This window comes from Lactivibrio alcoholicus (genome assembly GCF_055390895.1).
The window spans coordinates 2,358,525-2,589,210 of the sequence record NZ_AP042471.1 but is presented as its reverse complement, the minus strand read 5'-3'; the positions used below and the strand labels follow the sequence as shown (position 1 = coordinate 2,589,210).

At 62.6% G+C, this 230,686-nt stretch carries 206 protein-coding genes, 1 pseudogene and 3 riboswitches (2 of these 210 only partly in view); of the genes and pseudogenes, 86 read left to right on the top strand and 121 right to left on the bottom strand.

Annotation, left to right across the window (positions count from 1 at the left end):
* Positions 1 to 712, top strand: partial view of an outer membrane protein assembly factor BamB family protein gene (locus tag ACZ5IU_RS11860; protein WP_464417564.1) — the 3' portion only. It extends 347 nt beyond the left edge of the window; the window shows 712 of its 1,059 coding nt (coding positions 348-1,059); the start codon falls outside the window, past its left edge; it ends in the stop codon at positions 710 to 712.
* Between the two features lie 94 nt (positions 713 to 806).
* On the opposite strand, the gene metK is transcribed toward ACZ5IU_RS11860, so the two are convergent.
* On the bottom strand, positions 807 to 2,009 hold the full coding sequence (gene metK / locus ACZ5IU_RS11855; protein ID WP_464417562.1) for a methionine adenosyltransferase: 1,203 nt from the start codon (positions 2,007 to 2,009) through the stop codon (positions 807 to 809).
* A gap of 104 nt (positions 2,010 to 2,113) precedes the next feature.
* Positions 2,114 to 2,214, bottom strand: a riboswitch (SAM riboswitch).
* Positions 2,215 to 2,284: 70 nt separating this feature from the next.
* Positions 2,285 to 4,819, bottom strand: a complete 2,535-nt coding sequence (locus tag ACZ5IU_RS11850) for an adenosylcobalamin-dependent ribonucleoside-diphosphate reductase (protein WP_464417560.1) — start codon at positions 4,817 to 4,819, stop codon at positions 2,285 to 2,287.
* Positions 4,820 to 5,092: 273 nt separating this feature from the next.
* Here ACZ5IU_RS11850 and ACZ5IU_RS11845 point away from each other — a divergent pair, with 273 nt between their 5' ends.
* Positions 5,093 to 6,274, top strand: coding sequence for a MalY/PatB family protein (locus tag ACZ5IU_RS11845; protein ID WP_464417558.1), 1,182 nt, complete (start codon positions 5,093 to 5,095; stop codon positions 6,272 to 6,274).
* Between the two features lie 51 nt (positions 6,275 to 6,325).
* Here ACZ5IU_RS11845 and ACZ5IU_RS11840 read toward each other — a convergent pair whose 3' ends face one another.
* The 7 genes from ACZ5IU_RS11840 to ACZ5IU_RS11810 form a co-directional block, all read right to left on the bottom strand.
* Entirely contained in the window at positions 6,326 to 7,087 is a 762-nt protein-coding gene (locus ACZ5IU_RS11840) for an HpcH/HpaI aldolase family protein (RefSeq protein ID WP_464417556.1), read from the bottom strand.
* A gap of 93 nt (positions 7,088 to 7,180) precedes the next feature.
* Positions 7,181 to 8,101, bottom strand: a complete 921-nt coding sequence (locus tag ACZ5IU_RS11835) for an isocitrate lyase/PEP mutase family protein (RefSeq protein ID WP_464421907.1) — start codon at positions 8,099 to 8,101, stop codon at positions 7,181 to 7,183.
* Between the two features lie 14 nt (positions 8,102 to 8,115).
* Positions 8,116 to 9,012, bottom strand: coding sequence for an isocitrate lyase/PEP mutase family protein (locus ACZ5IU_RS11830; protein WP_464417554.1), 897 nt, complete (start codon positions 9,010 to 9,012; stop codon positions 8,116 to 8,118).
* Between the two features lie 26 nt (positions 9,013 to 9,038).
* Positions 9,039 to 10,316: a TRAP transporter large permease gene (locus ACZ5IU_RS11825; RefSeq protein WP_464417552.1), complete on the bottom strand. Its 1,278-nt coding sequence runs from the start codon at positions 10,314 to 10,316 to the stop codon at positions 9,039 to 9,041.
* Positions 10,313 to 10,828 (bottom strand): TRAP transporter small permease subunit, encoded by a 516-nt coding sequence (locus ACZ5IU_RS11820; RefSeq protein WP_464417550.1) that lies wholly within the window; start codon positions 10,826 to 10,828, stop codon positions 10,313 to 10,315. Before ACZ5IU_RS11820 ends, ACZ5IU_RS11825 begins: the two co-directional genes overlap by 4 nt.
* A 75-nt stretch (positions 10,829 to 10,903) precedes the next feature.
* On the bottom strand, positions 10,904 to 11,896 hold the full coding sequence (locus ACZ5IU_RS11815) for a DctP family TRAP transporter solute-binding subunit (protein WP_464417548.1): 993 nt from the start codon (positions 11,894 to 11,896) through the stop codon (positions 10,904 to 10,906).
* Between the two features lie 83 nt (positions 11,897 to 11,979).
* Positions 11,980 to 12,660, bottom strand: coding sequence for a GntR family transcriptional regulator (locus ACZ5IU_RS11810; RefSeq protein ID WP_464417546.1), 681 nt, complete (start codon positions 12,658 to 12,660; stop codon positions 11,980 to 11,982).
* Between the two features lie 254 nt (positions 12,661 to 12,914).
* On the opposite strand from ACZ5IU_RS11810, the gene ACZ5IU_RS11805 reads away from it, so the two are divergent.
* Positions 12,915 to 15,689, top strand: coding sequence for a UPF0182 family membrane protein (locus ACZ5IU_RS11805; RefSeq protein ID WP_464417544.1), 2,775 nt, complete (start codon positions 12,915 to 12,917; stop codon positions 15,687 to 15,689).
* A gap of 127 nt (positions 15,690 to 15,816) precedes the next feature.
* Entirely contained in the window at positions 15,817 to 16,566 is a 750-nt protein-coding gene (locus tag ACZ5IU_RS11800; protein ID WP_464417542.1) for a transglycosylase SLT domain-containing protein, read from the top strand.
* A 36-nt stretch (positions 16,567 to 16,602) separates the two neighbouring features.
* On the opposite strand, the gene ACZ5IU_RS11795 is transcribed toward ACZ5IU_RS11800, so the two are convergent.
* Positions 16,603 to 17,508, bottom strand: a complete 906-nt coding sequence (locus ACZ5IU_RS11795; RefSeq protein WP_464417540.1) for a GGDEF domain-containing protein — start codon at positions 17,506 to 17,508, stop codon at positions 16,603 to 16,605.
* 59 nt (positions 17,509 to 17,567) lie between these two features.
* Positions 17,568 to 17,939, bottom strand: a complete 372-nt coding sequence (locus ACZ5IU_RS11790) for a DMT family transporter (protein WP_464417538.1) — start codon at positions 17,937 to 17,939, stop codon at positions 17,568 to 17,570.
* Between the two features lie 120 nt (positions 17,940 to 18,059).
* Here ACZ5IU_RS11790 and ACZ5IU_RS11785 point away from each other — a divergent pair, with 120 nt between their 5' ends.
* From ACZ5IU_RS11785 to ACZ5IU_RS11750, 8 genes are all read left to right on the top strand, one after another.
* Entirely contained in the window at positions 18,060 to 19,709 is a 1,650-nt protein-coding gene (locus ACZ5IU_RS11785) for a glycosyltransferase family 39 protein (RefSeq protein WP_464417536.1), read from the top strand.
* Complete coding sequence (locus tag ACZ5IU_RS11780; protein WP_464417534.1) at positions 19,706 to 20,884, top strand: DegT/DnrJ/EryC1/StrS family aminotransferase; 1,179 nt, start codon at positions 19,706 to 19,708, stop codon at positions 20,882 to 20,884. The genes ACZ5IU_RS11785 and ACZ5IU_RS11780 overlap by 4 nt, the downstream gene beginning before the upstream one ends.
* A 13-nt stretch (positions 20,885 to 20,897) precedes the next feature.
* Positions 20,898 to 21,833: a glycosyltransferase gene (locus ACZ5IU_RS11775; RefSeq protein ID WP_464417532.1), complete on the top strand. Its 936-nt coding sequence runs from the start codon at positions 20,898 to 20,900 to the stop codon at positions 21,831 to 21,833.
* On the top strand, positions 21,830 to 22,759 hold the full coding sequence (locus tag ACZ5IU_RS11770) for a formyltransferase (RefSeq protein ID WP_464417530.1): 930 nt from the start codon (positions 21,830 to 21,832) through the stop codon (positions 22,757 to 22,759). The genes ACZ5IU_RS11775 and ACZ5IU_RS11770 overlap by 4 nt, the downstream gene beginning before the upstream one ends.
* A gap of 97 nt (positions 22,760 to 22,856) precedes the next feature.
* Positions 22,857 to 23,873 (top strand): bifunctional UDP-4-keto-pentose/UDP-xylose synthase, encoded by a 1,017-nt coding sequence (locus ACZ5IU_RS11765; RefSeq protein ID WP_464417528.1) that lies wholly within the window; start codon positions 22,857 to 22,859, stop codon positions 23,871 to 23,873.
* Entirely contained in the window at positions 23,866 to 24,780 is a 915-nt protein-coding gene (locus ACZ5IU_RS11760; protein WP_464417526.1) for a polysaccharide deacetylase family protein, read from the top strand. Before ACZ5IU_RS11765 ends, ACZ5IU_RS11760 begins: the two co-directional genes overlap by 8 nt.
* Positions 24,777 to 26,099 carry a UDP-glucose dehydrogenase family protein gene (locus tag ACZ5IU_RS11755; protein WP_464417524.1) on the top strand — a complete coding sequence of 441 codons (1,323 nt, stop codon included), beginning with the start codon at positions 24,777 to 24,779 and terminating at the stop codon, positions 26,097 to 26,099. Before ACZ5IU_RS11760 ends, ACZ5IU_RS11755 begins: the two co-directional genes overlap by 4 nt.
* The gene (locus ACZ5IU_RS11750; RefSeq protein ID WP_464417522.1) at positions 26,096 to 27,274 is read left to right on the top strand and encodes a class I SAM-dependent rRNA methyltransferase; all 1,179 of its coding nucleotides are present in this window, start codon (positions 26,096 to 26,098) and stop codon (positions 27,272 to 27,274) included. Before ACZ5IU_RS11755 ends, ACZ5IU_RS11750 begins: the two co-directional genes overlap by 4 nt.
* A gap of 129 nt (positions 27,275 to 27,403) precedes the next feature.
* Here the strand turns inward: ACZ5IU_RS11750 and ACZ5IU_RS11745 are convergent, their stop codons facing one another.
* Positions 27,404 to 27,958: a flavodoxin family protein gene (locus ACZ5IU_RS11745; RefSeq protein ID WP_464417520.1), complete on the bottom strand. Its 555-nt coding sequence runs from the start codon at positions 27,956 to 27,958 to the stop codon at positions 27,404 to 27,406.
* 223 nt (positions 27,959 to 28,181) lie between these two features.
* On the opposite strand from ACZ5IU_RS11745, the gene ACZ5IU_RS11740 reads away from it, so the two are divergent.
* Entirely contained in the window at positions 28,182 to 28,961 is a 780-nt protein-coding gene (locus ACZ5IU_RS11740; protein WP_464417518.1) for an LmeA family phospholipid-binding protein, read from the top strand.
* A 108-nt stretch (positions 28,962 to 29,069) separates the two neighbouring features.
* Here ACZ5IU_RS11740 and truD read toward each other — a convergent pair whose 3' ends face one another.
* The 6 genes from truD to ACZ5IU_RS11710 all read right to left on the bottom strand — a co-directional run bounded on the left by truD (position 29,070) and on the right by ACZ5IU_RS11710 (position 35,124).
* Complete coding sequence (gene truD / locus ACZ5IU_RS11735) at positions 29,070 to 30,227, bottom strand: tRNA pseudouridine(13) synthase TruD (protein WP_464417516.1); 1,158 nt, start codon at positions 30,225 to 30,227, stop codon at positions 29,070 to 29,072.
* Entirely contained in the window at positions 30,227 to 30,742 is a 516-nt protein-coding gene (locus tag ACZ5IU_RS11730) for a hypothetical protein (protein WP_464417514.1), read from the bottom strand. Before ACZ5IU_RS11730 ends, truD begins: the two co-directional genes overlap by 1 nt.
* Positions 30,743 to 30,776: 34 nt before the next feature.
* Positions 30,777 to 32,153, bottom strand: a complete 1,377-nt coding sequence (locus ACZ5IU_RS11725) for an NAD(P)/FAD-dependent oxidoreductase (RefSeq protein ID WP_464417512.1) — start codon at positions 32,151 to 32,153, stop codon at positions 30,777 to 30,779.
* A 13-nt stretch (positions 32,154 to 32,166) separates the two neighbouring features.
* Entirely contained in the window at positions 32,167 to 32,814 is a 648-nt protein-coding gene (locus tag ACZ5IU_RS11720; RefSeq protein WP_464417510.1) for a deoxynucleoside kinase, read from the bottom strand.
* Positions 32,815 to 32,915: 101 nt separating this feature from the next.
* The gene (locus tag ACZ5IU_RS11715) at positions 32,916 to 34,595 is read right to left on the bottom strand and encodes a diguanylate cyclase domain-containing protein (RefSeq protein ID WP_464417508.1); all 1,680 of its coding nucleotides are present in this window, start codon (positions 34,593 to 34,595) and stop codon (positions 32,916 to 32,918) included.
* A gap of 10 nt (positions 34,596 to 34,605) precedes the next feature.
* Positions 34,606 to 35,124, bottom strand: a complete 519-nt coding sequence (locus tag ACZ5IU_RS11710) for a DUF5698 domain-containing protein (protein ID WP_464417506.1) — start codon at positions 35,122 to 35,124, stop codon at positions 34,606 to 34,608.
* Positions 35,125 to 35,230: 106 nt separating this feature from the next.
* On the opposite strand from ACZ5IU_RS11710, the gene ACZ5IU_RS11705 reads away from it, so the two are divergent.
* From ACZ5IU_RS11705 to ACZ5IU_RS11690, 4 genes are all read left to right on the top strand, one after another.
* Complete coding sequence (locus tag ACZ5IU_RS11705; RefSeq protein ID WP_464417504.1) at positions 35,231 to 36,493, top strand: HDOD domain-containing protein; 1,263 nt, start codon at positions 35,231 to 35,233, stop codon at positions 36,491 to 36,493.
* Positions 36,490 to 37,728: a diguanylate cyclase domain-containing protein gene (locus tag ACZ5IU_RS11700; protein ID WP_464417502.1), complete on the top strand. Its 1,239-nt coding sequence runs from the start codon at positions 36,490 to 36,492 to the stop codon at positions 37,726 to 37,728. Before ACZ5IU_RS11705 ends, ACZ5IU_RS11700 begins: the two co-directional genes overlap by 4 nt.
* A 42-nt stretch (positions 37,729 to 37,770) precedes the next feature.
* Positions 37,771 to 38,469 (top strand): iron-containing alcohol dehydrogenase, encoded by a 699-nt coding sequence (locus ACZ5IU_RS11695; protein WP_464417500.1) that lies wholly within the window; start codon positions 37,771 to 37,773, stop codon positions 38,467 to 38,469.
* A 105-nt stretch (positions 38,470 to 38,574) separates the two neighbouring features.
* The gene (locus ACZ5IU_RS11690) at positions 38,575 to 38,985 is read left to right on the top strand and encodes an HD-GYP domain-containing protein (protein ID WP_464417498.1); all 411 of its coding nucleotides are present in this window, start codon (positions 38,575 to 38,577) and stop codon (positions 38,983 to 38,985) included.
* A gap of 100 nt (positions 38,986 to 39,085) precedes the next feature.
* Here ACZ5IU_RS11690 and ACZ5IU_RS11685 read toward each other — a convergent pair whose 3' ends face one another.
* A complete protein-coding gene (locus ACZ5IU_RS11685; protein WP_464417496.1) occupies positions 39,086 to 39,985 on the bottom strand; it encodes a foldase protein PrsA in 900 nt (299 codons plus the stop codon).
* 103 nt (positions 39,986 to 40,088) lie between these two features.
* The gene (locus tag ACZ5IU_RS11680) at positions 40,089 to 40,262 is read right to left on the bottom strand and encodes a hypothetical protein (protein WP_464417494.1); all 174 of its coding nucleotides are present in this window, start codon (positions 40,260 to 40,262) and stop codon (positions 40,089 to 40,091) included.
* Positions 40,263 to 40,464: 202 nt separating this feature from the next.
* On the opposite strand from ACZ5IU_RS11680, the gene ACZ5IU_RS11675 reads away from it, so the two are divergent.
* Positions 40,465 to 40,956, top strand: coding sequence for a Fur family transcriptional regulator (locus tag ACZ5IU_RS11675; protein ID WP_464417492.1), 492 nt, complete (start codon positions 40,465 to 40,467; stop codon positions 40,954 to 40,956).
* Between the two features lie 22 nt (positions 40,957 to 40,978).
* Here ACZ5IU_RS11675 and ACZ5IU_RS11670 read toward each other — a convergent pair whose 3' ends face one another.
* Entirely contained in the window at positions 40,979 to 41,548 is a 570-nt protein-coding gene (locus ACZ5IU_RS11670) for a deaminase (RefSeq protein ID WP_464417490.1), read from the bottom strand.
* Positions 41,549 to 41,645: 97 nt separating this feature from the next.
* Between ACZ5IU_RS11670 and ACZ5IU_RS11665 the strand changes: the two genes are divergently transcribed.
* The 12 genes from ACZ5IU_RS11665 to ACZ5IU_RS11610 all read left to right on the top strand — a co-directional run bounded on the left by ACZ5IU_RS11665 (position 41,646) and on the right by ACZ5IU_RS11610 (position 53,247).
* Positions 41,646 to 42,386 carry a putative metalloprotease CJM1_0395 family protein gene (locus ACZ5IU_RS11665; protein ID WP_464417488.1) on the top strand — a complete coding sequence of 247 codons (741 nt, stop codon included), beginning with the start codon at positions 41,646 to 41,648 and terminating at the stop codon, positions 42,384 to 42,386.
* 597 nt (positions 42,387 to 42,983) lie between these two features.
* Positions 42,984 to 43,160: a hypothetical protein gene (locus ACZ5IU_RS11660; protein WP_464417486.1), complete on the top strand. Its 177-nt coding sequence runs from the start codon at positions 42,984 to 42,986 to the stop codon at positions 43,158 to 43,160.
* Between the two features lie 25 nt (positions 43,161 to 43,185).
* Positions 43,186 to 43,863, top strand: coding sequence for a deoxyribose-phosphate aldolase (gene deoC, locus ACZ5IU_RS11655; RefSeq protein ID WP_464417484.1), 678 nt, complete (start codon positions 43,186 to 43,188; stop codon positions 43,861 to 43,863).
* A gap of 163 nt (positions 43,864 to 44,026) precedes the next feature.
* On the top strand, positions 44,027 to 44,839 hold the full coding sequence (locus ACZ5IU_RS11650) for an ABC transporter permease (RefSeq protein ID WP_464417482.1): 813 nt from the start codon (positions 44,027 to 44,029) through the stop codon (positions 44,837 to 44,839).
* Positions 44,840 to 44,880: 41 nt separating this feature from the next.
* Positions 44,881 to 45,372, top strand: coding sequence for a TIGR00725 family protein (locus tag ACZ5IU_RS11645; protein WP_464417480.1), 492 nt, complete (start codon positions 44,881 to 44,883; stop codon positions 45,370 to 45,372).
* Positions 45,369 to 46,436 (top strand): ABC transporter ATP-binding protein, encoded by a 1,068-nt coding sequence (locus ACZ5IU_RS11640; RefSeq protein WP_464417478.1) that lies wholly within the window; start codon positions 45,369 to 45,371, stop codon positions 46,434 to 46,436. Before ACZ5IU_RS11645 ends, ACZ5IU_RS11640 begins: the two co-directional genes overlap by 4 nt.
* Positions 46,437 to 46,514: 78 nt before the next feature.
* Positions 46,515 to 47,606, top strand: a complete 1,092-nt coding sequence (locus ACZ5IU_RS11635; protein ID WP_464417476.1) for an extracellular solute-binding protein — start codon at positions 46,515 to 46,517, stop codon at positions 47,604 to 47,606.
* The gene (locus ACZ5IU_RS11630) at positions 47,607 to 48,449 is read left to right on the top strand and encodes an ABC transporter permease subunit (protein WP_464417474.1); all 843 of its coding nucleotides are present in this window, start codon (positions 47,607 to 47,609) and stop codon (positions 48,447 to 48,449) included.
* A 272-nt stretch (positions 48,450 to 48,721) separates the two neighbouring features.
* Positions 48,722 to 49,258 (top strand): NADH-quinone oxidoreductase subunit NuoE family protein, encoded by a 537-nt coding sequence (locus tag ACZ5IU_RS11625; RefSeq protein ID WP_464417472.1) that lies wholly within the window; start codon positions 48,722 to 48,724, stop codon positions 49,256 to 49,258.
* On the top strand, positions 49,251 to 49,649 hold the full coding sequence (locus ACZ5IU_RS11620; protein WP_464417470.1) for a (2Fe-2S) ferredoxin domain-containing protein: 399 nt from the start codon (positions 49,251 to 49,253) through the stop codon (positions 49,647 to 49,649). Before ACZ5IU_RS11625 ends, ACZ5IU_RS11620 begins: the two co-directional genes overlap by 8 nt.
* 28 nt (positions 49,650 to 49,677) lie before the next feature.
* Complete coding sequence (locus ACZ5IU_RS11615) at positions 49,678 to 51,471, top strand: NADH-ubiquinone oxidoreductase-F iron-sulfur binding region domain-containing protein (protein WP_464417468.1); 1,794 nt, start codon at positions 49,678 to 49,680, stop codon at positions 51,469 to 51,471.
* Between the two features lie 18 nt (positions 51,472 to 51,489).
* On the top strand, positions 51,490 to 53,247 hold the full coding sequence (locus ACZ5IU_RS11610; RefSeq protein ID WP_464417466.1) for an NADH-dependent [FeFe] hydrogenase, group A6: 1,758 nt from the start codon (positions 51,490 to 51,492) through the stop codon (positions 53,245 to 53,247).
* Between the two features lie 87 nt (positions 53,248 to 53,334).
* On the opposite strand, the gene ACZ5IU_RS11605 is transcribed toward ACZ5IU_RS11610, so the two are convergent.
* From ACZ5IU_RS11605 to ilvC, 7 genes are all read right to left on the bottom strand, one after another.
* Positions 53,335 to 54,021, bottom strand: coding sequence for an ABC transporter ATP-binding protein (locus ACZ5IU_RS11605; protein WP_464417464.1), 687 nt, complete (start codon positions 54,019 to 54,021; stop codon positions 53,335 to 53,337).
* Complete coding sequence (locus ACZ5IU_RS11600; protein WP_464417462.1) at positions 54,006 to 54,740, bottom strand: ABC transporter permease; 735 nt, start codon at positions 54,738 to 54,740, stop codon at positions 54,006 to 54,008. The genes ACZ5IU_RS11605 and ACZ5IU_RS11600 overlap by 16 nt, the downstream gene beginning before the upstream one ends.
* The gene (locus ACZ5IU_RS11595; protein ID WP_464417460.1) at positions 54,737 to 55,693 is read right to left on the bottom strand and encodes an ABC transporter substrate-binding protein; all 957 of its coding nucleotides are present in this window, start codon (positions 55,691 to 55,693) and stop codon (positions 54,737 to 54,739) included. Before ACZ5IU_RS11595 ends, ACZ5IU_RS11600 begins: the two co-directional genes overlap by 4 nt.
* 25 nt (positions 55,694 to 55,718) lie before the next feature.
* The gene (locus ACZ5IU_RS11590) at positions 55,719 to 56,330 is read right to left on the bottom strand and encodes a hypothetical protein (RefSeq protein ID WP_464417458.1); all 612 of its coding nucleotides are present in this window, start codon (positions 56,328 to 56,330) and stop codon (positions 55,719 to 55,721) included.
* Positions 56,331 to 56,429: 99 nt separating this feature from the next.
* Positions 56,430 to 56,915 (bottom strand): acetolactate synthase small subunit, encoded by a 486-nt coding sequence (ilvN, locus tag ACZ5IU_RS11585; RefSeq protein WP_464417456.1) that lies wholly within the window; start codon positions 56,913 to 56,915, stop codon positions 56,430 to 56,432.
* A 25-nt stretch (positions 56,916 to 56,940) separates the two neighbouring features.
* The gene (ilvB, locus tag ACZ5IU_RS11580; protein ID WP_464417454.1) at positions 56,941 to 58,620 is read right to left on the bottom strand and encodes a biosynthetic-type acetolactate synthase large subunit; all 1,680 of its coding nucleotides are present in this window, start codon (positions 58,618 to 58,620) and stop codon (positions 56,941 to 56,943) included.
* 24 nt (positions 58,621 to 58,644) lie between these two features.
* Positions 58,645 to 59,655, bottom strand: a complete 1,011-nt coding sequence (gene ilvC / locus ACZ5IU_RS11575; RefSeq protein ID WP_464417452.1) for a ketol-acid reductoisomerase — start codon at positions 59,653 to 59,655, stop codon at positions 58,645 to 58,647.
* Positions 59,656 to 60,221: 566 nt separating this feature from the next.
* Here ilvC and ACZ5IU_RS11570 point away from each other — a divergent pair.
* Positions 60,222 to 60,941, top strand: coding sequence for a class I SAM-dependent DNA methyltransferase (locus ACZ5IU_RS11570; RefSeq protein WP_464417450.1), 720 nt, complete (start codon positions 60,222 to 60,224; stop codon positions 60,939 to 60,941).
* 47 nt (positions 60,942 to 60,988) lie between these two features.
* Here the strand turns inward: ACZ5IU_RS11570 and ACZ5IU_RS11565 are convergent, their stop codons facing one another.
* From ACZ5IU_RS11565 to mnmA, 32 genes are all read right to left on the bottom strand, one after another.
* On the bottom strand, positions 60,989 to 61,624 hold the full coding sequence (locus tag ACZ5IU_RS11565) for a methionine ABC transporter permease (protein ID WP_464417448.1): 636 nt from the start codon (positions 61,622 to 61,624) through the stop codon (positions 60,989 to 60,991).
* A complete protein-coding gene (locus tag ACZ5IU_RS11560; protein ID WP_464417446.1) occupies positions 61,614 to 62,582 on the bottom strand; it encodes a methionine ABC transporter ATP-binding protein in 969 nt (322 codons plus the stop codon). The genes ACZ5IU_RS11565 and ACZ5IU_RS11560 overlap by 11 nt, the downstream gene beginning before the upstream one ends.
* 20 nt (positions 62,583 to 62,602) lie before the next feature.
* Positions 62,603 to 63,382 carry a MetQ/NlpA family ABC transporter substrate-binding protein gene (locus ACZ5IU_RS11555; protein ID WP_464417444.1) on the bottom strand — a complete coding sequence of 260 codons (780 nt, stop codon included), beginning with the start codon at positions 63,380 to 63,382 and terminating at the stop codon, positions 62,603 to 62,605.
* Between the two features lie 509 nt (positions 63,383 to 63,891).
* Complete coding sequence (locus ACZ5IU_RS11550) at positions 63,892 to 65,115, bottom strand: class-III pyridoxal-phosphate-dependent aminotransferase (RefSeq protein ID WP_464417442.1); 1,224 nt, start codon at positions 65,113 to 65,115, stop codon at positions 63,892 to 63,894.
* A gap of 145 nt (positions 65,116 to 65,260) precedes the next feature.
* Positions 65,261 to 65,773 (bottom strand): hydrogenase maturation protease, encoded by a 513-nt coding sequence (locus tag ACZ5IU_RS11545; RefSeq protein ID WP_464417440.1) that lies wholly within the window; start codon positions 65,771 to 65,773, stop codon positions 65,261 to 65,263.
* Positions 65,774 to 65,819: 46 nt separating this feature from the next.
* Positions 65,820 to 67,250, bottom strand: a complete 1,431-nt coding sequence (locus ACZ5IU_RS11540) for a Ni/Fe hydrogenase subunit alpha (protein ID WP_464417438.1) — start codon at positions 67,248 to 67,250, stop codon at positions 65,820 to 65,822.
* Between the two features lie 17 nt (positions 67,251 to 67,267).
* On the bottom strand, positions 67,268 to 67,807 hold the full coding sequence (locus tag ACZ5IU_RS11535) for an NADH-quinone oxidoreductase subunit B family protein (RefSeq protein ID WP_464417436.1): 540 nt from the start codon (positions 67,805 to 67,807) through the stop codon (positions 67,268 to 67,270).
* 3 nt (positions 67,808 to 67,810) lie between these two features.
* Positions 67,811 to 69,832, bottom strand: coding sequence for a molybdopterin-dependent oxidoreductase (locus tag ACZ5IU_RS11530; RefSeq protein WP_464417434.1), 2,022 nt, complete (start codon positions 69,830 to 69,832; stop codon positions 67,811 to 67,813).
* A 25-nt stretch (positions 69,833 to 69,857) separates the two neighbouring features.
* The gene (nuoF, locus tag ACZ5IU_RS11525; protein ID WP_464417432.1) at positions 69,858 to 71,651 is read right to left on the bottom strand and encodes an NADH-quinone oxidoreductase subunit NuoF; all 1,794 of its coding nucleotides are present in this window, start codon (positions 71,649 to 71,651) and stop codon (positions 69,858 to 69,860) included.
* Positions 71,652 to 71,665: 14 nt separating this feature from the next.
* Positions 71,666 to 72,040 (bottom strand): (2Fe-2S) ferredoxin domain-containing protein, encoded by a 375-nt coding sequence (locus tag ACZ5IU_RS11520; RefSeq protein ID WP_464417430.1) that lies wholly within the window; start codon positions 72,038 to 72,040, stop codon positions 71,666 to 71,668.
* Between the two features lie 36 nt (positions 72,041 to 72,076).
* Positions 72,077 to 72,547 (bottom strand): NADH-quinone oxidoreductase subunit NuoE, encoded by a 471-nt coding sequence (gene nuoE, locus ACZ5IU_RS11515; RefSeq protein WP_464417428.1) that lies wholly within the window; start codon positions 72,545 to 72,547, stop codon positions 72,077 to 72,079.
* Between the two features lie 402 nt (positions 72,548 to 72,949).
* Positions 72,950 to 73,876, bottom strand: a complete 927-nt coding sequence (locus ACZ5IU_RS11510; protein WP_464417426.1) for a ketopantoate reductase family protein — start codon at positions 73,874 to 73,876, stop codon at positions 72,950 to 72,952.
* Positions 73,877 to 73,931: 55 nt separating this feature from the next.
* Complete coding sequence (locus ACZ5IU_RS11505; RefSeq protein WP_464417424.1) at positions 73,932 to 74,597, bottom strand: ABC transporter ATP-binding protein; 666 nt, start codon at positions 74,595 to 74,597, stop codon at positions 73,932 to 73,934.
* Between the two features lie 12 nt (positions 74,598 to 74,609).
* Entirely contained in the window at positions 74,610 to 75,803 is a 1,194-nt protein-coding gene (locus ACZ5IU_RS11500; RefSeq protein WP_464417422.1) for an ABC transporter permease, read from the bottom strand.
* A gap of 10 nt (positions 75,804 to 75,813) precedes the next feature.
* Positions 75,814 to 76,263 carry a DUF2318 domain-containing protein gene (locus ACZ5IU_RS11495; protein WP_464417420.1) on the bottom strand — a complete coding sequence of 150 codons (450 nt, stop codon included), beginning with the start codon at positions 76,261 to 76,263 and terminating at the stop codon, positions 75,814 to 75,816.
* On the bottom strand, positions 76,260 to 76,805 hold the full coding sequence (locus tag ACZ5IU_RS11490) for an RrF2 family transcriptional regulator (RefSeq protein ID WP_464417418.1): 546 nt from the start codon (positions 76,803 to 76,805) through the stop codon (positions 76,260 to 76,262). The genes ACZ5IU_RS11495 and ACZ5IU_RS11490 overlap by 4 nt, the downstream gene beginning before the upstream one ends.
* Before the next feature lie 126 nt (positions 76,806 to 76,931).
* Positions 76,932 to 78,221: a DVU_1553 family AMP-dependent CoA ligase gene (locus ACZ5IU_RS11485; RefSeq protein WP_464417416.1), complete on the bottom strand. Its 1,290-nt coding sequence runs from the start codon at positions 78,219 to 78,221 to the stop codon at positions 76,932 to 76,934.
* Between the two features lie 5 nt (positions 78,222 to 78,226).
* Positions 78,227 to 79,609, bottom strand: a complete 1,383-nt coding sequence (gene trsS / locus ACZ5IU_RS11480) for a radical SAM (seleno)protein TrsS (RefSeq protein ID WP_464417414.1) — start codon at positions 79,607 to 79,609, stop codon at positions 78,227 to 78,229.
* Positions 79,606 to 80,061: a DVU_1555 family C-GCAxxG-C-C protein gene (locus ACZ5IU_RS11475; RefSeq protein ID WP_464417412.1), complete on the bottom strand. Its 456-nt coding sequence runs from the start codon at positions 80,059 to 80,061 to the stop codon at positions 79,606 to 79,608. The genes trsS and ACZ5IU_RS11475 overlap by 4 nt, the downstream gene beginning before the upstream one ends.
* Positions 80,054 to 80,701, bottom strand: a complete 648-nt coding sequence (gene trsM, locus ACZ5IU_RS11470) for a DVU_1556 family methyltransferase (protein ID WP_464417410.1) — start codon at positions 80,699 to 80,701, stop codon at positions 80,054 to 80,056. Before trsM ends, ACZ5IU_RS11475 begins: the two co-directional genes overlap by 8 nt.
* Before the next feature lie 28 nt (positions 80,702 to 80,729).
* On the bottom strand, positions 80,730 to 80,957 hold the full coding sequence (locus ACZ5IU_RS11465) for a DVU_1557 family redox protein (protein ID WP_464417408.1): 228 nt from the start codon (positions 80,955 to 80,957) through the stop codon (positions 80,730 to 80,732).
* The gene (locus ACZ5IU_RS11460; RefSeq protein WP_464417406.1) at positions 80,941 to 83,250 is read right to left on the bottom strand and encodes a pyridine nucleotide-disulfide oxidoreductase/dicluster-binding protein; all 2,310 of its coding nucleotides are present in this window, start codon (positions 83,248 to 83,250) and stop codon (positions 80,941 to 80,943) included. Before ACZ5IU_RS11460 ends, ACZ5IU_RS11465 begins: the two co-directional genes overlap by 17 nt.
* A 166-nt stretch (positions 83,251 to 83,416) precedes the next feature.
* Positions 83,417 to 86,161 (bottom strand): molybdopterin-dependent aldehyde oxidoreductase, encoded by a 2,745-nt coding sequence (locus tag ACZ5IU_RS11455; protein ID WP_464417404.1) that lies wholly within the window; start codon positions 86,159 to 86,161, stop codon positions 83,417 to 83,419.
* A gap of 346 nt (positions 86,162 to 86,507) precedes the next feature.
* Positions 86,508 to 86,954: a Fur family transcriptional regulator gene (locus ACZ5IU_RS11450; RefSeq protein WP_464417402.1), complete on the bottom strand. Its 447-nt coding sequence runs from the start codon at positions 86,952 to 86,954 to the stop codon at positions 86,508 to 86,510.
* The gene (locus tag ACZ5IU_RS11445) at positions 86,951 to 87,973 is read right to left on the bottom strand and encodes a molybdopterin-binding protein (protein ID WP_464417400.1); all 1,023 of its coding nucleotides are present in this window, start codon (positions 87,971 to 87,973) and stop codon (positions 86,951 to 86,953) included. The genes ACZ5IU_RS11450 and ACZ5IU_RS11445 overlap by 4 nt, the downstream gene beginning before the upstream one ends.
* A gap of 91 nt (positions 87,974 to 88,064) precedes the next feature.
* Positions 88,065 to 89,159: an HD domain-containing phosphohydrolase gene (locus ACZ5IU_RS11440; protein ID WP_464417398.1), complete on the bottom strand. Its 1,095-nt coding sequence runs from the start codon at positions 89,157 to 89,159 to the stop codon at positions 88,065 to 88,067.
* Positions 89,160 to 89,164: 5 nt separating this feature from the next.
* Entirely contained in the window at positions 89,165 to 92,008 is a 2,844-nt protein-coding gene (locus ACZ5IU_RS11435; protein WP_464417396.1) for a hybrid sensor histidine kinase/response regulator, read from the bottom strand.
* A 49-nt stretch (positions 92,009 to 92,057) separates the two neighbouring features.
* Positions 92,058 to 92,588 (bottom strand): peptide-methionine (S)-S-oxide reductase, encoded by a 531-nt coding sequence (locus tag ACZ5IU_RS11430; protein WP_464417394.1) that lies wholly within the window; start codon positions 92,586 to 92,588, stop codon positions 92,058 to 92,060.
* Between the two features lie 54 nt (positions 92,589 to 92,642).
* Positions 92,643 to 92,786 carry a hypothetical protein gene (locus ACZ5IU_RS11425; protein ID WP_464417392.1) on the bottom strand — a complete coding sequence of 48 codons (144 nt, stop codon included), beginning with the start codon at positions 92,784 to 92,786 and terminating at the stop codon, positions 92,643 to 92,645.
* Between the two features lie 27 nt (positions 92,787 to 92,813).
* Complete coding sequence (locus ACZ5IU_RS11420) at positions 92,814 to 93,950, bottom strand: aminotransferase class I/II-fold pyridoxal phosphate-dependent enzyme (RefSeq protein ID WP_464417390.1); 1,137 nt, start codon at positions 93,948 to 93,950, stop codon at positions 92,814 to 92,816.
* Positions 93,951 to 94,031: 81 nt separating this feature from the next.
* Positions 94,032 to 94,307 (bottom strand): GIY-YIG nuclease family protein, encoded by a 276-nt coding sequence (locus ACZ5IU_RS11415; RefSeq protein WP_464417388.1) that lies wholly within the window; start codon positions 94,305 to 94,307, stop codon positions 94,032 to 94,034.
* On the bottom strand, positions 94,304 to 95,473 hold the full coding sequence (gene mnmA, locus ACZ5IU_RS11410; RefSeq protein WP_464417386.1) for a tRNA 2-thiouridine(34) synthase MnmA: 1,170 nt from the start codon (positions 95,471 to 95,473) through the stop codon (positions 94,304 to 94,306). The genes ACZ5IU_RS11415 and mnmA overlap by 4 nt, the downstream gene beginning before the upstream one ends.
* A gap of 179 nt (positions 95,474 to 95,652) precedes the next feature.
* On the opposite strand from mnmA, the gene larE reads away from it, so the two are divergent.
* The 9 genes from larE (at position 95,653) to ACZ5IU_RS11365 (ending at position 106,187) form a co-directional block, all read left to right on the top strand.
* Positions 95,653 to 96,504 (top strand): ATP-dependent sacrificial sulfur transferase LarE, encoded by an 852-nt coding sequence (gene larE / locus ACZ5IU_RS11405; RefSeq protein ID WP_464417384.1) that lies wholly within the window; start codon positions 95,653 to 95,655, stop codon positions 96,502 to 96,504.
* Between the two features lie 60 nt (positions 96,505 to 96,564).
* Positions 96,565 to 98,610, top strand: a complete 2,046-nt coding sequence (locus ACZ5IU_RS11400) for a methyl-accepting chemotaxis protein (protein WP_464417382.1) — start codon at positions 96,565 to 96,567, stop codon at positions 98,608 to 98,610.
* Between the two features lie 167 nt (positions 98,611 to 98,777).
* Positions 98,778 to 99,536: an IclR family transcriptional regulator gene (locus tag ACZ5IU_RS11395; protein WP_464417380.1), complete on the top strand. Its 759-nt coding sequence runs from the start codon at positions 98,778 to 98,780 to the stop codon at positions 99,534 to 99,536.
* A gap of 21 nt (positions 99,537 to 99,557) precedes the next feature.
* Positions 99,558 to 101,606, top strand: coding sequence for a urocanate hydratase (locus tag ACZ5IU_RS11390; RefSeq protein ID WP_464417378.1), 2,049 nt, complete (start codon positions 99,558 to 99,560; stop codon positions 101,604 to 101,606).
* A 97-nt stretch (positions 101,607 to 101,703) separates the two neighbouring features.
* Complete coding sequence (locus tag ACZ5IU_RS11385; protein WP_464417376.1) at positions 101,704 to 102,570, top strand: branched-chain amino acid ABC transporter permease; 867 nt, start codon at positions 101,704 to 101,706, stop codon at positions 102,568 to 102,570.
* A 28-nt stretch (positions 102,571 to 102,598) separates the two neighbouring features.
* A complete protein-coding gene (locus tag ACZ5IU_RS11380; RefSeq protein ID WP_464417374.1) occupies positions 102,599 to 103,489 on the top strand; it encodes a branched-chain amino acid ABC transporter permease in 891 nt (296 codons plus the stop codon).
* On the top strand, positions 103,479 to 104,267 hold the full coding sequence (locus tag ACZ5IU_RS11375) for an ABC transporter ATP-binding protein (protein WP_464417372.1): 789 nt from the start codon (positions 103,479 to 103,481) through the stop codon (positions 104,265 to 104,267). Before ACZ5IU_RS11380 ends, ACZ5IU_RS11375 begins: the two co-directional genes overlap by 11 nt.
* Positions 104,248 to 104,958 carry an ABC transporter ATP-binding protein gene (locus ACZ5IU_RS11370; RefSeq protein ID WP_464417370.1) on the top strand — a complete coding sequence of 237 codons (711 nt, stop codon included), beginning with the start codon at positions 104,248 to 104,250 and terminating at the stop codon, positions 104,956 to 104,958. The genes ACZ5IU_RS11375 and ACZ5IU_RS11370 overlap by 20 nt, the downstream gene beginning before the upstream one ends.
* A gap of 68 nt (positions 104,959 to 105,026) precedes the next feature.
* Positions 105,027 to 106,187, top strand: a complete 1,161-nt coding sequence (locus ACZ5IU_RS11365) for an ABC transporter substrate-binding protein (RefSeq protein WP_464417368.1) — start codon at positions 105,027 to 105,029, stop codon at positions 106,185 to 106,187.
* A gap of 92 nt (positions 106,188 to 106,279) precedes the next feature.
* Here ACZ5IU_RS11365 and ACZ5IU_RS11360 read toward each other — a convergent pair whose 3' ends face one another.
* The 8 genes from ACZ5IU_RS11360 to ACZ5IU_RS11325 form a co-directional block, all read right to left on the bottom strand.
* The gene (locus ACZ5IU_RS11360; protein ID WP_464417366.1) at positions 106,280 to 107,455 is read right to left on the bottom strand and encodes a M20 metallopeptidase family protein; all 1,176 of its coding nucleotides are present in this window, start codon (positions 107,453 to 107,455) and stop codon (positions 106,280 to 106,282) included.
* On the bottom strand, positions 107,455 to 108,612 hold the full coding sequence (gene alr, locus ACZ5IU_RS11355; protein ID WP_464417364.1) for an alanine racemase: 1,158 nt from the start codon (positions 108,610 to 108,612) through the stop codon (positions 107,455 to 107,457). Before alr ends, ACZ5IU_RS11360 begins: the two co-directional genes overlap by 1 nt.
* Before the next feature lie 39 nt (positions 108,613 to 108,651).
* Positions 108,652 to 110,259 carry an N-acyl-D-amino-acid deacylase family protein gene (locus tag ACZ5IU_RS11350; RefSeq protein ID WP_464417362.1) on the bottom strand — a complete coding sequence of 536 codons (1,608 nt, stop codon included), beginning with the start codon at positions 110,257 to 110,259 and terminating at the stop codon, positions 108,652 to 108,654.
* 30 nt (positions 110,260 to 110,289) lie between these two features.
* Complete coding sequence (locus tag ACZ5IU_RS11345; protein WP_464417360.1) at positions 110,290 to 111,621, bottom strand: TRAP transporter large permease; 1,332 nt, start codon at positions 111,619 to 111,621, stop codon at positions 110,290 to 110,292.
* A 5-nt stretch (positions 111,622 to 111,626) separates the two neighbouring features.
* A complete protein-coding gene (locus ACZ5IU_RS11340; protein WP_464417358.1) occupies positions 111,627 to 112,160 on the bottom strand; it encodes a TRAP transporter small permease in 534 nt (177 codons plus the stop codon).
* 80 nt (positions 112,161 to 112,240) lie between these two features.
* Positions 112,241 to 113,317: a TRAP transporter substrate-binding protein gene (locus ACZ5IU_RS11335; protein WP_464417356.1), complete on the bottom strand. Its 1,077-nt coding sequence runs from the start codon at positions 113,315 to 113,317 to the stop codon at positions 112,241 to 112,243.
* A gap of 93 nt (positions 113,318 to 113,410) precedes the next feature.
* Positions 113,411 to 114,712, bottom strand: coding sequence for a hypothetical protein (locus tag ACZ5IU_RS11330; protein ID WP_464417354.1), 1,302 nt, complete (start codon positions 114,710 to 114,712; stop codon positions 113,411 to 113,413).
* Between the two features lie 193 nt (positions 114,713 to 114,905).
* Positions 114,906 to 116,510 (bottom strand): N-acyl-D-amino-acid deacylase family protein, encoded by a 1,605-nt coding sequence (locus tag ACZ5IU_RS11325; RefSeq protein WP_464417352.1) that lies wholly within the window; start codon positions 116,508 to 116,510, stop codon positions 114,906 to 114,908.
* A 266-nt stretch (positions 116,511 to 116,776) separates the two neighbouring features.
* Here ACZ5IU_RS11325 and ACZ5IU_RS11320 point away from each other — a divergent pair, with 266 nt between their 5' ends.
* Together ACZ5IU_RS11320 and ACZ5IU_RS11315 are read left to right on the top strand one after the other, a co-directional pair.
* A complete protein-coding gene (locus ACZ5IU_RS11320) occupies positions 116,777 to 117,298 on the top strand; it encodes a GNAT family N-acetyltransferase (RefSeq protein ID WP_464417350.1) in 522 nt (173 codons plus the stop codon).
* 37 nt (positions 117,299 to 117,335) lie between these two features.
* Positions 117,336 to 118,121, top strand: coding sequence for a LysM peptidoglycan-binding domain-containing M23 family metallopeptidase (locus ACZ5IU_RS11315; RefSeq protein WP_464417348.1), 786 nt, complete (start codon positions 117,336 to 117,338; stop codon positions 118,119 to 118,121).
* Here the strand turns inward: ACZ5IU_RS11315 and ACZ5IU_RS11310 are convergent.
* The 3 genes from ACZ5IU_RS11310 to ACZ5IU_RS11300 all read right to left on the bottom strand — a co-directional run bounded on the left by ACZ5IU_RS11310 (position 118,118) and on the right by ACZ5IU_RS11300 (position 121,704).
* Entirely contained in the window at positions 118,118 to 119,485 is a 1,368-nt protein-coding gene (locus ACZ5IU_RS11310) for a DNA recombination protein RmuC (RefSeq protein WP_464417346.1), read from the bottom strand. The genes ACZ5IU_RS11315 and ACZ5IU_RS11310 overlap by 4 nt on opposite strands.
* A gap of 28 nt (positions 119,486 to 119,513) precedes the next feature.
* Positions 119,514 to 121,094: a phosphoenolpyruvate carboxykinase (ATP) gene (pckA, locus tag ACZ5IU_RS11305; RefSeq protein WP_464417344.1), complete on the bottom strand. Its 1,581-nt coding sequence runs from the start codon at positions 121,092 to 121,094 to the stop codon at positions 119,514 to 119,516.
* A gap of 106 nt (positions 121,095 to 121,200) precedes the next feature.
* Positions 121,201 to 121,704 (bottom strand): hypothetical protein, encoded by a 504-nt coding sequence (locus ACZ5IU_RS11300; protein WP_464417342.1) that lies wholly within the window; start codon positions 121,702 to 121,704, stop codon positions 121,201 to 121,203.
* Positions 121,705 to 121,786: 82 nt separating this feature from the next.
* Here ACZ5IU_RS11300 and ACZ5IU_RS11295 point away from each other — a divergent pair, with 82 nt between their 5' ends.
* Positions 121,787 to 122,764: a 3-hydroxyacyl-CoA dehydrogenase family protein gene (locus tag ACZ5IU_RS11295; protein ID WP_464417340.1), complete on the top strand. Its 978-nt coding sequence runs from the start codon at positions 121,787 to 121,789 to the stop codon at positions 122,762 to 122,764.
* Here ACZ5IU_RS11295 and ACZ5IU_RS11290 read toward each other — a convergent pair.
* The gene (locus ACZ5IU_RS11290) at positions 122,716 to 123,150 is read right to left on the bottom strand and encodes a VOC family protein (RefSeq protein WP_464417338.1); all 435 of its coding nucleotides are present in this window, start codon (positions 123,148 to 123,150) and stop codon (positions 122,716 to 122,718) included. The two genes, ACZ5IU_RS11295 and ACZ5IU_RS11290, sit on opposite strands and share 49 nt — an antisense overlap.
* Before the next feature lie 5 nt (positions 123,151 to 123,155).
* Positions 123,156 to 125,630: a diguanylate cyclase gene (locus tag ACZ5IU_RS11285; protein WP_464417336.1), complete on the bottom strand. Its 2,475-nt coding sequence runs from the start codon at positions 125,628 to 125,630 to the stop codon at positions 123,156 to 123,158.
* Between the two features lie 106 nt (positions 125,631 to 125,736).
* Between ACZ5IU_RS11285 and ACZ5IU_RS11280 the strand changes: the two genes are divergently transcribed.
* Entirely contained in the window at positions 125,737 to 126,987 is a 1,251-nt protein-coding gene (locus ACZ5IU_RS11280; protein ID WP_464417334.1) for a putative DNA modification/repair radical SAM protein, read from the top strand.
* Positions 126,984 to 127,715 carry a TIGR03915 family putative DNA repair protein gene (locus tag ACZ5IU_RS11275; RefSeq protein WP_464417332.1) on the top strand — a complete coding sequence of 244 codons (732 nt, stop codon included), beginning with the start codon at positions 126,984 to 126,986 and terminating at the stop codon, positions 127,713 to 127,715. Before ACZ5IU_RS11280 ends, ACZ5IU_RS11275 begins: the two co-directional genes overlap by 4 nt.
* On the opposite strand, the gene ACZ5IU_RS11270 is transcribed toward ACZ5IU_RS11275, so the two are convergent.
* Positions 127,716 to 129,329, bottom strand: a complete 1,614-nt coding sequence (locus ACZ5IU_RS11270; RefSeq protein WP_464417330.1) for a Na/Pi cotransporter family protein — start codon at positions 129,327 to 129,329, stop codon at positions 127,716 to 127,718.
* A gap of 252 nt (positions 129,330 to 129,581) precedes the next feature.
* On the opposite strand from ACZ5IU_RS11270, the gene ACZ5IU_RS11265 reads away from it, so the two are divergent.
* From ACZ5IU_RS11265 to ACZ5IU_RS11255, 3 genes are all read left to right on the top strand, one after another.
* Positions 129,582 to 130,346: an ABC transporter substrate-binding protein gene (locus ACZ5IU_RS11265; protein ID WP_464417328.1), complete on the top strand. Its 765-nt coding sequence runs from the start codon at positions 129,582 to 129,584 to the stop codon at positions 130,344 to 130,346.
* A 225-nt stretch (positions 130,347 to 130,571) separates the two neighbouring features.
* A complete protein-coding gene (locus ACZ5IU_RS11260) occupies positions 130,572 to 131,120 on the top strand; it encodes a C1 family peptidase (RefSeq protein ID WP_464417326.1) in 549 nt (182 codons plus the stop codon).
* Positions 131,121 to 131,197: 77 nt separating this feature from the next.
* Positions 131,198 to 131,494 carry a hypothetical protein gene (locus tag ACZ5IU_RS11255; RefSeq protein WP_464417324.1) on the top strand — a complete coding sequence of 99 codons (297 nt, stop codon included), beginning with the start codon at positions 131,198 to 131,200 and terminating at the stop codon, positions 131,492 to 131,494.
* 80 nt (positions 131,495 to 131,574) lie between these two features.
* On the opposite strand, the gene ACZ5IU_RS11250 is transcribed toward ACZ5IU_RS11255, so the two are convergent.
* The 4 genes from ACZ5IU_RS11250 to ACZ5IU_RS11235 form a co-directional block, all read right to left on the bottom strand.
* Positions 131,575 to 133,443 carry a diguanylate cyclase domain-containing protein gene (locus ACZ5IU_RS11250; protein ID WP_464417322.1) on the bottom strand — a complete coding sequence of 623 codons (1,869 nt, stop codon included), beginning with the start codon at positions 133,441 to 133,443 and terminating at the stop codon, positions 131,575 to 131,577.
* A gap of 92 nt (positions 133,444 to 133,535) precedes the next feature.
* Positions 133,536 to 137,627 carry a coiled-coil domain-containing protein gene (locus ACZ5IU_RS11245; RefSeq protein WP_464417320.1) on the bottom strand — a complete coding sequence of 1,364 codons (4,092 nt, stop codon included), beginning with the start codon at positions 137,625 to 137,627 and terminating at the stop codon, positions 133,536 to 133,538.
* 74 nt (positions 137,628 to 137,701) lie between these two features.
* Positions 137,702 to 138,979: a M20 metallopeptidase family protein gene (locus ACZ5IU_RS11240; protein ID WP_464417318.1), complete on the bottom strand. Its 1,278-nt coding sequence runs from the start codon at positions 138,977 to 138,979 to the stop codon at positions 137,702 to 137,704.
* A 28-nt stretch (positions 138,980 to 139,007) separates the two neighbouring features.
* Positions 139,008 to 139,790 carry a fumarylacetoacetate hydrolase family protein gene (locus ACZ5IU_RS11235; protein WP_464417316.1) on the bottom strand — a complete coding sequence of 261 codons (783 nt, stop codon included), beginning with the start codon at positions 139,788 to 139,790 and terminating at the stop codon, positions 139,008 to 139,010.
* A gap of 117 nt (positions 139,791 to 139,907) precedes the next feature.
* On the opposite strand from ACZ5IU_RS11235, the gene ACZ5IU_RS11230 reads away from it, so the two are divergent.
* The 16 genes from ACZ5IU_RS11230 (at position 139,908) to ACZ5IU_RS11155 (ending at position 156,291) form a co-directional block, all read left to right on the top strand.
* A complete protein-coding gene (locus tag ACZ5IU_RS11230) occupies positions 139,908 to 140,540 on the top strand; it encodes a ribonuclease H1 domain-containing protein (RefSeq protein ID WP_464417314.1) in 633 nt (210 codons plus the stop codon).
* 67 nt (positions 140,541 to 140,607) lie between these two features.
* Positions 140,608 to 141,435 (top strand): EFR1 family ferrodoxin, encoded by an 828-nt coding sequence (locus ACZ5IU_RS11225; RefSeq protein ID WP_464417312.1) that lies wholly within the window; start codon positions 140,608 to 140,610, stop codon positions 141,433 to 141,435.
* Between the two features lie 122 nt (positions 141,436 to 141,557).
* Positions 141,558 to 141,782 (top strand): hypothetical protein, encoded by a 225-nt coding sequence (locus ACZ5IU_RS11220; RefSeq protein ID WP_464417310.1) that lies wholly within the window; start codon positions 141,558 to 141,560, stop codon positions 141,780 to 141,782.
* A gap of 108 nt (positions 141,783 to 141,890) precedes the next feature.
* Positions 141,891 to 143,291, top strand: coding sequence for a sodium:solute symporter family protein (locus ACZ5IU_RS11215; protein WP_464417308.1), 1,401 nt, complete (start codon positions 141,891 to 141,893; stop codon positions 143,289 to 143,291).
* A 4-nt stretch (positions 143,292 to 143,295) separates the two neighbouring features.
* On the top strand, positions 143,296 to 144,519 hold the full coding sequence (locus ACZ5IU_RS11210) for an ATP-binding protein (RefSeq protein WP_464417306.1): 1,224 nt from the start codon (positions 143,296 to 143,298) through the stop codon (positions 144,517 to 144,519).
* A complete protein-coding gene (locus ACZ5IU_RS11205) occupies positions 144,516 to 145,877 on the top strand; it encodes a sigma-54-dependent transcriptional regulator (protein ID WP_464417304.1) in 1,362 nt (453 codons plus the stop codon). Before ACZ5IU_RS11210 ends, ACZ5IU_RS11205 begins: the two co-directional genes overlap by 4 nt.
* Positions 145,877 to 147,079, top strand: coding sequence for an RNA polymerase factor sigma-54 (locus ACZ5IU_RS11200; RefSeq protein WP_464417302.1), 1,203 nt, complete (start codon positions 145,877 to 145,879; stop codon positions 147,077 to 147,079). The genes ACZ5IU_RS11205 and ACZ5IU_RS11200 overlap by 1 nt, the downstream gene beginning before the upstream one ends.
* Positions 147,080 to 147,312: 233 nt before the next feature.
* A complete protein-coding gene (locus ACZ5IU_RS11195) occupies positions 147,313 to 148,455 on the top strand; it encodes an NRAMP family divalent metal transporter (RefSeq protein ID WP_464421904.1) in 1,143 nt (380 codons plus the stop codon).
* Positions 148,456 to 148,486: 31 nt separating this feature from the next.
* Positions 148,487 to 149,248 (top strand): 5-oxoprolinase subunit PxpB, encoded by a 762-nt coding sequence (gene pxpB / locus ACZ5IU_RS11190; protein ID WP_464417300.1) that lies wholly within the window; start codon positions 148,487 to 148,489, stop codon positions 149,246 to 149,248.
* Positions 149,245 to 150,345 carry a 5-oxoprolinase subunit C family protein gene (locus ACZ5IU_RS11185; protein WP_464417298.1) on the top strand — a complete coding sequence of 367 codons (1,101 nt, stop codon included), beginning with the start codon at positions 149,245 to 149,247 and terminating at the stop codon, positions 150,343 to 150,345. The genes pxpB and ACZ5IU_RS11185 overlap by 4 nt, the downstream gene beginning before the upstream one ends.
* Positions 150,346 to 150,367: 22 nt before the next feature.
* Positions 150,368 to 151,135 carry a LamB/YcsF family protein gene (locus ACZ5IU_RS11180; protein WP_464417296.1) on the top strand — a complete coding sequence of 256 codons (768 nt, stop codon included), beginning with the start codon at positions 150,368 to 150,370 and terminating at the stop codon, positions 151,133 to 151,135.
* Entirely contained in the window at positions 151,135 to 151,932 is a 798-nt protein-coding gene (locus ACZ5IU_RS11175; RefSeq protein ID WP_464421901.1) for a putative hydro-lyase, read from the top strand. The genes ACZ5IU_RS11180 and ACZ5IU_RS11175 overlap by 1 nt, the downstream gene beginning before the upstream one ends.
* A 368-nt stretch (positions 151,933 to 152,300) precedes the next feature.
* Positions 152,301 to 153,302 (top strand): 3-dehydro-L-gulonate 2-dehydrogenase, encoded by a 1,002-nt coding sequence (gene yiaK, locus ACZ5IU_RS11170; protein ID WP_464417294.1) that lies wholly within the window; start codon positions 152,301 to 152,303, stop codon positions 153,300 to 153,302.
* Between the two features lie 72 nt (positions 153,303 to 153,374).
* Entirely contained in the window at positions 153,375 to 154,388 is a 1,014-nt protein-coding gene (locus tag ACZ5IU_RS11165; RefSeq protein WP_464417292.1) for a TRAP transporter substrate-binding protein, read from the top strand.
* Positions 154,389 to 154,525: 137 nt separating this feature from the next.
* The gene (locus tag ACZ5IU_RS11160) at positions 154,526 to 155,011 is read left to right on the top strand and encodes a TRAP transporter small permease (RefSeq protein WP_464417290.1); all 486 of its coding nucleotides are present in this window, start codon (positions 154,526 to 154,528) and stop codon (positions 155,009 to 155,011) included.
* Positions 155,008 to 156,291 carry a TRAP transporter large permease gene (locus tag ACZ5IU_RS11155; protein WP_464417288.1) on the top strand — a complete coding sequence of 428 codons (1,284 nt, stop codon included), beginning with the start codon at positions 155,008 to 155,010 and terminating at the stop codon, positions 156,289 to 156,291. Before ACZ5IU_RS11160 ends, ACZ5IU_RS11155 begins: the two co-directional genes overlap by 4 nt.
* A 36-nt stretch (positions 156,292 to 156,327) precedes the next feature.
* Here ACZ5IU_RS11155 and pgsW read toward each other — a convergent pair whose 3' ends face one another.
* The 6 genes from pgsW to ACZ5IU_RS11125 all read right to left on the bottom strand — a co-directional run bounded on the left by pgsW (position 156,328) and on the right by ACZ5IU_RS11125 (position 162,403).
* Positions 156,328 to 157,281 carry a poly-gamma-glutamate system protein gene (gene pgsW, locus ACZ5IU_RS11150; protein ID WP_464417286.1) on the bottom strand — a complete coding sequence of 318 codons (954 nt, stop codon included), beginning with the start codon at positions 157,279 to 157,281 and terminating at the stop codon, positions 156,328 to 156,330.
* Between the two features lie 74 nt (positions 157,282 to 157,355).
* A complete protein-coding gene (locus ACZ5IU_RS11145; RefSeq protein ID WP_464417284.1) occupies positions 157,356 to 158,975 on the bottom strand; it encodes a dipeptidase in 1,620 nt (539 codons plus the stop codon).
* A gap of 107 nt (positions 158,976 to 159,082) precedes the next feature.
* Entirely contained in the window at positions 159,083 to 160,261 is a 1,179-nt protein-coding gene (locus ACZ5IU_RS11140; protein WP_464417282.1) for a M14 family metallopeptidase, read from the bottom strand.
* A gap of 10 nt (positions 160,262 to 160,271) precedes the next feature.
* Entirely contained in the window at positions 160,272 to 160,457 is a 186-nt protein-coding gene (locus ACZ5IU_RS11135; protein WP_464417280.1) for a hypothetical protein, read from the bottom strand.
* Between the two features lie 17 nt (positions 160,458 to 160,474).
* Positions 160,475 to 161,770, bottom strand: a complete 1,296-nt coding sequence (locus ACZ5IU_RS11130) for a citrate transporter (RefSeq protein WP_464417278.1) — start codon at positions 161,768 to 161,770, stop codon at positions 160,475 to 160,477.
* 51 nt (positions 161,771 to 161,821) lie between these two features.
* Positions 161,822 to 162,403 carry a DUF6305 family protein gene (locus ACZ5IU_RS11125; protein WP_464417277.1) on the bottom strand — a complete coding sequence of 194 codons (582 nt, stop codon included), beginning with the start codon at positions 162,401 to 162,403 and terminating at the stop codon, positions 161,822 to 161,824.
* Between the two features lie 550 nt (positions 162,404 to 162,953).
* Here ACZ5IU_RS11125 and ACZ5IU_RS11120 point away from each other — a divergent pair.
* From ACZ5IU_RS11120 to ACZ5IU_RS11105, 4 genes are read left to right on the top strand one after another with little or no spacing between them, the layout of a single operon-like run.
* Complete coding sequence (locus tag ACZ5IU_RS11120; RefSeq protein WP_464417275.1) at positions 162,954 to 164,525, top strand: 2-isopropylmalate synthase; 1,572 nt, start codon at positions 162,954 to 162,956, stop codon at positions 164,523 to 164,525.
* On the top strand, positions 164,506 to 165,816 hold the full coding sequence (locus ACZ5IU_RS11115) for a 3-isopropylmalate dehydratase large subunit (protein ID WP_464417273.1): 1,311 nt from the start codon (positions 164,506 to 164,508) through the stop codon (positions 165,814 to 165,816). The genes ACZ5IU_RS11120 and ACZ5IU_RS11115 overlap by 20 nt, the downstream gene beginning before the upstream one ends.
* Positions 165,801 to 166,316 (top strand): 3-isopropylmalate dehydratase small subunit, encoded by a 516-nt coding sequence (locus tag ACZ5IU_RS11110; RefSeq protein WP_464417271.1) that lies wholly within the window; start codon positions 165,801 to 165,803, stop codon positions 166,314 to 166,316. Before ACZ5IU_RS11115 ends, ACZ5IU_RS11110 begins: the two co-directional genes overlap by 16 nt.
* Positions 166,313 to 167,443 carry an isocitrate/isopropylmalate dehydrogenase family protein gene (locus ACZ5IU_RS11105; RefSeq protein ID WP_464417269.1) on the top strand — a complete coding sequence of 377 codons (1,131 nt, stop codon included), beginning with the start codon at positions 166,313 to 166,315 and terminating at the stop codon, positions 167,441 to 167,443. The genes ACZ5IU_RS11110 and ACZ5IU_RS11105 overlap by 4 nt, the downstream gene beginning before the upstream one ends.
* A gap of 109 nt (positions 167,444 to 167,552) precedes the next feature.
* On the opposite strand, the gene ACZ5IU_RS11100 is transcribed toward ACZ5IU_RS11105, so the two are convergent.
* Entirely contained in the window at positions 167,553 to 168,257 is a 705-nt protein-coding gene (locus ACZ5IU_RS11100; RefSeq protein WP_464417267.1) for a DUF554 domain-containing protein, read from the bottom strand.
* A 187-nt stretch (positions 168,258 to 168,444) separates the two neighbouring features.
* On the opposite strand from ACZ5IU_RS11100, the gene ACZ5IU_RS11095 reads away from it, so the two are divergent.
* A complete protein-coding gene (locus ACZ5IU_RS11095; protein ID WP_464417265.1) occupies positions 168,445 to 169,158 on the top strand; it encodes a 4Fe-4S binding protein in 714 nt (237 codons plus the stop codon).
* Here the strand turns inward: ACZ5IU_RS11095 and ACZ5IU_RS11090 are convergent.
* Positions 169,153 to 169,941, bottom strand: coding sequence for a SagB/ThcOx family dehydrogenase (locus ACZ5IU_RS11090; protein WP_464417263.1), 789 nt, complete (start codon positions 169,939 to 169,941; stop codon positions 169,153 to 169,155). The genes ACZ5IU_RS11095 and ACZ5IU_RS11090 overlap by 6 nt on opposite strands.
* A gap of 291 nt (positions 169,942 to 170,232) precedes the next feature.
* On the opposite strand from ACZ5IU_RS11090, the gene ACZ5IU_RS11085 reads away from it, so the two are divergent.
* Positions 170,233 to 170,745, top strand: a complete 513-nt coding sequence (locus ACZ5IU_RS11085) for a hypothetical protein (RefSeq protein ID WP_464417261.1) — start codon at positions 170,233 to 170,235, stop codon at positions 170,743 to 170,745.
* A 19-nt stretch (positions 170,746 to 170,764) separates the two neighbouring features.
* Positions 170,765 to 172,045: an MFS transporter gene (locus tag ACZ5IU_RS11080; protein ID WP_464417259.1), complete on the top strand. Its 1,281-nt coding sequence runs from the start codon at positions 170,765 to 170,767 to the stop codon at positions 172,043 to 172,045.
* Positions 172,046 to 172,112: 67 nt separating this feature from the next.
* Here the strand turns inward: ACZ5IU_RS11080 and ACZ5IU_RS11075 are convergent, their stop codons facing one another.
* Positions 172,113 to 173,876 (bottom strand): AMP-binding protein, encoded by a 1,764-nt coding sequence (locus ACZ5IU_RS11075; protein WP_464417257.1) that lies wholly within the window; start codon positions 173,874 to 173,876, stop codon positions 172,113 to 172,115.
* 239 nt (positions 173,877 to 174,115) lie between these two features.
* Here ACZ5IU_RS11075 and ACZ5IU_RS11070 point away from each other — a divergent pair, with 239 nt between their 5' ends.
* Positions 174,116 to 174,766, top strand: a complete 651-nt coding sequence (locus ACZ5IU_RS11070; protein ID WP_464417255.1) for a nitroreductase — start codon at positions 174,116 to 174,118, stop codon at positions 174,764 to 174,766.
* Between the two features lie 90 nt (positions 174,767 to 174,856).
* Here ACZ5IU_RS11070 and ACZ5IU_RS11065 read toward each other — a convergent pair whose 3' ends face one another.
* From ACZ5IU_RS11065 to ACZ5IU_RS11025, 9 genes are all read right to left on the bottom strand, one after another.
* Complete coding sequence (locus ACZ5IU_RS11065; RefSeq protein ID WP_464417253.1) at positions 174,857 to 177,016, bottom strand: methyl-accepting chemotaxis protein; 2,160 nt, start codon at positions 177,014 to 177,016, stop codon at positions 174,857 to 174,859.
* Positions 177,017 to 177,210: 194 nt separating this feature from the next.
* Positions 177,211 to 178,821, bottom strand: coding sequence for an HD domain-containing phosphohydrolase (locus ACZ5IU_RS11060; protein ID WP_464417251.1), 1,611 nt, complete (start codon positions 178,819 to 178,821; stop codon positions 177,211 to 177,213).
* Between the two features lie 252 nt (positions 178,822 to 179,073).
* Complete coding sequence (locus tag ACZ5IU_RS11055; RefSeq protein ID WP_464417249.1) at positions 179,074 to 180,291, bottom strand: aspartate kinase; 1,218 nt, start codon at positions 180,289 to 180,291, stop codon at positions 179,074 to 179,076.
* A gap of 12 nt (positions 180,292 to 180,303) precedes the next feature.
* Positions 180,304 to 181,059: a 2,3,4,5-tetrahydropyridine-2,6-dicarboxylate N-acetyltransferase gene (gene dapD / locus ACZ5IU_RS11050; RefSeq protein WP_464417247.1), complete on the bottom strand. Its 756-nt coding sequence runs from the start codon at positions 181,057 to 181,059 to the stop codon at positions 180,304 to 180,306.
* Positions 181,044 to 181,691 (bottom strand): 4-hydroxy-tetrahydrodipicolinate reductase, encoded by a 648-nt coding sequence (locus ACZ5IU_RS11045; protein ID WP_464417245.1) that lies wholly within the window; start codon positions 181,689 to 181,691, stop codon positions 181,044 to 181,046. The genes dapD and ACZ5IU_RS11045 overlap by 16 nt, the downstream gene beginning before the upstream one ends.
* Entirely contained in the window at positions 181,688 to 182,572 is an 885-nt protein-coding gene (dapA, locus tag ACZ5IU_RS11040; RefSeq protein WP_464417243.1) for a 4-hydroxy-tetrahydrodipicolinate synthase, read from the bottom strand. The genes ACZ5IU_RS11045 and dapA overlap by 4 nt, the downstream gene beginning before the upstream one ends.
* A 17-nt stretch (positions 182,573 to 182,589) precedes the next feature.
* Positions 182,590 to 183,558, bottom strand: coding sequence for an aspartate-semialdehyde dehydrogenase (locus ACZ5IU_RS11035; RefSeq protein WP_464417241.1), 969 nt, complete (start codon positions 183,556 to 183,558; stop codon positions 182,590 to 182,592).
* Between the two features lie 730 nt (positions 183,559 to 184,288).
* A complete protein-coding gene (locus ACZ5IU_RS11030) occupies positions 184,289 to 184,837 on the bottom strand; it encodes a DUF1007 family protein (RefSeq protein ID WP_464417239.1) in 549 nt (182 codons plus the stop codon).
* Between the two features lie 12 nt (positions 184,838 to 184,849).
* Positions 184,850 to 185,755, bottom strand: coding sequence for a nickel/cobalt transporter (locus ACZ5IU_RS11025; protein WP_464417237.1), 906 nt, complete (start codon positions 185,753 to 185,755; stop codon positions 184,850 to 184,852).
* Positions 185,756 to 186,031: 276 nt separating this feature from the next.
* Between ACZ5IU_RS11025 and ACZ5IU_RS11020 the strand changes: the two genes are divergently transcribed.
* The 5 genes from ACZ5IU_RS11020 to ACZ5IU_RS11000 all read left to right on the top strand — a co-directional run bounded on the left by ACZ5IU_RS11020 (position 186,032) and on the right by ACZ5IU_RS11000 (position 191,992).
* Complete coding sequence (locus tag ACZ5IU_RS11020; protein WP_464417235.1) at positions 186,032 to 186,754, top strand: TetR/AcrR family transcriptional regulator; 723 nt, start codon at positions 186,032 to 186,034, stop codon at positions 186,752 to 186,754.
* Complete coding sequence (locus tag ACZ5IU_RS11015; protein ID WP_464417233.1) at positions 186,751 to 187,590, top strand: class I SAM-dependent methyltransferase; 840 nt, start codon at positions 186,751 to 186,753, stop codon at positions 187,588 to 187,590. Before ACZ5IU_RS11020 ends, ACZ5IU_RS11015 begins: the two co-directional genes overlap by 4 nt.
* Positions 187,574 to 189,352, top strand: coding sequence for an ABC transporter ATP-binding protein (locus ACZ5IU_RS11010; protein WP_464417231.1), 1,779 nt, complete (start codon positions 187,574 to 187,576; stop codon positions 189,350 to 189,352). Before ACZ5IU_RS11015 ends, ACZ5IU_RS11010 begins: the two co-directional genes overlap by 17 nt.
* 14 nt (positions 189,353 to 189,366) lie before the next feature.
* Complete coding sequence (locus ACZ5IU_RS11005) at positions 189,367 to 191,118, top strand: ABC transporter ATP-binding protein (protein ID WP_464417229.1); 1,752 nt, start codon at positions 189,367 to 189,369, stop codon at positions 191,116 to 191,118.
* Between the two features lie 163 nt (positions 191,119 to 191,281).
* On the top strand, positions 191,282 to 191,992 hold the full coding sequence (locus ACZ5IU_RS11000; RefSeq protein ID WP_464417227.1) for a class I SAM-dependent methyltransferase: 711 nt from the start codon (positions 191,282 to 191,284) through the stop codon (positions 191,990 to 191,992).
* A 465-nt stretch (positions 191,993 to 192,457) separates the two neighbouring features.
* Here ACZ5IU_RS11000 and ACZ5IU_RS10995 read toward each other — a convergent pair whose 3' ends face one another.
* From ACZ5IU_RS10995 to ACZ5IU_RS10890, 22 genes and pseudogenes are all read right to left on the bottom strand, one after another.
* Entirely contained in the window at positions 192,458 to 194,506 is a 2,049-nt protein-coding gene (locus ACZ5IU_RS10995) for a methyl-accepting chemotaxis protein (RefSeq protein WP_464417225.1), read from the bottom strand.
* A gap of 148 nt (positions 194,507 to 194,654) precedes the next feature.
* Positions 194,655 to 196,148, bottom strand: coding sequence for an S-layer homology domain-containing protein (locus ACZ5IU_RS10990; RefSeq protein WP_464417223.1), 1,494 nt, complete (start codon positions 196,146 to 196,148; stop codon positions 194,655 to 194,657).
* Positions 196,149 to 196,233: 85 nt separating this feature from the next.
* Positions 196,234 to 197,535 (bottom strand): HD-GYP domain-containing protein, encoded by a 1,302-nt coding sequence (locus ACZ5IU_RS10985; protein WP_464417221.1) that lies wholly within the window; start codon positions 197,533 to 197,535, stop codon positions 196,234 to 196,236.
* Between the two features lie 40 nt (positions 197,536 to 197,575).
* Positions 197,576 to 197,767 (bottom strand): annotated as a pseudogene (locus tag ACZ5IU_RS10980) (hypothetical protein); the annotation flags it as partial.
* A gap of 105 nt (positions 197,768 to 197,872) precedes the next feature.
* Positions 197,873 to 198,676: a DUF4198 domain-containing protein gene (locus tag ACZ5IU_RS10975; RefSeq protein WP_464417219.1), complete on the bottom strand. Its 804-nt coding sequence runs from the start codon at positions 198,674 to 198,676 to the stop codon at positions 197,873 to 197,875.
* Between the two features lie 146 nt (positions 198,677 to 198,822).
* On the bottom strand, positions 198,823 to 199,620 hold the full coding sequence (locus ACZ5IU_RS10970) for a DUF4198 domain-containing protein (protein WP_464417217.1): 798 nt from the start codon (positions 199,618 to 199,620) through the stop codon (positions 198,823 to 198,825).
* A gap of 81 nt (positions 199,621 to 199,701) precedes the next feature.
* Complete coding sequence (locus ACZ5IU_RS10965; RefSeq protein ID WP_464417215.1) at positions 199,702 to 200,019, bottom strand: Ig-like domain-containing protein; 318 nt, start codon at positions 200,017 to 200,019, stop codon at positions 199,702 to 199,704.
* Positions 200,020 to 200,024: 5 nt separating this feature from the next.
* Positions 200,025 to 202,289, bottom strand: coding sequence for a ferrous iron transport protein B (feoB, locus tag ACZ5IU_RS10960; protein WP_464417213.1), 2,265 nt, complete (start codon positions 202,287 to 202,289; stop codon positions 200,025 to 200,027).
* Positions 202,231 to 202,563 (bottom strand): FeoB small GTPase domain-containing protein, encoded by a 333-nt coding sequence (locus tag ACZ5IU_RS10955; protein WP_464417211.1) that lies wholly within the window; start codon positions 202,561 to 202,563, stop codon positions 202,231 to 202,233. Before ACZ5IU_RS10955 ends, feoB begins: the two co-directional genes overlap by 59 nt.
* Positions 202,560 to 202,784 (bottom strand): FeoA family protein, encoded by a 225-nt coding sequence (locus ACZ5IU_RS10950; protein WP_464417209.1) that lies wholly within the window; start codon positions 202,782 to 202,784, stop codon positions 202,560 to 202,562. Before ACZ5IU_RS10950 ends, ACZ5IU_RS10955 begins: the two co-directional genes overlap by 4 nt.
* Positions 202,785 to 202,941: 157 nt before the next feature.
* Entirely contained in the window at positions 202,942 to 203,130 is a 189-nt protein-coding gene (locus tag ACZ5IU_RS10945; RefSeq protein WP_464417207.1) for a hypothetical protein, read from the bottom strand.
* A gap of 224 nt (positions 203,131 to 203,354) precedes the next feature.
* A complete protein-coding gene (locus ACZ5IU_RS10940) occupies positions 203,355 to 204,623 on the bottom strand; it encodes a methyl-accepting chemotaxis protein (protein ID WP_464417205.1) in 1,269 nt (422 codons plus the stop codon).
* A 557-nt stretch (positions 204,624 to 205,180) separates the two neighbouring features.
* Positions 205,181 to 206,320, bottom strand: coding sequence for a YkvI family membrane protein (locus ACZ5IU_RS10935; RefSeq protein ID WP_464417203.1), 1,140 nt, complete (start codon positions 206,318 to 206,320; stop codon positions 205,181 to 205,183).
* Positions 206,321 to 206,708: 388 nt separating this feature from the next.
* Positions 206,709 to 207,836 carry a methylmalonyl Co-A mutase-associated GTPase MeaB gene (gene meaB / locus ACZ5IU_RS10930; protein WP_464417201.1) on the bottom strand — a complete coding sequence of 376 codons (1,128 nt, stop codon included), beginning with the start codon at positions 207,834 to 207,836 and terminating at the stop codon, positions 206,709 to 206,711.
* On the bottom strand, positions 207,836 to 210,040 hold the full coding sequence (gene scpA, locus ACZ5IU_RS10925) for a methylmalonyl-CoA mutase (RefSeq protein WP_464417199.1): 2,205 nt from the start codon (positions 210,038 to 210,040) through the stop codon (positions 207,836 to 207,838). Before scpA ends, meaB begins: the two co-directional genes overlap by 1 nt.
* Positions 210,040 to 212,205 carry a methylmalonyl-CoA mutase family protein gene (locus tag ACZ5IU_RS10920; protein WP_464417197.1) on the bottom strand — a complete coding sequence of 722 codons (2,166 nt, stop codon included), beginning with the start codon at positions 212,203 to 212,205 and terminating at the stop codon, positions 210,040 to 210,042. The genes scpA and ACZ5IU_RS10920 overlap by 1 nt, the downstream gene beginning before the upstream one ends.
* A gap of 150 nt (positions 212,206 to 212,355) precedes the next feature.
* Positions 212,356 to 212,517: riboswitch (cobalamin riboswitch) on the bottom strand.
* Between the two features lie 216 nt (positions 212,518 to 212,733).
* A complete protein-coding gene (locus ACZ5IU_RS10915; RefSeq protein WP_464417195.1) occupies positions 212,734 to 214,110 on the bottom strand; it encodes a dihydrolipoyl dehydrogenase family protein in 1,377 nt (458 codons plus the stop codon).
* The gene (gene gcvPB / locus ACZ5IU_RS10910) at positions 214,107 to 215,570 is read right to left on the bottom strand and encodes an aminomethyl-transferring glycine dehydrogenase subunit GcvPB (protein ID WP_464417193.1); all 1,464 of its coding nucleotides are present in this window, start codon (positions 215,568 to 215,570) and stop codon (positions 214,107 to 214,109) included. The genes ACZ5IU_RS10915 and gcvPB overlap by 4 nt, the downstream gene beginning before the upstream one ends.
* Positions 215,567 to 216,913 (bottom strand): aminomethyl-transferring glycine dehydrogenase subunit GcvPA, encoded by a 1,347-nt coding sequence (gcvPA, locus tag ACZ5IU_RS10905; protein WP_464417191.1) that lies wholly within the window; start codon positions 216,911 to 216,913, stop codon positions 215,567 to 215,569. The genes gcvPB and gcvPA overlap by 4 nt, the downstream gene beginning before the upstream one ends.
* Before the next feature lie 3 nt (positions 216,914 to 216,916).
* Positions 216,917 to 217,315 carry a glycine cleavage system protein GcvH gene (gene gcvH, locus ACZ5IU_RS10900; protein ID WP_464417189.1) on the bottom strand — a complete coding sequence of 133 codons (399 nt, stop codon included), beginning with the start codon at positions 217,313 to 217,315 and terminating at the stop codon, positions 216,917 to 216,919.
* 31 nt (positions 217,316 to 217,346) lie between these two features.
* The gene (gcvT, locus tag ACZ5IU_RS10895; RefSeq protein ID WP_464417187.1) at positions 217,347 to 218,438 is read right to left on the bottom strand and encodes a glycine cleavage system aminomethyltransferase GcvT; all 1,092 of its coding nucleotides are present in this window, start codon (positions 218,436 to 218,438) and stop codon (positions 217,347 to 217,349) included.
* Between the two features lie 31 nt (positions 218,439 to 218,469).
* On the bottom strand, positions 218,470 to 219,474 hold the full coding sequence (locus tag ACZ5IU_RS10890) for a lipoate--protein ligase (protein WP_464417185.1): 1,005 nt from the start codon (positions 219,472 to 219,474) through the stop codon (positions 218,470 to 218,472).
* Positions 219,475 to 219,743: 269 nt separating this feature from the next.
* Positions 219,744 to 219,843: riboswitch (glycine riboswitch) on the bottom strand.
* Between the two features lie 295 nt (positions 219,844 to 220,138).
* Here ACZ5IU_RS10890 and ACZ5IU_RS10885 point away from each other — a divergent pair.
* The 9 genes from ACZ5IU_RS10885 to ACZ5IU_RS10845 all read left to right on the top strand — a co-directional run bounded on the left by ACZ5IU_RS10885 (position 220,139) and on the right by ACZ5IU_RS10845 (position 228,187).
* Positions 220,139 to 220,930: a DUF4198 domain-containing protein gene (locus ACZ5IU_RS10885; RefSeq protein ID WP_464417183.1), complete on the top strand. Its 792-nt coding sequence runs from the start codon at positions 220,139 to 220,141 to the stop codon at positions 220,928 to 220,930.
* An 81-nt stretch (positions 220,931 to 221,011) separates the two neighbouring features.
* Complete coding sequence (locus ACZ5IU_RS10880; protein WP_464417181.1) at positions 221,012 to 221,485, top strand: hypothetical protein; 474 nt, start codon at positions 221,012 to 221,014, stop codon at positions 221,483 to 221,485.
* 5 nt (positions 221,486 to 221,490) lie between these two features.
* Positions 221,491 to 222,099, top strand: a complete 609-nt coding sequence (gene cbiM / locus ACZ5IU_RS10875; RefSeq protein WP_464417179.1) for a cobalt transporter CbiM — start codon at positions 221,491 to 221,493, stop codon at positions 222,097 to 222,099.
* A gap of 2 nt (positions 222,100 to 222,101) precedes the next feature.
* Positions 222,102 to 222,833: an energy-coupling factor transporter transmembrane component T family protein gene (locus ACZ5IU_RS10870; RefSeq protein ID WP_464417177.1), complete on the top strand. Its 732-nt coding sequence runs from the start codon at positions 222,102 to 222,104 to the stop codon at positions 222,831 to 222,833.
* A gap of 17 nt (positions 222,834 to 222,850) precedes the next feature.
* A complete protein-coding gene (locus ACZ5IU_RS10865) occupies positions 222,851 to 223,573 on the top strand; it encodes an energy-coupling factor ABC transporter ATP-binding protein (protein WP_464417175.1) in 723 nt (240 codons plus the stop codon).
* A gap of 30 nt (positions 223,574 to 223,603) precedes the next feature.
* The gene (locus ACZ5IU_RS10860) at positions 223,604 to 225,055 is read left to right on the top strand and encodes a monomeric [FeFe] hydrogenase (RefSeq protein ID WP_464417173.1); all 1,452 of its coding nucleotides are present in this window, start codon (positions 223,604 to 223,606) and stop codon (positions 225,053 to 225,055) included.
* A 164-nt stretch (positions 225,056 to 225,219) separates the two neighbouring features.
* Positions 225,220 to 226,425, top strand: a complete 1,206-nt coding sequence (sucC, locus tag ACZ5IU_RS10855) for an ADP-forming succinate--CoA ligase subunit beta (RefSeq protein WP_464417171.1) — start codon at positions 225,220 to 225,222, stop codon at positions 226,423 to 226,425.
* A 2-nt stretch (positions 226,426 to 226,427) separates the two neighbouring features.
* Positions 226,428 to 227,312 (top strand): succinate--CoA ligase subunit alpha, encoded by an 885-nt coding sequence (gene sucD / locus ACZ5IU_RS10850; RefSeq protein WP_464417169.1) that lies wholly within the window; start codon positions 226,428 to 226,430, stop codon positions 227,310 to 227,312.
* Positions 227,309 to 228,187 carry a DMT family transporter gene (locus tag ACZ5IU_RS10845; RefSeq protein ID WP_464417167.1) on the top strand — a complete coding sequence of 293 codons (879 nt, stop codon included), beginning with the start codon at positions 227,309 to 227,311 and terminating at the stop codon, positions 228,185 to 228,187. The genes sucD and ACZ5IU_RS10845 overlap by 4 nt, the downstream gene beginning before the upstream one ends.
* Before the next feature lie 99 nt (positions 228,188 to 228,286).
* On the opposite strand, the gene ACZ5IU_RS10840 is transcribed toward ACZ5IU_RS10845, so the two are convergent.
* The 3 genes in view from ACZ5IU_RS10840 to dctP are tightly spaced (at most 34 nt apart) and all read right to left on the bottom strand, a layout consistent with a single transcriptional unit that may run on beyond the window.
* Complete coding sequence (locus ACZ5IU_RS10840; RefSeq protein WP_464417165.1) at positions 228,287 to 229,630, bottom strand: TRAP transporter large permease; 1,344 nt, start codon at positions 229,628 to 229,630, stop codon at positions 228,287 to 228,289.
* A complete protein-coding gene (locus ACZ5IU_RS10835; RefSeq protein ID WP_464417163.1) occupies positions 229,623 to 230,141 on the bottom strand; it encodes a TRAP transporter small permease subunit in 519 nt (172 codons plus the stop codon). The genes ACZ5IU_RS10840 and ACZ5IU_RS10835 overlap by 8 nt, the downstream gene beginning before the upstream one ends.
* Positions 230,142 to 230,175: 34 nt before the next feature.
* A protein-coding gene (gene dctP, locus ACZ5IU_RS10830) for a TRAP transporter substrate-binding protein DctP (RefSeq protein WP_464417161.1) crosses the window boundary here: on the bottom strand, positions 230,176 to 230,686 show its final stretch. It continues 545 nt past the right edge of the window; the window shows 511 of its 1,056 coding nt (coding positions 546-1,056); its start codon lies off the right edge, out of view — the gene reads right to left on this strand; it ends in the stop codon at positions 230,176 to 230,178.

The following is a 230,686-nucleotide window of genomic DNA, read 5'->3' as shown; positions in this document are numbered from 1 at the left end:
GTACCGCTCCGGCTCGGGCACCACGCCGGGAGCGATCTGGGCATCGCCCGTCGCCGCCGACGGCAAGGTTTTCTTCTGCAGCGCCGACGGACGCGTCTACGCGCTGAACTCGCGGACCGGATCGCTCGTCTGGTCGTTCAACACGGGGAGGGAACTCCGTTCCTCGCCGCTCTACGCGAACGGCACGATCTACGTCGGCGATTACAACGGGCTCTTCCACGCGATTGACGCGAAAAGCGGAAAAAAGCTTTGGGGCGGCGGCTCGTCGGGCCCGATCAACGCTCAACCGACGACCGCTGATGGGATCGTCTACTTCGGAAGCTGGGACGGAACGCTCCAGGCCGTCCGCATCAAGGGCGTCATCCCGCTCTGGAAGGCTTCGGTCGGGGAATCCGTCACGACATCGGCGACGATCTCCGGCGGTCGTGCCTATATCGGCACAGTAACGGGAAATCTCGTCGCCCTCGGCGTCGGAAACGGCGTTCCGATGTGGTCGTTCAACTCCCCGGGCGGCATCCACTCGACACCGATCGTCGCGGACGGACTCGTCTTTTTCGGAAGCGACCAGGGGATTCTGTTCGCGCTCAACGCGGCAACCGGCAAAGCCCACTGGTCGTTCGCGACGGGACGCGAAATCCTCTCCTCTCCCGCGATCGACGGGGGGACACTCTTCTTCGGAAGTATGGACGGCTTTCTGTACGCGATTCGCTGACCCGCGACGCAACCGACATCAAACGAAGACAGGGAAGGGGACCGGCGAGAGGCCGGTCCCCTTCCCTGTCTTCGTTCTCCGCGTTCCGCCCTGCCTACGCCTTTTCGGCCGCCCTGCGAATCGCTTCCGCCATGTCCGTCAGCTCCCATGAAGGCATCGGATCGAGATCGATCCGGCCCATGTGTCCGTAGGCCGCGACGCGGCGGTACTGCGGCTTCCGCAGGTCGAGCCGGCTGATGATCGCGCCGGGGCGGAAGTCGAAAAGCTCCCGGACGATCGCGGTGATCCGCTCGTCGGATACGCTCCCCGTTCCGAACGTATCGATCATGATCGAAACCGGCTCCGCCACGCCGATGGCGTACGCCACCTGGATCTGGCACTTGTCGGCCACGCCGGACGCCACGACGTTCTTGGCGACATACCGGGCCATGTAGGCGCCGGAACGGTCCACTTTCGTCGGATCCTTTCCGGAGAACGCGCCGCCGCCGTGGGGCGCCCACCCGCCGTAGGTGTCCACGATGATCTTTCGTCCCGTGAGGCCGGTGTCCGCCATCGGTCCTCCCTTGACGAAACGCCCCGTCGGATTGACGAGCATCCGCGTGTCTTCCTTCATGAGATAGTCGGGGATGACGGGATTGATGACGTGCTCGATGATGTCCGCGCGGATCTGGGACTCCGTCGCGCCGGGATGATGCTGCGTCGACACGATGATCGTGTCCGCACGCACGGCCTCGCCGTTCTGATACTCCAGCGTGACCTGGGTCTTTCCGTCGGGACGGAGATACGGGATGGTCCCCTCCTTGCGCACCTTCGCGAGCCTTCTCGCGAGCCGATGCGCAAGGGCGATGGGCATCGGCAGGAATTCGGGCGTCTCGTTGCACGCGTAGCCGACCATCATCCCCTGGTCCCCGGCGCCGGTCTTCGCGATTTCTTCCTCATGCGCCGCCTGGCTACGGATTTCCAGCGCCGCGTTCACGCCCTGGGCGATGTCCGCGGATTGCTCGTCGATCGCCGAAATGACCGCGCAGGTGTCGCCGTCGAAGCCGTACTTCGCGCGAGTGTAGCCGATATCCTTGATGATATCCCGGGTGAGCTTCGGGATATCCACGTAGGTGCTTGTGGTTATCTCGCCCGCGACGAGCACGAGCCCAGTCGTCACGAGAACTTCGCACGCCACGCGTCCCTTAGGGTCGTCCTTGAGGATAGCGTCGAGGACGCCGTCGGAAATCTGATCGGCCACCTTGTCGGGGTGCCCCTCCGTCACTGATTCCGAAGTGAACAGAAACTTTTCCGCCATATGTCGTAACCCCCTTCTTCGATCTGAAAACACGTTTCCCGCAAATACGACACAAAAAAGGCCCTTCCCGAGGAAGGGCCTTTCATTCGCATACAGCCGCTTTCCTCTTATCATCCGCCGCACGGGCGCTGGTTTTGGCACCATGTCTGGAAAAACAGGTTGCCGGGCATCATCGGGCCAGTCCCTCCGCCGCTCTCGATAAGAGATTTTCAGTTGTCAAAGAATCACAAACGCCAGAGAATTATACGCGATAGCAAGAGCTTGTCAATCGTCCGCTATTTGCACGGCGAATAGCCGCAGCTGAAGCAGTAGGCGCAGCCCGAGACCATCTCCATCGGGCTGTCGCACTCGGGACACTTCTTCCCGCGGTCGTCGCCCCCGTGCGGCGTCTCGCGCCGGATCAGCTTTTCCAGAAGCAGCGCCACCGCATCCGGAATGGAACGCGCCACCTGCTCCTCGTCGGAGTCGAAGAGCCACGCCTCCTTGCCCGAAAGGCCCTTGAGCGTCGCGATGAAGTCCTCCAGCTTACCGCCGCTCCGAAGGCCGATCGATATCGCCCGGGAGAGCGCCTCGGTCATCGCCTTGAGTTCGGAGCCGCTTTTGCCGATCGACGCGAACACTTCAAACGGTTCGTCCCCGTCGAAATTCAGCGTGACGTAGACGCTCCCCCACGGTGTATGCTCCTTGATCGTCTTCCCGAAGACGATCATTCCGGGGCGCTCCTTCACGCGGCTGGTGTGCGGAACCTGCTGCTCGCGCTTCGCTCCTGCGGCTTCCTGTTTGCCCTTCACGTCGACGGGCTGGTCGTTGCGCGATCCGTCGCGATAGATCGTGATTCCCTTCGCGCCGAAGCGATAGCACATCTCGTAGACGCCGCGAACGTCCTCCACGGTCGCCTCGTTCGGGAGATTCACGGTCTTGCTGATGCCGCTGTCGACATGCGCCGCAAAGCGTCCGACGACGCTGACGTGCTCCTTGGTCCCGATGTCGTAGGCCGTGACGAAGACGGGGTCCGCGATCCGTCCCGAACGCCGGAGTTCCTCGCGCTGGTCGGGGGAGAGGAGCCGGTGCCAGAACTCCCGCGTTTCGGCGCCCGAGGCGTCGGTCCGGACGATCCGGCGCGACCAGGACCACGCAAAATTCGGCTCCACGCCGGGGCTCGCATCGATAAGCATCGAGATGGACCCGGTCGGTGCGATCGAAAGCCTGCGGCTGTTGCGCAGCCGTCCTTCAAAGAGCGCCCGGACCACGCGCGCGGCGTCTTCGGGAGATCGCCGCGCAAGCGCTTCGACCGCGTTGACGAGCGTGTAGGGGATCCGATCCCCGCCGCGCATCGCCTCGACCAGTCCGGCAAGGTTCTCCGGGCGGACCTCTTCGGGAATGCGCCCCGTTCCGCCGTCGGTCCTCCACGCCCCAAACAGCTCGCGGACGAGCCCGGACTCCGGGAAGGACGCTTTGCCCATCTCGTCGACCATATCGACGGTCGCCTGAAGCGCGGCCGAAGACATCAGGGACGCAAGGCGGTCGCAGAACGCGAGGAAGTCATCCGCGCCGTACCGGAGACGCAGGCGGATCGCCGCATCCGCGAGCCCCATGATTCCGAGACCGACGGGACGTATCCGCTTCGTGCGGTCCTCGATCCGCGGCAGCGGGTAGGAACACGCGTCGATCACGAGGTCCAGATAGTACATGGAGCGGAAGACCTGGTTCTCGAACGCGGCGGCGTCGAATCCCGAACCGACGAAGGTGTCCGCATTGACCGAACCGAGGTTGCAGCTCGTATAATTGGGCAACGGCTGTTCGCCGCAGGGATTCGTGGACTCGATGCGCCACTCGGGCCCCATTTTGAGAAGGTTGTCGGCGTTCGCCCGGTCGATGAAGAAGACCCCGGGGTCGCCGCGTTTCCAGGCGCTTTCGCAGATCGCCGTCATGAGTTCGGCCGCCGGAATCGTCCGGACGACCGAACCGTCCTTCCGGGAGCGCAGCGCGAATCCCTCTCCGGCCCCGGCCGCGCGGATCAGCGCGTCGGAAAGGCAGACCGAGATGTTGAAGTAGGGGAACTTGCCCTCCTCTTCCTTGCTCCGGATGAAGTCGAGGATATCGGGGTGATCGTCGTAGAGCATCCCCATGAGAGCCGCGCGGCGGCGACCGCCCTGGACGACGACCGCCCCCATCGTGTTCCACGTCTCCATGAACGATATCGGCCCGGAGGCCTTGCCGCCGACGCCGCCGTTGATTTCCGACCCCCGTTCGCGCAGGTTTCCGAAATTTCCGCCGACGCCGCCGCCGAACTTGCTGATCACCGCGGCGTCCTTCACGGAGTCGAAGATCCCCTCGATGCTGTCCCCTACCGAGATAACGAAACACGCGAAGAGCTGCTGGTTCTTCGTCTTCGACCGCTGCAACAGCGCGTAATCCGCGAACGTCAGCGTCTCCGGATCCCCGTAGATCCGCGCGGCCATGTCCGACCGTATCGTCAGCCCCGCCCCAGCGCCGAAGAGGCACGGCGAGTTGAACAGGAAACGGCGCGCGCACAGGTCGGCGTACATGTTGGCTTCGAGCGTCCGGAGCCATTCGAGCGACGCGGGATCATCCGCATCGAGATACAGCGACTCCGCCGACGCGACGATCCGCGAAACGCGGCGCGCGAATTCGTGAAAGCTCGCCTCCCGCCTCACAGCTCCGGTCGCATCGTCGTATCGGAGCGAAAAATAGCGCTGGGCGAGAAGCCACTCCGCGTTCTCCGAGAGATCCGGAGGCTGTACGGCAGCGGAAGCGGAGAACGGAACGAATCGGTCGCGATAGTCCATCGGAGAATCCATCCTTCCATAAATAGCGTATTCTATTGAAAATAACGAGTAAAAACGTTATATGTTGTGTGATCACGGGAACACACTGTATCATACCCGCAACGCCGGAGCAAGCCGGGAAGCCCAATCTCAGCCGGATATCAGTCTCCCGTCTTCCGTGATCCGGACCGCGCGAATGTCTTCGGGACGATTCGCGGACGATGGTGTAGTATATCCACACCGGTTTTGTATCCGACAATGGATACGATTGATACTCAGAGAGGAGAGAGATTTTTGGGACAATATGATTTCGACACCGTCATCGAACGGACGAATACGTGCAGCTCGAAATGGGATCTTATGACGCCGCTTTTCGGGCGCAACGACCTACTGCCCATGTGGGTCGCGGACATGGACTTCAAGGCGCCACCCGAGGTGAGCGACGTTCTCCGGAAACGCGTGGAACACGGAATCTATGGCTACACGAAGCGGATGCCGTCCTATTACGAAGCCATCGTCTCGTGGGTCGCGCGCCGATTCGGATGGACGATCAAGCCGGAATGGATCTGCCATTCGCCCGGCGTCGTCCCCGCGCTCTCCATGGCGATCCTGACCTATACGCAGCCCGGTGATGGCGTTCTCATCCAGCCGCCCGTGTACTATCCTTTCTTCGACGTCATCGGCGGACGAGGGAGGCGGATCGTCGAAAATCCGCTCCGGTTCACGGGAGATCGCTTCGAGATCGATTTCGAGGATCTCGAGCGCAAGCTCGACCCTTCTGTGACGATGATGTTCCTCTGTTCGCCGCACAATCCGGTCGGCCGCGTCTGGACGCGCGAGGAACTCACCCGAATCGTGGATCTCTGCGCCGAGCGGAACGTCCTCATCGTGGCGGACGAAATCCATTCCGACATCGTCTTCCCGTGGGCGAAGCACACACCGGTCGCGTCGATCTCGGAGAAGGCCGCGTCGATCTCGCTCACGACGATCGCCCCGAGCAAGACGTTCAACATCGCCGGGCTTTCGACGTCCATGGTGATCGTCCCCGACGACCGGCTGCGAAAACGCTACAGCAACACGATTTCATTCCTCCATATCGACGGCGGCAACGCCTTCGGCACGCTTGCCTGCGAAGCCGCCTACCGCATGGGTGAGCCGTGGCTCGAAGAACTTATGGAATACCTCAGGGGGAACCTGGAGTTTCTGGACTCGTACCTGAAGGCGAACATCCCTGAAATACGCTTGATCTATCCCGAGGGAACCTATATCCCGTTCCTCGACTGCCGCACCCTGAAAATGAACGCGAAGGAGCAACAGGCGTTCTTCGTGAACGAAGCGAGAGTCGCCATGGATGGGGGCAACTGGTTCGGCACCGGCGGCGAAGGCTTCGCGCGCATGAACATCGCGACACCGCGGGCGCTTCTGCGCGAAGGACTCGAGCGGATCGAAAAGGCAGTGAAAGCCCGGCGGAAATAGCGACGAATAAAGAAGCCCCCGGATCCGGGGGCTTCTTTATTCGTCGATACGTCACGCTTTTCTCAGCGCCTGAACGACCTCTCGGCAGACGCTCGCGAAGAGCAGAATATCCATGCTGTAGGCAATGTAGCGAAACCCCTGCGCCACCCGGCGTTTCGCCTCTTCAACCGACGTGGCGAAGATTCCGGGAATCTTTCCGGCCTCCTGCGTGATCCGCAGCGCCCTGTCCACCGCCTCCACCATCTTCGGGTGCGAGATCTGCCCCGGGATACCCAGCGACTGGGAGAGGTCGTACGGTCCCACGAAGACTACGTCGATTCCTTCGACCGACGCGATCTCCGGAAGCCGTCCGAGTCCTTCGACGTTCTCGCAATGCACGACGACGAGCGTGTCCTCGTTCGCCTGCCGGAAGTACTCGTCGAGCTGACGCATTCCGTACGAGGACGACCGCGGCATCGCGGCGCCCCGGACACCGAGCGGAAAATACTTCGACCACCGTGCGACGTTTCGTGCGCATTCAACATCGTTCACCTGGGGCACCTGAACACCCGCCGCACCGACGTCGAGCGTCCGGAGGATCGTCTGCGAATCGGCCGACGTGACGCGGACGACCGGAGCGATGCCCCTGAGTTCCGCAGCCCGGATCGAATTCTGGATGGACTCGGGATTCCCGGGTCCGTGCTCCGTGTCGATGATCAGAAAATCGAACCCCGCGAGTCCCGCGATTTCAACGAAGTCCGGACATCCGGTCCCGAAGAAGGGCCCGTATACCGTTTCCCCCTGACGGAGTCTTTCCTTTATCGTCGCATGCATTGTCGCCGTCTCCTTTCACATGATTGACGCGCACTTCGCAGCCGGATTATACCGCTTTCGGAGGCACGGCTACGGGAGCGCGGCGGTGACGGGTCACTCTCCGACGATATGCTTTTTCCCGTGATACTTCGACTCCAGAACGTCTTTCGGCAGGTATGCGTCTTCCTTCGCGCGGATGTCGTCGAGGCGGACTATTTTCGCAAACTCTCCGAATACGCAGAGTCTGTCGAGATACGCGTCCGAAACGCCGCATTCGCGGACCTTCTTCATGACGTAGAGCATTCCTCCGGCCGCCGCATAGAGGCTCGTCAGCGCCGGGACTATGTATTTGAACCCCATGGCTTCCGCATCCCTGACGCTCACGAGCGGCGTCCTGCCCCCCTCGATGAGGTTGAGCATCAGCGGCGCGTCGATTTCCTTCGACACGCGCTCCATCTGTCCGCGCGTCTCGAGCGCCTCGACGAAGATCATGTCGACGCCGACGTCGACCGCCGCCTTCGCCCGGTCGATCGCGTCGTCGAGTCCGTTGACCGCGAGCGCATCCGTGCGGTACATGACGACGAAATCCGGATCGAGTTCATTCCGCGCGTCGAGCGCGGCCTTCAGCTTTCCCATCATCTCTCCGCGCGGCACGACCTGTTTTCCGGCCATGTGTCCGCATCGCTTGGGCGCTACCTGATCCTCCATGAAGAGGCCGGCCGCTCCGGCGAGGAGATATTCCCGCACCGTGTAGGACGCGTTCACCGCGTTGCCGAAGCCGTTGTCGGAATCGCCGACTACGGGAACGGCAACGGCGTGCGCGATGTTCCTGACCTGCGCGCACATCTCGCCGAAGCCGATCAGTCCGACATCCGGCTGCGCGAGAAGGACCGCCGCCGTGCCGTAGCCAGAATGCTGCAACACTTCGAATCCCGCCAGTTCGCAGATTCGCGCGCTCAGGGCGTCGTACACACCGGGGGCCACGATGGCCCCCGGACGCCTGAGAAGTTCCCTCAATCGCGTCGTCGTTTTCATCCGCGTCACGTCACTTACCGTCCTTTCGAAACATCCGCGTCCCTGCCCGTCGCGTACTTCTTCTCCATTTCGCGGACCTCGGGCAGTCCGACCAGTTCGTTGAATTCTCCGAAGGGAATCATCCGGTCAACGAAGGCTTTCGTCGAGCCGTCGCGCTTCAGTTCCTGCATCAGTTCCGTCACCGCCTTCGCGATGACGTAGGTCGACGACACCGGGAAGATCGCGAGATCGAACCCGATCTCCCCGAGTTCCGACTCCGAAAGGAAAGGCGTCCGGCCGTGTTCGACCATGTTCGCTATGACGGGGACTCCGAACGAGGACGTGATCCGGCGCATCTCGTCGACGTTCTCGGGGGATTCGATGAAAACGATATCCGCCCCCGCGTCCTCGAACGCCTTTCCGCGCTCGATCGCGGCGTCGATCCCCAGCCCCGTCCGCGCGTCCGTACGCGCCATGATCATGAGATCGTCGTCGAGTCTCGCGTCGCATGCGGCCCGAATCTTCCCGACCATTTCGGGAAGCGGGATGACCTCCCTTCCGAGCATGTGCCCGCACTTCTTCGGAGCGACCTGATCCTCGAGCTGGATACAGGCGACTCCCGCACGTTCGTACTCGCGGATCGTGCGTAGGACGTTGACCGCATTGCCGTAGCCCGTGTCCGCATCCGCGATAAGCGGGACATCCACGGCGTCCGCGATTCTCGCGGCCCGTTCCGCCATCTCCGTCAGCGTCAACAGTCCCACGTCCGGCCTCCCGAGAATGCTCGCGCTCGCTCCGTATCCCGTCATGTACACGGCATCGAAGCCCTCGTGCTCGGCGATTCTCGCGACGAGCGGATCGTGGACCCCGGGTGCGACCAGGATTCTGTCGCGCCCGAGGAGCCGACGCAGACGCGTTGTATTCTTCTCCAAAATGGAAATCCTCCTCGAACCGGTCCCTACATGACGGACGGGAGCCACGTGCTCATCGCTGGGAAGATCATCGTGAGAACAAGCATCGCAAGAATGAGGATCACGAAGGGCCAGACGCCCTCGATGACTTCCGACATGCGGATATCCTCGCGAAGGCCGTTGATGACGTACAGGTTCATGCCGACGGGGGGCGTGATGAGCGCCATCGTCATGTTGACCGTCAGGATGATCGCGTACCAGATCGGGTCGATGTGAAGCGCGTGAAGGATCGGCGTCACGAGCGGCATCGTCAGCAGGACGATCGACACCGTCTCGAGGAGGCAGCCGAGGACCATCATGAGAAGGTTCATCGCGATGATGAACATCATCGGGGAAAACTGGTTCTCGATGATGAGTTCCGTGAGCTTCTGCGGAATTTCGAGCATCGTCATGACGCGGCCGAAGAGGACCGCGGAGGCGATGATGATCGCGATCATCGAAGACGTCGTGAGCGATTTGAGGCAGATGCCGGGCAAATCCTTCAGCGACAGCGTCCTGTAGACGACGAGCGTCACGAAGAGGCTGTACACGAGGCCGACCGCGGCGGCTTCCGTCGGCGTGAAGGCCCCCGTGTAAATGCCGCCGATGATGAGGAAAGGCAGGAACAACCCCCACAGATTCTTGCGGGTAATCGACATTCGTTCGCCCCATGCGGCCTTCGGCAGCGGCGTGAAGCCACCCCGCTTGCTCTTGTAGACCGCGTAGGCGATGAAGATCGCCGTGAGAACGAGTCCGGGAATGACGCCGGCGATGAAAAGCTTTCCTACGGACTCCTCGGTGATGGAGCCGTAGAGGATCAGCGGGATGCTCGGCGGGATGAGGATGCCGAGCGTTCCTCCGGCGGCCAGCAGCCCCAGCGTGAACTTCTTGTCGTATCCGCGCTCGATCATCGCCGGGTAGGCGACCATTCCGATCGTTGCCGCCGTCGCCGCGCCGGATCCCGTGATCGCCGCGAAGAAGGCGCACGCAACGACCGTCGCGATCGCGAGACCTCCGGGCAGATGGCGGACCCAGACGTTCGCGACGTCGAACAGGTCGTCGCCGATCCGTCCGTCGAGAAGGACCTGGCTCATGAGAACGTAGAGCGGAATCGCCAGGACGACGAAGCTGTCGAGCGCCGTGAACACCGACGATCCGACGACCTTCATCGGAAGGTCGTACATGAGGACGAGGAGCAGCGACGTCGTCCCGAGGGAAAATGCCACCGGAAGCCCGATGAAAAGGATCAGCAGGAGCAGGAAGATGACGAATAGGAAGCTGGTCATTCCGCGACGCCTCCCTTCGGAGTGAGAACGCTTTCGTTGAAACGGACGACGGCGATGATCAGGAACTGGAGCGTCAGGAGCGCGAAGCCGAGAAAGAGCGCCGACTGCGGGATCCACATCGGGACGCGGAGCGGCGTCGCGGACACCTTGGAGAACTTCAGGGACGACGCGAGCATCAGGTATCCCTGCCAGGCGACGACGGCCGAAAAGCCCATTCCGACGATCGACGTCACGACTTCAAGCATCTTCTGAGTCCGTTTCGAGAGCTTCTCGAGGACGAGATCGATCCGGACGTGCTTTCCCTTCTGGAGCGTATAGGAACACCCCGCCAGCATCGTCCACATATAGATATAGACCGCGACTTCCTGGACCCATATCGTCGGGGAATTGAAGAAATATCTGCACACGACTTCATAGGAAAGAATGAGTCCCATGATGAGGATGCCGAGGCCGCTGATGTATCCGAGAACGGCGTTGCATCGCTCGACGATGGCGCGAAAGCCTCCGAACATACTGACACTCCTTTCTTCAAAACGCGAGCGGAGGGCAGGCAACTGACGCCCTCCGCTCGCTCGAACGGAACCGGACTACTTCCCCCGTGCGATTTCGAGGAGCTTCTTGCCGAGGTCTCCGGTCTTCTTCTCGAACGCCGCACGAACGGGTTCCGTCGCCTTCACGAACAGCTCGCGCTCCGCGTCGGTGATCGTATGGACTTCGAGCTTGGCGTCGCGGATCACCTTTTCGGCGTCGGCCTCGGACTGCGCGATCGCGCCGCGGATCCATTCCTCGGCTTCCTTGCCGGCCTTCAGGATGGCGTCCTTCTCGTCCTGCTTCAGGGAGTCCCACCACTCGAGGTTCGCCTGCATGACGAACTGCGCCGTCGTATAGTTGGCTATCGTCAGGTACTTCTGGACTTCGAAGATCTTCCGGGAAACGGCGGCGGGCATTCCGGTCGTGGCTCCGTCGACCGTTCCGCGCTGGAGGGCCATGTACATCTCCGACGAACTCATGACGGTCGGAGCGGCGCCGAGCGCCGTGAGGGTCTCCGCGTCGCCGCTGCCGAACGAACGCATCGTGAGCCCCTTGAAGTCCTCGGGCTTCGTGAGCGGCCGCTTGCTGTTGAAGAACTGGATGTACCCGTAGTCGACCCAGAACAGGTCCTTGACGCCCTTTTTCTGGAACTCCGCGTCAAAGATGACTCCCGCGCCACCTTCGATGAACTTCTTCGGGGACGTCAGATCCTTGAAGACGAACGGAAGCTCGAAGAAGTCCGCGACCGGAATCATTCCGGACCACTTGTTGACGGAAACGAGTCCCACCTCGACGGTGTTGTCCTGGAGCGCCTCGACGATTTCCGTGTCCTTGAAGAGCTGCGCCGAATCGAAGACCTTCGCCGTGACTGCGTTCTTGGAATATTCAGCTACTTTTTGCGCAAAGAGCTGGATTCCCTTGGAAATGTGGTGGGATGGAGGAAGTTGGTTGGAAATTCGGAACTCGGTTGCCGCGAACGCGGCCCCCGCGAGCACGAAAAGCGATGCAGCAACTATCGTAAAGATTGCCGTTTTCATCATCCGCTTCATATTCGTCACTCTCCCTGTGTGATAGTAGTACGTTATCCCGGTTGCCTCTCTCGATACTTCCGGAACCACCGCCTGATCGGCCGCTATTCACCTCCCTGCGCGTTTTCACGATGCAATCGTCTGTGAAAATAGCTGTAATGCCGGTTTTCCCTGATATTTTCGAGATCTCCGGCAAGGAGCTCGTCGAGGATTTTCACGTGCTCGAGGGCAGACACTTCGAGGTGTTTTTCCTCTTTGAGATCCCGGATCATTGCTATCTGGAGCTGGCTGTAGATTCCCTTGAGAAGGTGATGAGTCCATCTCCTACCGGAACATTCGGAGAGAAGGAGGTGGAACTGGAGATCTTTCTTCGTGAAGGCGATGACCTTCTCTTCTCTGCCGAGGCCGCTCCGGCTGACCTCGACCATTTCGTCGAGAATCGTGCGAAGCCGTCCGGCGATCTCCGGCGTCAGGAGACCGCCGCGGACGATCGCGTCGAAAACCTGGCTCTCGAGAGCGAAACGAATGTCGTAGAGTTCCGCGACATCCTCTTCCGAGTAATCCAGGACAAGGGCACCGCGCCGGGGAATTGAGCGGACGAGTCCCTGGGAATCGAGTATCCGGAGCGCTTCGCGCACCGGAGCGCGACTGATGTCGAGAGATCGGGCCACCTCTTCTTCCCGGATGTAGGTTCCGCGAGGGTACTGATCTGACACGAGAAGATGTGTCAGGAGGTATTCCGCGACTTCCTCAGAGAGCGAGTGATGTTCGATATGGGTGACCATAGGGTTTCTCTCCTCTGATTTCAGGGATAGTATGTCTACTGTCGACAATTCAATTAATCATAACGCTACTCCTTAATTTTATTCTGTCAAGTTTGGATACTGAATACATAAGACATCGCGGCCTGGTCATCCCGCGCAGATTCCACTATCCTGCTGCCCCTCGTTGCCCTACAATTAGGTTTCATGAATGTCACGATCGGTTCCGAAAGATCCCCCGAGATTTCGGGGAAATGCTTTCAGGAGGTAATTTCCGAATGAGATGGAAACTTTCGCTCGCGTTCACCGCGGCAGGTCTGCTCCTTTTCGCCTTCTTTCCCGGCTTCGCCCGGATCTATACGGATTTCCTCTGGTACCACACGGAAGGATTCCTTTCAATGTGGCTCCGGGACATCCTTTATTCAGGCGCGACGTTCGCGTTCATCTCCGTCGTGAGTTTCCTGTTCCTCGTGTTCCAATGGGGGACCGCGCGACGCCGGATCGCGCGTTCTCCGGAGGAGTCTCTTGGAGCCCGCTTCTCGGCGAGGCAGATTCGCGCAGGACTTCTGTTCGCCGCTGCCTTCTTCGCAATTTCTTTTGGAGGAACGCTCCGCGAACAATGGAAGGTGCTCTTCTCCGCGATCGCCGGCGCTTCGTTCGGCACAGTCGATCCCGTTTTCGGACTCGACGTGGGTTTTTTCGTTTTCACGCTCCCGGCGCTTTCCTCGATCACCGGGTGGTTTTTTTCTCTCTCGCTGCTCTCTCTGATCGGCTGCGCGGGAATCTACGTCTTCGGTTCGCTTCCGGATCTCGGGAACACCTCTTTCCGGAGGGCTCGGATCGATGGCAAGGCGACGAGACACCTCCTTCGTCTCGGCGCGTTCGCCGTCTTTCTCTGGGGTGCCGAACGATGGCTCGCGAGGTACGATGTCCTCTTCTCGACACACGGAGTTCTCTTCGGAGCGAGCTTCGTCGACTCGGCCGTCACGCTTCCGGCCCAGACGATCCTCGCGCTCCTCTCATGGGCTGCCGCCGCGATTCTGGCGATCCTTCCCCTCCGCAGGGGCATGAAGCCCCTGCTCGCCCTCGCCGCCGTCGTCCTCGCGGTCCACGTCGTGGCGATCGGCGTTCTTCCCCCGCTCGTCCAGCGTTTCATCGTCGAACCGAACGAGTTCGAACGGGAGCGCCCGTACATCGAACGCTGCATCGCCTCAACGCTGAAGGCGTACGGGCTCGACTCGGTGAAAACAGAGACGGTCGTTCCCGCCGCCTCCATCACGGCCGAGGATATTCGCCGCGAGGAGGAAACTCTCAGGAACATCTGCATCTGGGACGATTCGCCGCTTCTCAGAAGTTATAAGCAGCTCCAGGAGATCCGCACCTATTACGACTTCGAGCAGGTCGATATGGATCGCTATGTGGTCGGAAACGAGCGCAGGCAGGTGATGCTCTCGGCGCGGGAACTCGATCTCAACGATCTCCAGACACGGACGTGGGTCAACACGAGGCTCGAATTCACGCATGGCTACGGACTCGTCATGAATCCGGTGACCGAAATCGCGTCCGGAGGACAGCCGAAGCTCTGGATACGGGACATTCCGCCGAAATCGTCCGTTCCCGTCAGGATCGACCGCCCGCAGATCTACTTCGGCGAGAAGCCGGCTCCCTACGTCTTCGTCCGGACGACCGTAAAGGAGTTCGACTATCCGCTCGGCGACAGCAACGCTCGAACGGTTTACGACGGAAAGGGCGGCGTCGGAATCGGTTCCCTGACCCGGCGCGTCGCGTTCGCGGTTCGATTCGGAGACACGAAGATCCTCTTCACGAACGTCTTCACTCCGGAGAGCCGGATTCTGTACAGGCGATCGGTTACGGAACGTCTCCGCGCGGTCGCCCCGTTTCTGCTGTTCGACCGGGACCCCTATCTCGCGGTGACGGACGGACGGCTCGTGTGGATCGTCGACGCGATGACCGTCACGGACGGATACCCGTACTCGTACCCCGTGACCGTTCGCGACCCGCTCACTTCGGAGCCGAGACGGATCAACGCGATCCGGGGAAGCGTCACGGCGACCGTAGATGCCTACGACGGAACGATCACGCTCTACGCGACCGATCCCGACGACCCGATCCTGAAGACGTGGTCCCGGATCTATCCGGGCATCTTCACTCCCGGCGACAGAATGACACCCGATCTCAGAAACCATCTGCGATATCCGCGAGACCTCTTTTCCATTCAGGCGGAGATCTACCGCACGTACCACATGAAGGAACCGAATACCTTCTACAATCGCGAGGACGTCTGGGAGCGGACAACCCGGAACGGACAGCGGCAGGGGATGGATTCCTATTACACGACGCTGCGCCTCAGGGGAGAGGCGGACGTCGAGTTCGTCCTGATCTCTCCGTTCATGCCGACCGGAAAGGACAATCTCATCGCGTGGATGGCGGGACGCTGCGATGCCCCGAACCGGGGGAAACTCGTGGTCTACACGCTTCCCAAGCAGCTTCTCGTGTACGGCCCCGCCCAGGTCGAGGCACTGACGAACCAGCACCCGGAGATTTCCGCGCAACTGTCACTCTGGAGCCAGCGGGGATCCGACGTCATCCGGGGAAGCTACATCGTGACACCTGTCGGCGACTCGCTCCTCTACACGCAGTCGCTCTATCTCAAGGCGGAAAACAGCGACCTTCCCGAACTCAAACGCGTGATCGTATCGAGCGGCGGGCGCGTCGAATGGGGTGAGACACTCGACGAGGCTCTCGCACGATTCATCGGTTCGGAATCCGCGACGACGCCGAAAGCCTCCGAGACGGAATGGTCGCGTGCGGGGCTTTCCGGCCCCGTGGCTCCAGGTGTCCCGGCGGCTCCGGATCGTCGGGCGGCGACACTCGCCCGCGAGGGGGTCGACATCATGAGCCGATCGAAAAGGGCGCTTGCGTCCGGAGACTGGGGAACCTATGGCGACGGAATCCGACGGGTGGAAGATATTCTGGCACGGATCGCCGGACTGTCGTCGGCATCGCCCGACCTCGCTCCGGAACACAGGTAAGCCCCGCTTAATAGAGATGGACATTATTTGCCGGAAAGTCCGATTATATCTATAATCGGGAGAAATTATCGCCCGCATACTTAAAGACACTGTTTCTGCTTACCACTCACAATAAGGGAGGTGTCCCGTGCGACAGAATGTTTGTCTTGCGGTCGTTTTTTTCGTCTTTGGATCGTACGTCGCGTTTCTGGCGCTCTGGACCGGAGGATGGAGCTCCGCGTCGTTCGTGTTCGCCCCATCTCGTTCGGCTCCCCCGGCGGTATGCTCCACTCATGCACTTGAGACCGCTATTCGCAACTGGTCTTCGGATTCCGATGCAAGACAATTGATCCGGACGGCGTCTCGAATAACGGGAAAAATCGCCCGCAGCTGCGAGAAGGATCTTGTTTCCCCTCTCTTTACCCTGTTGCGGCTTACGGGAGAAATTCTGGACGACGTCCGTTCGGTCACGCTCTTCATTGGCGAACACAATCAGAAGCTCGAAAAGACGATCGCGGCGCGCGAAGCGGCAGCGTTTGTCAAATATACGTTCAAGTACGACATTCCCCTCGATCTCGCTCTTGCCGTTGGGTACACGGAAAGCCATTTTTCCCCGTCGTCGAGAAGCGACTACGGCGCGGCGGGCGTCATGCAGGTCTCATGGAAGATCCATTCGGCGTTGCTCGCGGCGAACGGAATCACGTCGGAAGCGGAACTCTTCGAACCCGACAAGGGGATCAGCGCCGGATGCCTGCTGCTCTCGCGGTACCTCCGAGCGTACGAGACGACACAGGCCGCACTTGGACGGTACTACGGCGGGTCGCCGTCCGTCTACTGGGCCCGTGTCTCGAAAAACCTCAACAAATTCCGGACGTTCACCGGCGCGAAGGATCTGTAGCCCTTCCCCCGCCGCGCGGCGCAATGGGGAGACTCCCTACCCGACGGTAACGCGGTTCCTTCCGTTTTGTTTGCTCGCGTACATCAGCGCGTCCGCGCGTTTCACCGCAACTCCCGCATCTTCCCCGGCTTTCCGCATCGTCGCTCCGAACGAAGCGGTTACCCTGAGAACATCCCGGGCCGTATCGAGGCTCGATTGCGCGATCAGCGCGCGAAGCCGCTCGGCGACATCGGAGATCACCCGTTCCTCATCCGTACCGACGATGGCGACGAATTCTTCCCCGCCCCAGCGACACACGACGTCTCCGTCGCGGACTCCGTACTTCAGGGTACCGGCGACCATCCGAAGTACGAGATCTCCCGTCTCGTGCCCGTATGTGTCGTTAACACTCTTGAAACGATCCACGTCGGCAAAGATCACTCCGAATCCGGCAAGACCGTACCTATCGGCCTGATCCTGTCTCGTCCCGAGGGTTATCTCCGCATACCGCCGGTTCGGCAGCTCGGTCAGCGCATCGGAAAAAGCCTGCGTTTCGAGGTCACGGATTTTCTTCAGCGACGTATCGAGGAGCGAGTTGTCGCTGAAGATCTCCACGGCGCCGATAACCTCGCCTCGCGCGTCGCGCAGCGGCGAGACGCGAATCATCACGGGAAGACGAAACCCCGACTTGTGATGGAGATAGACCCGCGTCTCGTTCTCCTTTCCGTCCTCCATGGCCTTCGCGGCGGGACACTTTCCGAGGCATAACCGGCATCCGTCCTCGCCGACGTGCGTCAGGACGTTCTCCGAGCAGCGACGACCCGTCACCTCGGACGCCGAATATCCCGAAATTCGTTCGGCCGAGCGATTCCAGAACGTTATTCTCCGGCTCCGGTCCATGACATAGACGCCATCGTACAAACTCTGAAGGACTTCTTCGAAATGATCGTGAATGTCGTCCATGAACCCTCCCCCTGTACGCGTGCCCGCGTCTCCTGGGAGCCGGCACGGAACGGATACGATTACCCCTTGAACGAGAGTATGAGGATTCCCGCGAGAATCGTGCCGATGCCGGCGGCCCTCCAGGCCGAGACCGGCTCGTGGAAGAACAGCACGGACACCGACAGGACGAGAAGGAACACGACGCCCGCCATGAACGGATACGCGATCGAGAGATCGACGCGGCTGAGCGCGGCGCTCAGAAAGACGAACGAAGTTCCGAAACACGCGATGCCGCCGATCGCGAACGGGTTCGTCGCGATCCGTACGAACGCCGCGACTGCACCGGACGCGAGGAGGTCGCCCTGATGCCCGAACGCAGCCTTCATGAGCGTGTTCGCACCCGCGTTGAAGATGGCCGACCCAAGCAGCAGGAGTATTCCGAGTTTGTCCATAACGTCCCCACCCTTCGGGCATATTATAGTCCGGAAGATGCGAAGCGGGAAAGCTTGGGGTACAATGGTTCCGCCGCAGCGTACGCGGACTTTCTTCCTGTCTGGAGTGACGAAGCCTTTATGAGACGCGTTCTGTTTGCCTTGGCGGTCATCGCCGGAATTCTCTTCTTCACGGCGCTCGGGCGCCACGGCCTTCTCGAGCCCGACGAGGGGCGGTATTCCGAGATCCCGCGCGAGATGCTCGAAACCCGCGATTTCGTCACTCCCCGCCTGAATTACGTCAAATACTTCGAAAAACCGGTCTTTCACTACTGGCTGACGGCCGCCTCGTTCGCGGCCTTCGGGCAGAACGAGTGGGCGAGCCGTTTCTGGCCGGCCTTTCTCGGCGTCTGCGGCGCGCTCTTCACGGCGTTCCTCGCGGCGCGCTCCGGAAATCTCCGGAAAGCCTTCCTCGCGGGATTCGTGCTGTCGACGTCGCTGCTCTTCTACGCGTCGTCGCACATCAATCTCACGGACATGACGCTGTCGTTCTTCCTGACGGTCGCGCTCGGGGGGTTCCACCTCGGGTATACGTCGGGCGACAGGAAATTCTATCTGCTGCTCTACGCCGGAATGGCGCTCGCGACGCTCAGCAAGGGGCTCATCGGGATCGTGCTGCCCGGAGCCGTGATCTTCTGCTTCATGCTCGCGACACGCGATTTCCGGATCGCGTGGAGAACGCTCGCACCGTCGGGAATTCTGCTGTTCTTCGTTCTCGTCGTTCCGTGGTTCTGGACGGTATGCTCGAGAAACCCCGACTTCTTCCACTTCTTTTTCGTCCGGGAGCACTTCCTGCGCTATACGACGATGCTTCACGGCCGATACGAACCCGTCTGGTTCTTCATCCCGATCCTCGTCGCGGGTCTCGTCCCCTGGACGGGGTTCTTCGTTTCCGCGATCGCGGGCGCCCTGCCCGGACGGCTGAGGTCGTTCGGGACGGAGAAGCGCGCCGAACTCTTCTTCCTGATCTGGTTCGCGGTCGTCTTCGCGTTCTTTTCCTTCTCGCGATCGAAGCTCATCCCGTACATCATTCCGTGCCTTCCGCCCGTCGCGGTCCTGACAGGGGGGTGCCTCGACGCGATGCTCTCCGGCGCCGGCGCGAAGCGCGACCGTTTCGCGGCCATCTCGACATCCGTCCTCCTCGCGCTCTTCGGCGCCGCGCTGCTCGGGTACGCGGCCTTCGGAGGCCGGTACCCCGCTGCGACGCTCCTCTGGTACGCCGCGATCCCGTCGGTCGCGCTCTTCGCCGCGGCCGCGGCCGCGTGGGCCATGACGAGACCGGAATACAGGACGAAAGCGCTCGCGGCGTTCTGTATCCTCTCGTTCCTGTTCTGCCTGTCGCTCAAGCCGCTCTTCGGGTTCCTCGGCCATCACCTGTCGGCCCGGGAGACCGCCGATCTGATCCGCCGAAACTCCGGGCCGGACGACATCATCGCCCAGTACGCCGAATACGACCAGGGGATTCCGTTCTATCTCGGGCGGCGCGTCGTCCTCGTCCGCTACCTCGGCGAACTCGAGTTCGGCGCGATGCAGGAGCCCGATCCGTCGTGGTTCATCGGCGACGAGGCGTTCACGAAGCTCTGGAACGGCGACAGGCGCGTCGTTCTCGTCGTGGAGGCGGGCCACAAGGACCGTCTCTTCCCCGCAGGAACCCCGCAGCCGGTTCTTCTCGGAGCCACGGAGCGGGGACTTGTCATCGCAAACACGCCCAAGGAGGCGACAGCCCCATGAGAAATGAATTCCTCCCCTTCGCGCGACCGTCCATCGGCGAAGACGCCATCCGGGACATCGCGGAATCCGTCCGCTCCGGATGGATCACGACCGGACCGAAGACGCTCGCGTTCGAGAAGGAATTCGCCCGAATGCTCGATACGCCATACGCGCTCGCGGTCAACTCCGCCACGGCGGGGCTCCACCTCGCGTTCATGGCCCTCGGGATCGGCCCCGGCGACGAAGTCGTCACGACGCCGATGACATTCGCGGCGACGATCAACACGATCCTGTTCACGGGGGCGCGTCCCGTCCTCGCCGACATCGACAGGCGCACGCTCAACATCCGCCCCGACGCGATCGAGGCCGCGATCACGCCGCGGACGAAGGCGATCGTCCCAGTTCATTTCGCGGGGCGTCCCTGCGACATGGAAGCCATCCTTTCGATCGCGGACCGTCACGGTCTCTCGGTCGTCGAGGACGCCGCCCACGCGCTCGGGGCATCCTGGAGCGGCGGTCCGGTCGGGAGAATGCCGGAGGGGAAGAAGCGCGTCTGCGTCTTCAGCTTCCATCCGACGAAGAACATCACGACCGGCGAGGGCGGTATGCTCTGTACCGGCGACGGAGACATCGCCGAAGCGGTCGCCGTGATGCGCCAGCACGGAATGTCGAAAGGCGCGTGGAACCGCTATGCCGCGACCGGGACCCCCCACTACGACATCCTCGTTCCTGGGCTCAAGTACAACATGCTCGACATCGAGGCCGCGATCGGCCTGTCGCAGCTCCGGGAACTCGACACATTCAACGAACGGCGCCGTTCCCTCGTCGCGCAGTATCGCGAACGGCTCGGGAACGTTTCCGGCCTCGTTCTCCCGCCCGAACCCGCCGCCGGGACGACGCATTCGTGGCACATCTTCACGCCCCTGATCGGCACCGACGCACTCTCGATCGACCGGGACGCCTTCATGACTCTCATGCGCGAAAGGAACATCGGTACGGCGCTCCACTACCAGGCCGTCCACCTCTTTACATACTACCGGAACACGCTGGGATGGAAGCGCGGCGATTTCCCCGAGGCGGAGTACGTCTCCGACCGGATCGTATCGTTCCCGCTCTTCCCCGCGATGACGGACGGGGATCTCGCGGACGCGGCGGACGCGGCGACGGAGATCCTCGCCGCTCGTCCGGCCCGCTGACCAGGGAGACGCGATGGCGACCATGCCGGAAATCAGCGTCATCATCCCGGTGTACAACGAGGAGGAGTCGCTGTCGCCGCTGTTCGATCGCCTCTTCGCCGTCATGGAGGGGATGGGCCGGTCCTACGAACTCGTCTTCGTCAACGACGGAAGCCGGGACGCGTCTCTCCGGATCCTCAACGACCTGTTCCGGAAGCACGACGGCATCCTGCGGATCATCGACTTCAACGGGAACTTCGGACAGCACATGGCCATCATGGCAGGATTCGAAAAAGCGCGCGGCGACTACATCATCACGATCGACGCCGATCTCCAGAACCCTCCCGAGGAGATTCCGCGCCTCGTCGAGGCTCTCGACGCCGGACACGACGTCGTCGGAACGATTCGCGTCGCCCGGCGGGACCCGTGGATGCGGAAGGCCGCTTCCCGGATCGTCAACGCCGTCACGAACCGGATCACGGGGCTCAAGCTTCACGACTACGGATGCATGCTCCGCGCCTATCGCCGACCGGTCATCGAAATCATCAACCAGAGCTGCGAGACGACGACGTTCATCCCCGCCCTCGCGCAGAAATTCTCGCTGAACCCCACGGAAATTCCCGTAGGACACAACGAGCGCGAGCTCGGAGAATCGAAATACAGCCTCCTTCGCCTCGTCCGCCTGAACTTCGATCTCATGACGGGGTTTTCGCTCATCCCGCTCCAGTTCGTCACAATGACGGGGATCGTCGTCTCCGCGCTCGCGTTCCTCTTCGGCGTCTATCTCCTCTTCAGGCGGATCGTCGTCGGCCCCGAAGCCGAAGGCGTCTTCACGCTGCTCGACATCAACTTCTTCCTGATGGGAGTCACCATGTTCAGCGTCGGGATCACGGGAGAGTACATCGGACGCGTCTACCAGGAGGTCCGGAAGCGTCCGCGGTATGTCATACGGAGGGTGATCGAGAAATGAACGGATCGAGGCCGCGGATCGTCGTCTTCGCCTATAACGAGGTGGGCTACGCATGCCTTTCGGAACTTCTCGACAGGGGCGCGAACGTCGTCGGAGTCTTCACCTACCGGGACGACCCCGGCGAGGAGATCTGGTTCTCTTCCGTCGAGCGCCTCGCGCTGGAGGCGAACCTTCCGACCTACACTCCCATTTCGGTCGACGAACAGGTCCGGAACATCGTCAGGACCCTCGCGCCGGACCTGATCTTTTCGTTCTACTACCGCTCCATGATCCCGAAGGACATTCTCTCCATCCCGCGCCTCGGGGCCTTCAACATGCACGGATCCCTGCTCCCGAAATACCGCGGCCGGGCCTGCATCAACTGGGCCGTCCTGCGCGGCGAGAAAGAGACCGGCGCGACGCTTCACACGATGACCGAACGCGCCGACGCGGGCGATATCGTCGACCGGAAGGCCGTTGAGATCGCGTTCGAGGATACGGCCCAGGATGTCTTCTATAAGGTCGCGGACGCGGCAAGGGACATCCTCGGGAGGTCGCTCGACGCGCTCGAGTCGGGAACGGCCGTCCTCACGCCACAGGATGAAAGCCAGGCAACGACCTTCGGACGCCGCCATCCCGAGGACGGCAGAATCGACTGGAACAGGAGCGCCTACGAGCTCTACAACCTCATCCGCGCCGTCACGCACCCTTATCCCGGAGCCTTCACGACCTTTCGCGGGGAGCGCATCTTCGTCTGGAAGGCGCTGGCGCACGCGGAATCGTGGCACGAACTGCCTGGTTCCGTTGTCGCGCTTTCGCCGCTGCGCGTCGTCACGGGAAATGGAATTCTCGAAATCACGAGGCTCCAGCCCGAAGGCGAGGACGAAATCGACGGCACGGTCTTCGCCGAGTACAATCTGACGCACGACTCGCGCTTCGGTTCGTAGTTCTTCCGTCCTCCACGGAATTCTTGTCTTTCTCCGGTCCCGACGCTATACTCTCGCCGGACCGGACGGAGAAAACGGGAAACGGAGGAACGACCGCATGCGAATTCTGGTACTCGGCGCCAACGGATTCATCGGCTCTCACCTCGTGGGACGCCTGCTCGCGACAACCGACTGGGACGTCACGACCTTCGACCTCGGCGGGAACAACCTGGAGACGTTCGCGTCGGACAGGCGGTTTTCGTTCAGAAAAGGGGACATTTTCGAGTCCGACGACTGGATCGACGCCCGCGTGCGGGACCACGACGTCGTTCTTCCGCTCGTTGGCGTCGCCAAGCCCGCATTCTACGTCACGCACCCCGTCCGGACGTTCGAACTGGACTTCGAACAGAATCTCAAGATCGTCCGCATGTGCGTGACGCACCGGAAACGGGTGGTCTTCCCTTCGACGTCCGAAGTCTACGGCATGAGCCCCGACGCGGAACTCAGCGAGGACTCGAGCCCCTTCACCGTCGGCCCGATCTCGCAGATGCGGTGGATCTACAGCGCGTCGAAGCAGCTCATGGATCGCGTGATCGCCGCATACGGCCAGGAAGAAGGCCTTCGCTTCACGCTCTTCCGCCCCTTCAACTGGATCGGTCCGAGGCTCGACACCTTCGAGGACGCTGAAACAGGCTCGGCGCGTTCGATCACGCAATTCGTCCACGACGCGCTGACGCATCGCCGCATCACGCTCGTGAACGGCGGATCGCAACGCCGGAGCTTCACATACATCGACGACGGCATCGAAGGGCTCGTATCGATTCTCAGGAACGAGGACGGGCGGGCGGAGGGAGAGATCTTCAACATCGGCAATCCCGCAAACAACGCATCGATCAGGGAACTCGCGGAACTCATCCTCGACATCATGGGCGAGTTCCCGGCATTCCGTGACGCCGCGAGAGAGACCCGCCTCGTCGACCAACCTGCCGCGCAGTTCTACGGTCCGGGGTATGCGGACATGCAGAACAGGATTCCCTCGATCGGGAAAATGACGAACCTTCTCGGCTGGCGCCCGAAGGTTCCGTTGCGCGAGGCCGTTCGCCTGACGCTTTCGGCGATGGTTCCGAATGACTGACGCGACGCTCGGCATCAAGGTCGACGTCGATACTCTCCGGGGATACCTCGAGGGCGTTCCCGCGTTGCTCGCTCTCTTCCGGAAGCGCGGGATCCGGGCTTCGTTCTTTTTTTCGATGGGACCGGACAACTCGGGAAAGGCGATCCGCCGCGTCTTCAGGCCCGGATTCCTCGCGAAGATGCTCCGCACGAAGGCCCCGAGTACGTACGGTTTCCGGACGCTGCTCTACGGGACGCTGCTCCCGGCCCCGATGATCGTCTCAACCGATCCCGGCATCCTCGCGAACGCCGCCGCCGAGGGACACGACTGCGGCGTTCACTGCTGGGACCACGTGAAATGGCAGGACCGTCTGCCGAAGCTGTCCGAAGGCGAGATCCGCAGGGATTTCGCGCGCGCCTTCGATCTCTTCCGTTCCGTGACGGGGCGGGCCGCGAAATCGTGTGCCGCTCCGGGCTGGCAGACGACGCCCGCGAGCCTTTCCGTACAGGACGGATTCGACCTCGACTACGCGAGCGATGTCCGGGAGGGGCGGTACCCCTTCTACCCGAAGGCGGGAGGACGGACTTTCAAGACGCTCCAGCTTCCGACGACGCTGCCGACGCTCGACGAGATCTACGGCACGATGCCCGAGTCGGACATTCCGGAGCGTTACGCGGCGCAATTGAAGCCCGGGTTCAACCTGCATACGATCCACGCGGAGATGGAGGGACTCGGTCAGATGGATCTCTTCGAACGGATTCTCGATCGCTGCGCGGAGGCCGGCGCCGTCTTCTCGGCGCTCGACGATATCGCGGCCCGGTGCGAAGGCACGCTCGCTCCCGTCTGCGGGGTAGCGGCCGGACGTCTCGCCGGAAGGGCTGGAACGCTGACGATCCAGATGACCGCATGTGAGGAGGAACGGAGATGAAACTGGCGGTTGTGGGAACGGGGTACGTCGGACTCGTGACCGGCGTGTGCCTCGCGAAATTCGGCAACGACGTGACCTGCATCGACTCGAACGAACAGAAGATCGAATCCCTCAGGCGGGGGATCGTCCCGTTCTACGAACCCGGCCTCGCGGAAATCATCGAGAATACGATGGAGTCGGGGCGACTCACCTTTTCGACCGATCTCGCGACGGCCGTCCACGACGCCCTGATGTGCTTCATCACCGTCGGCACTCCGTCGCTGCCCGACGGGAGGGCGGACCTCAACGGCGTCGAATCCGTCGCACGGACGATCGGACGGACCATGGACGACTACAAACTCGTCGTCGTCAAGTCGACCGTCCCGGTATCTACGTGCGACCGCGTCCGGAACGCCATCGCCGAGGAACTCCAGCAGCGCGGAAAGGACATTCCGTTCGACGTGGCGTCGAATCCTGAATTCCTCCGGGAGGGCAACGCCGTTCGCGACTTCCTCGAACCGGACCGCGTCGTCATCGGCGTGGACACTCCGCGCGCGGAGGAGTGCATGCGGAAGCTCTATTCGTTCCTGCCGCTCGAAAAGTGCATCCTCATGGACGTCCATTCGTCGGAGATGACGAAATACGCCGCGAACGCGATGCTCGCGACGCGTATCTCGTTCATGAACGAGGTCGCCGCGATCTGCGAACGCGTCGGCGCAGACGTCGAGAAGGTCCGGGTCGGGATCGGATCGGACCCCAGGATAGGATACCAGTTTCTCTCTCCGGGCTGCGGCTACGGCGGCTCGTGCTTCCCGAAGGACATCCGGGCCCTGAAGGAGTTCGCACGGAACGAAAACTACGAACCGAAGATCCTCCAGGCCGTCGAGGACGTCAACGAAGACCAGAAGCATCTTCTTTTCAGGAAGATGGAGCAGCACTTCGGTTCGCTCAGGGGAAAAACCATCGGCATCTGGGGGCTCGCGTTCAAGCCTCAGACATCGGACACCCGCGAGGCTCCCGCACAGAGCCTGATTCTCGATCTCGTACGCGCGGGAGCACGCGTCCTCGCGCACGATCCGAAGGCCATCGACGAGACGCGCGAGTCCCTCGGGGAGCTCCATGGCGTCATCTACGTCAACAACCAGTACGATGCGGTCAACGGCGCGGACGCGCTCGCGCTCGTCACCGAATGGGACACCTACAAGCAGCCGGACTTCCGCAGAATAAGAACGCTCTTGTTCACGCCGATCCTCTTCGACGGCAGAAACCAGTATTCCCCAGCCGAGATGAAGGCGCTCGGGTTCAGATACTTCTCGATCGGCCGCCCGGACGTTTCATGACGGACGCAATCCTCAACGACTCAGGCACGGCGCGTCTTCGCCTCGGTCACCCCTGGCTCTTCCGGGGCAATCTCCGCTCGCTTCCGGATGCGACCCCCGGCGATCTCGTCGCGATCCGGGACAGAAAGAACGTCGTCGCCTGGGGGTTCTGGAGCGACTCGTCGCTGTGCCTGCGCATCCTGACGCGTGACACGCAACGGCCTGATCCCATCCGCCTCCTCGCCGAACGGATCGAACGCGCTCAAAACCTCCGGCGACGTTTCCTGCCCCGCGACGATGCGTTCCGTCTCATCCACGGAGAGGCCGACGGGCTTCCGGGACTCGTCGCGGACCGATACGGTCCGGTCCTCTCCATCCAACTTCTCTCGGCCGGATGGTACCTCCGAAAGGATGCCGTTGTGCGCGTCCTGCTCAAGCTCACCGACGCCCGATCCGTAATCCTCCGGAACGATGTCCGTCACCCGGAACGCGAGGGAATCCCACGCGAAATCGCGCTCCTCGCCGGACCGCGACCGCCTGTGGACGGAATAGCCGTCAGAATGGGCGACCTGAGAGAGATCGTTCTGCCGGAAGCCGGACAGAAAACGGGGATATACCTCGATATCCGGCACGTCCCAGTCTGCCTGAACCCAGTCGCGCCGGGAGCCCGCGTGCTCGACTGCTTCAGCTTCCAGGGACACTTCGCGCTCTCCGCCCTCGCCGGAGGTGCGGCATCGGTCACCGCCATCGAGCAGTCGGAAGCGGCGATCGTCGTCGCCGAACGCAACAGGCGTCTCAACGACCTCCCGGAAAACGTCGAATGGCTCTGCGGAAACGCGTTCGACATCCTTCGGGATCTCGAACGGGAGAGACGGGAATTCGACGTCGTCGTCATGGATCCGCCACCGTTCGCTCCGTCGAAGGATCGCCTCGATTCGGCGCGGAGAGGGTACAAAGATCTGGCTCTTCGGGCCTTCCGGCTTCTGGCCCACGAAGGGACGCTCCTGTTCCTTTCGTGCAGCCACGCATACGGCCGCGACATGCTGCTCGACACGCTCGGCGAAGCGGCCCGCGACGCGAAACGTCGCATCCGGGTCGCAGCCGAGATCCATCAGCCCGCGGATCACCCGCGAGTTCCCAAAATTCCGGAAACGGACTATCTCAAGGGATTCCTCTGCGCGGTCGATCCGGCCTGACCGCTCCGCCCGGATCGACCGCCGCATCCCGGCAGGGTCGCGATTCCGAACCAGCACATTTTCGAACCCGAAAACCGGCTGAAAGACGCCTCCCTCTGACAGGAAGCATCTTTCAACCGGCCGGAGCCATCACGGGTGCGACGCAGTGAGCATCCTCCCGAGCTCCCGTGCGGCATTCATCGCCGACTCGTTCCGCGACGCGGAGACTGTCTCCGTGCAGGCCCCAACGACACCCACACAGTCCATCGCGAGGTAGAGGCAGATATCCCTGAACGCGGCCTCGGTTCCTTCCGGACCGAGATTCGGGAGCGCTCCGCCGTACGTCATCACGAGCGCAGCCCGCTTTCCCTTCATCGCCCTTTCGTAGTCGAGAGCGAAGAACCGGTCCCAGAGCAGTTTCATCTGAGCGCTCACCGACCACCAGTAGATCGGCGTCGCGAAGAGAAACGCATCGGCCCCCATGACACCCTCGCAGATCGCATCCATGTCGTCCCGGATCACGCACCCGGACGCGCCCGGGGCCTTGCACGCGTAGCACGACGTGCATGGGGCGATCTTTTTGCCATGAAGCATAATCTCCGTGACATCGGCTCCGGCCTCCCGGGCCGCCTTCACGACTTCGGCGAACAGGGCCGCCGTGTTTCCGTCCGCTCTCGGACTTCCCTGAAACGCGAGAATCCGCATGATGCCACTCCTTTCGTGTCTCTGCCAGCTTCGGGCGGTATGATGTTCCAGTCGGATACGTATGGTATCGCATAACGCCGCACGAAGCCAGTCCATGCCCCTTCGCGCCATTCGGGACCGGCGTCATTTGAAGAAAGGATCGAAGAACCCGACTGAAAAAAGAAGACTCTTCGACTATAATAGTCACGTCATTCACCTTGGTTCACAGGGAGGGAGAAAACCCATGAAGAAAAGAATCGTCCTCGGAGCCGCGGTTCTCCTGCTCGCGCTGGCGGGAAGCGCTTCCGCAGAGAAGCTGTTCGAATTCAGCGGCACGGTCGAGGGACACACGAGAGGGGTCACCCTGTTCCGTCATCTCGTGGAGCTTCTGAATCCGGAATCCATGGAGATGATCATCGACCAGGAACCCGACAACAGCGGAAAGGTGCGTCACATCTATCTGGATGTTCGCGGGGCAGTGATCGACGACGTCCGCATCGAGAATCTGAAGTCCGAGGCGACGTTCGCGGAACTCAACCCGATCAGGGACTGGGCGGCGAAAAAGACGCGCCCGCTGGAGGTCCGGGGGGCGGCGAGCGCCACGTTCGAAGGAACCATCCTCGAAGAGGACGTGAACGCCCTCGTCCGGAAGTATCTCGATCTCCACACGAACAGCAAGTGGCGTCACATCACGCTCGACTTCCGGAAGGACAGCCTCTTCGTGAAGGGGTACTACCACCAGGATTCTCCATGGTCCGACCTCGCGATCGAGGTGACGAGCGGGCTCGAGGTCAAAGGCGGCAAGGAGCTCTGGTTGAAGGACTACAGGCTCGTGATCAATACGGCCGAGAAGACCGACCTCATCCACGAGGAGATCCGGAAGGTGCAGCCGCTGTTCAGCCTTCGAGGCTTCACGTTCCCGGTTTCCATCGACTCGTTCCGGATCACCCCGGACTCGATCACATTCTCGACGCTCACCAAGCCCAAACCGTTTACGGGAAGGACATACCGCTTTACCCGCTGACGCGGCGACCGGAAAAACGGATCCCGCACCCCGCAGAAACCGAGCCATCCGGCGATTCCGATCGCAGGACGGCTCGGTTCGTTTCCCGCCTTCGAGCTATTGTTTCCGCTACCGCGCGGCGATCTCCGCGATCCGGACGGCCAGCGTGGCGAAACTTCCCCTTGGAAGCGTAAAATGCGCCAGGATCTTCCATCGCCCGCCGTAACGTTCGTCGGGAACGCGTTCGTATCTCATCTCATCCGGTACGACGAGCGCGGCACGAAGCGACGACGCGAAGTACGACTGCGTGATTTCCGGAACATGGAACTGCGAGCGCCGAACCTTTCGCGAGTACAGGATCCCATCGATCGCCCGGCGGACATCGGCAGGCATGTCTGGGAGTTCGCTCGAGACCGTCGGAATGTCGATCTCCCAGATTCTTTCCGATCCCGCCCGCCACTCCCCGGGCGTCCAGAGTCGGAGGCTCTGCCCGGCAGGTCCGTTCCACGGGATCCCGGCATCGCCGATGAGCGCGGAAAGCGTCTGATTCCAGATGAAGCTCTGGTACGCCGAGAGGAACATTCCCATCGTCTCTCTCGGGATCTCCCTGAGCGCCGCGACATACCCCCTGTCGCGCGCCGTCGTGACAATCGCACGGAGTTCCGGTTCCGTACAGAGCGGAATGACGGCCCCGAAATCTCCCCACTTCGCCCTGATTTCGAGCTTTCGCCGTCTGAGGTGCGGCGGCGCGTCGGGGTGAATCGCGGTCGCATACCGCCTGAGAGCGAGGTCGAAACGGCGCTTCACGAGGAGCTCCGCGAGAAACGGACCTCCGTCGGCCACCTCTCCGAACCGCTGCTCGTCGAAATAGTTCGGGAATCCCAGTCCGCCTGTCAGGTCGAGCCCGCGTCCGACCCGGGCGGCTTCCTCTTCGCCCATGTCCCGCAGGACGATATCGAACCGGTTCCCCGCGATGAGCGACGGAGAGGCGGGAATGGCGCTCCAGCCGACCTGCTCGACGCGGAGTTCCTCTTCGTCGAGCGTGATGTCGAAAGCGGCCGGAACGGTCACGTACTGGGCAGTGATTCCCTGCCGGTCCTTTCGTCCGCAGACGCGAACCTCCGAAAGCGGCGCGTTCCCGGCCGCGGCCGCCGTCCGCACGGCGTCCAGCGTGTTCCGGGAACGCTTCGTCATCCTGTAGACCCGGTAGCGCGAGGGTGACGGGGAAATCGGAAGATCCGTCAGCTCCTCGACACGGAAATCCTCGGGAGATGCCTTGATCCGCACTATTTCGCGGCCACCGGAGCGAGAGCGGCGAGAGCGGCGAGGTCCATGCCCGTGACGACCGCCTTGACCTCGTCGACGCTCATCTTCTCACCCGTGGCGCCGAGCCATGCGGTGTTCCCGAGGTCCACCCAGACCATCGCCGTCCCGTCTGACTTCACGAACTGCTCCATGGCCTGGAATTTCCCGATCTTCACGAACTGGACGTACCCGTCGCCCGTCTCGATGCGGTCGATCTTCTGTTCGCTGTAGACATCGAACATCGGCGCGTGGTTCGCCTCTTCGCCCATCGTGACCAGAACCGTCAGATTCGTATCGTCGTTCTTCACGTACCGCCGCTCGACGAGCAGGAGATCCTTTCCCTGCATTCCCGTCGGGTCGTCGGCCTGCCATCCGTCCATCTTCGGCAGGAACGGCTTGACCGCGTCCATCGTCGGAAGAGCCGCAAGGGCCGAACCGGTGCAGATGACGACAAAAAGCACGCATACCGCGGAGAGAATCATTCGTTTCGCTGTCATGTCACGTCCACCTTTCGTTTCCGATAGTCCCGTTCTATGCCGCGAGGATCGCCCGCGCGGCCACGACGCCGCTCGCCGCCGCCTGGATGATCCCGCGGCTGACACCGGCGCCGTCTCCCACCATGAAGAGGTTTTTCACGACCGGAACCTCGAGCGTCTCCTTCAGTCTGAGGCGCAGCGAATAGAGCTTGATCTCGACACCGTAGAGAAGGGTGTCGTTCTGGTTCACGCCCGGCATGATGACGTTGAGCGCGTCGAGAAACTCGACGATGTCCGTGAGGTAGCGGTGCGGCAGTACGAGACTCAGGTCGCCGGGCTGCGCGTTGGCCGTCGGGACGATCATCCCGCGCTCGATGCGCGACTGCGTCGACCTCCGTCCGTCCCGAAGGTCGCCGAGGCGCTGAACGAGGATGCCGCCGCCCGCGAGCATGTTCGCGAGCTTGGCGACGTGCGTCGCGTACCCGATCGGATCGCTGAACGGCTGGGTGAAGTTCTTCGTCACGAGGATCGAGAAGTTCGTGTTGTTCGATTTCGTGTTCTTGAGGCTGTGTCCGTTCACGGTCACGAGGTCGTGCTCCTTGTTGTACTCGTAAACGACGAATCCCGACGGATTCATGCAGAACGTCCGGCAGCGGTCATCGAACGTCGGAGTATTGTACAGGCACTTGACTTCGTAGAAGTGTTCGGTCAGATCGGAACAGACGCTGTCCGGGACCTCGACGCGCACGCCGATGTCGACGGGCATCGAGGCGATCGGCAGGTTGAGCCGGTCGACGATCCTCTGGAGCCACGACGCTCCTTCGCGTCCCGGCGCCACGATGATCCGCGTTCCCCGGTACACGGTCCCGTCGGCGAGGACGATTCCCCTCGCTTCCCCTTCCTCGACGAGGATATCCGAAACGGTCGTGTTCATGAGGACATCGCATCGCTCGCGAAGGAACTCGTACATGTTGTTCAGAACGACTCGCGACGCGTCGGTTCCGATGTGCCGGATCCGCGCGGGAAGAATCTTGATCCCGATGCCCGCGGCCTTCCGGATCGTCTCCCTGACGACGGCCCCCTCGGGACTGTAGCAGTGGTTCTCGACGCCGAATTCCACGAAGCGGGAATCGACGTACGAAATCAGGTCCGCGAGGCGAACCTCGCCGATGCTCTCCTCGAGATTGCCTCCGAAGCCGGTCGTCAGCGTCAGTTTGCCGTCCGACGCGGAACCCGCGCCGCCCCACCCCGATACGATCGCGCACGAGGCGCAGTTGAGGCATACCTTCGACCGACCTTCGACGATCGGGCACGTCCGCTCGCTGACGATCCGCCCCTTGTCCGCCATCAGGACCTTTTTCCCCGCCCCGACAAGCTCGAGCGCGGCGAAGATGCCGGCAGGGCCTGTCCCCACGATGACGGCATCGTACATTTGCATCACGTCCTTACGTCGGAATTCTCTCCGAATCCGCGTCCGCCAGCATTCGGCGGACCTCGGACAGGAAAGCGTCGATGCGACCGGGGCTTCTGATGAAACCCGGATCGGAAAGATCGAGTTCGAGGACGCGCGGCGTCGCCACTTCCGAGCGGACGACCTCGAGGAAGCGCGAATAGGCGTGATAGAGTTCGCGCCAGTACGCTTCGCCCGCGCTGATCTCGTCCTCGCGCCCGCGCAGCAGGATGCGCCGCATGATCTCGTCGAACGGGCAGTGGAGCACGACGAGGAGATCCGGCATGACCAGATGGCGGATCATGTTGTCGTAGAGCGTGAGATACATTCCGTACTGGCTGTCGCTGAAGTACCCGAGGCGATGGTAGAGCGTCGCGTAGATCTTGTCGCCGAAGATGCTCCGGTCGAGGACGTAGGATTCCTCTTCCGTGGCGCAGAGATACTGCGCGAAACGCGTCACCAGAAAGTTGAGCTGCATCGGGAACGCCCATCGCCGCTCGTGGTGGAATCGCCTCAGGAGATCGTACTGATCCCTGAACTCCTCCGGCATCACCTTCAGCCCCAGACGTTCCGCCAAGAGATCGACGACCGTGGATTTCCCGCTCGCGGTCATCCCCTCGACTACGATTCGAACCCGTCCCATGAACCTTCCCCCTCACACGTCCGTCCGCGACGACGGATCTTCGCGCGGACGCTCCTCTGTCACACGCCCCGTATTATAGAACACCGCGACGTCTGGTCGCGTCACGAAGCGGCCCGGACCTGGTCCCCGCCCGACGAGAACGCCTCACCGAGCGCCCCGGCGGCACGCTCCGCGAGGTCGGAGGCTCCCTCTCCCGCGCAGTGTTCGGCCACTCCGAGCGAGGCCGTGAGGCGGATATCGCCCGAGAACTTGTAGTGATTCACGAGGTCGCGGATCTTCTCGGCAAGCTGGATCGCCGATGTCGCGCCGAGCGGCGTGAGGATCGCGAAGGCGCCGTCCTTCCACCGCCCGAGGAAATCGTTCGGGCGGATGCGCGCCTTCAGCAGGGCCGTGAACTCCCGGAGAACGCCGTTGCGGGTTCCCTCCGACATCCGGTCCGGCAGGGACTCGTATCCGTCGATGCGAAGCAGGAGCAGGGAGAGGCTCCCGCGATACCGCTCCGAACGCGTCACCTCGCGGGCGATGACCGGTTCGAAGGCGACCGGCCCCGGGAGCCCGGTCGCGGGATCGTTCGGGTCCTCGCGCTGCGGCCGCGCCTCTTGCGGAACGGACGTCCCGTCCTCCCGAACATCATCGAGGACGAAGGCCATATTTCCTTCCTCCGTTCCTCTGCGACCGCGGAAGAGAAACTTTCGCGATTTTCCTCCGGTCAGGAAACACACCGGGAAAACGCAGGCATCCCGCTCCTTCCGAAGCTCGGTCAGGAAGGCGTTCCATTCGTCGCCCGTCCTGAAGAAACGGGCGGGATCCATCGGAATCATCCCGGAAGACGTGATGCCGAACGTCTCCCGGAAGGCACCGTTCCCCGCAACCGAGACCCCCTCCGAGACGCGCAGGGTTCCGAGAATGACGGGAACCCGTTCCGCCGCGTCGCGAAGCGTGTCCTCCGCAGAGGCGTCGTCCCCTGATTCCCGCTCCGGCGCAAGGGCGGCCGCGTTTCCGCGGGAGAGAGAGAGCATGACGGCGGAGACGTCCCCGTTTTCTCCGGTGAGCGGGACGAAGCAGACATCGAGATTCATGCCGGAATCGGTACTCCCGCAGACATCCGCGCCTGAAAGAGCCGATTGCCAGAGATTCTTCAGCGTCACGACCGTCGAATCCGGCAGGACATCGAAGAGCGGCGTTCCCACTCCGGCATCCAGACCGAAGTATTCGTCGCACGCTCTCCGGAAGCCGCCTCCGGCCGCGAGAATCCTTCCCTCGCGGTCAAGAAGCGCTCCGTTCAGACCGGAATCCTCCGCGAAGAGAGATCGCAGCGCCGCTTCACGAGTCGCTCCCGCCGTGCGAAGCTCCGAACGGACGGATTCCCTTTCCGTCGCGTCGAAAGCGAGGAGAAGCCGGGCGCTTTCACCGGAATACTCGACCGGAAGGGACACGACATCGAGCCACCTCTCGGCACCCTTTTCGCTCCGGATGCGCAGCGAGGCCGTCTCCGTCCCCGACCTCGAATCGAGAAGCGTTTCAGCGACGCGCGCGCTGCCCGGCGCAAGAAGATTCGCGAGATCCGCACCGGGACGGTCGCGAAGCGAAAAACCGAGGACATCCTCCGAGCGCCGGTTCATCTGGCGGATGCGCCCCCTGACGACAACGAGAGCGAGAAAGAGCGGATTGTCGAATACCGCGTAGAATCGCCGCTCCATCTCGCGCAACGCCTTTTCCTCGCGTTTCCATCTGGCGGCGTCGCGTTCGAGCTGAACATACCGTTCCATCTGATCATCCATGGACATCCCTCTACTTCCGGTGCATCCTGAATTGTCCGCCCCAGCAGCCCTTCACGTCCGAAATGGCGACGAATCCGCGGTCTCCGATGATTCCGGCGATCGACGAAATATCTTTCCTGCGGCAGATGACCTTCACCACAGCCTTCGCACCGTCGCGCCCCTCCCCGTAGATGACCGTCGCTCCGTGCCCCTCGGCCCTGATGCGTGCCACGAGCGCATCCGTCTCCGGACCGAACTCCAGGATCAATTCGAGCATGACGAACGCGTTCATGATCCGTTCTTCGACAAGAGATCCGAAGTACGTCCCCGACGCGAACCCGCCGCAATACGCCACGAGTTCGGGGAACGAAAGCGTTCGTCCGCCACCGAGAATTCTGCCGAGAACAAGAAGATATACCATCACTTCGAAGAAACCGATCGATGCGGCAAGCAGACGCCTCCCCCTGACAAGGAGCAGGATGCGGACCGTCGAACAGCTCACGTCGAGAATTCTCGCGAAAAAAATCAGCGCAAGTCCGATGAAATCCATTGCCGGGCGCTTTCCTCCTGTCGGGGATCGTTATATGATTATCCTATCATATCGGTTTGTGTCCCGCATGAAGCTTCGACATGCTTCAGGAAGAGAGGGAGCCGCCATGGGAAGAGTTCATACGGACAATCTCACGCCGGGCATGAAGTTGACAGCAGATCTTCTGGGACCGAGAGGGATTCTCATTCTGCCCCGCGGAGCCGTCCTGACGGGAAAGAGCATCCAGACGATCAAGATCTGGGGCATCTCCGAAGCCGATGTGGAAGGAATCTCGGAGGAGGATATCGCAAAACGCGAAATGTCCCGGATAGATCCGGAGATCCTCCGGAAGGCGGAGGAACGGACAGAGTATCTTTTTTCGTCGCCTCCCGCGACCCCGTTCGGCGGGGAACTCCGGCGCCAGGTACTCCTCGAGTCCGCGAAACGATACGCGAACGGCGACTCGTTCGGCGATTTCGAACCCCACGAGTTGTTCCGGGATTCCGCAAAGGCGGTTTCGTACGACGACGAACGGGTCCCCGCTATTCACGACCTCGTGAGCGACTCCACGCGACTGTCGTCGTTCCCCGACATCTACTTCCAGATCTCTCAGGTTCTCGCGTCGCCCAAGAGCTCCGCCCACCATATCGCCGACGTCGTTTCGAAAGACACGAGCCTCGCGGCGAAACTCCTGAAACTCGTCAACAGCTCGTTCTACGGCTTCCCCGCGAGGATCGACTCGATTCCGAGGGCCGTCGCGATCATCGGCGTCAACGAACTGAGCACGCTCGCCATCGGAATCTCCGTGATCTCAGCGTTCAGGGACGTCCCCGAAGACGTATTCGGCATGCAATCCTTCTGGAAACACTCCATCGCGTGCGGCGTATTCGCACGAATCTACGCGTCCCTCGAAGTAGGCCTTTCCGAGGAGCGCCACTTCGTCGCGGGCATTCTCCACGACATCGGACGACTCGTCATGATCGAGGCAATGCCGCGGCACATGATCGCCTCGATCCGCCTCTCGGTCCGCAGACGACTGCCGATCCACATCGCCGAGCAACAGGTCATCGGATACGACCACGCGACGGTCGGAGGAGTGCTGCTCCACGAATGGGGCTTCCCGTCGATGCTTGAGCAGATCGTCCTCTTCCATCACCGGCCGGAGGAGTCGAAGAACGTCACGGAGTCGGCGATTCTCACGCTCGCCGACATCACGACGATCGGACTCCGCATGGGGCGATCCGGATCGTTCTTCGTGCCGGAAGTGGCACCCGACGCATGGGATGCCGTACACTTTCCTCCGAGCGCGATCGCTCCCGCGATCATGCAGGCGGAGCGCCAGATCTCGGAGATACTCGCGCTTTTCCTCGGAAAGGAGGGGGACCAGTGACCCCGGAACTCGACGCGGGGGAACTCGAGCGCCGCCTCGAACACCTGATGCAGGAACGCCGCGCGATCATCGAGAGCCTCGATGTCGCCGTGAACATCGGCAACTTCGCCCGGTGCATCAACGGTCTCGATTCCGTCGAAGCCATTCTGAAGGAAGCGACCGTACGGGTCCGAACGATCATCTCCGTGCATTCGATCTGCTTCTACATCGCGGAAGAGGAAGAGATGAACTTCCGGCTCGTCCACTGCGAACCGGCCGACGCCGCTGATTTCTTCGAGACGGAAAAAATCCCGCTGATCCAGGACCGTACGATCGCGTGGACGCTGCGACGCGAAAAACCGGTCATCGTCTCCTCGTCGGACAGGACGAGGCGGATTCTCCTGAACGCCCTCGCCACCCCCACGCGAATCCTCGGTTTATGCATGGCCGAACTCGACGACTCGCAGGATCTCGACGAAGTCGCTCCATACCCGGACTTCCTCTCCATCGTCCTCGCGACGACCGCCGAGGTTCTCGAATCATTCCTTCTCACGCGCAGGATCGTCGCACTGAACACGCATCTCGAGGAAAAAATCGCGAGCCTCGAACGATCGGAAGCCGAACTGATATCGTTGCGGGACCGGCTCGAGGAACAGGTCCGCGCGCGGACATTCGAGCTCGAGGCGACGAACGCGGAACTCACGCGCGAGGTGGCGGAACGCAAACGCGTCGAAGAGGAACTGCGCTACATGGCAACGCACGATTCGCTGACCGGCCTGCCGAGTCGGGTTCTTTTCCATGATCGTCTCGAGCAGGCCATCGCGCTCGCACGCCGGACGAAAACGCTCGTCGCCGTGATGTTTCTCGATCTCGATTCCTTCAAGCAGATCAACGACACGCTCGGGCACGACGTGGGCGATCTCCTGCTCGTCGAGATCGCGAACCGGCTGCGCGGAAACGTCCGCGACATGGATACCGTCGCCCGTATGGGAGGGGACGAGTTCATGTTCGCGGTTCCCTGCCTGACCGCACCGAACGAGGCCGCCACGGTCGCGGATCGCCTGATCCGCTCCGTGAGCCGGGAGATCCGTATCGGAGAGCATACGCTCAGTGTTACCGGAAGCATCGGCATCAGCTTCTTCCCCGATGACGGAGATTCGGTCCAGACGCTTATGCGGCGCGCCGATGCGGCAATGTACCGCGCGAAGGAGAGCGGTCGCGACACGTTCTCGTTTTCGGGCAGACAGGAACGGTAAAAGGGCTCCGGATGCGGCAGTGAAAGGAGAGTGGGCGTCGTCATGACACCCATGGTCGGACTCCGCAAATTCGGCGCTCCCGAGTTCATATTCGGCATGGGCACCATGGATCTTGCGGGGCAGTACGCCAGGAATTCCGGAGCGCCCCGCATCTTTCTCGTTTCCGATCCCGGCGTCCGTCGAACCGGCTGGACGAAGCGGGTCTCCGAGGACTGCGCGAAGGGGATCGGAATCATCGCCTCGAATGGCGGCAGGATCTCGGACTGGGAGGGCATCGATCTCGTGAGCGCGGCGACGACGCCTCTCATCCGCATTCCGACGACGGCCGGCAGCTCGGCGGACGTCTCCCAGTTTTCGATCATCGCCGATACGACACGTCGCGTCAAAATGGAGCTCGTCAGCAAGGCCCTCGTCCCGGACGTCGCGCTCATCGATCCGTTTCCGCTGACGACCCTTTCGCCCACACTCACGGCATTCACGGGAATGGACTCTCTCACGCACGCCGTCGAAGCGTACGTTTCCCACGTCCATTCGCCGTTTACGGACGTCCGCGCGGCCACCCACAGTCTCGGCGGAACGCGACCTTCTCGACAGACTCATCGGCTTGGGGGAGCACTCATTTCGGAAGACCTGTTACACGAGACTCCGGAAGGGAAGACGGGCTCAAACTCGAGCGCATCTGTCGCGACATCCAGACACACGTCGGGAAGTACAACACGACCATGGGGGAGAGCTATCTGAGTCTTTCGATGGGGTTCGCGGTCGCGTACGAACAGGGGTTCAACCCGACGGAACCGTTCAGGGAAGCCGATAACGCACAATCCGCTCGTCCACACGGTCATGACGATGCTCGAAGCGAGGGACTTCATTACGGAGGGACACGCCGACCGCCTTCAGTGCCACGTCGACAGGCTCGCTACGTCTCTCGGCTTCTCCGGACGGCTGCGCGCCGACCTCACGCTCTTCGCGAAGTTCCACGACATCGGCAAGGTCGGCGTCCCCGACAGCATCCTCTTCAAGCCCCGTCCGCTCACAAAGGAGGAACTCGTCGTCATGAGGGGACACTCGGAGATCGGGCACAGGATCGCGCTTTCGACTCCCGACGTGCTTCCGGTCGCCGACTGGATCCTGAAACACCACGAGTGCCGGGACGGAAGCGGCTATCCGATCGGCCTCAGCAAACACGACATCCCGCTCGAATGCAGGATGCTCGCGCTCGCCGCCGCGTTCGACGCCATGACGAACGACCGTCCGTAAACTCGTGGTTCACTTCATCAGGATTCTCGAGGAGGAAACGGAAAAAGGTCCGGGCTGACCCCGGGCCTTTTTCCGTTGGCGTCCTTTCGAGTCCGGCGCGCTATTTCTTCGGCGCGACGTCGGCCGAAACGACTTCGACCTTGTACTTTTCGCGAAGCTTCGCGACCTCGTCGGTATACAGCTTCGTCTTTTTGTCTTTCAGCAGTTCGGTCTTGATTTCATCCTTCACGTCCGCGAACGGTTTCGTTCCCGGGGCCTTCCTGTCGAAGAGCTTGATGACGTGCCATCCGAACTGCGTCTTCACGGGCGCAGACATCTCGTCCTTCTTCAGCGCGAAGGCAACGGTCTCGAACTCGGGAACGGTCTGCCCCTTCTGGATGTAGCCGAGATCCCCGCCCTGCTCCTTCGACGGGCATGAGGAATACTTCTTCGCGGCCTCCTCGAAAGCGAGCCCGCCCTTGATTTCGTCGAGCACCTTTTTCGCCTCGGCCTCTTCCTTGACGAGAACATGGCTCACCTTCACGCTCTCGGGAACCGCGAACGCCGATTGATTCTTGTCGTAAAACATCTTGGCGTCCTGATCGGATACCGCGACGTCCCTGAAAAGACGCTTCACGGCGAACGAGCGGACGAGATCCTTGCGCATCGCGTCGAGAGCCCTGGAAAACTCCGGATCCTTCTCGACATCGTTTTCCTTCCCCCAGAGCGAGAAGACCTCCATCGTGATCACTTCGTCGAGGACGGCCTTCCGCCCACGCTCGGTGTCGTACATCGCAGCGCGCTGCGGATCGAGCGTCGCGAGGATGTCGTCGACGTCCTTTTCCCGGATCTCCCTGTCGCCGACCTTCGCAAGGACGGTTTCCGGAGCGGGACGGGCGGGAGACGGAGCCGTCACCGCCGCAGGGGCGGCGTCCGGGGACACGGGAGCTTCGGCCAGAGCAAAACCGCAGGCCGCAAGGACCATAATCGCTGCAGAAGCACATGCGCTGATTCGTTTCACGTTGAGGTTCCTCCTCCGATTGGTGTGTGTCTTGAATGCTTCCGGATCGAAAGCGAGGGTATCATACTTCAAAGCCAGCCAACATGCGAGGAAATACGGAAATTCACGACGATCCCGCCATGATCCAGGACATCACGAAAAGAACGCACGCCCATATGAAATCCATGATTCCCCTGCCCTGGTACCCGAAGCGGATCTTTCGGATTCCCGCGTAGATCAGAGTCAGGCCGCACAGGATGAGAATGACCGGCGCAACATAACGCGCGAAAAAGGACATCGAAAAACCTCCCTGATTCCGATAATCGTTTCATTTCCCCCGTGAATCGCGAGATTCCGTTCGGAAACGCGCGAACAACTTCTTCCGGCGGGGTGTTCGGGCGATGCCGGAGGTCGCCTTTTCCCGCCGTTCCCTTGGACAGTCCGGCGCGATATCTGTATGATATGCCAACCGCCGGAAAAGGCAAGAAAGGAAGAGTCCTATGACGTCCGAGGAAGCGGGGAATCAGGTACAGGAACTTCTCAAAAACCTCAGGGAACGGGGATTCCGCATCACGGAACAACGCAGGATCATCGTCGAAACGCTCGTCGAAAACCAGGGGGTGCACTCCAACGCCCGGGAACTCCTCCAATTCGCGCAGAAGAAGGATCCGACGCTCGGATTCGCGACGCTGTACCGGACGCTTCTCGTCCTCGAGGATGCCGGATTCGTCCGCCAGCTGAATCTCGGAGAGGGATTCAATCGCTACGAAGTCCCCGGCAGGGATGTGACACTCCACCTGCTCTGCACATCGTGCGGACGCGTCCGGCATTTCGGCGAACAGGAAAACAAGCTCCGCGTCCTGTCCGTATGGGCAGCCGAGGAGGGGTTCGAAATCTCACCGCAGTCGATCCAGATCTTCGGAGTCTGCTCCGAGTGCCTGGCAAGAAATATCCGGTGCGGAACGCCCCGCGCCCCGGGTTGCCGCAGATGACCCGCTCAAATCGCCGGCTCCTTCACGAGCGGACCATCTTCTTCTCTCCCGCCTGATACACGGCCGACAGGCGCGCGTACGTCCCGCGGAGGTCCTCGTATCGCGCCCAGGCGCTTCCCGGATCGTCGAAAGAAGGAATCATGTCGAGAAGCCACGTCATCTCGTAGTACCGGTTCTTCCGCGTCGGCGCCTGACACCCGAAGACATCCCGCAGAATCTGGAGGTCGTGCGGAATGTTGAAGTCGTCCCGCGTGCTTTCGTATCCGAACAGGTAGCAGATCCTGTCGAACCCGGACCACGCGAGCGCGGAGATGCACATCGAACAGGGTTCGTGCGTCGAGAGGAAGAGGCATTCGGACGGAGCGGGGCGATCGGACATCGCATAAAACTCCCTGATCGCGTATATCTCCCCGTGCCAGAGGGGACACTCGCTTTCATGATTCGTTCCGGCGATCACCAGGGAAAAATCGCTCTTCCTGAGGACGGCGGCTCCGAAGACCTTGTCACCCCGTCTGACCCCCGCCTCGGTCAGCGGGACGATGTCGCGTTCGATCACGTCAAGCATCCTGTCGAACAGAATCCGATCCGTCATTCGCAATCCCTCCCCGCTTTCGTCGCGGCTGTCTTTTCTTTCAGTGTCATTGTACAATATCGATAGTTGAACGTATTCCCCGAAAGGAGATTCTGTCGTGGTCGCTCTCGCCGCCGGCATTCAAAGAGATCCGGAACTTCTGAGATCCGAAGCGCAGGTCCTGGCCCAGGAGCGCAGGATCAGGGCGCTGGCGGCCGGCGCATCGGTGCGGACGCAGGAACATACGACGGTCGGAACAGACGGAAAGCGATACGTCACGTCGATCTCCATCACGATCTCGGGACCGGAGAAAATCGTCGACCGTATCGACGGCGGCGCAAAGGGCGTTTCCGTCGAAACGACATCCGAGCCGGACGAAGAGAACCGGAATGGACGAATGCCTCTCCGCCCGCTCTCGACGGCCGACAGGAACGCAACCTACTCCCCGAAGGTCCGGCAGGCGATCGAGAAGCTCAAGGCGATCGAACGGGACGTCATTTCCCACGAGGCGGCTCACAAGGCCGCAGGGGGACAGTACGCCGGCCCCGTCTCATACAGTTACACGACCGGCCCCGACGGCAAGAGGTACATCACGGGCGGCGAGGTTCCGATTTCGGCTCCGGCGGGACGCACTCCGGAAGAAACGGCGCGGATCATGGACCAGGTTCAGCGCGCCGCGCTCGCAGCCGGCGATCCGTCTCCCCAGGATATTTCCGTCGCCGCGAAGGCGGCCTCGGCAAAGGCACGCGCCCAGCGCGAAATCTCGCGAACCGAGGCGGGAAGGGCCTACAGCGCGTGGAACATGGCGAAAGGTGCGGATAGGGCGTCTCCGTTCTCCATGCCGTCCCTCGTCGCCTGACAAAAGTCGTTTCCGTCCCCTTCCGGATACAGCACACCCCGACGGATATCAGGCGGACCTTTTTGCCGGCAACCGTCTCCCCGCGGTGGCAAACAGATGGCGACATGTTGCGCGTTCCCGCAGATTGTATTCCCTTATGAACTCTCCCAATTTTGCATTATGCTTTTTCTCGGGTTTTGCCTTGTCATCTTCCCCATGGAATGGTACTCTCAATAGTGATAATGATTTTCATTTTTATCTATCGTCTTTCCTGTTTCCGCCCAGGAAGCGCTCGGGCCGTACAAAACGCACGCGTGTAATTCTCTCGTCACAGGGGGAGGTGGCGTCTGTGAACAAGATGACTGTTATCTGGCTTGGCATCATGGCGGTTATTGGTATTGTCATGATTGTTATGAAGCTCCGCAACAGGAATTCGAACACTGGGGAGAAATAACTCCGCGATATATCGTGGTGCAGCGGGGACCGGAAAACCGCGCGCGGCCCGCTCAGCATCCCGGGAATCTCCGGGCGAATCGAATACATTCGTTCATTTCGACTTCCGAATTGCCGATGAGTATTCAGAAGGATCAGATTTTCATCGACGGGGAGGATGGCGACATGACGGAGCGAATCGATCCCGTTCGGGGAGACGTCTTCCCGATTCCAAGCCGACGCGTTCAGCCGAAGAACCGGAAGAGGGACTATCGAGACGGCAGACGTGCATTCGAATATGCCCTCGAAAAGCGTCGTCGGAATGACGACGAGGACGACGACGGACTTGATACGTTTGTGTGACGCCCGCCCGGAGAATCCGGAGGCAATGCCTCACGCGAGCGCAATATCCGCATCACAGATCGACAATACCCTCCTTCGCTCCGATACGACACGCGAGGATGTTGGCAATTTTCTCGAACGAAGTCTTCCTTTTTCGTTCCGGACGCTCGTCGTTCCCCCGTGGGCTATTCCCTTGGCGGTGTCGGCGTGTTCGGGAACGGCCTGCGGTGTCTCTGCCGTCGTCGGGTTCCCCCACGGGACCGTTCCCCTGTCCGTCAAGCTCCGCGAAGTCGAGACGTACGTCTCTTCGGGCGTCAGCGATCTCGACATCGTCGCTCCGGTCTACGCGATCCGTTCGGGCGACTGGAAAACCGTCGAGCTGGAGATCCGCGCGCTGCGCGAAGCGTGTGGTGCGCGTATTTTCAAGCTTATCATCGAAACTCCGCTCCTGTCCGCCGAAGAGATCGCCCTACTCTGCGACATTTCCCTCTCCGGGCCCGGTCCCGACTTCCTGAAGACCGGCACCGGATTTTCCGGAAAAGTCACCACGACGGAACATGTCCGGCTCCTCCGCGAACGCCTCCGCGGCAGGAGACGCATCAAGGCTTCCGGCGGAATCCGTACGCTCGCCGACGCCCTCTCATTTCTCGACGCGGGAGCCGATGTCATCGGGACGAGCGCTGGAATCGGCATTCTCGGGGAGCAGTCAGCCTCCTCCGCCTGAGACCTCCGTTTTTTTCCTTTCACACCCCGCGGTCGTTGCCTTCCCGTCAATATAATGTACAATTCTTACGTGATCGCAACAATGAACCCATTCGTCCAGATCCCGTTCTGGCGGTGCACACTTCCGGGTTTCGCCGCCAGGAACGTACGGAAGGGTGCGCGGCATGGTTCGACGTGCTTTCTGGGGAGTTTTGTTCTGCCTCTATTTCGCATACGTTCTCGCGCCGATCCTGCTCATGTTCGTGGGGTCGTTCGGCGAGAAATGGTTCGGTACGCTCCTGCCGACCGGCTTCACCTGGCGGTGGTATCTCGACCTGTTCTCGAAGGCGATGTACGTCCGGGCGATGATGATGAGCCTTCTCGTCGCGTCGCTCTCCGCCGTTCTCAACGCCGCGATCGGCATTCCGGCGGTCTATGCGGTCCACACGCTCCGGAAGCCGTGGCTCCGGCGGCTTTTCGACTTCGTCATCCTGCTGCCCATCGCGATTCCCCCCGTCGTCATGGGGCTCGGATTCGTGCAGGCGTTCAACTGGTCGTCCTTCTCGCTCGTCGGCACGTGGCATCTCCTCCTCGCCGCACACGTCGTCTACACGCTCCCGTTCATGCTCCGGCCGCTCATGGCCAACCTTGAGCTCCTCCGCTGGAACACGCTCGAGGAAGCCGCGACGTCGCTCGGCGCGTCGCCGTGGTTCGTCACGAAGCGGGTTCTCATCCCCAATCTGTTGCCCGGGCTGACTTCCGGCGCACTCATGACATTCGCGATGTCTCTCGGCGAATTCCAGCTCGCGGTGATGGTCACCGGATCCGCGAGCCAGACCTACCCCGTCGTCCTCTATCAGGCGTTCTACGTCAGTACGGGCTTCGCCTGCGCGGCGACGACGTTGCTCGTTCTCCTGAGCCTCTTCAGCCTGACCGGCGTTCTGGTACTTCGGAAGATATTCGGAGGCGGCGGCCAGGCCGAGATCGTCGGCGCATGACCCCGGGCGGCCATACGAGAATTTTCTCCGAGGAGGATGTCATGAATCCTGCGGAACGAATCATCAGCGTCATCGGAGCATCCGTCGCGACCCCGGAACAGTACGATCTCGCGCTCCGCGTCGGGCGTCTCCTGGCGGAGGCGGGCGCCGTCGTGGTCTGCGGCGGGCGCGGAGGCGTTATGGAAGGCGTCTGTCGCGGAGTCCGCGAGGCGGGCGGAATCTCCGTCGGGATCCTGCCGACGAATCGGGGCGAGGCGAATCCATACGTCACGATTCCCGTCACGACCGGCATCGGCGAAGCGCGGAACGTGGTCGTCGTCTCGTCTGGCGATGCGGTCATCTCGATCGGCGGCGGACCGGGGACGCTCTCCGAAATCGGACTCGCGCTCAAGATCGGCAAGCCCGTCGTCTTCCTCAGCACATGGGATCCGGTCGACGAATGCGGCGTGTCCGCAGCGGCGCACACCGCAGCCGATCCCGCGGAGGCGGTCAGCCTCGCGTTCCGTCTCGCCGGGGAGCCGGAGCGCACATGAAAACCGTCCGGCTCGAAAACGTCTCGAAGCGGTTCGGGAAGTTCGATGCGTTGCGCGACGTTTCGCTGACGATCGGCGAAGGAGAGTTCCTTTCGCTTCTCGGTCCCTCCGGATGCGGTAAGACGACGTCACTGCGCCTGATCGCGGGATTTCTTTCCCCCGACGGGGGGGATGTCCTGATCGGGGGACGTTCGATGAGAGGCGTGTCCGTAAAGGAGCGTCGCATCGGGATCGTGTTCCAGAACTACGCACTCTTCCCGAACCTGAGCGTCTACGACAACGTCGCCTTCGGACCGAGGGCGCGATCGCTCTCCGAACGGATATTCGCGCCGAAGATCGCCCAGCTCCTCGAACTCGTCGGGCTCGCGGATCGGGCGACGTCATTTCCGAAACAGCTCTCCGGCGGACAGCAGCAGCGCGTCGCGCTCGCGCGCGCACTCGCGATCGAACCGGACGTCCTGCTGCTCGACGAACCGCTCTCGGCGCTCGACGCGAAGGTCCGCAACGCGCTTCGCTTCGAGATCCGGCGGATCCAGCGGGAATACGGCATCACGACGATCTACGTCACGCACGACCAGGAGGAGGCGCTCTCGATTTCCGACCGTGTCGCGCTGATGCACGAAGGGCGCATCGAGCAGACGGGAACGCCGCGCGAGATCTACGCTTCGCCGGCGTCGCTCTTCGTCGCGGACTTCATCGGAGTCAACAATCTCCTCGCCGCGGAGTACCTCGGGGCCGGGCGCGTCCGATGGCGCGACAGCGTCATGACCTTCCCCGGACTTTCGGGAGACGAGAACGGCGTCTGCAAGCTCGTCATCCGGCCGGAACGCGTCGCAGTCGTCGCGGGCCCGGCCCGGGAAGCGCCCGGAGACGATCGATGCCGCCTCGTCCGCGGGACGATCGAGGGACGCATCTTCCTCGGCCCTCTGATCCGCGTCGCAGTGAATGTCGGGGGGGAACGGGTCCTCGCGGACGTTCTCAACGCGGAGGGGACGTCGTTCGAAGCGGGGACCGAAGCGGAACTCCGTTTCTCCGCATCCGACGTCCGCGTCCTGTTCGGGTAACGGCAGTCCATCAACGGAAACACCGGGAATCGGGGATTCCCGATTTCGATATCAGGCATTCAGGGGAGGGGTACATCCATGTTCCGGAAATTGGCGGTGTGCGCGGCGTTCGTGACGCTGTTCGCGGGATTTTCCGCAACGACCGCGACGGCGAAGGACCTCGGAAAGGAACTCTATCCGGGCGAGAAGGCGGTTTTCGAATCGGCGCTGAAGGAAAAGGGCATCAACAGCTACGATACGGGCCCCACCTGGGCGAACTGGCAGGCGCTCTTCGACGGGTATCAGGCGCGGTACGGCATTCAGGTCGCGTTCAACGACCTCGGCAGCGGCGCGACAGTCGTCCGTCTCGACAAAGAACGGAACAACCCGCAGGCGGACACTGCGTACTATTTCATGCCCTTCGGACCGGCTGCGAAGGAGAAGGGCGTCACCGAACCCTTCAGGCCGACGAACTTCGACAAGATTCCCGATGTCCTCAAGGATGCTGAGGGAAACTGGTTCTGTGTCCACAAGGCCACGGTCGTTTTCGTCATCAACAAAAATCTCGTGAAAGAAACGCCGAAGAGCTGGAAAGACCTTCTCGATCCGAAGTACGCGAAGTCGGTCGTCTACCTCGATCCCCGAACCACCGGCATCGGGTACGCGATCGTGATCGCGACGACGTACGCGCACGGCGGCGACCTCGACAGGCTCGAGGCGGGAATCGATTACCTCGCCGCTCTCCAGAAATCGGGCAACGTCCGGATGATCGAGAAGACCACCGAGTTCGACAAGTTCCTCAAGGGCGAGATTCCCATCTGGATCACCTACGACATGAACGCGTACCGCGCGAAGTACATCGCGGGGCTCGGTGACGCGATCGACATCGTGATTCCGGCCGAGGGAACGATCACGTCCCCCTACGCGCTCTCGCTCGTCAAGGGCGGACCGAACCCGAACTCGGGCAAGCTCTGGCTGAACTACATCCTCTCTGAGGAGGGGCAGGGATTGTTCGCGAAGGGATTCGTGCGCCCGATCCTGCCGGGCTTCAAACTCCCGCCCGACGTGGCGGACAAGTTCCTCCCCGACGCGGACTACGCCCGCGCAAAAGATGTCGACTGGGTCAAGGCGCAGACCGTCCAGAAGGACGCCGCCCGGATGTGGGGCAGCAAGGTTCTCGGGGAGAATTAGATGCTCTCGCGGGGCCGGACCTGGATCCTGCTTCTCCCGCTCGCGGGGGTGCTGACGCTCTTTCTCTTCTGGCCCCTTACGCTTGTCGTCAGGGAGAGCCTCTTCTCCGAAGGAAGGTTCTCCCTGTCGAACTACACGGCGATGTTCGTCTCGAAGCTCTACCGTGAATCGCTTACGACGAGCCTCGCCCTGTCCGTCAGCACGACGCTTCTCGGTGTCCTCATCGGTCTGCCGCTTTCGTACGGGATGCACCGGAGCGGCCCGGGAATGCGGAACGCGATCATGACGCTCGCCACGATCCCGCTGACGTTCAGCGGCCTCGTCGTCGGCTTCGCCTTTATCGTGCTTCTCGGAACGAGCGGCTTCGTGACGCTTCTGCTCAAAAAGTTCTTCGACGTCAATCCTCTCGAGTTTTCCGCGTTCCTGTTCACGTGGAGGGGACTCGTCGCGGCCTATTGCTACTTTCTGATCCCGCGGATGATCCTCACGATGACCGCCGCATGGAGCACCGCCGACTGGAGCCTCCTCGAGGCCGCCCGGAGCCTCGGAGCAGGTCCGGTCCGGATCCTCGCGCAGGTACTGCTTCCGATGATCGGTCCGGCCGTTCTCGCGGGGTCGTCCCTGCTGTTCGCCGTTAGCATGGGGGCATTCGGCACGGCGTTCTCCCTGACCGGCATCGGCGTGAAGATCCTTCCTCTCGTGATCTACACGCACGTTTCCGAACTCTCGACCGAAATCGCGAAGGCCGACGCGCTCGCCGTCCTCCTCACCGTCATCACGACCCTCATCATCCTCGGGTACGAACGCTGCTTCGTCCGGAGGCCCCCCTCATCTCAAGGGTAATTTCAACTATTCCTTGACAAAATCAGACAGTTTTATAAAATTGATTCCGCAATAGCAGCCGAGTATGGAGTGCGTATATTCGGCAGCCTCTTGCGGCGGCAGCGTGGTATTCGGTGGTATACTGTTTGTGTTCGTGCGCCGAAAATCACACCTCCCGAAGATTCTTCCGGATAACCGGCCGGAATCGAGGAGGGTTATTTTTTTGTCCCAGTTTGTGAAAGCGTGGGCATTAGCAAAGTACCATACCACATCCATGGCAAGGAGGCGCAGGTATGTCAGGCTGTTGTGACGGAAACGTCGAACGGTACAAGGAACTCCAGACGTACATCGACGGACTCCCGGAAAAGAAGGGAAGACTCATCGGCGTGCTTCACAAAGCGCAGGGGATCTTCGGGTACCTTCCCCGCGAAGTCCAGGAATTCATCGCCGCGGCGCTCGGGCTTCCCGTCGCGAAGGTGTACGGTGTCGTGAAGTTCTACTCGTTCTTCACGATGCTTCCCAAGGGGAAATTCCCTATCTCCGTGTGTCTCGGAACCGCATGTTACGTCCGTGGAGCGGACGACATCGTCGCCGAACTCGAAAAGCTGCTCGGGATCACCGTCGGCCAGGTGACGCCCGACGGGGTATTCTCGCTGGATACGCTCCGTTGCGTCGGCGCGTGCGGGCTCGCACCCGTCATGATCGTAGCGGGACATGTGTATGGACGCATGAAGCCGGCCGATGTGGCCGGGATCATCGGGGAATACCGAAAAAAGGCGCAGGCCTCCGGACAGGAAAAGACATGTGAAGGAGTGTGCTGTCATGGATAAGGTAAAGTCCCTGGACGACCTCCGCAAGCTCAAGGCAGCCATGCAGAACGCGACGGAGCTGCGCGAGAAGGGACAGAACATCGACAAGCTCATCGAGGTCAAGGTCAGCATGGCCACCTGCGGCATCGCCGCCGGCGCCAGGGAGACGATGGCTGCAATGATGGAGGAAGCGTCGAAGCGTGGCATGAAGAATATCGTCTTCACTCAGTCCGGTTGCATGGGATACTGCCATTCCGAGCCGACCGTGACGATCGTGCGTCCCGGCGAAGAGCCCGTGACCTTCGGCGACGTGAAGGGACAGCGCATCACGGAGATCTTCGATTCCTACATCGCGAAGGGCGAGCTGGTGGACGGGATCATTCCGCTGGCGAGCAAGAGCATTCACGACTAGGGCATCCCCCGGATAAGGAGAACAGGATATGACCAATATAAAGATGCACGTTCTCGTATGCGGCGGAACCGGGTGCACGTCCTCCAGAAGCATGGAGATCGTGGACGCTCTCAGGGCCGAAATCAAGGCCCAGGGTCTCGCCGACGAAGTCAAGGTCGTCATCGCGGGGTGCTTCGGCTTCTGCGAGAAGGGCCCGATCGTCAAGATTTCCCCGGACAACACCTTCTACGTCCAGGTGACGCCCGAAGACGCGAAGGAGATCGTCGCGGAGCACATCGTCAAGGGACGCAAGGTCAGCCGCCTTCTCTACGTCGATCCCAAGACGACTGAACACATCTCCGATTCGAAGCACATGGACTTCTACAAGAAACAACTCCGGATCGCCCTTCGCAACTGCGGTTTCATCGATCCCGAAAACATCGGCGAATACATCGCACGCGACGGCTACATGGCCCTCGGCAAGGCGATCTTCGAGATGTCCCCGAAACAGGTCGTGGACGAGGTCAAGAAGTCCGGACTCAGAGGGCGCGGGGGCGGCGGATTCCCGACGGGACTCAAGTGGGAAATCGCCGCGTCCTACAAGGCCGACCAGAAGTACGTCATCTGCAACGCCGACGAAGGCGACCCAGGCGCCTTCATGGACCGGTCCGTTCTCGAGGGCGACCCCCATTCGATCATCGAAGCCATGGCGATCTGCGGCTACGCAATCGGCGCGAGCAAGGGCGTCGTCTACATCCGCGCGGAATATCCGCTCGCGGTCGAACGCCTTCAGAAGGCCATCGTCGCGGCCCGCGAGACCGGCCTGCTCGGAAACAACATCCTCGGCAGCGACTTCTCGTTCGACATCGACATGTACTACGGCGCGGGCGCCTTCGTCTGCGGCGAGGAAACGGCTCTGATCCGCTCGCTCCAGAGCGAGCGCGGCGAACCGACGAGCAAGCCTCCCTTCCCGGCCGAGTCCGGTTTCTGGGGCAAACCATCGAATGTCAACAACGTCGAGACCTTCGCGAATATTCCGGTGATCCTCCTCAAGGGCGCCGATTGGTTCGCGTCGATCGGCACGGCAAAGTCCAAGGGTACCAAGGTCTTCGCGCTCGCCGGCAAGGTCAACAATGTCGGCCTCGTCGAGGTGCCGATGGGCACGACGCTTCGGGAAGTCATCTTCGATATCGGCGGTGGCATCCGGAACGGCAAGAAGTTCAAGGCCGCGCAGACGGGCGGTCCGTCGGGCGGATGTCTCACGGAGAAATTCCTCGATACGCCCATCGACTTCGACAACCTGATCGCGGCGGGCTCGATGATGGGCTCGGGTGGCATGATCGTCCTCGACGAAGACGACTGCATGGTCAACGTCGCGAAGTTCTACCTGGGCTTCACGGTCGAGGAGTCGTGCGGCAAGTGCACCCCATGCCGCGTGGGCAACAAACGCATGCTCGAAATGCTCGAAAAGATCAGCGCCGGCAAGGCGACCGAAAAGGACCTCAGCCGTCTCCGGGAACTCGCGACCATCATCAAGGACACGTCGCTCTGCGGTCTGGGACAGACGGCGCCGAACCCGGTCCTGTCGACGCTCGACAACTTCTACGACGAATATCTGGCCCACGTCCGCGACAAGCGGTGTCCGGCCGGAAAGTGCAAGTCGCTTATGCAGTACGTGATCGACCCTGCGAAATGCAAGGGATGCACGATGTGCGCCAAGGTCTGCCCCGCAGGCGCCATCGCGGGAAAGGTCAAGGAACCCCACGTCATCAGCCAGGAGAAGTGCGTCAAGTGCGGGGCCTGCTTCGCCACCTGCAAGTTCGGTGCGATCTCGAAGCGGTAGCCTGAGGAGGACGAAGCGATGATTAATCTGAACATCGACGGAAAGTATGTCAAGGTCCCGAAGGGGGCCACGATTCTCGATGCCGCGAAGCAGCTGGGCATCGAGATCCCCACGCTGTGCCACCTCGATCTCCACGACCTCGGAGTCGTCAACAAGGCGGCCTCCTGCCGCATCTGCGTCGTCGAGGTCAAGGGCCGGCGGAACCTCGCCCCGGCATGCGCGACGCCGGTCACCGAAGGCATGGAAGTCCACACGAACACCATGCGCGTTCTCAACGCGCGCAAAACGGTTCTCGAACTGCTGCTCTCCGATCACCCGAAAGACTGCCTGACCTGCGCGAAGAGCGGCCAGTGCGATCTCCAGGAGCTCGCGGAACGCTTCTGCCTCCGCGAGAATCGCTACGAGGGCGGCTCGCAGTCCACATATAAGAAGGACATATCCCCCGCGATCGCACGCGACATGGACAAGTGCGTCATGTGCCGCCGCTGCGAAACGATGTGCAACGAAGTCCAGACGGTCGGAGCGCTGTCCGGCGTCAACCGCGGCTTCAACGCCGTCGTAGCGCCCGCGTTCGACATGCCGCTCGAGGAGTCCGTCTGCACGTTCTGCGGCCAGTGCGTCGCCGTCTGCCCGACGGGCGCGCTCGTCGAACGCGACTACTCCTGGCAGGTCATCGAAGCCATCGCGGATCCCGACAAGGTCGTCGTCGTCCAGACGGCTCCGGCCGTACGCGCCGCGCTCGGCGAGTGTTTCGGCATGGAACCGGGAACGCTTGTGACCGGAAAGATGGCGTCGGCGCTCCGGCAGATGGGCTTCAAATACGTCTTCGACACGGACTTCGCCGCCGACCTCACGATCATGGAAGAGGGGGCGGAACTCCTCGACCGGATCAAGCGATTCCTGTCCGGCGACACGAGCGTCCGGCTGCCGATCCTCACATCCTGCTGCCCGGCCTGGGTCAAGTTCTTCGAACACCAGTACCCCGATCTTCTTGACGTTCCATCGACGGCGAAGTCGCCGCAGCAGATGTTCGGCGCGATCGCGAAGAACTACCTCGCCGGGAAGCTCGGCATTCCGCGCGAGAAGCTCGTCGTCGTGTCCGTCATGCCCTGCCTCGCCAAGAAGTACGAGTGCGCCCGTCCGGAGTTCTCCGTCGACGGGAACCCCGACGTCGACATTTCCATTTCGACGCGGGAACTCGCTCACCTGATCAAGCGGGCGAACATCGACTTCGTCTCGCTCCCCGATTCCGATTTCGACTCGCCCCTCGGCGAATCCACGGGCGCGGCGGTCATCTTCGGAACGACGGGCGGCGTCATCGAAGCCGCAACCCGGAGCGCCGTCGAATGGCTCACGGGCAAGCCGCTCGAAGACGTGAACTTCACGGCTCTTCGGGGTCTCGAGGGATGCCGTGAGGCGAAGCTCAAGGTCGGCGATCTGGAGCTTCACATCGGCATCGCCCACGAACTCGGCAACGCGCGGAAGCTGCTCGACGCCATCCGCGCCGGGACGGTCGAACCGTTCCACGCGATCGAGATCATGGCCTGCCCCGGCGGCTGCATCGGCGGCGGCGGTCAGCCCTACCACCACGGCAACATGGAAATTATCAGAAAACGCCAGGGCGCAATCTACCGCGAGGACGAGGCCAAGGTCCGCAGGAAGTCGCACGAGAACCCCGACATCATCAAGCTGTACGAGGAGTATCTCGGAAAGCCGCTCGGCGAGAAGTCGCATCATCTGCTCCACACGCACTATTTCAAGCGCCACAAGATCTAGTTTTTTCCGCCTTCCAGGTACTGCCGGGGCTGTTCCGCTTTCGGAACGGCCCCTTTTTCGCTTCCGCTCTCGCCGGGAAGGACGCGATCAGGAAGACGTCAGCTCGCGCAGGATCGACGCTTCGAGCGCCACGACGGCCGGATCGGAATATCCGCGTTCGGGAGGAAGCCCGACATCGATCGTCCGGACGATCCGTGAAGGCGAGCCCCCGAGAAGCAGAATCCGGTCCGACGTCAGGATAGCGTCCCTCGGGTCGTGCGTCACGACGATCGACGCGAAACGGCGCTGTCGCCATACGGTTTCGAGGTCCGCGAACAGACGGAGCTTGAGCGCGACGTCGAGCGACGAAAACGCCTCGTCGAGCAGCAGGAGATCCGGCTTGACGAGCAGCGCCCGCGCGAGATTGACGCGCTGTCTCATGCCGCCGCTGAGCTCGTGGGGGCGCAGGTCCGCGACCCCGGCGAGGTCGAGTCTTTCGAGAAGCCGCATCGGATCCCGATCTGACGCGAACGCGAGGTTCCGTCGCACCGACAGCCAGGGGATGAGCCTCGGCTCCTGAAAGACATACCCGAGCCGGGACGCGGCGACTCTGACATCCCCTTCGGCGGGTCGGACGAATCCGGCAGCGATCCGGAGAAATGTCGTCTTGCCGCACCCGGACGGTCCGAGAAGCGCGACACGTTCGCCGCACGCGATCGAAATGTTCCATGAGCGGAATACCCACTCCCCGTCAAAGGAGGCTCCGAGATCCCGTGCGGTCAGGATGGCATCCATCGCCGTCTCACCCTCCGAAGCGACATCCTGATTCCCCATTCTCCGAGAAGCCCGAGGATCACTGCAAGAAGCGACAGCGCGTAGACCCCCTCGACATCGGCCATCTGCCTCGCCCACGCGATCCGGACTCCGAGCCCCTCGCCTCCGCAGAGGTATTCGGCGACGAGGACCGCTTTCCAGGCACCTCCGGAGACGGTATCGACGATCGCGCGCATGAACGGTGCGAGCGACCCGAAGTAGAGGTCGCGCCAGCGCCGGACGCCCCGAACTCCGTATAAGTCGGCCATCTCGACCAGATCCCGCTCGAAACTGCGGACTCCGGCGACGGTCGTGAAGATCGCCGACGGCAGAAACGCGAGCGAGGCAATGAAGACCGGGCCCCTCCAGCCTATTCCGAACGCGAAGACGACGAGCGCGAGCCATGAAATGACGGGCATCGCCTGCGCTGCCAGCAGAAGCGGCCTGAACGCGTCGTGGAACGCGGGATAGAGTCCGAAAATCATTCCGAGACCGACTCCGATTGAGACGACGATTCCGAGGACTGCCGCGACCTTTCCGACCGAAGAGAGCAGCGACACGGCGAGTGACGCGTCGGCGAGAACCGCAAGGCGCGAGAATGTCGCTCCCGGACCTGGAAGGACGAGCGGCGACGAGACGAGAAGCGCCGCACCCCACCAGAGCGCGAGCGCTCCGAGCAGGCCGCAGAGCGGTCGCTTCATCGCGTCGCCGGATTTGCCGCGGAATCCGGACGATAGAGCGAGAGGTCCGGCGGCGGGGGCATATCCGGCGAGAGCGCGTCGTGAAGACGCGCGAGAAGCGCCGCGACGTCGGCGGAGCATGCGTCCGCCGGATCGAACGCTATATGGATTTGAGGCAGTGCCTTCGCGAATCGCTCCGCAGGGATCCCGAATGTCTTCCCGGCCAGGTCGCACGCCTCCTCAGGATGCTTTGCGAACCAGGCGGTAGACTCCGCGAACGCCGAAACCACAAGAGAGAGTTCCTGTCGATCGGCTGCGATCCGCGACCGCAGGGCGAAGACGCCTCCCACGGGAAAACGGGCTGAAGATCCCGTCAGACGCGCCCAGGCCTCCTGGGGATCGAGGACGCGTCCGCCGAACTCGAGCGCGAGTGACGCGAACGGTTCGGGCAAGGCGACGAGCGACGCCCGTTTCTGCCGATAGAGCGCGGCGACTTCGGGGGCGGGCGCGTAGACGAGCGACACGTCGCGTCCCGGCTTCAAACCGTACGCCGGAAGGACGCTCCTGAGGATCGAGTCGAGAACGGTCCCCCGCCCTTGCGCGACGAGGATTTCCTTTCCTCGCAGGTCTGCCCAGCCTCCGTCCGCGACGCTGTCGCGCGCGACCAGCGCGAACACATTTTCGCGAAACGCGCCGAGGAGGACGATATCCGCCTTCCGGGCGAGGGCGGCTCCGACCGTGACGGGGAGCACGACTGCCGCCGCGTCTCCCGTCACGAGCTTCGTGACGGCCTCCTCCTGCGTCTTCCAGACCGAAATTCCGATGCGACCGTCGATCGATGCTCCAATCGTCGCCAGAATCAGTGGCCCGGGCGGCACGAGCACAAGCGGCCGCGCAAGGCACGGCGCGGAAAAGAACATGACAGCCATACAGCACGGCAGGATCGAACCAAAGACTCTCGTTGCGAACGTCATTGCGGACACCTCTCCTTTCCGCTCGTCACGAGGCAAGCGCCATCGCGGACGCGATATCCGCGGCGATCATCGCGCGCTTGCTCTTCTCGACGAAGAACGCAGGGCCAGCCTGAAGATACGACGGGAAGGCCCGCGAACCACGGAAAAAATACGTTCCGCCCCGGATCCTGTACGTCGATCCCGCCGGAATGACGCGAGCCGCCCCCTCTCGCTTCGCGATCGCGTTGACCGACGCGATCGCCGTATCCCCCATGAGGAGCCACGCGCGGACGCCGCCGAAGTGCGACAGCTCCCGTTCGAGAAGAACGGAGCATCTTCCGGTAGTCTTCGTCGACACCGTGTATCCGGCCTTCGCGCATTTCACCGCCGTGGTGCAATACACGCCGAGCGCGAGAAGATCCTCGATGGACGAGGCATGGACGCCTGCGCTCCTGAACGCCTCCATCGTGGTCCGGGCGAAAAGAGGATCCCCTGGGGCGTAATAGAAATCCTCCGAGGCGCGGGGCGCCGATTCCGAGATCAGCACGACCCTGACCGCGTCCGGATCGATGTCGACGTCCGGGACGAGAAAGCTCCCGTCCCGGACGTCCGGACACGGCTCCGCGGCGCAGCATCCGATACCGTCGCATATCCGCATGAACGATCCCTTCCCTTCGCGTGCGTTGCGTAGCGTTTCACACGCGTATTGTAGCGCCGATACGCGATATCCGGGAAATCGCCCCCCGGCGGGGCGATCTCAGACCGGCGGCTCGGTTCCGGGCGCGAGGGGCATGACGAAGGGACCTCCCCTGATCACGTCGCCGATTCCGAACGAGGCCATCGCCGATATGCAGGATTCAACCGTCTCCCTGTCGCCGCTCGCCTCGAAAAGCACGGAATCCGCGTCTTCCTCGAGAACGCGCAGCGGCAGCGTCTCCGGGACGTCGCACGCGCGACAGGCGCACCGTATCAGAGCGACCCATCGTTCCCGGAACGCCTCTCCGCTGACATCTTCGACCCGAAGGACGTCGACGACCTTCCGGAGGTTCAGGACGGCCCGTTCCGCCGCACCGTCATCCCCGGGAAACACCAGCGTGTACCGCACGACCCCCGGATGCATCGTCTTGGCCAGACTCATCCCGCGGAGGCGAAACCCCCTTCGGGCCATCACTCCCGTAAGTCGCAGAAAGGCTTCGGGAGAATCCGCCGCGAGAACGGAAAGTCTTTTCTCGGAAACATTCATCGTCGTCACCTCTCACACAAGAATCTCAGGCATCTCCGGCGCGGAACAGAAAATCGCCCAGAGCGCCCCCCGGTGGGACCATGGGAAAGACGTTCTCCTCCTGCGCGATCCGGCATTCGACCAATACCGGCCCTTCGACCGAAGCGACTTCGGACAGGACCGAATCGAGCCCTTCGAGCGAGGAGCATGAAAATCCCGGAATGCCGAACGCGCCGGCAAGCCTGACGTAGTCGCACGGGGAACCGGTCACGGTCTGGGAGTAACGGCCGTCCCGAAACAGCTCCTGCCACTGCCGCACCATGCCGAGGCAGCCGTTGTTCAGAATGAATATCCGGATGGGGACGGCGTAGCGCACGCAGGTATCGAGCTCCTGGACATTCATCAGGAATCCGCCGTCTCCTGCGACGCAGACGACTGGGGAGAGACCTGCGGCGAACGACGCTCCCACCGCGGCGGGCAGGGCGTATCCCATCGTCCCGAGCCCGCCGGAGGTCAGAAACGTCCCCGGATGTTCCGCCGACCAGTGCTGCGCGGCCCACATCTGATTCTGTCCGACATCGGCGACGAGGGGGACGACGTCGTCGAACGCATTCCGGATCCTCCTGACGATGTCTCCGGGATGAAATCCCCCCTGCATCATCCCGGGCGCGGCGTACCGCGCCCTCCACTCGCGCGTGCGCGCGACCCAGGACGGATCGCGGCGTCTTCCCGGACATTCGTTCAGGAATCGGAGGGCATCCCCCGCATCCGCGACGATTCCGAGACTCGGAGCGACGACCTTCCCGATTTCAGACGCGTCGATATCGATATGAATGACGGCCGCCGCCTTTCCGAAGAAACCAGTGTTTCCCGTCGTCCTGTCGCTGAAGCGGGTTCCGACGGCCAGAATGACGTCCGCCTCCGAGAGCGCGAGGTTCGCCTGCGGCGTTCCGTGCATTCCCGCCATCCCGAGAGACAGCGGATGACTCCCGGGGAAACTCCCTTTCCCCAGAAGAGTGGTGGCGACAGGGGCCTGAAAGCGCTCGGCGCACGACAGAAGCGCCTCCGAGGCCCTCGAAATCATCACGCCGCCGCCGGCCAGAAACATCGGGCGCTCCGCCGCGTCGAGAAGCCGGAGCGCCTCCCGGAGTTCAGGCGTCGCGCCGCCTCTTCCGGAGACCCGCACCGGACATTCGCCATCGGTCGTCCCGGATGGCAGATCCCCAACTTCCCGCTGGAGATCGACGGGAATCTCGATGAGGACAGGTCCCGGACGTCCTTCTCCGGCGATTCCGAATGCGCTCCGGAACGTTCGCGCAAGCCCCGCGAGATCGCGGACCATGAAGCTGTGCTTGACGACCGAAAGACTCCCGCCGAACACATCGGCTTCCTGGAACGCGTCCGTTCCGATCAGCGACGTCGCGACCTGCCCGCACACGAGGACAAGGGGAACGGAATCCGCAAACGCGGTCGCGAGCCCCGTCAGGCAGTTCGTGAACCCGGGTCCCGACGTACAGACGCAGACTCCCGGCCTGCCCGAGACGCGGGCAAAGCCGTCCGCCGCGTGGACGGCCGCCTGTTCGTGGCGCATGAGAAGGTGCGTGAAACGCGCGTCGGAGAATGCGTCGTACAGCGGAATGACCGAACCTCCCGGAATTCCGAAGACGTGCGTCGCCCCGTTCGCCTCGAGCAGTCGGACCACCATTTCCGCTCCCGTCATCCTCATGGGATGCCCCTCTCTCCGCCGGCCCTACTCTTCGGGCGCCGACTTCGCGTCGAGCCAGGGCATCATGCTTCGCAGCGCCGCCCCGACCCGTTCGATTTCGTGCGTCTTCTCGCGCCGGAGCCATTGCTTCATCCGCGGACGTCCGCATCGATTCTCGAGGATCCAGTCCTTCGCGAACGATCCGTCACGGACGCGATCGAGCAACTCGCGCATCGACGCGCGGACTCGATCGTCGATGATCGTTTTTCCGGCCGTCATGTCACCGTACTTGGCGGTATCGCTTACCGAGAAGCGCATCCAGTTCAGCCCCCCCTCGAAGATCAGGTCGACGATGAGCTTCATTTCGTTCATGCACTCGAAATAGGCGATCTCGGGCTGGTATCCGGCCTCGACGAGCGTCTCGAATCCAGCCTTCATGAGTTCCGAGACGCCGCCGCACAGCACCGCCTGCTCCCCGAAAAGGTCCGTCTCAGTCTCTTCCTCGAACGTCGTTTCGATGACCCCGGCCCTGGCGCCGCCGATCGCCGACGCGTAGGCGAGTCCAAGTTCCCGGGCCTTTCCCGAGGCGTTTCGATATACCGCGAGCAGACACGGAACGCCCCGTCCTTCGAGGTACATGCGCCGGACGAGATGCCCAGGCCCCTTCGGCGCGACCATGAACACATCGTTCGCCGTCCCCGGAACGACCTGATGGAAGTGGATGCAGAAACCGTGCGCGAACCCGAGCGCCGCGCCATCCTTCAGGGCCGGCGCGACCGATTCGCGATAGACATCCGCCTGGACGTGATCGGGCATCAGAAACATGACCACGTCCGCACGGGCCGCAGCTTCCCGGACGGACAGGACCTCGAACCCGTCCCCTTCGGCTCTTTCCCTCGACCTGCTCCCCTCCTGCAGTCCGACGACAACGGAAACTCCGCTGTCGCGCAGGTTCTGTGCGTGCGCGTGCCCCTGACTTCCATACCCGAGGATCGCGACCGTCTTTCCCGAAAAGAGCCCTATGTCCGCATCCCTGTCAAACAGTACCGTCGCCATTGCATTCACGCTCCATTCAGTTCGTTTTCCGGCTTTTTCGAAACCCACCCGGCGGTCCCGGTCCTCCGCGCGGCTCCTTCACCGTTCCCGCGACACGGTTCTTCCGGGGGCGAGATTCGCTTTCCCCGGGTTCGTTCAATCGACACCTCCCTCCAGGAAATAAAAAAAGGGCCGGAACCCCGAAAAAAACGGGGCTCCGGCCCGAAGGCGCCGCGGGTCTACACGACCTCCGGCACTCCGGGAGGGGCCCCGCAGCGAATAATAACGATGACGGAAACGGAAATTACGCAAGTTTTGTCGTTCGCAATCGATCGATTCATCGGGCAGCCCTCCTTCGTGTCAAAATCGTTCGGCATTCACGGTAAATTGCGAAGTATTCTATGAAGTCGCCGGAAGCCTGTCAACGTGACAGTCATATCAGATTTTTCCGACTATAATATCCGGATTCGCCGACCTTGCGCACCAGTGCACATACGCTTATAATTCTCGCTCTCCGAACAGTATATTCCCAATTTCGTCCGGCATCGGCCGGATCGACGCCCCATTCCGCGAAAGGGAGGCATACCATGAGCGACATGAGCTTCAGCGACATCGCGCCATATTACGACGCACTGTACGTGCGTCCGGACATGTACCGGATCGAGGCCGGCGCCGTCGACCGGATCCTGAAGCGCCACGGTCGAAGCCGCGGAGTCCGACTCCTCGACGTTGCGTGCGGAACGGGAGGACATGTGCCGTTCCTGAAGGACCGATACGAGGTCGAAGGGCTCGACCTCAGCGAAGACATGCTGCGGATCGCCCGGAAGAACTTCCCCGACATCCCGTTCCATCTCGCCGATATGACGGATTTCTCGTTCGACGCCTCCTACGACGCCATCATCTGCATGTACGGGGGCATCGGCTTCACGGGAACACCCGAGGCCGCCCGTCGGGCCGTCGCCTCGATGAAACGCCATCTCGCCACCGGCGGCGTTCTCGTCCTCGTTCCGTGGATGACGAAGGAGACGTTCCATGACGCGCTCGTGGTCGACGCCGTGAACCGTCCGGAGATCGGCATAGCGCGCATGGAGAACGTCCGGCGGAAGTCCGAAGGCGTCGTCGAAGTCTCGTTCCACCATCTCATCGGCCAGAACGGACAGGTTCGCTACCATACGCAGACGATGGACATCGGCCTCTTCTCGGAGGAGGAATACGTCTCGTTCTTCCGCTCCGCGGGCCTATCGCTCGTCGAGCGATACACGGAGCCGGACATCGCGATGGGAGCCTTCGTCGGACGGAATGGGTAAAGGAACGTCCCCGTCGCACCTGTTCAGGTACGGCGGGGACGTTTTTTTCACCGTATCTTCCGCGAGAGGAGCGTTCCGGTCCGCTGGATGAGCTGGACGACGACGATCAGCACAATGATAGAATACACCATGATATCCGTCTGAAATCTGTTGTACCCGTACCGGATCGCGAGATCTCCGAGCCCGCCCCCTCCGAGCGCCCCGGCCATCGCGGAATACCCGACGAGATTGACCGCGACGATGGCGATGTCGAGGATGATCGACGGCGTCGCCTCGCGGACCATGACGCCGAAAACCACCTGGAGGTCGCGTGCGCCGAACGAACGCGCCGCTTCGATGACGTCCGGATCCACTCCGAGAAGGCTTCCCTCGATGATCCGCGCGACGAACGGCGTCGCGGCGACGGTGAGCGGCACGATTGAGGCGGTGCTTCCGATCGATGTTCCCGCGAGGAAGCGGGTCAGCGGAATGATCGCGATCATCAGGATGACGAATGGAAAGGACCGCAGAAGATTCACGACCAGGTCGAGCGCCGTATGGGCGGCCGCGTTCGGCCGCAGGCCTCCGGGGCGCGTCAGTACCATCGCCACGGCCGTAACGAATCCGAACACGACGGAGAAGAACGTCGACGCCGAGACCATATACAGGGTGTCCGCCAGGGCGGACGCGAGTTCACGCCACATCGTCGATCACCTCCCAGAGAAGACGCTTCCCCGAGAGGTAGCCCGCGACGCCTTCGAGATCTTCCGGGCGGACGCTGATGATCAGAAACCCGAGGACGGTATCGCGATATCGTTCGAGGCGCCCTCCGACCACGCAGAAATCGATCGCGAGATCGCGGGCCATCCGTGAGACGACGCTCTCTCCCGCGACCTCGCGCGGAAACGCGACCCTGACGCAGACACCCTCCTCCGGAGAGGCATAATCGTCTCGGACGAATCGCTTCATCTCCGGAGACGGCGAGAGAAAGACGTCCTCCGTACGCCCGCAGCCGCACACCCGCCCCCGGTCGAGCAGCAGAACCCTGTCGCAGATCCTCTTGACCGCCTCCATCTGATGCGTTACGAGGAGGATCGTCACTCCGAGGTTCCTATTGATGTCTCCGAGGAGCCCGAGGATCGATTCCGTCGTCGCGGGGTCGAGCGCGGAGGTCGGCTCGTCGCAGAGAAGAATTCCCGGGGAAAGGGCAAGCGCGCGCGCGATGCCGACGCGTTGTTTCTCCCCGCCGCTCAGATTGCGGATCCGTCCGGCCCGTTTCGACGAAAGGCCGACGATGTCGAGAAGTTCCTCAACCCGCCGCTCCGCCGCGTCGCGCGGAACCTTCCAGACGTCGAGCGGCCACGCGACGTTCTCCGCAACATTCTTCCGCTCCATGAGGCCGAAGTTCTGGAACACCATTCCCATGCCGCGCCGGAGGTCGCGCAGTTCCTCCTCCCCGAGCCCCGCAACCTCGCGCCCCATGACGCGGATCGTTCCACTCCCGTACCGTTCGAGACCGTTGAGACACCGGAGCAGCGTCGATTTTCCCGCGCCTGAATGCCCGACGATCCCGAAGATTTCCCCCCGCGCGACGGAAAACGAGACGTCGCGCAGGGCGTTCAGATTCCCGAAATTCCGGCACACGTGTTCGACGGAAATCATCCGTCCCTCCGAATCCGCCGCTAGAATGCGGCGACGATTCCCTTCGGAACGAGTTCCGTTTCGATAAAGCGCTTCACTTCCGGAGAGGTGAAGGCCCCGACGAGCGCCCGGACCGCCGCGGAATCCCTGTCTCCGGCGCGGACGGCCAGGACGTTGGCATACGGGGAGTCCGGATCTTCGATCACGATCGCGTCCCTCGACGGAAGGAGCCCCGCTTCGACCGCGAAGTTCGTGTTGATCACGGACGCCGCCGTGTCGTCGAGACTTCTCGGGAGCTGCGGCGCGTCAAGCTCGACGATTCTGAGCGACTTCGGATTCTCCGTGACGTCCCGGACCGTCACGAGGTCGCCCGCTTTCACCCTGACGAGTCCGTTCTTCTCGAGAAGGCGCAGGGCGCGGGCGCCGTTCGTCGGATCGTTGGGGATCGCGACCGTATCTCCGGGTTTCAATCCTTCGAGGTTCCGAATCTTTTTCGAGTACATTCCGAGAGGTTCGATGTGGACCTTCGCGACCCACGTCAGGTCGAACTTCTTTTCCCTGACGGTATTCTCGAGATACGGCACGTGCTGAAAGAAGTTCGCGTCGAGACTCTTTTCCGAGAGCGCGACGTTCGGCGTCACGTAGTCCGTGAACTCCCGGATTTCGAGCGTATAGCCGTCCTTCGCGAGAACGTCCTTCGCGACGCGCGCGATCGCCCCGTGCGGGAACGGACTGACCCCGATGACGATCCGGCCTGCGGCGGCAGGAGCACAAGAAGCTGCGGCGAGGATGAACGCAAGAGCGAGAATCGTTCGTTTCATGAGAATCATTCCTCCTTCTGATGTTTGCCCGGCACGAAGACACCGCGACGGCGTTTCGTCTCTTCCGGGACCTTCATTAGTTTTTCGCGGCGCGCGCATATCGCACATGTCGTCGTCCACCGGTCCACCACCTCCTTTCGTACGCGCACAAAAAAAGCCGGGAATCCCTTTCTGCGGGATCCCCGGCCCTGAGAGACGCACGCGGCGACTAGGCGCCGATCGCTCCAGGGGAGGATCCGCACCGCATGCACATCAACATGGACGAAAAAAGACATTTTTCCGATCTATTCGACATAGAGGCGAATCCTCCTTTCTTTCAGAAAAATACATTATTTTATAAACAGCGCATGGTATGATTGAATGGTACTGCGCTCCTAGTCACCTGTCAAGCGAAAAGCCGTCGTTCTCCGGAATCTTCTGGTCCCACGAAGGATTCACGGTCCGGCGCCCGAAGGCGACGAGATACAACCCGGCGAAATCCGTGCTCTCGAACATCGCGCAGCCGCCTTTCAGCGAAGCAACGCAGCCGCGGAGCGACCGAAGGCGCCCGTGAAGGCGTCGAGATCGTCCGTTTCCGTAACGAACGGCGGAAAGAGCCTGAGCGTCGAGGTCGGAACGTGGAAGTCCTGAATGAATCCCGCGTCGAGAAGCGCGCGGGACAGCTCTGGCCCCCGGTCGGCGTACTGCGGCGCGAGCTCGGCGCCGACCATCGCGCCGCGGCCCCGAACGTCGCGGATCGCCGGAAACTCGCGGGCGAGTTTCCGGAGTCCTCCGAGTAGTCGCTCCCCGACGACCCGCGCGCGTTCGACGAACCCTCCCCTGCTGAGGATACCGATCACCGTCGAAGCGATCCGTCCCGAAAACGGATCGTTCTGGTGCGACTGGACGTGTCGGCCGAGGACATCCGCGCTTCTGCGCTCGACGTCTTCCGTCGTGACGACGGCCGCGACCGGAAGTCCTCCCCCGAGGATCTTGCCCAGAACGAGGATGTCGGGCGTGATATCGTCGTGCTCGAAGCCGAACCATTTTCCGGTCCGCCCCATTCCGGTCGTGACCTCTTCGGCTATCAGCAGCGCGCCGCAGGAATCGGCGAACTTCCGGAGCCGTTTGCCGTATCCGACGGGCGGGACCAGGATCCCTCCGCCGATGACGGGTTCGTAGAGGACTGCGGAAATTCGGCCGCCGGCCGCTTCGAGTTGGTCCGAGAACGGGTCGAGGCACGGGCATGTTCCCCTGCACGTCTCGCGCTTCGGACAGCGCGCGCAGTGCGGCGTAGGCAGGCGCAGGGTCGATTCGCTTCCGGGCAGCCAGGTGGCGTTCCTGCCCGCCTCGGAAAGCGAGTACGCATACGAGGTCGCTCCGTAGTACCCGCCGCCGACCACGGCCGAGGGAGCTCCTCCGCTCGCCGCGCAGGCGATCTTGAGCGCGAGTTCGACCGATTCGCTCCCGGTATTCGTCAGAACGACGCGGTCGAGCTTCGGAGGCACGATCTCCCGCAGTGCGTCCAGCGCGTCGTCGACCTCCCGCGTTCCGAACGGCGTCCCGCTGTGAACGAGTTTTCCCGCCTGATCGCGGATCGCTTCCACCAACTCCGGGCATCCATACCCGAGAACGTTGCACCACGTTCCCGAAAGGAGATCCACGTAGGATCTCCCGCGATCATCCCAGACCCTCGTCCCCTCGCCCCTCACGAGCGTCACTCCGGACACCGGACTCGTCCGCCACAATCGCATGAAGTGATTCCTCCTTCCGTCGCCCCGTTCGGGAACGTCCCCGGGCGAGGCGACTTTTCATCTCCGGGAAAAGCATAGCCCCGAACCGGATGGATATCTCCATCCGGTTCGGGGCATATTCATGCGACCAGTGCGCCGATTTCCGTCAGGTCCGCGACGGCCGGAACGGGGCTTCGGGGGATCCGGGCGGAGTCGGCCGCCCGAGAAACGATTTGAACGCGTCGAAGGCCTTACCGGCGCGAGAGAGGCACAGAGGCGTCGGGACGTCGGCGAAGTCGAAGGAAACGCCCGCGACGGTCACGAGAACAGCCCGAGGCCGACGCAGACGAAGCGTGTCCATGAGGTCGAGGAGCCACTCCGGTCCCATCGAATGCAGGTTCGCTCCCTCGAGAACGGGATCGGGGGCCAGTTCCCGCACCGCGCCCCACCGGTCCTCCGCATCGTTCCCATCCTCCCCGGAGACGGAGGCATCGACGAATACCGCAAGATCCGCATCCGCAAGGTCCTCCGCAAGTTCGGGCAGGAGCTGGTGCGCACACTCGAGCCTTACGTCGGCGCCCCGTTCCTCAAGCCAGGCGGCGATCATTGGAGCGAGAACGTGTCCGGCTCCGTCGTCCTGGCGCGACGGGTTGCCGTATCCGCATACAATCGCCCTCATGCGTGCCCCTCCCTTCGCCCTTCATCCGGAATGGATATCGATTCCGTCAATCCTTCTTCAACGTCCGGATCGTCCGCCCCTGCGCATCCCGGATTTCGAGCGCGAGCGGCATCTTCCCGACCGCGTGCGTGGAACACGAAAGGCACGGGTCATAGCAGCGGATGACGTGTTCCATGCGGTTGAGGACTCCCTCGGCGACGTCGAATCCCTTGATGTACTCCCGGGCGACCATCTCGACGCCCTTGTTCATCGCCCAGTTGTTGTGCCCGGTCGCGACGATCAGGTTGACGTCCCGTATCGCTCCTTTTTCGTCCACCCGGTAGTGATGGATGAGCGTTCCGCGCGGCGCCTCGACGACGCCGATTCCCTCCGGCTGCAGGTCCGTGCTCGTCACGCGGAGGTCGCTTCCGATGATGTCCGGGTCATTCAGAAGCTCCTCCATGCGCTCGAGACCGTAGAGGATCTCGATGAGCCGCGCGTAGTGATAGTACATCGTGGAATGCACGACGCCGTCCGCCGTCGTTCTCCGGAAGGCGTACAGTTCCGCGGAGGCCTCCGGCGTGGCGATGTCGTCGCAGGCGTTGAGCCGGGCGAGCGGTCCGACCCGGTAGGAGCCGTGCGGGTAGCCGAGCGGCAGGTAGAACGGGAACTTGAGGTAGCTCCACGCTTCGACGTGTTCGCCGATGTAGCGATGGTATTCCGTGTCGGGAAACTCGTCGGTGACGCGGCCCCGCGGTCCTCTCAGACGGATGTCGCCGTCGAAGAGTTCGAGGAATCCGTCACGGGCAAGTCCCATATACGACGTCTCGACGGTAGCGAAACCGCGTGCGACCGAATCGTGTTCGGCGAGATACTTCTTGATCAGGTCGAGCGCCTTCCTGAGGTTCTGCTTGATGCCCGGAAGATCCCTGAGGATCGAATCCCGTTCGTCGACGCGCAGACTCCTGTTGACACCGCCCGGAATGCTGTGCCACGGATGGACCTTCTTACCGCCGAGCGTTTTGATGATCTCCTGTCCGAACTTCCTCATGCCGATCCCCATGACCGCAAGCTCGGGGAAGTCCTTCGCGAGTCCGGCGACGTTCCTGACGGCCGGATCCGCGTCGAACCCGAAAAGGAGATCGGGGCTCGAAAGGTGGAAGAACGACAACGCGTGCGACTGCACGATCTGGGCCATGTGCATGAGTTCGCGGAGCTTGTGCGCCGTCGGCGGGATCGTGACGCCGAGGATCGCGTCGCATGCCTTCGCGGACGCGAGGTGATGGCTCACCGGGCAGATACCGCAGATCCGCGGCGTGATGACCGGCATTTCGCGGAAGTCCCGTCCTTCGGAGAAGGCCTCGAAGCCCCTGAACTGGGTGACGTGGAACCGGGAGCTTTTCACCTGTCCCTGTTCGTCGAGCTGCACGGTGATCTTGCCGTGTCCCTCGATCCGGGTGATCGGATTGATGACGATTGTGTTCTTGTCCTGTGCCATGGGTGCGCTCCTCCTCTTTAGTCGTAGCGCATCTTGTCGGAAGGAACCTTCGGGATTCTGCCCTGAAGGATCTCCTGGAAGACGTACAGTATGGTATCCGCGTCCGGGGGGCATCCGGGCACGTAGACGTCCACCCGGACCTCGCGGTCCACGGGGATCGCGTGCTTCAGGAGCGCCGGGACGTCTCCGCCCGGAATGACGCCCTCGGGGTTCACCGTGGAGATCGTATCGACGTACCCCTTCTTCAGGACATCACCCACGCTTCTGAAGTTCCTCATGCAGTTGATGCCGCCGAACACTGCGCAGTCGCCCCACGCGATGAGGATCCTGCACTTCGAACGGAGTTCCCGGGCGATGTGAGCCTCCTCTTCGTTGCCGAGAGCGCCTTCGATGACGCCGACGTCGACGTCCGGAATCTCCTTGATATCCGTTATCGGCGTCGACGTGAGATCGACCTTGCCGATCAGGTCGACGATACGTTCGTCGATATCGAGAAACGACATGTGGCACCCGGCGCAGGCTTCGAGCCAGACGGATGCGAGTTTTGGCTTGGCCACGGGCTACACCTCCCTGGCGCCGGCCGTGGAGGGCGCGGATACCGCAGCGATTCGCGCCTGCTCCGGAGGCAGCGTCGATTTGAATACATTTTCGCAGGGGACCGCCGAATTGCCCGTTTCGAACGGAACACCCGCGCCGGCGGCAATATCGTGAAGAATGACGGACAGACCGCGAAGCTCCGCTTTCGGAGAAACGATGAGGTTCATTCTCCTCCGTTCCCCCTCGAGCGTGCAGTAGTGTCCGCTGCGCTCGTACCACGCAGGTGCCGGCAACAGGATATCCGCCATGTTGACGAGCGGGTGAACCATGTAGGGCGTATGCGCGACGACGAACCGGGCACGGGACATCGCCTCGAGCACCGGTTTCGCGTCCGGGACCATGCCGGTCGAGAAGACATACATGAAATCGAGATTCGCGTCCTCCACCCACGGAGTGTCGGCGAGGATCGTATTCACGGTTCCGAGGCCGTTTCCGGTCGTAACCATCGGGACGACGCCGAGGCCGTCCCCGAAGAACGCCTTCGCCGCTATTGCGACGTTGACGGCCGCCGTCACCAGTTCCGGGTGGAAGCGCGCCACTGCGCTGCCGATAACGACGACGGGCTTCTTCGCGTTCCGGAGGTGAGACGCGATCGCGTCGAGAACCGCCATCCCGGCGCATTCGATCGGTTCTCTCCTTTCGAGCGCTCCGGTCAGCGTTGCGAGTGTCGTTCCCATATCCTCGACCGGCACCCGGAGATCCGCGTCGGAGATGTTCGGGTATGGATCGCAGCAGTGCGATACGTTCAGCAGCTTTGCGCCGTTCCGGATGGTCGCGACGCGGATGTAGCTCGACGTCACGGGGGCCTCGTCCTGCGGATTCGCGCCGAGAAGGAGGATCGCATCCGCCTGGAGAATATCGTGAGCGCCCGTAAACGGCCGCAGCCCCTGCTTCGTGAACGGCTCGAACCCTCTGACGAATCCGCGGAGCGCGTCGCCCGCGAAGCAGTCGACCTTGTCGAAACGCAGACTTCCCTTGAAGAAATCCGCAAAGATGGACAATTCCTCGTCCGTGCAGAGCTCGGAGACGACCGCTCCGGCACGGCCAGTCGGTGCGGCGGCGCGGATCCTGTCGGCGGCGAGCGTCAGCGCTTCGTCCCACGTCGCCTCGCGGAACGTCGATCCCTGACGGATCATCGGTTTGGTCACGCGTTCGCGCTCGGTCGATTCCGGCAACCCCCATCTTCCCTTGCGGCAGAGCTGTCCGCCGTCGGGGCAGTCGACGCAGACGCCCTCGACGCGGGCGACGCTGCCGGTCCGGACGAAGGCCCGGATGCGGCAGCCCATCGCGCACAGCGGGCAGATGCTTTCGACCTGGTCGTCGCAGTCGTGCCGGCGACCACGGTAGGCGAACTCCCGAAGCGTGATGGTCCCCGTCGGACAGACCTGCGCGCACGCACCGCACGTGACGCACGTATCGCTCTTTCCGAGCGGCAGCCCGATATCGGCGACGACGCGCGACGCCCAGCCCCGCTTGTCGAGATCGAGGGTGTGCGCCCCGACCTTTTCGGCACACACCCGGATGCAGCGGAGACAGAGAACGCAGCGGTTGTGGTCGACCTGAATCGCCCCGTCGCTCGTATCGTTGTTGAAGTCCGCATACAGGAACGGGTACCGCACGGCATCCATTCCGTGTTCGATGGCGAGGCGCTGGAGTTCGCAGTCTCCGCTCTGGGAACAGAACATGCAGAAGTGATTCCGTCCGGCGAAGAGCAGTTCGAGAATCTGTTTCCGGTAGGCCCGGAGCTTTTCCGTCTTCGTATGGACCTTCATCCCGTCCGAGGCGGGGGTCGTACAGGATGTCATGAGCTTCGGGTTCCCCTCGACCTCGACGACGCACATCCGGCACGATCCCATCGGGGAAAGCCCCTCGAGGAAGCACATCGTGGGGATGTACACGTCATTCTTCCGGGCGACCTCGAGGATCGTGTCGCCGCGGCTCCCCTTGCACACGATGTCGTCAATATTCAGGGTTATGTCACTCATCCGTCGATTCCTCCATCTGGCCGCGCTAGTTCTTCCCGATAGCGCCGAACGGGCACTTCTGGAAGCACGTCCCGCACCGGATGCACTTTTCCTGGTCGATGCGGTAGGGTTCCTGCCGGGAACCAGAAATGCAGCTGACCGGGCAGTTCTTGGCGCACAGGCCGCAGCGCTTGCACGTTTCGGGGTCGATCTCGTACCGCAGGAGCGCCGTACAGGCGTGCGAAGGACATCGTTTGTCCCTGATATGCGCCTCGTACTCGTCCCTGAAGTAGCGCAGCGTCGTGATGACCGGGTTCGGAGCCGTCTGGCCGAGTCCGCAGAGCGACATCTCCCTGACCATTTCGGCGAGCTGCTCGAGCGTCGAAATATCCTCCATGGTTCCCCGGCCCGACGTGATCTTTTCGAGAAGGAGCAGCATGTGTTTCGTCCCCTCGCGGCACGGGACGCACTTTCCGCACGACTCGCGCTGCGTGAACTCGAGGAAGAACTTGGCGACGTCGACCATGCAGTTGTCCTCGTCCATGACGACCATACCGCCCGACCCCATGATCGCGCCCGCGCCGGTCAGCGACTCGTAGCTCACGGGAAGGTCGAGATGCTCTTCGGTGAGGCATCCGCCCGACGGACCTCCGATCTGGACGGCCTTGAACTTCCTGTCGTTCAGGATGCCTCCCCCGATGTCGAAGATGATCTCCCGGAGCGTGATCCCCATCGGGACTTCGACGAGCCCCGTATGCTTCACCTTCCCCGTCAGGGCGAAAACCTTGGTTCCCTTGGACTTCTCCGTCCCCATCGACGCGTACCACGCGCCGCCGTTGACGATGATCTGCGCCACATTCGCCCACGTCTCGACGTTGTTGATGTTGGTCGGCTTTCCCCAGAGGCCGTGGACGGCCGGGAACGGCGGCCGGGGCATCGGCATTCCTCGCCGTCCCTCGATCGAGCCCATGAGCGCCGTCTCTTCGCCGCAGACGAACGCTCCGGCGCCTTCCTTGATGTGCAGCGTGAAGTTGAATCCCGTTCCGAGGACATCCGTTCCCATCAGGCCGAACTCCTCGGCCTGGGCGATGGCGGTCTTCAGCCGTTCGATCGCGAGCGGGTACTCCGCACGGCAGTAGACGTACCCCTCGTCGGCTCCGATGGCGTACGCGCCGATCATCATCCCCTCGATGATCGCGTGCGGATCGCCCTCGATGAGGGAGCGGTCCATGAACGCTCCCGGGTCGCCTTCGTCGGCGTTGCAGATCACGTATTTCTTGGGTCCGGGCGACTTCGCGGCGAAGCTCCACTTCAGGCCCGTGGGAAAGCCGCCGCCGCCCCGGCCGCGGAGGCCGGAAGCCTTGACCTCGTCGATCACCTGCGCGGATGTCATCGACGTCAGCGCCTTTCCGAGCCCCTCGTATCCCCCGCGGGCGATGTACTCCTCGATGTTGTCCGGATTGATGTAGCCGCAATTCTTCAGCGCGATGCGGTGCTGCTTGCCGTAGAACGGGATATCCTTGTAGAATGGCACCCTCGAGGCGTCTTCGGGGACCGAGTAGAGCAACCTCTGGACGGGACGGCCCTTGACGATGTGTTCCCCCACGAGTTCGGGGACGTCGGATGCCTGCACCCGACAGTAGAACGTCCCCTCGGGGTAGACGACAACGATGGGCCCCATTTCGCACATTCCGTGGCATCCGGTCTGGACGACGAGGATTTCCTTGTCCAGGTTGCGTTTCGCGATTTCGTCGCGGAGAACCTTCTGGACGTCCTGAGATCCGCTGGACGAGCACCCGGTGCCGCCGCACACGAGAATGTGGGAACGGAAGATAGGCATGGTCTCCCCCCCCCTCAGTCGGCCCGTCCGATAACGAGCCGTTCGACGATGTGGCCGTTCACGATGTGTTCCGCCACGATGGCCGCCATGTCCTCCGGCGTCACGAGACCGTAGGTGATGCGCCCCATCCCGGGGGCGATGACGTCGACGAGCGGTTCCTGCTGACACATTCCGATGCAGCCCGTCGTCGTCACAGAGACGTCGTGGATGTTCCGTTTCTCGAGTTCCTGAAGCGCCGCCGTCATGACCTCGCGCGCTCCCGCGGCGATGCCGCAGGTTCCCATTCCGACGACGATGCTCGCGCGTCCCTTGCTCCTCGCCGAGGTGAGGTCCGTGGAAGCTTCGCGGATGCGGCGCAGGTCGTCGAGGGTCCTGATTTTGTTCGTCATGCTCCGATTCCTCCCCTTCGCTCCGGACGGATCGTCCTACCGGAACGTGTCGAGGATACCCTGGACCTTCCCCGGAACGAGGCGACCGAAGGTCTGGCTATCCACCATCATGACGGGAGCGAGGCCACAGGCTCCCAGACAGGCTACCGGCTCGATCGTGAACCGGAGGTCATCCGTCGTTTCGTTTTCCTGGATGCCCGTGATTTCCTTCACTTTTTCAAGTACAGCGAGACTTCCGCGAACGTGACACGCCGTCCCCCGGCACACCCGGACCACGTGACGACCTCTGGGCTTCAGGTGGAACTGGGCGTAGAACGTGGCAACCCCGTAGATCTCTGATTTCGGAATCTTCAATTCCTTCGAGATCGTCTCCATCGCCTCCGTCGAAATGTACCCCAGTTCCTTCTGGACTTCCTGGAGAATGGGAATGAGTCCTCCCTTTTTCTCCTTCCAGGGGGCTACGATCTTTCTGGTCTTTTCGACCATCTCCTGGGCGCTGAACGACATACTCCCCCTCCTTTGTCCCAACCTCCCGTCGAAAGACGGGCAGTGTGATGTGGCTGTTCGCCCCATGCAACGAATGCGGACACGGACTCCGTCCGGAAAAGCGCTTCCGATTCCCTCCCTCTTACGTAGCACGTATATAATTTTTAGTAACACAAATTTTGAAGCAATATTGTTTATCTCATGTTTTCACGTATTTCGTGAAAAATCAAGTCTGCCGGGGGAAGCGGCATCAAGATTCAGCGTCTTTATCCGCCGTATCGGCGCACCGAGGGATTCTCCTTCCGTTTTTCTGTCGAAAGACACCGGAATGCGCCGCATAAAAGAGGATCCCCCGCCGGGCGCAGGGACCACAGCGGGGGATCCGTATTCCAGGGGCGGACGTATCGGGCGCGCATCCGGGTTTCAGCTTTTCACCCTCCCGCGGAGTTCCGCGAAGACGGCCGCATACCTCGGCGTCGGGACGCCCGCGTCCTTTCCCATTTCGACGATCGAGCCGACGAGTTCCATGAGTTCGGTGCGCTTTCCCCTCTCCGCGTCGAGCTGCATCGATGTCTTCGTCTCGGGAGGAAAACCTTCGAACTTCCCGAGCGACTTCGAGACGACATCGGGCGGCCACGTCACGCCGAGCGCCTTTCCGACGAGCCTGGCCTCCTCCATGAGATCCTTCAGGAGCGCCATTTTCGGAGCGTCCTTCTGGAGTTCCCCGAAGGTTTTCGCCGACAGCGTCGTAACGGCGGCGAGAGGCGACAGGAAGATGAATTTCGACCAGACCTCGGCGCGGATATCCGCCGACAGAGTCGCGGCGATCCCGGCCTCCTTCAGGAGTGCGGCGAGCGGCTCGAAGGGATCCGTCGGCCCCGTTTCGGGACCGAAGACGAGCGTGCGGCTGCCGCCGATCTGCCGGACCACTCCGGGAGATTCGATGAACGACGAAATATAGACGAGGCCGTTGAGAACGACGGATCCGGGGATGATGTTCCGGATGGCGCGCGCGTTGTTGACGCCGTTCGCGAGCGGCAGGACGACCGTCGACGGCGAGATCGCCGGACGGACCTCGCGGATTGCGACGTCGAGATCGTACGTCTTGACGCAGACGAGAAGAAGGTCGCACGGGGTGAGATTCTCGCCCCGGTCCGTCGCGAATGACGGACACGCCGTGAAGGTCCCGTCCACCGCACGCACTTCGAGCCCCTCATTCCGGATGGCGTCGAGATGGGCTCCGCGACAGAAAAACGTCACCCGGTGCGCGCTCCCACCGCCGAAGGCTGCCGCGAGCCTGCCTCCGTAGTATCCGCCGATGCCTCCGAGTCCCGCGATCACGATATCCATGCCGTCTCCTCCTCTGTTCCGATGCGGCCCCGGAGTCCGGGATCCGTTGCTCTCATTATACGACGATCCGTCCGTCCTCCATGGAAACAACGCGGTCCGCGACGGATGCGTATTCTCTGTCGTGCGTCACCATGACGACCGAGAGCCCGTCGTCGGTGAACCCGCGGATGAGTTCCATGATTTCACGTCCGGTCCCCTTGTCGAGGCTCCCGGTCGGTTCGTCGGCGAAGAGGATCTTCGCCGACGTGACGAGCGCCCGCGCGATCGCGACGCGCTGCTGCTCGCCCCCGGAGAGCTGTCCGGGAAGCCGGTGTTCCTTTCCCTTCAGACCGACACGCGAGAGACAGCGCATCGCGTGGTCGGTCCGGTCCCGGCTCACGGGAATCATGGAGTCCATGAACGGAAGCGCGACGTTCTCGATGGCCGTGAGGTACGGCAGGAGATAATGGAACTGGAAGACCATCGCGATCTCGTTCTTCCTGAGCGCATCGAGCTCGCGGGCATCCATCGAGGCCGCATCCCGGCCGTCGTAGCGGATCGTTCCCGAGTCTGGGCGCATCAGCGTCGAGAGGACGTTGAGAAGCGTCGTCTTTCCCGACCCGGAGCGTCCCGCGATGGAGACGAACTCCCCGTCCCGCACGGAGAGCGAGACGTCGCGGAGGGCATGGATCTCACTTCCGTTCGAACGGAATGTCTTGCCGATTCCGAATGCTTCGATCATGTTCCGTCCCTCCTAGATGCTCACGAGAGCTTCCGACGGCTCGATCCTCGACGCCTTCCAGGCGGGAAGGAGCGACGAGGCCGTCGAAACGAGGCCGAAGACGCCGCACGCGATCGCAAGATGCGCCGGTTCGAAGGTCAGCGACGCGTCCTCGAGCATCCTGAGCGCACCGAGGATCTTCTCCGAGGCGACGAATCCGATCGTATAGCCGATGCCTCCTGCGGCGACGCCGAGAAGAAAACCCTCGAAGCAGACGATCTGGAAAACGCGGCCCTTCGAGAAGCCCATCGAGCGCAGCAGGCCGATCTCCCGCTTCCTGTCGTTGACCTGGGACATCATCGAGAGTCCGACCATCGCGCAGGCGATGAAGAGGATGATGAGGCTCACCGCGAGGATGAGGTTCGACACGAAGTCGAGCGAGTACATCCGCTGCTCGACGACGTTCATCATCGCCGTGATCTCGGCGTCGGGAACGGCCGCGCGCATCTGGTCGACGATGTCGCCGATCGGACACCCGGCGCAGATCGCGGCGACTTCGAGGAAGTTCAGCTTCCCCCGGCGTCCGGCGTTCTCCTGGACGAGCGCGAGATTTCCGAAGACGACGCCGTCGTCGTCGCTTCCCGTCGGTTCGAGGACGCCGCTCACGAGCATCTCGCGCCCGAAGAGCCCGACGCGGTCTCCGGGCTTCAGCCCGAGGCGGGCGGCGACCGCGTGTCCCGCGAGAAGTTCCTCCTCGGTCTCAGGGTAGCGGCCTTGCGGCATCCAGTAGTTCTTGATGAGCTTTTCCCTGTCCCAGAGGACGCCGACGACGCCGACGTTCGAGTCCGCTCCCGATGCGGACGCCTTCCCGGGAACGGTCATCGCGGCGACTGTCACGAGCTTCGGCGAGACCGCGCGGACGTTGCCCCGGTTCGGGATCGCGTCGATGCCCGCGAGAACGGCACGTTCGTCGAGAAACCGGACGTCGGTCGTGACGTTTCCGGCGTTCATTCCTCCGTAGCTCAGGCGGATCTGCTCGGTCTTCGGGAAGACGAGGATGTTCGGGCCGAACGCCCAGAGCTTCTGTTCGAGGCTGTGACGCGCCACCCGGGAAAATGAGACGAGCGAAACGATCGACACCACGCCGAGCGTGAAGACCAGGAGCAGCAGAAGCGTCTTCGCTGGTTTCCGCCTGATGTTCCGGAACGGAATCGTGAGGATGTTCATCGCCTGTTCCCTAGAAAAACCGTGCGCCGGCCGCGAGGTCGTCCGCCCTGACGATGACGCTTTCGCCATCGAGTGCCATCGCGAGCGGAGCCGGATTGCAGCCGCCCTTTTCGAAACCGATCCGCGCGACCGGGAAGCGCATGCCGCACTGATTGCAGATCATGAGAGCGTTCTTCCCCTCGGAGTATCCCTTTTTCGCGTGAAAACACACATCGCACGCGTCGAACGCCGCACGGACGTTCCCTTCCATGTCCCTGACAAGAAAGAACGCGATATCCTTTCCGCCGATATCCGCTTTGTAAAAATGAGCCCTGCCTCTTTCGAGATCCGCCGCTGAGACACGAACCGTCCCTTCCGTCACGGCCACGGACGAATACTTTCCCCAGAAGGCCCGCGACGGGGCCGCCGTCATCACCGCGATAATCACCGCACACGAAGCAACGAGACACAACTTTTTCAACACAGCTCTCTCCCATCCTTTCGCGATACCCGTTTTTCCTCCGTCGCCGGACTCCCCGCGTCCGGAACGCCGTCAGTCTCCCCGCCTGCTCCGCCACTTCCGTCCCCGACGCCCGACAGATCCGGAAGGAAATGCGACTCGAGGACGGCGCGGAAGCGTCGCTGCGTTTCGCCGATGAACGGACGGAACAGACATTCCCGAAAGGAACATCCCCTCTTTCCGAGAAGACACGGCCCCCAAGGTCCGGCCGCCCGATCACACGCGCCGGAGGCGCACGACTCCTCGACGGCGTCGTAGACGGAGGCGAGCGATACCTCCCGTCCGGGGCGGGCGAGACGGACGCCTCCCGCGGGGCCGCGTTCCGATCGCACGAGCCCCTTCGACGCGAGCAGCGCGAGAACCTTCGCGAGATGATTCTTCGACGCGCCGATCGCGGCCGCGATATCCGGAATTTTCGCCACACCGTCGCAGGCGGCGAGAAACGCCGTCGCACGGAGCGCGATCGACGCCGCGTCCGAAATCCGAATGATCCCCTTGGTCATCGTTCGTCCCTCCGTTCGGGCTAATTATGTATCACGATGCATGAATAGGCGGAATCGGTATTTTTTCTGGGAGAAGATCGCGGCAATCACGGTTTCTCCTGCGGAACGGGGAAAACTGCCCGGTGATCAGTCGTGTTGACTGGAGGAGGAATCGGTCCGTTCGATCCGGCGTTTCGGCCGCGGCGACAGGTCCGGCTCCGCGATTTCCCTGATCTCGAGCGTCACGCGGACCGACCCGACGGCCGCGGCGCTGCGACGGAGCGGTTCGAGATCCGCGTCCGCGGACGCGGGGAGCGGCAGGGTATCGAGTGCGATCCGGATCCGGTCTTCCGTGGCGAGGATTCGGATGTCGAGGACGAACGGAAGCGTGAAGGCTTCTTCCTCGAGCGTATTTCTCGACTCGAGCGGCGTCGGGAGCGACTCCCGCCCGATTCGCCGGACATCGGTCCACGTTTCGAGGAGCGTTCCGCACGGACATGGGGCGGCAGCGCGCCGTCCCTCGTCGCCCGTCCGGTACCGGACGAGCGGAAACGCCTCCCTGCGCAGCGTCGTCACGACGAGTTCCCCTGCCTCCCCGGGGACGGCAGGGTGCGCACCGCCATGCGGGACCGCCTCGACGAGAAGGTCCGCTTCCCGCATGTGGTACCCCCCGTGTGCGGCGCATTCGAGCCCCCCGCCGTACCCCGTCTCGCGGCTCCCGTAGTGCGCGAAGACTTCGGCCCCGAGGTCCGATTCGACGGCCCGGCGGAGCGATGTCGGGACGGAATCTGCGGACAGGAGAACCCGCGACGCCCGGAATCCGGTCCCGAAGAACCGGCCGAAACGGGCGAACGTCACGAGCTGGATCGGGTCGCCCGCGAGAAGGCGGACGCGTTCCCGTCCGAGACGCGCGGACAGCGCGCGGAAATCTTCTCCTGCAACGGGAAAGATGGCCCGGGCCCCGATGTCTCCGGCGGCCTTTCCGAGAAGTTCCCCGACGCTGTTAGGCGTCTCCGACGGGTAGAGGACGAACACCGCGTCGCCGGGATCGACCAGCGTCGTGAGCCCTGCCGCGAAATAGGCCCGCGTGTCGTCGATGTCGCTTCGCGAGAAGAACACCCGTTTCGGCGGTGCGGTCGTCCCGGAACTCCGGAGCGTGACGACGCGCTCGACCTCGCCGGGGGCCACGCACCGAAACGATTCGGGCTCCCGGGCAAGATCCTCCGGGGTCGTGAACGGGAGGCCGGCGACCGCTTCGAGCGAGGGGAGCGGCAGACGGACATCCGAGAGGCGCCGGGCATAGAACGGGCTCTCGCGGACGACGCGCGCGAGCGTCGCGTTGAGCGCCAGGAGTCTGTGCGCGTCGAGCGCCTCGCGCGACAGCGACGGCAGGCCGAGCCCGCGGGCGATCCGGTCGTCGAGCGTCGCCTTCGGCATCGCCGTCAGCCGGAATGCGGAGCGTAGAGACGCGTTCCGTCGAGGGACGTACAATACCGCGCGCAGAACGGGACGAGACGGTATCCGCCGGACGACGTTCTCCCGCCTCCGGGAGCGGTGTCCCTCGTGACGACGTGAATGCAGCAGCCTCGGAGTCGTTCGAGGTCGAGCGTCTCGCAATCCTGGAACGCCATCGCGGAAACCGTGAAGCGCCCCTTCCGGCAGAGCTCGAGAATTGCGTCGAATCCTCCGGTGTCGCTACCACCGGTCCCCCCTGGAGCGGCTCCCCAGTTTCGCACGACGTAGTCCACCGCCGCGCGGCGTCCCGCCCCCGCGTCGGCGCATCCGCACCCGCCGTCCTCCCGGCGCGGTCTCAGACTGGCGACGTCCCCGATCCCCCGGACGAGGTAGTCTCCATGAAAGGAACACAGCGAGTGTTCGCACCCCGGAGGCGCGAAGTCCGCGACCTTCATGCGCCCTCCCGTCTCGTCCTCGATCAGCCGCAGGACTTCCGGGAGCGTGACGCGTCGCCTGTCGTCCCCAGGGAATCTGCCGAAACGGCTCACGGGTTGGAAGTGAACGCCGCGGACGACCGGAGAGTGCGCGATCGCGAAGTCGAGGATCGCTCCGATGTGTCCCTTCGGGCCGGGAGCGACGTTGACGCCGGGGACGAGCGTCGGAACGAGAACGACGCCGAGTCCCGCGGCAGCGCACGTTTCGATCGCGGCCTTCTTCTCCTTCATCAGCGGACGGCCGCGGAGCGTTTCGTACACGGAGTCATCCGCGGCGTCGAACTGCAGAAACACCGACGACACGCCGGAATCGGCGAGAGAGCGGGCGAAGGACGCGTCCCGAGCGAGGCGACGACCGTTCGTGTTGACCTGGACGAGACCTCCGCACGCCTTCGCGGCCATCGCCGCGATCTCCGGGAGATCGTCGCGCATCGTCGGTTCGCCGCCGGAGAGCTGGACGTTGCATCGCGCGGCCGCCTCCACGACCCGGCACATCGCCTCGATCTCCCCGATCGCCGGGTCGTCCCCCAACGGGCCGGGGGCGTCCGCGAAACAGACCGAGCAGCGAAGATCGCACCGCATCGTGACCTCGAGGATCGCCGTGCAGGTTCCCTGCCGGTGATCCGGGCACAGGCCGCAGTCGAGCGGGCATCCGCGCCGGACGTCCGGTTCACGCGAACCGGCGAAGGACGGAATTTTCTGACCATACCACGATTCCGGGTCCGGGGCACCGCGCCAGACGACGGCGCGGAACTCCCCGTGCTCGGGGCATGTCTTGACGAGAACCATATCCCCCCCGGAACGCTCCCGGAACGCAGGAATCCGCCGCAGACAGACGGGGCAGACGCTCTTCGTCGCTCCGAACGCGGTGGTCATGCTCCCGGTCCGCCCGCCGGACGCGAGGCGTCCTCCGGATCGTATCCGCGAGATTCGAGGATTTCGAGCACCTTCGCGAACGTCTCCTCCATGATCGGCGGGCAGACCGTCTTCTTCACATCCGGATCGTTGTTCGTGAGGTCGCAGCACTGGTCCGATCCGAAACGCTCACGGAACCAATCCCCGAGCTCCGCGGCCATCATGTAGATCATCGGGTCCTCCGATTCCTCTTCCGTTCCCTTTCCGGCGTACAGTCCGAAGAGAGAAAGTCCCGCCGCGAGACACCCGCAGAGCCTGCCGCAGCGGCCAAGTCCTCCCGTGAAGCCGTGCATCGCTCGGACGAGATCGGGGTTCTCCTTCCCGAGCATCCGGAGCCCGAGAAGGACGATGATCTGCGCACAGTGAAACCCCTTCGCCTTCAGCGCCGCGACATCCATCATGAGTTCACTCACCGTCGGACACTCCCTTTCGCCCCACAAGGAGCAGATAGCCCCGCCGCGACCGCCGCCCCGCGCGCGGACAGGCGAACGGCAGGGAAAGATCGCAAAAGATGCACTTCGCCACGAAGCTCTTCAGGTCGTCCGTATGATCTTCCAGGACGATAACCGTGAATCCTGCCCCCTCGAGAAGGGCCACCCAGCCGCCGGGCGTCAGCGCGCCCGCGGCGCACCCTCCGGCGCTCCCGCCGCAGTCCGCGAAATCGTCCCGCGCCCCGGCGTCCCGTTCGGGACGACACAGATCCGCGACGATGACGCGTCCTCCCGGGACGAGAACCCGCGCAGCCTCGGCCGCCGCCCGTTTCCTGTCCGCCGCGAGCGACAGCGCACATTCGAAGAGAACCGCATCGAACGCCTCATTCCCGAACGGAAGGGATTCCGCGCGGCCGTCCTCGACCGGAAGGCCGTCGGCGAGACACAGGGATCGCATGCGCTCGTCCGGTTCGGCGCCGCACGCGTCGACGCCGCGGGACCGCAGGAAACGAAGGGTTCCTCCGGCGCCGCATCCGACATCGAGAAGCCTCGCCCCCGCCCCGACGCCCGCGAGATCGCAGGCCCTTTCCGTCAGGCGCAGGCCTCCGGGACGGAGCGTCATGCCGTGCAGTCTCGCCGCGTCCGCGGGATCACTTGTCCTCAAGCGCCTGCTCGACCTCGGCCATCTTCCCGAGAGCGACCGATTCCGGGAGAAAGAACTGTCCGCACTTCGGACAGCACGGAAGCTCGACGCGGAAGGTCGCCCCCTGGTACGAAAGCGGGGCTTCGCGCATCACGAGCGCTTCGTTGCAGGCGAAGCACGTCCACTCTTCGGAAACGGCGAGTTCCCGCCGGACATCGCTATTGTTTGCGACCATCGTCCTCCTCCTCCCCGACCCGCATCCTGTGGCTGTAGGCGCGCACGACCCGGAACGCGCCCCCCTCGGGCTCGTACTCGCACCAGACGGTCACCGTCCCGACGCGACGGCTCGCGAGAAAGCGCCCCGAGGATCGGTGCAGAAACTTCCGCCCCGTCCGCTCCGCCGTCTCGACGACCGACTCGATATCCTCGCGAAGGATCCATCGGCGATCGATGACCGCCTCGACCTCGCCGGAAAACAGCACGCGAACGGCCGACTCACGCATCGCCACACGCTCCCCCCAGACGGTCCGCAGCAGTTCCGCCCGGAGTGCCCGTCTGCGGTCGCGCCTGTCCGACCAGCTCGGACACGGACGCGGGACGAGTTCTTCGGGGTGACGCGCGAACAGGATGTCGAGAAGATGATACGCCTCCGCGCCGGTTCGCGCGAACAGATCGCGGCACATCGCGCAATAGGTGACGACGCGGGCGCCGTCGGCAGCCCGGCGCGCGAATGCCTCGGCGACGGGGGGATTCGCGAAGGTCACCAGCCCCCCGTATCCACAGCACTCCGCCTGAGACGCGTCGCTCCGCGCAGCTTCCGGAAGTCCCCGGAGCCGAAGGAGTTCCCGGACATCGACGCGCGTCCGCGCGTCGCCGCGGGCCGGACAGGGATCTCTGAGCGTCAGGCCACCCATTCCCGCGAGCGTTCCGGCGGGCGCTTCCGCGACGGGAAGGCCGTATTCGCGCATCACGCTCCAGAGCGACCGGAGCGAGTCTTCGGGCAGGATATTCCGGAGTTCGCGCATACACGAGGGACAGGCGGTCACGAGGACGGGACACCCCATCGCCTCCCATGCCCCGAGCAGCGCGCCGCGCTCCGCGTTCGCGAGATCGTCGCGTCCGGCCCAGCTTCCGATCGCACCGCAGCATCGCAGCAGGATGCCGACACCCGCTCCGTCGGAAGACGGGAGGCACTCTCTGAGGTACGCGTAGGCGCGGAACACGAGCGACGGGTCGGACGCACCGAGCTGACAGCCAGGAAAGAAGAGCCACGCGGAGCGTTCCGTCCCGGGTTCGTTCCTGCAAAGAGAGAACTCCTCCGAACCGCTCGATTCCATGTCGCGCAACGCGAAGTCGTGCGCCGATGTCGGCATCTTCTTCATGGCGACGAGCGCGCGTCTCGCCTCGAGACAGACCGCCCCCATGTCGAGCGCGTTCGGACAGACGTCGGCGCACAGTCCGCAGATGGCGCACGAGTTGATCATGCGGCTCGCGGTCCGGTTTCCCATGACGATGGCGAGGTTGTTGTAGATGGTTCGGATGTGGAGCTTCGGATACGACCCGTAATGGTCAAGAAAGGGGCACCGCTTCACACACTCGAGACATGAACACTGGATGCATCTCCGCGCCTCGGCGGCGGCTTCGTCCCCGTCGTAGCGCTCCCCCTCGGCCGGAGCGATCGCTTCCGCGCGTTCGACGCCGTCGAGCGACGTGAAGAGCCTCGTTTCCGTCGCTGTCTCCCTCTCGCGCGAGGCGGACAGCGACGCGTTCTGGAGGAAACGGTCGATCGAAATCGCCGCCCGCTTCCCCCACGAGAGCCGCGTGACCGGGGAAAGAGCCGCCCGCTCCGGAGGGGCGAAAACGCCGGGAATCGCCGTGAGCAGCGTCAGGACGTCTCCGGCCGCATCCGCGACAAAGCGGGGATCGGCGAGGAACGCCGCGTCCCACTCAGCGTTCGGCGGAAGCTCCGCGCGCGCTCCGGTCCGGACGGTCACCGTCTCCGGAAGCGACGCGACCGCTTCCTCGAGAACATTCGCGGGGAGGATCGCACCGGGGAGTCCGAGAAGCTCTCCCCCCACGCGGTCCTCCGGAACGAGAAGCGTGACCGCATACCCCTTCCGCCCGAGTTCCTTCGCGGCCGTCAGCCCCGCGAGCCCTCCACCGGCGACGAGAATCCGCTGCTTCTTCCGCACCATCGGACGCCTCGACGGAGCCTCGCGTCCGAACTCGACGGCGGCCCTTTCGAGCATCCGTATCCTCACCTGATCGCCTCTCTCGCCCCGAAGGCATGTCGGGCGGCAAGGCTCGTCGCAGATCCGGCAGAGGATTTCGGGAAACGGGACGCTCTTTCGCAGGATCCTGAGCGCTTCGTCCGGGTTTCCACCCGCGAGCGCCGCGCAGAGCCCTCGGACATCCACGCGCGCCGGGCAGGCGGCCTGACATCTGGGCGCTTCCTCCTGGATGCAGCGGGCCTCGAGCTCCTCATGCGCCGTCGAAAGCGGCGGCTGTCGTTCGCCATTCAGTCCCATGCGGGTTCCTCCTGTCGTCATGAACGAGGGGGCCCGTCGCGCCGGCGCGAAAGTCCGCCCCGGCGGAGAGAGCCCCCCGCCTTGTTACGCTATTCGATGTTTCCGTCCTCCCGCTTCATTAGAAGGACGTTTTCAGGGAGCCGCCGGCTCCGACGGGTTACACGCCTCAGCAGCAGCCGCCCTCTTTCGCCTTCAGGGCCTCGAGAACCTTCTCCGGGTACGCCGGGAGCTTCGTCACCCGAGCGCCGCAGGCGTTGTAGATCGCGTTGATGATGGCGGGGTGCGGCGCCGTGAGCGGCAGTTCTCCGCAGCCGGCAGCGCCGAACGGTCCGTCCTCGCGGTCGCTCTCGATATAGTGGAGCTCCATGTTGTCCGGCGCGTCCTTGATGTACGGGATACCGCACGAGGCGAGGGAGGTCTGCTTCCGGATGTCCTCGAAGTCCTCCGAAAGGGCGAGCCCGAGCCCCTGAATGAGTCCTCCGTAGAGCTGTCCGTCGACGACGTCGCGGTTGACGACCCTGCCGACGTCGGCGATGAGCGTGAGCTTCTCGACGGTCGTCTTTCCGGTGACAAGTTCGACGGCGACCTCCGCCATGAACAGTCCGTACATGTAGACCGGGAACGGGGCGCCCTGCCCCTTGTCGTCGCAGGCCTTGCACATCGTCGCGCCCCAGGTTCCCTCGTACTTCAGCGGGAGCTTTTCCGCAACCATCTCGTCGTAGGTCCGGTAGGTTCCGTCGGGCTTCTTCATGGCCGCGACCAGCATGCCGCACGCGACGCGGACCGCGTTGCCCGTCATGACCTGCGAACGGCTTCCGCCAGCGGGGCCGCTGTTCGGCGTCAGCGCGGTGTCGTTCATCACGGTGTGGATCTGGCAGGGCTTGAGGTTCAGCGGCGCGAGCGCCTTCGACGCCGTGCCGACCGTCCCTGCGTCGGCGCCCTGTCCGTGGTCTTCCCACGCGTTGTAGATCGTCACTCCGTCGCGCGTCAGCTCGGCGCACGCAGCGGACGAGTCGGGACCGTCGAGGCCGCATCCGTAGACGCCGAGCGCAAGGCCGACGCCCCGCTTCACGGTCTCCGTCGAAGTGTTCTTCGCACGCTGGACGGCTTCCGCGTACTTCGGCCGGATCATGTCGACCATCTTCGGGAAGGGGTAGACTTCGGGCGCCTGCCCGGTCGGGAAGGTATCGCCGGGGCGCAGGACGTTCACTTCGCGGACATCGAGCGGATCCATGCCGAGCTTCTCGGCGAGTTCGTCGACGAGGACTTCCGTCGCGATGAAGGACTGCGGCGAGCCGTAGGCGCGGAAGGCCGAGCCCCACGCGTGGTTCGTGCAGACGGTGTACCCCGCGCCCCGGACGTTTGCGATGCCGTAGGGCGAGCCCATGAACTGGGTTCCGCGGAGCGTGAGCAGGTCGCCGAACTCGGAATACGGACCGTGGTCCACGTAGAAGGTCTGCTCCATCGCGTTGATCTTTCCGGTCTTGTCGGCGCCGTACTTCATCTTGACGAAGAACGGGGAGCGTTTTCCCGTGTAGGTGATGTGCTGCTTCATGTCGTAGCGCAGGAAGACGGGGCGTTCCGTGGCCATCGCCGCGACGCCGACGAGCGCCTCCATCGTCGGGCTGAACTTGTAGCCGAACGTTCCGCCCGCGTTGTTCTGGACGAGGCGCAGCTTCTCCGGCGCGATTCCGAGGCCGGGGGCGATCATCGCGTGGTGCAGGTGGATGCCGATGCTCTTGGAGTGAATCGTGAGGCGCTCCTCGTCATCGAAGAACGCGAATCCCACGTCGGTCTCGATCGTGAGGTGCGGCTGGCGCTGGAGGTAGAAGTCGTCCTCGACCGTCACGTCGGCCGACTGCATGATCGGCTTCGTATCGGCGCCCTTGACGACCTTCTGCTCGAAATAGACGTTCGGCGTGCCGGGATGGATCTCGATCGCGTCGTCGGCCATCGCGTCCATCGCGTTCAGGTAGGCCGGAAGCACTTCGAGGTCGACCTTGACCTTCGCGGCGGCGGCCTTCGCGTGTTCGTAGGTGTCGGCGCAGACGATGGCGATCGCGTCTCCGTACTGGAAGACCTTCGTGTCGCAGAGGATCGGCCGGTCCCAGCCGTCGCCCTTGTTCGTCGGGAAGGTGATCAGTCCGGTGATCCGGTTCTTTCCCTTGACGTCCTTCGCCGTGACGATCTTCGCCACGCCGGGCATGGCCTCGGCTTCGGACGCGTCGACGCCCTTTATGTTCGCGTGCGAGACCTCCGCCTGGACGAGCGCGCAGAAGAGCGTCTCTTCCGGAAGCTTGAGCCCGAGGTCGTCGCCGAAGTCCCACGTTCCGGTGACCTTGTAGACCGCGCTCGGCCGCGGATAGCGGGAGCCGAAGAGCGATCCGTCCGGATTGAGCTTCCCGGAGAAATCCGTCATCTTCTTCTCGCCGCGGAGCACCGCGGCGGCGTCCATGACCGCGTCCGTGATCTGCTTGTAGCCCGTGCAGCGGCAGAGGTTCTTTGTTTTCATGAACCAGTCGCGGATATCCTCGCGGGTCGGATTTTTGTTCACGTCGAGGAGCGCCTTCGCGGCGACGATGAATCCGGGGGTGCAGAAGCCGCATTGGACCGCGCCGTTCTCGATGAACGCCCACTGGATCGCGTGAAGCGTGTCGGGAGTTCCGATGCCTTCGATCGTGAGGATATGGGCGTGGTCGGGGACGAGCTTCATCCTAGTCACGCAGGACCGGACGACCTTGCCGTTGACGATGACGTTGCAGGCGCCGCACTGGCCCTGGCCGCAGCCGATCTTCGTCCCGGTGAGGCCGAGCTGTTTCCGGATCACGTCGGCCAGCAGGGCGTCGGGATTGGAGATCACCGTTCGGGGAACACCGTTGATTACAAGGGTCTTCTTCGAATAGAGCTGCATCCCGTAATTTCCTCCTTTTCCTGTTCCTCGCTGTTCCGAGGGGATACCACGTCCATACCGCCCGGTCGCGTCGGGAGATACGGGCCGTCGAAAGCGGTCCGGACTTTCCGTCGCCTGCACGCGCCCTCCTTTCCGCGATTCGGAACGAACCGGACGACATTCATCCGACTGATGCGCGGGACGCAAACGTCCGCGCATGGACAATTTCCTCTGTAATGTACTGAATGGTCAGTGAATTTGTCAATGGGGGGAGTGATGAAAAAACACAACAAACACAGTACGGGGAAATGCAACCCGATTGCATTTTAAACTTAAATAATTTTTTTCTTTTATTTCCTTCGAGTCATTACTCTTCCGTTGCGTTCCGCCCTTTCCCGCCGCATTCGGGGCACGTTCCGTACACGATGAGCTGCTTCCCTTCCACGACAGAGCCATCCCTGACATCGACGCGCGGCATTCGCTGTTCCCGGAGGCATTCCATTCTGCCGCACTTCAGGCACAGGAAGTGCGGATGGTTCCCGGCACAGCGCCCCTTCTCCCCCGCGCGGGCGCAAAAGCGCCATTCCCCGTCGGCGCCGATGACCCTGTGCGCGACTCCGGCCCGAACGAGCGTCTCGAGCGTACGGTAGAGCGTCACCTTGTTGACCCGCCCGAGTTCCGGACTTTTCGCGAGGTCCCGCTGCGAGAGGGGACTTTCCGCGTCGAGAAGCGCCCTCAGCGTCGCCTCCCTCACGGGAGTCGTCCTGACGTCCGCCGCCTTCAGAAGATCCGAAGCGTCCTTTCCGGCGCTCACGGACGAGCTCCCCACGCGCACGAGGGGTACCCGCAGACGGAACAGCGGCGGCAGAGTCCGCCGACGCCCCACTTGCGCACCTCGGCAAGCGTCGGTTCGCGTCTCGCGAAGAGACGCGTGAGCAGCGGGTCGAACGACGTCCATGCGTCGTGGACGACGCATGCGGGAGCTCCGATGATCGGGACGATCCCCGCATAGGCGAGCATCAGGTTCGACCCCGGGAGCGACGGAACGCCCCGGAAAATGATTCGGTCGGCCACTCGTCGGATCGCTTCGGGAGTGAGGTCGTCGGCGTCGACGCTCATGCCGCCCGTGCAGACCACCATCCCGGCGCCCAAGTCGAGAAGCTGCCGGATGCGGTCCTCGATTTCGGCCGGATCGTCTCCCGCAGTGAGGTGACCGAGCAGCGTTCCGCCGAAAGTCGAGAGTTTCTCCGCCAGTTTCGGCGCAAAGGCATCCCGGACGCGGCCTTCGGCGATTTCGCGCCCTGTCGTCACGAGGCCGACGCGCAAGGGCGCAAAGGGAAGCACGGAGACGGGGCGTGCGATCGCGATCGCACGGTCGACATCCGTCTTTCCGACCGTGAGCGGAAGGATCCTGAACGCGGCGACATTCTCGCCCTTCTTCACCGGAACGAACGGCGGAAGCGTCGCGAGGATCCACATGACGTCCTCGTTGATCGCATCGACCATCGCCGGATTGAAGAAGAGCATTCCGTCCCGCGTCGCGTTCAGCCGGCACTTTCCCTCTTCCGGGCCATCCATCGAGAGACCGTCGCCCGAGAGCACGCGCCCGAGAGCACGCGCCGCGTCGTCCTCGTGAACGTCGTCGTCGTCGAGCTCCATGATCGAGAGATGCTCCCTCCCCATCGAGAGAAGCGCGGGAATATCATCGTCGGAAACGACATGGCCGCGCCTGAATCGCGCCCCCTTATATCCTGACGCGACATCGATCTGTGTGAGGTCATGGGACAGCGACAGGCCGATCGCCTCCCGTACGGGAATGTTTCTGACACGCATTCGCACCCCTCCTCGCATGGGATGGAATAATCGCAACCGGGTTACATTTTTGAATTATAACAGATCGTCGGAGGTATGGAAATATCGGGAATCAGGCGACGGAGTCCGCTCGGTATGCCGCTTCGAACGCGGCTTGCACTGAGAGGAATATACGGACGAGATCGGGGTCGAACTGGCTGCCCGAAGCATCGGAGATGATCCTCACCGACTCCCGGTGCGCCATTGGAGGCTTGTAGCAGCGTTCGGAGCGAAGCGCGTCGTACACGTCGGCGATCGCCATGATCCTGGCCGCGAGAGGGATTCCGGTACCCCCGAGTCTGTCGGGATAACCCGATCCGTCCCACCGTTCGTGGTGCGACCGCGCGATGTCGATGCCCATGGAGAGAAAAGGGTTCCCCGGATACCGGACACGAACTGACTCGAGCGTATCCGCGCCGATCACGGTGTGCCGTTTCATGATCTCGAATTCTTCGGGCACCAGACGTCCCGGCTTGCGGAGAATCGCGTCCTCGATGCCCACCTTGCCGATGTCGTGGAGGACGCAGGCGTCCGATATGCACTGGACGAAAAGTTCGTGCGCGTGCAGGTCCATGTCCCGAACGACGTCGTGGACGCGCTCCGCCAGAATCCTGCAGTACCCCCTGACGCGCTCGAGATGGCATCCGGTCTCGTCGTCGCGGGATTCCGCAAGCTTCGCGAGCGCGAGGATCGTGGCAAGCTGCGAATCCGCGATTTCCCTGACCTGGTCGCGGACGCGCTCCTCGAGCGCCCGGTTCGTCCGCTCGAGTTCGCGCCGCAGTCTGTGAATTTCGAGGTGCGTCGTGACTCGCGCCTGCACCTCCGCGAGGTCGAAGGGTTTCGTGATGTAATCGACGCCGCCGGCTCCAAATGCCTTGACCTTGTCGAGCGGCTCCGCCAGCGCGCTCACGAAGATGACCGGGATGTCGCGGAGCGCGGCATCCTCTTTGAGAAGGGTACAGATCCTGTAGCCGTCCATATCGGGGAGATTGATGTCCAGAAGCACGAGATCCGGAGGCGAGTTGCGCGCCGCGCGCAGGAACATATCCCCTCTCGGAAACGCGAAAACCGAATACCCGAGCGAACGGAGAATCGTGTCGAGAACCTTCAGGTTCATCGGCACGTCGTCAACGATCATGATCTTCGTCGTCGCGTCCCCGCATCGCATCCCCGTCACCGCCCTTCGATGATCCCGGAAAGAGAAAGATAGTCGTAGTCCGTCGCCATCGTGCGCAGCGCCTCGCCGAGTGCCCGGTCCTCGACGGTGATCCTGTCCGCTACGTCGAGAATGCGCTGCCGGTCTCCGGCCCTGACGGCCTCCGCGAGTTCAGAGAAGAGTTCCGGGGAAATCCGCGCGAGGGCGTCGGCGTCCAGATGCGCACGCACCTGAGGAGCTGGCTCAGGACGTCGCCCGATCGGAACGAAGACGAAACGGAACTTCGTGACTCTGCGGATTTCCGCGAAGAGTTCGTCCTCCTGGACGGGTTTGCCGACGAATCCCGCAAGACCTCCGGCGAGGACGCTTTCGCGATCGACGTCGAGCGTCCGCGCCGAAACGGCGATGACCGGAAGAGAGTCGCCCGCGAGGATCCGGATCCGGTGTGCCGTCTCCACCCCGTCCATTCCCGGCATCATGATATCCATGAAGACGACGTCGGGCCTGTCCCGCTCGACGAGCGCCAGCGCCTCCTCCCCTCCCGAAGCCTCCCGGACGGAGAAGCCCGCGATCGCCAGAATCCGCGAAAGCAGGACGCGGTTCGTTTCCCGGTCGTCGACGACGAGCGCCGAACGCTTCGGCTCTCCGTCGGCGAATCGCCACGTTCCGCGACGTTTCAGCGACGAATTCTTCGGGTCGCAGAGGTCCGACACGACCGCGCCGAACGTGAACCGGAAGAGGCTGCCGCGGCCCGGGGCAGTCCTGATGAGTTCGATATCCCCGCCCATGAGACGTGCGAAGCGGCGACTGATCGGAAGCCCCAGCCCCGTTCCGCCGATGCTTTTCCCCTTTCCCGTCTGCTCGAACGCCTCGAAGATCCGTTCACGGTCCTGCGGCGCAACGCCGCATCCCGTATCCTCGACGTCGATCGAACAGTGGATCTGGTCCCCCTCCCGGCGTTCCGACGAGACGCGCAGCGTCACGGCCCCGCGTTCCGTGAACTTGACCGCGTTGCCGACGAGGTTGATGATCACCTGCCTGATCTTTCCCTCGTCTCCCCTGAGAATCGCGGGAATGTCCCCGGTCTCCCCGAAGTTCAGCGCGACGCCGAGCGCGTCCGTCCGGATGCGGAACATCCGCACGATGTCGTTGAGAAGCCCGTGGAAGTCGAACGACACTTCGGTGAGCGCGACTTTTCCTGACTCGATGCGGGCCATTTCGAGGACGTCGTTGATGAGCGTCAGAAGATGATCGCCGCTGCGGGCGATGATGTCGAGCCCTGCGCGCTGTTCGTCCGTCAGCGACTCGTCGTGCTGGAGAATCTGGGCGTATCCGAGGATCGCGTTCATCGGCGTCCGGATCTCGTGGCTCATATTGGCGAGGAATGCGCTTTTCGCGTGGTTGGCGGCTTCCGCCTGTTCCTTCGCGAGACGGAGAAGCTCCATGGTCCGCTTTCGTTCGGTGACGTCGAGCAACGTTCCGGCGACCCGGAGAGGGCTTCCCCGCTCGTCGCGCCGGAAGACCATCCCGCGATCGAGGACCCAGACGACTTCGCCCGTCCGCGACACGCGCCTGTACTCGCATTCGTAGAACGGCGTCCGCCCCTCGAGATGATCGTTCCATACCCCGGAGACCATTTCGAAGTCGTCCGGGTGGACGACGCGCGTCCAGGTCTCCAGATGCGGCTGAAGTTCCTCGACCGTGTAGCCGAGCATGGAGGCGTAGCGGTCGTTGAAGATCGCGCGGTTATTCTCGAAATCGAGATCCCAGAGCGCGAGATCGGCGCCGCGCAGCGCGAGGGAAAGGCGCTCCTCGCTCCCGGCGAGCGCGTTCTCCGCGTTCCTCCGGTCCGTGATGTCTTCCGCGGAACAGACGACGTACCCGACCTCGCCATCCTGTCCGGGCACGGGAGTCCGCGTCACGCAGAGAAGCCGGTCATCCCCGTCCGCGTTCCTGAGTCGTTCTTCCGATCGCACCCGGCGTCGTTCGCGGAAAGCGACTTCGTTTCCTCCGATCAGCACGGCGGCGGCGGCCTCAGGGAGGATGTCCCGAAGTCTGCGGAACCACAGATCCTCGGGCATCCGGCCGAAGAACGCCGCGTGGGCCCGGTTGACCGTGCTGTACTCGTCGGGGGAGTCGATCCGCCAGATCTGCGTTTCGATGGAGTCGGAGAGTACCCGCAGTTCGTCGGATTTCGCCCGGTACGCGACGATGAGTCTGCGGTAGAGCAGCGCCGTCGGAAGCGACAGGGCGAAGAAGAAGACTCCCGTCAGAAACGCCGCCCAAGCCTTCCTGCGACGCATCGCGTCGATGTGCGAGACGCTCTGGTCAACGCACGAAAGATAGCGGCGCCCCCCGGGGGACGTCTCGGGCCACGCGACGGACCTGAACGTCCCCCACTGGTCCCTGTAGCTGACGTAACGGGGCGTACCGGATTCGAACGCTTCGACGAATTCCTTCGGAATGTCGTCGTAGGGGTAGAAATACCACGACCTGCGTTCCTTCGCCTCCTCCAGGGTCACGGAGGGCGCCGAAAAAAAGAACCGACCGTTCCGCTCGACGATCGTATAGACGTACGTGTACCCCCCGTCCCTCGAGAAGTCGTTCATCGCCTCCCGGTTCCGGAGTTCCTCGTCGAACGGGATCGACGTCTCGTCGAGCGCGCGGTCGTGGAAATCGGGGGCGAGCATGAATTTCAGGCTCCTCGCCGAGAGTGCCAGACGATCGTCGATCACGCGGATCGCGTCTTTCTCTTCCGAGAAGTAGACGAAAACGACATAGCCCAGTACGCCGAAGACGTACAGGGCCGCCGCGAGAATCGTGATATTCCGGAGCCTCCTGTCCGGCACTGGGTGCTTCATGCTCCGCCTCCGTCGTTCCGGAACGAAGGAATACGTCGTCCGGGTCGTTTCACCGGTACATCCTGTCCACAACGAGCCTCAGACGACGTTGCGCCTCTTCGGGAAGCCCGAGTTCCGGCAGATCGCGCGAGAGATCTTCCGGCGTCCCGTCGCCGCCGAGATATCCGTTCACGCGCGCGACGGCCGTCGAATCCGTGAAATCGGTCGCATCCGGATAGATCGACATCAATGCTTCCGACAGGATTCTGTCGTTGCGAAGATAGTATTTCTGGTGATAGTCCTCGGCGCGCACGAAAACCTTCAGCGGCCTGATCTCCGTAAAGACTCTGGTTCCAAGTCGTTCTTCGGCGCTGCGCTTCATCTCTTCGGCCGCGAGGCGCTGTTCCCCGTCGCTCCAGAAGATCACCGAAGCGTACTGTCGGCTCGGAGAGGGTCTCGTCGGATCATGGGACGCGAAAAACACTTCGAGAAGTCGTTCGTACGACATCGTTTCCGGATCGAAATCGACCTGGATCGTCTCGCTGTGACCGTCGAGATTATGGTACACGGGGGCGGAGCTCGTCCCCCCCGCGTACCCCACTCTCGTCCGGCGGACCCCCTTCAGAAGCCCGAACCGGGCGTCGGGACCCCAGAATCAGCCGAGTGCGAACGTCGCGGTCCGGAGTTCGCCGATCGGCCGAAGATCGACGGGAGGTCGCGTCTCCGCCGACGCTTCGGCCGCCGCGCCCGGAAGAAACGCCGACAGAGACGCGATCATCGCCACAATTCCCCGAATCATCCCGATCTCCTCCTCGCGGAACGAAAATCACCGGCCTCGCGGAGAGGTCTCGTACTCCGCGAGAAAATCCTCGAACACCGCGATCGCCGCGGGATAATCCCTTCGTCCGAGCCCGATTCGTATGTGGTTCCAGCCGACGTCGAAGACCGTATCGGGCAGGACCATCAGGTTGCGCTCCTCGACGACCCTGCGGCAGAACTCCGGAACCGGAATTTCCTCGTGGAACTTCGGAAAGGCGGTCGATCCCCCGAGCGGCGGCACCCAGAAAAGCGACTCGGGGTGACGTCCGAAGACGGCCTCCGTCAGACGGAGGTTTCCCGCGACGAGACTTCTGCTGCGCTCGAGGATCCACGCGGCGTTTCGCAGCGCGATGATACCCAGTATCTCACCCGGAGCGTTCATGCAGATCGTCGTATAGTCCTTGAGCGCCGCGACGCGCTGAAGGAACGCTCGATCCTGGGAACAGAGCCATCCGAGACGCAGTCCCGGCAGGGCGAATGCCTTCGAGAGCCCCGAAAGCGATGCCGCGCGAGGCAGAAAATCGCAGGCGGCAGGGAGAGTGTCCGCCGTCCGGTGCTCGAGCCCCCGGTACATTTCATCGGAAAGGACGAAGACGCCCCTTCGCGCGGCCTGATCGAGAACGGTCATGAATTCCTCCGCGGTCGGAAGAAAGCCGGTCGGATTGTGCGGAAAGTTGAGGACAAGAACTTTCGTTTCGGGGCGGAAGAGACGCTGAAGCTCGTCCGTATCGAGCGTCCATCTGCCGTCGCGAACGCGGAGAAACCACGGCGTCACCTCGCAGCCAAGCGCCTTCGGGAGTTCGTGAAGGGACTGATAGGCCGGGGCGACGGCCACGACGTGATCTCCGGGTTCCAGAAGCGCCGTAAACGAAAGAAGGATCGCCTCTTCGGGTGCGGCGGTCACGACCATCTCCCCTGACAGGTGGCGGTACAGCCCCGCAATCTCCGCAAGGAGCGCCGGATGTCCGTACGGTTCGGTGTATGAGAGTCGCAGGGTATCCCACAGGGCGCGGCACTCGCGATCCGCCATGCCGAGGAGCTCCGCCAGTCCGAGCGGTTCGCAGTCGGACGGCGAAAGCATGTATTTCACGTGGAACTCGTACTTCGCGAAGTAGCGTTCCAGTTGAAATTCCCGAATTCTCATATTCATTCCTCCCGTATATCCGTCATCGGCGGAACACAAACGCATCATAAATTATAGCCCCGCCGCCGCTGAACGGAACTCTCACATTCCGCTCTCCCCGAGCCAGCGCGCGGCGAGAACCTCTTTTCGTTCTCTCGGCAGCCGCTTGACGGCACGCTCGCGTTTCAGCGCCGTCGCTCTGTCGGGAACGCTTTCGCGGTAGACGAGTTCGACGGGGCGCCTGCCCGCCGTATAGCGTGCGCCGCGCCCGGAGTTGTGCGCGGCGACGCGGGATTCGACGCACGTGCTCCAGCCCGTATAGAGGCTCCCGTCCCGGCAGCGAACCATATAGACTTCGCAGGAAGCGTCTCCGCTCACTCTTCCGCTCCACCTCCGTCGTCCGCTCCCGCGATGACGGCCCCGGCGGCGACACGTTCGCCCTCGTAGAGAACGAGGCGCTGCCCCGGCGCGGGTGCGAAAGCAGGAGGTTCGAACGCGACGCGAAGCGTCTTCCCGTCGTATCCGACGACGCTGCAGGGGAGCGGTTCTCCCTGCGAGCGAATTTTCCCTGCGAGCGAGCGAATCTTTCCCGCGAGCGGGCGTTCACTCCCGGCGGTCGAACCGTCGTCGAAAAGCTCCGGAAGCAGGAGATTCACGTCGACCGCATCGACGAAGCGACGGAAGATCCGTTCTCTCGGGACGAGGAAGATCCTGTTTGTCCCGGGGTCGATCCGCGACACATAGAGCGGCTCGGGAAGCGCAAGCCCGAGCCCCTTGCGCTGTCCGACCGTGTAAAACGGAATCCCCCCGTGACGACCGAGAACGCGCCCATCCGCGGCGACGAAATCCCCCTCCTCGCGGGAAAGATCCCCGACAGCCTGCCTGTAGTTCCCCTGCCCCACGAAGCAGATCTCCATACTATCCGAGGCTGTCGCCACCGGGAGCCTCGCCTCCGCGGCGATCGTCCTCGCTTCGTTCTTGCGGCGATCCCCGAGCGGGAAAAGAATGCGTCCGAGCCGGTCGCCGGAGATACCCGCGAGGAAGTAGCTCTGATCCCTGGCGCGATCCGCCGCGCGCAAAAGGGCGAATCCGCCCCGCGCGTCCGTCCTGATCCGGGCGTAATGTCCGGACGCGACGAACGATGCGCCGAGCTCCCGCTCGGCAAAGTCCATGAGGACCCCGAACTTCACGCGGGCGTTGCAGTCCGAGCAGGGATTCGGCGTCCGTCCCGACGCGTAGGACACCCTGAAGGGATCCGTCACGAACGCGCGGAACTCGTCATCGACATCGACGGAGACATGCGGAATGCCAAGCAGACGGGAAAGCTCGCGGACGCCTTCGAGCGTCCGCTCCGGATCCGGACCGGATGCCCCGCCGCCCGGAACGCACCGGGGAATCCGCATCGTCACGCCGACGACATCGTAACCTTCGCGGAGCAGAAGCGCCGCAGCCGCGGCGCTGTCGACACCGCCGCTCACGAGAACCGCGACGCGGGTGCCCGGGGCGCCCCTCCCCCATCCTCCGACACGTTCGATGATCCGCACACGTACATCTCCCTCCGTCCCGCGTTTCGGGCGTACAATCAAGCGTAAAGTTGAGGATTCAAGTATATCGCAGCTCGCGTGTCCTGCGCCGGATTCCCGTCGCAGGACACGCAGCGACCGGACGACGGGCCGGGATACGCGTGCGAAGCCATACGGGCAGAGAAGGGAGAACGACAATAATGAGACAGGAAATCCGGGACGCCGCTGAACGCCTGACGGCGTCCATCCGGCCGTTCGGAAAAGTGATCGTCGCCTATTCGGGCGGCGTCGACAGCGCGCTCGTCGCATCCGCAGCCCGGAGGGCGCTCGGAGACGGGGCCATCGCGGTCACCGTACTCTCCCCGACGCTTCCTTCGTGGGAGGTCCGGGACGCCGGGAAGATCGCGGAAACGCTCGACGTCCTCCACGAGTACGTTCGCCTCGACGAACTCGACGACCCCGATTTCCGCTCGAATACGCCGGACCGGTGCTACCACTGCAAGAAACGACGCATCCAACTGCTCGAACCGCTCGCGCGCGAACGCGGCGCCACGCGAATACTCGACGGATCGAACCTCGACGATCTCGGCGACGACCGGCCGGGATACCGCGCGGTCCTCGAATCCCCGATGACGATGTGCCCGCTGATCGAGGCGCGGATGACCAAGGCTATGGTCCGGGAACTCTCCCGCGAGTGGGGGATACCCGGAGCGACACGTCCGGCCGCGGCATGCCTCGCGTCCAGAATCCCGCACGGCACCCCATTGACCGGGGAGCTCCTTTGCCGCGTCGAACGCGCGGAGGGCATTCTTCGTGACGCGCTTCCGCCGGAAAGCAGGGTCCGCGTGAGGACGACCGGAGATGACGCCCGCGTCGAAATCGATCCGGCCGACTTCCCGTCCCTTCTCGACGAAACGACCCGTCTGACGGTTCTCTCGGGACTCAAAGAGGCGGGGTTTTCGAGAATTCTCCTCGACCTCGCGGGGTATGTGCGTGGCGGGGCGAACGAACTACCGGGCCGACAGACCTGGAAACACCCGGATTACCATTGACAGAAAATAATTCATCTCTATACTTTATTGAAACATCTACTTTCATACAATTTAGAGAAGGTGATTAATATCAACAAGAACAAAATACCCCTCAAATTACTGTTTCTGGGGGTCACCGGAATCGTCATCGTCATCGTCACCCTCGCCGCCGTCGGAATCTCGGTCACGCTCTTTTCCGGGTACGTCGACAAGGCGTCCGTCAGGAACGCGGGAATCGGCGTCGAAGGTCTTCGGTCGTCGGTCGAAACGATGCGAGACGTCGCGCTCCGGTATGCCTACCTCATGGCCGAACACCCGGCGCTCGCCGACGCGGTGGCGTCGAAGGATCGCGCCGCCGTTCTCGCGGCCGCGACGCCGCTCGCGAAGGCAGCCGGCGTCGACTTCGTGACCGTGACCGACGAAACCGGAAAAGTCATCGCCCGGACGCACGCGCCCGATAAATTCGGCGACAGCGTCCTCAACCAGGAAAACGTCGTGTCCGCACTCAGGGGGACACCCCTCGCGGCTCTCGAACCGGGAACCGTCGTCCGTCTTTCGGCGCGCGCGGGCGTTCCGGTCAGGGGACGCGACGGGCGCGTCGCGGGCGCCGTGACGACCGGATACTCCGTGACAACCGACGCCGTGGTCGACGCGATCAAGGCGCGGTATCACACCGACGCCACGATCTTCCAGGGAGACGAACGGGCGGCCTCGACGATCGAAAAAGACGGAAAACGCGCCGTCGGGACGAAGGCGAGCCCGGAAGTCGTCGAGAAGGTCCTCGTCAGGGGACAGGATTACCAGGGACAGATCGACATCTTCGGGGTTCCGTACTTCGTCACCTATAAACCAATTCCCGGCCCGTCGGGCAAACCGGTCGGAATGTACTTCTCCGGCGAAAAACTCGACAGGGCCCACGCCGCGCGCAACATGATCATCCTGTACACCGTCGCCGCCTCCATCCTCGTGCTGCTCCTCGGCATGGCGATTCTCCTGGTCATGACGAAGCGCGTCGTCGCGCCGATCGACAGGGTCATCGAGATCCTCTCGCGCGTCCACGACGGCGACCTGACCGCGACACGTGAGGATCTCGGCATCGCCGCGATCAGAGAGATCGCGGCGATGGAGGACGCGATTTCGGGACTCATCGACGGTCAAAGGAATATTCTGCAATCCTTCGGCGACGAATCCGAGGAATCCCTGCGCCGGGCGCACGCGCTTTCATCCGACGCGAAGGAGATGTCCTCCGCGATGCACGACGTCGACGCCATGATGAATCGCGTATCGGAGCTCTCGGAAGAAAACCGATGCGCGCTCGAAAGCGCGAGCATGGGTATCGGGGAAATCTCCGCGGGTGCCGCGAGCGCCGCGTCGTCGGCCGCGGCGGGCGCGGAGGCGACATCGCGAACGACCGATGGAAGCCGCCTCGCCGTCGAACGGATGGACGACCTGATCGCGATGATCCGGCAGGTCGGCGAAAAATCCGGCAAAACGACGTCGAACATGAACAGCGTCGCGGAATCGGTCGACAGCATTTCGCAATTTATCGGCACCATCACAGGCATCGCCGATCAGACGAACCTTCTGGCACTGAACGCCGCTATCGAAGCCGCACGGGCGGGCGAGGCGGGGCGCGGATTCGCCGTCGTCGCGGAGGAAGTCAGAAAGCTCGCCGAAGAATCCAACAAGGCCGCTCACGAAGTTCAGGCCATCATAGCGGATCTCCGGAAGAGCACGGAAACGTCCATCGTCTCGATGCGCGAGGTCGACTCGATCGTCGAGACCACAGTCGCGGGATCGCAGGAGGCGCAGCAACGTCTCAACGAGACGCTGCAGGAGATCGCCCAGATCAACGACGTCATGCAGAATGCCGCCGCACTCGCCGAGGAACAGGCCGCCGCGAGCCAGGAACTTGAGGAGGGTATCAGGACGGTCTCGTCGGCGACGAATGCCGTCTTCGACGCCGTTTCGGGCGTCCGGAAGGACTTCGCGCGATCCTCCGAAGCCTCGGGCCGCGTCGACACCGCCGCCGCGGAAATGCGTTCGGAGGCGGACCGCCTCCTGCAGTCGCTCCGCCGCTTCCGCCTCGGGACGGACGAAAGCGGACTCGTCCCGAAGAGGCAATGACAGGTACCGTTCGTTTCGCCGGACTGCCTCGGCGGCCCCCGCTCGGTCGGGGGCCGTTTTTTTTGGCTCGATTCGCCTCAGTTGACAAACTATTCTGCTCGTAGAATAATGGGACGTAGCGTCCCATTTATTATGGATACTGTCCCGTTTTTCGACGGAGGTTCGGGATGATCGAAGCCGATGCAAACGGTAAGCTGAACGGCGCTCTCAAAGTGACTGCCGTCATGGAGGCGCTCTGTTCCTCGAAGGATCCCCTCTCGGTGCGCGAAGTTGAGGAATCCGCTTCCGTTCCCCGAAGCACGGTCCATCGGCTGCTCCTCTCCCTCGAGACCTGCGGCTGGGTGTCGCGCGACCCTCTGACCGACGGCTATCGCCCCGGAATCCGTTTTCTGCTCCTCACGAACCGGCCGTCACTTTACGACGCGCTGATCCTCACCGTGAAACCCGAAATGGACGAACTCATGAATTCCACCGGAAACACCGTCACACTCAGCGTTCTCGAGGGATACCGGGGGTACTGCATCACAACGGTCGAACCGGCGACACCCGTAAAGTTCACGGCACGCAGGGGACTCTCCGTTCCCCTCCACGCGGGAGCCACGGGAAAGATCCTTCTCGCCCACGCGCCGGACGAGGTCCGGTCGTATATCCTCTCGTCCCCTCTCCCTTCTCCGCTCGGTGCCGGAGACATCGATCCTGTCGCGTTGCGGGAGGAACTCCAAAAAATCCGGGCTCAGGGATATTCCTCGAGCCGCGAGGAATGGATGCTTCACGCGGGGGATATCAGCGTCCCCCTTTTCGACGCACAGGGGAATTTCGTGGCTCAGCTCGGCGTCGCCGGCGTCGCCGAGAGCGTCTTCGAACGGTTCGACGAGACGCTGCGGCGTCTCAGGCAGGCGGCGCAGTCGATACGAAGCAGGCTCTAACGACACGGAGGTGACGATGGAATGCTGCAACAGAACGAACTGAACCGCGCGGCGATGACGATCAGACTCGAGGGACCGCTGCCGGAGCACCCGGAATTCGTATCCGGAATCCGCAGGGCCCCCGACCGGAAATGGACCCTCGACAGGAACGAGACCCGACTCGCTCTCCGAAACGCTCTCAGATACGTCCCGGAAGAGCATCACGAGGTTCTCATTCCCGAGTTTCTCGAGGAACTCAGAACCCGGGGAAGAATCTACGCCTACAGATTCCGCCCGAAGGGCGGCCTGAAGGGACTCCCGATCGACAGCTACAGAGGGAAATGTCTGGCGGGAAAGGCCTTTCAGGTCATGATCGACAACAACCTCGATTTCGACGTCGCGCTCTACCCGTACGAACTCGTCACGTACGGCGAGACGGGGCAGGTCTGCCAGAACTGGCTCCAGTACCGCCTCATCAAGCGCTATCTCGAAGAGCTTACCGATGAGACGACGCTCGTTCTCGAGAGCGGACACCCGGTCGGACTCTTCCGGTCGAACCAGCAGGCTCCGAGAGTCATCCTGACGAACGGCCTCCTCGTCGGACTCTTCGACAACCAGGAGGACTGGCACAGGGGCATGCAGCTCGGCGTGACGAACTACGGCCAGATGACAGCCGGGGGATGGATGTACATCGGCCCGCAGGGGATCGTCCACGGCACGTACAACACAATCCTCAACGCCGCGCGCATGAAGTTCGGCGTCGGTCCCCGCGAAAGCCTCGGGGGAATCCTGTACGTCACGTCCGGTCTCGGCGGCATGAGCGGCGCACAGCCCAAGGCGGCCGAGATCGCGGGCGCGGTCGCCATCGTCGCGGAGGTCGACGCGTCGCGCATCGGGACGCGGCACAGCCAGGGGTGGGTCAGGGAGATCGTCGATACTCCGGAAAAGGCCTTCGCGATGGCTCGCGAGGCGCTCGACGCCCGGCGCCCCCTCTCGATCGCCTACCACGGCAACATCGTCACGCTGCTCGAGTACGCCTGCGACCACGACATCACGATCCAGCTCCTCTCCGATCAGACGTCGTGCCACGCGGTCTACGACGGGGGCTATTGCCCCGACTCCCTGACCTACAAAGAGCGGACGAAAATGCTTCACGAGGATCCCGCACGCTTCCGAACGCTCGTCGATGCGTCGCTCCGCCGCCACTTCGAGGCGATCCACCGCCTCGTCGACAGAGGGAGCTTCTTCTTCGACTACGGCAACTCCTTTCTCCGGGCGATCTTCGACGCGGGCGTCACAGAGGTCGCGAAGAACGGAAAGGACACCTACGAAGGGTTCATCTGGCCCTCCTACGTCGAGGACATCATGGGTCCCCTGCTCTTCGACTACGGGTACGGCCCCTTCCGATGGGTCTGCCTGAGCGGAAGACCCGAGGATCTCGCGGCGACAGACCGGGCCGCGATGGAGTGCATCGACCCGAACCGGCGGAGCCAGGACTACGACAACTGGGCATGGATCCGCGACGCGGAGAAAAACGCGCTCGTCGTCGGGACGCAGGCCCGGATCCTCTATCAGGACGCCGAGGGGCGGACCCGGATCGCGCTGAAGTTCAACGAAATGGTCCGATCCGGCGAGATCGGTCCCGTCATGCTCGGTCGCGACCACCACGACGTTTCAGGGACGGACGGCCCGTTCCGCGAGACGGCCAACATCCGGGACGGAAGCAACATCTGCGCCGATATGGCGACGCAAACCTTCGCGGGTAACGCGGCGCGCGGAATGACGCTCTGCGCGCTCCACAACGGCGGAGGCGTGGGCATCGGCAAGTGCGTCAACGGCGGCTTCGGCCTGCTGCTCGACGGCCGTCCCGAAACCGACGACATCATCAGGTCCGCGATGATGTGGGACGTCCTCGGAGGCGTGGCCCGAAGGGCCTGGGCGCGCAACCGGAACGCCATGGAGGTCGGCCGCGAGGTGAACCGGAAGTATCCTGGAGAGTATCACATCACGCTCCCGTATTCGGTGGAGGACTCTCCCGTGGAAAAGGCCGTGGACGAACTCTTCGCACGGTCAGGTCATCACGGGACGTAACGGACGACCGCAATTCCGGTTTCACGAATCTTTCGACCGACTTCGCATCGTGATACACTAACGCACGAAACGGATCGACAGGGATGGTGCACATTCTATGGACCTGTTTCTCGAACAGCTTTTCAACGGTCTCGCGATCGGAGCGATATACGCCCTCATCACGCTGGGACTCGCACTCGTCTACGGCATCCTCGGCGTCCTCCACGTAGCGCATGCCGGAGTCTACACCATCGGCGCCTACGTGGGGTACGGCGTGTTCGCGGCAACCGGGAACCTCGCGCTCGCCTTCGCCGTCTCCATGGCGTTCTGCGCGCTCTGCGGAATCGCCATCGAACGGCTCGTCTACGCTCCGCTGATGAAATATCCCCCTTATGTTCCCCTGATCAGCAGTATCGCGCTCTTCATGGCCGTCGAAGAGGTATGCCGACTCGTCGCTGGACCTTATGTCCTGTCGTTCAGCACGAATCTCCCCTTTCCGGCCCTCTCGTTCGCTGGGGTCCGTTTTTCGCCGAACCTGGTCGGGGTGTACGTCATCTCGGGAACGATTTTTTTCCTGCTCTGGTTCCTGACGACGAAGACCGAGACCGGACTCGCGCTCCGCGCGACCGCGATGGACGCTCCGATCGCATCGTCCGTCGGGATCAACAGCGCCCTGGCCGTCGACACTGCATTCGCGCTCGGCTCCGCCATCGCCGCCGTCGCGGGGATTCTCGTCGGGATCTACTACAACGAGGTCCATCCCGACATGGGTGCGATGCCCGCGTACAAGTCGCTGGCGCTGATCGTCGTCGGCGGACTCGGATCGGTCGAGGGCGCGGTCGCGGCGTCGCTGCTCCTCGGCGTCGCAGAAACGCTGCTGATCGGATTCGCGGCCATTCCGCTCCCCCGGGACGCACTGGCCTTTATCGCGATGATCGTCGTCCTGATGTGGCGCCCGACGGGCCTCTTCGGGACCAGGTCGTGACACGCCGTTCCGGAGGAGGCATCGACACATGAGCACCTACTTCATCACGATCTCGACCTTTATCGCAATCCAGGCGATCGTCGCCTACGGACTCAACATCATCGTCGGATACGCGGGACAGATTTCGCTCGGACACGCGGCGTTCTTCGGCATCGGCGCCTACTCGGCGGGAATTCTCGCGACGAAGGGAGGCCTCTCTTTCTGGGCCGCGCTTCCGCTCGTCCTGCTGATCTGCGGCGTCCTCGGCGTCATCCTCGGCCTTCCGAGCCTGCGCGTCAGGGAGGATTTCCTCGCCATCACGACGATCGGAATCAACTTCATCGTCGAAGCCGTCTTCCTGTACGTACCCTTCTTCGGCGGGGCCATGGGGCTCGGCGGCATCCCAAAGATCGTCCTCTTCGGAACCCGTCTCAAGGGGGAATCGCTTTTCGCGCTCTGTCTCGCCTGCCTCGCGATCGTCATCCTGCTCTGCCGGTGGTTCACGAAGAGCTGGGCAGGCCTCGGGTGCCGCGCGATCGCTTCGGACGAGACGGCCGCGTCGAGCATGGGGATTTCCCCCGTTCGCTTCAAACTCCTCGCGTTCGTGCTCGGGACCGTGATCGCCGGTCTCGGAGGAGCGCTCTACGCCCACAGGATGGGATTCATCACTCCCGCCGACTTCGGCTTCCCCGTCTCGACGATGATGCTCTCGATCATCGTCCTCGGAGGCATCGGAACACTGTGGGGCCCGCTTCTCGGCGCCGTCATCCTCGGCGCGCTCCCCGAGCTCTTCCGTCCGCTCGCGGACTACCGGATGCTGCTTTACGGCGCGTTGCTGCTCCTGATGGTCCGCTTCCAGCCCGGCGGACTTCTCGGCGAGGCGAGCATCCTGAAAAACATTCTCGCACGCATGAAGGGGGGAAACGGGAATGCCAGGTGATACAACATCCCCGATCCTTTCCGTCAGGGAGCTCTCGAAGCATTTCGGCGGTCTCCGGGCCGTCGACGGAGTCTCGTTCGACCTCATGACGGGAGAGATCCTCGGACTCCTCGGCCCGAACGGCGCGGGAAAGACGACATGTTTCAACATGATCTCCGGCGTCTATGCGCCCACCGGGGGAACGATTCTCTTCGGCGGGAGGAGGACCGACGGCTTCGAACCCCACGAGATGGCGGAGCTCGGCGTCGGCCGGACGTTCCAGATCGTTCGACCGTTCGCGACGATGACCGTCGCCGAAAACGTCATGACGGCCCTCGGACGGTCGAACTATTCCGGACTCCACGCGATCCTCAGAGCATGGAACACGACGGGGACGCGGCGACGCGCGATGGAGCTCCTCGAAAGGGTCGGACTCGCATCCTACGCCGACAGGAAGGCGGGGCAACTTCCGCTCGGAGACCATCGGCGCCTCGAAATCGCCAGGGCGCTCGCGCTCGAGCCGAAACTCCTGCTTCTCGACGAGTCGTTCTCCGGGCTCCGGCACGAGGAAATCGGCGTCATGGAAAAGCTCATCCTCTCGCTGTCGGCGTCCGGGCTCTCGATTCTTCTCATCGAACACAACATGAAGGTCGCGATGACGCTCTCGCATCGCGTCGTCGTCCTGGACCACGGCAGGAAGCTCGCCGAGGGGAGCCCCGCCGACGTCGCGTCGAACCCCGACGTCATCGAAGCCTACCTCGGAAAGGGGGGGATCACGGATGCTGCTGTCGGTCTCTGATCTCTCGGTCGCCTATGCGGGCGTCACGGCGGTCTCCGGCGCCTCCTTCTCGGTGAAGGAGGGCGAACTCGTGTCGATCATCGGCGCGAACGGCGCCGGAAAGACGTCGATCCTCAACGCGGTCATGGGGCTCGTCCCGTCCGCGGGCGGACGCATCGAATTCGACGGCGCGGACGTCACGCGGCTTCCGCCGCACATCCGGGCCAGGCGGAAAATGCGCATCGTCCCGGAACGCGCGAGGGTGTTCGCGCACCTGACCGTCCGCGACAACCTCCTCGTCGGAGCCTACGGACTCCGCAGGACGATCGATCTCGACCGGAAGCTGTCGTGGCTCTACGGCTTCTTTCCCATCCTCGAGGAACGGTCCTCGCAACCCGCGCGGACGCTTTCCGGCGGCGAGCAGCAGCAGCTCTCGATCGCCCGGGCGCTGATCTCCGACCCGAAGCTCCTTCTCGTCGACGAAATTTCGATGGGGCTCATGCCGAAACTCGTCGAAACCGTTTTCGAGGCACTCCGCGACCTGAACCGGGAACACGGAATCACGATCCTTCTCGTCGAACAGAACGCGCTCGCGTCGCTCAGGATATCGAACCGCGGGTACGTTCTGGAGGCGGGGCGCATCGCGCTCGAGGGAACCGCCGAGTCGCTCGTCCGCGACGAAGGGGTCCGCGAGGCCTATCTCGGCATCTAGTTTCATTCGTCACGGCATCACGACCGCTTCCCGGAGAGGAGCGGCGATCATTGGAGGAGGTGTGCACCATGGCAATCGGAAAGGTGTTTCGTACCACTTTCGTCGTCCTGTGTCTGTCGGCGCTTTTCGTTTCCGCAGCCGGAGCGGAGGGAACCATAAGAATCGGTCTTCTCGCCCCGCTGACGGGCAAGGCGGCCGACGACGGCCTCAACGTCAAGAACTCCGTCGAAATGGCCGTGGAAAAGATCAACGCCGAAGGCGGCGTTCTGGGCAAGAAGATCGAACTCATCACGTACGACGACAGGGCCGAGCCGAAGGACGCCGTGGCTCTCGCGCACAAGCTCATCGAACAGGACAAGATCGTCGGCTTCGTCGCGGGATCCTACAGCTTCCCGACGCGGGCGGTCGCCCCGATCTTCCAGGAGGCGGAAGTTCCGCTCGTCGCGGCGTACGCGCTGCATCCTGACATCACGAAGGCCGGGGATTACTGTTTCCGGAACGGCTTCCTCGGAACCGTCGAGGGACGCGGGTGCGCCCACGTCGCCGTGAAAATGCTCGGTTCGAAGAAGCTCGCCCTCATCCACGCCGATAACGATTTCGGCCGTACGCTCTCCGAAGGCGCCAGGAAGTACGTCGAGAAGTACGCTCCGGACACGAAGATCGTCCACGAGGCCGTCTATCCGTTCGCCGAGAAGGACTACACCGCCTACCTCACGAAGATCAAGGCCGAAAACCCGGACGTCATCATCGCGAGCGGCTACTTCTTCCAGATGGGCCCGCTGCTCAAGCAGGCCCGGGAGATGGGAATCACCGCGAAGATCGTCGGCGAGGAGGGAGCGGACTCCCCGATCCTCTTCAACATCGCCGGGAAGGCCGCCGACGGGTTCATCATCGTCACGAACCTCGACCGCGACGACAAGCGCCCGTTCGTCCAGGAGTACCTCAAGAAGTACAAGGAGCGCTACGGAATCGACACGTGCATGACGGGAGCTTCCGGATACGACGCGTTTCTGATCATCATCAACGGCATCAAAACGGCCGGAAGTCTCGAACCGAAGAAGATCCGCGACGCGATCGCCACCACGAAGAACTTCGACGGAATGACGGGCGTCATCAAGGGCTTCACCCCCGAACGCGAAGTCGTGAAACCGCTTCAGGTCCAGATCGTCAAGGACGGGAACTTCCATCACTACGCCGTCATCGACGATCCCGAGCTCATCGCGCAGTAAAACCGGTTCTCCGCGGAAAGAGGGCAGCCGCCGGCTTCGAGCCGGCGGCTGCCCTTATTTGCGATGTATCAGTTCACGCGCCACGCTCCCGATCAGACGTCCATCGCAGCGAGCGCGGCCTGAGCCAGTACCGCCGCCCCGACCGGGATGGCGCTTTCGTCCGCGACGAACCTCGGGCTATGCCACGGATGAACGGCGCCGATCGCCTCGTTGCCGACGCCAAGCCAGAACATGCATCCCGGGACGACCTGCTGGAAGAGCGCGAAATCTTCGCCGCCCATCGACGGCGTCGCCTGGACGATCAGCTCTCTTCCGACGATGGCCTCAGCCGCACGGACGCAACAGGCATACGAGCGGACGTCGTTCGTCACCGCCGGAAGGTCGCGCCGGATCTCGACCTCCGCGCAGCATCCGAGTCCCGAGGCAACGGATTCGGCGACGCGCCGGATCCGCTCGTGAAGCGCATTCCTGACCTCCGGGCGGAACGACCGAACGGTGCCGGTCATTTCGACATCCTCGGGGATCACGTTGTTCGCCGCGCCGCCGTGGACCGTTCCGAACGAGATGACGGCCGCGTCCTGGGGATCGACGTTCCGGCTCACGATCGTCTGCAGGTTCATGACGACCGACGCCGCCGCGACGACCGGGTCGGCGGAGCGATGAGGAATCGCGCCGTGCGACCCGACGCCGAGGATGCGGATTTTCAGCGTGTCCACGGCGGCCATCAGCGGCCCTTCCTTCACGACGATCGTTCCGGCGGGATACGCCGGATGATTGTGCAGACCGAAGATCATACCGACAGTCGGGTCCGAGAGAGCGCCGTCGCGCAGGATCGCCTCCGCTCCCCTGTTGATTTCCTCCGCGGGCTGGAAGAGCATCACGACGCCGCCAGGTACCGTCCCATCCCTGCGCGCCTCGGCGAGCATCCGCGCGGCTCCGAGAGCGCAGGCGGTATGGATGTCGTGCCCGCACGCGTGCATCAGCCCCGGGGACGTCGACGCGAAATCGAGCCCTGTATTTTCCTGCACGGGGAGCGCGTCGATGTCCGCGCGGATCGCGACCGTCGGCGAACCGGGGACACCGTCGAGAACGCCCCGAACCCCCGTTCCGCCGACGCGCCGGACGGAATACCCCCATTCGTCGAGGAACGTGGCAATCTTGGCTCCCGTACGTTCCTCGCGGAAGCTCAGTTCGGGATGCCGGTGAAGATCGCGCCGGACCTCCGTCATCCACCCCGCGAGCTGCGACGCCCGCGCGGAGAAATTCATCAGCGGGCTTCCGGCGCCGTCCCGTCGACGTAGCGCCGCGGGACGCGCGGACCTATCATCGCGCCGATCGTGGCCACGATCGTGTCGAGCTTCTTAGCGTATTCGTAGATCGTGATCTCCTCGACGCCCTGGCGACCGATCAGGACGACCTCGTCGCCGACCGCCGCGTCAGGAATCGCCGATACGTTCACCATGCACTGATCCATACAGATTCTCCCGACGACGGGGCACCGCTTCCCATGCACGAGAACATCGGCCCTGTTCGAGAGGGCGCGCGCGAAACCGTCGGCATAGCCGACCGGCAGGACGGCGAGTTTCTCGTCCGAATGCGTCGTGTAGGTCAGGCCATAGCTGACGCCCTTGCCGGCCGGAACCGTCCGGAGCGCCGAAATGGTCGTCCTGAAGGAGAATCCCGGAAGGATCGGTACCGAGCGCGGAACGTCGTCCGTCGGGTACATTCCGGCGACGAGCTGCCCCGGACGGACGCCGCTCATGGCCCACTCGGGCCTGTAAAGCGTTCCGCCGGAATTGCAGCAGTGCCGGATCGGGATAGCGATCCCTTTTCTCTCGATCGCGGCGAGAGCTTCGAGAAACAGCCGGTGCTGTTCGTTCGTATACGTCAGGTCGGCGCCGTCGGACGTCGCGAAGTGCGTAAAGATTCCTTCGCAGACGATCCCGGGCAATGCCGCGATCTCCGAGACCGTCGACGCCGCGTTGTCCGGCAAGAACCCGATGCGTCCCATTCCCGTATCGATCTTGATGTGGACGAGCGCCTTTTTCCCCTGTTTCACCGCGGCGGCCGAAAGGACGCGGGCCATCTCCATGTCGGTGATCGAAGCCCGGATTCCGTGCCGCACATATTCGCCCGCCGCATCGTACGGCGACGCGCCGAGCACGAGAACTGCGTCCGTGATGCCTCCTTCGCGCAACTCTATCGCCTCGTCGGCCGTCGCGACGATAAAGTAGTCCGCGCCTTCCTGTTTCAGCGCCCACGCGACGGGAACGGCTCCGAGATTGTACGCGTTCGCCTTGATGACCCCGAAGACGCGGGGGTCTTTCCCGCTCCATCCGTCCGGACGGATATGCTTCATGATGGCCCTGTAGTTCGCTCTGATATTGTCCAGTCGTACTTCCATCCACGTCGGTCGCAACGTCATCGTTTCAGTCCTCCTCCCGAATCGCCAGCGGAGCGGCGCTCAGGCCCTCCGCAGTACCTTCCCCGGGCGCGCGCCGAGAAGTGTATTCCGCGTCACGACGACCCTTCCGTTCACGATGACATGGTCGATTCCCTCGGGATACTGGTGCGGATTCGTGAAAGTCGCCATGTCCCTGATCGTCGCCGGATCGAACACCACGACATCCGCGAAGAACCCTTCCTGCAACTGGCCTCTGCCCCGGATACCGATTTTCGAGGCCGGCATCGACGTGATTTTTCTGATTGCGTCCTCGAGCGAAAGGAGGCGTTCGTCCCGGACGTACTTCCCGAGCAGGCGCGGGAACGAACCGTATCCCCTCGGATGCGGACGTCCCCCCGCGCGCGGCGCCGTCACCCACGAATCGGAAATCACGGCGGAGAGCGGGTGCGCGATCACCGTGCGAACATCTTCCTCGTCCATTCCGAAGAGAACCATCGTCGCCTCCGCCTTCACATCGAGGAGCCAGTCGAAGAACGAATCGAACGGATCGTCGGGCTTGCGTCCCGCGATGATCTGTTCGAGCGACATGCCGTCATACCGTGGTTCGGTGCGGCATTCCGCGATCACGATATTCTTCCAGCCGATACCGCGGATCCAGTTTTCCTCTTTCATCGTCCCTTCGCCGATCGCCGCCGCGAATTCAGCGCGCTGCGCCGGGTCCGCGAGACGTGCGAGCATCGCTCCGATACCGCCTTCGAGCGCCTGCGACGGAAGGAGCGCCGTAATCGTCGTCATCGCCGCGGGATACGGATACACGTCGCACGAGACGTCGACGCCGCGCTCCCTCGCCTGCTCCATGATCCGGAGCGTCGCGTTCACCTTTCCCCAGTTTCCGCGACTCGCCGCCTTGTGATGGGAGATTTCCACCGGGATCCGGTTCGCCTCGCCGACCGCTATGGCCTCGTCCACGGATTCGATGAGGTGGTCGCCCTCGTTGCGGATATGCGTCGTATAGACGGCTCCGAACGGCGCGAGGACCTCCGCGAGCTCAGTCATCTCGCGACACGACGTATAGCTTCCGGGTGGATAGATCAGACCGGACGACATTCCGAACGCCCCGTGCTCGAGTTCGTCACGGAGCAGCGTTTTCATCCGCGCCATCTCATCCGGCGTCGCAGGTTCAGGATCGAACCCCTTGACCGCGATCCGGAGCGTCCCCTGGCCGACGAGCGGCGCGATGTTCAGGATCGTGCCCGAACGTTCGACGCAGTCGAAGAATTCAGGAAGCATCGACCAGTCCCAGGAGTACTCGCTCTTCTTGTCGAGGAACGGCTTGAGATACTTGCGAACGTCGTCCCTGTGCGCGTCGGACACCGGCGCCATCGAGAGACCGCAGTTCCCGACGACCGATGTCGTGACCCCCTGCATGATGTAGCTCTCGGCGTCCGGAAACGCGAGAATCGCGTGGTCGACGTGATTGTGCATATCGATGAATCCGGGCGCCACCACCCTGCCCGCGGCGTCGATCGTTTCCTTCGCGTTTTCCCCGTCGAGTCTCCCGATCTTCGCGATGCGATCGCCGACGATACCGACGTCGCCGTGGAACGAGGGATTTCCGGCTCCGTCACAGATGCGCCCGTTGCGTACGATCAGATCGAACGATTTCAAACTGCGGTCACCTCCGGATTGTCTCGCCGGTCACCATGGACCGACAACCTGCTTGCCGAGCAGAAGGGTCGGGAGCCAGCAGGAAAGGGCTGGAACGTACGTCGTCAGCAGAAGGACGGGGATTCCGACAAGGCACAGGAAGAGAAGCATCGGCTTGACGAGTTCCCCGTAAGACACGCCGGAAAGCCGCGATCCCACGAATATGGACACGGCATAGGGCGGCGTGACGACGCCGAGCCCGACGTTCACGATAATCATCGATCCCAGGTGGACGAGATTCATGTCGAGTTTCGCGATGAGCGGCAGGACCATGGGGACGGCAAGGATCAGGATCGGAATTCCGTCGATGAACATCCCGAGGATCAGCAGGAAGACGTTGAGCGACAACAGGATCAGCACCTTGTTCTGGAAGAGCCCGAGGATACCCTCCGCGAGCGCCTGCGCGGCGCCCTCGCGGATCAGCAGCCGCGTGAAGACCGTCCCGCCGGCGATCAGCAGCCCGATCATTCCGAGGCTGATCATCGTACTCCGCGTCGCGCTCCAGAGGCTCTTCGCGTTGAGTTCGCGATAGACGAAGAAACCCACGATGAGACAATAGACGACGACGACAGCCCCCGCCTCGTTCGGCGTGAACACACCGCCGTAGATGCCGACCAGAATGACGATCGGCGCTCCGAGAGCCGGCAACGCGCTCCACGTCGCCTCTCCGAGTTCCCTGATCCGCGCCCGGCCTTCCGTGGCGAGCGGCGGGATCGCAACCGTCGGATCCATGTACCTGTCGCAGATGAAGTAGTTCAGGATGCCATACCCCAGCGCGAGCAACAAGCCCGGGAAGACCGTCGCGAGGAAGACCGCCGCAATGGACTGCTGGGCGACGAGGCAGTAGATCATCGCGGGGACGCTCGGCGGAATCAGATACCCGAGAAAACTCGCCGAACACAGAACCGCGGTGGTATAGACTCTCTTGTAGCCGTACTTCTCGAGTCGCGGGACGAGGAGGGGGATCAGCGCGGAGATGCAGGGCAGCGACGATCCCGTCAGGGCGCTCATGATGAGCGTCGCGACGAGGCCGACCACAATCATCCCTCCCTTGACCCGTCCGACGACCGCGTAGGAAAACCGGACGATCCGGTCCGCGAGCCCCGCGTCGGAGATGAGACTTCCGGCGAAGATGAAAAAGCCGATTCCCATCAGGACGTAGCTATCGAGGGAGTGATAGAACGTTCCCGACATGAAGGACAGGGCATCGTCGAGGGCGAAAAGTCCCGCCGCCGTGCTCGTGAGAAATCCCCATCCCAGGGGAAGGCCGAAGAAAATGCCGACGAGAAATACCGCAAGCGTGACGAAAACCCCGAAGGACATGACGGTCACTTCCCTTCCCCGGCGCCGCGCATCGCGACGAGCGTCGCGATATCGCATGCAAGGCCGTGCAGGAGATGGAGGAGGCAGAGCACCAGGGAGACGAAGAGCATCTCCATGAGCCAGCTCGTGTTGAACCAACGCACGAGCGTCGCGAACTGCGGGTATTTCGCCGCGCGGAGAGCGAAGGCCCACGTCGGAATCAGGAAGACCGCGACCGTGCCGATCGAGACCATCTTCAGAAACGCGGTGTACGCGACGCGGCCGCGCGGCCGCCCAGCGAAGACGGACTCGACGAACACGTCGACGGCCGTATGTCCTCCCTGGCGGGTCGTAAGAGGGATGACGAGAAACATGAAAGCGATGAAGATGTAGAGTGCGAGGTCGCTCAGCCAGATGATTTCGTAATGGAGCCAGTAGCGGTTCAGAACCTGAAAGAACGTCATGAACGTCGTAATGAAAAGCCCCGCGCCGCAGATGACGTTCTCAAAAATGCAAAGCGCCCTGTAGAAACTTCGGATGACATCTCCGAATCTGTTCAATACGATACCTCCCCTCTCCGGTGCACGAACTCCGGACGGAAAAGGCGATATACGGCCCCCTCCGTCCGGAACATCCCTGGTTACTTTTTGGCGGAAACCTGCTCGTGGATCTTCTTCAGTTCGTCCTGGATCTTCTGGGTCATGTCCTGGCCCGGATACTTCTTCTCGAGCCACGGCTTGCAGAGTTCGTCCCAGATCGCAGGAGTGTTTGATTTCTGCCGGAAGACGTCCCGCTGCTCGGGGGTCAGCTCGACCATCTGGAAACTCTTAATCTCGGAAAGCTTTTTCTTGTATTCTTTTTCGAGTTCCTGCTGCTTTGCGTAGAGAGTCGACTCGACTTCAAGCGCCGCCTTGTTCACCGCATCTTTCAGATCCTGCGGGAGCTTGTCCCAGATCTCTTTGTTGACGACGACATTGTTTGTATCCCAGCAGAAGTTAAGATCCGAATAGTGCTTCAACACTTCGGCATGTCGTTCTTCGATGAGTGACGGCCACATGGACCACATCCCGTCAACGACGCCCTTGGAAAGCGCGTCGTACACGTCGCCCCAGGGGATGGTCTGGAGTGTCATTCCAGTCCCCTTGCCCATGTTCTCAAGCGCACGGACAAGTCCGAGCGAGGCGGATACGCGCATCTTCAGGTTCTTGAGATCTTCGGGGGACTTCAGCGGACGCGCGTTGTTCCCAAGTCCGTAGGCGCCGAAGGATGTCTGGTACAGCATGTGCATGCCCACTTCGTTGTACGCGTCCTCCATGACCTTCCACAGAATGCCCTTGCCGGCTTCGAACGCCACCTTCGCCTCGTCCCAGTTCTCTATGGTCCAGGGCATCCAGTTGAGCATTCCTCCGGGGATGAGGTTCACATACGGAGCAAAGACCGAAACCTGGATGCTCCCCTCCTGAACGGCATGGAAGTGCTCGTCGTGCGTTCCGAGCTGTCCGTTCGGGTAGTACTTCATTTCTATCCGTCCGTTGGAGTATTTTCCGACGAGGTCGCAGAACATCTTGTGATACTCGTTCTGTGTCGGACGAGGCCAGGGAACACCGAATTTCCATTTGTACTCCGGGGCGGCGGCCGCCACGCCGGCAACCAGAAGGCATCCGAGAAGCGCCATTGCAAGGATCAAAGCAGTCGTCTTTCCGTTCATGCGTCGCATTCGATTCCCTCCTTCAGCATTTTCGAACAGCCACAGACACTCCGACTTCCGTCCGGAGACGCATTATCCTTCCCGCGGCCACCTCCTTTCCGTTCAGTCGCGCCCGCTCCGGGCACCGGACGCGTCCACGACGCGCCTGTAGAGAATCTCGGGTCTTCCCTTCCGGAGAGATGCCCGGGAACTCTCGATCACAATCAGCCCCGCGGTTCGAAACCGTGCCAGGATCTTTCGCGCGCTTTTCGCCTGGAGACCGAGGACATGCGAGAAATCGGCGGCGCTGAACGGCGCATCGAGCAGGTCGAACGCCTTCAGGTACCGCGAGAGCGTTGCCGGCGTGATGCCGAGCTTCCCGGAAATCTCCTGGAAATCGGGGTCCGGAGCCGCGAGAATATAGGAGGGTCTCCGTTCCCCGACGCTCCAGCCGCTCTCTCCGTCGAAGAGATGGCATTCGTTCCCGTCCTTGCGGAACCCCATGTCGAGCGCTTTTTCGGCGTACCGTTCCGCCGTCGTGATGTTCGACGCGATCCCGTACCCGATCCGGAGCCGAATATCGGGCGTCGACTCGAGAATTTCGTCGATGACCGGAACCCTGCCGAAGCTATTCGTTTCCATGAGAAACTGGCTGTACGTCTGGACGCTCTGGAATATCGACGCGCTCCGCTGAAAGAGCAGGATTCCCTTCTTTTTGGCGTACGCGGATATCGTGCGGTGTATGGACCGCATGGCCTGCTCGTATTGATTGAGCTGAACGGGGAGCTTTTCCGGCAGGAAGAGTCCGACGACGAGCTTGAGATGATCCTTGTCCGAGACGCCGAATGCCCGGAGCGACGCCGTCAGCGCCTCGCGAACCGAACTGACCGACGGGGAGACGAAAAACACGGGAACGCTCATTTCCTGAAGGCGCCTGTACGCGACATAGGCGCACGTGACGCAGAACGTCGTCCGTCCGGCGCGAAAGTGGGAGAGATGGAACTCCACGAGCTCGTCGTGATACCGCTCGGACGGCTTGAGAGGATACGTATAAATGGCGCCAATCGGGAAGTGGCAATCGAGCATCGAGTCGTTGATGTCGAGGTCGCTGAACGTGTCGATGCTGAAGCGTACATCGTCACCGATGAAAGCCCTGGCTTCGAGGAATGCGAACGACAGGCCGCTCGTGGGACGTTCGAGATAGAACCACGGAACGACAGGCTGGACGACGCTCGCTGCCATGAAATACGGGAGAACACCGCTGAAATAGAGGGCATCGACGTCGGACTGGTTCCCCGCGGCGATGCTGGGCGCGTCCAGCATCGTCTCGTAGAGCATGGGACGGATCGTAAGCTGTGGAAGATCCCTGGAAACAATCTGGAACTTCTCGACAATCAACGAAGGACCGATAACACCTAAGATCATATGGAATTCCCCCGGTGTTCGTGGATTGCAGTCTCTTGCGTCTTTATAGCGCCTAATTGCGTTTAATTTTATAACTCTTCCGTACTCTTGTCAACTCCACCGGGTACTGCTGAAATGTGGCGCTTCCCCGAAGAGAATACGGTGGCGCGAAGGAGCTTCGCTCCTTCGCGCCACCGCCATAGCTCTCCGGCTTCTACCTCGTCGTGTCGTTTCTGCGCAGCGCCCTTCCCGGTCGTCTGCCGGTAAGACTGCCGTCGCGCATCACGATTTCTCCGGATGTCATCACGGCAAAGAACCCGTTCGGATAACTGACCGGGTCCCGATATGTGCCGGTTTCGAGGACATCATCCGGCGAAAAGGCGACGAGATCCGCAATCGCTCCCTCGCGGATCACCCCTCTCCGCTGAAGTCCAAGCCGGGCCGCGGGCGCGGAAGTCATTCTCCGGATCGCCTGCGGCAAGGAGAGAATCCCTTCTCGTCGCACGTACTGCCCGAGAATCTTCGCAGTCGATCCGTACGTCCTCGGATGCGGCTTCCCTCCGACGATACTGTCGGAACAGAATGTCATGGCTTCGTGGGAGAGGATCGTCCGGACGTCATCCTCGCAGCCGTAGAAGAGTGTCATCGTCGCGTTTCCCTCTTCCTCGACAAGCAAGTCGCAGAGAGCGTCCACAGGATCCTTGCCGGACGTCGCAGCGATCTCGGCAAGCATTTTCCCTTCGGTCCAGCGGTTCGCATCGGACCGGACCGCATTGATGAGGACGCCATCCCAGCCACAGGAATCCACCCAGTTCTCCCAGAGAAGATCCGTCTTTCCCTTCTGGATATCCCGGATCTTGCCCCGAACGCTCGGATCCTTGATGAGTTCCAGCATCCGAATCTGTCCCTCCGCGTGGAATGGGGGCGGAATCAGCGCGTCGAGCATCGTGCTTCCCGCCGTGTAGGGATACTGGTCGAACGTCACGTCAAGTCCCCCCGCGCGGGCGGCGTCGATGACGTCGAGAATCTCGCCGGCCCGTCCATGATTCCTCTTGCCTGCGATCTTGAGGTGAGAGACATGCAGCGGACATCCGGCCTTCGTACAGATCCCGATAACTTCCCGAAGCGACTGTACGATGTGGTCGGCCTCGTTTCTCATATGGACGACGAAAAATCCGCCGTGTCGTGCGGTCTCCGCCGCAAGGGCGACGAACTCGCGTTCCTCGGCGAACAGACATGGCGGGTAGACGAGCCCCGTCGAAAAACCGAACGCTCCCTCCGCCATCGCCGCACCGACAAGTTCCGTCATTCTCCTGATTTCATCCTCCGTCGCCGGACGGTCGTCCCAGCCAACCACGGACGCCCTGACAGCTCCGTGCGCGACGAGCGCCGCGGTGTTCGCGGCCGGACGAACGCGATCGATCGCGTCGAGATACGCTCCCATGCTTCCGCTCCACTCCCATTCGGCGTCGTAGCGACCGTCGAGCCCGAGAAGGCGCGTCCGCATCATCGGGCGAGCTCCGGGCGACAGGGGGGCGACGGAGAGTCCGTCCTGTCCGACAAGCCCGGTCGTGATGCCCTGCATGATCTTCGCGTCCTCTCCGGGCTGCGTGAAGACGCGAAGGTCCGAATGCGTGTGCATGTCAATGAATCCCGGGCAGAGGATCCGATCCCCGATGTCCAGGGTAACCGACGCGTCGCCGGTCAATTCTCTCCGGACGACCGCGATCCTGTCTCCAGAGATCCCGACATCCGCACGGAACCACGGCGCCCCGGTTCCGTCCACAATCCGACAGTGTTTCAGAAGAACATCAAACATACAAAGCACCTCTTTCGGGAATGATGACGGCGTGCCACAGGGCGAATCATACCAGATTCCGATATCATTATTGTTTTTTTCATGAAAAACAATAATTCCTAAAACAGCCCGCTTGGGACCGGCACCGAAACCACTCCCGATGTGTCTCCCATATGACCGGAGTGTTCCCGATTTCTTCAGGAATATCGCTTTTTCCTTCATGCTATACTCTCTTGTGTCCGACTTCACGGATACGACCACGAAGAAAGCGAGCGGGAGGGCGGTTCATGAGTACGTTGGACGACGCTCTGGAAGGCACAGGCTTCAGCATCCGCCGGGCCTGCCCCTGTGAGGCTCGGGAACTGACGGATTTCGCCTATGCGTCGAAACGGTCGTGGGGGTATCCGGAGAACGAGCTGGATGATGACTGCGGTCCGTTGACCGTCACGCCGGGCTACATCCGCGAGAACACGGTTTTCGTCGCTGAGGACGATCGTCGCATTCTCGGTTTTTTCTCGCTGATCCCGACGGACCGCCCCGACGTCATCGAACTCGATCATTTCTGGGTCAACCCCGAAACCAGGGGCCGGGGCGTCGGACGAGCAATGTTCGGACGCGTTCGCAACGAGGCGCTCCGGCTCGGGATGCGGACGCTGTTCATCGTCTCCGATCCGAACGCGGAGGCTTTTTACCTGCGCGCGGGAGCGATCAGGACCGGCGACACTCCCGCCTGCTCGGGAGAGAGACGGCTTCCGACGCTGGAGCTTCCTCTCCAGCCGAAAGAGACATCGACGCCATCAGGCGAATGACCTGCCAATTTTCCAGACGGTGAAGGAGGGCACCTGTATGACGCATAAAACGCAAGAACGCACTTTCATTCCATTCCTCGCATTCATTCTTCTGTTCTTCGGGTTCGCATCGCCGGCCCTTTCCGCTCCCGCAACGGAGCCATGGACGCAGTACCGGGTCGTTTCCGGAGACACGCTCGACTCGATAGCGCGAGCGCACGGGATCTCCGAGAAGAATCTCCGCTTCGCGAACGCCGTCCACAAAGGCGGCGATCTCGAGCCGGGCGCGACTCTGCTGATCCCGAAGACCGACGACGACGCCTGCGCGGTTCTCACCGAAGTTCTCGCCAGAAAAAAGGGAACGGTTCCAGATTCCGCCGGACGACGGCAGGAAATCCGCCTCCCCGGACCGAAGGAACAGCCGCGTTCGACCGCGATGGTGGTATCGCGCATCATGACCTGGCCCGTGAAGGGAACGGTCAGCTCTCCGTTCGGAGTCCGCAGGGGCGGTCGTTCGCGGCGAGGCCACTTCCACGACGGAATCGACATTCCCGCCCCGAGGGGAACTTCCATCGTCGCGGCGCTCGACGGGAAGGTCGTCTCGGCCGCATCCCAGCGCGGGTACGGCAAAACCGTCACGATCGACCACGGGAACGGGTTCGTCACCCGCTACTGCCACTGCCTCGGATTTTCCGTGAAGGTGGGGGGCCACGTCCGCCGCGGGCAGAAGATCGCGACCGTCGGTCGTACCGGCCGCGCGACGTGCAATCACGTCCACTTCAGCGTCCTGCGGCACGGACGCGTCGTCGATCCCGCGCCCTATCTGCACTCGACGCAGTTCTAGCTCCGGTTTTCTCCGGAAGGGACGGGCGGGGGCACGGCCTCCGGCCCGTCGGCGATATCCCCGGTCCCGGACGGAATTCCCGCTTCGGGATAGACTTCGAGGGAGCGGAGCCTGCGTTCGATCGCGCGGCTCTTCCTCGCGGCTCCCTCGAGCGAATCGCCGGCCTCGAGCAGCTTGCGATGGGTTTTTTCGAGGACCGCGGCAAAGGTTCCGAATTCCGTCTTCACCTGTCCGAGAAGTCCCCATACCTCGGCCGAACGTTTCTCGATGGCGAGCGTCCGGAACCCGGTCTGCAGGCTGTTGAGGAGCGCGGCTACCGTCGTCGGTCCGGCCACGACGACCCGCGACTCGCGCATGAGCGTCTCGCAGAGTCCGTCGATCCGAAGGACTTCCGCGTAGAGGCCCTCGACCGGAACGAAGAGGATCGCGAAGTCGGTCGTATACGGAGGCTCGACGTACTTTTCCCGGATATTCCTCGCCTCCGAGAGGACCCGTTTTTCGAGCTGCCTCCGGCAGGAACGCGCCGCCTCCGGATCGGCGGCGTCCTGCGCGGCGAGGAGGCGCAGGTAGTCCTCCTGGGGGAACTTCGAATCGAGCGGAAGCCAGACGGGCTCCTCTCCTTTACCGGGCAGCCGGATCGCGAATTCGACGCGTTCGGTCGAATTCGGCCGCGTGCAGACGTTTGTCGCGTACTGTTCCGGCGAGAGAAGCTGTTCGAGCAGGCAGCCGAGCTGGATTTCCCCCCAGGTACCGCGCGTCTTGACGTTCGAGAGCACCTTCTTGAGATCTCCGACGTCGGCCGCGAGGACGCGCATCTCCCCAAGCCCCTGGTGGACGCGTTCGAGGCGGTCGGCAACGCTTCGGAACGCCTCTCCGAGGCGCTGTTCGAGCGTCGCGTTCAGTTTTTCGTCGACGACCGAACGGATCTGGTCGAGCTTCTGTTCGTTCCTCGCGTCGAGTTCGCCGAGCCGTCTGTCGACCGCGTCGCGGATACCGTCGAGCTTCGACGAATTCGATTCCGTCAGGCGTGACAGCTGGTTCGTGAACGTCTCGAGCTGCCCCTTCTGAAGCATCGCGATTTCCGAGAGACGGGACGAGAGGACGTGCCCCTGACTGTCCAGGGCCGCCCCCAGTTCTTCCCTGTTCTCGCGCGTCGACGCGCGCAACTCCTCGCGCAACGCCGCGAGCGCCTCAGCCTGGAGACGGACATCCCGATCGCGGTCGTCGCGCATGTCGTTCAGGGTCTCTCCGATGTCCTCCGCGGCGCGCGCACTTTCGCGGATACGCACCAGCAGAAACAGCAGAAGCGCGACGAGCGTCGCCGCTCCGAACGCGAGAATCGTCTCCGCTACCGAGAAGGACATCACCGTTCGCCCGAAGCTCTTTCCGTCGCTACGACCGGATGATCGGACCGACCGCGACGACCTCCGGTGACACCTTCGAGGAGAAGATCGAAAAATTCGACGCGAACCGCTTCGCGAGCCCGAGAGCCGCCTCTTCGTACGTCGCGAGGTCCTTCCACATCCGCCGCGGGTTCAGGAGTTCGTCGGGAATCCCGGAGCATCGCTGGGGTACCTGGAACCGGAAGATCGGGTCCGGAACGTATTCCGTCCGGTCGAGGTCGCCGTTGAGAGCCGCCGACAGCAATGCCCGCGTCACGTGAATCGGAGTCCGGACGCCGACGCCATAAGGGCCGCCGCTCCATCCGGTGTTGACGAGCCATACCCTCGTCCCGTGCGTTTTCAGAAGCTCCCCGAGCATGGACGCATAGGTGAACGGATGCAGCGGCAGGAAAGGAGACCCGAAACACGCCGAAAAGGTGGCCTGGGGCTCTCTGAGACCGGCCTCGGTCCCCGCGACCTTCGCCGTATAGCCCGAGAGGAAATGGTACATGGCTTCCTCGGCCGAAAGCCGTACGATCGGAGGCAGAACGCCGAACGCGTCCGCGGCGAGAAAGAAGATGTTTTTCGGATGCCCCGCCGTTCCAGGAACGAGCGCGTTTCCGATATGCCCCACGGGGTAGGTCGCCCGCGTGTTTTCCGTATAACGATCGGAATCGTAGTCGGGATCCCTGTTTTCGTCGAGGACGACATTCTCGATGATTGATCCGAACCTGATCGCGCCGTAGATCTGGGGCTCGGCCTCCCGGGAGAGCCTGATGCATTTCGCGTAGCATCCCCCCTCGAAGTTGAAGACTCCGTTCGGGCTCCATCCATGCTCGTCGTCGCCGACGAGTCGTCTGGCCGGGTCCGCCGACAGCGTCGTTTTTCCCGTACCCGAGAGTCCGAAGAAAAGGGCCGTGTCGCCGCGCAACCCGACATTCGCGGAGCAGTGCATCGGCAGCACGCCGCGAGCGGGCATCAGGGCGTTCATGATGGAAAAAACGCTCTTCTTCACCTCGCCCGCGTACTCCGTGCCGCCGATCAGGACGATCCGGAGTTCGAAATCGATCGCGACGAAGGCGGGAGACCTGAGACCAAGCCGCTCGTATCCCGGAGCCGCAAGCTTCGGCATTGCCACGACCGTGAAGTCGGCATCCGCATCGTGGTCGTCCTGAAGATCGCGGGGGATGAACAGCGTCCTCGAGAACAGTGCGATCCACGCGAAGTCGCTGACGACCCGGATCCGGAGGCGGTATGCCGGGTCAGCTCCCGCGTACCCGTTGAAGATGAACAGATCCCGTCCCTGAAGGTACGAGCGGGACAGATCGAGAAGGGTATCGAAGACCCCGGGATCCATCGGGGTGTTCACGTCTCCCCAGTGGACGCCGGCACTCGCCGCGTTGCGGACGATATACTTGTCCTGCGGCGACCGCCCCGTCCGCTCGCCGAACAGTGCGAGCGCGCCGTTTGACGCAAGCGTCGATTCCCCCCTGCCGAGCGATTCCTCGACGAGAAGGGGAACGGGAATATCCTCCCGAACCGAACGGAGATGGAACAGACCCAAGCGTTCTATTTTCCCGGTATACTGCATCTCTCTCCCTCCGAATCTCCTGCGGTGGGACGGCGCCTGGGCGCGGTGCAGGAATGGGTTCGATTATATGACGGAACGACGTTCCGACTCCACAACAAACGGGCCGTCACTCCGCACGAAGAAAACGCAGCGTCCGGGAGGCCCGTGCCACGAGCGGATCGAAACGCGCCTTTTCGGACTTCGGATAGCGGACCAGAAGCGTCGCGATCGTATCGCCGTCGGCCGAAAAGATGACGCGTTCGTAGAAGATGTCTCCGCCGACCGTTCCCGAAAGCACGAACCAGTTCTCCCGTTTCGCCCTGTACGTGACCGTTCCACCGAGTCCTCTCCAGTCCTCTTCTCGCTCCGTCGCGTACGACTCGCGGGACGCCCCGAGCGCGTTGTACATGCCGAACACGGAAATGACGCCTTCGGAGGAGGGATCGTAAAAGACGCGTCCGTCGTTGTTTACGGGAGCTTCGCCCATTCTGAACTCCGAAGGGACATCCACCGCGTAGCCGAACCGCGCGTTCCGGTAGGTCGAGAGCGTGGAGGCCGCTTCGGCGGACACGGCGGAGGCCAGAGCCGACACAAAAAGAGCCGCATAAAGAATCATACTTCGAACCCGCATGGAATCACTCCTTCCGGGATATCGATCTACCGGCTCAGATTCTATAATGAACGGCGGAAAAGAAAAACGGGGAGGGATACTCATGCGCATTAGCGCGCTTGGATGCGGAACGATGGGAGCCCCGACGGCGGCCGTCTTCGCCCTCGGAGGGCACGAAGTCATGCTCGCCGGACGGGATATGGCAAAGTCCCTGGCCGGAAGGGAACGGGCGTTCTCCGCGCTCGACCTTCTCGAACGATCGGGAATCGCGCGTCGCGAGGCCATCCGGGACGCGAAGGAGCGCCTCCATCCGCGCGACGGGCTCGCCGAGGCCGCAGTGGGTGCCGATCTCGTGATGGAGTCCGCGCCGGAGGATATCGAAGTCAAGAAGGCGATCTACGCCGTGGCTGAACGTCTCGTCGCGCCGGACGTCCCGATCCTCTCGAACACGTCGGGGCTGATGCCGTCGGTTCTCGCGGCGGACATGAAGCACCCGGAGCGGTTCGTCGTCACTCACTTCTGGAACCCGCCCCACCTGATTCCGCTCGTCGAAGTCGTCCCCGGACCGACGACGGATCGGGGGCTCGCTCCCCGGATCGCGGACATCCTCCGGTCGCTCGGAAAGAAACCCGTCGTCCTGCGGCGGGAGATCGCCGGGTTCATCGGGAACCGGCTGCAGTTCGCGCTGCTGCGCGAGGCGTTTCATATCGTCGAGACGGGCGCCGCCTCGATGGAGGACGTCGACGAAACCGTCCGGAACGGCATCGGACGAAGGTTCCGCGACACGGGCCCCTTCGAAACCGCCGACCTCGGCGGGCTCGACGTCTTTCTGTCGATCAGCCGGTACCTCTTCCCGGATCTCTCCGGAAACGTCACCCCTCCCGAAGCGCTCGAATCGGCCGTCGCCGCCGGACGTCTCGGCGCGAAGACGGGGGGCGGGCTCTACGACTGGTCGGCGGAATCACTCGCCGCCGTGAGGGAATCGAGGGAAGCGACGCTCGTCCGCTGCCTGGACGAGGATTTCGGACGGGGTCATCCCTCGACGAGTTCGAGCACGACGTCGTCGGGATCGCGCAGGTAGACGACGCGCTTGCCGGCACGCGGCCCCGCGGGAATGCGGCAGACCTCGCCGAGAAAAGGAACTCCCGCCGTTTCGAGCGCCGCTGTCGTCTCGTCGAAACGATCGGTCGTAAAGCAGACGTGCGCCGTTCCGGAATCGCACGGGCGGGTTTTCGCGCGCGTTCCGGCGCCGTCGAGATACTGCACGAGTTCGAGAAAAACGGAAGCGCCGGGAGACGAAACCGCCACGATCGCGAGCCGGGCTCCGGAAACTCCCGTCAGGCGTTCGGCGTAATCCCCCGGGCGCTCGATCGTCGGGCCGACTCCGAAACCGAGAACATCTCTGTAGAACGCGATGGACCTGTCGAGATCCCCGACCGTGATGCCGAAATGCGCGATCGCCGTCATATCCGTCACTCTCCCTGCCGTCGTTTTCGTTCGCTTTTGCGTTGGTACATGCGTTCATCCGCGATTCTGACAACGTCGAGAAGATTGTCCGCGTCTCCGGGGCAGAACGCTATCCCCCAGTCGAGGACGACGGGAAGCGCGACCCCGGGGACATGCACCGATACCGCGACCTGCGCGAGATCCTCCATCGTCTCCTCCGCTTCCTCGCGCGAGACGCCGGAGAGGTAGAACAGGAATTCGTCGCCCCCGTACCGGCCGATCATGTCGCCGTCGCGCAGACGGTCGCGAAGGGCCGACGCTGTCTTCCGGAGCACCTCGTCCCCGACGAGATGTCCGTACCGGTCGTTGATCCCCTTGAAATTCCCGAGATCGGCGATAGCAACGCATCCCGGCCGGTCATCCGACTTCGGACGACCGGATTCCTCCTCGAGCCGCCGCATGATGTACCGGCGGTTCCACACTCCGGTCAGCGCGTCGGTCATGGCCTCCTGCCGCCGTCGCTCGATGAGATTGTTCAGCGCCAGAAACGTGCTCATGTGCTCCGCCGTGATCTCGAACAGATCGGAATCAGTCCCCGAGAAGCCGCGTTCGTTCACGGCGCAGAGGACTCCGTACAGCGTATTGCCGAACTGCAGCGGAATGGCCATTTTATAGACGATTCCCGACGAATAGCTCTCGCGTCGCGGAAGACGCAGGAGCGCAGCCCGTTCGGCGAGTTCGCGGCAGTCCGCGATTCCGGCCTGCCGTTCGTCGCCCGCGTACTGCGACTCCGCCGGTTCGGGACGCAGCGCGCCTCCGTCCGACGAGGTCTCGTAATACCCCACCCAGGGAAACCCGAGATCGTGGGCGAGAACCTTCGTCACGCGGGTGCACAACGCGCGGCTGTTGCGCTCGCCCGCGATCTCCCGGGCGAAGCGGTTGAGGAAGCGGAACTGCCCCGCCCTCTGGTCCAGTTCGCGTCGGGCCTCCATCTCCTCCATATGCAGCGCGATGTATGACGCGACGATGCCGAGGATCCGAGTCTCCCTCTCTCCGAACTCATTGACGAGATGTCCCTCGATCCCGATGATCCCCCACTGGAACTGTTTGTAGACGACCGGCACCACGAGCAGCGAACGCGCCTCGCCGTTGTGGGGGACGTAATGGGGATCGACGGAGAGATCTCCCGCGTTGTAGGGCTCGCCGGTTCGCATCACGTGCCCGATGATGCCCTTCCCCGATGCGAGGAAATCGGCCTGACAACTCGCTGTCACGTCCCCGAGCGAATCGATGACGACCGTATCGTCGCCGCGTCGCGATGTCCTGAGACCGATGACGAAGTTCCGGAATTTCAGGATCGACGCGAGCGATCCGTTGAGGACGAGGTAGAGGTCGTTGACGGTCACGCACTCTCCGAAGAACTTGAAGATTTCGAGCAGAGTGTCCTGATCCGTGGCGATCCGTTCGAGCTCCCCCTTCCGTTCGCGCAGGTCCCGCAATGAACGGAATCGGAGGAGAAGAGCCGCTGACGCGCAGATGAAGAGGAAGAGCGACACGCCGAGGAGGTTTCTGTTCTTCCGGAGTTCCGACAGGGAGCGGTTGACCTGCAGGTCCGTCGTCGACATCAGGAGACGGAGGGTGCGGTCCGCGAGGTGGATTCCGGCCCACGCAACGAGACGGCACGTCTCCCCGGAGTCGCCCGGGAGGCGGACTTCGGCGGTCCCCGATGTTTCCCTGGCAATCCGTTCGGAGAGAGCCACAATTTCCGGACGATGCTTCGCAGCCGTCCGGGAGAGCATCTGTCCCGACAGGGAGGGGTCTCTGTCGTACAGGATCAGCCCGGAAGTGTCCATGAGAGTCGTGCGTCCGTCCGGGCCGGAACGGATCGGAGCGACATAGCGGCTGACGATGTTTTCCACATCGATCACCGTGACGAGAACCCCCGTCGTCTTCCCGCCCTCCCGGATCTGGTCGACCAGTGGCATGTACCGGCTCCCCGACGCCGTGTCGAATGGTCCCGTCACGGGGAATTCCCGGTCGGAGACCGACTTGCCGTCGAGAAAGGCCTTCGCGGTCTCCGCTGCGAGCTTTTCCGTCCCGGCGGCTCCGGGATGCGCGGCGAAGGCCTTTGTGACGCGGCCGTCAGAACCGAGATAGAAATAGCCGGCGACATCTGGAGTTCCGGACGCCATCGCGAGAAGCATGTTCCCGATCATACCTGAATCATCCCATGAGCGGGCACCTGAACGAAAGACGTTTCCGGAGAGAAAGCGCTCCGCCGCGAGAATGCATCCGATCCGATCCTCGATTCCGACCTGTGCGGTACCGACCTGCTGCGCCTGGTACGCGTTGATGACCTTCCTCTGTCTGTCAACGGACTCCCGGTCGAGGAAGAAGAGAACGGCGGCCACGACGAACAGGCCCGTCAGCGACAGGCAGAGAAACGCCGTCGCCGGCGGAAGAGTCGCAAATCGTTTGAATGGCTTCCACAGGAAGTTCACCCAGGCAGCTCTCCTCACAAGGGTCTCTGGACCCGCCTATTATAATCTTCTTTTCTCTGAAATAATGTGATAACATTGGGTCAACATTATCGAAGGAGGGCAATCCATGGATACGGTCACGAAGCTTTCCGTACTCTCCGACGCGGCCAAATACGACGCTTCCTGCGCCTCCTCCGGCAGCCGGCGCCGGAACGCAGGGGGAACGGGAAGCACCGTTCCGGGAGGCGTCTGCCACACGTGGACGGAGGACGGGCGCTGCGTTTCCCTCCTCAAGATCCTCATGACGAACGTCTGCGCGTACGACTGCGCCTACTGCGTCAACCGCCGGAGCAGCGACGTTCCCCGCGCGGTCTTCTCGCCGGGCGAGATCGCTGATCTGACGATGGAATTCTACCGGAGAAACTACATCGAAGGCCTCTTTCTGAGCTCCGGCGTCCTCGGCTCTCCGGACGAAACGATGGAACGCATCGCGACCACGCTTACGCTGCTTCGAAGTCTCCACGGGTTCAACGGGTACATTCACGCGAAGACCATCCCGGGTTCGTCAGCGGAACTCGTCGAACGCGTGGGACGCCTCGCGGATCGCGTCAGCGTCAACATAGAACTCCCGTCGGAACGAAGCCTGAACGCGCTCGCGCCGCAGAAGAACCGCGACGCGATTCTCCATCCGATGGAATACATCGGGAGAAGGATCATCGAAAACGGGCAGGAACGACGCCTTGCGCTCCGGGGGCACGCTACGCCCCGGTTCGCCCCCGCCGGGCAAAGCACCCAGATCATCGTCGGCGCGTCACCGGAATCCGATCTGACGATTCTCAGGCTCTCCGAGGGGCTCTACCGTCGTTTCGGCCTTCGCCGCGTCTACTACTCCGCGTTCGTCCCCGTATCGGAAAATCCGCTCCTTCCGGTGCTCGCGAAGCCGCCCCTGCTCCGCGAACACCGTCTCTACCAGGCGGACTGGCTCCTGCGGTTCTACGGCTTCTCGGCGGACGAACTTCTCGACGAATCCGCTCCGGACTTCGACGAGTTGCTGGATCCGAAGGCGACATGGGCGCTCCGGAACATGAATATCTTTCCTGTCGAGATCAACACCGCCCCGTACGAGACGCTCCTTCGAGTTCCCGGAATCGGCGTCCGTTCGGCGAAACGGATTCTCGCGGCCCGCTCGGCGCGGACGCTGACGCCTGATAACCTCGTCCGTCTCGGCATCGTATACTCAAGGGCGCGTCACTTCATCGCGTGTTCGGGGCGTTTCTGCGGAGATCCCCGAATCCCGGTCCCGGTTCTCCGGAGGCGACTCCTCTCGGGCTCCGGAAAGCGACCTTCCGTGAACCAGCTCGTCCTCGACATGGCATGACAATCTATCGGTACGACGGGACGTACAACGGCTTCCTGTGTCTGCTCCTGAAGGTCGCGCGGGACGGACGCGAGCCGGACGATATTCTCCGGCCCAAAGACGGGCAGAGATGTCTTTTCTCTCCCGAGGAGATCCTGACGGACGAACGCGTCGCGATGTCCGTCTCCCGCGCCCTGCGGGAGCGGACGTCCTTCCGGACGGCAGCCGGGGCGTACCACGCGTTCCTCTCGGAGCTGCCTGGAATCGACGTACACGTTCTCCGGTATCTCGCACTCGCGTGGCGCGAAGGCGCGCGACTCGGCCGCCGCCTCGCGGACGAGTCCGTCGCCGCCGTTCACGAAGCCGCCCGTCGCGTCGCCGGAGAGCGGCGTCGTTTCCTTGGGCTCGTCAGGTTCCGCGATATCGGCGAGGTGCTGTACGCGCCGATCGAACCCGACTTTCACATTCTTCCGCTCCTCGGCGGACACTTCGCCGCCCGTCTTCCCCTCGAACGGTTCGTCATCCACGACGTCCGCAGGAAAGAGGCCATCCTCCACGGCGAAGGAACGTGGGAGACCGCGCCGTTCGACCCTCCGTCGCGGCCGAAGGAGACAGAAGAGGAACAGACCGTTCAGGATCTGTTCCGGCAGTACTTCAGAAACGCCGCGATCGCGTTCCGCAGGAATCCGGACCTGCAACGCTCCCATCTGCCGAAGAAGTATCGGAAATGGCTTGTCGAATGCGACTGATCAGGAGTGCAGCTTTGCGATATCGAGAGCGATGAACGAGAAATTATGGGCGTGGTCCCCGATGCGCTCCATATTGCTCAGGATATCGATGAAGATGACCCCTGCCGGCGGGTTGCACTCCCCGTGGTTCAGTCGCGCGATGTGGCTCTTGCGCATGGTCTTTTCCTTGCGGTCGATCTCCTCTTCGAGGACGTCGATAACCTCGCGCGCCTTCGCGGGGTTTTCCTCGGCGAACGACTCGAGACTCAGACAGACGGCACGCTCGACGGAACGAAACATATCCTCGAATTCGTCGCGCGCGATCTGGGAGAACTCGACGCCGTTCTCGCGCTTGTAGTCGTATAGTTCGATCAGGTTCTGTGCGTGATCGCCGATACGCTCGATGTCTCCGACGCCGTTCACGTAGGATGCGAGGACCTGCGACAGTTCACTCGAAACCCCCCGTTGCCAGATTTCCGTCGCGTAGCGGTTGATCGCGTGGTTGAGCGCGTTCACGCTCTTCTCCGTCTCGTTGACCTCGTCGATCATCTTCGGATTGTCCTCGATGAAAGCAGTACGCACGTAGAGAAACATCTCGTGCGCGAGACGCCCCATGTGGACGATTTCGGCCTTTACGGCGTCGATAGCCGCGGCCGGCGAAGCCTGGATGAGTTTTTCGTCGAGGAACTGCGGCCCGCGATAGGCAACGGTCTCTCTGTTCGGGACGAGAAATGTGATGACCTTGGCGTAAAGTCCCGTGAAGGGAAGGAAAATCAGGGTGTTGATGCAGTTGAAAAGCGAGTGCGTGTTGGCGAGCTGGCGGGCGATGTCCGTTGACGTTCGGGCGACGATCGATTCGAAGAGGGGCAGAGCCGAGACGAAAATGACGACGCCGATGACGTTGAAGAGAACGTGCGCCGCCGCGGCCTGTTTCGCCGACCGGTTCGCACCGATGGACGCGAGCACGGCGGTGATCGTCGTCCCGATATTGTCGCCGAGAATGATCGGGATGGCCGCGTCGAGCGAGAGGAGTCCCTGCGACGCCATCGCCATCGTGAGTCCGATCGTCGCCGAACTTGCCTGGACGAGCATCGTGACGACGGTACCGACGAGGACGCCAAGGAGGGGATTCGAGCTGAAGGCGAGGAAAAGATCCTTCCGGTCCCTCAGGAAATTCATCGAATGCTCCATCGTCTGCATCCCCATGAAGATGAGGCCGAATCCGACGAGCCCGTTTCCGATGTAGCGCTGCCGCTTGGTCTTTCCGAAGAGCGCGAGGAGCATTCCGATGCCGACCGCTGGAAGCGCGAGGTCCTTGATCTTGAACGCGATGATCTGCGCCGTGAGTGTCGTCCCTATGTTCGCCCCCATGATGACGCCGACCGCTTCCTTGAGCGTCATGAGCCCGGCGTGGACGAAACTCACCGTCATGACCGTCGTGGCGCTGCTGCTCTGCATGAGCATCGTGACGCCCGCCCCGATCAGGACGCCGCGGACCGGCGTCCGCGTCAGGGATCCCACGATCTGCCGCAGCCGGTCTCCCGAAAGGGCCTGCAGGGAATCGCTGGTCAGCTTGATTCCGTACAGGAACAGTCCGACCCCTCCGAGAACCTGGAAAAACGTCGCTACCGACACCGGATCATCTCCTCATATATCCCGGAGGAACGTCGTTTCATCGCCCCGGTCCGAACTTTTCTTCCATCTTTTCGATTATGATACACAGCGAAGATGATTTCGTCACGCTCGACATCACTCCGGATTTGTCCGACGATTATTCAAGATACCATGTTTTTTCTTTTAATTCATTCATTTTACAATTGACGAAAACTTCGGCTGGGCGTACACTTCTAAGGCAAGACGTTCGATTCCAAAGGGGGGCTGTATGAAATGGGTCCGTTCTCTCGGCGGTTCGTTTTTGCGGCGGTTCTTCTCTGCGCGATCGGCGTTGCCGGCGCGGTCTCCGCCTCGACGCTCCAGGACGTGAAAGCGCGCGGCGTCATCAAGGTCGCCATGGCGGATTTCGACATCGTCCCATTCGTCATGGGACCGGGCGACCGGGTGACAGGGTTCGACATGGACCTCGCGACGAAGGTCGCCGAAAAACTCGGCGTGAAGATGCAGATCGTCCGCCTCCCATGGGCGAACGGAATCGACAGGGCGTGGACGCCGGGATACGCGTGGGACCTCTTCGACATCGCATGCACCTCAATCACGATCACCGGAGCGCGCGCACAGGTCTGCGACTTCTCCGAATGGTACTTCAAGACAGGGCAGCTCGCGATGGTCAAAAAGACCTCTCCCGTGAAAACCGTCGAAGACATCAAGGGGAAGTCCATCGGATGCCTCTCGGGATCCACGGGAATGACTCTCGTCGAAAAGAAGTACCCGGAGTCGAAAATGCTCCCGTTCGAGACGGTTCCCGATATCGAGAACGGACTCACGATGGGGGTCGTCGAGGTTGGAATCTTCGACGGGATGACGGTCCTCGACGTTGTGCGGAAGACCCCTGATCTCCGGTATATCGATACGTACCTCACAGAGGAAAACTACGGAGTCGCCATGAAAAAGGGATCCGATCTCAAGACCGTGATCGACGAGGTCGTCACAGCCAATCGCGACGCGTTCAAGGCGAAGTGGATCGATAAAAAGTAACGTCTTCCGACCCGGTTTGTACCGGCAGGCGCGAGGGGGCACGGAAATCGCGCCCCCTCGTTTCACTTAGCGGGTCCGGTGACCTGCTACCACATGAGCAATTCATATCATCGCAATGGAGGCACCTTCCCTCACGAAATATCCTCCCGGCGTCCGCCGCGTTCAGGTCTCTTTTCCTCATGATATGCGTGAAAAGCGCAAATCTTCCTTCTGAGGTGACGTGTCATGAGACGATTTTTCGTCGCGTGTCTTTTTCTTCTCACACTCCTCTCGACTTCGGCCCGTGCCGGAGAGGAGATCGTTACGGCGGAACAGAATCCCGCGCTTCTCGCGTATCTGGAGGAGACGTCGGGACGGCGCGGAGCGCTCCACGGCGGAGAGGGAAGCGACGCGGCCGGGTACGGCTACATGCCGCCCCCGATGGTCCTTCCGTCGCTCGGCGAGCACCCCGACAGGGAAAACGCGGTCCGCGCCGCGACAACATTTCCCGCTCTGTACGACCTTCGGACGCTAAACCGCGTCACTCAGGTCAAAAATCAGGGGTCGTACGGAACCTGCTGGACCTTCTCGACGATGGGATCGGCCGAATCCGTCCTGAAACCCGGCGAGACGAACGACTTCAGCGAATTCCATCTCGCCTACCAGGCGTACAGGGACCCGAACGGAGGGTTCACGATCAACTCGATGGGCTCGAGCGTGTACGACCAGGGCGGCAACGACTGGATGTCGATGGCCGTTCTTTCCCGGTCGCGAAGAGCGCGAAGGCGACCGTGACGGCGTAGGTCGCGAACGATTCCGCACAGGATGCGTCGAAGACGTTCTACATCGTAAAGAAGGTTCCGTTCCCTGTCGTGAATTTCCGTCAGGCCGTCCCAATCGTCTCCGTTCCGCAGAAACTCACGAAGAAAGTCTCCGATGGAAAAACCTACGATGGTCCGATGGGTGTCGTCCCCCCGTTCCTCTCCGTGGGTGAGACGGATCTGGCCGTCGAACTCACCGGCGAGGACGTCATTGAGCTGACGGAAGCCCCGTCCGGATCGGGTTCGTCGGGCGAGGGAAGCGGCTGCGACGCGGGAACCGGCGGCATCCTCGCCTCGCCGCTGACGCTTCCGGCCCTGCTTCTCGCCGGAATGCCGAAGAAGCGCTAGCGGAAACCGTCAACCGGCCAACCAAAAAGGCGAGAGGGCGGAAATCCCCCTCGCCTTTTTCATTCCCGGCCCTTCCCGCGTCAGTCGGTCGGCCTCTCCGTCCGATCTTTCCCGGAGAGGGCGCGCAGGAGCGTATCCTCCCGGAGTCTGCGAGCCGTGATGTCCCGGATGAACGCGAATACGCTCTCCCCCTCCTTGGGGACGATCCGGATCTCGTAAAAACAGCGGCGTTTTCCGCGATCCCGTTCGTACTCGGTTTCCTGGACGGCCCCAGTCGCAAGCGCGCGGTGTATCGTCGCGAGAAAATCGGGAACGACCGATGCGGGAAAGAGATCCTCCGCCCCCCGGAGCGTTTCGACGGTCGTACCGGAACGCAGGATCCTCTGCCGGTCGGACCAGATGGCGATGAGTATCCCCTCGGACGTGAACTCGGCCAACGTGTCCGGAATCCTCGAAAGCAGCGAACGGAGCGAGGCTTCGCTTCTTCGCTGGGCTTCCCGGGCGCGGCGGAAATCCCCGAACGGCTCTTCGATCGATCCGTCGGGGCTTCCCGAAGAATCCCCCCAGAAGCGAAAGTTATTCTTGCCCCTGGCCTTGATCATGTACATCGCGGCGTCCGCCTTCTGCATCAGTTCCTCAGCGTGGACCCCGTCCGCCGGAGAGATCGCGATCCCGAGACTTCCCGTGGGGGAAAAGTTCCTGCCGTCGATTTCAACGGGGCGCGAGATCGCTCCCAGGATGCGTCGCGCGATCATTTCGGCCTCGGCGGCGCCCTGAATCGACGGAAGGACAAAGAAGAATTCGTCGCCGCCGACTCTCGCGACGGTGTCCATCTCGCGGACGTGCGACTGGAGACATTCCGCGATTCTCCGCAGCAGAGCATCTCCCGTCGCGTGCCCGAAATTGTCGTTGACGGCCTTGAGATTGTCGAGATCCAGCATGAAGACGGCGACGCAATCGCCGCTCCGTTCCGCGTGCCGGAGCGCGACCCGGAGGCGGTCCGCGAAGAGCGACCTGTTCGGCAATCCCGTAAGCGTATCGTGCGTGGCCTGATGGTAGATCGATTCCTGCGAAAGCTTCGACTCCACCGACAGCGCAATCTGTTCCGACAGGAACGTGAGAACCTCGAGCTCCCTGTTCCCGAACCGGACCTCCGGCGTATAGCTCTGAACGACGAGGGCTCCTATCACGCGATCCCGGTTGCAGAGCGGAACGCCCAGAAAACTCTCCGGAACGCTCCCCACGATGTCGACGCCGTCTTCCGACGCGTACGTTTCGAGATCCGACGGATCGGAGATGAGCATCGACTTCCGCCGCCGGATGATATATCCGGTCACCCCCTGGTCGCCTCTCATCGGAGTCGGTGGTTCGTCCCGTTCGTCCACGAAATAGGGGAAGCTGATCATCTCGTGCTTCTGGTCATAGAGCGCGATGAAGAAGTTCCGGACGTCCATGATGTCACCGAGAACGGCCCGGATCGCCTCCATCGTCTCGGAGAGCGATCCGGGCGCGTTCGCTGCGCGGGAGATCCGGTACATCGCGTTCCGGATGATCTCGCTCGTTGCCCGCGCCGTAATATCCGTTATGACGCCCTGAAAGAGGATTTCCTCCCCGTTCGAGTTCCTCGTGATGAAGGTCCGGTCCTCGACCCAGCGGACTTCTCCGCTTCGCGCGAGGATCCTGTATTCCTGGGCGTATTCGTTCAGATTCCGGTCCCTGAAGCACCTCGCCTGCTGCCGGACTTTTTTCAGATCTTCGCGGAGAATGAGATCCTCGTAGCGAACCTTTCCCGAAAGGAATTCCCCGGCCGTATAGCCGAACTGACGGACATTGTCGGAGATATAGGACACGGGAAGCCCTTCGGCGTCCATCCATTCGACGAACACCGAAGGGCTCTTGTTGACGATCTCTTCGAGGTTTACCCTGCGTCCTGAAATTTCATCAGCCATGTCTCTGGTAGTATACCTTTCGGGGACATGGACGCAACTCCCCCCGGCACGGCAAAAATACCGAGTCCGTATTCGCCCTCCCGAGAGCCGTCCTATTTCCCGGAACCCTGTTTCCCCTTCCGGAGCGCCTCTTCGCGTTCCCTGCGCTCGTTCAGTTTCACGACATCCTTTTCGAGAGCCTTGATGATGTCCTCGGCGCGCTTGTTCGGCACGAGCTCGACGCTCCGGCGGTATTTCTCGAGCGCGGCTTCGATCTTCCCCTGTTTTCGCAGGACGGTCGCTTCGTTGTAGAGCAATGCGGCAAGTTTCGTTCTCTCGGCCTGCTCCGCGATCTTCCGCTCGATGCCCTTCACGTGGGCCTCGAGATCCGGCATCGGATAGAGCGACAGGCTCAGTTTGTAGATTCTGAGCGCGTCCTTCAGGCGCCCCGTCTTCTGCAGCGCGACGCCCTCGTTCCGAAGGCGAACCGCCTCTCTCATGTCCCTCTGGATCTTCTCGTAGAGCTTCTTCACGTGCGTCTCGAGTTGCGGGTCCTTTCGGTAGGAAAGGCTCTGACGATACTTCTCGAGCGCCTCGGCGTTGCGTCCGTTCTTCTGCAGTGCGATGCCCTCGGCGCGGAACGCGGCCGCCTTCTCTCTACGCTCCTTTTCCGACAGGAGCAGCGTTTCGAGCTGATCCGCATATGCCTGAAGCTCCGGATCGGGACGGACGCCGAGGCTTTCCCGGTATTTCTTCAGCGCCTCCTCCGGGTTCCCCTGCTTCTGGAGTGCGATTCCCTCGCTGCGAAGACCTCGCGCCCTGGCGAGACGCTCCTCGTCGGCCCGGACCTTTTCTCCGAGCGCTTTCGTCCGTTTTTCAAGCACGCTGTCCGACCGGAGCGCGAGGCTTTCCGTAAAACGCTCGAACGCCTCGCGTTCGCGCCCTTCCTTCAGGAGGGAATGTCCTTCATCGGCCAGCTTCTCCGCTCTCGCGCGGCGGTCGCGGTCCAGCTTCGCCTCCGCCGCGATCTTCGCGAGCTCCGAACCGAGTTCCTTGTCCGGGAAGAGCGCGTAGCTCTCCTGATATTTCGCGAAGGCGCCCTCGAGGTCGCCGATCTTCCTGAGCTCCTCCGCTTCGGTCGCGATCTGGCGCGCTGCTTCGCGCTTCTTCGCCGCGTCGACGATTTTCCGGTTCACGCGCGTGACGGCATCGTACGCGTCCTTGTCCCGGAAGAATCCGAGACTTTCCTCGAATTTCGCGAGCGCCTCCTCGAGACGCCCGGAAGCCTCGAGCTTCCCTCCCTCGAGATACGACTTCAGGGCGAGCTCCTGCTTCTCTTCCCGCTCGCGGATGGCCTTCGTCACGCGTTCGACGGCTTCCGAGGTTTCGGCGGTTTCCCATGTCCTGTTGCTCTGGCGCAGCTTCGAGAGAGCATCCTGCAACTTCCCGCCGACCTCGAGATCAAGCGCCTCGCGGAAGAGCGCCCGCGCCCCGGCGATAACGGCCTCTCTCTCGGCGAGAGCCTTTTCGATACGTTCGATCGCGGTATCGCTCCTGCTGTCGGACGCCTTCGACGCGCTTTCCCGCGCCTTCGCCAGGGCTTCGTCGAGTTTTCCCGCCCGCTCGAGGCGCAACGCATCTTCGAGAAGTCGTCCGGCATCCGCGCGCGCATCCGCGCGCATTCTGTCTCTTTCGCCGATCGCTCCGCGCAGTCGCGCGACCGCAGCGTCCGTACCGATATCGGGAGAAAGTTCCGCACTCGCATTGAATTCGGCGAGAGCCTCGTCGAGCTGCCCCTGCCCTTCGAGAGCCGTTCCCCGGGCTGCCCGGGCCGCGGCGAGAGCCCGCCGTTCCTCCCCGGTCCGCGCGCGATCGAGGATCGCCGACTGGACGCGCGCAAGCGCTTCGAGAACACGATCGGAACGATACACGCTTCTGCTCGTCTCGTACCCCGCGAGCGCGTCCTCGAGCCGTCCGGCCTTTTCGAGAATTTCGGCCTTCGTGTAGAGCTCGTTCCCACGGTCTTCGGACGCTTTCCGCTCCAGCAGACGGGCGTTCAGACGCGCGAACGCTTCGTCCTTTTCCTTCGTCGGATCGAGAGTCCGGCTCTCACGCATCGCCGTGAAAGCCTCGTCAAGCCTTCCGAGCGACTCGAGCTCCGCCGATTCCTGCGCGAGCCTGACCGCACGCTCCTTTTTTTCCGCCGATTCCCTGGCAAGCGCGTCGACCTTTCCCTGAACGCGCAGGATGGATTCGTCGACCTCGGCCGCCGTGACGAGCGAGGCGCTTTCCTCGTACGCCGCGAGCGCTTCGGGGAGCCTGCCGAGGCGTTCCAGTCTCGCTCCGTTCCTGCTCAGCCCGGCGGCACGGGCCTTCCGTTCGTCCGCAGCCCGGATTTTCTCGCCGATCCTCCGGATCGCCTCCTCGGCGTCCCTGAGGGGAACGACGGACTGGCTCTCCCGAAGTTTCACGCGAGCGGCCTCGAGTTCTCCCCTCAGTTCGAGGTCCGAAGCCTCCGTAAAGAGGGATAGCGCCTTCGCACGGGCGTCGGCCTCGCTCCGTCCGCGCTCGACGATCTTTCCCTCGAGGCGCGTCATCGCTTCTTCCACCTTCGGATCAGGCAGCAGCGCAAGGCTCTCCGCGAACCGTTCGCGCGCCCCGTCGAGATCGCCGGCCCTTTCGAGTTCCGACCCGGAGCGGAAGAGCCTGCCCGCGCGAAGCTGCTTTTCCTCCTTCGACTGGATGCGCTCCCGTATGACCACCCTGAGCCGGTCCACGGCCTTCGCGATCTGCGGATCGGGCCAGAGCGCCTGGCTCGCGAGGTACTCGTCGAGGGCATCTTCGACCTTCCCGGACTGCTCCAGTTCGGACGCCTTCGCGGCCATGCCCGTCGCCTTCGCCTTGCGGTCACGGCGTTCCGAGAGCTGCGCCTGGAGTCGTCTGACGGCGTCCTCCGCCTCTTTGTCGGGCCATGTCAGGCGGCTTTCGCGATATTTCGCCAGCGCCTCCTCCGTATGGTCGGTAAGTTCGAGGTCGTACCCCTCCTGGAAGAGACGATACGCACGTTCCTTTTTCTCGCCCTCTATCCTCGCTTTCTCGCGGATGGCAGCAGCCAGCCTGCCTGCTGCCTCCTCGGCCTTCGCGTCCTGCCAGAGCGCAATACTCGCTTCGTAGGAGGCCAGCGCCTCCTCGAGACTTCCGATCCGCTCGAGTTCGGCGCCTTTTCGGGCGAGCGCGGCTGCACGGGTTTTCTTCTGCTCGTCGGTCGCAAGGCGGGCGTCTATCGTCGCGTGAAGTCGGGCGGCCGTTTCGTTCACGGCTTTATCCTGGACGTAGCGCAGACTTTCCTCGAAAAGATCGAGCGCCTCTTCGAGTCTGCCATCCTTTTCGAGCGCCTGGGCCCGCGTCTTCAGATCGTCCGCTTTGGCCTTCCGCTCGTCCCGCTCCCGGACGAGCGCTTCGATGCGCCCGGCCGCTTCGCGTGCCTCGGGGAGCGAAACCGCCCGGAGGCTTTCCCGCAGCTTCGAGAGCGCGTCGTCGAACTTTCCCGCCCCTTCGTCGGCGAGCGCCTCCCGAAGGAGCCTCGACGCCGTCTCCCGCATCTCTCCGAGATACGTCTGTCGTTTCACACCCTGTTCGAGCAGCGCCGAGGTCTCGTCGTCTTTCCAGAGGCCGAGGCTCTCGCGGAACTTGACGACGGCTTCCGCGGCCATATCCCGCGACAGCAGGGCGCGTCCCTCTTCCCGAAGCGCCCGGGCCGCCTGGAAGTTCTTCCGCCCCTCCGTCATCGAGAGCAGTTCTCCCCGGGCCTCTTCGGACTCGGCATCGAGCCGGAGCGCCTCTTCGACGAGCGCGATCGCCCCGTCGAGATCACCGCGCTGCCAGAGAGCGCGTGCTTCGTCGACTTTGTCGAGCGCCTTTCGGATCGCCGCCGCCCGCGCATCGGCCGACGCGACTTCCTGATTCAGCGTATCGAGCCCGGGGAGCGGCTCGAGGTCGACTTCGAGATCCGAAAGCCCCGGGAGGGCCGGGAGTCCGCTCCCGCCTCCGGACTGCCCCGGCATTCCGGACGGAAGCGGCGGGGGCTCGTCCGCGGACGCGACATCGGGAAGAACCGGTTCCCCGATCGCCTGCGCCGGAAGAACCGAAGCAGGCACCACGAGAATACACACCATCATCGTCAAAAAAAACGTTCTCTTCGTCATCCGCCGTTCCTCCTCGCAATCCGTTCAGGGATTTTAAAAAAAACAAGAGCGTCTTTTCCGTACACTTTCTCGTATTATACCCGGTCGCGCCTGAACGAAATCCGGCGCCACGCAATGCCGCAGAGGGCGGCAACGCAATCGGGGAAGATATCCTCGTCGACTCTGAAGCGGGGATTGTGGTGCTGTGCGTCCGTTCCCTTCGCCGGATCGGCCATTCCCGCGAAGATGAACGTTCCCGGGACCTTCTCCTCGTAGTAACTGAAATCCTCCGACCCCATCGCGACCGGGGGCTCGACGACACGCCCGGCGCCAAACATTTCCGTCAGGGTGGCCTGCGCGAGAGCCGTCATCGCCGGGTCGTTCACGGTCACGGGGTAGATCGGGGTGTAGACGAGCGTCGCTTCGCATCGCGTCGCCATGCAGATGCCGTCGGCGATCCGCTTCATGCGGCCCTCCATCGACGCCCTGACGGAAGGGCTCGTCGAACGGACGTTGCCCGTGATCCTGGCCGTCTCCGGAATGATGTTCGGCGCCGTTCCGGACTCGATCTTTCCGATGCTGAGGACCGCCGTTTCGAGAGGATCGATCTCGCGGCTGATGATGCTCTGCATGGTCGTGATGATCGTCGCGGCAGCGATGGTCGGATCGAGCGCGTCCTGCGGGCGGCCGCCGTGCCCGCCCTTTCCCTTCACGGTCAGCTCGAACACGTCGGCCGACGCCATCATGCCGTCGCTCCGGAGGCCGAAGACGCCGCTCGGCAACGACGACCAGACGTGAAGGCCGATGATCGCGTCGACGCCTTCGAGTGCCCCGCCCTCGATCATCCGTCCGGCGCCGGAGTCGAATCCGGCCTCCTCCGCAGGCTGGAAGATCAGGCGAATGCGGCCCGGAATCTCTCCGCGCACCTTCGAGAGCACCGTCGCGACGCCGAGGAGAATCGCCGCGTGCGCGTCGTGTCCGCACGCGTGCATCACGCCCTTCACCTTCGAGCGGAACGGAACGTCCGTCTCCTCGTCGAGCGGAAGAGCGTCGATGTCGCCGCGAATAGCGACGCACGGTCCGGAGTGGTTCGCGTTCAGATCCGCGATCACGCCCGTTCCGCTCTCGCCGACCCCGATGCGGATATTCTCGCATCCGAGTTCGCGGAGCCTTTCCGCGATGAACCGCGTCGTCTCGCGTTCCTTCCAGGGGAGCTCGGGGTTCTCGTGAAACCGTCTGCGCCACGCGACCACGTCCGGCCCGATGGCGGCGGATTGCGTTCTCAACGTCCGAAGATCCATTGATTCGTTCACCTCGTATTCTTTCAAGCCGTTCTCCGGCAGGAGAAACCGCCGGGAATCGTCCGGCAGCACCGCCCGCTGCTTCCGTATGCGTCCCCGGTCAGCGGACGACGATCTCGTCTTCCACAGTGTTCGAAAGCGTCCCGATTCCCTCGATTTCGACGCGCGCGACATCCCCGCGCGACAGGGGGCCGACGCCCGAAGGCGTTCCCGTGATGATGACGTCGCCCGGGAGGAGCGTCATTACCTGCGTGACGAACTCCACGATCACGGGGACCGGGAAGATCAGGTTCGCCGTCGACGAATGCTGGACCATCGTATCGTTGCGCCACATGCGGATCTCGAGGTTCGACGGATCGAGCCCCATGACGATCCAGGGACCAATGGGCGCGAACGTGTCGAACGACTTCGCGCGCGTGTACTGGACGTCCTTCGCCTGAAGATCCCGCGCCGTGACGTCGTTCGCGCAGGTGTAGCCCAGAATGTAGTCGTCCGCGTCGTCGCGGGAGACACGGCGCGCAGTCTTTCCGACGACGATCGCGAGTTCGGCCTCGTAGTCCACGCGCTTCGATATCGAAGGTCGCAGGATCGTATCGCCGTGCGCGATGACGGCCGTGGACGGCTTCATGAACAGAAGCGGCTCTTCGGGAAGCTGAAGCTTCATCTCGGCGGCGTGATCCCGGTAGTTCAGGCCGAGGCAGACGATCTTTCCCGGACACGCCGGAGGAAGGTATCGATCGACGTCCGCAAGCGTACACACCGGTTCTCCGAGTCCCCATTCTCCCATGATGTCTCCGTGCAGCTCGCGGATCACGTCGCCTTCGGTCACGATTCCTGCGCAGCGTCGGCCGCCGTGTTCGAAACGAAGATACCGTACAGTCATGCCCGTCCCTCCAGACATCTCGAATATACGTTTCAGGGTCTGATTGTACTCAATAACCGGGCAATCCGCCACGTGTCCGCGTGATACCATAGTGATTTGTACGATGGAGGTGATCCCGTGGGATCGAAGGTCTACGCCGTCCGAAGGGGGCGGACTCCGGGAATTTTCGCGTCGTGGGACGAATGTCGCGCGCAGGTGACGGGTTTCCCCGGCGCTGAATTCAAGAGCTTTCAGACGAGGGAGCAGGCAGAGGCGTACCTGAACGAATCCGTTTCCGCTCCGGCGGAACTCGGGAACGTACCGCCCGATCCCCGAAGGGGGGAAATGATCGCCTACGTCGACGGCAGCTTCGACGCGAAGACGAACGTCTACGGCGCGGGGGCCGTGATCTACTGGGAGGAGGGCGTCGAACGGATCCGCCGTTCGGGGACCGACCCGGATCTCGCTGCGATGCACAACGTCGCGGGAGAAATTCTCGCTGCGATGGCGGCCGTCGAGTTCGCGCGCGCACACGGAGCCGAACGCATCGTGATCCACCACGACTACGAGGGAATCGCGCGCTGGCCCAGGGGAGACTGGAAAACCGGGCGTCCCGGAACGAAGGCGTACGCGGAAACCATGCGGGCGGCGGCGGAAAGCCTGCGGATCGACTACGTGAAAGTTCTCGCGCACTCGGGCAATCCATGGAACGACGAGGCGGACGCACTCGCGAAGAAGGCCGTCGCCGAGGCTTCCGGCCGCAAATCCTGAAGGGCGGACCATTCCCGGCTTCCTGCTACAATTGACCTGCCGGAATACGACATAAGGAGGGAAAGATATGCGAAGCGCATCTGTGGAGCTGTATCACTTCAGCGGTTCGGGAAACACGCTGACGGTCGCGGAGGAGATCGCCCGCACCCTTCGGGAACGGGGAATCGCCGTCGCGGGGCACAGGATAGAAAGGGGATTTGCGGGCATCGAACCGGGGCAGTGTCTCGGCTTCGCCGTCACCGTCGCCTACTTTTCGACCTATCCGTTCATCTGGAAGTTCCTCGAATCGCTCCCTCCGTCGCCCAAGGACGCGAACGGGGCGGGCGTCGAGGTCTTCTACGCCGGCACGATGGCGGGATTCGCCGGCGGCGCCGTCGGCTCGATCCGCAGGGTTCTGACCGACAGGGGATACAGTCCCGTCGGCGCGAAGGTCTTCCTGATGCCGTCGAACTACCATAACGCCACGATCGACCGCGCGACGAACGAACGCAGGATCGCGAAGGCGAGAGCCGAAGCGGCGTCGTTCGCGAACGATCTCGCCGACGGCCGTTCGTCGTGGGGACGCATTCCGGTCCTTTCCGACATGGTCGCCGCGATCTCCCGGAACGAGTGGGCGGTAAGGAGTTTCCGGAAAAGGTACCGTCTCTTCTTCGACCGGTCGAAGTGCGACAACTGCGGACTCTGCGCGGATCTCTGCCCGGTCGGCAACATCTCGCTCGATCCGGACGGAACGCCTCGAATGGGAAACTCCTGCGAGTACTGCCAGCGATGCGTCTCGTTCTGCCCGAGACACGCGATCGGCATTCCGGGAAAGCAGTACATGCAGTATCGCGCCGCGCCGCTCGAAGCGATTCGCAGCGGAGCGCTCGGGCCGTCGGGAGAGGAATCGCGATGACGTCGAAACTCAGGATTTACATCGAACGGCCGATGTCTTCGGCCTGCTGAAGCAACTTCATGTACGGAGAGGACGAAATGCGCTCCTTTCCCATGCGGACCGCCCGTGAGGCGGTCGGAAGATTGTTGAGGAAGGTGCGCGGACGTTTCGAGAATCGTCTTCGGGTCGACCTAATCGATCCGAGGTGCTTTTTTTACCTTTTCGATCTCGTGCGCTTCAACGTGCGGGCGACGGAGCCGACGTGGGTGCTCGACGGCCGGCTCCTCTTCAGGGGGATTCCCGACGAAACGGCGCTCCTGCGCGAACTCGAACGCAGGATCCGTCCCGCGGACGATTCGGAGCCCTGACCGCGCCATGCCCTGGGAGACCGTCCTTCTCGACTGGGGGATGTTCGCGGCGCTTCTCGTGCTCCCCGCCCTGATCGTCCGGACGTTGTTCGGAAGGAAGCGGCGGCCGTGATCCTGTCGCAGGCGGTCGGAAATCTCATCGCGTTCGGATTCTACGCGATCCTGCTCGTCGTCCTCGCGGGGCAGGCGTTCACGTGGAACGAGAACAGGACGCGCTTCTACCTCGCGGGAAGGAGTCTCGGACTGCGCTCGTCGCTGTCGACGTTCTGCGCCACGTGGATGAGCGCGGCATCCCTCGTCGGGTACACGCTCTGGTTCTACAGGGACGGCTACGTCGCGTTCACGGGTTCGGTCAACGGGTGGATGCTGGGACTTCTCGCGCTCCCCTTCGCGGTCACGCGCCTGCGGAAAAGTCGCGCTCTCTCGCTTCCCGAATGGCTCGCGACGGAATACGGCGACCCGCGCCTCCGGACGATCGGCGCGTCGGCGCTTCTGCTCGCGTACACGTTCTACATCGTCACGCAGTTCCAGGCCTTCGGCGGCATCGTCTCCCACATGCTCGACATCCCGTCGTGGGTCGCATCGCTCCTCGTCTACCTCTTCGTCCTCTACACGACGTTCGGCGGTCTCGCGTCCGTCGCGTCGAGCGACGAGATGAACCTCGCGCTCATCCTCGTCGGCGTGACGGTTCCGGCCGCATATATGCTCTGGCGTCTCGGAACGCCGAGGGAGCTCCACCACGCGTTCGCGGCCCTCGGCCCGGTCCTGATGCGCCCGTTCGGATCCGAAAGCCCAGCGTTCATCTTCCCGATGATGCTCGCATGGGGGCTCGGCGTCGCGGCCAACCCTCAGTACGCCATCCGGATCATGTCCGCCGGCTCACGCCGGACCGCGTACCTGATGCTTATCCTGACGCCGCTGATCGTCGGCTGGATCTACGTCTGCCTCACTCTCACGGGCATGGGAGGACGCGTCCTGCTTCCGTCGCTCACGGGTCCGGGAGACGACGCGGCCTTTTCGACGCTCATCACGGCGATCCTGCCGCCGCTGCCCGCCATGCTGCTTCTCGTCGCCGTGCTCGCGGCGGCCGTGAGCACGGCGAACTCGCAACTGCTCCTCGCGGCGTGCTCGTGGTGCTACGATCTTCCGTTCAGGAACAGGACGCTCCACAGGGGCGACTTCGGGAGCGAAGAACTGTTTCTCGTCCGCAACAGGGTCGCGATCGGCGCCATCGCGTCGCTCTGCCTCTGCATCAGCCAGTTCCCGCTACCCGGCATCCTGAGCCTCGGACGCTACAGCTGGACCGTCGTCGCGCTCTGCTTCTTCCTTCCGATGTACCTTCCCGAACGGTACCGCAGGCGACGCCTCTTCATGGCCGTCCTCGTCGCGCTCGCGATGCACCATACTCTGCTCTTCCTCCTGCCGTTCCCGGCGGAGATCACGATGCTGCCTTCGCTGCTTCTGGAGCTGGCGGTCCTTCTCGCCGGGCCCGATAGGCCACAGGGGTGACGCCGTGGAAACGAGAATCAAGGCGGTCGTCGCGCTCCTCTCGATCATCCTCATCGCGTCGCTCGCCGGCGTTTCGCTCTATCAGGGATACATCGGACGCATCGAGGACGATTCGGCAAGAATTCTGAACATGCGCGACGAGTTTTCCGCTCTCGACCGGATCGGCGCGACGCGCCTCCTCCGGAAGATCGCCGAAAACTGGACCATCTCCCAGACTCACGAGCGCGGTGCAATCCCGCTGACCACAGCCGCGGGAGCTTTCTACGCGATCCCCGACGGACGGACCATCCTCGCCGCGATCGTCTTCCGGCAGCGCCACGTCCTCGTCGCGGGCGTCATCGGACTCCTGCTCGCCGTCGAAGCGGCGATCTTCCTCGCATGGAGCCTGTCGCGCCCTCTCAAGAGGCTCGCGTGGGCGTTCGAGCAGATCCGTTCCGGATCGTGGGTGACGCTTCCCCCGTCGAGGCGGCAGCCGTACGAGGTCCGGCGTCTCACGGCGATCTTCAACGACATGGTCGACACGCTGCGGCGATGGCAGAAGCTCGAACGACAGATCTCCCGCATGGACCGTCTCGCGTCGCTCGGGCAAATGGTGGCCGGCGTATCGCACGAAATCCGCAATCCACTCGCGAGCATGCGGATCCACCTCGACCTCCTGTCCGAAAGCGTCTCTCCGGACGGAGATGAATCGCTGCGGATTCTCGGGGACGAACTCGACCGGCTCAACCGGACCGTCTCGCAGCTCCTCGCGTTCGCGAGCCCGCGTCCTCCGCTCGTGGGCCCCATTCATGTCAGCGATCTGTTCCAGTGGTGCCGCCAGATGCTCCACGCCTCGCTCCGCAAGGGCATCACATGGGACGTCTCCCCTGTCGACGATGATCTCGGACTCTGGGGCGATCCGCAACAGCTCAGACAGATGCTTCTGAACCTGCTCCTGAACGCCGTCGAGGCGATGCCGCACGGAGGGACCATCCATTTCGCGGCGCAAAGGAACGGGAATGGGGTAGAATTTCGGGTGTCCGATACCGGCCCAGGCCTTCCGGACATCATTCAGGAGCGGATCTTCGACCCGTTCGTCACGACGAAAGCGGACGGAACGGGTCTCGGGCTTTCCATCGTCCACCGGATCGTGGAGCTTCACGGCGGCCGGATCGAATACGAGACATCCCCGCAGGGGACGACATTCGTCGTTCATATCCCGGGGCAACGGGAGGAAATCCGCCAATGAACGTCTGGATCGCAGAGGACGAACCGCATCTCGCTCAGGGGCTTCGCGCCGCGCTCGAGAAACGGGATTACACCGTTTCGACCGCCGCCAATCTCGCATCGCTCCAGCGGCTTCTCGAATCGGGAAGCCCGGAGGTCGTTCTGCTCGACATTCGTCTCCCCGACGGCGACGGACTTACGGCGATCCCGCATATCCTGAAGAGTTCGGAAGAGGCCAGAATCATCGTCATGACGGCGTTCGGAGACTCTTCGATCGTCGTCCGGGCGATCAAGCAGGGAGCCTACAACTACCTCGACAAACCGTTCCCGCTCGAAGCCGCCCTGAACATGATCGCCCGCGCCTCGGAATCCATCGCGCTCTACCGGCGCGTCACGCGCATGGAACAAAGAACGTCGGTCACACTCGCGGGCTCGTCGCCGGAAATGCGCCGCGTCGAGGATTTCGCCCGCAAGGTAGCACCCTACAAAGATGTCAACATTCTGATCCGGGGCGAGAGCGGATCCGGCAAGGAAGTCGTCGCCCGCATGATCCACGCGGTCTCCGGCGACAAGGGAGAGTTCGTGCCGCTGAACTGTGCGGCGATACCGGAATCGCTGCTCGAAGCCGAACTCTTCGGATGCCTGCGCGGCGCCTACACGGGGGCGACCGCCGATCGTACGGGACTCGCCGAGATCGCGCACCAGGGGACGCTCTTCCTCGACGAGATCGGAGGAATGCCGCTCCAGCTCCAGGGGAAACTCCTGCGGTTCCTCGACTCGCGCTCCTTCCGCCCGATAGGTGGCGGACAGGAACGGAAGGTGTCTCTTCGCGTCATCTGCGCGACATGCGACGACCTCGACGCAAAGATCGTCGAACACACGTTCCGGAGCGACCTCTACTACCGCATCTCGATGCTGCCGCTCGAGCTGCCGCCCCTCAGGGAGAGGGGCGAGGACATCATCGAGCTCGCGCATATTTTCATCGAATCCTTCCGGAAGCGTTCGGGAGCCCACGCAGTCTCACTGACTCCCGAAGTCCGGGAAACCTTCCTGCGCTATCCGTGGCCCGGCAACGTGCGGGAGCTGAAGAACATCATCGAGCGAATCTTCATCCTCCGCGACAACGACGCCGGCGACGTCGCGCTCCGGGATCTGCCCGCCGATATGCTCGACGCGCTCCCCAGAGAGGAATCCCCGGACATTCCGAGGGGGGGAACGCTCCCCGAAGCGCTTCAGGAATACGAGCGACGCCTGCTCGAAGACGCGCTTGCCCGATCCGACGGCAAACGCGGACGCGCGGCGCGCGAACTCGGCATCTCGCGCTTCGCGCTGCTGCGCCGCATGCAGCGGCTTGGAATGGAGCAGGGCGGCGCTTCCTGATGCGGATCCACCATGGGCTCGAACCGCACCTGAAAAACGAACTCAGACAGATACCTATTCCGCTCCTCCTCGCCAGGCTTTCGCTCGTCACGACACCCGCCGCGAACCTCTACGAGACGCTCCTGACGCTCTTCGGAGACAATCCGTTCTTCACCCTGACGCCTCCGCGGGAGTCCGCGCACATCCCGGAAGCCGGCGAGGACGGTATCGAAGACATCCCCGACATGGACACGGTACTGCGCTTCCAGCTCGCGTCCTGCCCCGCCATCAGGGAACTCGGCGACGCGGCGGCAATCCTGCCGCAATGCCTCGACACGAACGGACGCCTGACGGTCGGCGACGGCGAACTCGCTTCGCTGCTCCGAATCGCCCCCGAGCGAGTTTCTCCACTTCTCGCAGCCGTACAGGACTGGGTCGATCCCCCGGGTCTCTTCGCGAGAAACCTCACAGAGTGCCTTCTCATCCAGCTCAGGCGACGCGGCGAGAACTCCGGGGACGCGGCCGAACTGCTCCGCTCGGGCGCGGAAGAACTCGCCGACGGCGGTCCGGCGTTCGTCATGAAGACTCTCGGCTGGTCGAAGGAACGTCTGGATGCCGCCCTGTCACGCCTCCGGATGCTCGATCCGCATCCGGGGGGCGCCTTCGGAACGACAGGACGGGTCATCCCGGAGATCGAATTCGTTCCGACCCCGGGCGACGGAGTCCGAACCCGATATCTCCCGGACAGGCTTCCCCGGGTTCTCGTCGAGACGGATCTCTTCCGGGGCATCGATACGCCTGTACTCTCCGCTCTCTGGCGACGGGGACAATCCCTGCTTCTCGCTCTCGCGGTCCGGACACGCGGACGGATGCGTGTCGCGATGGAACTCGCCCGGATCCAGAATGCGGCGATCCGGTCGCCCGGAACCGCTCTCCTCCCCTGTACGCTCGGGCAGATCGCGCGCACGACGGGCCTTCACACATCCACCGTACAGCGCATCTCCCGTTCGGTCTGGGCAATCGCTCCCGGGGGAGTCATGCCTCTGTCGCGCCTCTTCTCCCGCCCCCTGAGATCCCGTCCCGACATGTCCGTCGACCGCGTCCGCAACGAGATCGCCATCAGAAGCGCCGGCGGAGAGACAGACGGCCGCATCGCGGCCGAACTCCGCATCCCGGTCCGCACCGTCGCGTGGCACCGCACGCGCACAAATCGCACATCCTGACAGGGTTGCGTGCGATATCCGCACGATGCGACATGGCGCAGATTTCCCTTCCCCCTTCCCCCATCCCTATTTTTCCACCTTCCGGGTTCGGCAACTTTTTTGCATATATATCGACGGAGATCCATTCATTCATCCTTATGGAGGTGTTTGGTGTGGCAGGAGAACGGCTTGATGCAACCGGCGGCAAGAGCAAGAAAGAGGTTCTGAGCGTCCTTCTGGGCGCGGCGTTCCTGATGGCGACGTCGGCGATCGGTCCCGGGTTTCTCACGCAGACGGCGGTGTTCACGGAAAAGATGAAGGCGGCGTTCGCCTTCGCTATCCTCGTGTCCATTCTCATCGACGTCATCGTCCAGCTCAACATCTGGCGGATCCTCGCGGTCTCCGGAATGCGCGCGCAGGACGTCGCGAACAAGGTTCTTCCGGGGCTGGGATACTTCCTCGCGTTCGCGGTCGCGCTCGGCGGGCTCGTCTTCAACATCGGCAACATCGGCGGCGCGGCGATGGGGTTCAAGGTCCTCTTCGACCTTCCGCTCATATACGGCGCGATCATCAGCGCCGCCATCGCCATATGGCTCTTCCTGAGCAAGGAGATGGGCAAGGCGATGGACCGCTTCGCACAGATCCTCGGGTTCATCATGATCGCGATGGTGTTCTACCAGGTGTTCAAGACGCAGCCCCCGGTCGGCGAAGCGCTGAAGCAGATGGTGCTTCCCGAGAAGATCGACTGGCTCATCATCCTGACGCTCGTCGGCGGCACCGTCGGCGGTTACATCTCCTTCGCCGGGGCGCACCGGATCATCGACGCGGGCATCGTCGGCAAGGAATCGATCGGCGACATCAACAAGGGCGCCGTCAACGGCATCGGCATCACGGGAATCATGCGCTTCCTCCTCTTCCTCGCGGTCCTCGGCGTCGTCGTCGTCGCCGGAAACAAACTCGATCCCGCGAATCCCCCCGCTTCGGCGTTCCGCATCGGAACGGGCGAAATCGGCTACAAGATCTTCGGCGTCATCCTCTGGGCGGCGGCCATCACGTCCGTCGTCGGCGCGTCCTATACGTCGATCTCCTTCCTCCGGACGCTCTTCAAGACCGTCGAATCCAACCTCCGCTACTGGATGATCGGGTTCATCTGCGCATCGACAGCGATCTTCGCGACGGTCGGCCAGCCCGTCAAGCTCCTCATCTTCGCGGGATCGATCAACGGACTCATCCTCCCGCTTGCGCTCATCTCCGTCCTTCTCGCGGCGTACAAGAAGGACGTCGTCGGCGACTACAAACACCCGGTATGGCTGACCGTGTGCGGCTACATCATGGCCGGATTCACGCTCTGGATGGGACTCAAATCGCTTCCGAACATCCTGAAGATGTTCAGCTAGAATGGAGGGGCATGCAAAGGAGGCGAGAAATGTGACCGGAGGAAAATACCCCAGGCTGCTCAACGCCGGGGATTCATGCGTCGTCGTCGAGTTCGGCGATTCGATCGACATGGAGGTCAACGCCCGCGTCCAGGCGCTCAAGGAGCGACTCGCGAACAGCGGACTGTCGTGCATCCGCGAACTCATCCCGACCTATCGTTCGATAGCGGTATATTTCGAGCCGGACACGACCGACCCCGCCGGCTTCACGGCGATGCTCGAGACGCTCTCCCGGGACGAGCGAACGGCGACCGCGGTCCGTTCGGCCGGGGTCGTCATTCCCGTGTGCTACGGAGGAGAATTCGGCCCCGACATGGCGAACGTCTCCGCGCACACCGGCCTGCCGGAGGATGAGATCGTGCGCCGCCACACTGGAACGGATTGCTATTGCTACATGCTCGGGTTCACGCCGGGCTTCGCGTATCTCGGAGGAATGGACGAAACGCTCGCGACGCCACGGCTCAAGGAACCGCGAGAAAAGATTCCGACGGGGAGCGTCGGCGTCGCGGGCAAACAGACGGGAATCTACCCCATCGAAAGCCCCGGAGGCTGGCAGCTCATCGGCCGGACGCCGCTCAGGATGTTCGATGCGGGACGCACCCCGCCGACCGTGATCGAGGCGGGAATGTGGGTGCGTTTCAGGGCGGTCGGCCGTACCGAATATGACCGTCTCGCCGCACTTCGCGCCCGGGGAGAGGCCGATATCGAACGTTTTACGCACGACTCGCGCCCGGAAGCTGGTGAACGCGCATGAAGCTCGTGGTCGGTAACCCGGGGATGCTCACGACCGTCCAGGACCTCGGACGCTGGGGGTACCAGCAGGCCGGAATGCCGGTCGCCGGCGCCATGGACGCCGACGCGCTCAGGATCGGAAACATCCTCGTCTGCAACGACGAAGGGGCCGCCGGGCTCGAAATCACGCTCCTCGGACCGTCACTGACGGTCGACGGCGATGGACTCGTCGCGGTGGCGGGCGCCGATCTCGGATTCCGGATCAACGGCGGTCCGGCACCCTGCTGGACCGCTCTGAAAGTCACGACGGGGGACCGGATCTCATTCTCCGGTCCCGCGGGGGCGGGGGCGCGGGCCTACCTCTGCGTCGCGGGCGGCATCGACGTCCCTCTCGTCATGGGAAGCCGCTCGACATATCTCCGCGCGGCCCTCGGAGGATTCGGAGGCAGGGCGCTCAAGACGGGCGACCGGTTGGAATCGGGCGCGCTCCCGGTGCTCTGGAAGCGGGCGGAAGGATTCGCGTGCCCGGATGACCTGCGTCCCTGCCGGGACATGAACGTACCGCTCAGAGTGGTACCCGGCCCGCAGGATGACCTCTTCACGCAGGAAGGCATCGATACGTTCTACGGTTCCGAATACACGATCACGAATTCGGCGGATCGCATGGGATACAGAATGGAAGGCCCCGCCGTCGCACATACCGGAGCGCCGGACATCGTCTCCGACGCCATACCCCTCGGTGCGGTCCAGATTCCGGGACACGGGCAGCCCATCGCGATGCTCGCCGACCGCCAGACGACCGGGGGATACACGAAGATCGGCGTCCTCTGCACGCCGGACATCGCCTCGCTCGCACAACGCCTGCCCGGGCAGAAGGTTCGCTTCCGCCGCGTCACGTTCGGGGAAGCGCTTTCGATCTCACGCGCGGAGCGGGAAAGAATCGCTCTCGTGCGACAGGCGCGCGCCCTCCGGACGACGCGGCCGGACGACGCGCCGCATGCGGGAGGCAGTCCGGAAGAGCGACTCCTGGCGACGCAGCGACTCTCTTCGACAGGATCTCTGAAACTCGTCGTCGACGGAACCGCCTACAACGTGACGTGGGAAACCGCGTCGGAATGAACCGAAAAGGGAGGCCGGCAACATGATCGATCTCAACAGCGATCTCGGGGAAAGCTTCGGGGCCTATACGCTCGGAATGGACGACGACGTCATGAAGAGCGTCACGTCCGCCAATGTCGCCTGCGGGTTCCACGCGGGCGATCCCGAGGTCATGCTCACAACCGTGAAACTCGCCGCCGCTGCTGGCGTCGCCGTCGGAGCGCATCCGGGACACCCGGATCTCCAAGGGTTCGGACGCCGGACGATGGCATGTTCGCCCGACGAAACGTACGCCTATTGCCTGTACCAGATCGGCGCTCTCGCGGCCGTGTGCCGTTCAGCAGGCGTCAGGCTCCAGCACGTCAAGGCGCACGGAGCGCTCTACAACCAGGCCGCGAAGGATCTCGCGCTCGCGAAGGCGATCGCCCGCGCGACGAGGGACGCCGCCGACGGGCTCATCCTGCTCGGGCTCGCGAACTCGCTGTTCGAGCAGGCGGCGCTGGAGGAAGACGTCCCCTTCGCTTCCGAGGCGTTCGCCGACAGAGGCTACCAGGCCGACGGAACGCTCGTACCCCGGAACAAACCCGGCGCGATGATCGAAGACCTCGATGCCGCGGCGGCGCGGGTCGTCCGCATGGCGACGGAGGGCGCCGTCGAGGCTGTCGACGGAACGATCGTCAGGATGCGTCCCGACTCCGTCTGCCTTCACGGAGACAGCCCCCACGCGGTCGCCATGGCGGCGGCCGTCCGAAAGGCCCTCGAAGGGGCGAATATCGCGGTCCGACCGCTCTCGGAGGTGTTGAAGAAATGATGAAGGCAGCCGATTACGCTGCGTGGTCCCCGGAGGATGTCCGAAAGATCATCCGCACGGGCGAATGGTCGCTCCCGACTCCGGGGATGTGCAAAGGGTACGCGCAGGCGAACCTCGTCATGCTCCCGAAGGAACTCGCCTTCGACTTTCTCGTCTTCGCCCAGCGAAACCCGAAGCCCTGCCCCGTGCTCGACGTCACGGAGCCCGGAAACCCCGAACCGAAGCTCGTGGCCCCGGGGGCCGATCTCACGACGGATATCCCGCGCTACCGCGTCTGGAAGGACGGCCTGTGCGTCGACGAGCCGACGGACGTGAAGAAATACTGGCGCGACGACATGGTCGCCTTCCTGCTCGGATGCTCCTTCACGTTCGAGAGCGCGCTTCTCGACGCGCGGATCCCGGTCCGCCACATCGAATGCAACTGCAACGTGCCGATGTACATCACGAACATCCAATGCACCCCCGCCGGAAAACTTCGCGGCCCCATCGTCGTGAGCATGCGTCCGATCCCGCACCATCAGGTCGTCAAGGCGGCGCTCGCGACCGGCCGCTTCCCGGCCGTCCACGGCGCGCCGATCCACATCGGCGACCCCGCGGCGATCGGCATCAGGGACGTCATGAAGCCCGACATGGGAGACCCCGTCCCGATCAACGAGGGAGAGGTCCCGGTCTTCTGGGCCTGCGGCTGCACGCCTCAGGCCGCGCTCATGGACTGCAAGCCGCCGTTTGCGATCACGCACGCACCCGGCCACATGTTCATCACCAGCGTCAAGGACAGCGACTACGCAGTGTTCTAGGCGATGACAACGCGGGGGCGTCCGAAAGACGCCCCCGCCACATGAGTGCCGCATAAAAAACAGACTCCGAGGGATCGGAGCCTTGATACGGGGAAACCGTAAAGGGTTTTCCCCTTTGTTTGGGCAGAGCAGTACAGGAAACTTGTCGACGGTCGTCAAGATAATTAATCCCCAGAATCCGCATTTCGTGCAAAACTTCGATTCGTCATTCCGTCCCGATGCGCGTTCTCCTCTTCCGCACACTTACGTTCCATATAACAGAACAATAGTCTATCCAGTCGAACATTGACGAAGCTCCCCGTGGTCAGTAAGATTACCCTGCAAGCGATGAAATTTCCCGACGATTCGACGAAAGGGCGGCGCATATCATGCGAGTCGCGTACGACGAGATGAAGGGCGTCTTTGAACAGATCCTTCTGAAATACGGCTTTCCGGAAAAGACGGCCGACATCTCGGCGAGGCTCTTCACGGACAATAGCTGCGACGGCGTCTCCTCCCACGGCGTGAACCGCTTTCCGCGCGTGACCTCCTATATCAGGAAGGGATACATCCGTCCCGACGCCGAGCCGTCGCTCGAAGCGTCGTGGGGCGCAATGGAGCGATGGAACGGGAATCTCGCGATGGGCAACACGAACGCGGTGTTCGCGATGGACCGCGCGATGGCCCTGGCCGACGCGGCCGGAATCGGATGCGTCGCGATGCGCAACACGAACCACTGGATGCGCGGCGGCGCCTACGGACTCCAGGCAGCCCGCGCCGGATACATCGGCGTCTGCTGGACGAACACGCAGCCGAACATGCCTCCATGGGGCGCGAAGGACCGGCGCATCGGCAACAATCCGCTGGTCCTCGCGATACCGCACAAGGAGTATCCCGTTCTCATGGATGGCGCTCTCGCACAGTTCTCGTACGGCGCGATCGAGAGCGCGCGTTTCGCCGGCAAGCAGCTTCCCGTTCCGGGAGGGTACGACCGGAACGGAAATCTGACGACCGATCCGGCCTCCGTGGAAGAGACGTGGCGCGTGCTTCCGATCGGCTTCTGGAAGGGGTCGGGTCTTTCGATCGCGCTCGACATGATCGGCGCGATCCTGTCGGGCGGAAACACTGTCACCGAGGTCGGCAAGCTTGGCGACGAATTCTCGGTCTCGCAGGTGTTCATCGCCTTCGCCCCCCATGATGACGCTTTCGTGGAGAAAATCACGGAATCGGTCATCGCCGACCTTCGGGCAGCCACACCGGTTGGGGAGGATGGGGAGATTCTCTATCCCGGCGAACGGGCGGGCCGGACGCACAGGGAGAACCTCGAGCGGGGCATTCCCGTCGTCGAAGACATCTGGCGCGGCATTCTCGACGAGCTTCACGGCGCGTAAGGCAGGAGTTCTGCGGGAGGAAAGCCTCCCGCTCTCATCACAATCTCATACTCTCAGAGGAGGTACCACGGAATGAGGAAGTTTGCGACACTGTTTCTCGCAGCGGCTCTTGCGCTCGTCTTCGCCGTCCAGGCGGTTCCCGCACGGAGCGACGCGGCTCCGCTGAAGCTCGTCGCGGCGCACAACCAGACGTCCCAGGAGAACCCCTACCAGTACGGCATGAAGAAGTTCAAGGAAGTTCTCGAGAAGATCTCCGGCGGCGAAATCACGGTCGACGTTCACGCCGGAACGATCGGCACGAACGAGGACGAACTCGTCGAGAAGCTCAAGCTCGGCGCGGCCGACGTCGTCGTCGCATCCCCCGGCTTCATGACCAAGATCGGAATCCCCGAAGTGGATCTCTTCTCGCTGCTCTATCTCTACAAGAGCTTCGACCACTGGGGAAAGGTCGTCGACGGCGAGGTCGGACAGACGCTCTCGAAGATCATCAACGAGAAGTCGAAGAACACGTTCCGGATCGCCGCGTTCTGGTCCGCGGGCGTCCGGAACTACTACGGCAAGAAACCCGTCAATGCGATCGACGACCTCAAGGGCATGAAGATCCGCACCCAGATGTCCGGCGTCGTCGCCGAGTTCTGGAAGAAGACCGGCGCGATCCCGACGCAGGTCGCTTGGGGCGAACTCTACCAGGCGCTGCAGCAGGGCATCGTCGACGCGGCCGAGAACGACTACACGAACTTCAGCCTTCTCGACCACCACAAGACCGTCAACGGAAAGTTCATCACCGAGACGGAGCACGACTACACGACGCGGTTCGTCCTGATGAACGGCAAGAAGTGGGACGCGCTGACCGACAAGCAGAAGGAATGGATCACTGCGGCGATGAAGGAAGCCACGACCGAGGAACGCGCCGTGACTTTCAACATGCTCGCGAAGTCCAAGGCGAAGGTCATCGCGGACGGCGGCGTCGTGAACACGCTCGACAAGGCTCCGTTCATGGCCATAGCGGTTCCCATCCAGGACAAACTCGCCGAGTCGCTGAAGCTGACCGACCTCGTGGAGAAGATCCGGGCCGCGGGAAAGTAGCCTGCGCTCCGGACGCCGTTCCCCCTCCCCCGATGGGAGGGGGAACGGCGTTTCTTTGAAGGACTGCTCCCCGGATTCCCCGCGCCGCGCGGGGGATCTTTCTTTATCCGGCGGTCTTTCCGCAAAGGAGGAACACCGTGAAAAAACTGGTTTCGAGTCTCGTACGCTTTCAGGAGACGATGGGAATGATTCTGCTCACCGTCTTTTTCATCGCCATCCTGGCGCAGATCGCCGCCCGGTACATGGCCATCCCGCTGCTCTGGACGGAAGAGCTGGCGAACTACTCCTTCATCTGGGCCGTATTCATGGGCGCGTCCGTGATGGTCCACTACAAGGCGCACTTCGCCTTCACGCTCCTGATCGAAAAATTCAGGGGCAGGAGTTCGCTCGTCTATGACGTGGTCATCTGCGCCATCCTGCTCTCTTTCACGGTCCCGATGACCCTGTACGGCGTCACCATCGTCTCGGAGTTCTGGGACTACAACTGGATCACCCTCACGTGGGTCAAGATGGGATACACCTGGATGTGCCTTCCGATCATGGGCGCGACCATGACGCTTTACATCGTCGAGCACGTCGTCGAGGACATCCGGACGCTGCTGCGGAGGGAGGCCGTCGCATGACGCCGCTCGCAATCGTCGGTCTCTTCGTCGTCCTGATCTTCATCGGCGTCCCAATCGCCTTCGTCATCGGCATCGTCTCGCTTCTCGGGATCATGTCCATCCCGATGATCCCGAACCTCACGGTCTTCATGAAGATGTTCAACGGGCTGAATTCGTTCGTCCTGCTCGCGATTCCGCTGTTCATCCTCGCGGCGAACATCATGAACCGCGGAAAGATCACGGAGATGCTCGTGAACTTCTGCATCGCGCTCGTCGGCAACATCCGAGGCGGCCTCGCCCACGCGAACATCCTCGTCTCGATGATCTTCGCGGGCGTCTCCGGTTCGTCGCAGGCGGACACGGCCGGCGTCGGCAAGATGCTCATCCCCGCGATGATCGACACGGGGTACGACAAGGAGACGACCGTCGGCGTCACGGCCGCGTCCTCGACGATCGGCGTCATCATCCCGCCGAGCATCCCGATGGTGGTTTACTCGGGACTCACGAACGCCTCGGTCGCCGCGCTCTTCATCGGCGGCATGATCCCTGGAATCCTCATCGGACTCACGATGATGCTCATCGTCTGCGTGATCGGCCGGAAGAGAAACTTCCCGAAGTACGAACGCGCCGGTTTCCGCAAGGTCTGGGGACTCTTCCGGCAGTCCTTCCCGGCCCTGCTGACGCCCGTCATCATCGTCGGCGGCATCACGACGGGCTGGTACACGCCGACCGAGGCGGCCGCGTTCGCCTCCGTGTATGCGCTTCTCATCAGCCTGTTCTTCTACAGAACGCTCACGCTGCGCGATCTTCCCGACATCATCAAGGAGACGCTGAAGCTCAGCTCGCTCTCGCTCTTCGCACTCGCCACGGCGAGCGCGCTCGGAGAACTCCTCGGATACTACAAGGCGTCCGATCACATCGGCGCATTCTTCGCCGCCACAATCGCCAGTCCGCAGATCTTCATGCTCATCGTCATCGCATTCTTCCTCTTCGTCGGGACATTCATGGACGCGATTCCGGCAATGATCCTGTTTATGCCGGTCATTCTTCCGACGGCTCTGAAGCTGGGGATCACGTCGGTCCACCTCGGCATCGTCGTCGTCATTACGCTCGCCATCGGGCTCGTGACGCCTCCGTACGGGCTCTGCCTTCTCATAGCCGGTTCGATCGCGGATCTTTCGATCGAACGTTCTCTGCGCGGCGTCCTGCCCTACATCGCGGCAGACCTCATCATTCTGCTTCTCGTGGCCATGTTCCCGGCCATCGCGTTCTACATCCCGCAAAAACTGGGCATCATGTAAAGCGCTCCGACCCGTGAAACGCAGATTCTCAAGGCCTCACGGGTCGGGGATCTCTTCGTACGGCAGCCCGAAGTCCCCGCAAACGCCCCGGACGTTCAGAAGGTGAATCACCGGCACTCCCCGCGCGAGAAATTCGAACAGCAGCCCCCTGTCCGCCCCCGCCGGAATATCGCGCGCCATCGCGATGAGGCCGTGCGGGAGCTTGAGAACGCTTTCGGTCCTCCCCAGGCTGACGCCCGGTCCGCCGCAACTCACGAAGCACGCGACGGGCGACGGCGTCTCCGCAAAAATCCGAAGCCGCCGCGCGATGGCGTCCTCGAGCGTCGTCCCTTCGATGCGCTCTTCCGGACGCGCGCGCATCAGGTCCGTCACGGTCGGAAAAGGGGACTCCAGAAGCGTCTCCGCCATTCGATCGCTCGCTCCCCCCGGGGCGATCGCGCGAAGTCGGGCGGACAGCAGTCCGGCGCTGTTCAGAAGGTCCAGAATGACCGGAAACGTAAAGCCGGGATCCGTTCCGCCGTACATCGAGGATCCGTAGGAAAAGACAACCTGCGCGTTCACGCCGAGGCTCTCGGCCGCGCAGAGCGTCGCGAGCGAAAAGCCGGGAAAAGACCCGCTCGCGTTGACGGCGATCCAGTCCCCTCTTTTCACTCCCGCACGGCGGAGGTAGACGGCGACCACGTCCGCCATGACGGGACGCGACGAGGCGCGCTTGTCGGACAGGCGCCCGAGGCTGGTGGTGAGCGGCGAAAACTCGACGCCGATCAGCCCGGTCCGTTCGGGATCGAGCGCTTCGTTCACGAGGCCGAGACGGCGCTTCTCCGCATACAGCACGGCCTCGCACCGGGCCATGAGCGCTGACGCCGCGCCGGCGCCCGGACGTTCGTCCGCCCGCGCCGCGAGCACCGCGAGCGCCGAAAAAAGCAGGAAACACACGAGACACGCGACACGACAGTTCACGATGCGGCTCCTCCACCGTTCGATCAGCATCCGGACGCCGCCGGATACAAAAGGCGCGGCGCCGTCGGGGCCGCCGCGCTGTTTCGTCACTCGCAGGAGCGAATTTACTTCTTCTGTTCCGTTCCGCGTTTCGGGACGCCGAAACCGACGATCTCGTTCCACTCCTCCGGATACGGCGTCGCCTTGACGTCCGTGTATCCGAGCGCGTACTTGCTCAGAAGCCGGTCGCCGAGCGCGAGCCAGCGCTGGTTGAAGTCGACCGCGTGAGCGTAGGCGAAGTCGGTGATCAGCTCCACTGCGCCCTTCTTGTCGCCGGCCTTGAGCATTTCCGCGGCCTTGTCCTGGATCATGGGCGTCTGGATATACAGCGGGATGAGTTTCGCGTCGCGCGCTTTGTGGATCTCGGTCCGCGCGTCCTGATAGCGCAATCCCGCCAGCTCCTGAACGCGCGTGTTGACCCACCAGCCGGACTTCGGATCGTAGTCGTGATAGCGGTCGCCGATGCCGTAGAGCGGAGGCAGCTTCGTCATGATCGGCCACAGCGGCGTGATATAGGTGGTATCGGCCGCGCCGTACCCGAACCAGCTGATGCCGCGAACTTCGGCCGGAAGATCGCCGCGGACCTGCGCGATGTGAACGTAGCAGGAACGCATCATGTTGACGGAACGCTCCCAGTCTGCGCCGGGAACCTTCTTGCTCGAGTTCGCGAAGCGGATGGGGTTCCCCCACGGTCCGGCCTGGATTCCCTTGCTCAGGTCGAACGGCGTCCCTTCGTACCAGTCTCCCTTGATGGCAAGAACGTCGTGAACGCTGAGTTTCTTGTCCGGCTTGATCGAAATGGGATAATTGAGTTCGTCCGGCCCAAGCTTGAAGGACTGCGGCGCAGCCAGGGAGAGGACTCTCCACTCGCGGCGGGTCGAATAGAGCTTCGTGTTCGGTGCGTAGACATCCGCGGGGCTGAAGTTCTTTTTGTCGACGTCCTTTTCGGCGATGAACCCGTTCTTCACGGCGTAGTCGACGATGTCGGGGCACGCCATCACGTTCTGCGCGTCGGTGAGGTCCAGGTTCCGCAGTCTCGCGCGGTTGGCGCCGACGAAGATGTGGTCGTCCGGCATGCGCCACGCGGCCCAGATCTTGTTGCCGTAGAACTCAATGATCCAGACTTCATTGCCGTCCGTCAGCGGCATGGTCTCGCCCGCGTCGAACCAGCCGTATTCCTCGACGAGTTTGCCCATGATCTGAACGGCCTCGCGCGCTGTGGATGCGCGCTCGAGCATGATATCCTGAATGATCCACGCGTCCATCATTCCGACCGCGTCTTTTCCCATGATCTGCTTGATGTTCTTCGAACGATCGTCCGTCACTTCGACGGAGTTGGTGGATTCGGCGATCGCCACGCCATTTTCGTTCATGAACGAATAGCGCGACGCGAAATACCGGAACGTGTGCGGAACCTGCGGGATCTGCCCGATCACCTGCGCGTCCCCGTCGTAGCCGTGCGCGTCCTTCACGACGTTCCGCTTCGCCCCTTCAGGCCAGTCGGCCTCCGGCACGATGTAGAGGCGCGAATTCGCCACCCGGGAATCGTCGTTATGGGTGATGATGGCGCTTCCGTCGACGGTCGCGTTCTTCCCGACGGCCACGACGGTGCAGGCAAGAGCGGACGACGACGTCAACGCGACGACCAGAGCGGCGAAAACAATCTTCCTCAACGATTTCAACATACATTCCCTCCTGTCTTCAGACACACGGTGAATCTCCAAAAGACACCCCAAGAGCGCGCGGTGCGCCGGACCGGCGTATCCGGCCCGGGAAAAAACCATGATGCGGATCAGTTCAGGAAGACCTTCGCTGGATCCGCTTTCGCCGGGTCATGAAGGAAGGAGCCCAGTCCGCGCTCCTTCAAGTCCGGATAGGCGGGAAACGCGACGCGAAGCTCCTTCGACGGATCCATCAGAAACTCGTTCATCTGACGGATCATCGCGAGCGTCCCGGAAAGATGCCGGCCGACGCGGTCCCACATCGGGCAGCCCGTTTCGATGGTGTAGTCGGTGAACAGCAGTCCGTGATCCGCGGCGGTCTGCAGAAACTCGTCCTTTCCGTCCATCATGAGTTTTTCCGTGATCTTCCCAGCCACCCGGTCGATGAAGGGCTCGGGCGTTTCCATCAGAATCACGAGCGAGTCGCAGAAATCGCCCGCGTCCCGGTGGCTCAGGCCGCGAAGCCCCTTCGGGGAGGCCTCGCACTTCATCGGAAACTCCGTCGCGGACAGCTCCATCGAGGCCATCATCGCCATATCGAGCGCACGGTCATGCGCCACGTAGGTCGCCACGACCGGGTACATCAGCGACGCCTCGTGGGAATCGACGAAGAGCGTGATCTTCTCCTTCCGGTTCAGCTCCATGATCGCGTAGGTCAGTTGCTCCGTGAGGCTCCCGTCCGGACGTCCGGGGTAGGTGCGGTTCAGGTTGCGCGCGTCCGTATAGTCGAGGTTCTGCCCCGACGGGTAGTGGACGTACGTGAAGGGATCGGGCCACTGGTCCAGCGGCGACGTGTTCCGGTCGCCGATCCGATAGGCCTTCGGCCCGAACGGCGTCTCGACGTGAAGGAACTTCGGATAGGCGTTCCCGAGCATTCCGACGGTCGCGGCGCTCCGGTTCGCGTGCGGACAAACGAAGACGCGCCCCTTCTCGACCTTGAGGTTTTCCATCATGACATACGCCGATAGGGTCGTCGCCGGCTCGTAGGGATGCGTACCCCCGAGGTAGAACATGGAGCCTCCGGGAACCCCCGAGTCGTAGATATACACCGGCGTATCGACGCCCGTCCCGCGGATCGGCGGGAAGTATTCACTGAGCATGACGACCTTCGTGAAGGCGGGCGATACGACGACCGTCTCCTTCATCGTCCGCAGCTCGACGAACTCCCTGCCGCCGAGCAGGGCGAACAGGAGCGCGAGCGCAAGCAGCAGGATCTTTCGAGGGATCGTGTAGTTTTCGTACGCGGACATGGCGCGCCCCCTACTTGATGTGCAACGCGCGCAGCAGGAACGGGATGATCGTGTAGGCGTACACGATGTCGTACACGATCGTCTTCCGGGTGTTGCGGAAGAAGAGCCCGCGCAGCAGCACGAGGCCGCAGAGACCGGCCAGCCCGAAATAGATCTGGTGGATCAGTTCGTTGGATACGCGAAGGAACTCGTCCATATCGTCTCACTCCTCACTCAGTACACGATGAGCCAACGAAAGTCGTTGGCGTACATGAGCATTCCGAGCGCCACGAGCCCCATGAAAAGCGCGGGGACGAAGATGGCCTTCAGGAACGACATGTACGTTCCCTCGTACCCGGAGACGTCGATCGCGACGCGCCCGGAGATCCGCGAAGGGGGCAGGCAGTCGCCCAGCGGAAAGATCAGGCTCAGCGCCGTCGCGACTATCGTGACGTTCACGCCGATGGAGTTGAACAGGAAGATGAGCGGCGTTCCGAGGATGATGCCGCTGCTGTAGCTCAGGGATCCCTGGGCCAGGGGCAGGACGACGAGCGCGAACGCGTAGATGAGGGACACCGGAAGCGTGACGAACGTGATCGCGATGAGGCCGCGGACGCCCGTAGCCGTCATGATGTTCACGAGGACGCCCACGCTGATGACGGTGGCGAGCAGCGGGAAGACCTGCTCGGAGGTGTTCGTGAGGACCTCGTACCAGCGTCGCAGCCCCTTTCGCTGCGGCGTCGCGCACATTGCCACGACCGTACTGATGAGGAAGATCAGCGGAATGCCGAGGATCGGCATCCGGAACGCCGCGTATTTCGACAGCAGCAGCAGGACGACGAAGGTCAACAGCGGCGCCGAGATCCGCAGCCAGTTCATCCCCTCAGGGGCCTTCGGCAACGACGCCAAGACCGTTTCCCTGCTTTCGGGCTTGCCGCCGCGCAACAGGTAGAACACGGTAAAGGCAGTGATCAGGAGAATCGGCGCCAGCAGCGGTAGGTCGAAGCCCACGTAGGGCATGTTCGCCTGCGCGCACATCAGCATGACCCAGAGGTTGATCGGCGGCGCGACGGCGGCGAGCATCGACGTCACGTAGATGAACGCGACGATTCTGGTTTCCGCGATGCCGCTCAGGCGCAGCACGGTCGCCACCATTCCGCCCACGACGAACATCGAGACGCTCCCCGCCCCGGTCAGCGCGCCCGGAATCAGCATGATAACCGCAAGGAGGAAAAACAGCACCCACTTCCGGTCGTAGAACCGATCCACCATCTTGAGGACGAGCGCGTCCATCGCGCCCGTCTCCGAGTAGAAGTTGATGAAGATCGACGCCGTCAGGAACGTGAACGCCACGTCGAAATACGTGAACGTCCCCTCGACGAGGAGACGCACGGGAAAGCCGAGACGTCCGACGAAGGCGCCGACGATCGCCGTGATCACCATCGAGAGTTCCGGCGACTTGAGCTTCCAGCTCGCGAGCGCGAAGGTCAGCACCATCGCGGCGAGGACAAGAGACGTTTCGGCGTACATCACAGGACCTCCCGTCCGCGCCGGGGATGATCGTTCATGCCGGGGAGGGGGTTATTTCGCGTACATCTTTTTTGCGAACTCATTGAGGTCCATGGCGTTGTCGAGATAGCTGACGGGGATATTGTTCTGCTTCCCGAAGTCGGTGAACCTCCCGTCGGCGTCCCCTTCCCGGTTCACGACGATGTGCGAGGCGAACGGAAGGATCGCGTCGATGGACCGCTCGTCGGCGCTGCCGGGCTTGCCGCGTCGGGCCTTGCCCTCGATATGGGCCGCAATGACCTGGATCTTCAGTTCCTTCGCCTTCGCCATCATGGCGTTCAGGCGGTCGACCTCCTGGTCGATCGTGATTCCAGAGGCGCCGAGCCCCTTGGCGGACGACCCGATGACGACGAGCATGGTCTTGTACCCGCCCGCTGCGAGATCGTCGGGCTTCGGTTCGGCGTTGTAGGTCAGCTCCTTCACGACGGCCGCGCGGGTTACGAGGAGCCGTCCCATCTTGCCCCCCGGTCCCTGCCCCGCGTTGGTTATCAGCAGGGGCTCCTCCCCTTTGGGCGCTTCCGCTCCGGTCACGGCCGCAAACGCGGCGGATCCGAAACACAAGAACAGGAGAATGAGACCGTACACCTTTTTCATGGCATTGTTCCCTCCTCATAGCGTAATGTGGAATACTGAAATGGATCCAAATTATACCCCGCCTCGAAACAAGACACAATTTGTTTTAAGAATACAAAGCGTGCATCCTCCTCAAACGACATCGTCCGCCCTCCAGATCATGAAATACAAATCAGCTTCGGGAGCGAATCCGAACAGTGCTGCCACCCGGTAAAACCCGTGAACGCAAAAGGTTGACTTTTTTCGTACAAAAGTTGCATATTGACACGGTATGGAATATGAGGGTAGAATTCCCGTCAATTTACTGACTTTCCGACGATATTATGGCAAAGGAGGGAATCAGCACGATGAAGATCGCACGTCCTCGCACCACGCGGAATGTTCTTTCCCTGTGCCTCCTCCTCGGTTGCCGGTTCCCCCCAGGAACGCCGGCAGCCTGACAGGCTGCATCCTCGGCTTCCCGGGCCGGAACCTCTCGCACAAGAGGTTCCGGCCCTTTTTTTATGCTCTTTTCCCGGCCGGAAGAGACTGCATAGATGAACGAACGCCAGATGTCAGGAGTGTGACAGCAATGACGAGAACACCGTCCATACGAATCTTCGACACGACGCTGCGCGACGGCGAACAGGCCGCCGGAATCAATTTGAATACGGAGGAAAAACTGCGGATCGCGCTCGAACTCTCCCGAATGAACGTCGACATCATCGAGGCGGGATTTCCCGCCGCATCGAAGGGCGATTTCGATGCCGTCAGAACCGTCGCCGAACGCGTTTCAGGTCCCGTGATCGCGGCGCTCGCCAGGACGAGAACGACCGATTTGGACGCGGCGTGGGCGGCCGTCCGCGTCGCGAAACGCCCGAGAATCCACACGTTTCTCGCTACGAGTCCGATCCACATGGAGTACAAGCTTCGAATGACGCCGGATCAGGTGATCGAAGAGATCCGTCGCGGCGTCTCATACGCGCGGTCGCTCGCAGAGGATGTCGAGTTCTCGGCCGAGGATGCGAGCCGTTCCGACCCCGATTTTCTCGCACGTGCTTTCCGTGCGGCGGCGGAGTGCGGCGCAACGACGCTCAACATACCGGACACCGTCGGATACGCGATTCCAGACGAATTCGGCGCCTTCGTCCGAGACATTATCGACCGTACCGGAGTTCCGGATGTCTTCTGGTCGGTCCACTGCCACAACGACCTCGGACTCGCGGTCATGAACTCGATCGCGGCAGTGAGAGCCGGCGTCCGGCAGGTGGAATGCACGGTCAACGGTCTCGGCGAACGGGCCGGGAATGCATCGCTCGAGGAAATCGTCATGGTTCTCCGGACGCGCTCCGATTCGTTCAGCGCCGATACGGGAATCTACGCGACGGGTCTGTGCGCCGCGAGCGCCCTCGTGTCGAGGCTCACGGGCTTTCCCGTGCCCCCGAACAAGGCGGTCGTCGGGTCGAACGCGTTCGCCCACGAGGCCGGAATCCACCAGCACGGAATGCTCTGCAACGCGAGAACCTACGAGATCATGCGCCCCGAGGACGTCGGAGCCATGGGGAGCCGTCTCGTCCTCGGGAAACATTCCGGACGCCACGCCTTCGCGAAGCACCTCGGAGAATCGGGCTTCGCGCTCACGGAAGATCAGATCTCTGAAGCCTTCTCGCTCTTCAAGGATCTCTGCGACCGCAAGGGAACCGTCACGGGAGACGACATCGAGAGCCTCGTGACGAACGACATCCTCGGAGCGTCGGACGGCCGACGGATCACTCTCCGGAGCTACCTCGTCCAGGTAGGGGGCGGACGCGGAACCGCAACCGTCACGATCGAGGAGGACGGCGTCGAGAAAACCGACGCTGCGACGGGAAACGGCCCGGTCGACGCCGCGTACTCGGCGATCCGGCGCATCGTCGGAATGGAGCCGGAACTCGAGCAGTTCTCCATCAGAGCCGTCGGCGAAGCGTCCGACGCGCTCGGAGAGGCTACCGTCACTCTGTCGGTCGATCCCCAGGACGGGACCGGGCAGCTCCGGTCGACCGGAAGGGGAAGCAGCACGGATGTCATCGAGGCCGGAATCAAGGCCTACATCGACGGAATCAACCGCCTGTTCCGAATGGCGGCATCGAAAGGAGCGTCTTTGTATGCAGCACACGTTGGTTAGCGCCATCCTCGCGTCCCACACGGCCGATCCGGTCCGCGAGGGAGGAATCTGCCGCGTCCGCGTGGACTTCGCGTTCGCGAACGACATCACCGCCGCGCCGGCGGTCGAGGCGTTCGGGCACATTGGGACGGAACGCGTTTTCGCCCCGGACCGGTGCGCCGTCCTCCCCGACCACTTCACGCCGAACAAGGACATCGCGTCGGCGGAACAGACGAAGAAGGGGCGCGTCTTCGCGCTCGCTCAGGGAATCCGCTACTGGGAGGTCGGGCGCGTCGGCGTCGAACACGCATTCCTCCCCGAGCAGGGACTCATCCTCCCCGGCGACATCGTCATCGGAGCCGACAGCCACACCTGCACGGGCGGCGCGCTCGGCGCCCTCGCGACGGGCGTCGGAAGTTCCGACCTCGCAGCGGTCTGGGCGCTCGGCGAGACCTGGATGAAGGTTCCTCCCACCGTCCGCATCGATTTCACGGGGAAACGTCCGGCTTGGATCACGGGAAAGGACATGATTCTCGCTGTTCTCGGACGGATCGGCGTCCAGGGCGCCCGGTACCTCGCACTCGAATTCGGCGGCGAAACGGTCGCGGATCTTCCGATGGACGACCGTTTCACGATCGCGAATATGGCGGTCGAGTGCGGCGCGAAGACGGGGCTCTTCGTACCGGACGAACGGACAATCCGCTATGCTCGCAAGCGCGCCAAACGGGCATTCGATCCGGCGTATCCGGACGCAGGCGCGACCTACGCACGGCGCGAGGCGATCGACGTCTCCCCGATGGAGCCGATGGTCGCCGCTCCCCACTCTCCGGACAACGTAAAGCGGGCGCGCGACTGTTCCGGGATTTCCGTCGACCAGGTCTTCATCGGCTCGTGCACGAACGGCAGGCTTTCCGACATCGCGCGCGCGGCCCGGATGTTCGAGGGACGGAGCGTCGCTCCGTCGGTCCGCTGCATCGTGATCCCGGCGTCCTACGAGGTCTACAACGCCGCTCTCGAACGAGGGTATATCGCGACATTCGCAAAGGCAGGCGCGGTCGTCTGCACGCCGACGTGCGGCCCCTGTCTCGGCGGCCACATGGGAATCCTCGCAAAGGGAGAACGATGCGTCTCGACGAGCAACCGCAACTTCGTCGGCCGAATGGGACACCCGGGGAGCGAAGTCTATCTCGCGAGCCCGTTCGTCGCGGCCGCGAGCGCCATCACGGGGCACATCACAGATCCGCGCGACATCGCGGACGAATCTATTTTCGACGCTTTCACCGGAGGGGACGGAAAATGGACGCGATCATGAAAGGATACGCGTGGAAGTTCGGAGAGAATGTCGACACGGACGTCATCATTCCGGCTCGGTATCTCGTATCCGGTGACGCCGCACAGCTCGGCGCGCACTGTATGGAAGACGCGGACCCCGCGTTCGCGTCGAAGATCTCGAAGGGCGACGTCATCGTCGGCGGCGAGAACTTCGGCTGCGGATCGTCGCGCGAGCACGCGCCGCTCGCGATCCTCGGGTCGGGAATCTCGTGCGTCGTCGCGGCGTCGTTCGCGAGGATCTTCTTCCGCAACGCAATCAACGTGGGACTTCCGATCTTCGAGTGCCCCGAGGCAGCCACGGCTATCGCGGCGGGCGACGAGGTCGAGGTAAACGCGTCGGAGGGAATCATCGTCGATCGGACCACGAACCGAACCTTCTCCGTGGTCCCGTTTTCTCCCTTCCTCCGCGAACTCATCGACAGGGGCGGACTCGTCCCCTATGTCAGGGCCGAACTGGCGAAACGGAGGAAGGCGGTATGAGCCGCCTCCGTCACACCGTCGCCTGCCTTCCGGGCGACGGAATCGGACCGGAGGTCATCCGCGAGGCCCATAAGGTCATGGAGGCAGCCGCGGCGCGCGAAGGGTTCGACATCGAATGGACGGACTATCCGTTCGGTGCGGGACACTACCTGAAGACCGGCGAGATCCTGCCCGACTCGGCCGTCGAGGAGATGGCGAAATGCGACGCGCTCCTTCTCGGCGCGGTCGGGGATCCTCGCGTGCGTCCCGGAATCCTCGAACGGGGCATCCTTCTCCACCTGAGGTTCCACTTCGACCAGTACGCCAACCTGCGTCCCGCGAGAAGCTATCCGCGCGTTCCGCTCCCGGTCTCGCCGAAGGGCGGAAAGGGGCTGAACACGCTCGTGGTCCGCGAGAACACCGAGGACTTCTACGTCGGCATCGGAGGACGAACCGTCGGCGGCGCGGCGAACATCGACATGAACATGGAACGCGGACTCTACTCGCTGCGGGGAACCCTGCAGGGAACGCTCTCGTCCGGAACCGGCGGGGCGTTCCAGATCGGGCTCGCGTCCGAACCAGGAATCCGCCGGATCGTCGCCTACGCGTGCCGCGCGGCGCTCGAACGCGGCGAATCCGTCGTCACGCTCGCGTCGAAGTCGAACGCGCTTCCCCAGATCTACGGATACTGGGAGGAAGTCGCAGCCGACGAGGGGGCGAAACACGGTGTGTCCATCCGTCCCGTGAACGTCGACGCGATGTGCTACCACCTCGTGCGGACCCCAGATCTCTACGGCGTCATCGTCGCGCCGAACATGTTCGGCGACATCGTGAGCGACCTCCTCGCGGGTCTCGCGGGCGGACTCGGCGTCGCGGCGGGGGCGGACATCGGCGACTCGCTCTCGATGTTCGAGCCGATCCACGGCTCCGCGCCGGACATCGCGGGAATCGGGAAGGCGAATCCGATCGCGGCGATTCTGACGGGCGCGCTGCTCCTCGAACACATCGGACACAGGGACGCCGCACGGGCCGTCGAGGATGCCGTCGCGAAACACCTCGCCTCGGTTCCCGAACGCGACCTTCCGTTCGAATTCGGAGGCGAGGGGACGACGAGCGCGACGGGAGACGGTATCGCGTCGATGATATGAACCGAGACGTCGGCCGTTGGATCAGATAGGCGAAGCGAAGGGCGCCCTCGGACAACCGACAGGGGGCACGTCCTTCGCTTCATCGCTTTTCGGCGATCCGGAAACGGCGTCAGGCGAGCCAGAAGGCGAGCAATCCCGCGAAGAACAGCGACGGAAGCATGTTCAGCACCGGGATCTTCCTGATTCCGAGGATCGAGATTCCCATCCCGATCAGGAGGACGCCTCCCGTTGCCGTAATTTCCGCCACGACCGCAGGAACGAGCACCGACTGCAACGAGCGGGCGAGAATCGCCAGAGTCCCCTGATACAGAAACACGGGGATCGACGACGAAAGCACGCCGATGCCCATCGAAGAGGCGAGCGCGACCGACGCCACGCCGTCCATGACGGCCTTCGTCGCGAGAAGCGTGTGCGTCCCGCGAAGTCCCTCTTCGAACGCCCCGAGAATCGCGACCGATCCGACGCAGAACAGCAGCGACGACGTCACCATCCCCTCGGAGAACTCCTTGCCGCCGATCTTGAGCCGCGCGCGAAGCCGATCGACGAGGCCGTCCGTACGACCCTCGAGCCGGAGAACCTCCCCGAGGATCGTCCCGAGAACGATGCTGCACACGAGAATCAAAATATTCGCCGTCTTCTGCGCCATGCTCAGTCCGAGAAAGAGCGTCACGAGCCCCATCCCGAGCAGGGTCGTCTCCATGATGCGTTTCGGGAAGCGCGAGGTCAGCAGAACGCCGGCCGCGCCTCCGACGAGAATCGCGCCGCTGTTGAGCGCCGTGCCGAGAAGGGGGATGTGCGTGAAGAATTCCATCATGGGAAACACCTCGCAGCGTAGGAATATCCAGCCGAATCACGTGAAAAGGAAGTATACGATATGAAACAGGGAAGTCAAGCGCTCCGCTACGATCCTCTCCGCTATCGCGGAGAGGACGGGTAACGGCAATTCGTGGTATTCTTGCAGACAGACGCGGCGCACATAGCTCCGCAAAGGGGGGCCATTCATGACACTCACGCAATCGCTGCGCGACCTGCTTCTGTCCGCCGGGGCCGACCGCGTCGGGATCGCCGATCTCAGCTCCATCGGCGACCGCGACCGGCCCGACCTCCCGACAGGAGTCTCGATCGTCGTCGCACTGGACCCGGATATCATCGCCGGGGTCTCCGACGGCCCGACGCGCGAATACGAAGGGGAATACACACGTTCCAACGCGCTTCTGACGGACCTCGCCGAGAAAGGGGCGGCGTTCCTCCGGGCGGCCGGATACGACGCGAAGGCCTACGCGGCGTCCGCAGGGAACTACGATCGGATCACATGGACATCACCGCTGCCGCACAAGATCGCGGCCACGCGATCGGGAATCGGATGGATCGGGAAATCGGACATCCTCGTCACGCGCGAATTCGGATCGGCCGTCAGGCTCTCGACGATTCTCACGAACGCCCCGCTCGATCCCGGCGATCCCGTCGAGGTCGCCTCCTGCGGAGCGTGTTCCGAATGCGTTCGTCTCTGCCCGGCGCACGCTCCGTCGGGGAAATCGTGGCGCGCCGGGCTCCACAGGGACGAGTTCCTCGACATCCGGGCCTGCGCCGCGGAACTCCTGCGCGTCAGGGACGAACGCGCACTGTCGCACATGATCTGCGGACGCTGCATCGCCGCATGCCCGTGGACGAAGCGATATCTGGCGTCCGCGAAAACGCCCGACGCCGCTCTATAACGACTGCTTTCCGACGACGGCCCCGTACACGGGGATGCTCCCGGACCGCGTCGCGGCGGGATCCTCGAGACCGAGGATCCTGGAGACTTCCTCGTCGTCGAAGGCCCCGATGCCGCAGACGCCGCACCCGATCGGCGCGGCCGCGAGGTAGAGGTTCTGGCATACGTGCCCCGCGTCGAGGAAGAAATATCGCCACGCCCGTTCCTTGTACCTCCATTCCGAACGGTAGGCCACGGCCGTCCAGAAGAAGATCGCGGCCGCCGAGAGCATGAACTTCTGCCGGTGACACGCCGCGACGAGGCGTTCGATGGATCCGACGCCTGCCGAAAGAGGTTCGAGCGCGTGCGACGACGCGACGTAGCGATACATCCCCGGAACGACGCCGTCGACGCGCGACAGCGCGAGGTACGTCTCGAAGGGGTGCCGGCATCCGGCAGAAGGAACCGTGCGGAGCGTCACCTTCCGCTCCGTCCAGATGCTCTGAACCCCCTGCGTCGCCCACAGGAGCCACGAAAGCTCGTCGGAAGAGAGCGGCTTGTCGGAATATTCCCGGACGCTTCTCCTCCCTTCGATCGCCGCCCTGAGGTCCACCGGGGAAACGACACAGCTCTCGGGCGACGGCAAGCGCACAAGCGCCGCGCCGGAGGCGACCGGAAGTTCGTAGGGCGGCTGGGGCAGCGTCAGCTCCTGGTCCGATTGCTGCGGCATGTTCCGATACAGGGTCGCCCGGATGAATTCGTCTCCTGCATGGCGTCTCCGTCCCTGAGCGTCGTGTTCGTCCATTCCCGTCACGTCCCTTCAGAATGCGACGCCCCCGATCCGGGAGGGCGTCCGTTTTTTTCAGTGTACCACTCCATTCATTCCGACGGCGATCCGCCGCCCCGAAATGCAGATTTGTGTTATGCTTTGCGCTCAGGAAAAACGCATCGTATCGCCGTCAGACGTACGAAAGGAAAGAATTCGATGATATTTCGTCAGGCAAAACAATGCGATCCCCACGAAACGGGCTCTTTCTCTCCCCTTCCGATGAAACAGGCTCACACTTTGTATGCTGTCCTCGTGAGCGCCTCTTTCATGAGTCCGCTCTTCAGGATCTCCGCCTCGCTCGTTCTCCCGATGGAGGCCGTCCGCCTCGGAATGATGGCCGGTTCCCCGCTGACCGCGAAGGTACGCGCTACATCCGAAGACCTTCCGAAGCTCATTCGCGTCTCCTGCCTGGGCAATACGCTCTTTTGGGCGTTTCTCGTCACCGTGATCGCGCTCCGTTTTCCGATCCGGGTCGCCGGAATCGCGAGCCTTCTGCTCGGAATCTCCTGTGCGATCCGCGACGTCTTCACGATGGGAGGCGTCAACGCCCTCTCCGCTCCGAACGAAAAAGGCGCGACCTTCGGCGTCATGAACATGCTCGTAGTCGGAACGGCCGCGACCTTCCAGTTCGGGACGGGATGGATCATCAACCGTTTCCCGAGGGCGATTCCGGGGACGCACGACGCGACGGGATATCTCGTATGCTTCGGGATCATCCTTGCGCTCCTCGCCGCGAGTCTCTCGGCGCTTCGCGCCCTTTCCGGCGGAAGTCTCCGCTGAGTGCCGGGAAGAACGAACAATGCCGCTGTCGAGAAAGAATCTCAGCGAACTCGTATCGGACCCGCCGTTCCCGGTCTTTCTTCTGCTCGTCTCGGCGTACTTCATCGGGATCTTCTTCCGGATCTCGGCCTCGGTCGTTATGCCGATGGAAGCGGAACGACTCGCGATGAGCGCCGCGATGACGGGCTTCGTCTCGAGTCTTCACTTTTACTCCTACGCGTTCATGCAGCCCGTCGCCGGAGTCCTTCACGACCGGTTCGGCCCCGTGCGCGTCGTCACTGCGGGGCTGTTCGTAACCGCCGCGTCGAGCCTGCTCATGACGTTCATGCGAACGCCGTTCACGCTTGGCGCCTGGCGGCTTCTCTCGGGTCTCGGCGTCGCGCCGATGTACGGAGCGACGCTCGTCTTCCAATCGTTCGCGTTCCCGCAGGAGCGCTACTGTTTCTACGCAGGCATCAACTTCGCGCTTTCGAATCTCGGCGCGATCGTTTCCGTCGCCCCGCTCGGGTTCGTACTCGATACGTTCGGCATCGGGACGACCTTCGCGTTTCTCACGGCCGTCAATCTCGCCGTCATGGTCGTCCTCGGACGTTCCGCGAAACGCGATCCGCTTCGCGCCGTCGCGGCGCGAAGAGAACGTCGTCCGCTCTCCTCCCTGCTCCCTGAGATACGCGACGCGCTGGCGTACGTGATCCGCAATCGTCGGATGCGGGGACTCCTGATCCTCTGGGCGATCTCCTCTGCCTCGATGTTGACGTTCCAGGGACTCTGGGGCGTCTCCTGGTTCGTGGCGGCCTACGGCGCGGCTCCAGGGGCGGCCCGTTTCTGGGCGTCGATGATCAGCTTCGGGATGATGCTCGGACCTCTCATCAGCGGAGGGCGCATCATCCGTCCCGAGACGCTTCCCGGAACGATCCGGAACGTCTGCATCGGCAATACCCTCGCGTGGGCGATACTCTTCGGCGTCGTCGCGGCGGGGCTGCCGCTCCAGATCGCTGGAATCGCGACCCTTCTCGTCGGCGTTTCTTCCGGAATGCGGGGCGTGTTCGCGATGGCGGGGGTCAACGCGCTCTCGGGGAAGGGGAACAATGGCGCGATCTTCGGAGCCATGAACATGATCGTCGTTCTGATGGCCGTCGTCTTCCAATGGGGAACCGGGGTCATCATCAACTTCTTTCCGGCGGCCGTCCCTGGAACATACACCGCGTCGGGATATCTCGCCGGATTCGGAGTCGTGCTGATAGCTATGGCGACCAGCCTGTTCTCCCTCCGGCTGGTGGGGAAGAGACCGCTCGGATAAAAAAGGGCGGTCCCTTCCGTTCGACGGCGGAAGGGACCGCTAGATCCGCCAGAAAGAGCGACGGACGTCACTCTTTCTGGCGGAAGTCGTCCATCCAAGCCCTTTTGATCTCCGCCAATCGGATCGTCCCCTTGAAAGTCCTGAAGACCTCGCCGAAACGGAGAAAGTCCGGCTTCGCCCCCTTGGAGACAGAATGTCTCGCCTCGGGAAGGAATGTTCTTCGGATCTCGTCGGCGCACTCCCTGGCTCGCTCGCTCTTCAGCTCCACCGTGACGCAGCAGGAATCTTCGTGCTCGCTGACGAGCCGCAGCCCCGCAACGGCGAGATCGAAGTCGTCACAGGGCAACCCGTACCTCTTCTCGACAAACCGGCAGAGTTCGACATTGATCTGGTCGCACGCGTAATTGGCTCCCCCGCGGATAACGAGCGCCGAATCGCGCCCGACCCAGTAGAAATCGGTTCCGCCATCGTCGGGATTCGTGAGTCGGAACGCGATGTCGAGCAACCCGAGGTACCAGCCGTCCCGCAACACGCGATCCGTCCCTTCGTCGTTCTTCACGTACGCTTTCATGACATTGCCGCCCCGGCAGACCATGTATCCGGACTGTCCTTCGGCGCACTCGCGCATATATCCCTCTTTCGTGGGGTCGACCTGTTCCACGATCCGAACCTCCGTGAGGGGAGGGTGAGGCCGTCCGATCCAGTATCCCGTCTCGGGCGCGTGATTCCACCCCCGTTCGAAAGCGGCCATCCGGCGTTCGTCCGACATGTCGAGCGGCGTCCCCAGAACGTGGAAACACGTCTCCGTGGAACCGAAGCGGACGCTCGGGATCCGGCCCGTCCAGCGCCTGAGGCGGTCGACCGTCGTCGGCCCGACGGGAGCGGAACCGAGGACGAACTCGACTTTCCTCATCGCCTCGCGGAGCCGCCCTTCGTCGACGGGAAGAGCGTTCGTCTCCCGGAGATGCTCAAGATAGTCGAAGTGGCGCGCCACGGTCGGCGCGATCCGCCGTCGATCCCCTTCGTCGACACACTCGGCCACGGCCTTCCAGTAGAACGTCCCGTAACGCGGGAAGAGAAGAATCTCGGAATGCGGCCGTCGGACGAGCATATCGGATACGGCCGTCGAGTTCGCGTGATGCAGCGGATTGATGAGCAGGAAGAGCGACCCTCTTCCGCCCGGCAGAGCTCCCACGCGGTCGAGGAGGAGATACGTTCCGAGCGCCGCGTCGTTGTTCTCGTAGCTTCCGTAGGTGAGCCGTGCTCCCTTGGGGTGCCCCGTCGTCCCCGACGTGAAAATGACGATCCGGTCGTCGTCGCCCGTCAGATCCGGAAGGAACTCGTCTTCCGACATCGGAGCCTCGCCGGAAAGGTTCGCGACGTCGTATTCCGCGAGTTTCGGGAAGCGCGCGAGGAGCTGCGTCCTGAAATCGCCCATGTCCGCCGTCATCTCGGGAGCGGCGAGATCCAGAAACGACGCGTCGTGGAGCATCAGACGACATTCGGTGAGTCCGATCTTGTAGGCCATCTGCTCGACGCCGTCCGCCTGCCAGTTGACCGTAACGGGAACCGCCCCGACCATCGTCGCCCCGAGCCGGAACATCATGTCCTCGGGCGTGTTCTTCCCGTAGGCATTGACGAACGTATCCCCCTTGCCGAGGCCGCAACGCCGCAATACGGCCGCGGCGCGGCGCGCCATGTCCCAGAACTCGCCGCGGGTCCACGAACGCCCTTCCAGTCCGTTCCGAAGAGCGGGATCGTACGCGCGCAGGAAGCGTTCCTCGCGGTCGAGGAATGCGGGAAGATATTTCTGGAGCGCTTCTGAATACAAGAAAATGCCCCCCCCCGAAGAAAGTTGGTGTCGCGTCGTCCATACGTGAGGCGATTATGCGGGATCCCCCTGCCGGGCGCGTCCGCCCACTCCGGGGAAAGGAGCGCGACGCGATGAGTATACTCCCTTCCGGACCTGGTCGGACCCTGGATGTTCTCGTGCGGAGGTTCCGCTTCCGGGGTATGATTCTCGTGAAGAAGAGATTCCGTCGCACACGCGACGGAGGAGGAGGAATCGACATGGAACTGAGTGAAGGACTGCGGACGCGCCGTTCGACACGCGTCTTTCTCGATACGCCCGTTCAGAAAGATACGCTGCGTCGGATCGTCGAGAGCGCGCAGCGCGCGCCGAGTGCCGGAAACATGCAACCGTGGGAACTCTTCGCCGTATGCGGGGAAACCATGGAGCGCCTGCGGAGCGCCGTCAACGCCGCTTTCGAGGGGGACGGAGCCATCGCTTCGCCGGGACTCGCGAAACCGGCTCCCGAGAGGTATTCCGAACGTCGCCGCGGTCTCTACCGGGAGGCGGAGCCCTTCTTCCGCCGGATCGGGTGCGGAGGGGAGTTCATTCCGGAGGGGAGCTTCCGGTTCTTCGGAGCTCCGGCCGTCGTCATGGTGTACGTCCACGAAGATCTGCTGCCGGGACGACTCGTCTGCTGCGGGTCGATCATGACGTACCTGACGCTCGCAGCTCACGCCGAAGGCCTCGGAACGTGCGCGATCGGCTTCGTCCGGACGGCCGACCGGCAGATGCGGGAGGTTCTGTCCGTTCCGCCGGAACTTGCGTTCGTCGTCGCGGTCGCGGCAGGATATCCGAATCCCGCGAGCCCTGCCAACGAATTCTGCTCGTCGCGCGCTTCCGTCGACGAGGTCTGCCGCTTCTTCGACTAACGTTCGTCGGACGGCGAGAGCCCTTTTCGAGTTACTGCCATCCGACGGAAGGTCCGGCTCCACGTCCACGGAGCCGGACCTTCCGTGCCCTCAACCTCTCGTCGTTGCAACAAGCCCGCTTTCCTGACATCCGTCGTCGATCCTGAACTCGCTTACCAACCTCCGCAATTCCACCGACAGCGACGCGAGATCCTGCGATCCGGACGCCACCTTCTCCGAAACCGTCGCCACTTCCGCCATCCGGGAACGAATCTTCTCAGCAGACGATGCCGAAGCGGAAACGCGCTCCGCAATACTCTGAACCGCTCCCGCTATCTCCTCGCTCGAAGCCGCCTGTTCCTCCGAAACTGCGGCCAGATCCTGCGTCGCCGCTGAAATTCGAGAAAGCACCTCCATCATCTTCCTGATGGTCTCTCGGGTTTCACGCGCAAGGACGCTTGATTCCCCGGAATCTCCGGCGCTCTTTTCCGAGGAAACGACCACCTTGTCCAGCTCCGTCGTAATCTCCTGCGCCAGAACAGCGATCTTGCTTGCCGCACCGTTGCTCTCTTCGGCAAGTTTCCTCACTTCCTCCGCAACGACCGCGAACCCACGCCCCGCTTCCCCGGCTCTGGCAGCCTCGATCGCCGCGTTCAGCGCCAGCAGATTCGTCTGGTCCGCAATCCCTCCGATCTGCGTCACGAAGTTCTGTATCTCCCTCGCACGCGCCCCAAGCGTCCTCACTTCCTGCGCCGATCTCCCTGCGCTCTCCGCTACGCCACCGATACTCGACACGACCTTTTCGACGGCCGTCATTCCCTCTTCTCCGGCAAGTCGCGCCCGTTCGACGTCCGCAGCCATTTCCGTACCTTTGTTCGCCGACGACTGCGCTCCGCCCGCAACCTCCTCGACGCTCGCGTTGATTTCCTCGCTCGCGGCGGCAAGACTCTCCATCTGTTCGGAAACGTTATATACTCCGGACCTGGATTCTCCGACACCGGCGTTCGATTCTTCGGCGAGGGATGAAAACTCCTCCGCGCTGCTCTCGAGCTTCCCTGCTGCGGAGGCGATGGCCCGGATCGAATTTCGCTGATTCCATATCATTTCTGCGAGCGCGTCGGCCATATCTCCGAGTTCGTCGTTCGACCGTATTCCGAATTCCTCGCGCCCGATCGTCAGATCGCCCTTTTGCGCCCTGCCCGCCAGGATAACGACCTGCCTGATCGGCTTGACGATTTTTCGCGCGACGAACCAGACCGCAGCAACGACGAAAAGGGTTCCCACGAGAGAGAAAATGAGCGTGACGCCAAGAAGGCGATTCGAGGATGCCATGACCTCTTCTTCGGGAATGACTGTTCCGAAACACCATGGAGTTCCCGTATCGCCGATCCGCACGGGAACATACGCTTTCAGCGTCATTCGCTTCAGCGATTCGGACCACGCGTCTTCGAACCAGGTTTCTCCATCCCGAAGACGTTTCAGGAATCGATCTCCGCCATTCTGTCCGATTTCTCCCGCAGGCTTCCCGACTCTCGAAGCGTCCGGATGCGCCACGACCAGCCCCCCGTACGAGAGGAGCCGCCCGAAGCCCGTTTCATACAGCCGCAGATTCTTCGTGACTTCATTGAGAGAATCCAGAGCCACATCGACACCCGCGACGCCGACGCGCCTCCCCCTTGATTCCACAGGAACGGAAAGAGTCGTGAGCAGCGTCTTCTTCCCAGCCACCTCGTACTCGAAGGGTTCGAGAAGGCACTCCCGGCCCAGTTTCAGTGGGAGAAGATAATAGTCCCCATCTCCCGGTTTGTCGTATCCGGAAAGCGGCTCAAAGGTTTTCTTTCCATCCGCGCCGCGGTTCCAGTACGGAATGAAGCGCCCCGTCGCGTCATGTCCCTTCGTTCCCGCGAACTCGGCGTCTCTTCCGTCGAACTCGTTCGGCTCCCAACAGGTCCATACGCCGAGAAACTCCGGATTTCTCTCAAGAATCCTGTGGAGAATCCTGTTGACCGCCTCCCGGTCGGGACTCTCCGACTCGCAGATTCCCTCGAGAATGTGCGCCAGTGTTCTCGCGGCAATCAGGGGCTTACCAAGAGACTCCTGAACGACGCCAGAATACGCTTGCGACTGACTGATCGCGAACGACTCGGCGAGTTTCATGCTTTCCTTCCGGTTCATGAAGCTCGTCGCCCCGATGATGACCACAAAAGCCGATAAAACCGCCGCCAGAACAAACAACGTGATCCTCCACTGCAACTTCAGCCTGAACTTCATCACGACCACTCTCCCTGATTCCGGAGCGAAACACCGGGCGTTCGTCCCTCATGATTGATACATATTTTCCCCCGTCGAAACAAGTATGCGGAATATTATAAGACAAATTTTATCGAATTCAATCCTCAATAAAAACATGTTACAATAAACTTAGTATACAATTCGGGATACTCGGGATGGGACCGTTTCTTCGACTAGCGTTCGTCGAGGACGCTGAAGAAAACATCGACGACGCGCGGGTCGAAGTGTGTTCCGCTCGATTCGCGGATGTGGGCGCGCGCTTCTTCTTCGGCCCACGCTTTCCTGTAAGGCCGATTGGACAGCAGCGCGTCCCATACGTCGACGACAGCGAAGATCCTTGCGGCGATCGGGATGCCCTCGCCGCGCAAGCCTTTCGGATATCCAGTGCCGTCCCATTTCTCGTGGTGAGAGGTCGGAATCTCGAGCGCCGGAGACAGAAAACCGATCTGCGAGAGAAGGTCCGCCGCATAGGACGGGTGCCGTTTCATGACGCCCCATTCATCCTCCGTGAGCGGGCCGGGCTTGAGCAGGATCCCGTCCGGTATTCCCATCTTCCCTACGTCGTGCAGCAGGGCGCCGTAGTGAATATACGGCAGAGTATCCTCCGGGACGCCCATCCTTCGGGCGATCCGGACCGTCAACTCCGTCACGCGACTCGAATGTCCCCCCGTCTCGAGATCCCGGAGTTCGAGAGCTCCGGCCCATCCCTTGATGGTATCCTCATAGGCCTGCGAGAGTTCCCTGTGAGCATGCACGAGCATTTCCTGCGCCCGCCGTTCTTCCTCGACCTTGAGTCGGAGCGCGTCCCGGGTCTCCTGTTCTCGTTGCATCGCCCGGCTCGACAAAAGGAAGAAAACCCCGACGAAGACGGAGAACGCGAGGATCGCGAGAATTTCGTAATTCCTCCTGTTCCGGTACCCCGCGAGGATTTCATCCTCCGACATTCCGACGATGACGACGAGATTCCGGTAGGGGTCGACCGAGCGAAAACTCACGATCCGGCGCACCGTGTCGGTCGGACCGTCGCAGATGCACACGCCGTAGGTAGCGCCATTCATAGTCCTGGCGACGTCGCTCGACGCGACCGACGTCCCGAACGGAAGAGACTCGTCTCCTATGAACCCCGCAAGGACGCTTCCCGATGGACCGACGAGAAGGACGCTTCCCTTTTCCCCCAGGCGGACCTGACGGTAGAAGTCCGAAAAGTAATAGGGGTTCACCGAGGCCAGGACGACGCCCGAGAACGATCCGTCCGCGTTTTCGAGCCGCATGCTCATCGGGATATACCACTTCCCCGTCGCGCTCCCGAGAATCGGGTCGCCGATAAGAAAGGTCTTCGACGGGTCGCCGCGATGGTCCGTGAAGAACGGTCGGAAGACGACATTGACCTTCCGGAACGGGATCTGGCTGCTGAGGACGAGGTCGCCGCTCGCGTCGGCGATGCTGAGGAGATTCAACAGTTCGGCCTGCGCGACGTTGCTCTCGACGGCATATCGGGCGATGGCCGCGTTCGCGGCGTCGGCGAAACTTCCGTAGATGTGTCCGGCGCGCTTTTCATAGAGCTCCTTCATCGAGGAGAGGACCTGTCTGACGTTCTCGACCGTCCGCAATGTGTGCTCCTCGAACGCCCGGGCGAGGTTGTCCGTCTGCCGGAAAGCGGCCGCGATCTCGTTCTGTCGGTCGCGACGCAGCGAAAAAACGAGCACCGACCACGCCAGCACGAGAAGCGCGAGACAGAAAAATTTCAGGAAAAAGGCCGCTTGCAGAAACGCTGGTTTCTTCACGAACAGCCACCCTTTCGGATGTGTCAGGCCGGATTCCCCAGCAATTGCGGTCAGGCTCTGCGAGAGAGGGAAGGCACGATCATCCAATGGACGATCGTGGAGCGCGAACGGTATTCGGAGCGGCAGGATCCGGCGATTTAATGATTCGATTATAGAAGCCTGTTCCCGTCTCCGCAACATGCGGAGACGCGCTTCGCCCCAAAAGAAAAAAACGGGGAGGAGGGTGCTCCCTCCTCCCCGCCTCAGCATCATTCAGTCATCCGTCTCGTCCGCAAGTCCGAACTCTTTTGCGAGAAATTCCACTGCCCGTTTCGCCTCATCCCGCGGAACGAGCGCCGAGATCTTGATCTCCGACGTCGTCGTCCCGACCATGCGGACCCCGGCCTTGTCGAGCGCGACGAAGAATCTCGCCGCCACGCCGGGCGCGGATTTCATCCCGACACCCACGGCGGATACCTTCGCGACAGATTCGTCGACGCCGACGATCCATCCCGCGTATCGCGACAGCACTCCTTCCAACGTTTCCCGCGCGACCCGGACCGAGGAATCGACGACCGTGAACGTGAGATGCGAATGCCCGTTCTCGCTCACCGTCGAGATCATGTCGATATTGATTCCCTTGTCGGCAAGAGCCCCGAAGACCGCAGCGAACACGGCCGTATCGCCGGGAATACAGTTCACCGTCACCTTCATCTGGTTCGTGTCCGACGTAACGCCGGTGACCACAGGCTGTTCGAGCCATTCAGGCAGCGTGCCCACCACATACGTCCCCCTTTCAGCGGAGAAGGTGGAGGCGCAGTACAGCTCCACCGAATGTTTTTTCGCGATCTCGACGGCGCGGGAGTGAAGCACCTTCGCCCCCTGCGCCGCGAGTTCCAGCATCTCGTCGCACGTGATGTACTCGAGTTTTCGTGCTCCGGGCACGACATGCGGATCGCACGTGTAGACGCCGGCGACGTCGCTGTAGATCTCGCAGCGGCACCGGCACTTCGCCGCGATAGCCACCGCGGACGTGTCCGATCCGCCGCGCCCGAGCGTCGTCAGGTCGCCGTCCTCAGTTACGCCCTGAAACCCGGTAACGACGACGACACCCCGTTTTTCGAGCTCCTTCGCGAGCTTGCCGACGTTGAGGTCGACGACCCGCGCGTTTCCGAACGACGGAGTCGTGACCATCCCGAGCTGGAAGGCGTTGTACGAGACCGCGGGAACGCCCGCCTCGTTGAGCGCCATCGCCAGCAGCGCCGCCGTCACCTGCTCACCCGTGGAGAGAAGCATGTCGAGTTCGCGCGGAACGGGATTTCTCGCCACGTTTCCCGCCAGATCGAGAAGAGAGTTCGTGGTCTTGCCCATCGCGGACACGACCACTGCCATGCGCTCGCCCTGCCGGACGAGCGGAACGATCTTTTCGGCTATGGACCGTATCCGTTCCGGGGTCGCCACGGAAGAACCTCCGTACTTCCGGACGATCATCCTTCCGACCCCCTACCTGTCGTTTCCGAGTTCCCGCAGCGCCTGAACGATCTGCGTCTTTCCCTCGGTCTTCGCATCGACTCTCTTGATCACCTTCGCGGGACACCCGGCAACGACGCTTCCGGCCGGGACATCGGCCGTCACGATCGCGCCCGCCGCGACAACTGATTTCTTTCCGACGCGAACACCCTCGAGGATCACGGCGTTCGCGCCGACGAGGACGTCGTCCTCGACGACCACCGGCGTCGCGCTCGGGGGCTCGATCACGCCCGCGACGATCGCCCCGGCGCCGATGTGGCAGTTCTTCCCCACCTGCGCGCGTCCGCCGAGGACCGCGTTCATGTCGATCATGGTCCCCTCGCCGACGACCGCGCCGATGTTGATCACGGCGCCCATCATGATGACCGCGCCCTTTCCGATCGACACGCGGTCGCGGATGATCGCGCCGGGTTCGATCCGCGCCTCGAATTGCGTGAGATCGACGAGCGGCACGGCCGAGTTCCGCGCGAGCACCTCGACGTCCGTCGCCTCGATGCGGTCGCGGTTCGCCTCGACCACCGCCATGACCTCGGCCATGTCTCCCGTGAGCAGCCCGAAACGGTTGCCGCCGACGTACGCGACGCCCTCCCAGTCGGCCCCCTTGAGCTTCCCGGAGACGAAGACGCGGACGGGGGTGCGCTTTTTCGATTCCTTGATGAAGCGGATGATCTCCCCGGTGTCCAGTTCCGGCCGTTGTTCGGCGGTCGGCTGATCTACGCGTTCCGGCATTCGATGACCTCCTCGAAGGTGTAATACCCGGGCTTCGCCCGGAGCGCGAACTCCGCGGCGCGCAGCGCGCCGAGCGCGAAAACCGAGCGCGATATCGCCCGGTGCGACAGTTCGAGAACCTCGCCGTCGTTCGCGAAGACGACTGAATGGTCGCCGGGAACGCCGCCCAGGCGCAGCGAGTGAGTCGGGCAGTCGCGCCCGACCGCCTTCCCGAGAAGTATCGCCGTCCCCGACGGGGCGTCCTTTTTCTTGTTGTGGTGGGTCTCCGTGATCTCGACGTCCCACGCCGCGAGGAGCGGGGCGAACGATCGGAGCATCATCTTCAGGATCGTGACGCCCTGCGAGAAGTTGAAGCTCTGGACGACGGGAACGCGCGTCGCGAGGTCGCGCAGCGCCGCGAGGTCGCCGTCGCCGAGCGCGGTCGTCCCGACGACGCACGCCGCCCGAAAGCGCTCGCACGCGCCGATCGTCACCGGAAGCGCCTTCGGCGAGGAGAAATCGAGGACGACCTGCGGCGCGCCGGTCTCGCGGACGCCGTCGACGTCCGCCGCGTAGACGCATTCGTGCGCGGCGAAGACCTTCAGGAGTTCCTGCCCCATCCGGCCGTTCGAGCCGACGACTCCGTACCTCATGCGCGCGCTCCGCACTCCGCCATGTTCGCGTCGATCACCGACATGCACTTCGCGGTCGCCTCGACGAGCGGCAGCCGGAGTTCGTTCGCGCAGAAGCCCAGCCGGCTGACGGCGTACTTGACGGGGATCGGGTTCGTCTCGATGAACAGGTTCTTCATGAGCGGGAAGAGGCGCATGTGGAGGTCGCACGCGTCCTTCATGCGTCCGTCGAGCGCCAGGCGCACCATATCGGACGTCTCTTTCGGCATGACGTTCGACAGCACCGAGATCAGTCCGTCTCCGCCCGAACAGACGAGATGGAACGCCTGGTCGTCGTTGCCGGAGAGCACCGCGAAATCGGGACGGACCTTCCGGACGCCCCGGATGAGTTCGTCGATCTGCGCCATATTGCCCGACGCCTCCTTGACCCCGACGACGTTCCGGATCGCCGCGCATCGGATCACGGCCTCGGGGAGCATGTTGACCCCCGTGCGCCCCGGGACGTTGTAGATCACGAGCGGGCCGGAGATGGATTCTGCAACCGCCTTGTAGTGCCGGAAGAGCCCTTCCTGCGTCGGCTTGTTGTAATAAGGGGTGACGACAAGAACGCCGTCCGCGCCGAGCGCGAAGGCCGCCTTCGAAAGTTCGATCGTCGCCGCGGTGCTGTTGGAGCCCGTCCCGATGACGACCGGGACCCGCTTGTTCGCCGTCCTCACCGCGAAGGAGATGACCTCCCTGCGTTCGTCCGCCGTCATCGTCGCCGCTTCGCCCGTCGTCCCGAGAATGACGAGGAACTCCACGCCCGAATCGATCTGCCAGTTCAGGAACTTCCCGAACGCCTCGAAATCCACGCTTCCGTTCCTGAAAGGAGTGACCGCCGCCGTACCCGTACCTCTGAACATTGTCCGCACCTCCCGTATTATGCGTTCAGTTCTCTATGCTTCTTCAGGATCCGCACCGCGTTCGTCGCTGCCCCGACCCTGATGTTGTCCGCCACGTTCCACAGAAGGAACCGCGTCGCGTCGAACGCCCGCACGCGCGCGACGTACACCGCATCGCTCCCCGCCGCTTCGAGCGGCGTGACCATATCGTCGACGAGAATGACGTTCTCCGACTCCTCGATGGCCTCGCAGATCTCCGGGACCGAAGATGGGCGACGCGTCTCGACCAGGATCGCCTCCGAGTGCCCGTAGAGCACGGGAACGCGCACCGTCGTCGGCCAGACGGCGATATCCGGGTCCGAGAAGATCTTCCGCGTCTCGTTGACCATCTTCATCTCCTCGTCGGTGAAGCCGTTCTCGAGGAGCGATCCGATCTGCGGCACGACGTTGAGGTGGATCTGCTTCACGAACTTCTTCGGCGCGATGTGTCCGCGCATCTGGTCTTCGAGTTCGTTCATCCCGTTCTTCCCCGCGCCGGAGACGGACTGGTACGTGCTCACGACGATCGACCGGATGCCGAACCGCGAATGGACGTTCGACAGCGACAGCACCATCTGGATCGTCGAGCAGTTCGGGTTCGCCACGATGCCCCGGTAGCCCGCAAGCGTCGCGCCGTTGATCTCCGGCACGACGAGCGGAACGGCCGGGTCCATCCGGAACGCCGACGAGTTGTCGATCACGACCGACCCCGCCTCTGCCGCGACGGGCGCGAACTCCCGCGACACGGTTGCCCCCGCGGAAAACAGAAGATAGTCGTACCCGGCTTTCATGGATTTTTTCGTCAGCTCTTTCACCGCGAGTTTCTTTCCGTTGAAGGCAACTTCAGTCCCCGCACTCTTCGCCGACGCAAAAAGATCCAGTTCGTCGGGGAAAACGCGCTGCTCCTCGAGCACGCGCGTCATCATGCGCCCCACTTCGCCCGTCGCTCCGACCACCGCTGCACGCATCTCGCATTCCTCCCTCTGCTGTCCGACCTGACGGTCAGTAAAAAAAGAGGCCCGTCCCCGAAGGGACGAGCCTCTTGTGAAAAGCCCGCGGTACCACCCTGCTGACGCCATGCCGGAGGCATGACGACTCTCGAACCCCGTGACGTGGGATCAGACCGGGAACGTACTTCACCCCCCTTGCGGGGCTTTCCGTTCCGGCTCACCGCGCTTTGGGCCACCGGGAATTCTCGAGGACGCCTTTCAGCCGCTGAACGTCCATCTCTGTCGAAAAGTTCCTCCCTCGGCATCGCGGATCATCGCCGTTCCGCATATCGAATTGCGGGGATTGTACAGATTCATTCGGAAAATGTCAAGGAATCTTTCGCAAGTTTTTTCGTGCCGACCAGCAAATGCCTTCAAACTTGCTTCCCAAGGCTCAAGCGATATGCATCTCCGGTCCTGAACCGCGAAAGCGCCCGAAGAAGACCGCTCGCATCCTCTTCGAGAGACCGGGATTCTCCCGCAGTCATCCGCGATGCTGCCGACACCTCGACGGCCGCGTCGCGGATCGCATCGACGGATTCCGTTTCTTCCTCGGTGGACTTCGTCAGGCGATCGATCCCGGCGCTCGCCTGTTCGCTCGCGGCGGCCTGCTCCTCTGCGGACGCCGCGATGCTCCGGATCCTGTCAGCGGTGCGCGCGAAGTCTCCGGATTCGCCCGCATCTCAGTTCCCTTGCCGACTGCGCCCGATCAGAGATCCAGCGTCACCCTGACGCCAAAGTCCTCATAGATTTCCGATTTGCTCCTTTTTATCCGCGTCGCATCACCGATGATGTCGACCTCTTCATCGAAAGCCGTATAGATTGTGTCATCGTTGAAAGTGATTTCGATCGCGCCGCACGCCGCTTCGTTCTTCTTGAAAAAGAGCGTGAACTCGTACGCGACGCACCCGTCGGAAAGGATCGTCGCCCTGAAATCTTTCGCGTTTCCGAACGCAACCTTCTTCCCGTTGACGCGAACTTTGGTGAAATACCCGACGTCCCGGGCCCCGTCGAAGAAATCGCGGCGAACCGCCTCGTTTTCCGACGCGCTGAACTTCCCGTTCCGATCCCTGTCGCACTCGCCTGTAACTTCCTCGCTCCACCACTCGTCCCACTTCCATCTGACGTGAATTCCGGCGACCTCGTTTCCCGTGAATACGAGCCCTACGCCGGCGTTGATGAAAAGGTGCGGATGCGCGGCGGCCGGATGAGAAGCGATCGTCAAACACAGCAGCAACGCAAGGAGAGTCTGTCGCACGGAGAACGGCTCCTACAGGAGAATGCTCGAAACCATCAGAAGACCGATCGAGATGACAAGGGCAAGGGACAGATACTCGAGCACGGACGTGATAACCATCCCGTCGCCGGACCTGTCGAGCGAGCGAAGAACGCGCTCCCTGCCGTAAATCGTCAGCACCCCGATCGCGCCGAGGAGCAGGAACATCCCGAGCGAAATTCCGAGAACCGAGATCAGCCCCGGCGCGATGATTCCGTGCGCGATCGAGAACATCATGATCAACATGGCCGCCGGACACGGCACGATCCCCGCCAAGAGACCAAGCAACACGGGATTGTCGACGCGCGACGCATGCGATTCGTTGTCGCCCCGTCCCGTATATTTCCGGAACAGGAGAATGGATCCGATGACCGCAATCGCGATGCCGCTTGCGACGATGAAATACCCTTGCATTTTGATTTTGAAAAACGCTCCGGCCCCTTTCAGAAGCATCGCGAAAAGAAACGAGAACGCGATGGCGCCGACCGTATGAACCGAAGAGATGATCCCCGCAAGAAGGAACGCCTGTTTCCACGATTGTCGCCTGCGCAGAAAGTACGCGACGACAAGCGCCTTTCCGTGTCCCGGCCCTGCGGCATGGACGAGTCCGTAAAGAAACGAAACGCCGCCGAAGGCAAGGAGCGCTCCGGGCGCCGGATTTTCCCGGATTCCCCGCAATCCCGAGCGGACAAGTCCGTCGAAGTACCGCACCATTGAGACGAACGCACGCGAGACCTCCGGATGCGATCGGACCGCGAAAAACACTCCGACGGCCAGAAGCGCGAGTCCAACGGACGCAATGCGATTTCCCCCGGTTCCGGGAGCCGCCTTTTTTCCGAAAGCGTTCGGAATCCCATTCTCGGAGCGGGCTGTCGTCTCTTCCGTATCCTTCATCTGCATTTACAACTACCTCCCTATGGCGTCCAGCGCGCGGAAATCGCACCGGCCTGATTCCCGGGGATCAGTTTCTTTGAACGGAAGACTCTCCGGAAAACACCCGGTGTATTATGCCTGAAACTCAAATTGGTGCAAACGGATGTTCGGCGTATCTTCCGGAAAAACGCGGTTCCGCCGATCGCTCTCCGGATTCGGCGGAACGCCGCGCGGGGGCTTGCGCATTCCAAGAATGTTTGATATATAAAACTTGTCGATCGTACGACAAGGAGGACGAGAGCAATGGCGTCATCGCCACACGCAACCACATCGGAGAAGATGTCGCGGGGAACGTGCCGGTCCGACCGAGTGCGCTCCCTGGTTCTCGAGGCCGGGGCGAAGCTCTTTTCGCAGCACGGCTTCGCCGGAACCTCGTTTCGCAACCTGTCAGCGGAATCCGGGATCTCCGCCGGTCTCATCCAGTATCACTTCGGAACGAAGGAAAAACTCTACGAAGCCGTCCGGGAATATGTTTTCTCCGAATACCTCCGCGCGCAGAGGCCGCAGTTCGACCTGCCGCAGGAAGAATTCGACCCGTTCATCAGGGGCGGACTCACCGGATACTTCAGGTTTCTGGATTCGCACCCCGAGTGGATGCGTCTCATGGAATGGGGAATCCTCGAGGGAAACGGCGCTCCGTGGCCCGGAGAGGAAGAGCTGATGGACGACCTCGCGGAACGCGTTCGCACAGTGCAGGCCACGGGGCGGGTTCCCGAGGACATCGACCCCGATCTCTTTCTGATCCTGATCGGCGGGCTCATGCGCGGCTGGATTCTCTACCGGACCCGTTACGCGTCCAGGCTCGCGCATATCGGAGACGCGGACGCACGCGAGAAGGCCTATCTCGACCTCTGTTTCCGGCTTCTCTCGTGCGCCGCGCCTCCGCCCGCGGAAATCGCGCATGCGGAATCTCCCGAAAGCACGGACGAATCCTGTCCGTCGAAGAATGAAAGGAGCCATTCATGAACATGGAAACGACCGTCACCCTTTCGGGCGTTCCGGAGACGATGCTCTGGACGCTCTACAACCGGGCCGAGGAGGCCCTGCGGCCCGACGCCCTGATCCGCGATCCCGAGTGCGTAAGGATCTACTCGTCGATCGAATACGACTTCGCCCGTAGTTTCGGGCGGCCCGACGGGTCGCACCCGATGCGTTCCCGGATTTTCGACGACGCGCTGAAGCCGTGGCTCGCGGCGCATCCGGGAGGCTCCGTCGTCGAACTCGCGTGCGGCCTCGAAACGCAGTTCCAGCGGTGCGACGACGGCCGGGTCCGTTGGCTCTGCGTCGACCTGCCCGAGAGCATCGCCGTGCGCGAACGCTTCCTTCCGCAGACGGACCGATGCCGGTACATTGAAAAGGACGTTTTCGACGCGACGTGGATGGACGCCGTCGATCCGTCCCGCGGCGTCTTCGTGACGGCCCAGGGCGTCTTTCCCTACTACCGGGAAGACGAAGCCCGGCGCGTGATCGTCGCGGTCATCGACCGCTTTCCGGGGGTCGAAATCATGTTCGATGTCATTCCGCGGTGGTTTTCCCGCAAGACGGTGCGCGGATTCCGAAAGACCGCACACTACACGTCTCCGGCGATGCCGTGGGGAATCGGGCGCGACGAGATCGAACCCCTGATGCGGGCATGGAGCCCGCGGGTGTCGGAAGTCCGGCTCGCTCCGTACGGAGCCTTCCGGGGGCTTCCGGGGGCCATGCTCCGGACGGCCTCGCGTCTGCCCTGGGCGCGCAACATCACGCCGATGATCGTCGACATCCGCACGAAGGGAGACGAACGCGATGGCGTCCGCCGCTGAACGCGAAACCACCGGCGCCCTCTTCCGCTACCTGCTTTCGGTGTCGCGGCGCGGCGGATGGCTCCTTGTCCTCACGCTCGCGATCAGCGCGGTTTCGGGGGTGTTGTCCGTCCTCCCGTTCTACGGACTCTTCCGCCTCATTTCGACGCTTCTCGAAGGCGGCGCGGGGCAGGAGGCGCTTTCGCGATGGGGGTTCTTCATCCTGTACTCCGCCGCGGGACAGATTCTCGTCTACGCGCTTTCGATGGTATTCTCCCACGTGACGGCGTACCGGATCCTCCGGGACCTCCGCTACGCCCTCGCCCGCAAGCTCCTCGACATCCCGCTCGGCTGGTTCACGAAGCAGACGAGCGGCGACACGAGAAAGCTCTTCACGGAAGACGTCGAGAAGATCGAACTCTTCATCGCGCATCACATTCCGGACATCACGCGCGCCGTCGCCACTCCCGCGACGACCTTCATCCTCCTGCTTTCGGCCGACTGGCGCCTCGCCGTCGTTTCGCTGATTCCCCTGCTCCTCTCGCCCGTGTTCCTCGTCAGCGTCTTCCGGCATTACGACAGGAACATGGCGGAATACTACCGCCTTCTCGCCCGGATGAACGGGACGATCATCGAATACATCCGGGGCATGGGCGTCGTGCGCGCGTTCAACCGGACGGCCTCTTCGTTCGGGAACTACCGGACGTCGGTGAACGAGTACTTCGAGTTCTGGAAGAACTGGACGATCCGCGCCATGAACGGCTACGGAGGGTTCTTCACGACGCTCGAATCCGGCTCGCTGTTCATCCTCGGGATAGGCGGACCGCTCTATCTCACGGGAGCCATCACGGCTCCGGCGTTTCTCATTACGCTCATTCTGGGTCCCGCCTACGTTTCCGCGTTTCGACTCCTGTTCTTCATGACCAATATCATGAGCATGAACCTGCGGGGCGTTTCCCGCCTTCGCGCGGTGCTCGAAACGCCGCCCCTTCCGGAACCCTGGGACGCGATCGTTCCCGCCGGGGAGGGAATCGACTTCTCGAAGGTCTGTTTCGGCTACGATTCGGCGCAGGTCGTCTCGAACCTCGAATTCGAGGCGCGTCCGGGGACGATCACGGCGTTCGCGGGCCCCTCGGGCGCGGGGAAGACGACCGCGGCGCTTCTCGCCGCGCGATTCTACGATCCGACGAGCGGAACGATCCGGATGGGGAAAGCGCCCTATCCGTCCGTCGGAACCCGCGAAATCCTCCGGCGCGTGTCGATCTGCTTCCAGGAATCGCAACTCTTCCGGGGAACGATCGAGGAGAACATTCGGATGGGAAACCGCACGGCGCCCTTCGCCGACGTCGAGCGGGCCGCCCGCGCAGCCAGGGCGCACGACTTCATCGCGGCGCTCCCGGACGGGTATTCGACCGTCCTTTCCGGCGACCGGAGCCTTTCCGGAGGGCAGGTGCAGCGGATCGCCATCGCACGCGCGATCCTGAAGAACTCGCCGGTCGTCATCCTCGACGAGGCGACGAGCTACGCCGACCCGGAAAACGAGCGCCTCATCCAAGAGGCGCTGAACGAACTTCTCGCGGACCGGACCGTCATCGTCGTCGCCCATCGCCTCAAAACCCTCGCGCACGTGGACAACATCCTCGTGTTCGACGACGGCCGCATCGTCGAACAGGGCCGATTCGACGATCTGATCGCGGCCGGGGGAACTTTCGCACGGCTCTGGGAGGGCGCGCTCGCCGCGCTCGAATGGAATATCGCCGACGCCCGCGGGCGGACGGCATGAAGGAGAGGACGCGGATGCTCTTCGATTCCGTCTTTGAAATGCTCGGTTCGGACAAGCGCCCGAAGATGCGGCGCGCGGCGTCTCACGCCGCCTTCGAGGGATTTCTCGCGGCCTTCGTCCAGGGGATGCTCATGCTCGCCGTCCACGAGATCGCCGCGGGGACGTTCTCGTGGGGGACGCTCGCGATGGTTCTGCCGACCCTCGTTGTCGTCATGGGGCTTCGCTGGTTCACGGGAAGCAGGGCGATACTCGAATGTCAGATCACGGGGGCGCGGTTCATCCGGGACGCGCGGATGGCGCTCGGCGAGCACCTGAGGCGGGTTCCTCTCGGCTTCTTCCGGAAACATCAGGCCGGAGATCTCACGAGTCGTCTCATGAGCAACATCCAGGACGTCGAGATGGTCCTCACGCACCTGTATACGGACATCGTCACGGCCGTCGTCATGTCGCTCCTGATCGCCCTGTGCCTCTTCCGGACGGACTGGAGGCTCGCGCTCGCGGCGCTGTGCGTCGTTCCGGTCGGCCTTCCGACGTTCTTTCTGACGGACCTCGTCTTCCGGAAGTTCGGCAAGCGGAAATTCGCCGTCGCGGGCGAGATGAACGACGCGTTCGTGGAGTTTCTCTCCGGGATCCGGACGCTCAAGGCGCACGACCTCGCACTCGAGAAGCTCGACGTCCTCAAGGGGTGCATCGACGAGTCCATGCGGGTCAGCATCCGTCTCGAAGCGGGGCTCGCCCCGGCGATCATCGCGTTCCAGCTCCTGCTCGACGTCGGACTCACCGGCTCGCTCCTGCTCGGGCTCCGGTATCTGTCCGGCGGGACTCTTTCGGTTCCCGATTTCGTCGTCGTCGCGATGCTCGCGTTCTATTTCTACAAGCCGCTCAAGAACGTATCGCAGTTCTACGCGGAGTTCCGGAACTCCGAACAGGCCGCCGCCACCATCCGGGGGATTCTCGACGAACCCGCGCAGCGCTGGACGTCAACGACGCTCGATCTCGACGACGTCTCCCTCCGCTTCGAAGACGTCCGTTTCTCGTACGACGACCGGAACGAGGCGCTCAACGGACTCTCCTTCTCCGTTCCGAAGGGATCCGTAGTCGCGCTCGTCGGATCTTCGGGTTCCGGGAAGACGACGGCCGCGAATCTCGCGATGCGTCTCTGGGACATCCCCTCCGGGAAGATCTTCTTCGGAGGACAGGATATCACGACGATCAAACCGGAGACCCTGCTCTACCGGATCGGCGTCGTCTTTCAGGACGTCTATCTCTTCAACGACACCGTCCGCGCCAATATCGCGATCGCGAAAGAAGGGGCGAGCGACGCCGAGATAACGGCAGCGGCGAAGGCGGCCCGGGCGGACGATTTCATCCGACGGTTGCCGGGCGGATACGACGCCGTCCTTTCGGAGGGCGGAGCGAACCTCTCGGGCGGAGAGAAGCAGCGCATTGCGATCGCCCGATGCATTCTCAAGGACGCTCCGTTCGTCATTCTCGACGAGGCGACGGCGTCGCTCGACCCCGAGAACGAACGAGAGATCCAAGAGGCGCTGGCGCGACTGCTTCGCGGGCGAACGGTGCTCGTGATCGCCCACCGTCTCAGGACAATCCGGTCGGCGGACGCGATCGTCGTTCTGGACGAAGGACGCGCCGTCGAATGCGGGACGCACGACGAACTGATCGCGGCGGGGGGCCGGTATGCGTCCATGTGGAGAAACCAGGAGGAATCCGAAGGCTGGCGGCTCGTGCGTACTCCCGCGGCTTCGTAGGGGAGCATCTTCCTCCGGAACAGCGGGAAGGGAACGGCGGGCGGGATCGTGGAACTTCGCTTCGGATGGCGTATATTTTCCCGTGGAGGCAGCATAAGACGCAATTTTCGCGTTCCGGAAGTTTCCGTTATGGATCACGTGCGATGTGGAGGAGGGCGACGTCATGCAGGAACGCTGTATTCTGAAAGACGGAGTGAAGTACATCGAAAAAAACGGGGTGTCCCATATCATAAATGACGACGGCCGGATCGTGAACCATCGGCCTTGGCTCGGGGACATCCTTTCGTTTGCGTACGATCCCATCATGGAAAAGTGCGTTTTCCCCGGAAAATTCGGCGGAGAGGCGACGCGACACTTCGAAATCCTGAGGAACGAATTGAAAGACGTCCATGGGAGGAACGTTCTCGAACTGGCTGCGGGGAGCGGCAGCGCCGTCAATTTCCTGCCGGACGATAACCGGTACGCCGGCATCGATATCAGCCCAGGGCTGCTGCGAAGAGCCGCCGCGCGATTCCGCCGCGCCGGCTTCGAAAACGCCGCCTTTTATGTCGCGCGCGCAGAGGACCTCCCGTTCCGCGACGGCGTGTTCGATGTCGTTCTCTGCATTCTGTCGCTTAATTTTTTCGAGGATATCCCGGCGGTCCTTGCGGAAATCCGTCGCGTTGCGGCGGCGCATGCGATTGTCGCGTGCAGCGTTCCCGTGCCGGAGCGAAACGGGCGCAAAAGCACGATCCGAGGCATCCTGCACTCGGAAAGAGAATTGGAAACGCTCTTCGAGGACGCGGGGTTTCATTTCGATCCGATACACGCAAACAACGGATCCCTGCTCTATTTCAAAGCGACGAAAAAAGACGCGCCGGACGAGACGCAATGAAGGGACGGGCCGGCTTCCGCGGAAGAGTATCTGGTACATCGTCGGGCGGGACACGTGATACGCGTCCATAACTGACTGGCTTTGACATGATCCTGATGGTGCTTCGCAAAGCTCTCTTCCCGCTGAAACGAAGCCAGTCGGGTGTTCCCGCGGATTTCCATGCTGTTCACACCTCCGGTCTTCTTAAGGTTACTCCGGAAAGCGTAAACAACGCTACGGTTTCTTACACGTGGAGATCGCCCGGCCTTCTTTTCGGGGATCCGGTCGACAATCCCGAGCGTCTTCGACATCCCCGGATGCGCGCTGAACGAGAAGGAGGCTGCCCCGGAAGGCTATATCGTGGACGATCACGAGGTGTTGTCCGGAATCTGCCCTTCGTGCGAGGGCGCACACTCCGGACGCTGATGAGACGGATGCTGACGATGCATCCGTCTCCCCGGACAAACGAAGTCGGGCGGCCGGGAATCACGCCCCCGGCGTCAGGGCGGGCGTCGCGCCGCCGGTCCGGAAGCGGTCGAGAACCCGCAGCAGCCCCCGCGCTTCCTCTTCCATCGAACGGGATTCCGCAGCCGTCGTCTGCGATACGGCGGCCGTCTCGTTCGTGGCGTCCCGGATCGCTTCGACGGACTGGATTTCCTCCTCGATGGACTTCGTGACGCTCTCGATTCCGGCAGCCGTCTGTTCGCTCGCGGCGGCCTGTTCCTGCGCCGCGGCCGCGATGCCCTGGATGCTTTCGCTGATCCGGCCGATCTCGCGCAACGCGCCGTCGAGCCGCCGGCCGGCCTCTTCGGATCCGGTGACCGTCGTCTCCACGAGCGCCTTCACGTCGTGCATCGACGAAACGGAAACTCGCGCGCTTTCGCGAAGCTCCAGAATGATTTTTTCGACCTCACGGGCCGCCCCGCTCGATTCCTCGGCGAGTTTGCGGACTTCGTCCGCCACGACCGCGAAGCCGCGCCCCGCATCTCCGGCGCGCGCCGCCTCGATCGCGGCGTTGAGCGCCAGAAGGTTCGTCTGGTCGGCGATCGACTCGATGCGTCCGATGAAGGACGTGATCGCCTTCACGGCTCCGTCGACGCGTTCCATCGCCGCAACCGTTCCGGTCGAGCGTTCGCCGATCTCCCGGATCGCGACGAGCGTCGCGTGAACCATCGCGCCGGCCTCCTCGCTGATGCGCGCCGTCTTTTCCGCGGACTCCGCCCCCTGCGTCGACGCGACGGCCGCCGCATTCGCGGCGCCCGCGATCCCCTGGATTCCAGCGTCACTCTCCTGCAGCGCGCAGGCGTTGGCCGCCGCCAGCTCCGCAAGCCGGGCCACCCGGAGTTCGATCCGCTGCATCGCGTCGGCCGTGTTCCCCGCAAGTTCGGAGAGCGCCTTCGCCCTCTCCCCAGTCAGCTGCGCACTCGCTCTCGCGCTGTCGATCGTGACCCGCTGCGCTTCGATCATTCCGGCGAACGCCGTTACGAGAATTTCCGTCTCGTCGCCGCGCCCCGCGATCGACGGATCGGGCGCAACGGACAGGTCTCCTTCCCCGACTCGCTCGGCGACTTCGACGAGCTTCGTCAGCGGACGGGCGATCTTCCGCGCGAAGAACGCGGTCACGGCGAGAAAGACGATGAAAAGATACCCAATGACGAGCGTCAGAAACATGACCAGTCGTTTCGTCTCGCCGATCACGCCGAGCAGGCTGCGCCCCGCGAACAGCGCGCCGATCGGCTCTCCGTCGGGGGAGAGCAAGGGCTTGTAGGTCGTCAGGAACGGAATTCCCATGATTTCCGTCCGGCCCCGATACGTCTTCTTTCGTCCGAGCACCTGTTCCGCGATCGCGGGATCGAGCTTCGTTCCGACGGCCCGCTTCCCGTCCTGCATAATCGTCGTCGCGTATCGCGTATCCCCGCCGAAGATGGTGACCTCGGTCCCGAACAGTTCCCGGACGCGATCGGCCAGGGATTCCTTCGACAGGTCGAATCCCGCGGTCACGACTCCGGCGACGACTCCGCTCGCATCCGTGACGGGAACCGCCGCGCGCGCCGTCAAGAGGATGGTCGTTCCCGGTTCGACAGCCGAGGCGGCCTTTCCTTCAAGCGCGCGAGACGTGCTGTACTGGTACGCGATGGAGTCTCCCGTTCGGTCGCTGTGCGTTCTGGCGAGCACAACCCCCTTCGCGTCGGTCACCGTGAGAAAGTCCGCTCTCTTCCCGGACGAATCGCTTCGCTTGGACATCGCCCGGATTTCGCTTCGGATCGCTTCCGGGTCGCCGGAAAGGATCGCGTCCCTGACGGATGACGTCGTGGCCAGGACCGCGGCCAGGACTTCCGCATCCTGCCGAAGTTCGTTCAGCGTGTTTTCGATCCCCTGGACCCCCCGGTCCGCTTCCCGCTGAACTTCATTCGTGAAAAAACCGGAAAAACGCCGGATGGAGAACCCGGCGGTACACACGACAGCCAGAAAAACCATCACGCCGGTCATAAGAACCATTTTCAGCATTATCGGGCGCCGTACCTTCGCAGTCACTCGTATCCCTCCTGACATGATGGACTCCCCGGACCAATTGTAGATTCCATGTGTTGTCGGTCCATTGCGGCATTGTTGCAACGTCGCAACAAAAGAGATCCCCGACAACGGGGATCCCTTTCATTCCTGACATTCTGGGAGAAAGATTTCAGAACGACACCTGCGTCTTCAGCCGGACGGCGCTGTCGTCGAGGCGAGCCGAATGGTCGAAATCGACCTGGTCGTAGGCAAGCTCGAACATGAGCGCCGGCGTGTAGTAGTAGCGCACGCCCAGGCCGCACATGGTCCGGTCGGAATACGTCCCGTCGGCGAGCGGAGCCTTGTCGTAGTCGAACGCTCCGTACCGGAAGAACGTCGTCCACTGGTCGCTCCACTGTTGCCGCGCGGAGAGGAACACCCACGACATTTCGCTGTCGCGTCCCGGATTCCGGATATCTTCTTCCTCGCGGACGCTCAGGAACGCCACGTTCCCCGGCGTCGAATCGAACGGATCGTTCATCGGCGCGAAGCTCGCATCGAGTTTGGCGTATTCCAGCCAGAGGTCCGTAAATTTGAGCGCATCCTGCTTGATGTCGACAATCGCCTTCCAGGCCTTCGGCGAATCGTCGTATCCGCCTTTTATATCCCACTTCTGACCGTAGAAGGCGCCCTTGAAAGCGACCGCGTTCGTGAAGTTGACCGTGAAATCCGCCCAGTAGACGCTCCTGTCCGACGTCTTCCACGTAAGGCCGTCGTCATCCTGCTGGTCGAAGAGCATTCCGTTCAGCCCAAGGCTGAACCGTTCGTTGAAATCGAGCCGCACCCCCATGTGGAAGAGATTCGCCTCGACCTCGCTCCATCCGTACGCGGCGTCCGGGTACCCGTCGCTGTCGCTCTCTTCCTGATGCGCCACCAGGAAGTACCATGACCCCATGGAGAAGAGCTTCGTGAACTCCAGTCCCTTCCAGTTGCTCTTGTACATGAACGTACTGTCGCCGCAGTCCTCGTCGAAAAAGCCGCCTTCATACTCCACATAGAACTTTCCCACGCGCATCGAGATATCCCACGGCAGCGCGACGGTGAGATACATGCGGCGCCACAGAATTCCGTCTTCCCCGTCGTACTGGAACCGCGCCGAGAACGTCACCTTGTCATCGACGCGCTTCTCGAAATCGATGTAGTTGTCGTCCTCGGGGAAAGCATAATCCGTTTTTCCCGCCGTCGCGTACAGGGTTCCTTCCTCTTTCGCCCATTTCATGGAGATCAGGAACGATCCCGTGACCTTCCATCCGCCGATGTCGGACTCGAGCTGCGCGACGCGCCGATCGATCTTGTCGGCCCTGACGCCGAGCGCGTCAAGCTCGTCCCTGAATTCCATGACGAGCCGCTTGAGCATTTCGACATCCTGTTTGCTCGCCTTGGCCATATTGACGTTCGCAAGCGACCGGGCGAGCGCGGAAGCCATTTCGTACCGTGTCGCCGGCTGGTTCCCCTTATACGTCCCGTCGGGGTATCCGGACAGGACGCCGGATGCCGCGAGTTGCCCGATGGCGTCGTACGCCCAATGCCCCGAAGGCACGTCCATGAACGGATTCGCGGCGAACGCCGGCGCGGAAACGCTGACGAGCGCAAGCACAGCAATCAGAAAACCGAACTTCCTCACACCGTATTCCTCCTCAGTACGTTTTTCCCCGACGAATCGCACAACGCCTCCGTGCGGTTCGCCACCATTCCGCAATCGGCGCGCGTCAGGAGACGCACGCCAGACGGACCAATTCACGCGGGTGTTCCGAATCCGCCTTCGCATCCGGATACTCCCGGCATATCGTCAGCACGTCGTCGATCGACGCGATGAACAGATCGACGAGAGCGGGTTCGAAATGTCCGCCGCGTTCCCGCATAATGAGTTCGATCACCTGATCGAGTGGCCACGCCGGTTTGTATACCCTCTTTCCAGACAACGCGTCGAACACGTCCGCAATCGCGACGATCCTCGCTTCAGGACGAATCGAGGTTCCATTCAATCCGTTGGGATATCCTCCGCCATTCCATCGTTCGTGATGTTCGAGCGCGATTGCCGCAGCGAGATCGAAAAACGCTCCCCCGGTCGCGCTCAGTATTCTGTAACCGATAGTTGTGTGCGTCTTGACTCTCTCGAATTCCTCCGCCGACAGACGGCCGGGCTTGTTCAGGATCGCGTCGGGGATGCCGATTTTTCCGACGTCATGGAACGACGACGCGAGCCCGATCGTTTTCGCCTCATCCGGCGGGACGCCGCGTCTCATCGCAAGATACTCGCTGATCGCCGCGACGCGCCGGACATGGTTCGCCGTTTCGTGAGAGCGGGTCTCGATCACCTCTCCGAGCGTGTACGCAATCTCCGACTGCGTACGCAGGAGCTCGGAATTGAGACGCACCACTTCCCGTTCCGCGGATTCGCTTTTCGCGAGCTGGACGGAGAGTTCCCGGGTTTTCGAGCGAACCCGGCAACGAAGCGCGAAAATCCAGATAACCGCTATGCCTCCCGCGACCGCGATGACCTTCATTCCCCGCTCGAAGCGAGCGGTATCGATGTGCCCATTTTCATAGATACTGAACCAGTGGTCGTGAAGCGTCGATATCGTTCCGTCCTTTCCGAGAGCGGTATAGGCCCGGCGAAGCGCCGACAGCAGCGGCTTCGCTTCTCCCGCGAGCACGATCCGCCGGGGAACGCCGACGTCGGCGATGATCGAGACGCTCAACCCCGACGCATCGGTTCCATGAACGAGATGCAGCCCCTGATACTCGGGGATCAGCGCCGGCGCTCCTTCTCGCGCGCCTTCGATCGCCTCTTCCCGCGTTTTCGTGATGCGACACGCCCCGAATCGGGAGCACAGCCCGAGCGGAAGAAACGCCGCGTCGGAGACGGCCACGGAAACGCAGCCCGGGCTCCCGAGAGCGTTTTTCGTCCCGAAGAGCGCGAGACGGAGCGTGTCCACGGGAATCGAACAACCGGGATCCCCGTCCCCGGGAAGAATCGCCCCCCCCCGCGGTTCCGTCCCGGAGCGCATCCGCGAGCTTCCCCAGCGGGACGCGGACGAACCGGATTTCGACATCCGCTTTCTGCGCGAGCGCCATCCACAGATCGATGTCGTATCCGGCCGATTCCTCGCCACTGACCTGCGAGAAGGGCTGATTCCCCGCCTCGACCGCGACGGTCAGTGTTCCGTACGCGAAAGCCTCTTCGGAAGAGAGGAAGACCAGAAGGAGTGTGCATATGAAAGAAAGAAAGCGTCGTCGCATGGAGAACCTCGCCGAAATGCCGAAGAGAAACCCGATGCCGGAGAGAGAAAGGAGCGAAGGGTCAACGGGGAAAAGCCTTACCTTTCCCTCCCCGGCATCGGAACCTTATTTCATATCCCGCGCCTGAACCCAGATAACGGCGTCGACCCCAAGCTCCGCTCCCTTATAGTCGCGGGTGATGACTCCGAGTGCGGCAAAGCCCCACCACCCCGCCTTCGGGATCGAATACACGAATGTTCCGTTCGCGTCCGCACGGATCGTCTGCGTGACGAAAGCGTCCTGCGGCGCCTCGACCTTCGCGTCCTTCGCGAAACAATTGTGCGCGACATCGGGTTCGTGGTTCATGTATTCGACTTCGATTTCCGCGAACGGAACCGGCTGTCCGTTCGCCTTCACGACGCCCCGGAAAGCGTTGCCCGTCCAGAGCCCGTACGGCTTGTCGAGAGGAACGATCTCCGCAGGAAGCCCGATTTCGGCGTCCCAGTCCGTCGGCAATCCGGCAACGCTGACGACCGTCTTCGTGCACTGCTGCATCCATGCGTTTTCCGCCTTCTCGAAGTACGGCGCCGGAACGAGTCCGAAGACGTAATCTCCCATTCCCTTCAGCGGAACGGCAGCCTCGTATCCCAGACCGTCGTTCGTCAGACTGGTCCACCGGATCGGAAGAAGACGCTTCTTGAGGTCTTCCTTCTTCCCCTTGTGGACGACGAAGAACTCCTCGACCCCCGCCATGTCCATCGTGTGCCCCGCCTCGAAGGGATGCGTGAACACGATCTTGAGCGTCACATCCTGCGACTTCTGAAGGGCACTCTCCGGGGTATAGACCATCTGGAAGTGCGCACACGCGGGCGCCGATCCGAACGCGACGCACAGGCACGCAACCGCGAATCCCAACGCAAGTCGTTTCATCGTACGATCACATCCTCCTTACTGCTCGCTTCTCCGGAAAAACCCGAAGAAAGCGTCGTGTGACACCGGGATGCCATACCGGAACGTTCGCCGCTTCCGGAGCGGTTCAGCGTTCGCACCGCTCCGGAGGGACGACCGTTCGCAGATTATTCTCCGATACGGAAACTCAACGTCGTCAGCAGCAGAACTTTGTCGGCTTTATCCTTCTGGGGGTGCGCAAAAGAGTATTCCGCCTCGGCGAACCAGTACCCCGCCTTCAGCGGGATGATCTCGACGACGCCGTCGAGATCGGTCCGTCCGACAAACGCCTTGTATTCCTTATTCGAGAAGCCGGCGAACGTCGCTTCGAGCTTCGCCGTCTTCATGGGCTTTCCCTCGAAAAGAATCCTGACCGGGAACTTCTCTCCGGGCCTGACCGTCGCGGGGTGAACCAGAGGAACGATCTCGAGGCGCTGTCCCGCGGGCTTCGAGATGAAATCCGCCTCACGGCTCCCCTCGATGTCGAGAATCGTTTTCGCGAACATCGTGACCTCTTCGCAGTAGGTAGCGTCCGCGCGCTGCGTCCTGTCCTTCTGCGCCCAGCCGTCGGGTCCGTTGGACCAGAAGGTCGGACGGTAGGTTCCGAGAACAAGGAAACTTCCCTTCTTCAACTCCGCTTTCCCTTCGTACGCGTAGTTCTCTCCGATCTGCGCGAGCGGCGTCATGCCGTTCGGCGTCGCAAGCTGAAGCCCCTCGAAGATTTTCGTGCGATCCGCCGGTATCGGTTCGGGTTTCGGGAAATCGTGTCCGTAGCCGATTTCGGCTCTGACGATGCCATCCTTCGGTCCGGAGGCATTGACCCAGAAATCGTGCGCGCACGCGGCGCCCGATGTCATGAACACTGAGAAAACGGCGATCGCGATTGCTGCGCGCAGTACTGCATGTTTCACGGTTCCATGGAACATAATTTCGTCCTCCTCGTTTTCGGTACGGCGTCCTTCGCCCGGGACTCCCCGCCTTGGACGCCCTGACATTCAAACAGCTTTCTACTTGATATCCTCGCCCTTGACCGTCACTTCATGACCTGGACCGGCGTTGAACTCGACCACGAACGGAACTTTCGGTTTCTCGAATGAGAACTCGCCGTTTTCGTCGATCTTGCCGGAAGTCAGCACGGAACCATCCGCGGCCTTGACCGTCATGGAAACTCCCGTTGCAGAGGAACCGTCGGAAAACCCCCCCTCGCACGTCACCGTCCCGTCGGAATTGAGATAGCAGGAACACAGCGGCGTATGCGCAGCGGCGGGATTCACGCCCGCAAGACAGACAATGAGCGCCAGAAGACACATCATGATGCGTCGCACTTCGTTCACCTCCTCTCAAAAACCACTCCGTCCGCTTCGTCTTCAATATTCGCGGAAGGAATCATCCCGAGCAGCAGCGCGACCGCTCCCAGAAGACCGAAGAACGCCCATGCCGCCGGCAAACCGGTCAGGCCGAGAGCCTTGCCGCCGCTGTAGATCAGCGACGCGCATCCGAGTCCGAGCGCCGTGGGGTACACGAGGGCAAACAGGGACCAGAGCCAGCTTCGCGTTTCGACGCGAACCATCAGCAGCGTCGCGACGCAGGGAGGATAGAACGCCATGAACACCATCAGCGCGAGAGCGTGCAGCGGCGTAAACCCCCGCTCCTGCTCCTTCATCCGCTCTCCGAGCGTCTTTCCCGCGTCGTCCTGCGGCTGATAGAGAACGCCGAGCGTCGCGACGCTGCTCTCCTTGGCCGCGAGGGAACTCAGGAGCGCCACATTGACCTTCCTGTTGAAGCCGGCGAAGCGCGTCGCGGGTTCCAGGAACGCGGCGATCCGGCCGAGGACGCTTCCGTTCAGTCTCTCGGAGGACGCGTCCCGGATAAGGGACAGGCGGCCGTTCCTGAGTTTCTTTGCAGCTTTGTCGAGCTTCCGGAATTCGTCTCCCTTTCCCGCCATCATCGACGCAAGCGTCGCGTCTTCAGCCGAGAAGCGCTTCACGAGCGATTCGGCGTCGGCGCCCGCGAGGCGGGACTGGCGGAACCTGTCTGACATGTCGAGATACCGAAGGAAAGCATCCTCGTCGCGGAGAGTCTTGGCGTACGACGTCCCCTCGATCTCGCGAAGGAATCCCGCGCGAATGTCCGCGGCCTTCCTTTCGTATCCCCGGACGCTTTCCTCCGGCAACCCCGGGTAGTTCGTCAGAAAGAAGACCGCGACGGAGACGAGCATGATGACGCTCAGGATCTTCTTGCAGAAGAGCCACGTCCGCTCGATCGACCTGGACGCGATCCCGTGGACGGTCGGCATATGGTACGGGGGCATCTCCATGACGAACGGCGAGGACGGACGCTGGCGGAGTACGGTCAGGGAGAGAACCTTTGCGACCGCGAGCGCCGCGACGATCGTGATGCTCGAGATGAAGAGCATCATTCCACCCTCGGAACCGACGAAGTAGATGCTGATGAGCAGCGTGTAGAGTGGAATTTTCGCCATACAGTTCATCAGGGGGACGACCAGGATCGTCGCGAAGCGCGCGCGGTCGTCGGCAATCACCCGTGTCGCCATGACTCCGGGCACGGCGCATCCGCCGATGAAAATCCCCCCCAGGATCAACGGAAGCGTCGACTGGCCGTGCAGGCCGAACCGGCGGAAGACGCGATCGAGAATGAATGCCATCCGCGGCATGTACCCCACATCTTCGAGAAACGCGATGCATGCGAAGAGAATCAGGAAAATGGGGATATAGATGAGCACTGAATTGATCGACGTCAGAACGTCGCCGACGAGCGAGCGGAGCATCGGCGACTGCCAGAAACCCGCGACCGGGAGATATCCTTCGACGGACATCTGGAAACGACTGAGCCATGGGACCACATATTCCGTCAGTTTGTAGCCCCATACGATCGACAATTCGTAGAGCGCGTAGATGATTCCGAGTAGCAGGACCGGTCCGAAGAACCGGTTGACGACGACGGAATCGATTCGGTCCGTGAGATCGCGATTCGCGCCGGGAGTGCGCACGACGCTCGCTCGCTCGATCTCTTCCGCCCTGAGATGGCGGACATATCCGATATGACTTGCGGGGTCGTCCTTTTCTTTTTTCTCGAACTCTTTCGCGCGACGTTCGACCTCTTTCAGGAGCGCGACGCCCCTCTCTCCGATCGACGCGACCCGAGTGCACACGCTGTCGTCTTTTTCGAACAGCTTCAGCGCCATCCAGCGCCACGGCAGCGTCTGTTCGTGAAAGATCGTCCCGAGCTCGACTTCCGTCTCGAGGAGGTCCTGTTCGAGTGTTCCGTAGTCCAAGCGGAACTCCCTCGATCCCTTCGGGACCGCCTCGAGGAGCGTCTTGAGTTCCCGGCCGCCCTTCCTGCGGTTTCCGACGGTGGATGCGACGGGAACGCCGAGCTCCCGCGAAAGGACCTTCGCATCGATCGACATTCCGCGTCCCGCCGCGACGTCGGTCATGTTCAGATCGACGATCAGCGGCGCTTCCATCTCGAGGATCTGGAAGGTCAGGCACAGACTTCTCTTGAGATTCGACGCGTCAATGACGTTGAGAACGACATCCGGGGCGTCGTTCAGGATGAAATCGCGCGTTACCATCTCTTCCGACGAATACGACGTCAGACTGTACGCGCCCGGAAGATCGCCAGTCGACGACGCGCTTGGCCTCGTCCCGCTGCGTCAGACTGTACGCGCCCGGAAGATCGACGATTTCGATCGCACCCGCGCCGGAACGAAGGAACCCCCGCTTGATGTCGACCGTAACGCCGGGATAGTTCGCGACATACTGTCTGGCCCCTGTCAGCATATTGAAGATCGTCGACTTGCCGCAGTTCGGCTGCCCCGCGAGAGCGACGACGCGATTCTCTTTCACTGCGATTCCACCTCGATATTCCGGGCCTCGGCGTGACGCAGGCTCACATACTGCCCGTCAAGCAGAAATTCAACCGGATCGACGAGCGGAGCGTTGCGAATAACCTCGACTTCTACCCCACGATGGAACCCCATATCCATAAGCCTCCGCTGCAACACTCCGGCCGCGCGATTCCGGAGGACCCGGCCTCGCGAGCCGGGGTTCATCTCGTCAAGCGTCACTGCAATCACCTCGAAGACAGAGTCGTTTCAGAAAAGGGGCGGGAGGAAGCGCTTCTGAGCCGGAAGGAGGTACTGCAAACCTGCAATTCTTCACACCCATGGCAGAGGCGCGTTTGTTTCGAGCACAGAGACCGGGCGCTCCCCCCCGATATCGGCATCAGTTGTCGGACTTCCCGTCTTTTGCGTTTCCGCCGCGAGAAGGCGTGCCTTTCCGGTGGACCGCGCCGCAGCATCCGCCGCAGGCACTGCAGCTTCCGCACCCTTCTCCCCTGAAGACACCGAGAATCTGTCGGTACACAACCCACGAAGCAATCCCGAGAACCGCCAGGACAAAGATCCATTGCATCGCGAAATCACCCTCCTCTACTGCGCAAGACATTGTTTTATTACTCAAACTCGCTCGGGGCGAAAAAGAAAAGGGGCATCCCCCTTTCCATGAAAACGCACGATTTCTTTCTCTCAATCGTCCGAGCCGCTCGAATGTTTTATGAATCAAACTTACGTCACGGTGTGAGTATACCTCTTTTCCGTTGCCTGTCAATACGAAAAAGAGGTATACAGGAATCTTTTCTAGGTGGGCATGAGGCGGTCCGATTCTCCGGCGGTCGTCCGGAAACGGGCGAGAACCTCGAGGAGTCCGCGCGCGTCGCGCTGCATCGCGCGAGATTCGTCGTCGGTCGTCCGGGACGCGACGGTCGCTTCCGATGCGGCGCCCCGTATCGTTTCGACGGAGTGAACCTCCTCTTCGAGCGCCCTCGTGACGCTGTCGAGGCCCTCGGTCGCCTGCTCGCTCGCCGCAGCCTGTTCTTCGGCCGACGCGGCGATGTTGTGGATCTCGTCGCTGATCCGGGTGATCTCCTGCAACGCGGCATCGAGCTGCCTGCCGGCATCTCCGGCCTTCCGTATCGTCCCGTCGACGATCGCATCCACTTCGTGCATCGAGGCGAGTGCCGTGTTCGCGCTGTTCTTGAGTTCCCCCACGATCCTGTCGACCTGTCCCGCGGCGCGGTCCGATTCCTCCGCGAGCTTGCGAACCTCGTCCGCCACGATCTTGTGGACTCCGGCACCGCTCTGCTGCAGGGCGGCCGCATTATTCGCCGCAAGATCCGCGAGCCGTCCGACCTGCCGCTCGATCCGCTCCATCGCGGCCGTCGTCCTGCCGGAGAGTTCCGAAAGACCCCTCGCCTTTTCTTCGGTCTCAACCGCGCTCGCCCGCGCGCTTTCGATCGTGGAACGCTGCGTCTCGACCATCTTCGCGAGTGCGGCGGCGAGGATCTCGATCTCATCCCCGCTCCCCGTCGAAATGCCACCTCCCGAAACGGAAAGGTCGCCGTCTTCGACATGCCGGATCACTTCGACCAGGAGTTTCAGCGGCCGGGAGATCTTTCGCGCGAACAGGAACGTTACGACGAGAAAGAATCCGACCGAAATTCCCATGACGATCGAAAGAAAGATCACGAAGGTCTTCGTCGCGTCGAAGACGCCGACGAGACTCTTTCCCGCGAAACAGGCGCCGATGACTTCGCCGGACGGAGAAAGCATCGGCCTGTAGGATGTCAGGAACGGGACGCCGAGGATACCTGTCCGTCCCCTGAATTCTTCCTTTCGCTTCAGGACCGCGTCCGCGACAGGCGCTGCGAGTCTGGTCCCCGTCGCGCGTTTTCCGTCCGCGACGATCGTCGTTGAATAGCGCACGTCGCCTCCGAAAAGGGTGACATCCGTCCCGAACAGGCGTTTCACTCCATCGACGAGTTCGTTTTTCGACAGGTCGTACCCCGCAACGATCGTGCCGAGGATTTTTCCGTCCGAATCCCGTATCGGAACGGCCGCGCAGGCCATCAGCAAAATGACCGCCCGGGCTCGATCGCGGAAACCGTCTTTCCTGCGACAGCTTCCGAAACGGTGTACAGGTTCGCGACGGAATCTCCCCGTTTGTCGCTGTAGGAGCGTTTCACGACGACACCGGCCGCGTCGGTCACGGTAAGGAAATCGACCTTTCGTCCGGCTCCGTTGTCGCGCCCCGCAATCGCCGCGAGCTCCCTTCCGATCGCCTCCGGATCGCCCGAACGGACGACTTCCCGCAGGGCCGGCGTGTTCGCGAGAAGCGACGAATCGAAAGCGCAGCGGGGCAGATCACCGACAGGAGAATCATGACTGCCATCATGAGAATCAACTTGACCGCTATGGGTCGCCTGACTCGTGCCGCCATCCCTCTCACCCTCCCGGCAGATCGTCTCCGGGGACCATTATAGGATTGCATTCATAAAGTGCCTATTGCAAATTAGTATGTAAATAAAACTGTTCTTTCTTTTTATCCTCCCGGCTGAATCTGAAAGACGCAAAAGCGGAGCCTCCCCGATTCGGAAGGCCCCGCCCCCGGTTCGATCGCCGGTGTCTCAGGCGGCCGTATGTCGTCTGATCTTCCAGATACCGATCGTGAACAGCGCGACTCCCTGAAGGATGAAGAAGAACCAGCTGATCGTTCCGTAGCCCTTCGCGATCAGGCCGATGAGCCCGAAGTTGGAGATCCCGAGTCCCATGATCGCGAGCCCCGCGCCGACGAGCCCCCGGGTCATGTTGCTGATGCCGTAGCCGCGCTTCGCGGTCACTGCCGAGTTGATCCGTTCGTTGATCGAGTGGAAGAATCCGACTCCGGTCTCGATCATCGTTCCGAAGAGCACAACGAGCCAGACGGGCAGCAGGAATCTGCCGCCGAGCTTCGCGATGATGCCGTTCGCAGGGATTTCCATGCTCAGGACATCGGGATAGAAGCCGACGGTGACGATGTAGAAGAGAATCGCAGGAGCGATGCATATCAGGGCGGCCACGATTCCGGAGATGATCGCCTCCCGCCGCGTCTCGAGGTAATTCAGCGAGAAGAGCACCGTCGATACGACTGCGACGTTGTAGAAGGCGTACTGGAAGCCTCCCATGGCCCATCCGGCCTTGACGGTTCCGGCCGAGAAGTTCGCGGAAATCGCGCCGCCGAACTGCGTGATGCCGAGATAGAGAAAGTAGATGTAGACGGCGTACAGAACGTATGACCACCAGGAAAGGGCGACCTCGATCATCTTGCTGCCGCTGTACGTGAGCCAGGCGACGAAGACGAGGAATATTCCGGAGCCCACGATCGGCGGAATGCCGAGCGTGTCCCGAAGAATGCTGCCCGATGCCGCGCCGACGACCCCCATGATGAGAAAGAGAAGAACGATGAAGCAGATTTCGTAGACGACCCACCCCTTGCCGATGAGCTTCTCGAAGAACGTCCGATAGTCATAGGCCTTGAACACCCGGGCGAACTCGAAGCTGAGCGCAAAGAGCGCCGCCCAGAGAACGGTCGTGAGCCCCATGCCCATGAGACCGCCCGTCGGTCCGTACTGAACGAAATACTCCACAAGCTCCCGGCCCGTTCCGTAACCGCCCGCGATCAGAACCGACTGGGCGATGAAGCCGGGAAGAAGATATTTTTTGTACCAGTCGCAGTCCATAAAGAATGTCAGGATACTCGATCCTTTTTCACGCTTTTCTTCAGCCATGATTCAACCCTCCGTCTCTCTCCCGAAATATGGGCTCCGGTCCGCTATTTCCCTCTTTGGCGCGCGTTTTTCTTCCGGCTGAATATCGACGCCCCCTTCGATACAAAAGAGCCCCGCCGATGACTCCCGGCGGGGCTCTTCCTTCGCATCCATACGACTCTCAGTCGTCGGATTCGGAAGAGGATCCGCCGCGAAAGCCGAAATAGACGAACCAAAGTCCTGTGTCGGAAAGCGAAACCACACTCGATCGCTTCACGAATCCCCGCCCCCTTCCTGACAAAAAAGAGTTTCAAACCGCGAATTGCCGGATATCGTAGGTCCTCCGGTTTCCATTGTCAAGCACAACAATACCGTAGTATCTGTTCTGCATGATAAAGCACGGATACGGTCAGAATTCTTTCAGCGACATCGCTTCGTCGACCGTATCGATCAGTATCTTCGCCGCCTGCGTCGGAGAAATGTCTTCCGCCATGACGCGTCGTTCGATCTCTTTCCGTCGGGCGACAACCATCGGATTCCGAGCCATCCGGTTCCGGATATGCTCGTCGACCATGCCGTCGACCCACGCGAGGGCCTGAAGCCGTCGCCGCTTCTCGAAAACCCCTGACATCTTCATGCGATCCCGGAACTCGAGAACGACCCTCCAGATGTTCTCTATTCCTTCGCCGGTGACGGACGAACATGCGTACGCGTGCGTCGCCCATCCGTCGGTCGCCGGCCGCAGGTAGTGCAGGATCTGGTTGTAGTCGGCGCGGGCGACCATCGCCCTTTCCCTGTTATCCCCGTCCGCTTTGTTGACGAGGATCGCGTCGGCAAGTTCGATGACCCCCTTCTTGATTCCCTGAAGATCGTCACCCGCCCCCGTCAGAACGATCACGAGAAAGAAATCGACCATCGAACGGACGGTCGTCTCCCCCTGCCCGACACCGACCGTTTCCACGAGGACGACGTCGTACCCCGCGGCTTCGCAGAGGAGCAGCGTCTCCCGGCTCTTCCGCGTGACGCCGCCGAGCGTTCCCCCGGAAGGGGACGGACGGATAAAAGCGTTCGCCTCCCGCGCGAGCTTTTCCATGCGCGTCTTGTCGCCGAGGATGCTTCCGCGCGACACGCTGCTGCTCGGATCCACCGCGAGGACGGCGACCCGATGTCCCCGCCCGCACAGAAGACATCCGAGCGCCTCGATGAACGTGCTCTTCCCCGCGCCGGGAACGCCCGTGATTCCGACGCGAAGCGCCCTTCCCGAATGCGGGAGGATCCTTCCGACGATCTCCTGCCCCGTCCCGAAATGCTTCGGCGCGTTGCTTTCGATCATCGTGATCGCGCGCGAGAGGATCATCCGGTCACCGCGCAGGACCCCATCGACATAGTCGTCGACGGAGAGCGCTTTCGGTCCTGACGCCGAAACGCGTCCCGGTCCGGCTCCGTCTTTCGCGTCGCTCACGCCGGTCATCACGCGGCAGGCGAACCGGGAGTCGGCATCTTCCGGCGTCCACTCGGGTCTGTACGTTTCCGCCATCAGAATTCTCTCTTCCCCGTCGCGGCGAGACGCCTGTTGAGGATCTCGAGCATCTCCTTCGCGGCGGCCGGGATCACCGTTCCGGGCCCGAAGATCGCCGCGGCCCCGTGGGAGCGAAGGAATTCGTAGTCCTGCGCGGGGATGACGCCTCCGACGATGACCATGATGTCCTCGCGGCCGCGCAGGCGAAGCTCCTCCATGAGCTGCGGCAGGAGCGTCTTGTGTCCCGCCGCGAGCGAACTCATGCCAACGATGTGGACGTCGTTGTCCGCGGCGTCCTGCGCCGTTTCCGCGGGCGTCTGGAAGAGGGGGCCGACGTCCACGTCGAACCCCATGTCCGCGTACGCGGTCGCGACGACCTTCGCCCCGCGGTCGTGCCCGTCCTGGCCCATCTTCGCGACCATGATGCGCGGGCGGCGCCCCTCGCGCTCCTCGAATTCGTCGGTCATCCGCCGGACCTCTTCGATGATCTCGTCGTCGGCGAACTCGCTGCTGTAGATACCCGATATCGACCGTATGATCGCCTTGTGGCGTCCGCAGACCTTTTCGACCGCGTCCGATATCTCGCCGAGGCTCGCACGGGCCCGGGCCGCCTCCACGGCGAGTTCCAGAAGATTGTCCTCGCCCGTCTCCATCGAATGCGCGATCGCGTCGAGGCACGAGCGAACCCTGTCGCCGTCGCGATTCGCGCGCAGCTTCGCGAGCCGTTCGATCTGCGCCTGCCGGACGGCCGTGTTGTCGACTTCCAGGATGTCGATCGGATCCTCCCGCTCCAGGCGCCAGGCGTTGACGCCGACGATCTTCTCCCGTCCGGAGTCGATGTGCGCCTGCCGCCGCGCCGAGGCCTCCTCGATCCGCATCTTCGGCAGCCCGGTGTCGATCGCCTTGGACATTCCGCCGAGTTCCTCGACCTCCCGGATGTGCGCCCACGCACGCCGGATGAGTTCGTCCGTGAGGGATTCGACGTAGTACGACCCTCCCCAGGGATCGATGACCTTGCAGACGCTCGTTTCGTCCTGGATGTAGAGCTGCGTGTTCCGCGCGATGCGCGCCGAAAAGTCCGTGGGAAGCGCGATCGCCTCGTCGAGCGCGTTCGTGTGAAGCGACTGCGTGTGACCGAGTGCGGCGGCCATCGCTTCGATGCACGTCCGCGTGACGTTGTTGAACGGGTCCTGCGCGGTCAGGCTCCAGCCCGAGGTCTGGCAGTGCGTGCGAAGCGCCATCGACTTCGCCTTCTTCGGCTCGAACTGTTTGACGATCTTCGCCCAGAGCATCCGTGCGGCGCGCATCTTGGCGACTTCCATGAAATAGTTCTTGCCGATCGCCCAGAAGAACGACAGGCGCGGCGCGAAGTCGTCGACGCCAAGGCCGGCGTTCCGGCCGGTTCGGATGTATTCGAGCCCGTCGGCGAGCGTGTAGCCGAGTTCGATATCCGCGGTCGCCCCGGCCTCCTGCATGTGATAGCCCGAGATGCTGATGCTGTTGAACTTCGGCATGTGCTTCGACGTGTAGGCGAAGATGTCGCCGATGATCCGCATCGACGCGGCGGGCGGATAGATGTAGGTGTTGCGCACCATGAACTCCTTGAGGATATCGTTCTGGATCGTGCCGGTCAGGACGGATTTGTCGACGCCCTGCTCCTCGGCCGCGAGGATGTAGAAGGCCATGATCGGCAGGACCGCGCCGTTCATCGTCATCGAGACGGACATCTGCCCGAGCGGGATGCCCGAAAACAGGATCTCCATGTCGAGGATCGAATCCACGGCGACGCCCGCCTTGCCGACGTCCCCGACGACTCTCGGGTGGTCGGAATCGTACCCCCGGTGCGTCGCGAGGTCGAACGCGATCGAGAGGCCCTTCTGCCCGGCGGCGAGGTTCCGGCGATAGAACGCATTGCTCTCTTCGGCGGTCGAAAAGCCCGCATACTGGCGGACGGTCCACGGACGCGTGACGTACATCGTCGGGTAGGGGCCGCGCAGGAACGGCGGCACTCCGGCCATGAACCCGAGATGCGTCGCGCGCGCATAGTCCCCCTCCGTGTAAAGCGGGGCGACGTCGATCTGCTCCATCGTCCGGGAGTGGAGCGAGTCGAACGGCCGACCGGTCGAACGTTCGACCGATTCCTTCCACGAGGCGTCCCCGCGGGACGATTCCGGCGCGGACGAGCGGAAGGGAATCTTCGTAAAATCCGGTTTTGCGCGCATCACGCCATCCCCCTCATCGTCTGGATATCGCGGAGAATCCGCAGGCAATCGGCCCGGACGTGGATGAAATCGTCCACGCCCGCCTCGGTATAGGCGTCCCTGCATTCGGGCGCGGGGGCCCCCGCGAGAAGGATCCGCACGCCCGGACGCTCCGCGCGGATCGCGCGCGCGAGCGGCGGGACGAGTTCCGGGTACGTGTCGTCCGTCGAACAGATCACGACGACATCCACCCCGGAGTCGCAGGCCGCTCGCGCGGCCTCGTTCACGGTCGCGAACCCGTCGTTTTTGAGCACGCGGAAGCCCGCGACTTCCATGAAGCCCGTGCTGAAATCCGCCCGGGCCTTGTGCTGCGCGACGGGCCCCATGTTCGCTAGAAAGACCGAGACGTTCTCGCCCGTTCGCGCGACGAACTCCTCCGTCGCGCGGCGCAGCGCCTCGAACCGCTCGGTCCACCGGTGCGGCCGGATCGGCGTCACGCGCTCGTCGCCGTCGAAGCCGTCGTCGAGCACCCGGCGCACGTCGCCAAGAGTCGCACCCGCGAGGAACGCGTCGACCAGGACGTTCAGAAACGCTCCCTCCGCCCCTCCGATCGAATCGGGGATCCGCTCGAGCTGTTCGCGCCGGAACGCGTCGTCGACCGTTTCGCGATACTCCGCGACCGCAAGCCGCCGGATCTCGCGCATCGCGTTTTCGTCCCGGTTGGGTACGGCGAGGGGCTGTTCGGTCGTGTTGGCGTACATGTTGCTTCCGACGGCCCGGTCGGAACGCGTCGACAGGTTCTTGAAGCGCGCCTGCAGCACGGCCTCTATTTCGGCCTGAACCGCGCCGCTCCGGAGGGATTCCTGCATACCGCCGGCCTGCTCGATCTTCTGGAACTGCGCCCACGCAAGTTCCGCAACGCTTTCGGTCAGCGACTCGATATACCAGGACCCTCCGGCCGGGTCGACCGGCTGCAGCAGTTCGAACTCGTTGCGAAGCAGAATCTGGATGTTGCGCGAAATCCGCCGCGACTGTTCGTCGCCGGAACGCACCGCGTCGTCGAAGCCCCGGACATTCATGCCGCCGACGCCGCCGACCACGCCGGAAAAGGCCTCCGTCGCATTCCGCAGGATATTGACGTAGGGGTCGTACACGGTTTTCGTGAAAGCGGACGTCGTCGCGAAAATGTCGATCTTTCGGGCGCCCTCTCCGCAGCCGAACGCCTCCGCGATTTGCGACCACACCATCCGGACGGCCCGGAGCTTTGCGATTTCCATGAAGAAGTTCGCGCCGAGCGAAAAAGAAAACCGCATCTGCGAGGCGACCGAATCGGCGTCGATTCCGCGAAGACGCATAGCGTCGAGATACGAAACGGCGGTCGCCATCGCACAGGCGATTTCCTGCGCGGCGTTCGCCCCGCCGTCGTGATACACGTCTCCCCGGACGAAAATCGTCCGCATCCGGGGCATGTTCGTCCGCGTCCACTGGATCGTCAGCGCCATCTCGTCGTAGAGCTGGCCGAGCGGACAGTCGAGCATTCCTTCGCGCGCGAGAACGCCGAGCGGATCGGCCCCGACGCATCCGCCGAACTCCGCGACAGACCGGAGGGCGCCCTGCGCCCGGGTCCGTGCGACGAGGAGAGCGAGCAGCGGCGCGGCCGACGCTCCCGCGAAGATATGGAGCGGCGTGCTCGCGAGGTCGATGTCCCGGAACGTCTCGTCGATATCCCGAAGCGTCGCGAGCGACAACCCCCGGGACGATTCCGCGCCCGGTTCCGCCTCGTCCCTGCACCGGAGCGTCGCGCCGTCGAGCGCGACATGGATCGCGTCGCTTCCCCTCGCGAGTTCCTGCCGGAGCTGCTCGTTCGCCTGCCAGGGCAGAGCGGCGTCGCACGCCTGCGCGACGGCCCACGGAGCCGCCAAGTATCCGGCGGGCTCCGTCCCCCGGAGGAAATCGGGAGAACCGGGATGCGTCCGCGGGTGCGTCAGATCCTTCGTATGTTCCGCCGTGTACAGCGGTTCGAGCGTGATTCCTTCGTATGTCTTCGTCAGCAGCCGTTTTTCGAACGGCGCCCCCTTGAGCGCGTCCTCCGCCTCCCGTCGCCACTCGACGTACGACGTCGGTGCGAATTCCGCGAATGAAACGGAGTCGTATTCTCGCGCCGGTGTTTCCATCCCTGTCTCCATGCGATATTTCCCCTCCCTCGTCGAATTCCTCCCCGTGCGGGGACAAAAAAAACCGCCGCGGGTCGCGCGGCGGCACACACACCGAAATCCACAAATGGGGAGACATACTTCCACACCATCCGGGGACAGCGTCCGCCCGCGCAGACCTGACCTGAACACCGTCCGCGGACCGGTCTCCTGACTTCCGTTCATCCTACTTCCGCGTCTTCCCGACATCTTCCTCGGTGACCCTGCGGTTTCGTCCCGGTTACAGTGGCGGGGCCGTTCCGGATTCACACCGGATTCCCGAACATCTGCGGACTGCTGTTTCTCGTGTCCGTATCCTACCCTTCCGGTTCGGGAAACGTCAAGCGCGGGAAACGGGACGCATACCCTGGTTCAGGACAGCTGCAGATACGCCGTAATGCGATAAAAAAACCGCCGCCAGGGCGAAATTCACTCGCACCGGGCGGCGGTGACAGTGTCCGACTCAGTCGCTTGGGGGGCAGACGCGAATCGTCACTGCAAGCTTGGCGCACAATCGCGCCGTCATCGCGATTTTTCGAGTTCTTCGAGCGTCCTGAAGAGCGCATCCTTGAAGCATTCGCTCAATGTCGGGTGCGGATGCACCGTGTAGGCCACATCCCGGACCGACATTCCGTATCGTACCGCCAGAGCCGCTTCCGAAATCATCGAAGCCGCCTCGGGCCCCATCATGTGGACGCCGAGCAGCTTTCCGTCGCGAGCGGCGACGACCTTCACGAACCCGTCCGTCTTGCCCATGGCGAGAGCCATTCCGTTCCCGAGGAAGTACGATCGGGCGGAGACAAACTGGAGATTCTGCGACGCGGCCTGTTCCTCCGAAAGGCCGACGGCCGCGATTTCCGGATCCGAGAAGACGCACCACGGAACCGAGTCGGGTGGGATCGAAACGCTGCGTCCCTGCATCGCCTCCACTGCCGCAAGCGCGTGATACTCCGCGAGATGAGCGAGCATCATGCCTCCGGTCACGTCCCCGATCGCCCAGACGCCTTCGATGTTCGTCCGCATGGATGCGTCCACGGCGATGCCCTTTCGCGGGTCGAACCGGACCCCGGTGTTTTCGAGTCCGTAGCCGTCGAGAATCGGGACCATGCTCGACGCGAGAATGACGCGGTCGCAGACCGCTTCTTCGCGGCCGTTCTTCGTCGAGCCCGAGATCCGCAGCAACGGCCCTTCCGCCGTGATCGTCTCCGGGTGGAAGAAGTCGACCATCCGGATCTTGCGTTTTTTGAACCCCTGAACGAGCTTTTTCTTGATATCGCCGTCCGCCCGTCGCAGGACCTCGTCGGAGTGCTTGAAGATCGTGACGTCTTTGCCGAGAGCCTTGAGCATCGCCGCGAGTTCCACCGCAATGACGCCCGCACCGACGACGCCCACCGACGAAACGGTCTCGTGATCCGGCGACTTCCAGAGATCCGGGCAGGCGACGGCCCGGTCGCCCGTGATGACGCCCGGGAGGTCGGCGCCGTCGAAATCCATGGGCATCGAACGCGAGCCCGTGGCGATGATCAGGTTTTTTCCGCTGAGCGCAACGGGATCTCCGGCGCCGCGGACCTCGACGCTCTTGACGTCTCCCGCGCAGGTGATGGTCCCCGTTCCCCGTACGACATCCACACCCGTCATGCGCATGAGCGTCACGATGCCCTCCCGGAGCTTGGAGACGACCGTTTCCTTGTCCTCCCAGAGCGACGCAGAGGAGCCGTGTCCGCCGACGAGCCGGGCGTAGTACGCCTTGGTCGGGATACACCCGCGGTTGAGGCACATTCCACCGAGTGCGTCCTTCTCGACCAGGGCGACCTTCATCCCGGCCTTTGCCGCGAGCTCCGCCGCCCTGTACCCTCCCGGCCCGCCACCGAGTATGATGACGTCGTACACGCGCCTCACGCGCCCTTCATCCAGCGAAGCACGGGCTTTCGGGCGGCCGCCGTCTCGTCGAGGCGGGAAACGATCGTCGTGTGCGGCGCGTTTTTGACTTTTTCCGGATCGGTTTCCGCGTCGTGTGCGATCGCGACCATCGCGTCCGCGAATTCGTCGAGCGTCTCCTTCCCCTCCGTTTCCGTCGGTTCGATCATGATGGCCTCTTCGACGAGATGCGGGAAGTAGATCGTTGCAGGATGGAATCCATAGTCCATGAGGGCCTTCGCCATGTCGAGCGTGGACACGCCGTTCGCGTCGTGCTGCTTCTTGCCCGAAAGGACGAATTCGTGTTTGCACGTGCGGTCGAACCGGAGAAGGTATTCCGATTTGAGCCGATGCATCAGGTAATTCGCGTTGAGGACGGCGTTTTCGGATACGTCCCGGAGTCCGGCCGCGCCCATCGTCCGGATATAGGCGTATGCCCGGACGAGGACGCCGAAGTTTCCGTAGAACGAACGCACCTTTCCGATGGTGTGCGGCCGGTCGAAATCGAACGCGTACGCGTCTCCCCTCTTCGCGATGACCGGGACGGGGAGGAAGGGGACGAGTTTCTCGCAGACGCCGACGGGACCCGCGCCCGGGCCGCCGCCGCCGTGCGGCGTGCTGAACGATTTGTGGAGGTTCAGGTGGATGACGTCGAATCCCATGTCCCCGGGACGAACCTGCCCCAGAATGGCGTTGAAGTTCGCTCCGTCGTAGTACAGCAGTCCGCCGCGCTCGTGGACGATCCGTCCGATTTCGAGGATGTCTTCCTCGAACAGGCCGAGCGTGTTCGGATTCGTGAGCATGATCCCCGCCACTTCGTCCGTCATGGCGGCACGGAGCGAGTCGAGATCGACATTTCCCCGCTCGTTCGACTTCACCTCGATAACGTCGAAGCCGGCGGTCGCCGAGGAGGCCGGGTTCGTTCCGTGCGCCGTGTCCGGAACGATCATCTTCGTGCGCTTCGCGTCGCCCCGGCTGCGATGGTAGGCGCGGATGATCATGATACCGGTCAGTTCTCCGTGCGCCCCGGCCGCGGGCTGGAGCGACACGCCCGCCATCCCGGTGATCTCGGCGAGCATCGCCGAGAGTTCGTACATCAATCGCAGTGCGCCCTGCGACCGCTCAGCCCCCTGGAGCGGGTGCGCGGCCGCAAAGCCCGGAAGCCGCGCCATGTCCTCGTTGATCTTCGGATTGTATTTCATCGTACAGGAGCCGAGCGGATAGAACCCCTCGTCCACCGCGAAGTTGAGCTGCGAGAGCCGGGTATAGTGACGGACCACGTCGACTTCGCTGACCTCGGGCAGTTCCGCCGCAGTCTTTCGGAGAGAGCCCGGCGGCAGGAGCCTCGCCGCATCCTGCGTCGGAACGTCGAGTTCCGGCAGGGAATACCCCTGTCTTCCGGGAACGCAGCGTTCGAAAATCGTCGGTTCAAGCCGTTTCATGCCTTATTCCCCCTTCCCGCGCAGACCGAGAACCGGTCGATTTCGTCTTTCGTCCGCTTCTCGGTGACCGCGACGAGATATCCGCCCGGGAGCTCCGGATAATCGCGGGAAAGACCGTACCCGCCGATGAATCCGGCTTCCGCGAGCCGTTCGTTGAGAATCTCCGCGGGGGCTTCCGTCCGGAGCGCGAATTCATTGAAGAACGGCGCGTCGAAAAGCGGCTCGAAGCCGTTTTTCAGAAGGGTTTCCCGCGCGTAGTGCGCCTTCTGGAGGCACTGCGTCGCGACCTCCCGAAGTCCATTTTTGCCGAGAAGGCTCATGTAGACGGTCGCCATGAGGATACACAGGTTCTGGTTCGAACAGATGTTCGACGTCGCCTTCTCCCGCCGGATATGCTGCTCGCGCGCCTGGAGGGTGAGGACGTAGCCGGTCTTCCCGTTGCGATCGGTCGTCTCTCCGATCACTCGTCCCGGGAGTTTCCGCATGTGTTTCTCCGTCACCGCAAAGAATCCGAAACCCGGTCCGCCGAAGTTCATTCCGTTTCCGAGCGGCTGCCCCTCGCCCACGACGATGTCCGCCCCGAACGACGCCGGTGGTTCGAGCAACGCCAGGGAAACGGGGTTCGTCGCCACGACGAACAGCGCCTTCGCGCTGCGCGCGATATCGCCCATGGCCGCGAGATCTTCGAGCGATCCGAAGAAATTGGGATTCTGGACGAGGACCGCCGCCGTATCCGGACCGATCAGGGATTTCAGCTGGTCCGCATCGGATACGCCGTTCCTGTGTCCGAATTCGCGCAAGCGTACGTTCTGGCACGGAAGGTAGGTCGCAAGTACGTTGCGCGTATCGGGGCAGACGGCGCGCGATACGAGTATCTCATGCCGCTTCGTCGAGGCGGCCGCAAGCAGCGCCGCCTCGGCCGCCGCCGTCGCGCCGTCGTACATCGACGCGTTCGCGACGTCCATGCCCGTGAGGGCGCAGATCATCGTCTGAAACTCGAAGATCACGCGCAGCGTTCCCTGGCTCAGTTCTGACTGGTACGGCGTGTAGCTCGTGTAGAACTCCTGCCGGAGCACGATATGGTTGACCACGGAAGGGATGAAGTGATCGTAGGTCCCCGCTCCGAGAAAACAGACGGAAGATTCCGCGTTCGCGTTGTCCGCCGCCATTCCCTCCATGAGACGCGACAATTCCATTTCGGAAAGGGCGGGAGGCAGGCTGATGCCTTCTTTCAATCGGAGCTTCTCCGGGATATCGGCGAAGAGGTCGCCGGTGGAACGGACGCCGATGACCTTCAGCATTTCGCTCCGTTGTTCAGGAGTATTGGGGATGTATCGCTGCATACGTCAACCCTCCTTCTTTTCGAGCTCTTCCACCAGTTTTTCGTAGGCTGCGGCATCCATCAGGCTGTCGGCTTCGGAGAGATCGGAGCACTCGATTTCCGCGATCCAGCTTCCGTACGCATCCTTGTTGAGGTTTTCGGGAGCGCCGTCGAGACCCTCGTTGACGTTCGCAACCTTCCCGGAAAGCGGCGCGTACACGTCGTTGGCTCCCTTGACCGACTCAACGACACAGAAATCGTCGCCCTTGGCGAACGACGCGCCGACCTCAGGGAGTTCGACGTACACCACGTCGCCCATCGCGTGCTGCGCGAAATCGGTCACGCCGATTTTCGCCATATTGCCCTCGATCATGACCCACTCGTGCGTCTCCGTATACTTCCTGTCCTTGAGTATCTGCGACATTGTCCCATTCCTCCCCTGTGAGTTGTGACGTCTACTTTTTGTAGCCCTTCCGGACGAACGGCTTCTTCACGCGTCGTGCGAGGCGTTCCTTCCCGTGAATCACCACGTGAAGAGCCTCCTCTTTCGCGACCGTCGCGTCCACGAGAGCCAGCGCGATGCTCGCGTCGAGGGACGGCGAATATCCTCCGGTCGTCACGGTCCCGACGGCGCGTCCGTTCCGACGGACCTCGTACCCGGAACGGGGAATGCCCTTCTCTTCCATGCGGAGGGCGATGATCTTCCGCGGGATGCCGGTTTCTCTCATCTTCGCGAGAGCGTCTCTGCCGATGAACGGTTTTTCCGTATGGACGAAGAAACCGAGGTCCGCCTCGAGCGGCGAGATGTGAACCGACAGTTCGTGTCCGTACAGGGGCAGGCACGCCTCGAACCGCAGGCTGTCGCGGGCGCCGAGTCCGATCGGGCGAACGCCCTCCGCCTTTCCGGCTTCGAGAATCGCGTCCCAGAGCTTCGGCCCCTGATCCCACGGGACGAAGATCTCGAATCCGTCTTCGCCGGTGTATCCGGTGCGGGAGACGATCGCGACGAGCCCCGATATCTCGACTCCGTCCGCGAAATGGAAAAACGGAATCGAGGACAGATCGTGCTTCGTCAGACGCTGGAGTATCGCTTCCGCCTTCGGTCCCTGAAGCGCGAGTTCCGCGAATTCGGCGGACGCGTCGGTGACCGTCACGTTCCCGGCCGCGTGTCCCGCGAGCCATTCGTAGTCCTTCTGCGCGTTGGACGCGTTCACGACGAGGAAGTACCGTTTCGGGCCGTACCGGTAGACCAGAAGGTCGTCAACCACGCCGCCGTTCGGGTAGCACATCTGGGCGTAGATGACCTGTCCGTCGTGCATCGACCTGACGTCGTTCGTGACGATGCCGTCGACCCAGTCTTCCGCGTCCGCGCCGACCACCCAGATCTCTCCCATGTGGGAGACGTCGAAGAGTCCCGCTGCTTTCCGCACCAGACGGTGTTCCTCGACGATGCCCGTCGGGTACTGCACGGGAAGTTCCCATCCGCCGAAATCGACCATCTTGCCGCCTGACGCCAGGTGCTGTTCGTAAAACGGTGTTCTCCTCATGTCGATCCCTCCTTGTGACGTCTTTCCTGTCCTAGATCAGACCATTCTCGACCGATTCGAGCCAAGAGAGAATATCGCCGGTTTCTGGTGTCGTACGCGCGCTTTGCGAGTCCCGTACGCGCGCCGCGAGGGACGCTCCGTCGGGCGTCGCACCGGGGAAGAGCTCGGCAAGGCGTGCGATGAAGTCGGCGTCCATCGCGTCGGAAAAGACGCGACACTCCTTGATGACGCCCCGCTCCACGGTCATGCAGATCTGAAGTTCCCCCCAGTCGAAGCGACGGCCGATCTCCGCGTCGAAAACGGGAGTTCTGCCGTAGATCCACTCCCTGCTCGCGTACGTGTCGCGCAGACGGCGCATGGACGGGTCGGCGAGAAACGTCGCGGCGTCACGCTCCGGTCCGTCGCCGAACTCCCTGTGGAACGCGGTGCGAAGAGCGTGCTGCAGGTCGTCCATGGACAGGGATGGAACGAACTCGCGGAGATTTGCGACGCGGGAGCGGACGGAGGCGACGCCCTTCGCTTCGAGTTTCGCCTTCGAGGGCTGGAGGTAGCGCGTGAGGCGATCCATATCCACGTCCATCAGAATCGTTCCGTGGTGATAGCGCCCCGTCCTGCCCCGGTAGAAGGCGTTTCCGGAGATCTTGCGCCCCTCGACGAAGATGTCGTTCCTGCCGCCGAAAGAGGCGGAAATTCCGAGATCGCGCAGCGCCTCCACGAGGACGCCGATCTGTCTGTCGAAGTCGTAGGAGCGCGGGGAAGCGAGAAAGGTGAAGTTGCAGTTCCCGAGATCGTGATAGACCGCGCCTCCCCCCGACAGCCGTCGGGCGAGACGGCCACCCTCGAGTTCGAGGAGTTCCGTCCGGCACTCGCGCCACGCGTTCTGGTTGCGTCCGATGACGACGGTATGTTCGTTGCGCCAGAGGTAGAGGGTCATGGAATCGTCATGGATCCTGCCGAGCAAGTATTCCTCGAGCGCGAGATTCGTCCAGGGGTCGAACGACGGAGATGTGACTATTTCGCTTGTGAACGGCTGCATTCGCTCCCCTCCCTCTCTCGAATCATGAGAAGCATTTCACTATTCCTCTGGAGAAAACGATACCATTGTCCATACCATTAGTCAATACGTTCACTAATTGGCAAAAAATTTGCAGAAGGTTTACAAAAAGCACTATAAATGGATAGTATAGATCGAACTCAGATACGCGTGGCTGCATTCGCTTCCCTCCCCCGGGAATAAAAAAACACGACAGAAATCGCGGGAGAATCCCCGCAATCTCTGTCGTGCGCCATATGCACTCCAAAGAGCGTCCCGCCGCATTCCTTCAGCCTGAGAGTTTCCGTCCCCTTGAGGGAATTTGCCCCTTCGGCGCCTCCCGTATCCGGGAGTCTCTCGTGCGACGTTCATCCGATATTGAATTGTGACGATAGTATAAACGCAACGGGCTCGTTGTCAAGCATTTACCTTTCCCACCTTCCTCGACATAACGACGGTTCCTTGACAGCTTTCGTGTTACGTTCTAATATTTTCGTGTTATGTATTCAGCTGAACGCATGACGTTTCCAAGACGCCGGAAATCCGCGGCGCGCGTATCCGTCCGGATGGCGCAGTCCGGACCCGAGAGGGTGCGTCGCGATATCCGGAAGAAATGTTCACCGGTATCCGGAGGGAACACAACGTTTTTTCGAGGAGGCAATCGGATATGAACCGCAAATGTATTGTCCTGGTCGCTGTCGCGGCGTTTCTGGGGATCGCCGGCGCGGCGGGCGCTCACGAACTGATTCTGAAGCCGGAAAAGATGGAGGCTCCGAAGGGAACCGAAGTGGCGCTCGAGATCCAGTCCACGCACAAATTCGTCGTTCCGGAGGAAATGGAAGACGTCTCGGTCATGAAGGCCGGCGTCTTCAGGAACGGAACGATCGAACCGATCGGCCTGAAGGGTAACGAACCGAAGCTCCGCATCGACTCGTCTTTCAAGGTAGCGGACGACGGAGCCACGCTCGTCGTTTGCGAGAAGCGCCCCGTGAAACCCTACAGCCGCACGAACCAGGGAGCGAAGAGCGGAACCCGCAAGGAGCTCGAGGCCCAGGGGCTCAAGGTCATGAGTTCGATCAAATACGAAAAATTCGCCAAAGTGATCGTAAACGCAAAGGCCGGGGATGCGAACTTCGCGACCGTCGTCGGACAGGAGCTCGAAATCGTCCCGGTCACGAACCCTGCCGATATCAAGGTCGGCGGATACGCCGATTTCAAGGTGATCTGCAAGGGACAGCCGACGTCAGTCCCCGTCTGGGCGACCTATGACGGCTTCTGTCCCGAGTACGAGAATACCTATGCGTTCTATTCCGAGGGCGATAAGGACGGCGTCGTCCACGTGAAGATCACGCAGCCGGGGTTCTGGATGGTCCGCGCGATGACGAACGATCCGACCGGAGTCAGTGGCGAGTACGACAGCCGACAGCTCCGTTCGGTCCTGACGTTTCTGGTGAAATAGCTCCCACCCCCGGGGCGGGTTGTGATTCCGCAAGAGTCGCGACCCGCCCTATCTTTCCGAACGAAAGAGTCGTGAATCGTCATGAACCGAATGTATCGCGTCTTCCTCATAGCGCTGCCGCTCCTTTCCCTCGCGACGGTGAGCGCCTGCGCACATGGCGTCGGGTACCGATTTTCGGAACGTGCGCCGATCTCGCTCGAGTTCTTCTATTCGACGGGAGAAACCATGGCCTATACGGAAACGAAAGTGTACGCCCCGGCAGACACGATAGAGTTCCAGTCGGGCCGTACCGACGCCGCTGGGCGCTTCGCGTTCACGCCCGACCGTGACGGTCCGTGGCGCGTGGTCGTCCGCGACGAAGAGGGGCATCGCGTCGAGGCAGCCATTCCCGTCGCTCCGCTCTCGTCCGACTCGCCTTCCGTTCCGAAAACCCCCGTATCAGGCAAAGGCTCTCTCCCCGAAGGGACGTCGCTCGCGATCCGGGCGGCGCTCGGCGTGAGCCTGCTGTTCAACGTCGCGGCGTTCGTGCTGTTGCGCCGTCGCGCCCGGAGGTAACGGGAATGCATATCAGCGACGGCATTCTCACGCCCCAGCTGCTCGCGGTCGGCTGGGGAATCGCTTCGGCGGGCGTGGCCGTCGGAATCCGGCGACTGACGCCCGATACGATCGCGCGGACGGCCGTGTTCTCCTCCGCCTTCTTTCTCGCGTCGCTCGTGCACGTCTCCATCGGCCCGGGATCCGCACACCTGTCGCTCCTTGCGATGACCGGGTTCGCGCTCGGATGGACGGCGTTCCCCGCGATCTTCACGGCGCTCTTGCTGCAATCGCTGCTCTTCCAGTTCGGAGGGCTTCTCTCCCTCGGAGCGAATACGACGACGATGGGCATCGGGGCGATCCTCGCCTCCGTCCTCTTCGGGCGTATCGTCCGCAACGGAACGACCGCAGGCGCGACGATCGCGGCCTTCCTCGCTGGAATCCTCTCGACATTCGCGGGAGCGACGCTGGTCGCGCTTTTCATCGGCGCGTCGGATCACGCATTCGTCGCGTCCGCGAAGCTGCTGTTCGCCGCGCACGTTCCGGTCGCCATCGTCGAGGGAGTCGTCACCGCCGCGGCAGTCGGATTCCTGCGCAGGGTCGCGCCGGACGTTCTCGCCTCTCCCCGACGGTAACCATGCGTCTCGACACGAATTCCATGCGGGACGCAGGGCTCGCTTCCCGCATGGACATCTTCGATCCGAGGGCGCGCCTCCTGTGCGCGCTCCTGCTCGCAGCCGCCGTCGGAACCGCGCGCTCCCTCGCATCGCTGGCGCTCGCGGCGGGAAGCGCGGTCGCGCTGCTCGTCACGGGAGGGTTCGGGGGAATCGCATCCGGACTCAGGAGCGTCAATATTTTTGTCCTCTTTCTCTGGCTCACGCTCCCCTTCACCGGCGGGGGGACAAAATCCTACGGATTCCTCTCGAACGACGGAATCGCGCTCGCGCTGCTCTGCACGCTCAGAGTCAACATCGCGGCGATTCTCGCGATCCGACTCGCGACCAGCATGGACCTCGCTTCGCTCTCCGCCGCGCTCGAAGGATTCGGGTGCCCGGCGCGGCTCAAGACGCTCCTTTTGCTCTCTTTCCGTTCGGTCATGACGCTCGCCGGCTCGATGCGGCGCATGTTTCTCGCGCTCGGGCTCCGCGCCCCCGGCCTTCACGGACGCGAGTCATGGCGTGCCTACGCCTGCGTCATGGGGTCGTCCCTCGTCCGGAGCGCGGACAGGGCGGAACGGGTCCGCCTCGCATTGCTCTGCCGCGGAGGGGAGAACGGATTTTCGGGGGAACGCCCCGGCGCATGGGACATGAAGGACTCGGCGCTGGCCGCCGCCGCCGCGGCGCTATCGGCCGCGATCCTCCTGCTGTAGGTTTCGGGAGGACCGGAATGGCGCTCATCGAACTCAGGAACGTCAGCTATTCCTGGCCGGAGGGAACTCGCGCGCTCGACGGCGTAGATTTCCGGGCCGACCGCGGAGACAGGATCGCACTCGTCGGCGCGAACGGTTCGGGGAAATCCACCCTCCTCCTGCACCTCTCCGGGTGCCTCGCCCCCGATTCGGGAACCTGTCTGATCGACGGAATTCCGGTCGACAGCGAGGGAAAATCCGCCCGCCGGACTGTGGGCATGACGTGGCAGGACCCCGACGATCAGATTTTCATGCCGACGGTGGTCGAAGACGTCGCATTCGGCCTCGTCGCCCGAGGCATCCCTCGCGAAGACGCCGGACGAAGGGCGTTGGAGGAACTTGCGGCTCTGGGCGCGGCGCACCTTGCGGAACGAATCCCCCATCGGCTGTCCGGAGGAGAAAAACGCCTCGTGGCACTCGCCGGAGTTCTCGTCACCGATCCCGACGTTCTCGCCCTCGACGAACCCACGGCGTCGCTCGACCCGAAATCCCGCAGAATGCTGATCTCCGTTCTTTCTTCGCTCCGAACGACGCTCGTCATCGCGACTCACGATCTCGACATGGCGCTCGACGTATGCAACAGCGCCGTCGTTCTGTACCGCGGAAGCGTCGCGGGGACAGGATCGCTCCCGGGGATCCTCGAAGATCGCTATTTCCTCGAGCGATGCGACCTCGAACCGCCGCTCCGATTCGGGAAATAAACCCAACGCAAATGAAAGAAGGAGGACATCATGCGTAGCGAAACGGCAATGGTCCGGTTGCGTCGCAGGGTGCTCACGGAACTGGCGAAACTCGCTCGTGAAGGCGCTCTGGCTGATAAAGTAGCAACCATCATGACAGGCATCGCGACAGAGAAAGGCCCGAGATACCGATGCTGTGTCCACAAAGAACGCGCGGTGCTCAGGGAGAGAATCAATATCGCGCTGAGCCAGCCGCTGACGAACGATGTCCGGGAATCGGCGATACTGGCTGCGAAAGGGCACGTCGCAAGCGATATGCCGATCGTCAATGTTCTTCCGGAAGCGTGCGATCAGTGCCCGCTCGACAAGTTCCTCGTCACCGACGCGTGCCAGAATTGCATCGCACATCATTGCATCGCCAGTTGCCCCCGGAAGGCCATAAGCATTCATCACAACAGAGCCTGCATCGACGAGACTCTTTGCATCAAGTGCGGCATGTGCAGAAAATCGTGCCCATACGGCGCAATCATCGAAAACATCAGACCATGCGAGCGGGCCTGCGAACTCGGCGCGTTACACGCAGACAGCAACCGTCGCGCGATCATCGACTACGACAAATGCGTGCAGTGCGGAGCCTGCATCAATGCGTGCCCCTTTGGAGCAATCGGAGAACGTACATACATCGTCCAGGTGATTCAGGAAATCAGGCGGGGAAAAGAGATCATGGCACTTATCGCGCCGTCGATAGAAGGACAATTCGGTGTCGGCGTAAGCCTGAACCAGATTATCAGCGCCATTAAAGCGCTTGGGTTCGAAAATGTCTACGAAACGGCCGAAGGGGCAGAGATAACGGCCCGCAACGAAGCGCGTGAATTCAAAGAATCCGTTATCGAGCGTCACGAAAAATTCTTAACCACTTCGTGTTGTCCGGCTTTCGTATCCATGATCCGGACAAATTTTGGAGATAGCGTCACTCATATCTCAAAAACGGTTTCCCCAATGGCAACGATTGCGAACGTCGTCAAAAAGAAACATCCTGACGCTATTCTGGTATTCATCGGTCCGTGCGCGGCAAAAAAAACCGAAGCGCTTGAATATACAACTCTCGTCGATTTCGTCATTACCTACGAGGAACTTCTTGCAATGTTCACTGGAGCGGGAATCGAAACATCCCGGACCGGGGCGGGCGTTTCTGAACGTCGCGCTCCCGGTGACGGCAATGGATTTGCGTGTTCAGGCGGAGTCCTGCGGGCTGTAGGCAATGTCCTGAACGAATCGAATGATGCCGCATGTTTGAATGGATGCTGTTGCGAAGGATTGAAGGGGTGCAAGGAAGTCGTCGCTGAGGCGATATCGGGAAAACGCGACGTGAACTTCATCGAAGGAATGGCTTGTTGTGGCGGATGTGTCGGCGGATCGGGCGTATTGGTCGATCGTCGTGTCGCTTCGGGAATCATAAAGACGCATGCCATTGCCAAAACGGCGTCCGATACGCAAGTTTGACGACCACCGCATGATTCGGATCCGAAGGAACGTTTTCGGATGGAGCGAAGCATAATAAAATATTATCATTATTATCTTTTAATAATTAAAAAAAATCCTATTTACACATCGGTGCCAGCTGAATATACTCTGTCCGCATCATATATCTCGACAGGAGGGAGAACATGAGACTTCACGAGTACCAGGGGAAAGAAATCCTCGGTCGTCATGGAATCCCGCTTCCGGAAGCACGCCTGGCGTACTTCCCCGACGAAGCGTGGTTGCATTCCATGCAAATCGGGTTCCCCTCTGTCCTCAAGGCGCAAATCCTGGCCGGGGGCAGGGGGAAGGCGGGGGGCGTGCGTCTGTGCCGGAGCGCGGATGAAGTCCGCAGAGAAGCCGCGGACCTCTTCGGGCGTTCGCTGGTGACGAAGCAGACCGGAACGGATGGCGTTCCGGTTCGGAAGGTTCTTGTCGAAAAGGTTGTGGATATACGAAGGGAACTCTACGTATCGATCTCCCTGGACAGGGAACGGGTCTGCCCCGTCATCGTCGTCTGTTCGGAGGGCGGAACGGACGTCGAAACCATCGGAATCGCGCAACCCGAAAAAATCCGGAAGATCCCCATCAACCCGTATACGGGGTACAGCTCATTCCACACGCGGGAGATCATGGCGTTCCTCGACCTCGACCCCGCCCGCAGGGACAGGATCCACCCCCTCTTCGAAACGCTCTACCGGGTCTTCATGGATCACGAATGCCTGCTCCTCGAGCTGAACCCGCTCGCGGTCACGGCGGACGGCGAACTCGTCCCGGTCGACGTCAAGATGGACGTCGACGACAACGCGCTCTTTCGCCAGCGGAACGTCGCGCGGATGCGCGATCTTTCGGAACAGGACATGGACGAAAACGAGGCCCGGTCCTACGGTCTCAGTTTCATCAAGCTCCCCGGAACGGTGGGGTGTATGGTCAACGGCGCGGGACTCGCGATGGCGACGATGGATTTCGTCAAGATGGCGGGCGGCGATCCCGCCAACTTTCTTGACGTGGGAGGCATCGCCACGCCGGAGACTATCGCACATGGGTTCCGAATTCTCGCGCGCCAGAAGCAGATCCGCGCGATCTTCGTGAATATCTTCGGCGGCATCGTCCGCTGCGACAAAGTCGCACAGGGCATCGCGGACGCCGCCCGGAGCCTTGAAATCACGGTCCCCGTCATCATCAGGCTTTCCGGATCCAATGTCGAAGAGGGGGTCAGACTCCTCGAGGAGAGCGGACTGAACGTCGCGATCGTGTCGGACATCGGCGAGGCGACGCGGACAATCGCCGCGGCGATCGCGGCAGGGACGGAGCCCGTTCAAACCCGGCTTCCGGAAGAGGAGGAACGCTGATCATGGCCGTCGAACTGTTCGGCACCACGCGAATCCTCGTCCAGGGAATAACGGGACGGGAGGGCCGCCTGCACGCGAAGCTCTGCGCCGAATACGGCGCCCGCATCGTCGCCGGAGTCACCCCCGGCCGCGGCGGCGAATCCGTCGACGGGGTTCCGGTCTTCGATACGGTCGCCGACGCCGTCGCCCACCGCGCTCCGGACATGAGCCTCGTATTCGTCCCGCCGAACGCTGCGGCCGACGCGATGCTCGAAGCCGTCTTCGCGGGGGTCCGCCACATCGTCTGCATAACGGAGGGCGTTCCCGTCCACGATATGATCCGCGTCAAGAGGGTCGCGACGACGTACGGCGCTACGATCATCGGGCCGAACTGTCCGGGGATCATCACTCCGGGGCACGCGAAGGCGGGAATCATGCCCGGACAGACATTCCTTCCGGGACATGTCGGCATGGTCTCGCGAAGCGGGACGCTCCTCTACGAAGCCGCGTCGCAGGTCTGTTCGCACGGACTCGGGATCTCCACGGCGATCGGCATCGGCGGGGATCCGATCATCGGAACGGACTTCATCCGCTGGCTGAAGGCGTTCGCGGACGATCCCGAGACGGAGGCCGTCGTCCTGATCGGCGAGATCGGGGGGGCCATGGAGGAACGGACGGCCGATTTCATCCGCGAAACGGCGTACTCAAAACCGCTCGTGGCATTCATCGCGGGGCAGACGGCTCCGGAGGGACGCCGCATGGGACACGCGGGCGCGATCATCATGGGGCGGAGCGGGAGCGCGTGCTCAAAGGTCAACGCCTTCCGGGCCGCTGGAGTGACCGTCGTGGCGAATCTCGCGGACATCGGAACCTCCGTGGCCGCGCTGCTGGAGGAACGGAACGGGTGACGCACTTCCTGATCACGCTGCTGCTGTTCAGTTCGCTCGAGGTGGCGAGCAAGCCCCTTATGGGGCTGATCGCCCCTCTCGAGCTCACGTTCCTGCGATTTCTCGCGGGGTGGATCACGCTCGTCGTCATGCTCATCCCGAGAGGAGAGCATCGCGCGCTTCTGTCGCTTCGTCTGCGCGACTGGGGAACGCTCGCGTTGCTCGGCGTTCTGAACGTCGCCATCTCGATGACGCTGCTGCAGGCCGCCGTAATGCACACGACCGCGGCGACAGCGGCCGCCGTCTTCTGTTCGAACCCGCTTTTCGTCTATCTCATTTCGGTCGCGTCGGGTGACGAGCGGGCGAATCCGCGGACGCTCCTCGGCCTGGCCGCCGGGATCACGGGGCTTCTTCTCGTGGCGTCGTCGGGGGGGCTGCGCCTCGATCGCGGGATCGCCTTCGCGCTGCTCGCGTCGCTGAGTTTCGCCATCTATACCATCGCGTCCCGGCGCGCCCTCCGCCGAATGTCGCCGCTCTGTCTCAACGCGGGATCGTTCGCGTTCGGAGTCGTCGCGATCGCAAGCGTCCTGCTCCTGACCGACCGGGGTCTTTCCGTCCCTTCATCGCTTGCCGGCGATCCCCGGGCTCTGGCGAGTCTTCTGTATCTCGGCGTCGGCGTCAGCGGCGTCGGGTACGTCACCTTCATGAAGGCGGTCGAACGCCTCTCGGCGACGAGGGCGTCGCTCGTATTCATGCTCAAGCCCGCGACGGCGACGATTCTCGCGATGCTGTTCCTCCACGAAACTCCCGGAGCCATGTTCTACCCCGGCGTCGCGCTCGTGCTCGCAGGGTCGCTTCTCATCACCGGGAGAGGGACGCGACGCAGCACCGCCTGACTGCGAATACGGAAAAGCGGGGGACGCTTTGACGGCGCCCCCCGCTTTTCCCCACCCTTCGATACTCCGGATATTTCTCCGGTGTCTTCCGCGAACGCCCTACGCCGAGCCGATCATCTTCTCAGGAAGCCACAGGATGATCTCCGGGAAGATCGAGCACAGCACGAGAACGAGCATGATGATGAGGATGAACGGGATGACCCCCCTGATGATGTCCCACATCGACACGCCGAGCTCCTTCGGCGCCGTCCCCTTGAGGACGAAGATCGACATCGCCATCGGAGGCGTCTGGAAGGCCATCTGCAGGTTGATGCAGACCATCATCCCGGCCCAGAGCGGGTTGAACCCGAGCGACGTCATGATCGGGGTGAAGATCGGCACCACGATGAACACGATCCCGATCCATTCGATGAACATTCCGAGCATGAAGACGATCGCCATGATGATCGTAAACGTCACCCACCGTCCGCCCGGGAACGACAGGATGAACTTCGCGACGACGTCGCCCGACCCGGCGTTCATGAAGATTCCGACGAACGCGTAGCAGAGCGCCGCGATCATGACGACGAACGCGCTGACCTTCAGCGTCTCGATCGACGCGCGCCGGATCAGTTCCCAGCTGAATCTCCCGTAGCAGACGGCGAGGACGATCGACGCGAAGCACCCGACGGCGGCGGCTTCCGTGGGCGGCGCGATTCCGAGGAATATCGTTCCGAGGACGGCCGCGATGAGGATCAGTGGCGGGAGCAGGGCCTTGAGAAGCCGGAGGAACTTCGCGCCCGAAAAGGGCGTGACCTGATCCGCCGGGATCGACGGGCCGAGGGCCGGGTTGAGCCGGCAGCGGATCACGACGTACGCGATATAGAGCGCCGAGAGCAGGAGTCCGGGGAAGACCGCGCCCATGAACATCTGGCCAACCGAGAGTCCCGCCTGAGGCGCGTAGACGACGAGCATGATGCTCGGCGGGATGAGAATTCCGAGCGTCCCGGACGCGACGATCGAGCCGGCCGCGATCGCCTTGTCGTACCCTCGCGTGACCATCGGGGCGAGCGCGATGAGCGTCAGGATCGTCACCGACGCAGCGATGACGCCGAGGCACGCCGCGAGAATCGTCCCGAAGATGATCGTGACGACCGCGAGTCCGCCCTTGAGCCGTCCGAGCGCCTCGTAGAGGCATTCGTACAGGTCCTTCGTCACGCCCGAATGCTGCAGGATGACCCCCATGAAGGTGAAAAGCGGAACCGCGAGGTACGGGTAGTTCAGCGAGAGGTCGTAGAATCGCGAGTACAGGATGTGATACGTCGTCGTCGGTCCGAAGACGAGAACGCCGACGATGAACGCCACGCTTCCGATCACGAACGCGATCGGATATCCCGTCATGACGAGGAAGAAGACTCCTCCGAGCATCAACGCGGTAACGAGTTCCGCACTGAGTTCAATCAAGCTTCTCACCCCGCACCGCGAAATAGAGGTCGCGAACGAAATTCGCCACCGCCTGAAGGATCAGGAGCAGGAGCCCGACGGCGAACAGCGTCCGGTACGGCGCGGCGGGCGGATACCAGAAGCTGTTGAACATGACCTCGTTGATCTTCCACGCCTTGACGGTCCATGCGACCGCCTGGAGGAACATGACGATCATGAGCGGGAAGAAGAGAACGAGAGAGCAGACGACATTCATCGCCGCCTTCGCTCTCGGAGGGAATTTGCTGTAGAACACGTCGACCCGCGTATGCGCGTCATGAAGATAGTCGTAGGACGCCCCGAGGAGATAGAGGGCTCCTCCCGCCATGCAGAGGCTGTCGTACGCCCAGATCGTCGGGGCGTCGAAAAAGTGCCGGGAGACCGTCTCCCATGTTCCCACCAGGACAAGGAGCAACGCAGCCCACTTCCCGATGGCTCCGGACATTTCGCTGAGCGAATCGATATATTTCAGAACCTTTCGTACGCCGGACATGCGTCGCATCCCTGTCCTTTCGTGTCGTTACGGATCAGCGCATCGAGTTGTAGGACTCTCCGAACGCCTTCATCGAGTGATAGATCTCGCCGAAAATCGGCGCTTCGGACTTCGCTTTTTCCTCGTAGAACTTCGCGGCTTCGGCGTTCAGCGCGTCCTCGACGTCCTTCGGCACGCGCAGAACCTCGCATCCGGCCTTCTTGAACTTCTCGAGCGCGAGGATCGATTCGTAGACGAGGTACTCGTGCTGCGCCTGCGTGTACTTGTCGATCAGCCCCTGGACGATGACCTGGAGATCCTTCGGAAGCGCGTTCCACGCGTCCTTGTTGACGAAGAAGACCTGGGGATCGCTCGGAGCGCGGGTCGGCGACATGTAGACGTACTTGGCGACCTCGTTGAAGTGCATGTTCCAGTTCGACGCGAGCGTGGAGTACTCGAAGGCGTCGATGGTTCCGCGCTTCATCGCCTCGTAGAGTTCGCCCCCGGGGATGATGACGGTCGCCATGCCCATCCGCTTGAGGATCTCGCCTCCGTCGCCCATGCAG

Coding starts and splice junctions, on each gene's coding strand:
- nuoF (WP_464417432.1), bottom strand. CDS start 71,651: ATGCCTATCTTCCGTTCCCACATTCTCGTGTGCGGCGGCACCGGGTGC.
- yiaK (WP_464417294.1), top strand. CDS start 152,301: ATGCGAGTCGCGTACGACGAGATGAAGGGCGTCTTTGAACAGATCCTT.
- meaB (WP_464417201.1), bottom strand. CDS start 207,836: ATGGCGGAAACGTACAGACCCGAGTGGACGCCGGAAGATGCCGACTCC.
- ilvB (WP_464417454.1), bottom strand. CDS start 58,620: ATGAGGATGACGGGAGCGGAAATGGTGGTCCGACTGCTCGAGGCGAAC.
- ACZ5IU_RS11660 (WP_464417486.1), top strand. CDS start 42,984: ATGACGGAGCGAATCGATCCCGTTCGGGGAGACGTCTTCCCGATTCCA.
- ACZ5IU_RS11445 (WP_464417400.1), bottom strand. CDS start 87,973: ATGCGTGTCAGAAACATTCCCGTACGGGAGGCGATCGGCCTGTCGCTG.
- ACZ5IU_RS11085 (WP_464417261.1), top strand. CDS start 170,233: ATGAGTCCGCTCTTCAGGATCTCCGCCTCGCTCGTTCTCCCGATGGAG.
- ACZ5IU_RS11520 (WP_464417430.1), bottom strand. CDS start 72,040: ATGACGAACAAAATCAGGACCCTCGACGACCTGCGCCGCATCCGCGAA.
- ACZ5IU_RS11345 (WP_464417360.1), bottom strand. CDS start 111,621: ATGTCCTTCGGGGTTTTCGTCACGCTTGCGGTATTTCTCGTCGGCATT.
- ACZ5IU_RS11200 (WP_464417302.1), top strand. CDS start 145,877: ATGCGGATCCACCATGGGCTCGAACCGCACCTGAAAAACGAACTCAGA.
- ACZ5IU_RS11010 (WP_464417231.1), top strand. CDS start 187,574: ATGGCGTCCGCCGCTGAACGCGAAACCACCGGCGCCCTCTTCCGCTAC.
- ACZ5IU_RS11205 (WP_464417304.1), top strand. CDS start 144,516: ATGAACGTCTGGATCGCAGAGGACGAACCGCATCTCGCTCAGGGGCTT.
- ACZ5IU_RS11360 (WP_464417366.1), bottom strand. CDS start 107,455: ATGAATTTCTCCGCGCGGGCGTCGCAGCTCGCGGGGTGGATGACGGAG.
- ACZ5IU_RS11015 (WP_464417233.1), top strand. CDS start 186,751: ATGAACATGGAAACGACCGTCACCCTTTCGGGCGTTCCGGAGACGATG.
- nuoE (WP_464417428.1), bottom strand. CDS start 72,547: ATGTCGTTCAGCGCCCAGGAGATGGTCGAAAAGACCAGAAAGATCGTA.
- gcvPB (WP_464417193.1), bottom strand. CDS start 215,570: ATGAAACGGCTTGAACCGACGATTTTCGAACGCTGCGTTCCCGGAAGA.
- gcvH (WP_464417189.1), bottom strand. CDS start 217,315: ATGTCGCAGATACTCAAGGACAGGAAGTATACGGAGACGCACGAGTGG.
- ACZ5IU_RS10865 (WP_464417175.1), top strand. CDS start 222,851: ATGGCGCTCATCGAACTCAGGAACGTCAGCTATTCCTGGCCGGAGGGA.
- sucC (WP_464417171.1), top strand. CDS start 225,220: ATGAGACTTCACGAGTACCAGGGGAAAGAAATCCTCGGTCGTCATGGA.
- ACZ5IU_RS11300 (WP_464417342.1), bottom strand. CDS start 121,704: ATGCGGGTTCGAAGTATGATTCTTTATGCGGCTCTTTTTGTGTCGGCT.
- ACZ5IU_RS11710 (WP_464417506.1), bottom strand. CDS start 35,124: ATGGATTTCATCGGACTTGCGCTGATTTTTTTCGCGAGAATTCTCGAC.
- ACZ5IU_RS11385 (WP_464417376.1), top strand. CDS start 101,704: ATGGACCTGTTTCTCGAACAGCTTTTCAACGGTCTCGCGATCGGAGCG.
- ACZ5IU_RS11425 (WP_464417392.1), bottom strand. CDS start 92,786: ATGATTCGGGGAATTGTGGCGATGATCGCGTCTCTGTCGGCGTTTCTT.
- ACZ5IU_RS11500 (WP_464417422.1), bottom strand. CDS start 75,803: ATGAACATCCTCACGATTCCGTTCCGGAACATCAGGCGGAAACCAGCG.
- trsS (WP_464417414.1), bottom strand. CDS start 79,609: ATGACCACCGCGTTCGGAGCGACGAAGAGCGTCTGCCCCGTCTGTCTG.
- ilvC (WP_464417452.1), bottom strand. CDS start 59,655: ATGGCGACGGTACTGTTTGACAGGGATGCGGACATAGGGCTCTTTTCG.
- ACZ5IU_RS11315 (WP_464417348.1), top strand. CDS start 117,336: ATGACGCATAAAACGCAAGAACGCACTTTCATTCCATTCCTCGCATTC.
- gcvPA (WP_464417191.1), bottom strand. CDS start 216,913: ATGCAGCGATACATCCCCAATACTCCTGAACAACGGAGCGAAATGCTG.
- ACZ5IU_RS11835 (WP_464421907.1), bottom strand. CDS start 8,101: ATGAAAACGACGACGCGATTGAGGGAACTTCTCAGGCGTCCGGGGGCC.
- deoC (WP_464417484.1), top strand. CDS start 43,186: ATGCCTCACGCGAGCGCAATATCCGCATCACAGATCGACAATACCCTC.
- ACZ5IU_RS10890 (WP_464417185.1), bottom strand. CDS start 219,474: ATGCAGCCGTTCACAAGCGAAATAGTCACATCTCCGTCGTTCGACCCC.
- ACZ5IU_RS11120 (WP_464417275.1), top strand. CDS start 162,954: ATGACGAGAACACCGTCCATACGAATCTTCGACACGACGCTGCGCGAC.
- ACZ5IU_RS11250 (WP_464417322.1), bottom strand. CDS start 133,443: ATGGCTGATGAAATTTCAGGACGCAGGGTAAACCTCGAAGAGATCGTC.
- ACZ5IU_RS11365 (WP_464417368.1), top strand. CDS start 105,027: ATGGCAATCGGAAAGGTGTTTCGTACCACTTTCGTCGTCCTGTGTCTG.
- ACZ5IU_RS11165 (WP_464417292.1), top strand. CDS start 153,375: ATGAGGAAGTTTGCGACACTGTTTCTCGCAGCGGCTCTTGCGCTCGTC.
- ACZ5IU_RS11020 (WP_464417235.1), top strand. CDS start 186,032: ATGGCGTCATCGCCACACGCAACCACATCGGAGAAGATGTCGCGGGGA.
- ACZ5IU_RS11455 (WP_464417404.1), bottom strand. CDS start 86,161: ATGCAGCTCTATTCGAAGAAGACCCTTGTAATCAACGGTGTTCCCCGA.
- ACZ5IU_RS11780 (WP_464417534.1), top strand. CDS start 19,706: ATGAGAAATGAATTCCTCCCCTTCGCGCGACCGTCCATCGGCGAAGAC.
- sucD (WP_464417169.1), top strand. CDS start 226,428: ATGGCCGTCGAACTGTTCGGCACCACGCGAATCCTCGTCCAGGGAATA.
- ACZ5IU_RS11320 (WP_464417350.1), top strand. CDS start 116,777: ATGAGTACGTTGGACGACGCTCTGGAAGGCACAGGCTTCAGCATCCGC.
- ACZ5IU_RS11565 (WP_464417448.1), bottom strand. CDS start 61,624: ATGTGGCGTGAACTCGCGTCCGCCCTGGCGGACACCCTGTATATGGTC.
- ACZ5IU_RS11775 (WP_464417532.1), top strand. CDS start 20,898: ATGGCGACCATGCCGGAAATCAGCGTCATCATCCCGGTGTACAACGAG.
- ACZ5IU_RS11760 (WP_464417526.1), top strand. CDS start 23,866: ATGACTGACGCGACGCTCGGCATCAAGGTCGACGTCGATACTCTCCGG.
- ACZ5IU_RS11705 (WP_464417504.1), top strand. CDS start 35,231: ATGGGAAGAGTTCATACGGACAATCTCACGCCGGGCATGAAGTTGACA.
- ACZ5IU_RS11820 (WP_464417550.1), bottom strand. CDS start 10,828: ATGTTCGGAGGCTTTCGCGCCATCGTCGAGCGATGCAACGCCGTTCTC.
- ACZ5IU_RS11135 (WP_464417280.1), bottom strand. CDS start 160,457: ATGGACGAGTTCCTTCGCGTATCCAACGAACTGATCCACCAGATCTAT.
- ACZ5IU_RS11675 (WP_464417492.1), top strand. CDS start 40,465: ATGACGTCCGAGGAAGCGGGGAATCAGGTACAGGAACTTCTCAAAAAC.
- ACZ5IU_RS11440 (WP_464417398.1), bottom strand. CDS start 89,159: ATGCGATGCGGGGACGCGACGACGAAGATCATGATCGTTGACGACGTG.
- ACZ5IU_RS11080 (WP_464417259.1), top strand. CDS start 170,765: ATGCCGCTGTCGAGAAAGAATCTCAGCGAACTCGTATCGGACCCGCCG.
- ACZ5IU_RS11140 (WP_464417282.1), bottom strand. CDS start 160,261: ATGTCCGCGTACGAAAACTACACGATCCCTCGAAAGATCCTGCTGCTT.
- ACZ5IU_RS11370 (WP_464417370.1), top strand. CDS start 104,248: ATGCTGCTGTCGGTCTCTGATCTCTCGGTCGCCTATGCGGGCGTCACG.
- ACZ5IU_RS11740 (WP_464417518.1), top strand. CDS start 28,182: ATGAAGAAAAGAATCGTCCTCGGAGCCGCGGTTCTCCTGCTCGCGCTG.
- ACZ5IU_RS11555 (WP_464417444.1), bottom strand. CDS start 63,382: ATGAAACGAACGATTCTCGCTCTTGCGTTCATCCTCGCCGCAGCTTCT.
- ACZ5IU_RS11610 (WP_464417466.1), top strand. CDS start 51,490: ATGATTAATCTGAACATCGACGGAAAGTATGTCAAGGTCCCGAAGGGG.
- larE (WP_464417384.1), top strand. CDS start 95,653: ATGAGACAGGAAATCCGGGACGCCGCTGAACGCCTGACGGCGTCCATC.
- ACZ5IU_RS10880 (WP_464417181.1), top strand. CDS start 221,012: ATGAACCGAATGTATCGCGTCTTCCTCATAGCGCTGCCGCTCCTTTCC.
- ACZ5IU_RS11560 (WP_464417446.1), bottom strand. CDS start 62,582: ATGATTTCCGTCGAACACGTGTGCCGGAATTTCGGGAATCTGAACGCC.
- ACZ5IU_RS11155 (WP_464417288.1), top strand. CDS start 155,008: ATGACGCCGCTCGCAATCGTCGGTCTCTTCGTCGTCCTGATCTTCATC.
- ACZ5IU_RS11730 (WP_464417514.1), bottom strand. CDS start 30,742: ATGACAGCGAAACGAATGATTCTCTCCGCGGTATGCGTGCTTTTTGTC.
- ACZ5IU_RS11095 (WP_464417265.1), top strand. CDS start 168,445: ATGACACTCACGCAATCGCTGCGCGACCTGCTTCTGTCCGCCGGGGCC.
- ACZ5IU_RS11420 (WP_464417390.1), bottom strand. CDS start 93,950: ATGAGAATTCGGGAATTTCAACTGGAACGCTACTTCGCGAAGTACGAG.
- ACZ5IU_RS11175 (WP_464421901.1), top strand. CDS start 151,135: ATGAAGGCAGCCGATTACGCTGCGTGGTCCCCGGAGGATGTCCGAAAG.
- ACZ5IU_RS11265 (WP_464417328.1), top strand. CDS start 129,582: ATGGGTCCGTTCTCTCGGCGGTTCGTTTTTGCGGCGGTTCTTCTCTGC.
- alr (WP_464417364.1), bottom strand. CDS start 108,612: ATGACGTTGCGACCGACGTGGATGGAAGTACGACTGGACAATATCAGA.
- ACZ5IU_RS11110 (WP_464417271.1), top strand. CDS start 165,801: ATGGACGCGATCATGAAAGGATACGCGTGGAAGTTCGGAGAGAATGTC.
- ACZ5IU_RS11065 (WP_464417253.1), bottom strand. CDS start 177,016: ATGAAGTTCAGGCTGAAGTTGCAGTGGAGGATCACGTTGTTTGTTCTG.
- ACZ5IU_RS11235 (WP_464417316.1), bottom strand. CDS start 139,790: ATGACTGTACGGTATCTTCGTTTCGAACACGGCGGCCGACGCTGCGCA.
- ACZ5IU_RS11395 (WP_464417380.1), top strand. CDS start 98,778: ATGATCGAAGCCGATGCAAACGGTAAGCTGAACGGCGCTCTCAAAGTG.
- ACZ5IU_RS11245 (WP_464417320.1), bottom strand. CDS start 137,627: ATGACGAAGAGAACGTTTTTTTTGACGATGATGGTGTGTATTCTCGTG.
- ACZ5IU_RS11670 (WP_464417490.1), bottom strand. CDS start 41,548: ATGACGGATCGGATTCTGTTCGACAGGATGCTTGACGTGATCGAACGC.
- ACZ5IU_RS10940 (WP_464417205.1), bottom strand. CDS start 204,623: ATGGCCTGCGCGGCCGTTCCGATACGGGATTCGGACGGAAAAATCCTC.
- ACZ5IU_RS11615 (WP_464417468.1), top strand. CDS start 49,678: ATGACCAATATAAAGATGCACGTTCTCGTATGCGGCGGAACCGGGTGC.
- ACZ5IU_RS11690 (WP_464417498.1), top strand. CDS start 38,575: ATGCTCGAAGCGAGGGACTTCATTACGGAGGGACACGCCGACCGCCTT.
- ACZ5IU_RS11100 (WP_464417267.1), bottom strand. CDS start 168,257: ATGATGGAATTCTTCACGCACATCCCCCTTCTCGGCACGGCGCTCAAC.
- ACZ5IU_RS11595 (WP_464417460.1), bottom strand. CDS start 55,693: ATGACGTTCGCAACGAGAGTCTTTGGTTCGATCCTGCCGTGCTGTATG.
- feoB (WP_464417213.1), bottom strand. CDS start 202,289: ATGGTAACGCGCGATTTCATCCTGAACGACGCCCCGGATGTCGTTCTC.
- scpA (WP_464417199.1), bottom strand. CDS start 210,040: ATGCGCGCAAAACCGGATTTTACGAAGATTCCCTTCCGCTCGTCCGCG.
- ACZ5IU_RS11115 (WP_464417273.1), top strand. CDS start 164,506: ATGCAGCACACGTTGGTTAGCGCCATCCTCGCGTCCCACACGGCCGAT.
- ACZ5IU_RS11435 (WP_464417396.1), bottom strand. CDS start 92,008: ATGAAGCACCCAGTGCCGGACAGGAGGCTCCGGAATATCACGATTCTC.
- dapA (WP_464417243.1), bottom strand. CDS start 182,572: ATGTTCAGAGGTACGGGTACGGCGGCGGTCACTCCTTTCAGGAACGGA.
- ACZ5IU_RS11720 (WP_464417510.1), bottom strand. CDS start 32,814: ATGGGACGGGTTCGAATCGTAGTCGAGGGGATGACCGCGAGCGGGAAA.
- ACZ5IU_RS11745 (WP_464417520.1), bottom strand. CDS start 27,958: ATGCGGATTCTCGCGTTTCAGGGAAGTCCGAGAGCGGACGGAAACACG.
- dapD (WP_464417247.1), bottom strand. CDS start 181,059: ATGCCGGAACGCGTAGATCAGCCGACCGCCGAACAACGGCCGGAACTG.
- ACZ5IU_RS11790 (WP_464417538.1), bottom strand. CDS start 17,939: ATGGACAAACTCGGAATACTCCTGCTGCTTGGGTCGGCCATCTTCAAC.
- ACZ5IU_RS11185 (WP_464417298.1), top strand. CDS start 149,245: ATGAAGCTCGTGGTCGGTAACCCGGGGATGCTCACGACCGTCCAGGAC.
- ACZ5IU_RS11510 (WP_464417426.1), bottom strand. CDS start 73,876: ATGGATATCGTGATCGCGGGACTCGGAGGCATCGGCGGATACTACGGA.
- ACZ5IU_RS11045 (WP_464417245.1), bottom strand. CDS start 181,691: ATGAGGTACGGAGTCGTCGGCTCGAACGGCCGGATGGGGCAGGAACTC.
- gcvT (WP_464417187.1), bottom strand. CDS start 218,438: ATGAGGAGAACACCGTTTTACGAACAGCACCTGGCGTCAGGCGGCAAG.
- ACZ5IU_RS11290 (WP_464417338.1), bottom strand. CDS start 123,150: ATGACGGCGATCGCGCATTTCGGCATCACGGTCGGGGATCTCGACAGG.
- cbiM (WP_464417179.1), top strand. CDS start 221,491: ATGCATATCAGCGACGGCATTCTCACGCCCCAGCTGCTCGCGGTCGGC.
- trsM (WP_464417410.1), bottom strand. CDS start 80,701: ATGACGCTCCGTCCCGGAGGCCTGCGCCTGACGGAAAGGGCCTGCGAT.
- ACZ5IU_RS11785 (WP_464417536.1), top strand. CDS start 18,060: ATGAGACGCGTTCTGTTTGCCTTGGCGGTCATCGCCGGAATTCTCTTC.
- ACZ5IU_RS11485 (WP_464417416.1), bottom strand. CDS start 78,221: ATGCCGAAGGCGACGCTCGACGACCGGATCGCCCGCGGGCTCGGCCTG.
- ACZ5IU_RS11650 (WP_464417482.1), top strand. CDS start 44,027: ATGGTTCGACGTGCTTTCTGGGGAGTTTTGTTCTGCCTCTATTTCGCA.
- ACZ5IU_RS11530 (WP_464417434.1), bottom strand. CDS start 69,832: ATGAGTGACATAACCCTGAATATTGACGACATCGTGTGCAAGGGGAGC.
- ACZ5IU_RS11725 (WP_464417512.1), bottom strand. CDS start 32,153: ATGTACGATGCCGTCATCGTGGGGACAGGCCCTGCCGGCATCTTCGCC.
- ACZ5IU_RS11755 (WP_464417524.1), top strand. CDS start 24,777: ATGAAACTGGCGGTTGTGGGAACGGGGTACGTCGGACTCGTGACCGGC.
- ACZ5IU_RS11055 (WP_464417249.1), bottom strand. CDS start 180,291: ATGATCGTCCGGAAGTACGGAGGTTCTTCCGTGGCGACCCCGGAACGG.
- ACZ5IU_RS11035 (WP_464417241.1), bottom strand. CDS start 183,558: ATGCGTGCAGCGGTGGTCGGAGCGACGGGCGAAGTGGGGCGCATGATG.
- ACZ5IU_RS11625 (WP_464417472.1), top strand. CDS start 48,722: ATGTCAGGCTGTTGTGACGGAAACGTCGAACGGTACAAGGAACTCCAG.
- ACZ5IU_RS11260 (WP_464417326.1), top strand. CDS start 130,572: ATGAGACGATTTTTCGTCGCGTGTCTTTTTCTTCTCACACTCCTCTCG.
- ACZ5IU_RS11505 (WP_464417424.1), bottom strand. CDS start 74,597: ATGATCGAAGCATTCGGAATCGGCAAGACATTCCGTTCGAACGGAAGT.
- ACZ5IU_RS11295 (WP_464417340.1), top strand. CDS start 121,787: ATGCGCATTAGCGCGCTTGGATGCGGAACGATGGGAGCCCCGACGGCG.
- ACZ5IU_RS11330 (WP_464417354.1), bottom strand. CDS start 114,712: ATGATCTTAGGTGTTATCGGTCCTTCGTTGATTGTCGAGAAGTTCCAG.
- ACZ5IU_RS11280 (WP_464417334.1), top strand. CDS start 125,737: ATGGATACGGTCACGAAGCTTTCCGTACTCTCCGACGCGGCCAAATAC.
- ACZ5IU_RS11590 (WP_464417458.1), bottom strand. CDS start 56,330: ATGCGGATATGCGACGGTATCGGATGCTGCGCCGCGGAGCCGTGTCCG.
- ACZ5IU_RS11325 (WP_464417352.1), bottom strand. CDS start 116,510: ATGTTTGATGTTCTTCTGAAACACTGTCGGATTGTGGACGGAACCGGG.
- pgsW (WP_464417286.1), bottom strand. CDS start 157,281: ATGCTGATCGAACGGTGGAGGAGCCGCATCGTGAACTGTCGTGTCGCG.
- ACZ5IU_RS11375 (WP_464417372.1), top strand. CDS start 103,479: ATGCCAGGTGATACAACATCCCCGATCCTTTCCGTCAGGGAGCTCTCG.
- pckA (WP_464417344.1), bottom strand. CDS start 121,094: ATGCAGTATACCGGGAAAATAGAACGCTTGGGTCTGTTCCATCTCCGT.
- ACZ5IU_RS11130 (WP_464417278.1), bottom strand. CDS start 161,770: ATGTACGCCGAAACGTCTCTTGTCCTCGCCGCGATGGTGCTGACCTTC.
- ACZ5IU_RS11380 (WP_464417374.1), top strand. CDS start 102,599: ATGAGCACCTACTTCATCACGATCTCGACCTTTATCGCAATCCAGGCG.
- ACZ5IU_RS11335 (WP_464417356.1), bottom strand. CDS start 113,317: ATGCGACGCATGAACGGAAAGACGACTGCTTTGATCCTTGCAATGGCG.
- ACZ5IU_RS11805 (WP_464417544.1), top strand. CDS start 12,915: ATGAGATGGAAACTTTCGCTCGCGTTCACCGCGGCAGGTCTGCTCCTT.
- ACZ5IU_RS11310 (WP_464417346.1), bottom strand. CDS start 119,485: ATGTCCTTCTCGGTAGCGGAGACGATTCTCGCGTTCGGAGCGGCGACG.
- ACZ5IU_RS11635 (WP_464417476.1), top strand. CDS start 46,515: ATGTTCCGGAAATTGGCGGTGTGCGCGGCGTTCGTGACGCTGTTCGCG.
- ACZ5IU_RS11225 (WP_464417312.1), top strand. CDS start 140,608: ATGCGAAGCGCATCTGTGGAGCTGTATCACTTCAGCGGTTCGGGAAAC.
- ACZ5IU_RS11850 (WP_464417560.1), bottom strand. CDS start 4,819: ATGGACTATCGCGACCGATTCGTTCCGTTCTCCGCTTCCGCTGCCGTA.
- ACZ5IU_RS11825 (WP_464417552.1), bottom strand. CDS start 10,316: ATGACCAGCTTCCTATTCGTCATCTTCCTGCTCCTGCTGATCCTTTTC.
- metK (WP_464417562.1), bottom strand. CDS start 2,009: ATGGCGGAAAAGTTTCTGTTCACTTCGGAATCAGTGACGGAGGGGCAC.
- ACZ5IU_RS11000 (WP_464417227.1), top strand. CDS start 191,282: ATGCAGGAACGCTGTATTCTGAAAGACGGAGTGAAGTACATCGAAAAA.
- ACZ5IU_RS11105 (WP_464417269.1), top strand. CDS start 166,313: ATGAGCCGCCTCCGTCACACCGTCGCCTGCCTTCCGGGCGACGGAATC.
- ACZ5IU_RS10885 (WP_464417183.1), top strand. CDS start 220,139: ATGAACCGCAAATGTATTGTCCTGGTCGCTGTCGCGGCGTTTCTGGGG.
- ACZ5IU_RS11490 (WP_464417418.1), bottom strand. CDS start 76,805: ATGACCAAGGGGATCATTCGGATTTCGGACGCGGCGTCGATCGCGCTC.
- ACZ5IU_RS11195 (WP_464421904.1), top strand. CDS start 147,313: ATGGCGACGTCGGCGATCGGTCCCGGGTTTCTCACGCAGACGGCGGTG.
- ACZ5IU_RS11125 (WP_464417277.1), bottom strand. CDS start 162,403: ATGAAAAAGGTGTACGGTCTCATTCTCCTGTTCTTGTGTTTCGGATCC.
- ACZ5IU_RS11540 (WP_464417438.1), bottom strand. CDS start 67,250: ATGGCACAGGACAAGAACACAATCGTCATCAATCCGATCACCCGGATC.
- ACZ5IU_RS11680 (WP_464417494.1), bottom strand. CDS start 40,262: ATGTCCTTTTTCGCGCGTTATGTTGCGCCGGTCATTCTCATCCTGTGC.
- ACZ5IU_RS11275 (WP_464417332.1), top strand. CDS start 126,984: ATGACAATCTATCGGTACGACGGGACGTACAACGGCTTCCTGTGTCTG.
- ACZ5IU_RS11145 (WP_464417284.1), bottom strand. CDS start 158,975: ATGTTGAAATCGTTGAGGAAGATTGTTTTCGCCGCTCTGGTCGTCGCG.
- ACZ5IU_RS10870 (WP_464417177.1), top strand. CDS start 222,102: ATGCGTCTCGACACGAATTCCATGCGGGACGCAGGGCTCGCTTCCCGC.
- ACZ5IU_RS11640 (WP_464417478.1), top strand. CDS start 45,369: ATGAAAACCGTCCGGCTCGAAAACGTCTCGAAGCGGTTCGGGAAGTTC.
- ACZ5IU_RS11005 (WP_464417229.1), top strand. CDS start 189,367: ATGCTCTTCGATTCCGTCTTTGAAATGCTCGGTTCGGACAAGCGCCCG.
- ACZ5IU_RS10975 (WP_464417219.1), bottom strand. CDS start 198,676: ATGAAACGACTTGCGTTGGGATTCGCGGTTGCGTGCCTGTGCGTCGCG.
- ACZ5IU_RS11550 (WP_464417442.1), bottom strand. CDS start 65,115: ATGCGATTGTGGCGGACGAGTCCGGTGTCCGGAGTGACGCTCGTGAGG.
- ilvN (WP_464417456.1), bottom strand. CDS start 56,915: ATGAATGTTTCCGAGAAAAGACTTTCCGTTCTCGCGGCGGATTCTCCC.
- ACZ5IU_RS11765 (WP_464417528.1), top strand. CDS start 22,857: ATGCGAATTCTGGTACTCGGCGCCAACGGATTCATCGGCTCTCACCTC.
- ACZ5IU_RS10935 (WP_464417203.1), bottom strand. CDS start 206,320: ATGGCTGAAGAAAAGCGTGAAAAAGGATCGAGTATCCTGACATTCTTT.
- ACZ5IU_RS11605 (WP_464417464.1), bottom strand. CDS start 54,021: ATGGATGCCATCCTGACCGCACGGGATCTCGGAGCCTCCTTTGACGGG.
- ACZ5IU_RS11545 (WP_464417440.1), bottom strand. CDS start 65,773: ATGAGGGCGATTGTATGCGGATACGGCAACCCGTCGCGCCAGGACGAC.
- ACZ5IU_RS11025 (WP_464417237.1), bottom strand. CDS start 185,755: ATGCAGATGAAGGATACGGAAGAGACGACAGCCCGCTCCGAGAATGGG.
- ACZ5IU_RS11465 (WP_464417408.1), bottom strand. CDS start 80,957: ATGGTCGCAAACAATAGCGATGTCCGGCGGGAACTCGCCGTTTCCGAA.
- ACZ5IU_RS11645 (WP_464417480.1), top strand. CDS start 44,881: ATGAATCCTGCGGAACGAATCATCAGCGTCATCGGAGCATCCGTCGCG.
- ACZ5IU_RS10970 (WP_464417217.1), bottom strand. CDS start 199,620: ATGTTCCATGGAACCGTGAAACATGCAGTACTGCGCGCAGCAATCGCG.
- ACZ5IU_RS11620 (WP_464417470.1), top strand. CDS start 49,251: ATGGATAAGGTAAAGTCCCTGGACGACCTCCGCAAGCTCAAGGCAGCC.
- ACZ5IU_RS11630 (WP_464417474.1), top strand. CDS start 47,607: ATGCTCTCGCGGGGCCGGACCTGGATCCTGCTTCTCCCGCTCGCGGGG.
- ACZ5IU_RS11815 (WP_464417548.1), bottom strand. CDS start 11,896: ATGAAGCGGATGATGAAAACGGCAATCTTTACGATAGTTGCTGCATCG.
- ACZ5IU_RS11570 (WP_464417450.1), top strand. CDS start 60,222: ATGAGCGACATGAGCTTCAGCGACATCGCGCCATATTACGACGCACTG.
- ACZ5IU_RS11180 (WP_464417296.1), top strand. CDS start 150,368: ATGATCGATCTCAACAGCGATCTCGGGGAAAGCTTCGGGGCCTATACG.
- ACZ5IU_RS11695 (WP_464417500.1), top strand. CDS start 37,771: ATGACACCCATGGTCGGACTCCGCAAATTCGGCGCTCCCGAGTTCATA.
- ACZ5IU_RS11795 (WP_464417540.1), bottom strand. CDS start 17,508: ATGGACGACATTCACGATCATTTCGAAGAAGTCCTTCAGAGTTTGTAC.
- ACZ5IU_RS11750 (WP_464417522.1), top strand. CDS start 26,096: ATGACGGACGCAATCCTCAACGACTCAGGCACGGCGCGTCTTCGCCTC.
- ACZ5IU_RS11070 (WP_464417255.1), top strand. CDS start 174,116: ATGGAACTGAGTGAAGGACTGCGGACGCGCCGTTCGACACGCGTCTTT.
- ACZ5IU_RS11840 (WP_464417556.1), bottom strand. CDS start 7,087: ATGCATGCGACGATAAAGGAAAGACTCCGTCAGGGGGAAACGGTATAC.
- ACZ5IU_RS10920 (WP_464417197.1), bottom strand. CDS start 212,205: ATGGAGACAGGGATGGAAACACCGGCGCGAGAATACGACTCCGTTTCA.
- ACZ5IU_RS10985 (WP_464417221.1), bottom strand. CDS start 197,535: ATGCGCTCCGGGACGGAACCGCGGGGGGGGGCGATTCTTCCCGGGGAC.
- ACZ5IU_RS11770 (WP_464417530.1), top strand. CDS start 21,830: ATGAACGGATCGAGGCCGCGGATCGTCGTCTTCGCCTATAACGAGGTG.
- ACZ5IU_RS11090 (WP_464417263.1), bottom strand. CDS start 169,941: ATGGACGAACACGACGCTCAGGGACGGAGACGCCATGCAGGAGACGAA.
- ACZ5IU_RS11715 (WP_464417508.1), bottom strand. CDS start 34,595: ATGGATGATCAGATGGAACGGTATGTTCAGCTCGAACGCGACGCCGCC.
- ACZ5IU_RS10860 (WP_464417173.1), top strand. CDS start 223,604: ATGCGTAGCGAAACGGCAATGGTCCGGTTGCGTCGCAGGGTGCTCACG.
- ACZ5IU_RS11460 (WP_464417406.1), bottom strand. CDS start 83,250: ATGGGACTGAATGGCGAACGACAGCCGCCGCTTTCGACGGCGCATGAG.
- ACZ5IU_RS11810 (WP_464417546.1), bottom strand. CDS start 12,660: ATGGTCACCCATATCGAACATCACTCGCTCTCTGAGGAAGTCGCGGAA.
- ACZ5IU_RS10945 (WP_464417207.1), bottom strand. CDS start 203,130: ATGCAATGGATCTTTGTCCTGGCGGTTCTCGGGATTGCTTCGTGGGTT.
- ACZ5IU_RS11390 (WP_464417378.1), top strand. CDS start 99,558: ATGCTGCAACAGAACGAACTGAACCGCGCGGCGATGACGATCAGACTC.
- ACZ5IU_RS10835 (WP_464417163.1), bottom strand. CDS start 230,141: ATGTCCGGCGTACGAAAGGTTCTGAAATATATCGATTCGCTCAGCGAA.
- ACZ5IU_RS11600 (WP_464417462.1), bottom strand. CDS start 54,740: ATGAAGCGACCGCTCTGCGGCCTGCTCGGAGCGCTCGCGCTCTGGTGG.